Annotated in this window: 217 protein-coding genes, 5 tRNA genes, 2 rRNA genes, 2 pseudogenes, 3 riboswitches and 3 other annotated features (1 of these 232 cut by a window edge); of the genes and pseudogenes, 195 read left to right on the plus strand and 31 right to left on the minus strand. The window is 28.9% G+C overall.

Going from position 1 to position 230,686, the window contains the following annotated elements; all coding sequences use genetic code 11:
- From BN1711_RS00965 to fusA (BN1711_RS00985), 5 genes are all read left to right on the plus strand, one after another.
- A 23S ribosomal RNA gene (locus BN1711_RS00965) occupies nt 1–125 on the plus strand; the annotation flags it as partial.
- 91 nt (nt 126–216) lie between these two features.
- A 5S ribosomal RNA gene (gene rrf, locus BN1711_RS00970) occupies nt 217–333 on the plus strand.
- 7 nt (nt 334–340) lie between these two features.
- Nucleotides 341–415, plus strand: a tRNA-Asn gene (locus tag BN1711_RS00975).
- Nucleotides 416–442: 27 nt separating this feature from the next.
- A tRNA-Asn gene (locus BN1711_RS00980) sits at nt 443–517 on the plus strand.
- Nucleotides 518–712: 195 nt separating this feature from the next.
- Nucleotides 713–2,791 carry an elongation factor G gene (gene fusA / locus BN1711_RS00985; RefSeq protein ID WP_050606345.1) on the plus strand — a complete coding sequence of 693 codons (2,079 nt, stop codon included), beginning with the start codon at nt 713–715 and terminating at the stop codon, nt 2,789–2,791.
- Nucleotides 2,792–2,850: 59 nt separating this feature from the next.
- Here fusA (BN1711_RS00985) and rbr read toward each other — a convergent pair whose 3' ends face one another.
- A complete protein-coding gene (rbr, locus tag BN1711_RS00990) occupies nt 2,851–3,471 on the minus strand; it encodes a rubrerythrin (protein WP_050606346.1) in 621 nt (206 codons plus the stop codon).
- A 232-nt stretch (nt 3,472–3,703) separates the two neighbouring features.
- Here rbr and BN1711_RS00995 point away from each other — a divergent pair, with 232 nt between their 5' ends.
- The 7 genes from BN1711_RS00995 (at nt 3,704) to disA (ending at nt 11,186) form a co-directional block, all read left to right on the plus strand.
- Nucleotides 3,704–3,937, plus strand: coding sequence for a hypothetical protein (locus tag BN1711_RS00995; RefSeq protein ID WP_050606347.1), 234 nt, complete (start codon nt 3,704–3,706; stop codon nt 3,935–3,937).
- 183 nt (nt 3,938–4,120) lie between these two features.
- The gene (locus BN1711_RS01000) at nt 4,121–4,585 is read left to right on the plus strand and encodes a CtsR family transcriptional regulator (protein ID WP_129582105.1); all 465 of its coding nucleotides are present in this window, start codon (nt 4,121–4,123) and stop codon (nt 4,583–4,585) included.
- 21 nt (nt 4,586–4,606) lie between these two features.
- Nucleotides 4,607–5,125, plus strand: coding sequence for a UvrB/UvrC motif-containing protein (locus tag BN1711_RS01005; RefSeq protein WP_050606349.1), 519 nt, complete (start codon nt 4,607–4,609; stop codon nt 5,123–5,125).
- Nucleotides 5,126–5,140: 15 nt separating this feature from the next.
- A complete protein-coding gene (locus BN1711_RS01010; protein WP_050606350.1) occupies nt 5,141–6,145 on the plus strand; it encodes a protein arginine kinase in 1,005 nt (334 codons plus the stop codon).
- A gap of 22 nt (nt 6,146–6,167) precedes the next feature.
- Complete coding sequence (locus BN1711_RS01015) at nt 6,168–8,603, plus strand: ATP-dependent Clp protease ATP-binding subunit (protein WP_050606351.1); 2,436 nt, start codon at nt 6,168–6,170, stop codon at nt 8,601–8,603.
- A 130-nt stretch (nt 8,604–8,733) separates the two neighbouring features.
- The gene (radA, locus tag BN1711_RS01020) at nt 8,734–10,092 is read left to right on the plus strand and encodes a DNA repair protein RadA (protein ID WP_050606352.1); all 1,359 of its coding nucleotides are present in this window, start codon (nt 8,734–8,736) and stop codon (nt 10,090–10,092) included.
- A 20-nt stretch (nt 10,093–10,112) separates the two neighbouring features.
- The gene (disA, locus tag BN1711_RS01025) at nt 10,113–11,186 is read left to right on the plus strand and encodes a DNA integrity scanning diadenylate cyclase DisA (RefSeq protein WP_050606353.1); all 1,074 of its coding nucleotides are present in this window, start codon (nt 10,113–10,115) and stop codon (nt 11,184–11,186) included.
- Nucleotides 11,187–11,208: 22 nt separating this feature from the next.
- On the opposite strand, the gene BN1711_RS01030 is transcribed toward disA, so the two are convergent.
- Nucleotides 11,209–11,610, minus strand: coding sequence for a nucleoside triphosphate pyrophosphohydrolase family protein (locus BN1711_RS01030; RefSeq protein ID WP_050606354.1), 402 nt, complete (start codon nt 11,608–11,610; stop codon nt 11,209–11,211).
- 290 nt (nt 11,611–11,900) lie between these two features.
- Here BN1711_RS01030 and BN1711_RS01035 point away from each other — a divergent pair, with 290 nt between their 5' ends.
- The 69 genes from BN1711_RS01035 to BN1711_RS01375 all read left to right on the plus strand — a co-directional run bounded on the left by BN1711_RS01035 (nt 11,901) and on the right by BN1711_RS01375 (nt 62,184).
- A complete protein-coding gene (locus tag BN1711_RS01035) occupies nt 11,901–12,992 on the plus strand; it encodes a PIN/TRAM domain-containing protein (protein ID WP_050606355.1) in 1,092 nt (363 codons plus the stop codon).
- A gap of 3 nt (nt 12,993–12,995) precedes the next feature.
- The gene (gene ispD, locus BN1711_RS01040; RefSeq protein WP_050606356.1) at nt 12,996–13,688 is read left to right on the plus strand and encodes a 2-C-methyl-D-erythritol 4-phosphate cytidylyltransferase; all 693 of its coding nucleotides are present in this window, start codon (nt 12,996–12,998) and stop codon (nt 13,686–13,688) included.
- A 160-nt stretch (nt 13,689–13,848) separates the two neighbouring features.
- On the plus strand, nt 13,849–15,066 hold the full coding sequence (ilvA, locus tag BN1711_RS01045; RefSeq protein WP_050606357.1) for a threonine ammonia-lyase: 1,218 nt from the start codon (nt 13,849–13,851) through the stop codon (nt 15,064–15,066).
- A 34-nt stretch (nt 15,067–15,100) separates the two neighbouring features.
- Nucleotides 15,101–16,498 (plus strand): cysteine--tRNA ligase, encoded by a 1,398-nt coding sequence (cysS, locus tag BN1711_RS01050; protein ID WP_050606358.1) that lies wholly within the window; start codon nt 15,101–15,103, stop codon nt 16,496–16,498.
- A 50-nt stretch (nt 16,499–16,548) separates the two neighbouring features.
- Complete coding sequence (locus tag BN1711_RS01055) at nt 16,549–16,989, plus strand: Mini-ribonuclease 3 (RefSeq protein WP_050606359.1); 441 nt, start codon at nt 16,549–16,551, stop codon at nt 16,987–16,989.
- Nucleotides 16,979–17,713 carry an FAD-dependent thymidylate synthase gene (thyX, locus tag BN1711_RS01060; RefSeq protein WP_050606360.1) on the plus strand — a complete coding sequence of 245 codons (735 nt, stop codon included), beginning with the start codon at nt 16,979–16,981 and terminating at the stop codon, nt 17,711–17,713. Before BN1711_RS01055 ends, thyX begins: the two co-directional genes overlap by 11 nt.
- Nucleotides 17,714–17,739: 26 nt before the next feature.
- Nucleotides 17,740–18,528, plus strand: a complete 789-nt coding sequence (gene rlmB, locus BN1711_RS01065) for a 23S rRNA (guanosine(2251)-2'-O)-methyltransferase RlmB (RefSeq protein ID WP_050606361.1) — start codon at nt 17,740–17,742, stop codon at nt 18,526–18,528.
- A gap of 2 nt (nt 18,529–18,530) precedes the next feature.
- Nucleotides 18,531–19,040, plus strand: coding sequence for an NYN domain-containing protein (locus BN1711_RS01070; protein ID WP_050606362.1), 510 nt, complete (start codon nt 18,531–18,533; stop codon nt 19,038–19,040).
- Nucleotides 19,041–19,113: 73 nt separating this feature from the next.
- On the plus strand, nt 19,114–19,755 hold the full coding sequence (sigH, locus tag BN1711_RS01075; RefSeq protein ID WP_050606363.1) for an RNA polymerase sporulation sigma factor SigH: 642 nt from the start codon (nt 19,114–19,116) through the stop codon (nt 19,753–19,755).
- 63 nt (nt 19,756–19,818) lie between these two features.
- Nucleotides 19,819–19,893 (plus strand) — tRNA-Gly (locus BN1711_RS01080).
- Nucleotides 19,894–19,909: 16 nt separating this feature from the next.
- A tRNA-Thr gene (locus BN1711_RS01085) sits at nt 19,910–19,985 on the plus strand.
- A 94-nt stretch (nt 19,986–20,079) separates the two neighbouring features.
- Nucleotides 20,080–21,273 carry an elongation factor Tu gene (tuf, locus tag BN1711_RS01090; protein WP_050606364.1) on the plus strand — a complete coding sequence of 398 codons (1,194 nt, stop codon included), beginning with the start codon at nt 20,080–20,082 and terminating at the stop codon, nt 21,271–21,273.
- 216 nt (nt 21,274–21,489) lie between these two features.
- Nucleotides 21,490–21,639 (plus strand): 50S ribosomal protein L33, encoded by a 150-nt coding sequence (rpmG, locus tag BN1711_RS01095; protein ID WP_050606365.1) that lies wholly within the window; start codon nt 21,490–21,492, stop codon nt 21,637–21,639.
- 54 nt (nt 21,640–21,693) lie between these two features.
- The gene (gene secE / locus BN1711_RS01100) at nt 21,694–21,912 is read left to right on the plus strand and encodes a preprotein translocase subunit SecE (protein WP_050606366.1); all 219 of its coding nucleotides are present in this window, start codon (nt 21,694–21,696) and stop codon (nt 21,910–21,912) included.
- A 46-nt stretch (nt 21,913–21,958) separates the two neighbouring features.
- Nucleotides 21,959–22,483 (plus strand): transcription termination/antitermination protein NusG, encoded by a 525-nt coding sequence (gene nusG, locus BN1711_RS01105; protein WP_050606367.1) that lies wholly within the window; start codon nt 21,959–21,961, stop codon nt 22,481–22,483.
- Between the two features lie 70 nt (nt 22,484–22,553).
- Entirely contained in the window at nt 22,554–22,979 is a 426-nt protein-coding gene (gene rplK, locus BN1711_RS01110; RefSeq protein ID WP_050606368.1) for a 50S ribosomal protein L11, read from the plus strand.
- A gap of 57 nt (nt 22,980–23,036) precedes the next feature.
- Entirely contained in the window at nt 23,037–23,726 is a 690-nt protein-coding gene (gene rplA / locus BN1711_RS01115; protein ID WP_050606369.1) for a 50S ribosomal protein L1, read from the plus strand.
- 42 nt (nt 23,727–23,768) lie between these two features.
- Nucleotides 23,769–23,903 (plus strand) — a sequence feature (ribosomal protein L10 leader region).
- Nucleotides 23,904–23,934: 31 nt separating this feature from the next.
- On the plus strand, nt 23,935–24,438 hold the full coding sequence (gene rplJ / locus BN1711_RS01120) for a 50S ribosomal protein L10 (protein WP_082174039.1): 504 nt from the start codon (nt 23,935–23,937) through the stop codon (nt 24,436–24,438).
- 48 nt (nt 24,439–24,486) lie between these two features.
- A complete protein-coding gene (rplL, locus tag BN1711_RS01125) occupies nt 24,487–24,855 on the plus strand; it encodes a 50S ribosomal protein L7/L12 (RefSeq protein ID WP_050606370.1) in 369 nt (122 codons plus the stop codon).
- Between the two features lie 262 nt (nt 24,856–25,117).
- The gene (rpoB, locus tag BN1711_RS01130; RefSeq protein WP_050606371.1) at nt 25,118–28,822 is read left to right on the plus strand and encodes a DNA-directed RNA polymerase subunit beta; all 3,705 of its coding nucleotides are present in this window, start codon (nt 25,118–25,120) and stop codon (nt 28,820–28,822) included.
- 20 nt (nt 28,823–28,842) lie between these two features.
- Complete coding sequence (gene rpoC, locus BN1711_RS01135; protein WP_050606372.1) at nt 28,843–32,379, plus strand: DNA-directed RNA polymerase subunit beta'; 3,537 nt, start codon at nt 28,843–28,845, stop codon at nt 32,377–32,379.
- A gap of 131 nt (nt 32,380–32,510) precedes the next feature.
- Nucleotides 32,511–32,753, plus strand: coding sequence for a ribosomal L7Ae/L30e/S12e/Gadd45 family protein (locus BN1711_RS01140; protein ID WP_050606373.1), 243 nt, complete (start codon nt 32,511–32,513; stop codon nt 32,751–32,753).
- Nucleotides 32,754–32,829: 76 nt separating this feature from the next.
- Complete coding sequence (rpsL, locus tag BN1711_RS01145; RefSeq protein WP_050606374.1) at nt 32,830–33,207, plus strand: 30S ribosomal protein S12; 378 nt, start codon at nt 32,830–32,832, stop codon at nt 33,205–33,207.
- Nucleotides 33,208–33,362: 155 nt separating this feature from the next.
- Nucleotides 33,363–33,833, plus strand: coding sequence for a 30S ribosomal protein S7 (gene rpsG / locus BN1711_RS01150; RefSeq protein WP_050606375.1), 471 nt, complete (start codon nt 33,363–33,365; stop codon nt 33,831–33,833).
- A 71-nt stretch (nt 33,834–33,904) separates the two neighbouring features.
- Nucleotides 33,905–35,971 carry an elongation factor G gene (gene fusA / locus BN1711_RS01155; RefSeq protein ID WP_082174040.1) on the plus strand — a complete coding sequence of 689 codons (2,067 nt, stop codon included), beginning with the start codon at nt 33,905–33,907 and terminating at the stop codon, nt 35,969–35,971.
- A 41-nt stretch (nt 35,972–36,012) separates the two neighbouring features.
- Nucleotides 36,013–37,206 carry an elongation factor Tu gene (gene tuf / locus BN1711_RS01160; protein ID WP_050606364.1) on the plus strand — a complete coding sequence of 398 codons (1,194 nt, stop codon included), beginning with the start codon at nt 36,013–36,015 and terminating at the stop codon, nt 37,204–37,206.
- Nucleotides 37,207–37,547: 341 nt separating this feature from the next.
- A complete protein-coding gene (gene rpsJ / locus BN1711_RS01165; protein WP_050606376.1) occupies nt 37,548–37,856 on the plus strand; it encodes a 30S ribosomal protein S10 in 309 nt (102 codons plus the stop codon).
- Between the two features lie 82 nt (nt 37,857–37,938).
- Nucleotides 37,939–38,568, plus strand: a complete 630-nt coding sequence (gene rplC / locus BN1711_RS01170) for a 50S ribosomal protein L3 (RefSeq protein ID WP_050606377.1) — start codon at nt 37,939–37,941, stop codon at nt 38,566–38,568.
- 24 nt (nt 38,569–38,592) lie between these two features.
- Nucleotides 38,593–39,213 carry a 50S ribosomal protein L4 gene (rplD, locus tag BN1711_RS01175; protein WP_050606378.1) on the plus strand — a complete coding sequence of 207 codons (621 nt, stop codon included), beginning with the start codon at nt 38,593–38,595 and terminating at the stop codon, nt 39,211–39,213.
- Entirely contained in the window at nt 39,213–39,509 is a 297-nt protein-coding gene (gene rplW / locus BN1711_RS01180; protein ID WP_050606379.1) for a 50S ribosomal protein L23, read from the plus strand. Before rplD ends, rplW begins: the two co-directional genes overlap by 1 nt.
- 58 nt (nt 39,510–39,567) lie before the next feature.
- Nucleotides 39,568–40,401, plus strand: coding sequence for a 50S ribosomal protein L2 (rplB, locus tag BN1711_RS01185; RefSeq protein WP_050606380.1), 834 nt, complete (start codon nt 39,568–39,570; stop codon nt 40,399–40,401).
- Between the two features lie 66 nt (nt 40,402–40,467).
- Nucleotides 40,468–40,749, plus strand: coding sequence for a 30S ribosomal protein S19 (gene rpsS, locus BN1711_RS01190; protein WP_050606381.1), 282 nt, complete (start codon nt 40,468–40,470; stop codon nt 40,747–40,749).
- 21 nt (nt 40,750–40,770) lie between these two features.
- Complete coding sequence (gene rplV / locus BN1711_RS01195) at nt 40,771–41,106, plus strand: 50S ribosomal protein L22 (RefSeq protein WP_050606382.1); 336 nt, start codon at nt 40,771–40,773, stop codon at nt 41,104–41,106.
- A 17-nt stretch (nt 41,107–41,123) separates the two neighbouring features.
- A complete protein-coding gene (gene rpsC / locus BN1711_RS01200) occupies nt 41,124–41,795 on the plus strand; it encodes a 30S ribosomal protein S3 (RefSeq protein WP_050606383.1) in 672 nt (223 codons plus the stop codon).
- A gap of 17 nt (nt 41,796–41,812) precedes the next feature.
- Complete coding sequence (rplP, locus tag BN1711_RS01205) at nt 41,813–42,256, plus strand: 50S ribosomal protein L16 (RefSeq protein WP_050606384.1); 444 nt, start codon at nt 41,813–41,815, stop codon at nt 42,254–42,256.
- Nucleotides 42,246–42,458 (plus strand): 50S ribosomal protein L29, encoded by a 213-nt coding sequence (gene rpmC / locus BN1711_RS01210; RefSeq protein WP_050606385.1) that lies wholly within the window; start codon nt 42,246–42,248, stop codon nt 42,456–42,458. The genes rplP and rpmC overlap by 11 nt, the downstream gene beginning before the upstream one ends.
- Nucleotides 42,459–42,480: 22 nt before the next feature.
- Entirely contained in the window at nt 42,481–42,735 is a 255-nt protein-coding gene (rpsQ, locus tag BN1711_RS01215) for a 30S ribosomal protein S17 (RefSeq protein WP_050606386.1), read from the plus strand.
- Between the two features lie 32 nt (nt 42,736–42,767).
- The gene (gene rplN / locus BN1711_RS01220; protein ID WP_050606387.1) at nt 42,768–43,136 is read left to right on the plus strand and encodes a 50S ribosomal protein L14; all 369 of its coding nucleotides are present in this window, start codon (nt 42,768–42,770) and stop codon (nt 43,134–43,136) included.
- Nucleotides 43,137–43,163: 27 nt separating this feature from the next.
- Nucleotides 43,164–43,481: a 50S ribosomal protein L24 gene (gene rplX / locus BN1711_RS01225; RefSeq protein ID WP_050608410.1), complete on the plus strand. Its 318-nt coding sequence runs from the start codon at nt 43,164–43,166 to the stop codon at nt 43,479–43,481.
- A gap of 22 nt (nt 43,482–43,503) precedes the next feature.
- Entirely contained in the window at nt 43,504–44,046 is a 543-nt protein-coding gene (gene rplE / locus BN1711_RS01230; protein WP_129582106.1) for a 50S ribosomal protein L5, read from the plus strand.
- 15 nt (nt 44,047–44,061) lie between these two features.
- The gene (locus BN1711_RS01235; RefSeq protein ID WP_050606388.1) at nt 44,062–44,247 is read left to right on the plus strand and encodes a type Z 30S ribosomal protein S14; all 186 of its coding nucleotides are present in this window, start codon (nt 44,062–44,064) and stop codon (nt 44,245–44,247) included.
- A gap of 29 nt (nt 44,248–44,276) precedes the next feature.
- A complete protein-coding gene (gene rpsH, locus BN1711_RS01240) occupies nt 44,277–44,675 on the plus strand; it encodes a 30S ribosomal protein S8 (RefSeq protein WP_050606389.1) in 399 nt (132 codons plus the stop codon).
- Nucleotides 44,676–44,697: 22 nt separating this feature from the next.
- Nucleotides 44,698–45,240, plus strand: a complete 543-nt coding sequence (gene rplF / locus BN1711_RS01245) for a 50S ribosomal protein L6 (RefSeq protein ID WP_050606390.1) — start codon at nt 44,698–44,700, stop codon at nt 45,238–45,240.
- 18 nt (nt 45,241–45,258) lie between these two features.
- A complete protein-coding gene (gene rplR / locus BN1711_RS01250; protein ID WP_050606391.1) occupies nt 45,259–45,618 on the plus strand; it encodes a 50S ribosomal protein L18 in 360 nt (119 codons plus the stop codon).
- 17 nt (nt 45,619–45,635) lie between these two features.
- Nucleotides 45,636–46,133 carry a 30S ribosomal protein S5 gene (gene rpsE / locus BN1711_RS01255; RefSeq protein ID WP_050606392.1) on the plus strand — a complete coding sequence of 166 codons (498 nt, stop codon included), beginning with the start codon at nt 45,636–45,638 and terminating at the stop codon, nt 46,131–46,133.
- A 12-nt stretch (nt 46,134–46,145) separates the two neighbouring features.
- Nucleotides 46,146–46,325, plus strand: coding sequence for a 50S ribosomal protein L30 (gene rpmD / locus BN1711_RS01260; protein ID WP_050606393.1), 180 nt, complete (start codon nt 46,146–46,148; stop codon nt 46,323–46,325).
- 18 nt (nt 46,326–46,343) lie between these two features.
- Entirely contained in the window at nt 46,344–46,784 is a 441-nt protein-coding gene (gene rplO, locus BN1711_RS01265; protein WP_050606394.1) for a 50S ribosomal protein L15, read from the plus strand.
- Complete coding sequence (gene secY, locus BN1711_RS01270; RefSeq protein ID WP_050606395.1) at nt 46,785–48,062, plus strand: preprotein translocase subunit SecY; 1,278 nt, start codon at nt 46,785–46,787, stop codon at nt 48,060–48,062.
- A gap of 23 nt (nt 48,063–48,085) precedes the next feature.
- Nucleotides 48,086–48,748 carry an adenylate kinase gene (locus BN1711_RS01275; protein WP_050606396.1) on the plus strand — a complete coding sequence of 221 codons (663 nt, stop codon included), beginning with the start codon at nt 48,086–48,088 and terminating at the stop codon, nt 48,746–48,748.
- Complete coding sequence (gene map / locus BN1711_RS01280; protein WP_050606397.1) at nt 48,735–49,487, plus strand: type I methionyl aminopeptidase; 753 nt, start codon at nt 48,735–48,737, stop codon at nt 49,485–49,487. The genes BN1711_RS01275 and map overlap by 14 nt, the downstream gene beginning before the upstream one ends.
- Nucleotides 49,488–49,498: 11 nt before the next feature.
- Nucleotides 49,499–49,780: a KOW domain-containing RNA-binding protein gene (locus tag BN1711_RS01285; protein WP_050606398.1), complete on the plus strand. Its 282-nt coding sequence runs from the start codon at nt 49,499–49,501 to the stop codon at nt 49,778–49,780.
- Between the two features lie 6 nt (nt 49,781–49,786).
- Nucleotides 49,787–50,005, plus strand: a complete 219-nt coding sequence (infA, locus tag BN1711_RS01290; RefSeq protein WP_050606399.1) for a translation initiation factor IF-1 — start codon at nt 49,787–49,789, stop codon at nt 50,003–50,005.
- Nucleotides 50,006–50,021: 16 nt separating this feature from the next.
- Nucleotides 50,022–50,135: a 50S ribosomal protein L36 gene (gene rpmJ, locus BN1711_RS01295; RefSeq protein WP_003156543.1), complete on the plus strand. Its 114-nt coding sequence runs from the start codon at nt 50,022–50,024 to the stop codon at nt 50,133–50,135.
- A gap of 106 nt (nt 50,136–50,241) precedes the next feature.
- On the plus strand, nt 50,242–50,613 hold the full coding sequence (gene rpsM / locus BN1711_RS01300) for a 30S ribosomal protein S13 (protein ID WP_050606400.1): 372 nt from the start codon (nt 50,242–50,244) through the stop codon (nt 50,611–50,613).
- Between the two features lie 22 nt (nt 50,614–50,635).
- A complete protein-coding gene (rpsK, locus tag BN1711_RS01305) occupies nt 50,636–51,034 on the plus strand; it encodes a 30S ribosomal protein S11 (protein ID WP_082174041.1) in 399 nt (132 codons plus the stop codon).
- A gap of 33 nt (nt 51,035–51,067) precedes the next feature.
- Nucleotides 51,068–51,688 (plus strand): 30S ribosomal protein S4, encoded by a 621-nt coding sequence (gene rpsD / locus BN1711_RS01310; protein WP_050606401.1) that lies wholly within the window; start codon nt 51,068–51,070, stop codon nt 51,686–51,688.
- A 64-nt stretch (nt 51,689–51,752) separates the two neighbouring features.
- Nucleotides 51,753–52,700 carry a DNA-directed RNA polymerase subunit alpha gene (locus tag BN1711_RS01315; protein ID WP_050606402.1) on the plus strand — a complete coding sequence of 316 codons (948 nt, stop codon included), beginning with the start codon at nt 51,753–51,755 and terminating at the stop codon, nt 52,698–52,700.
- Nucleotides 52,701–52,736: 36 nt separating this feature from the next.
- Nucleotides 52,737–53,078: a 50S ribosomal protein L17 gene (rplQ, locus tag BN1711_RS01320; RefSeq protein WP_050606403.1), complete on the plus strand. Its 342-nt coding sequence runs from the start codon at nt 52,737–52,739 to the stop codon at nt 53,076–53,078.
- Nucleotides 53,079–53,147: 69 nt separating this feature from the next.
- Complete coding sequence (locus tag BN1711_RS01325; protein ID WP_050606404.1) at nt 53,148–53,993, plus strand: energy-coupling factor transporter ATPase; 846 nt, start codon at nt 53,148–53,150, stop codon at nt 53,991–53,993.
- A complete protein-coding gene (locus BN1711_RS01330) occupies nt 53,978–54,844 on the plus strand; it encodes an energy-coupling factor transporter ATPase (RefSeq protein WP_050606405.1) in 867 nt (288 codons plus the stop codon). The genes BN1711_RS01325 and BN1711_RS01330 overlap by 16 nt, the downstream gene beginning before the upstream one ends.
- The gene (locus BN1711_RS01335; protein ID WP_050606406.1) at nt 54,841–55,644 is read left to right on the plus strand and encodes an energy-coupling factor transporter transmembrane component T family protein; all 804 of its coding nucleotides are present in this window, start codon (nt 54,841–54,843) and stop codon (nt 55,642–55,644) included. Before BN1711_RS01330 ends, BN1711_RS01335 begins: the two co-directional genes overlap by 4 nt.
- Nucleotides 55,644–56,378 carry a tRNA pseudouridine(38-40) synthase TruA gene (gene truA / locus BN1711_RS01340; protein ID WP_050606407.1) on the plus strand — a complete coding sequence of 245 codons (735 nt, stop codon included), beginning with the start codon at nt 55,644–55,646 and terminating at the stop codon, nt 56,376–56,378. The genes BN1711_RS01335 and truA overlap by 1 nt, the downstream gene beginning before the upstream one ends.
- Nucleotides 56,379–56,511: 133 nt before the next feature.
- Entirely contained in the window at nt 56,512–56,946 is a 435-nt protein-coding gene (gene rplM, locus BN1711_RS01345; protein ID WP_050606408.1) for a 50S ribosomal protein L13, read from the plus strand.
- Nucleotides 56,947–56,971: 25 nt separating this feature from the next.
- Nucleotides 56,972–57,364: a 30S ribosomal protein S9 gene (gene rpsI, locus BN1711_RS01350; protein ID WP_050606409.1), complete on the plus strand. Its 393-nt coding sequence runs from the start codon at nt 56,972–56,974 to the stop codon at nt 57,362–57,364.
- Between the two features lie 172 nt (nt 57,365–57,536).
- The gene (locus tag BN1711_RS01355) at nt 57,537–59,153 is read left to right on the plus strand and encodes a Na/Pi cotransporter family protein (protein ID WP_050606410.1); all 1,617 of its coding nucleotides are present in this window, start codon (nt 57,537–57,539) and stop codon (nt 59,151–59,153) included.
- Between the two features lie 93 nt (nt 59,154–59,246).
- Complete coding sequence (gene cwlD / locus BN1711_RS01360) at nt 59,247–59,951, plus strand: N-acetylmuramoyl-L-alanine amidase CwlD (protein ID WP_050606411.1); 705 nt, start codon at nt 59,247–59,249, stop codon at nt 59,949–59,951.
- 144 nt (nt 59,952–60,095) lie between these two features.
- Nucleotides 60,096–60,938 carry a fumarate hydratase gene (locus BN1711_RS01365; RefSeq protein ID WP_050606412.1) on the plus strand — a complete coding sequence of 281 codons (843 nt, stop codon included), beginning with the start codon at nt 60,096–60,098 and terminating at the stop codon, nt 60,936–60,938.
- An 11-nt stretch (nt 60,939–60,949) separates the two neighbouring features.
- Nucleotides 60,950–61,519: a Fe-S-containing hydro-lyase gene (locus tag BN1711_RS01370; RefSeq protein WP_050606413.1), complete on the plus strand. Its 570-nt coding sequence runs from the start codon at nt 60,950–60,952 to the stop codon at nt 61,517–61,519.
- Complete coding sequence (locus BN1711_RS01375) at nt 61,519–62,184, plus strand: tetratricopeptide repeat protein (RefSeq protein WP_050606414.1); 666 nt, start codon at nt 61,519–61,521, stop codon at nt 62,182–62,184. The genes BN1711_RS01370 and BN1711_RS01375 overlap by 1 nt, the downstream gene beginning before the upstream one ends.
- Nucleotides 62,185–62,237: 53 nt before the next feature.
- On the opposite strand, the gene BN1711_RS01380 is transcribed toward BN1711_RS01375, so the two are convergent.
- Nucleotides 62,238–64,250, minus strand: a complete 2,013-nt coding sequence (locus BN1711_RS01380; RefSeq protein WP_050606415.1) for a sigma 54-interacting transcriptional regulator — start codon at nt 64,248–64,250, stop codon at nt 62,238–62,240.
- A 310-nt stretch (nt 64,251–64,560) separates the two neighbouring features.
- Between BN1711_RS01380 and ptsP the strand changes: the two genes are divergently transcribed.
- The 6 genes from ptsP (at nt 64,561) to BN1711_RS01410 (ending at nt 70,907) form a co-directional block, all read left to right on the plus strand.
- Nucleotides 64,561–66,177: a phosphoenolpyruvate--protein phosphotransferase gene (ptsP, locus tag BN1711_RS01385; RefSeq protein WP_050606416.1), complete on the plus strand. Its 1,617-nt coding sequence runs from the start codon at nt 64,561–64,563 to the stop codon at nt 66,175–66,177.
- A gap of 137 nt (nt 66,178–66,314) precedes the next feature.
- Nucleotides 66,315–67,055 (plus strand): DUF4652 domain-containing protein, encoded by a 741-nt coding sequence (locus BN1711_RS01390; RefSeq protein WP_050606417.1) that lies wholly within the window; start codon nt 66,315–66,317, stop codon nt 67,053–67,055.
- A 32-nt stretch (nt 67,056–67,087) separates the two neighbouring features.
- Complete coding sequence (locus BN1711_RS01395; RefSeq protein ID WP_050606418.1) at nt 67,088–68,344, plus strand: tetratricopeptide repeat protein; 1,257 nt, start codon at nt 67,088–67,090, stop codon at nt 68,342–68,344.
- 65 nt (nt 68,345–68,409) lie between these two features.
- Nucleotides 68,410–69,588, plus strand: coding sequence for a beta-aspartyl-peptidase (iadA, locus tag BN1711_RS01400; protein ID WP_050606419.1), 1,179 nt, complete (start codon nt 68,410–68,412; stop codon nt 69,586–69,588).
- Between the two features lie 79 nt (nt 69,589–69,667).
- Nucleotides 69,668–69,985: a thioredoxin gene (trxA, locus tag BN1711_RS01405; protein WP_050606420.1), complete on the plus strand. Its 318-nt coding sequence runs from the start codon at nt 69,668–69,670 to the stop codon at nt 69,983–69,985.
- A gap of 64 nt (nt 69,986–70,049) precedes the next feature.
- Nucleotides 70,050–70,907 (plus strand): NAD(P)/FAD-dependent oxidoreductase, encoded by an 858-nt coding sequence (locus BN1711_RS01410; RefSeq protein ID WP_050606421.1) that lies wholly within the window; start codon nt 70,050–70,052, stop codon nt 70,905–70,907.
- Nucleotides 70,908–70,940: 33 nt separating this feature from the next.
- Here the strand turns inward: BN1711_RS01410 and BN1711_RS12490 are convergent, their stop codons facing one another.
- Nucleotides 70,941–71,477 carry a cell wall hydrolase gene (locus tag BN1711_RS12490; RefSeq protein WP_050606422.1) on the minus strand — a complete coding sequence of 179 codons (537 nt, stop codon included), beginning with the start codon at nt 71,475–71,477 and terminating at the stop codon, nt 70,941–70,943.
- Nucleotides 71,478–71,600, minus strand: a riboswitch (cyclic di-AMP (ydaO/yuaA leader). It abuts the gene before it with no gap.
- Nucleotides 71,601–71,731: 131 nt separating this feature from the next.
- Here BN1711_RS12490 and cdaA point away from each other — a divergent pair.
- From cdaA to BN1711_RS01545, 27 genes are all read left to right on the plus strand, one after another.
- Nucleotides 71,732–72,580 carry a diadenylate cyclase CdaA gene (gene cdaA / locus BN1711_RS01420; protein ID WP_050606423.1) on the plus strand — a complete coding sequence of 283 codons (849 nt, stop codon included), beginning with the start codon at nt 71,732–71,734 and terminating at the stop codon, nt 72,578–72,580.
- Nucleotides 72,550–73,851, plus strand: coding sequence for a CdaR family protein (locus BN1711_RS01425; RefSeq protein WP_050606424.1), 1,302 nt, complete (start codon nt 72,550–72,552; stop codon nt 73,849–73,851). Before cdaA ends, BN1711_RS01425 begins: the two co-directional genes overlap by 31 nt.
- Nucleotides 73,832–75,427, plus strand: coding sequence for an NAD(P)/FAD-dependent oxidoreductase (locus BN1711_RS01430; protein ID WP_050606425.1), 1,596 nt, complete (start codon nt 73,832–73,834; stop codon nt 75,425–75,427). Before BN1711_RS01425 ends, BN1711_RS01430 begins: the two co-directional genes overlap by 20 nt.
- Before the next feature lie 81 nt (nt 75,428–75,508).
- Nucleotides 75,509–76,594 carry a butyrate kinase gene (buk, locus tag BN1711_RS01435; protein ID WP_050606426.1) on the plus strand — a complete coding sequence of 362 codons (1,086 nt, stop codon included), beginning with the start codon at nt 75,509–75,511 and terminating at the stop codon, nt 76,592–76,594.
- Nucleotides 76,595–77,506 (plus strand): phosphate butyryltransferase, encoded by a 912-nt coding sequence (gene ptb, locus BN1711_RS01440; protein ID WP_050606427.1) that lies wholly within the window; start codon nt 76,595–76,597, stop codon nt 77,504–77,506. It begins immediately after the preceding gene.
- Between the two features lie 34 nt (nt 77,507–77,540).
- Nucleotides 77,541–78,611: a butyrate kinase gene (buk, locus tag BN1711_RS01445; RefSeq protein WP_050606428.1), complete on the plus strand. Its 1,071-nt coding sequence runs from the start codon at nt 77,541–77,543 to the stop codon at nt 78,609–78,611.
- Nucleotides 78,612–78,868: 257 nt separating this feature from the next.
- Nucleotides 78,869–79,531: a nucleotide-binding protein gene (locus BN1711_RS01450; protein WP_050606429.1), complete on the plus strand. Its 663-nt coding sequence runs from the start codon at nt 78,869–78,871 to the stop codon at nt 79,529–79,531.
- Nucleotides 79,532–79,608: 77 nt separating this feature from the next.
- Complete coding sequence (locus tag BN1711_RS01455; protein WP_050606430.1) at nt 79,609–79,818, plus strand: 4Fe-4S binding protein; 210 nt, start codon at nt 79,609–79,611, stop codon at nt 79,816–79,818.
- 16 nt (nt 79,819–79,834) lie between these two features.
- Nucleotides 79,835–80,905 (plus strand): 3-methyl-2-oxobutanoate dehydrogenase subunit VorB, encoded by a 1,071-nt coding sequence (locus tag BN1711_RS01460; RefSeq protein ID WP_050606431.1) that lies wholly within the window; start codon nt 79,835–79,837, stop codon nt 80,903–80,905.
- Entirely contained in the window at nt 80,905–81,654 is a 750-nt protein-coding gene (locus BN1711_RS01465) for a thiamine pyrophosphate-dependent enzyme (protein ID WP_050606432.1), read from the plus strand. The genes BN1711_RS01460 and BN1711_RS01465 overlap by 1 nt, the downstream gene beginning before the upstream one ends.
- A complete protein-coding gene (locus BN1711_RS01470) occupies nt 81,655–82,185 on the plus strand; it encodes a 2-oxoacid:acceptor oxidoreductase family protein (RefSeq protein WP_050606433.1) in 531 nt (176 codons plus the stop codon). It abuts the gene before it with no gap.
- Between the two features lie 161 nt (nt 82,186–82,346).
- Nucleotides 82,347–83,699: a phosphoglucosamine mutase gene (gene glmM, locus BN1711_RS01475; RefSeq protein ID WP_050606434.1), complete on the plus strand. Its 1,353-nt coding sequence runs from the start codon at nt 82,347–82,349 to the stop codon at nt 83,697–83,699.
- Nucleotides 83,700–84,045: 346 nt separating this feature from the next.
- Nucleotides 84,046–85,014 (plus strand): sugar-binding transcriptional regulator, encoded by a 969-nt coding sequence (locus BN1711_RS01480; protein ID WP_050606435.1) that lies wholly within the window; start codon nt 84,046–84,048, stop codon nt 85,012–85,014.
- A gap of 36 nt (nt 85,015–85,050) precedes the next feature.
- On the plus strand, nt 85,051–86,100 hold the full coding sequence (locus BN1711_RS01485; protein WP_050606436.1) for a galactitol-1-phosphate 5-dehydrogenase: 1,050 nt from the start codon (nt 85,051–85,053) through the stop codon (nt 86,098–86,100).
- A gap of 14 nt (nt 86,101–86,114) precedes the next feature.
- Nucleotides 86,115–86,519 carry a transcriptional regulator GutM gene (locus tag BN1711_RS01490; RefSeq protein ID WP_050606437.1) on the plus strand — a complete coding sequence of 135 codons (405 nt, stop codon included), beginning with the start codon at nt 86,115–86,117 and terminating at the stop codon, nt 86,517–86,519.
- Nucleotides 86,520–86,584: 65 nt separating this feature from the next.
- Entirely contained in the window at nt 86,585–87,130 is a 546-nt protein-coding gene (gene srlA, locus BN1711_RS01495) for a PTS glucitol/sorbitol transporter subunit IIC (protein WP_050606438.1), read from the plus strand.
- Nucleotides 87,131–87,143: 13 nt separating this feature from the next.
- Complete coding sequence (srlE, locus tag BN1711_RS01500) at nt 87,144–88,163, plus strand: PTS glucitol/sorbitol transporter subunit IIB (RefSeq protein WP_050606439.1); 1,020 nt, start codon at nt 87,144–87,146, stop codon at nt 88,161–88,163.
- A 134-nt stretch (nt 88,164–88,297) separates the two neighbouring features.
- Nucleotides 88,298–88,663, plus strand: coding sequence for a PTS glucitol/sorbitol transporter subunit IIA (locus BN1711_RS01505; RefSeq protein ID WP_050606440.1), 366 nt, complete (start codon nt 88,298–88,300; stop codon nt 88,661–88,663).
- Nucleotides 88,664–88,698: 35 nt separating this feature from the next.
- Nucleotides 88,699–89,484 carry a sorbitol-6-phosphate dehydrogenase gene (gene srlD, locus BN1711_RS01510; RefSeq protein ID WP_050606441.1) on the plus strand — a complete coding sequence of 262 codons (786 nt, stop codon included), beginning with the start codon at nt 88,699–88,701 and terminating at the stop codon, nt 89,482–89,484.
- Between the two features lie 26 nt (nt 89,485–89,510).
- Complete coding sequence (locus BN1711_RS01515) at nt 89,511–90,158, plus strand: HAD family hydrolase (protein WP_050606442.1); 648 nt, start codon at nt 89,511–89,513, stop codon at nt 90,156–90,158.
- Nucleotides 90,159–90,179: 21 nt separating this feature from the next.
- Nucleotides 90,180–90,857 carry a fructose-6-phosphate aldolase gene (locus tag BN1711_RS01520; protein WP_050606443.1) on the plus strand — a complete coding sequence of 226 codons (678 nt, stop codon included), beginning with the start codon at nt 90,180–90,182 and terminating at the stop codon, nt 90,855–90,857.
- 211 nt (nt 90,858–91,068) lie between these two features.
- Nucleotides 91,069–93,150: a BglG family transcription antiterminator gene (locus BN1711_RS01525; RefSeq protein ID WP_050606444.1), complete on the plus strand. Its 2,082-nt coding sequence runs from the start codon at nt 91,069–91,071 to the stop codon at nt 93,148–93,150.
- A 19-nt stretch (nt 93,151–93,169) separates the two neighbouring features.
- Entirely contained in the window at nt 93,170–95,059 is a 1,890-nt protein-coding gene (locus tag BN1711_RS01530; protein WP_050606445.1) for a PTS mannitol transporter subunit IICBA, read from the plus strand.
- Between the two features lie 49 nt (nt 95,060–95,108).
- Nucleotides 95,109–96,263, plus strand: a complete 1,155-nt coding sequence (locus BN1711_RS01535) for a mannitol-1-phosphate 5-dehydrogenase (RefSeq protein ID WP_050606446.1) — start codon at nt 95,109–95,111, stop codon at nt 96,261–96,263.
- A 419-nt stretch (nt 96,264–96,682) separates the two neighbouring features.
- Entirely contained in the window at nt 96,683–98,509 is a 1,827-nt protein-coding gene (glmS, locus tag BN1711_RS01540) for a glutamine--fructose-6-phosphate transaminase (isomerizing) (protein WP_050606447.1), read from the plus strand.
- A gap of 67 nt (nt 98,510–98,576) precedes the next feature.
- Nucleotides 98,577–98,762, plus strand: coding sequence for a hypothetical protein (locus tag BN1711_RS12375; protein ID WP_129582108.1), 186 nt, complete (start codon nt 98,577–98,579; stop codon nt 98,760–98,762).
- A 180-nt stretch (nt 98,763–98,942) separates the two neighbouring features.
- Nucleotides 98,943–99,722 carry an N-acetyltransferase gene (locus BN1711_RS01545; protein WP_050606448.1) on the plus strand — a complete coding sequence of 260 codons (780 nt, stop codon included), beginning with the start codon at nt 98,943–98,945 and terminating at the stop codon, nt 99,720–99,722.
- Nucleotides 99,723–99,740: 18 nt separating this feature from the next.
- Here BN1711_RS01545 and BN1711_RS01550 read toward each other — a convergent pair whose 3' ends face one another.
- Genes BN1711_RS01550 through modA form a run of 3 tightly spaced genes read right to left on the minus strand, consistent with a single transcriptional unit; the run spans nt 99,741 to nt 101,877 of the window.
- Nucleotides 99,741–100,394 (minus strand): ATP-binding cassette domain-containing protein, encoded by a 654-nt coding sequence (locus tag BN1711_RS01550; protein ID WP_050606449.1) that lies wholly within the window; start codon nt 100,392–100,394, stop codon nt 99,741–99,743.
- A 2-nt stretch (nt 100,395–100,396) separates the two neighbouring features.
- Nucleotides 100,397–101,074: a molybdate ABC transporter permease subunit gene (modB, locus tag BN1711_RS01555; protein ID WP_050606450.1), complete on the minus strand. Its 678-nt coding sequence runs from the start codon at nt 101,072–101,074 to the stop codon at nt 100,397–100,399.
- Between the two features lie 5 nt (nt 101,075–101,079).
- Nucleotides 101,080–101,877, minus strand: coding sequence for a molybdate ABC transporter substrate-binding protein (gene modA, locus BN1711_RS01560; protein ID WP_050606451.1), 798 nt, complete (start codon nt 101,875–101,877; stop codon nt 101,080–101,082).
- Between the two features lie 268 nt (nt 101,878–102,145).
- On the opposite strand from modA, the gene BN1711_RS01565 reads away from it, so the two are divergent.
- The 7 genes from BN1711_RS01565 (at nt 102,146) to BN1711_RS01595 (ending at nt 106,221) form a co-directional block, all read left to right on the plus strand.
- Nucleotides 102,146–102,340, plus strand: a complete 195-nt coding sequence (locus tag BN1711_RS01565) for a hypothetical protein (RefSeq protein ID WP_050606452.1) — start codon at nt 102,146–102,148, stop codon at nt 102,338–102,340.
- A gap of 239 nt (nt 102,341–102,579) precedes the next feature.
- Nucleotides 102,580–103,014 (plus strand): dUTP diphosphatase, encoded by a 435-nt coding sequence (gene dut / locus BN1711_RS01570; protein ID WP_050606453.1) that lies wholly within the window; start codon nt 102,580–102,582, stop codon nt 103,012–103,014.
- 179 nt (nt 103,015–103,193) lie between these two features.
- Nucleotides 103,194–103,577, plus strand: a complete 384-nt coding sequence (locus BN1711_RS01575) for a NifB/NifX family molybdenum-iron cluster-binding protein (RefSeq protein ID WP_050606454.1) — start codon at nt 103,194–103,196, stop codon at nt 103,575–103,577.
- 1 nt (nt 103,578) lies between these two features.
- A complete protein-coding gene (locus BN1711_RS01580) occupies nt 103,579–104,409 on the plus strand; it encodes a P-loop NTPase (RefSeq protein ID WP_050606455.1) in 831 nt (276 codons plus the stop codon).
- Nucleotides 104,400–105,248 carry an ATP-binding protein gene (locus BN1711_RS01585; RefSeq protein ID WP_050606456.1) on the plus strand — a complete coding sequence of 283 codons (849 nt, stop codon included), beginning with the start codon at nt 104,400–104,402 and terminating at the stop codon, nt 105,246–105,248. The genes BN1711_RS01580 and BN1711_RS01585 overlap by 10 nt, the downstream gene beginning before the upstream one ends.
- An 11-nt stretch (nt 105,249–105,259) precedes the next feature.
- On the plus strand, nt 105,260–105,616 hold the full coding sequence (locus BN1711_RS01590; RefSeq protein ID WP_050606457.1) for a NifB/NifX family molybdenum-iron cluster-binding protein: 357 nt from the start codon (nt 105,260–105,262) through the stop codon (nt 105,614–105,616).
- Between the two features lie 167 nt (nt 105,617–105,783).
- Nucleotides 105,784–106,221: a DUF134 domain-containing protein gene (locus tag BN1711_RS01595; RefSeq protein ID WP_050606458.1), complete on the plus strand. Its 438-nt coding sequence runs from the start codon at nt 105,784–105,786 to the stop codon at nt 106,219–106,221.
- Between the two features lie 72 nt (nt 106,222–106,293).
- On the opposite strand, the gene BN1711_RS01600 is transcribed toward BN1711_RS01595, so the two are convergent.
- On the minus strand, nt 106,294–107,448 hold the full coding sequence (locus tag BN1711_RS01600) for an aminotransferase class V-fold PLP-dependent enzyme (RefSeq protein WP_050606459.1): 1,155 nt from the start codon (nt 107,446–107,448) through the stop codon (nt 106,294–106,296).
- A gap of 198 nt (nt 107,449–107,646) precedes the next feature.
- Between BN1711_RS01600 and yedE the strand changes: the two genes are divergently transcribed.
- From yedE to BN1711_RS01795, 39 genes are all read left to right on the plus strand, one after another.
- Nucleotides 107,647–108,735 carry a YedE family putative selenium transporter gene (yedE, locus tag BN1711_RS01605; protein ID WP_050606460.1) on the plus strand — a complete coding sequence of 363 codons (1,089 nt, stop codon included), beginning with the start codon at nt 107,647–107,649 and terminating at the stop codon, nt 108,733–108,735.
- A complete protein-coding gene (locus BN1711_RS01610; protein ID WP_341472991.1) occupies nt 108,725–108,928 on the plus strand; it encodes a sulfurtransferase TusA family protein in 204 nt (67 codons plus the stop codon). The genes yedE and BN1711_RS01610 overlap by 11 nt, the downstream gene beginning before the upstream one ends.
- 4 nt (nt 108,929–108,932) lie before the next feature.
- Nucleotides 108,933–109,169 carry a putative Se/S carrier protein gene (locus BN1711_RS01615; protein ID WP_050606462.1) on the plus strand — a complete coding sequence of 79 codons (237 nt, stop codon included), beginning with the start codon at nt 108,933–108,935 and terminating at the stop codon, nt 109,167–109,169.
- Nucleotides 109,170–109,312: 143 nt separating this feature from the next.
- Nucleotides 109,313–110,149: a YihY/virulence factor BrkB family protein gene (locus tag BN1711_RS01620; protein WP_243128188.1), complete on the plus strand. Its 837-nt coding sequence runs from the start codon at nt 109,313–109,315 to the stop codon at nt 110,147–110,149.
- A 75-nt stretch (nt 110,150–110,224) separates the two neighbouring features.
- Nucleotides 110,225–110,335, plus strand: a riboswitch (SAM riboswitch).
- Nucleotides 110,336–110,410: 75 nt separating this feature from the next.
- Nucleotides 110,411–111,739, plus strand: coding sequence for a Na+/H+ antiporter NhaC family protein (locus tag BN1711_RS01625; protein WP_050606464.1), 1,329 nt, complete (start codon nt 110,411–110,413; stop codon nt 111,737–111,739).
- Nucleotides 111,740–111,822: 83 nt separating this feature from the next.
- Complete coding sequence (locus BN1711_RS01630) at nt 111,823–112,425, plus strand: hypothetical protein (RefSeq protein ID WP_050606465.1); 603 nt, start codon at nt 111,823–111,825, stop codon at nt 112,423–112,425.
- Between the two features lie 202 nt (nt 112,426–112,627).
- Complete coding sequence (locus tag BN1711_RS01635) at nt 112,628–112,984, plus strand: DUF6514 family protein (protein ID WP_050606466.1); 357 nt, start codon at nt 112,628–112,630, stop codon at nt 112,982–112,984.
- Between the two features lie 83 nt (nt 112,985–113,067).
- Entirely contained in the window at nt 113,068–113,442 is a 375-nt protein-coding gene (gene acpS / locus BN1711_RS01640) for a holo-ACP synthase (RefSeq protein ID WP_050606467.1), read from the plus strand.
- Nucleotides 113,443–114,942 carry a bifunctional ADP-dependent NAD(P)H-hydrate dehydratase/NAD(P)H-hydrate epimerase gene (locus BN1711_RS01645; RefSeq protein WP_050606468.1) on the plus strand — a complete coding sequence of 500 codons (1,500 nt, stop codon included), beginning with the start codon at nt 113,443–113,445 and terminating at the stop codon, nt 114,940–114,942.
- Between the two features lie 90 nt (nt 114,943–115,032).
- Complete coding sequence (locus tag BN1711_RS01650; RefSeq protein ID WP_050606469.1) at nt 115,033–115,647, plus strand: germination lipoprotein GerS-related protein; 615 nt, start codon at nt 115,033–115,035, stop codon at nt 115,645–115,647.
- Between the two features lie 116 nt (nt 115,648–115,763).
- A complete protein-coding gene (locus tag BN1711_RS01655; protein ID WP_050606470.1) occupies nt 115,764–116,081 on the plus strand; it encodes a CopG family ribbon-helix-helix protein in 318 nt (105 codons plus the stop codon).
- Nucleotides 116,041–116,391: a type II toxin-antitoxin system PemK/MazF family toxin gene (locus BN1711_RS01660; protein WP_050606471.1), complete on the plus strand. Its 351-nt coding sequence runs from the start codon at nt 116,041–116,043 to the stop codon at nt 116,389–116,391. The genes BN1711_RS01655 and BN1711_RS01660 overlap by 41 nt, the downstream gene beginning before the upstream one ends.
- 190 nt (nt 116,392–116,581) lie before the next feature.
- A complete protein-coding gene (locus BN1711_RS01665) occupies nt 116,582–117,406 on the plus strand; it encodes a transketolase (RefSeq protein WP_050606472.1) in 825 nt (274 codons plus the stop codon).
- Entirely contained in the window at nt 117,406–118,347 is a 942-nt protein-coding gene (locus tag BN1711_RS01670) for a transketolase family protein (protein ID WP_050606473.1), read from the plus strand. The genes BN1711_RS01665 and BN1711_RS01670 overlap by 1 nt, the downstream gene beginning before the upstream one ends.
- An 83-nt stretch (nt 118,348–118,430) precedes the next feature.
- A complete protein-coding gene (locus tag BN1711_RS12675) occupies nt 118,431–118,769 on the plus strand; it encodes a hypothetical protein (protein ID WP_205598653.1) in 339 nt (112 codons plus the stop codon).
- Between the two features lie 17 nt (nt 118,770–118,786).
- The gene (locus BN1711_RS01680; RefSeq protein WP_050606474.1) at nt 118,787–119,641 is read left to right on the plus strand and encodes a YitT family protein; all 855 of its coding nucleotides are present in this window, start codon (nt 118,787–118,789) and stop codon (nt 119,639–119,641) included.
- Between the two features lie 208 nt (nt 119,642–119,849).
- Nucleotides 119,850–120,536, plus strand: a complete 687-nt coding sequence (gene ftsE / locus BN1711_RS01685) for a cell division ATP-binding protein FtsE (protein WP_050606475.1) — start codon at nt 119,850–119,852, stop codon at nt 120,534–120,536.
- Nucleotides 120,526–121,416 carry a permease-like cell division protein FtsX gene (gene ftsX / locus BN1711_RS01690; protein WP_050606476.1) on the plus strand — a complete coding sequence of 297 codons (891 nt, stop codon included), beginning with the start codon at nt 120,526–120,528 and terminating at the stop codon, nt 121,414–121,416. The genes ftsE and ftsX overlap by 11 nt, the downstream gene beginning before the upstream one ends.
- Before the next feature lie 178 nt (nt 121,417–121,594).
- The gene (locus tag BN1711_RS01695; protein ID WP_050606477.1) at nt 121,595–122,800 is read left to right on the plus strand and encodes a S41 family peptidase; all 1,206 of its coding nucleotides are present in this window, start codon (nt 121,595–121,597) and stop codon (nt 122,798–122,800) included.
- A 78-nt stretch (nt 122,801–122,878) separates the two neighbouring features.
- Nucleotides 122,879–124,174 carry a PDZ domain-containing protein gene (locus BN1711_RS01700; RefSeq protein WP_050606478.1) on the plus strand — a complete coding sequence of 432 codons (1,296 nt, stop codon included), beginning with the start codon at nt 122,879–122,881 and terminating at the stop codon, nt 124,172–124,174.
- Nucleotide 124,175: 1 nt separating this feature from the next.
- Nucleotides 124,176–126,164, plus strand: coding sequence for an excinuclease ABC subunit UvrB (gene uvrB, locus BN1711_RS01705; protein WP_050606479.1), 1,989 nt, complete (start codon nt 124,176–124,178; stop codon nt 126,162–126,164).
- Nucleotides 126,165–126,175: 11 nt separating this feature from the next.
- Complete coding sequence (gene uvrA / locus BN1711_RS01710; RefSeq protein ID WP_050606480.1) at nt 126,176–128,998, plus strand: excinuclease ABC subunit UvrA; 2,823 nt, start codon at nt 126,176–126,178, stop codon at nt 128,996–128,998.
- A 97-nt stretch (nt 128,999–129,095) separates the two neighbouring features.
- Nucleotides 129,096–129,530 (plus strand): FHA domain-containing protein, encoded by a 435-nt coding sequence (locus BN1711_RS01715; RefSeq protein ID WP_050608414.1) that lies wholly within the window; start codon nt 129,096–129,098, stop codon nt 129,528–129,530.
- A 41-nt stretch (nt 129,531–129,571) separates the two neighbouring features.
- The gene (locus tag BN1711_RS01720; protein ID WP_050606481.1) at nt 129,572–130,777 is read left to right on the plus strand and encodes an FtsW/RodA/SpoVE family cell cycle protein; all 1,206 of its coding nucleotides are present in this window, start codon (nt 129,572–129,574) and stop codon (nt 130,775–130,777) included.
- A 4-nt stretch (nt 130,778–130,781) separates the two neighbouring features.
- Entirely contained in the window at nt 130,782–132,212 is a 1,431-nt protein-coding gene (locus tag BN1711_RS01725) for a peptidoglycan D,D-transpeptidase FtsI family protein (protein WP_050608415.1), read from the plus strand.
- A gap of 35 nt (nt 132,213–132,247) precedes the next feature.
- The gene (locus BN1711_RS01730; RefSeq protein WP_050606482.1) at nt 132,248–133,144 is read left to right on the plus strand and encodes an HD domain-containing protein; all 897 of its coding nucleotides are present in this window, start codon (nt 132,248–132,250) and stop codon (nt 133,142–133,144) included.
- A gap of 126 nt (nt 133,145–133,270) precedes the next feature.
- Nucleotides 133,271–133,879, plus strand: a complete 609-nt coding sequence (locus BN1711_RS01735) for a metal-dependent hydrolase (protein ID WP_050606483.1) — start codon at nt 133,271–133,273, stop codon at nt 133,877–133,879.
- A 13-nt stretch (nt 133,880–133,892) separates the two neighbouring features.
- Nucleotides 133,893–135,761 (plus strand): excinuclease ABC subunit UvrC, encoded by a 1,869-nt coding sequence (gene uvrC / locus BN1711_RS01740; protein ID WP_050606484.1) that lies wholly within the window; start codon nt 133,893–133,895, stop codon nt 135,759–135,761.
- Nucleotides 135,762–135,832: 71 nt separating this feature from the next.
- The gene (locus BN1711_RS01745; protein ID WP_050606485.1) at nt 135,833–136,564 is read left to right on the plus strand and encodes a phosphatase; all 732 of its coding nucleotides are present in this window, start codon (nt 135,833–135,835) and stop codon (nt 136,562–136,564) included.
- Between the two features lie 68 nt (nt 136,565–136,632).
- The gene (gene murB / locus BN1711_RS01750; protein WP_050606486.1) at nt 136,633–137,550 is read left to right on the plus strand and encodes a UDP-N-acetylmuramate dehydrogenase; all 918 of its coding nucleotides are present in this window, start codon (nt 136,633–136,635) and stop codon (nt 137,548–137,550) included.
- A 190-nt stretch (nt 137,551–137,740) separates the two neighbouring features.
- Nucleotides 137,741–138,625 carry an RNase adapter RapZ gene (gene rapZ / locus BN1711_RS01755; protein WP_050606487.1) on the plus strand — a complete coding sequence of 295 codons (885 nt, stop codon included), beginning with the start codon at nt 137,741–137,743 and terminating at the stop codon, nt 138,623–138,625.
- Nucleotides 138,622–139,953: a gluconeogenesis factor YvcK family protein gene (locus BN1711_RS01760; RefSeq protein ID WP_050606488.1), complete on the plus strand. Its 1,332-nt coding sequence runs from the start codon at nt 138,622–138,624 to the stop codon at nt 139,951–139,953. Before rapZ ends, BN1711_RS01760 begins: the two co-directional genes overlap by 4 nt.
- A 12-nt stretch (nt 139,954–139,965) precedes the next feature.
- Nucleotides 139,966–140,913: a DNA-binding protein WhiA gene (gene whiA, locus BN1711_RS01765; protein ID WP_050606489.1), complete on the plus strand. Its 948-nt coding sequence runs from the start codon at nt 139,966–139,968 to the stop codon at nt 140,911–140,913.
- A gap of 20 nt (nt 140,914–140,933) precedes the next feature.
- Complete coding sequence (locus BN1711_RS01770; RefSeq protein ID WP_050606490.1) at nt 140,934–144,497, plus strand: DNA polymerase III subunit alpha; 3,564 nt, start codon at nt 140,934–140,936, stop codon at nt 144,495–144,497.
- A 209-nt stretch (nt 144,498–144,706) separates the two neighbouring features.
- Nucleotides 144,707–145,666, plus strand: a complete 960-nt coding sequence (gene pfkA / locus BN1711_RS01775; RefSeq protein WP_050606491.1) for a 6-phosphofructokinase — start codon at nt 144,707–144,709, stop codon at nt 145,664–145,666.
- Between the two features lie 30 nt (nt 145,667–145,696).
- Entirely contained in the window at nt 145,697–147,454 is a 1,758-nt protein-coding gene (pyk, locus tag BN1711_RS01780; RefSeq protein WP_050606492.1) for a pyruvate kinase, read from the plus strand.
- A 198-nt stretch (nt 147,455–147,652) separates the two neighbouring features.
- On the plus strand, nt 147,653–148,009 hold the full coding sequence (locus BN1711_RS01785) for a DUF1540 domain-containing protein (protein WP_050606493.1): 357 nt from the start codon (nt 147,653–147,655) through the stop codon (nt 148,007–148,009).
- A 185-nt stretch (nt 148,010–148,194) separates the two neighbouring features.
- The gene (gene rlmD, locus BN1711_RS01790) at nt 148,195–149,577 is read left to right on the plus strand and encodes a 23S rRNA (uracil(1939)-C(5))-methyltransferase RlmD (protein WP_050606494.1); all 1,383 of its coding nucleotides are present in this window, start codon (nt 148,195–148,197) and stop codon (nt 149,575–149,577) included.
- 806 nt (nt 149,578–150,383) lie between these two features.
- A complete protein-coding gene (locus BN1711_RS01795) occupies nt 150,384–151,232 on the plus strand; it encodes an XdhC family protein (RefSeq protein ID WP_050606495.1) in 849 nt (282 codons plus the stop codon).
- A gap of 911 nt (nt 151,233–152,143) precedes the next feature.
- On the opposite strand, the gene BN1711_RS01800 is transcribed toward BN1711_RS01795, so the two are convergent.
- The 3 genes and pseudogenes from BN1711_RS01800 to BN1711_RS01810 all read right to left on the minus strand — a co-directional run bounded on the left by BN1711_RS01800 (nt 152,144) and on the right by BN1711_RS01810 (nt 155,780).
- Complete coding sequence (locus BN1711_RS01800; RefSeq protein WP_050606496.1) at nt 152,144–152,614, minus strand: (2Fe-2S)-binding protein; 471 nt, start codon at nt 152,612–152,614, stop codon at nt 152,144–152,146.
- Nucleotides 152,614–153,450, minus strand: coding sequence for an FAD binding domain-containing protein (locus BN1711_RS01805; RefSeq protein WP_050606497.1), 837 nt, complete (start codon nt 153,448–153,450; stop codon nt 152,614–152,616). The genes BN1711_RS01800 and BN1711_RS01805 overlap by 1 nt, the downstream gene beginning before the upstream one ends.
- Nucleotides 153,447–155,780, minus strand: a pseudogene (locus tag BN1711_RS01810) (xanthine dehydrogenase family protein molybdopterin-binding subunit). The gene BN1711_RS01805 and the pseudogene BN1711_RS01810 overlap by 4 nt, the downstream one beginning before the upstream one ends.
- Nucleotides 155,781–156,199: 419 nt before the next feature.
- On the opposite strand from BN1711_RS01810, the gene BN1711_RS12495 reads away from it, so the two are divergent.
- Nucleotides 156,200–156,352, plus strand: coding sequence for a hypothetical protein (locus tag BN1711_RS12495; protein ID WP_164995925.1), 153 nt, complete (start codon nt 156,200–156,202; stop codon nt 156,350–156,352).
- Between the two features lie 83 nt (nt 156,353–156,435).
- Here the strand turns inward: BN1711_RS12495 and BN1711_RS01815 are convergent, their stop codons facing one another.
- Nucleotides 156,436–157,401: a hypothetical protein gene (locus BN1711_RS01815; protein WP_050606498.1), complete on the minus strand. Its 966-nt coding sequence runs from the start codon at nt 157,399–157,401 to the stop codon at nt 156,436–156,438.
- A gap of 318 nt (nt 157,402–157,719) precedes the next feature.
- On the opposite strand from BN1711_RS01815, the gene BN1711_RS01820 reads away from it, so the two are divergent.
- The 4 genes from BN1711_RS01820 to BN1711_RS01835 all read left to right on the plus strand — a co-directional run bounded on the left by BN1711_RS01820 (nt 157,720) and on the right by BN1711_RS01835 (nt 162,965).
- Entirely contained in the window at nt 157,720–159,108 is a 1,389-nt protein-coding gene (locus tag BN1711_RS01820; RefSeq protein ID WP_050608416.1) for a rhodanese-like domain-containing protein, read from the plus strand.
- 5 nt (nt 159,109–159,113) lie between these two features.
- Nucleotides 159,114–159,542 carry a hypothetical protein gene (locus tag BN1711_RS01825; protein WP_050606499.1) on the plus strand — a complete coding sequence of 143 codons (429 nt, stop codon included), beginning with the start codon at nt 159,114–159,116 and terminating at the stop codon, nt 159,540–159,542.
- A gap of 358 nt (nt 159,543–159,900) precedes the next feature.
- Nucleotides 159,901–161,295 (plus strand): Sapep family Mn(2+)-dependent dipeptidase, encoded by a 1,395-nt coding sequence (locus BN1711_RS01830; protein ID WP_243128189.1) that lies wholly within the window; start codon nt 159,901–159,903, stop codon nt 161,293–161,295.
- A 20-nt stretch (nt 161,296–161,315) separates the two neighbouring features.
- Nucleotides 161,316–162,965: a PTS transporter subunit EIIC gene (locus BN1711_RS01835; RefSeq protein ID WP_050606500.1), complete on the plus strand. Its 1,650-nt coding sequence runs from the start codon at nt 161,316–161,318 to the stop codon at nt 162,963–162,965.
- 83 nt (nt 162,966–163,048) lie between these two features.
- Here BN1711_RS01835 and BN1711_RS01840 read toward each other — a convergent pair whose 3' ends face one another.
- Together BN1711_RS01840 and BN1711_RS01845 are read right to left on the minus strand one after the other, a co-directional pair.
- The gene (locus tag BN1711_RS01840) at nt 163,049–163,528 is read right to left on the minus strand and encodes a PTS sugar transporter subunit IIA (protein ID WP_050606501.1); all 480 of its coding nucleotides are present in this window, start codon (nt 163,526–163,528) and stop codon (nt 163,049–163,051) included.
- A 52-nt stretch (nt 163,529–163,580) separates the two neighbouring features.
- Complete coding sequence (locus tag BN1711_RS01845) at nt 163,581–164,804, minus strand: 6-phosphofructokinase (protein WP_050606502.1); 1,224 nt, start codon at nt 164,802–164,804, stop codon at nt 163,581–163,583.
- 292 nt (nt 164,805–165,096) lie between these two features.
- Between BN1711_RS01845 and BN1711_RS01850 the strand changes: the two genes are divergently transcribed.
- Both BN1711_RS01850 and BN1711_RS01855 read left to right on the plus strand, forming a co-directional pair.
- Nucleotides 165,097–165,813 (plus strand): ribulose-phosphate 3-epimerase, encoded by a 717-nt coding sequence (locus tag BN1711_RS01850; protein WP_050606503.1) that lies wholly within the window; start codon nt 165,097–165,099, stop codon nt 165,811–165,813.
- Between the two features lie 67 nt (nt 165,814–165,880).
- A complete protein-coding gene (locus BN1711_RS01855) occupies nt 165,881–166,471 on the plus strand; it encodes a YitT family protein (protein WP_050606504.1) in 591 nt (196 codons plus the stop codon).
- Nucleotides 166,472–166,554: 83 nt separating this feature from the next.
- Here BN1711_RS01855 and BN1711_RS01860 read toward each other — a convergent pair whose 3' ends face one another.
- The 4 genes and pseudogenes from BN1711_RS01860 to BN1711_RS01875 form a co-directional block, all read right to left on the minus strand.
- Nucleotides 166,555–168,108: a BglG family transcription antiterminator gene (locus BN1711_RS01860; RefSeq protein ID WP_050606505.1), complete on the minus strand. Its 1,554-nt coding sequence runs from the start codon at nt 168,106–168,108 to the stop codon at nt 166,555–166,557.
- A 16-nt stretch (nt 168,109–168,124) separates the two neighbouring features.
- The gene (locus BN1711_RS01865; protein WP_050606506.1) at nt 168,125–168,772 is read right to left on the minus strand and encodes a transaldolase family protein; all 648 of its coding nucleotides are present in this window, start codon (nt 168,770–168,772) and stop codon (nt 168,125–168,127) included.
- 15 nt (nt 168,773–168,787) lie between these two features.
- Nucleotides 168,788–169,714 carry a transketolase family protein gene (locus tag BN1711_RS01870; RefSeq protein ID WP_050606507.1) on the minus strand — a complete coding sequence of 309 codons (927 nt, stop codon included), beginning with the start codon at nt 169,712–169,714 and terminating at the stop codon, nt 168,788–168,790.
- Nucleotides 169,714–170,538, minus strand: a pseudogene (locus BN1711_RS01875) (transketolase); the annotation flags it as partial. The pseudogene BN1711_RS01875 and the gene BN1711_RS01870, both read right to left, overlap by 1 nt.
- A 293-nt stretch (nt 170,539–170,831) precedes the next feature.
- Here BN1711_RS01875 and BN1711_RS01880 point away from each other — a divergent pair.
- From BN1711_RS01880 to BN1711_RS01905, 6 genes are all read left to right on the plus strand, one after another.
- Nucleotides 170,832–171,983, plus strand: coding sequence for an iron-containing alcohol dehydrogenase (locus tag BN1711_RS01880; protein ID WP_050606509.1), 1,152 nt, complete (start codon nt 170,832–170,834; stop codon nt 171,981–171,983).
- 272 nt (nt 171,984–172,255) lie between these two features.
- Nucleotides 172,256–173,257: an adenosine deaminase gene (gene add, locus BN1711_RS01885; protein WP_050606510.1), complete on the plus strand. Its 1,002-nt coding sequence runs from the start codon at nt 172,256–172,258 to the stop codon at nt 173,255–173,257.
- 77 nt (nt 173,258–173,334) lie between these two features.
- Nucleotides 173,335–173,555, plus strand: a binding site (T-box leader).
- 60 nt (nt 173,556–173,615) lie between these two features.
- Nucleotides 173,616–175,052: a proline--tRNA ligase gene (gene proS, locus BN1711_RS01890; protein ID WP_050606511.1), complete on the plus strand. Its 1,437-nt coding sequence runs from the start codon at nt 173,616–173,618 to the stop codon at nt 175,050–175,052.
- 139 nt (nt 175,053–175,191) lie between these two features.
- Nucleotides 175,192–176,583 (plus strand): dipeptidase PepV, encoded by a 1,392-nt coding sequence (gene pepV, locus BN1711_RS01895; protein WP_050606512.1) that lies wholly within the window; start codon nt 175,192–175,194, stop codon nt 176,581–176,583.
- 237 nt (nt 176,584–176,820) lie between these two features.
- Nucleotides 176,821–178,677, plus strand: a complete 1,857-nt coding sequence (gene ftsH, locus BN1711_RS01900) for an ATP-dependent zinc metalloprotease FtsH (protein WP_050606513.1) — start codon at nt 176,821–176,823, stop codon at nt 178,675–178,677.
- Nucleotides 178,678–178,689: 12 nt separating this feature from the next.
- A complete protein-coding gene (locus tag BN1711_RS01905; protein WP_050606514.1) occupies nt 178,690–180,810 on the plus strand; it encodes a HelD family protein in 2,121 nt (706 codons plus the stop codon).
- Nucleotides 180,811–180,898: 88 nt separating this feature from the next.
- Here the strand turns inward: BN1711_RS01905 and BN1711_RS01910 are convergent, their stop codons facing one another.
- The gene (locus BN1711_RS01910) at nt 180,899–181,984 is read right to left on the minus strand and encodes a PRK06851 family protein (RefSeq protein ID WP_050606515.1); all 1,086 of its coding nucleotides are present in this window, start codon (nt 181,982–181,984) and stop codon (nt 180,899–180,901) included.
- Between the two features lie 60 nt (nt 181,985–182,044).
- Nucleotides 182,045–183,226, minus strand: a complete 1,182-nt coding sequence (locus BN1711_RS01915) for a cation diffusion facilitator family transporter (RefSeq protein ID WP_050606516.1) — start codon at nt 183,224–183,226, stop codon at nt 182,045–182,047.
- A gap of 152 nt (nt 183,227–183,378) precedes the next feature.
- Between BN1711_RS01915 and BN1711_RS01920 the strand changes: the two genes are divergently transcribed.
- The 3 genes from BN1711_RS01920 (at nt 183,379) to BN1711_RS01930 (ending at nt 195,398) form a co-directional block, all read left to right on the plus strand.
- Complete coding sequence (locus BN1711_RS01920; protein WP_050606517.1) at nt 183,379–184,677, plus strand: M18 family aminopeptidase; 1,299 nt, start codon at nt 183,379–183,381, stop codon at nt 184,675–184,677.
- A gap of 75 nt (nt 184,678–184,752) precedes the next feature.
- Nucleotides 184,753–184,923, plus strand: a riboswitch (Lysine riboswitch).
- Between the two features lie 304 nt (nt 184,924–185,227).
- Nucleotides 185,228–186,526: a diaminopimelate decarboxylase gene (gene lysA / locus BN1711_RS01925; RefSeq protein ID WP_050606518.1), complete on the plus strand. Its 1,299-nt coding sequence runs from the start codon at nt 185,228–185,230 to the stop codon at nt 186,524–186,526.
- Nucleotides 186,527–186,755: 229 nt separating this feature from the next.
- Nucleotides 186,756–195,398: a GH36-type glycosyl hydrolase domain-containing protein gene (locus BN1711_RS01930; RefSeq protein WP_050606519.1), complete on the plus strand. Its 8,643-nt coding sequence runs from the start codon at nt 186,756–186,758 to the stop codon at nt 195,396–195,398.
- 63 nt (nt 195,399–195,461) lie between these two features.
- Here the strand turns inward: BN1711_RS01930 and BN1711_RS01935 are convergent, their stop codons facing one another.
- Complete coding sequence (locus BN1711_RS01935) at nt 195,462–195,686, minus strand: hypothetical protein (protein WP_050606520.1); 225 nt, start codon at nt 195,684–195,686, stop codon at nt 195,462–195,464.
- 263 nt (nt 195,687–195,949) lie between these two features.
- Nucleotides 195,950–196,175: a binding site (T-box leader), on the plus strand.
- Between the two features lie 53 nt (nt 196,176–196,228).
- On the opposite strand from BN1711_RS01935, the gene trpS reads away from it, so the two are divergent.
- Entirely contained in the window at nt 196,229–197,227 is a 999-nt protein-coding gene (trpS, locus tag BN1711_RS01940) for a tryptophan--tRNA ligase (protein WP_050606521.1), read from the plus strand.
- Nucleotides 197,228–197,415: 188 nt separating this feature from the next.
- Here the strand turns inward: trpS and yidA are convergent, their stop codons facing one another.
- Nucleotides 197,416–198,216, minus strand: coding sequence for a sugar-phosphatase (gene yidA / locus BN1711_RS01945; RefSeq protein ID WP_050606522.1), 801 nt, complete (start codon nt 198,214–198,216; stop codon nt 197,416–197,418).
- Between the two features lie 341 nt (nt 198,217–198,557).
- Here yidA and BN1711_RS01950 point away from each other — a divergent pair, with 341 nt between their 5' ends.
- On the plus strand, nt 198,558–200,147 hold the full coding sequence (locus BN1711_RS01950; protein WP_050606523.1) for a peptide chain release factor 3: 1,590 nt from the start codon (nt 198,558–198,560) through the stop codon (nt 200,145–200,147).
- A gap of 65 nt (nt 200,148–200,212) precedes the next feature.
- Here the strand turns inward: BN1711_RS01950 and BN1711_RS01955 are convergent, their stop codons facing one another.
- On the minus strand, nt 200,213–201,175 hold the full coding sequence (locus BN1711_RS01955; protein ID WP_050608418.1) for a phosphatase PAP2 family protein: 963 nt from the start codon (nt 201,173–201,175) through the stop codon (nt 200,213–200,215).
- Between the two features lie 572 nt (nt 201,176–201,747).
- Here BN1711_RS01955 and BN1711_RS01960 point away from each other — a divergent pair.
- The 3 genes from BN1711_RS01960 (at nt 201,748) to BN1711_RS01970 (ending at nt 204,164) form a co-directional block, all read left to right on the plus strand.
- Nucleotides 201,748–202,308 carry an ECF transporter S component gene (locus BN1711_RS01960; protein WP_050606524.1) on the plus strand — a complete coding sequence of 187 codons (561 nt, stop codon included), beginning with the start codon at nt 201,748–201,750 and terminating at the stop codon, nt 202,306–202,308.
- Nucleotides 202,309–202,466: 158 nt separating this feature from the next.
- Complete coding sequence (locus tag BN1711_RS01965; protein WP_050606525.1) at nt 202,467–203,615, plus strand: AlbA family DNA-binding domain-containing protein; 1,149 nt, start codon at nt 202,467–202,469, stop codon at nt 203,613–203,615.
- 141 nt (nt 203,616–203,756) lie between these two features.
- Nucleotides 203,757–204,164: a hypothetical protein gene (locus BN1711_RS01970; RefSeq protein WP_050606526.1), complete on the plus strand. Its 408-nt coding sequence runs from the start codon at nt 203,757–203,759 to the stop codon at nt 204,162–204,164.
- A 56-nt stretch (nt 204,165–204,220) separates the two neighbouring features.
- Here BN1711_RS01970 and rimI read toward each other — a convergent pair whose 3' ends face one another.
- From rimI to BN1711_RS01990, 4 genes are read right to left on the minus strand one after another with little or no spacing between them, the layout of a single operon-like run.
- Complete coding sequence (gene rimI, locus BN1711_RS01975; protein ID WP_050606527.1) at nt 204,221–204,670, minus strand: ribosomal protein S18-alanine N-acetyltransferase; 450 nt, start codon at nt 204,668–204,670, stop codon at nt 204,221–204,223.
- Entirely contained in the window at nt 204,663–205,382 is a 720-nt protein-coding gene (gene tsaB / locus BN1711_RS01980) for a tRNA (adenosine(37)-N6)-threonylcarbamoyltransferase complex dimerization subunit type 1 TsaB (protein ID WP_050606528.1), read from the minus strand. The genes rimI and tsaB overlap by 8 nt, the downstream gene beginning before the upstream one ends.
- The gene (gene tsaE / locus BN1711_RS01985; RefSeq protein WP_050606529.1) at nt 205,379–205,837 is read right to left on the minus strand and encodes a tRNA (adenosine(37)-N6)-threonylcarbamoyltransferase complex ATPase subunit type 1 TsaE; all 459 of its coding nucleotides are present in this window, start codon (nt 205,835–205,837) and stop codon (nt 205,379–205,381) included. Before tsaE ends, tsaB begins: the two co-directional genes overlap by 4 nt.
- Before the next feature lie 38 nt (nt 205,838–205,875).
- Complete coding sequence (locus BN1711_RS01990) at nt 205,876–207,111, minus strand: HD-GYP domain-containing protein (RefSeq protein ID WP_050606530.1); 1,236 nt, start codon at nt 207,109–207,111, stop codon at nt 205,876–205,878.
- 186 nt (nt 207,112–207,297) lie between these two features.
- Here BN1711_RS01990 and BN1711_RS01995 point away from each other — a divergent pair, with 186 nt between their 5' ends.
- From BN1711_RS01995 to BN1711_RS02015, 5 genes are all read left to right on the plus strand, one after another.
- Entirely contained in the window at nt 207,298–208,215 is a 918-nt protein-coding gene (locus BN1711_RS01995; RefSeq protein ID WP_050606531.1) for a metal ABC transporter substrate-binding protein, read from the plus strand.
- A 23-nt stretch (nt 208,216–208,238) separates the two neighbouring features.
- Complete coding sequence (locus BN1711_RS02000) at nt 208,239–209,117, plus strand: bactofilin family protein (protein ID WP_050606532.1); 879 nt, start codon at nt 208,239–208,241, stop codon at nt 209,115–209,117.
- Between the two features lie 37 nt (nt 209,118–209,154).
- Complete coding sequence (locus BN1711_RS02005; RefSeq protein WP_050606533.1) at nt 209,155–209,544, plus strand: zinc ribbon domain-containing protein; 390 nt, start codon at nt 209,155–209,157, stop codon at nt 209,542–209,544.
- Between the two features lie 52 nt (nt 209,545–209,596).
- Nucleotides 209,597–209,672: transfer RNA gene (locus BN1711_RS02010), tRNA-Trp, on the plus strand.
- 165 nt (nt 209,673–209,837) lie between these two features.
- Entirely contained in the window at nt 209,838–211,097 is a 1,260-nt protein-coding gene (locus BN1711_RS02015; protein ID WP_050606534.1) for an NAD(P)/FAD-dependent oxidoreductase, read from the plus strand.
- Between the two features lie 76 nt (nt 211,098–211,173).
- Here BN1711_RS02015 and BN1711_RS02020 read toward each other — a convergent pair whose 3' ends face one another.
- Entirely contained in the window at nt 211,174–211,803 is a 630-nt protein-coding gene (locus BN1711_RS02020; protein WP_050606535.1) for a RusA family crossover junction endodeoxyribonuclease, read from the minus strand.
- Between the two features lie 178 nt (nt 211,804–211,981).
- On the opposite strand from BN1711_RS02020, the gene tsaD reads away from it, so the two are divergent.
- The 3 genes from tsaD (at nt 211,982) to BN1711_RS02035 (ending at nt 219,946) form a co-directional block, all read left to right on the plus strand.
- Nucleotides 211,982–213,004, plus strand: a complete 1,023-nt coding sequence (tsaD, locus tag BN1711_RS02025; RefSeq protein ID WP_050606536.1) for a tRNA (adenosine(37)-N6)-threonylcarbamoyltransferase complex transferase subunit TsaD — start codon at nt 211,982–211,984, stop codon at nt 213,002–213,004.
- Nucleotides 213,005–213,239: 235 nt separating this feature from the next.
- Nucleotides 213,240–216,674 (plus strand): pyruvate carboxylase, encoded by a 3,435-nt coding sequence (locus BN1711_RS02030; RefSeq protein WP_129582111.1) that lies wholly within the window; start codon nt 213,240–213,242, stop codon nt 216,672–216,674.
- Nucleotides 216,675–217,018: 344 nt separating this feature from the next.
- A complete protein-coding gene (locus BN1711_RS02035; RefSeq protein WP_050606538.1) occupies nt 217,019–219,946 on the plus strand; it encodes an insulinase family protein in 2,928 nt (975 codons plus the stop codon).
- A 46-nt stretch (nt 219,947–219,992) separates the two neighbouring features.
- On the opposite strand, the gene BN1711_RS02040 is transcribed toward BN1711_RS02035, so the two are convergent.
- Nucleotides 219,993–221,414 carry a carbon starvation CstA family protein gene (locus tag BN1711_RS02040; RefSeq protein ID WP_050606539.1) on the minus strand — a complete coding sequence of 474 codons (1,422 nt, stop codon included), beginning with the start codon at nt 221,412–221,414 and terminating at the stop codon, nt 219,993–219,995.
- A gap of 259 nt (nt 221,415–221,673) precedes the next feature.
- On the opposite strand from BN1711_RS02040, the gene BN1711_RS02045 reads away from it, so the two are divergent.
- Together BN1711_RS02045 and BN1711_RS02050 are read left to right on the plus strand one after the other, a co-directional pair.
- Nucleotides 221,674–223,314 carry a LytS/YhcK type 5TM receptor domain-containing protein gene (locus BN1711_RS02045; protein ID WP_050606540.1) on the plus strand — a complete coding sequence of 547 codons (1,641 nt, stop codon included), beginning with the start codon at nt 221,674–221,676 and terminating at the stop codon, nt 223,312–223,314.
- Nucleotides 223,301–224,065: a LytR/AlgR family response regulator transcription factor gene (locus BN1711_RS02050; RefSeq protein ID WP_050606541.1), complete on the plus strand. Its 765-nt coding sequence runs from the start codon at nt 223,301–223,303 to the stop codon at nt 224,063–224,065. Before BN1711_RS02045 ends, BN1711_RS02050 begins: the two co-directional genes overlap by 14 nt.
- 39 nt (nt 224,066–224,104) lie before the next feature.
- On the opposite strand, the gene BN1711_RS02055 is transcribed toward BN1711_RS02050, so the two are convergent.
- Nucleotides 224,105–226,024 (minus strand): ABC-F family ATP-binding cassette domain-containing protein, encoded by a 1,920-nt coding sequence (locus tag BN1711_RS02055; RefSeq protein WP_050606542.1) that lies wholly within the window; start codon nt 226,022–226,024, stop codon nt 224,105–224,107.
- A gap of 200 nt (nt 226,025–226,224) precedes the next feature.
- Here BN1711_RS02055 and BN1711_RS02060 point away from each other — a divergent pair, with 200 nt between their 5' ends.
- The 4 genes from BN1711_RS02060 (at nt 226,225) to BN1711_RS02075 (ending at nt 230,467) form a co-directional block, all read left to right on the plus strand.
- Complete coding sequence (locus tag BN1711_RS02060) at nt 226,225–226,854, plus strand: redox-sensing transcriptional repressor Rex (RefSeq protein WP_050606543.1); 630 nt, start codon at nt 226,225–226,227, stop codon at nt 226,852–226,854.
- Nucleotides 226,855–227,061: 207 nt separating this feature from the next.
- Nucleotides 227,062–227,970 carry a DNA-3-methyladenine glycosylase family protein gene (locus tag BN1711_RS02065; protein WP_050606544.1) on the plus strand — a complete coding sequence of 303 codons (909 nt, stop codon included), beginning with the start codon at nt 227,062–227,064 and terminating at the stop codon, nt 227,968–227,970.
- Between the two features lie 111 nt (nt 227,971–228,081).
- Nucleotides 228,082–229,569 carry a 4Fe-4S dicluster domain-containing protein gene (locus BN1711_RS02070; RefSeq protein WP_050606545.1) on the plus strand — a complete coding sequence of 496 codons (1,488 nt, stop codon included), beginning with the start codon at nt 228,082–228,084 and terminating at the stop codon, nt 229,567–229,569.
- A 169-nt stretch (nt 229,570–229,738) separates the two neighbouring features.
- Nucleotides 229,739–230,467: a TVP38/TMEM64 family protein gene (locus tag BN1711_RS02075; RefSeq protein ID WP_129582112.1), complete on the plus strand. Its 729-nt coding sequence runs from the start codon at nt 229,739–229,741 to the stop codon at nt 230,465–230,467.
- A 20-nt stretch (nt 230,468–230,487) separates the two neighbouring features.
- Here BN1711_RS02075 and BN1711_RS02080 read toward each other — a convergent pair whose 3' ends face one another.
- A protein-coding gene (locus BN1711_RS02080; RefSeq protein WP_050606547.1) for a TIGR01906 family membrane protein crosses the window boundary here: on the minus strand, nt 230,488–230,686 show its 3' portion. It continues 455 nt past the right edge of the window; only the last 199 of its 654 coding nucleotides appear in the window; the start codon falls outside the window, past its right edge — the gene reads right to left on this strand; its stop codon occupies nt 230,488–230,490.

The raw sequence follows: 230,686 nt of genomic DNA on the forward strand, positions 1-230,686 counted from the left end.
AAGATTAGATTTCCCATGACATAAGTCAGTAAGACCCCTAGAAGAACACTAGGTAGATAGGTTAGAGGTGTAAGCGTGGTAACATGTTTAGCTGACTAATACTAATAGGTCGAGGGCTTGACCAAAAATATACTGTGCAATTTTGAGAGAATAATCTCAAAAAAGTTTAAAATTATCCTTGACAAATTTTAAAAAACAAGTATAATTTTAATTGTATCTGGTGATTATGGCTTGAAGGTAACACCCGTTCCCATGCCGAACACGAAGGTTAAGCTTCAAAGCGCTGATGGTACTGCAGGGGAGGCTCTGTGGGAGAGTAGGTCGTTGCCAGATAAAATGTTCCGCAGTAGCTCAATGGTGGAGCACTCGGCTGTTAACCGATAGGTTGAAGGTTCGAATCCTTTCTGCGGAGCCATTTTATTAAATAAAAATGTGTTTTTATTCCGCGATAGCTCAACGGTGGAGCACTCGGCTGTTAACCGATAGGTTGAAGGTTCGAATCCTTTTCGCGGAGCCATTTTATTTTTTGATGAAATTTTATAAAAATAAGGTAATAAAGGTTACTAAATGATAATATATTATTTAGTAACCTTTTAATTTTACAACAGATATTATTCTAATTATTTAGAATATTTTAAAAATTTAAAAGGTATTTTACCAAAAATAGAATATATATTCTGAAGTTATGATATAGAATAAGGGGGAATTACTTATGAAGGACTATAGGACCGTTAACTTAAGAAACATAGGAATAATTGGCCATAGTGGATCAGGTAAAACTACTTTAGCGGAGGCAATTCTATATTACACTAATTGTACTGATAGATTTGGAAAAATTGGGGATGGAAATACTGTTTCTGATTATGATTTAGATGAGAGAAAAAGAAAAATATCTATATTTACGTCTATACTACCATGTTATTGGGGAAATACCAAAATCAATTTATTAGATATGCCTGGTTATTTTGATTTTGTTGGAGAATGTATAGAGGGATTAAGAGCTACAGATATTGCTATAATAGTGGCATCTGGAACATCTGGAATTCAAGTGGGGACAGAGAAAGCTTGGAACTATATTAATGAAAAATGTATACCTAGGGCTATTTATATAAATAAATTAGATAGGGAAAATAGTAGTTTTGATAATTTACTTAAAGATATTCAATCTAAATTTGGTATGTCCGTAGTTCCAATACAATATCCAATAGGTAGGGGAGATTCGTTTAGAGGAGTAATAAATGTTATTTCTAGAAGAGCCAGAATATTTAATAATAAAACAAAGAAAATGGAGATTACTGAAATACCGGATGATTTATTAGAAAGCGTAAATAAATATAAGGAAATGATTATGGAGTCTGTAGCTGAGACTGATGATAAACTTTTAGAAAAATATTTTTCTAATGGATATTTGAGTGATGAGGAAATTTGTTTAGGTTTAGTAAATGGGGTTGTAGATGGAGATATATGTCCTGTTATGTGTGGTTCAGCTATAAAAGGAATAGGAATAGAAACTTTATTGGAAGATATAATAGAAATTTTTCCTTCACCAGATAAGATTAGGCTAATAGAAGGTGAAAATTTAAATTCTGAAGAGAGATTTAAAGTAGATGTTAATGACAATGCGCCCTTTTCAGCATTTATATTTAAAACTGTAGTAGATCCTTTTATAGGAAGATTATCTATATTCAAGGTCATGAGTGGAAATTTAAAATCAGATACTGTTGTACTTAATGCTAATAAAAATAAAGAAGAAAGAATAACCTCGATTTATTTTTTGAGGGGTAAGCAACAAATTTTGACTAAGGAAATTATAGCTGGTGATATAGGTGCCGTAGCTAAATTACAGTATTCTAATACTGGGGACACATTATGTGATTTATCAGCCAATATACTCTATAATAAAATTAATTTTCCAAAGCCGGCTATATCTATGGCAGCTTTACCTAAAACCAAAACTGATGAGGAAAAAATATCATTAGCGTTAAATAAGCTAATGGAACAAGATCCTACTTTTACTGTTTCAAGAGATATTGAAAATGCAGAAACTATAATATCAGGAATAGGGCAAACACATTTAGATGTTATAGCCAGTAAAATTAAAAATGATTTTGGGGCTGAAATAGTTTTAGAAAATCCTAAAATACCTTATAGAGAAACTATTAAAAAGGTTTATGATGTTCGTGGAAAATATAAAAAACAATCTGGTGGACATGGGCAGTATGGAGACGTAGTGATAAAGTTTGAACATGGTAATACTATAGATGATTTAGATTTTGTAGATAAGATAGTGGGAGGGGTTGTTCCAAAACAGTATATACCTGCAGTAGAAAAGGGACTTAGAGAATGCATAAAACATGGTGTGTTAGCAGGGTATCCAGTTATAGGGTTAAGAGCTACGCTACATGATGGATCTTATCATCCTGTAGATTCATCAGAAATGGCGTTTAAAGTTGCTGCATCTGTAGCTTATAAAAAGGGAATGGTTAAAGCAAGTCCTGTATTGTTAGAACCTATTATGCGCTTAGAGGTATTAGTACCTAATGAATATATGGGGGATGTTATAACAGATATAAATAAGAAAAGAGGGAGAATTTTAGGAATGGAGCAGAATAATAATATGGAAAAGATTATTGCAGAAGTTCCACAATCAGAATTATGTAAATATGCTACAGATTTAAGATCAATAACCCAAGCCAGAGGTAATTTTAATATGCATTTTAAAAGATATGAGGAAGTACCTGAAGAAGAAGCTAAAATAATAGTAGAGAAAAGAAAAAATAGACAATATTAAAATTTCGAGCAGTTCTTTCTATTAATATAAAAACACCTAGATATCTAGGTGTTTCTATATTAATAATTTTCAGTATATAATTCAAAATAACTTTTAGGATGAAAACAAGCTGGACATTTTTCAGGAGCTTCAAAAGCTTCTAATATATATCCACAATTTCCACACTTCCAAATAACTTTTTCCTCTTTTTTAAATACTGTATTATTTTCTATATTAGATATTAATTTTCTAAATCTCTTTTCATGGGCTTCTTCTGATCTACAAACAGATCTAAATACCTGTGCAATTTCATGGAAACCTTCTTCATCAGCTACATCTGCAAAATGTGGATATAAATCAGAGTTTTCTTCATGTTCACCTGATGCAGCAGATTCTAGATTAGTTTTTGTATCTTGTAGATTTATAGGAAATGCTCCAGTTATTTCTAAGTTTGTTCCGTTTAATTCGGATCCATATTTATCTTTAACTAAAGAATCAGTTCCACATAATAATTTGAAAAATCTTTTTGCATGCTCTTTTTCATTATCAGCAGTTTCTATGAAAATATTTGATATTTGAACAAAGCCCTCCTTTTTAGCTATAGAAGCAAAAAATGTATATCTGTTTCTTGCTTGGGATTCACCAGCAAAAGCCTTCATTAAATTTTCAGCAGTTTTTGTACCTTTTAATATATTCTTCATTGTATAATACCTCCCCAATAAATATAATATAAGCATAGTATAAACATAGTTATATCATATTATGACTATATTATAAGAATATTATATCACAAAAATTAATAATTACAATTAGTTAATAATTAATATTAATAAATAATTTATAAATTTATAAATTATTTATTAAAGATGTCATAAAATCATTTATATGAGTAATAATATTTTATATGAAATTATTTTTAAAAGGGGAGTTTATATGTCAAATTATAGTTTAGACATAAAGGGAAAAATAGAATTAAGTGATTATAGTAATATAAATGATTATATAAATATATTAGATAAAAGAGATGAAATAACTATAAATATGGATTTAAAAAACAATGAAGATTTTGAAATAATATGTGATATATTGAAAAGGAATAGTTTAAATTTGTATGTACAAAAAAAAATGGGTTTAAGTGAATATTATATTAAAGCTAAAAAAGTATAAAATTATAATATGATTTATTATTTTTTATAAAAAGGTAAGATATATAAAGAATATTATATCTATAAGGATTTATAGTTAGTTATTTTAAATTGATTAATAATTACAATCATTGAAAATATACAAGTTTTTAATTATTATGTTATAAAGGTCAAGGAAAGGCAAAGTCAGAATTAGTAAGGAAGGATGTTACAAATGCCAAGATTATCTGATATTATAGAAAATTTTATAAAAGAAATGTTTTTGGAAAATGAAGAAACGGAATTACAAATAAAGAGAAATGAATTAGCAAGCTATTTTAGTTGTGCTCCTTCACAGATAAATTATGTATTAACTACGAGATTTACAAAAGATAAGGGCTACTATATTGAAAGTAAAAGAGGAGGGGGAGGGTGTATTATTATTAGAAGAGTAGAATTTAATGATAGTCATGCATTAAAGAACGTACTGAATACAAAAATAGGAAACAGTATAACTTATGACGGAGTGGTTAATATAATAGATGGATTAATAGAATCGGAATTTATAACTGAAAGAGAAGGTAGTTTAATTAAAGTTTCTGTAAATGACAGAGTTCTTAGTGATATTGTGGAAAATAAAAATGAATTTAGAGCAAATATGTTAAAAAGTATGTTAATGATCATATTATAAGAATGATTTAGAGGTGATATTATGTTATGTGATAGGTGTAAAAATAATCCTGCAACAGTTCATATAATTAAAATTATTAATGGGAAAGAAGAACAAATGAATTTATGTGAAAATTGTGCTAAAGAAAGTGAAAGTTTAAGTTTACCTACTAGTTTAGAGTTTATCCCTCCTTTTTCTGTTCAAAATATATTAAGCGGAATATTAGATTATATGTATAACCAAGAGGAAGAGCAAATTACCAATGATTTTAGGTGTCCAAGTTGCGGAACTAATTATAGAGAGTTTAAAGAAAAAGGGTTACTAGGATGTAGCGAGTGTTATAGAAATTTTCAAAATACATTAGAACCTATAATAAAAAGGATTCAAGGGAATATAGAACATATAGGTAAAATTCCTAAAAAAGCAGGACAAAGTATAATACTTGAAAGGCAAATTTTAAAGCTTAAAAATCAGTTGCAAGAATGTGTTAACACAGAAAGATATGAAGAAGCGGCTAAATTAAGAGATAAAATAAAAGGGCTTGAGAACAAAAATTATTAGGAGGTGAGTTATCTTATGGAAAATTTAAATGATAATATTGTTTTAAGTAGTAGGATAAGATTAGCTAGAAATATAGACAAAGTACCTTTCCCTAATAAAATTACTATTGAGGATGGGAGAAACATAGTAAATAAGGTTGAAGGTGCTTTTTATTGTGAAAAATATAAAGATAAATATAAAAGTATAAATTTATGGAATTTAGATATAGAAGATAGTAATGCATTACTAGAAAAACATGTTATAAGTTTTAATCTTATAAACAATAAAGAAAAATCATCTGTTATATTAGATAGCGTTGAAAATAATAGTATTATGATAAATGAGGAAGATCATATAAGAATTCAATGTATAACCCCAGGTTTGAATCTAGAAGAATCTTTAAAAAGAGCAAATGAAATTGATGATGTTATAGAGAATAGTATAAAATATGCCTTTGATAAAAAGTTAGGATATTTAACAGCATGTCCAACTAACATAGGAACAGGATTGAGAGCTTCTGTTATGATCCATCTTCCAGCTCTTACAATTAATAATGAAATAACAGGATTATTTAATGCTATAAGTCAAGTTGGTATGACAGTAAGAGGAATTTATGGAGAAGGCTCTAAATCTTTAGGTAACATATATCAAATATCAAATCAGGTAACCTTAGGGTTAGATGAAATGGAAATAATAAATAACTTAAAAGCTATAATAAAACAAGTAATAAATGAGGAGATTAATTCCAGAGATAGACTTTTGAAAAATTATGAATATGAAATAAAAGATAAAATATACAGATCGTTAGGAATGTTAAAATCTGCAATATTACTAGGAAATTCTGAATGCTTAAATTATCTTTCCAATGTAAGATTAGGTATAGAGATGTCAATAATAGAAGATATGGATGAAAATTTAATAAATGAATTATTTTTAAAAACTCAACCAGCTAATTTAAAAATTAAATATAAAAAGGATTTATCGGAAAAGGAAATTAAATATTATAGAGCTAAGTTAGTGAAAGAAATTTTAACTAGATAAAGTAGATAGGAGGGTGATTAACATGATGTTTGGAAGGTTTACAGATAGAGCTAGAAAGGTATTAATGAATGCTCAAGAAGAATCTCAAAAATTTAAGCATGGATACGTAGGAACAGAACATATATTACTAGGCATATTAAAAGAAGAAGGTATAGCTAAAAATTTATTAAATAATTTTAATATAACAGATGAAAAAGTAAGAGAATTAATACAAGAATATGAAGGTATGGGAGATATTGATTTTTATAAAACTGAAATTCCCCTTACACCTAGAACAAAAAGATTATTAGAAATAAGTCTTATAGAAGCTAGAAATTTAAACCACAATTATATAACCCCTGAGCATATATTATTAGCTTTAATAAAAGAAGGAGAGGGAGTAGCTTTTACTATACTTAATAATTTAAGTACTGATTTAGAAAGACTTAGAAAGGATTTAATTAAATCCTTATCTGGTGAGACAGTGAATAACAATAACTCTAATTCTAAAGAGAAAAAAAGCAATACACCTACATTAGATCAGTATGGTAAGGATTTAACTGTTATGGCTAAAGAGGGTAAAATGGATCCTGTTATAGGAAGGGAAAAAGAGACTCAAAGAGTTTTAGAAATACTATGCAGAAGAACTAAGAATAATCCTTGTTTAATTGGAGAACCAGGAGTAGGTAAAACAGCTATAGCAGAAGGTTTAGCCCAAAAAATAGTAGATGGAAATATTCCCGAAATATTAAAAGATAAGAGAGTTATAACATTGGATTTATCTTCCATGATAGCAGGAGCTAAGTATAGAGGAGAATTTGAAGAAAGATTAAAAAGAATAATGGGAGAAATAAAAGACGCTAAGGATGTTATATTATTTATAGATGAAATTCATACTATAGTAGGAGCAGGTGCAGCAGAAGGTGCTATAGATGCAGCTAATATATTAAAGCCTGCACTATCAAGAGGAGAAATACAATGTATAGGAGCAACTACTTTGGATGAATATAGAAAGTATATAGAAAAGGATTCTGCATTAGAGAGAAGATTCCAACCAATAACTGTAGGAGAATCTACTAAAGAAGAAACTATAGAAATTCTTAAAGGATTAAGGGATAAATATGAGGCTCATCATAGGGTAAAGATTACAGATGATGCTATAGAAGCAGCAGTTAATTTATCTGATAGGTATATTACAGATAGGTTTCTACCAGATAAAGCTATAGATTTAATAGATGAAGCTGGTGCTAAAGTTAGAATTGAAAGTCTGACAACACCACCAGATTTAAAGAATGTAGAGGATGAATTAGAAAAAATAACAAAAGAAAAAGAAGATTCTATAAGAGTTCAAAACTTTGAAAAAGCTGCTACTTTAAGAGATAGAGAAAGAGAACTAAAAGATAAATTAAATGAATATAAAAATAATTGGATGGCTGAAAAGGAAACATCTAATTTAATAGTTTCAGAACCGCAAATAGCTGCAGTAGTCTCTAAGTGGACTAATATACCTGTAAATAAACTTACAGAGAAAGAATCTGAAAGACTTTTAAAATTAGAAAATATATTGCATAAAAGAGTAATAGGCCAGGAAGAAGCTGTAAAATCCGTAGCAAAATCTATAAGAAGAGCTAGAGTTGGGCTTAAAGATCCTAAAAGACCAATAGGTTCATTTATATTTCTAGGACCTACAGGAGTAGGAAAGACAGAATTAACTAAGGCTTTAGCAGAAGCTATGTTTGATGATGAGAATAATATGGTAAGAATAGATATGTCGGAGTATATGGAAAAACATACGGTATCTAGGTTGATAGGTTCCCCTCCAGGATATGTAGGATATGAAGAAGGCGGACAATTAACTGAAATGGTGAGAAGACATCCCTATTCAGTAGTATTATTTGATGAGATAGAAAAAGCACATCCTGATGTATTTAATATATTACTACAAATTCTTGAAGATGGAAGATTAACAGATGGAAAAGGAAAAACTGTAGATTTTAAAAATACTGTTATAATAATGACATCTAATGTAGGAGCATCTACTATAAAAAAACAAAGATCATTAGGATTTGATATACCTTCGGATAAAGAAAGAGAAAATCAGTATGAAAAAATGAAGGATAATATAATGGATGAATTAAAAAGGTCTTTCAGACCAGAATTTTTAAATAGAATAGATGATATAATTGTATTTCATAAGTTATCTGAAAAAGATATAGAAGAGATAGTAAAACTTATGTTAGAATCTGTGTCAAAAAGGTTGGAAGATCAAGGTATAAGTGTAAGTTTCACAGAGGAGGCAGAAAAGAAATTAGCTGATAAAGGGTACGATTCTGTTTATGGCGCAAGACCATTAAGAAGAGCTATCACAAAAATAGTAGAAGATAAATTATCAGAAGAAATATTGAAGGGTAATGTAGAAAAAGGAGATATTGTAAAGGTTACTGTAAAAGATGATGATTTAATATTTGATAGAATATAATTTTATAAAAAACTCCCCAAAATAATATTCAATATTATTTTGGGGAATTTTTTCATTTTATTAAATTATTTTATAATTTAATGTTATAATAGAAATTAAAGACTTAATATTAAATTTTGGAGCTGGTTTTATGGCAAAAGTTAAAACTGTCTATGTGTGTCAACAATGTGGATATGAATCTATCAAATGGGTAGGTAAGTGTCCTAGTTGTGGTACATGGAATAGTATGATAGAAGAGCAAAAACAAAATATTAAGAATAAGGATAATATAAAACCTAAAAGTATTCCTAAAAGTATACTAAATATAAAATGGAATGAATATGATAGATTGGATACAGGAATAATGGAATTAAATAGGGTTTTAGGAGGAGGAATTGTAAAAGGTTCCGTAACACTTATATCAGGAGCTCCTGGTATAGGAAAATCTACTATACTACTTCAAACAGCCCAGAATGTTGCAGAAAAATATGGTAAGGTATTATATGTATCTGGCGAGGAATCAGAGGAGCAAATAAAAATGCGTGGAGATCGACTAAAAGCAATATCTCCTAATATATATATATTGTCGGAAACAAACATAGATTCAATAAAGCAACATATAGATGAGGTAAAACCAGAATTTGTAATAATAGATTCAATACAGACACTTTTTAAAGATGGTATTTCATCGGCACCCGGAAGTGTTTCTCAAGTAAGAGAATGCTCCAACGATATTATGACTATGAGTAAGGGAGAAAATATTCCTCTATTTATAGTAGCTCATGTTACAAAGCAAGGAGAACTTGCAGGTCCTAGGGTGTTAGAGCATATGGTAGATACAGTTTTATCTTTTGAAGGAGAGCGAACTGAAGAGTTTAGGATACTTAGGACTATGAAAAATCGTTTTGGAACTACTAGTGAAATCGGTGTCTTTGAAATGAATGAAAGAGGTCTTTTAGAAATAAATAATCCTTCAAGATTTTTTTTGGAAGATATAGGACTCCAAAAAGAAGGTTCAACAGTAATAGGTATTATGGAAGGAACTAGACCTATATTAGTTGAAGTTCAAGCTTTAGCTAGTGAGACTAAGGCTTTTATGCCGAGAAGAACTTCAGTAGGTGTAGATAATGCTAGACTAAATCTTATTTTGGCAGTTTTAGAGAAAAAGCTGAAAATGCCATTTTATAATTGTGACGTTTATATTAATGTAGTAGGTGGGTTAAGTATAGACGGAACTTTTGCTGATTTAGGACTATCTTTAGCGTTGATATCTAGTATAAAATCTAAAGAAATTACTTTACCTAATTTATTAGTAATAGGTGAGATAGGGCTTACAGGAGAGGTACGTCCCGTAAGTTTCTGCGATAGAATAGTAAATGAAGGTATAAAAATGGGATTTAAGAATATAATTATACCTGCTCGAAATAAAGAAAAAATATCAATTAAGAATAATGATATTAATATAATAGGAGTAAACTCCTTAAAAGAAACAATCAATAAAGTATTTTAGTAATGTAGGGTGAGAACAAAGTGAGATTTGAAAAAGATAAAGAACTTATGAGTATACTTAAAATAATGGCACCTGGAACAGCACTTAGGGAAGGCCTTGAAAATATATTAAGAGCTAAGACTGGTGGATTGCTAGTTTTAGGTGATGACGAACAAATATTAAAAATTGTAGATGGTGGTTTTAAAATAAATGCAGATTATACCCCTTCTTATGTATATGAGTTAGCTAAGATGGATGGAGCTCTTGTTCTAAGTAATGATTTGAAGAAAATATTATATGCTAATGCTCAATTAATACCTGTATCTTCTATACCAACTTTTGAGACTGGAACTAGGCATAGAACTGCAGATAGGGTAGCGAAACAAACAGGAGCCATAGTTATAGCAATATCTCAAAGAAGAAACATTATTACAGTTTATAAAGAGGGGATAAAATATGTATTAAGAGATAGCAGTATAATACTTGCTAGAGCTAATCAAGCATTACAAACTTTAGAAAAATATGTAGCAGTTTTAGATAGGGTAATAAACAATCTAAATATATTAGAATTTAAAGATATAGCTACATTATTTGATGTAGTTACAGCAATTCAAAGATCAGAAATGGTTATGAGAATAGTATCAGAGATAGAGATGTACATATGTGAATTAGGGAACGAAGGTAGACTTATTGATATGCAATTAAATGAGTTAGTTAAGAGTGTAGAAGAAGATAGTATGTTGCTTATAAGAGACTATTGTAAAAGTGATTTAGATTATACTGAGATACATAAACAAATTACTAATATGTCTTCAGAGGAAATTTTAAATCTAGATGGCATATCAAAAATTATAGGTTACAATGGAGTACCTTTAGTAGATACACTTATATCTCCAAGGGGATATAGAATGTTAAATAGAATTCCTAGAATTCCTAGTAATGTTATAGAAAATTTAGTGGCTAATTTTAAAGAATTAAAGTGTGTTATGGAAGCTTCCTATGAACAGCTTGATAACGTAGAAGGAATAGGTGAAGCTAGAGCAAAGGCCATAAAAAATGGGTTAAGAAGATTAAGAGAACAAATTATGTTAGATAATAATTATAGCACAAAGTAATTAATTACTTTGTGCTATAATTTTATCTCATACTATATTTACCTAATGTGTTCATTTTATCATATTCTTTTAATAAAATATCATATAAATTCAAATCTAATAAATTACATAAAGAAGTAAGATAAAATAAATTATTTCCAATTTCTCTTTCAATTACGTCTCTACAATTATCACAAAGCTTTCCTTCAAGATGAGTTTTTAAACAATTTTCTAAATCATTTATAGTTATGTTACTATTTATGGGAAAATCTTGTTTTTCACCTTGTATTTCTATGCAACCACAATTAGTTACAGATTTAGCTACTGCTCTATTTATTCTTGCATTTGATTCACTAAGTTTTGTAATAATATCTAATACACTTTTATGTCTTAAAAGGGATTCATTAACAGTGTTTTGAAAATCATCAAAGATTATATCCTTCATCAGGTTCAACTCCTTATAAAGATTTAATAATATCATTATAGATTATTATAATTTTCATCGGTTTATTTTGTCAACAAAGGTAAAGTTAAAGTGAATATTATATTTATATGATAAATTAAAAATCAACTTTTTTATAGGGGGATATATCTGTTAAATATTAGTTGTTTTTTAATAAATAATTATTAATTATTTTTGATGATATTGAAAATTAATAATTATTAATATATATTAGATATAAATAGGATTGAAAACATGAATATTTGTTAAGAATTAAAAGAGGAGGTGAAGATATGCTAAATAAAATATTAAAGTATCTTTTTACAATAGTGGGTATAGTGTTAGGATACCTAATAGGAAAAACAGTAATAGCCACTAGCTACTTTAGAAGATTAAATTATTTTAATGGTAGTAGCGTCAAGAGTGTTTTATTTTTAATTTTATGTTCTTTGGTGTTTGGAATAATTTTATTTATTATGTCTCCTTGGATAAATTCCATATTAATAAAAGTTATGGATTATGTGGTAAGAAGTATTCAGAAATTACCTGCCAATGAGGTTCTATTTGGAACGATAGGAGCAATTTTAGGACTCATTATTTCGGCTTTATTTGTAAACTTATTAGCTCGTATTCCTGTTATAGGAATAATTTTAGCAGTAGTAGTGGCTGTACTTATGGCAAGTTTAGGTGCTAAAATCCTTATTAAGAGGAAAGAAGAAATTATGCTTCTATTTTCTAATATTAAGAAGACTTCTAATCCTAAGGAGAAGAAATCAAAGGGTTCTAGAGCAACACCTAAAGTTTTAGATACTTCTGTAATAATAGATGGGAGAATATTTGATATATGTCAAACAGGATTTATAGAAGGAACATTAGTTATTCCTAATTTTGTATTAGCAGAACTTAGACATATTGCAGATTCCTCAGATAATTTAAAGAGGAATAGAGGAAGAAGAGGATTAGATATATTAAATAAAATACAAAAAGAGTTAAAAGTAGATGTAGAAATTTCTGAAAAAGATTTTCCAGAGATAGCGGAAGTAGATAGTAAATTGCTTAAACTGGCTCAAGTTCTAAATGGAAAAGTTATAACTAATGACTATAATTTAAATAAGGTAGCAGAATTTCAAGGAGTTCCCGTATTGAACATAAATGAATTAGCTAATGCAGTAAAACCAGTAGTTTTGCCAGGGGAAGAAATGAATATACAAATAGTTAAGGATGGAAAAGAGGCTAATCAAGGAATAGCTTATTTTGATGATGGAACTATGATTGTAGTAGAAGGTGGTAAAAGGCATATAGGTGAGTTTGCAGATGTAATAGTAACGTCAGTATTACAAACTGCAGCAGGAAGAATGATATTTGCAAAAAGAAAAGAGGGCTAATATATGGGCAAAAATTGTGCTATTATAGTTGCAGCAGGAAAAGGTAAAAGAATGAAAACAAGTATCTGTAAGCAGTTTTTAAATTTACGTGAAAAACCTGTTTTATACTATACCCTACATACTTTTTCAAAGAGCGAATTAATTGATGAAATAATATTAGTAACTTTAGAAGATAAAATAGATTATTGCGTTAATAATATTATTGAAAAGTATGATATAAATAAGGTTACTCATGTTATTGCAGGAGGAAAAGAAAGACAAGATTCCGTTTATAGTGGTCTTAGAAAACTTCCTAAGGATTGTAATATAGTTTTAATACATGATGCCGCAAGGCCTTTTATAAGTGAGGATATTATAAATAATGGCATAAAATATGCTGAAATGTATGGAGCATGTACTTGTGGCGTGTCGCCTAAAGATACTATTAAAGTTAAGAATTCTAAAAATTTTTCATCACAAACTTTAAATAGAGAAGATTTATTTATAGTTCAAACACCACAATGTTTTAGATATGATATTATATTAGACTGCCATGAGAAACTAAGAAGGGATAATATAAAAGTTACGGATGATACTATGGTAGTTGAAAGGTACAATAATTCAGTTTATTTATATCAAGGAAGTTATGATAATATAAAAATTACAACGCCAGAAGATTTAATAATAGGAGAGAAAATATTAGATAATTTGGCTTAAAAAATAAACTCGCTCTAATCATAAGAGCGGGTTTGTTTTTTAGTTAACACATATGGATATATAAGGAATATTAAATATAAATTTATATAGTATACATTGAATAAAAACTTTATATAGTTTATTATAAAATTATAATTTATTGTAGATTGGAGATTTTAGTATGGAATTAAATTTACAAAAAATAAAACAGGCTCAAAAAAATATAGGTTCTGTGGTTAGAAAAACTCCCTTATTTTATTCAAGCACTTTTTCAAGAGAAACAGGATATGAAATATATTTAAAGTGTGAAAACAAGCAAAAAACCGGTGCTTTTAAATTAAGAGGAGCTTATAATAAAATAGTTTCATTATCTCAAGAAGAAAAACAAAATGGAGTAATAGCATCTTCAGCAGGAAACCATGCTCAAGGAGTAGCTTATGCAGCTACAGCTTTTGGAATCAAATCTACAATCGTAATGCCAAAAACTGCTCCTCAAGCAAAAGTTCAAGCAACCAAAGGATATGGTGCGGAGGTTGTTCAGTTTGGTGAAGTATATGATGAATGTTATAGTAAAGCTTTAGAAATACAAAAAGAAAGTGGAGCTACCTTTGTTCATCCATTTAATGATATAGATGTAATGGCTGGTCAAGGTACCATAGCTCTAGAAATATTAGAAGAATTACCTGATGCGGATGCTATTATAGTTCCTATAGGTGGAGGTGGACTTATAGCAGGAATAGCTACAGCGGCTAAGGCTATAAAACCAGATATAAAAATAATAGGGGTTCAGCCTTCAATTATAGCCTCTACTAAAGCATCCTTAAAAGAAGATAAAATTGTTACACTTCCAGGAGCAAAATCATTAGCTGATGGAATTTCAGTTAAAACTCCAGGAGATATTACTTTTGATTATATAAAAAAATATGTAGATGAAGTAGTTACAGTTTCAGAGGATGAAATAGCCTATGGTATATTCAAACTTATGGAAAAGAGTAAACTAATATCAGAGGGCGCGGGAGCTTCAACTGTAGCTGCATTATTAGCAGATAAGATAAAAATACCAGGAAAGAAGATAGTTTCTTTAATAAGTGGTGGAAACATAGATATTGCTATGATTTCTAAAATAATAGATAGAGAACTTATACTTCTTAGGAGAAGACTAAGGTTTACTGTAGAATTAAAAGATAAGGTTGGAGAGTTTGAAGACGTTATATCAAATATTGTTTCTATAGGTGCAAATATAGTTAAAGCAAGGCAAGAGAGTAACTGGAGTGAAAAGGGGTTAGATTTTGCTAATGTTATATTTGAGGTAGAGGTTCAAACAGAAGAACAAGGAGATATGTTATTGAAAGAATTAAAGAAAAAAGGTTATAATATACAAACTAACAATTGTTTATAATTTGCAGTAAGTTATGATATTAGGAGGTAGTTGAATGAAGGTATATAACACTTTAACCAATAGAAAGGAAGAATTTATTACTTTAGTTCCTGGAGAGGTTAAAATGTATGTTTGTGGACCAACAGTTTATAATTTTTTTCATATAGGAAATGCTAGAACTTTTGTTGTATTTGATACAGTAAGAAGATATTTAGAATATAGGGGATATAAAGTTAAATTTATTCAAAATTTTACAGATATTGATGACAAAATGATAAGAAAAGCTAATGAAGAAAATATTACTGTAAAACAATTAGGTGATAAATTTATACAAGAGTACTACAAAGATGCAGATAATTTAAATATAGAAAGAGCAACTAAGAATCCTAGAGCTACTGAATATATGAATCAAATAATAGAATTTGTAGATGAATTAATTAAAAAAGGATATGCATATGAAATAAATGGGGATGTGTATTTTCGTACTAAGAAATTTAAGGAATATGGTAAATTGTCAGGTCAAAATTTAGAAGAGTTACAAGCGGGAGCTAGAATAAATATAGATGAGCGTAAAGAAGATCCTATGGATTTTGCTATATGGAAAAATCAAAAACCAAGTGAACCTGCATGGGAAAGTCCTTGGGGAATGGGAAGACCGGGTTGGCATATAGAATGTTCATGCATGGCTTATAATTTACTTGGAGAAACTATAGATATTCATGCGGGTGGTTCAGATTTAGTTTTTCCACACCATGAAAATGAAGTAGCTCAAAGTGAAGCTAGAACAGGGAAACCTTTTGCCAATTATTGGTTGCATTCAGCTTTTGTAAATATAAATAACCAAAAGATGTCTAAATCATTAAATAATTTTTTCACGGCTAGGGAAATATTAGAAACATATGAACCAGATGTATTAAGGATGTTTATGCTTTCAGGACATTATAGAACTCAAATAAACTTTAGTATAGAACTTTTAGATTCAACTAAATCAGCAATAGATAGATTATATAATTCTATAAACAATTTAGAGAATTTATTAGAAGAAGTATCTTTAGATAACATTAAAGAAGAGGAAGAAGAATATAAAAAGCAATTAGATGCTTATAAAGAAAAGTATATAGAAAAGATGGATGACGATTTTAATACAGCAGACGCTATTTCAGTTATCTTTGATTTGATAAGGGATGTAAATACTAATATAACTGTGAACTCTTCAAAGCAAATAGTAAAATATGCCTTAGATTTAATAAGGGAATTAGGTTATCCACTAGGGATATTACAAAGATCTACTAAATCTAGTTTAGAAGAAGAGGTAGAAAAACTTATAGAAAAAAGACAACAAGCAAGAAAAGAAAAAAACTGGGCTTTAGCAGATAAAATAAGAGATGAATTAAAGGATAAAGGTATTGTATTAGAAGATACTCCACAAGGAGTTAGATGGAAAAAAGCTTAGTAAGTTATAAGATGTAATACAAACCTATATAGATTTGAATGGAGAATATTATGGAATTTGATTTATTTAAGGATAAGTTTACAGAAAGAGATGTTAAACAGTTAAATCCTTTAGTACTTGCGTTTATAGGCGATGCTGCCTATGAGATATTTATAAGAACCTTTATGGTAGATGGTAATAGAGAGATGAGTGTTCATAAATTACATGTAAAAGCTATACAGCATGTAAAAGCACATGGACAAAGTGAATATATAAAAAAAATAATGCCTACTTTAACAGAAGATGAAATGTACATTTTTAAAAGAGGAAGAAATGCAAAATCAGGTACTATTCCTAAAAATGCTGATGTACAGGAGTATAAATTTGCTACAGGATTTGAAGCACTTATAGGTTTTTTATATTTAACAAATCAGGTAGATAGATTAAATTATATATTAAATACAATAGTAAACTATAATAAAGGTGGGAAAAATAAGGAACATGAAAGTTAAATTATTAGAGTATACACCAAGTGCAGAAAAATTAATAGCATCTGCTGCTAAGTTATGCTATAGCTCTGTAGGAATAGATGATATTCAAAATAACTTAGATGAAGAAAAGACAGATAAATTTTTAAATATGCTTATGTCCTATGGTCATGAATCCCCTATAGAGCATGTTAGCTTTACTTTTGCTATAGAAGGGGTATCAAGAAGTTTAACACATCAATTGGTAAGGCATAGAATAGCTTCATATTCGCAGCAAAGCCAGAGATATGTAAAGCTTGATCAATTTGAGTATGTCATCCCAACAGCTATAGCAGAGGATGAAGAAGCTAAAAAAATATTTATAAAATCTATGGAAGAAAGCCAAGATACTTATAATAAAATATCTAGTAGATTAAAAGGTAAATATATTGAGCAAGGGATGAAGGAATCTGTTGCAGAAAAAAAGGCTATAGAAGATGCTAGATATGTTTTTCCTAATGCCTGTGCAAGTAAAATTATAGTTACTATGAATGCTAGAAGTTTAATGAATTTCTTCAGACACAGATGTTGTAATAGAGCACAATGGGAGATAAGAAACCTTGCGGATAAGATGTTAGATGAGGTTAAGGAAGTAGCTCCTATATTATTTAAATATAGCGGTCCACCTTGTTTAAATGGCTCTTGTCCAGAAGGAAAAATGTCCTGTGGTAAAGTAGTAGAAGTTAGGGAAAAGTATAATAATAAATAATTTATGTGTAGGGAGAGAAATTCATAATGAAAATGAGTAAAAACCAACAGGAGAGAAATAATATAAAAAATATTAGGGAAGACATAATAGAGGGAAGAAATGCAGTAATAGAAGCATTAAAGAAAAATAAGACTATAGAACAAATAATGATAACAAAGGGAAACATATCGGGATCAATAAATTTAATAATATCTTTAGCTAAAGAAAAGAAAATTGTTATAAAAGAAGTAGATAAGAAAAAGTTAGATAGTATTTCTGAAACGGGTGCTCATCAAGGAGTAATAGCATTTACTACTCCATACAAGTATTATTCTGTAGAAGATATATTAGAATTAGCAGAAAAAAAGCAAGAAGATCCTTTTATTTTAATACTAGATGAGATAGAGGATCCACATAATTTCGGATCTATATTAAGAACAGCTGAGGTACTAGGAGTGCATGGAGTTATAATACCTAAAAGAAGAAATGTAGGAGTTACTCCCACAGTATACAAAACTTCTGCAGGAGCAGCTGAACATATAAGAATAAGTAAAGTCACAAATATAAATCAGACAATCGAATATCTTAAAGAAAAAGGTATATGGGTATATGGTGCAGATATGGATGGAAAAGATTATTGCTTTAATGTAAATTTTTCAGGCTCATTAGCTTTAGTAATAGGAAGTGAAGGAAAAGGTATTTCCAAATTAACTAAGGATAAATGTGATTTATTAGTTAAAATACCTATGCTCGGAAATGTAACTTCTTTAAATGCTTCTGTTGCAGCAGGAATGCTTATGTATGAGATAGTAAAACAAAAAATAAAGAGTAGATAACTATGAAGCATGTATTTGTAGATGCTTATAATGTTATAAATAGTTGGGATAAATTAAAAAGGATAAAAGAATATAGTTTAGAAGCATCAAGACAGAAGCTTTTAGATATAATAAATAATTATGCATCATATAACCAATACTTAGTCTATGTTGTATTTGATGCTCATCAGATAGATGGAAGAGAGAATATAGACAAAATAAATAAAAATTTAATAGTGGTATTTACAAAAGAAGGAGAAACAGCAGATAGTTTCATAGAAAGACATGTAAATAATATTGGAAGAAAGATAGAAGTACTTGTGGTTACATCTGACTTATTAGAGCAGCAGTTAATATTCCAAAGGGGAGCTACTAGAATGTCTTCTTTGGAATTCTTTAATGAAGTAAAAAACATAGAAAAAAACATAGAAAGAAATATAGAAAAGCAGAATGTAAATAAAGGAAATAAGTTACATGATATGTTAGAAGAGGATCTATTAGAAAAATTGGAAAAAATAAGAAGAAGTCGTTAAACTACCTTGACTGAGCCATTAATTTTAATGTATAATCAAGTTATATGGTTATATTTATGATGGAGGGGATACCTTGGGAGATGAGGTTAGAGTTGAAAAGAAAGTTTCCTCCTTTGAAGAATGTGTAGATGAGGAAATAGTAATGGAAGCTAAATCCGGTAATTGGAGAGCACAGGAATTTCTTATAAGCAAATATGAAAATTTTGTGAAAGCTAAGGCTAAGTCCTATTTTTTAATTGGGGCAGACAAGGAAGATATATACCAAGAAGGCATGATAGGTTTATATAAGGCTATAAGAGACTTTAGACCAGATAAACTATCTTCTTTTAGAGCTTTTGCAGAACTTTGTGTTACTAGACAAATAATTACAGCTATAAAAACAGCCACTAGACAGAAACATATTCCACTTAATACTTATGTTTCTTTAAATAAACCTATATATGATGATGAATCTGATAGAACTTTATTAGATGTTTTATCAGAAGCTAAAGTAGCAGATCCAGAAGAACTAATTATAAGTAGAGAAAAATTAAATCATATACAAAATGAAATAGGAGAGGTATTGTCAGATTTAGAAATGGAAGTATTGATGTCCTATCTTGACGGTAAATCATATCAAGAAATTGCTTGCGATTTAGATCGTCGTGCAAAATCTATAGATAATGCATTGCAAAGAGTTAAAAGAAAGCTTGAAAAATGCTTGAATAATAAATGATTTACATATTGACAATAAAATGTGATTTTACTATAATTAATAATTGGTATATGATTAATACTGGCGAGAATAGTTCAGTGGCAGAACACTAGTTTCCCAAACTAGTTGTCGCGGGTTCAATTCCCGTTTCTCGCTCCAGATGTGTAGTGGAGTTGCCCATGTAGCTCAGTTGGCAGAGCGTCACCTTGGTAAGGTGGAGGTCACCGGTTCAATCCCGGTCATGGGCTCCAAAACTTAAGGAGTTACAACACACCAGGCAGGGTTTACTGCTATGAACGTAAGTACAATTTTAAAAATTATAATTTATAAAAGGAGGAACAAAAAATGTCAAAAGCAAAATATGAAAGAACAAAACCTCATGTAAATATAGGAACAATAGGACACGTAGACCATGGTAAGACAACATTAACAGCAGCTATTACAACAGTATTAGCAAAAGAGGGAAAGGCAGACGCAACAAAATACGACGAAATAGATAAAGCACCAGAAGAAAAAGAAAGAGGAATTACAATCAATACATCACACGTTGAGTATGAAACAGAAAACAGACACTATGCTCACGTTGACTGCCCAGGACACGCAGACTATGTAAAGAACATGATCACAGGAGCAGCACAAATGGATGGAGCTATCTTAGTTGTATCAGCAGCAGATGGTCCAATGCCACAAACAAGAGAACATATACTACTAGCATCAAGAGTTGGTGTACAATACATAGTAGTATTCTTAAATAAAGCAGACCAAGTAGATGATCCAGAACTAATCGAATTAGTTGAAATGGAAGTAAGAGAATTATTAAATGAATATGGATTCCCAGGAGACGATACACCAATCGTAGTAGGATCAGCATTAGAAGTACTAGAAAACTCAGACAATGAAGAAAAAACAAAATGCATACATGAATTAATGGAAGCAGTAGATAGCTATATACCAACTCCAGAAAGAGCAACAGATCAACCATTCTTAATGCCAGTAGAAGATATCTTCACAATAACAGGAAGAGGAACAGTTGCAACAGGAAGAGTTGAAAGAGGAACATTACATACTGGAGATGAGTTAGAAATCATAGGATTAAAACAAGAAGTAGCAAAAACAGTATGTACAGGAATCGAAATGTTCAGAAAGATATTAGAAGAAGCAATGGCAGGAGATAACATCGGAGCATTATTAAGAGGTGTTCAAAGAGATGATATCGAAAGAGGTCAAGTACTTGCAAAACCAGGTTCAATAACACCACATAAGAAATTTGTAGGTCAAGTATACGTACTAAAGAAAGAAGAAGGTGGAAGACATACTCCATTCTTTAATGGATATAGACCACAATTCTACTTTAGAACAACAGACGTTACAGGATCAATCAACTTACCAGAAGGAATAGAAATGGTAATGCCTGGAGACCACATAGATATGACAGTTGAATTAATAACACCAGTAGCAATGCACGAAAACCTAAGATTCGCTATCAGAGAAGGTGGAAGAACAGTAGGTTCAGGAGTTGTTACTAGCATAATTGAATAATTAGTAATATTAAGGGACTGGGTTTCTAGACCTAGTCCTTTTAAGAATAATAAATATGTAATTTCATTACATAAAGTGTAATATATAAAAGGTTAAATACATTGACAGATACTTTAACTTATGATAAAGTATCTAAGTAATGCAAATTTTTAAAAAAGTATAATATAGATAAATAGAAACTTTCACATAAAGGTTATGTACTAGGAGGTGTAGATAGTGAGAGTAAAGGTAACACTAGCTTGTACAGATTGTAAACAAAGAAATTATCACACAATGAAGAATAAGAAAAACGATCCAGATAGATTAGAAATGAATAAATATTGCCCACATTGCCATAAACATACAGCTCATAAAGAAACAAAATAATTTATATATTTAATCAAAGTATAGCCTTTATAAAACTTTAGGGATGTGAAAAAAATGGGTGCTAATAGCAAAATACAAAGCTCTAATAACAAAGGTATAATTGGTTTCTTTAAAGAAATAAGATTAGAGCTAAAAAGAATGACTTGGGCTCCTAAAAAGGATGTAAAAAAGGCTGCAATTACTGTAATGACATTTTGTATAATATTTATGGTACTTGTAGGAGCGTTTGATTATATATTTAGTAGCTTGTTTAAGTTTATTTTTAGTCTATAAACAAGTATAAAGGAGGGAAGCAGGGATATGCTAATCCCTAGCGCTTATGGCAGAAGAGAAAGCTAAGTGGTATGTGGTTCACACATATTCAGGTTATGAAAATAAGGTAAAAGTAAACCTTCAAAAAACTGTAGATAATAGAAACTTGCACGATTGGATTCATGATATTCAAGTTCCCATGGAAGAGCAAGTTGAAATGAAGGACGGTAAAAAGAAGATTACTTTGAAGAAAACATTTCCAGGATATGTATTAGTAAAAATGGTAATGACTGATGATTCATGGTACATAGTGAGAAATACTAGGGGAGTAACTGGTTTTGTTGGACCAGGATCAAAACCTGTCCCTCTTACTGAAGAAGAAGTATCGTCTATGGGAATAAAAGAAAAACAGGTAAAACCTGATTTAGAAGTGGGGGAAAATGTAAAGGTAGTTTTAGGCCCACTTGAAGGATTCCCAGCTCTTATACAAGAGATAAATGTAGAAAAAGGAAAGATAAAAGCTTTAGTTAACATGTTTGGCAGGGAAACTCCTGTTGAACTTGATTTTAATCAGATAGAAAAACTTGATTAGTTATTAGGACTATGTCTTAATAACGTGGGAGGATTTTAATCCGTATAACCACATAGAGGAGGTGTAAAATATGGCTAAAAAAGTAGTAGGAATGATAAAACTTCAACTTGCAGCAGGAAAGGCGAGTCCAGCACCACCAGTAGGTCCAGCATTAGGACAACACGGTGTAAACATCATGGGATTCTGTAAAGAATTCAATGCTAAGACTGCTAATCAAGCTGGATTAATAATTCCAGTTGTTATCACAGTATATCAAGACAGATCATTTAGTTTTGTACTAAAGACTCCTCCAGCAGCAGTTCTATTAAAGAAAGCAGCTGGTATAGAAAGCGGATCTGGTGTTCCTAACAAAGATAAAGTTGCTAAGGTAACAAAAGCTCAGATAAAAGAAATAGCTGAAACAAAGATGCCTGACTTAAATGCAGGATCAGTTGAAACAGCTATGAGCATGATTGAAGGAACAGCTAGAAGCATGGGTATAACTGTAGAAGAATAATTTTCAACGAAAATAGTGGGAGGTATATACCGTTAATACCACGGAGGAGGAAAGAACATGGGAAAGAAATATAATGAAAGTGCAAAATTAGTTGATAAGAATGCATTATACACTTCACAAGAAGCATTAGAACTTGCAACAAAAACATCAAAAGCTAAATTTGATGAAACTATTGAATTAGCTGTTAGACTTGGAGTAGATCCAAGACACGCTGATCAACAAGTTAGAGGAGCAGTTGTACTTCCTCATGGAACTGGTAAAAAGGTAAGAGTTTTAGTTTTTGCCAGAGGAGATAAAGCTACTGAAGCTCAAGAAGCAGGTGCTGATTATGTTGGTGCAGAAGAATTGGTACAAAAGATTCAAAAAGAAAACTGGTTTGATTTCGACGTTGTTGTTGCTACACCAGATATGATGGGGGTAGTAGGAAGAATAGGTAGAATATTAGGACCTAAGGGATTAATGCCAAATCCAAAGTCTGGTACAGTTACATTTGATGTAGCTAAGGCTATAGCAGACATAAAAGCTGGTAAAGTTGAATATAGAGTAGATAAGACATCTATAATTCACGTTCCAATTGGAAAGGCTTCTTTTGGAGAAGAGAAATTATTAACTAACTTCCGTACTTTAATGGAAGCAGTTATAAAAGCTAAACCAGCAGCAGCAAAAGGTCAATATGTTAAATCTGTAGTTGTATCAAGCACTATGGGACCTGGAATAAAAGTAAATCCAACTAAAGTATTAGAATAATTATTGACATATTAAATAATAATTGATATACTTATAATAGTTGTGAAATTGAATATATCTCCGTAGACAGTGGGTGCTACAAAGCGTAATAGTGAAAACTAGCCTACTTAGGAGTCCGATATAAAATGAATTTATTGGGCCTTTCTGTTCTACGGAGAGGCCCTTTTAGATTATAATCACGTTTTAACTGTGAGGAGGTGGACACACAGTGGCAAATAACAGACAATTAAAAGAAGCTAAAGTTCAAGAAATACAAGAAAAAATGGAAAAAGCTACATCAATAATTATTTCTAAGTATCAAGGATTAACAGTAGAAGAAGATACTAAGCTTAGAAAAGATTTAAGAGAAGCAGGTGTTGAATATAAAGTATATAAGAATACTTTAGTAACATTAGCTGCTAAAAACCTAGGTTATGATGAAGGTTACTTAGAATTATTACAAGGACCTGTTTCAATAGCTTTTGGTTATGAAGATGTAACTATTCCAGCTAGAGTACTTAATGACTTTGCGAAGACAAACAAGAAGTTAGAATTAAAAGGTGGATTAATTAACGGAAACTTATGTGATGTAGAAAAGGTTAAAAAAATCGCATCAATCCCACCAAGAGACGTACTTATTGCAAAATTACTTGGAAGCTTCAAAGCTCCAGTATCAAATTTTGCTTACTTAATTAGCGCTATTAAGGATAAGAAAGAATCAGAAGAAGCTTAATAGTAAAATACAAAAGTAATGAATATAAAATTTGGAGGTGCCTAAATAATGAAAAAAGAAGAAATCATTCAAGCTATAAAAGAAATGACTGTTTTAGAATTAAACGAATTAGTTGAAGCATGTGAAGAAGAATTTGGAGTAAGCGCTGCAGCACCAGTAGCTGTAGCAGGAGCAGCTGGAGCAGCTGGCGGAGCAGCTGAAGAAAAGAACGAATTTGACGTAGTATTAGCTGATGCAGGATCACAAAAAATCAAAGTTATCAAAGTTGTTAGAGAAATAACTGGACTTGGATTAAAAGAAGCTAAAGCATTAGTTGATGGAGCTCCAAAAACATTAAAAGAAGCTGTAGCTAAAGATGAAGCTGAAGCTATGAAAGCTAAGATCGAAGAAGTAGGAGCAAAAGTAGAATTAAAATAATAGTTAAGCTATTACATACGGGCACTTTAAAGTGCCCTTTTTAATATTATAAAAGATATTGACAACTGCATAATATTATGGTAACATAATAAATTGCATTGATTAATTTATGACATATATATTAAATGTATTTTTATGAATTAATTACATTAAAATGGTTATACTAATTTGATAATAATGTAATCAAATCCAAAAACACCATATAAAGATTATTTTAGAAAGTGTTTTTGGTTATTTTAGTTTATACAAGGGGTGAAATTTTATGGTACATCCTGTCCAAGTTGGCAAAAGAACACGTATGAGCTTTTCTAGAATTAAAGAATTTGCTCAGATGCCGAACTTAATTGAAGTTCAATTAGATTCTTATGATTGGTTTCTAAAAGAAGGACTTCAAGAAGTATTTGACGATATTAATCCTATACAAGATTATACAGGTAATCTAAATTTAGAATTTGTAGGATACAAATTAGACCTAGATAATATCAAATATTCTGTTGAAGAGTGCAAGGAAAGAGATTCTACCTATGCAGCGCCTTTAAAGGTAAAAGTTAGATTACTAAACAAAGAAACTGGAGAGGTAAAAGAACAAGAAGTGTTTATGGGGGATTTCCCTCTTATGACAGAACAAGGAACTTTTATAATTAACGGAGCGGAAAGAGTTATTGTAAGCCAGCTTGTTAGATCTCCAGGGGTATACTATAACATGTCAGTAGATAAAACTGGAAACAAGTTGTTTTCATCTACGGTTATACCTAATAGAGGAGCTTGGTTAGAGTATGAAACAGACTCTAACAATATTATCTATGTAAGAATAGATAAAACAAGAAAATTACCTATTACAATACTTGCTAGAGCATTAGGCTATGGTACTGATGCAGAAATTATAGAGTTTTTCGGAGAAGATGAAAGACTAAAAGCTACAATAGAAAAAGATAATACAAAGACTAGAGAAGAAGCTTTACTAGAAATATATAAGAGGTTAAGACCAGGTGAACCTCCTACAGTTGATAGTGCAGAGTCTCTTATAGAATCATTATTCTTTGATGCTAAGAGATATGATTTATCACGAGTTGGAAGATATAAGTTTAACAAAAAGCTAGCAATTCAATTAAGAATAGCAAATCAAATAGCAGATCAAGACATAGTTAATCCTCAGACAGGAGAAATCTTAATAGAAAAAGGACAACGAATAGACAGAGATAAAGCACTAGAAATACAAAACTCTGGTATAAACGAGGTTTATATAAGAATAGATGATAAAATAGTAAAAATAATAGGTAATAATTTTGTAGACATACATAATTTTATTGACTTTGATATAAGTGATTTAAACATTAAAGAAAATGTATTTTATCCTGTATTAAAAGAAATACTAGATAATTACTCAGATGAAGAAAGTATAAGGGATCAAATAAAAAATAATATGCATAGATTAATTCCAAAACATATTATAAGAGATGATATTTATGCAACAATTAATTATGAGATAGGATTAGCCTATGCAATTGGGTATATAGATGACATAGATCACTTAGGAAATAGAAGATTAAGATCTGTAGGAGAATTATTACAAAATCAATTTAGAATTGGTTTATCGAGAATGGAAAGAGTAGTCAAGGAAAGAATGACTATACAGGATCAAGAAGTAATAACTCCACAAGCTTTAATAAATATTAGACCAGTAGCAGCAGCTATAAAAGAATTCTTTGGAAGTTCTCAGTTATCACAATTTATGGATCAAACAAATCCTTTATCAGAATTAACTCATAAGAGAAGATTATCTGCTTTAGGACCAGGAGGACTTTCAAGAGAAAGAGCTGGATTTGAAGTTAGAGACGTTCACCATTCACATTATGGAAGAATGTGTCCTATAGAAACTCCAGAAGGACCTAATATAGGACTTATAAACTCTTTAGCAACTTATGCTAAAGTGAATGAATATGGTTTTATAGAAACACCATATAGAAGGATAGACTCTAAAAACAAGAGAGCTACTAACGAAATTGTATATATGACAGCTGATGAAGAAGATCAATATGTAATCGCTAGATCAGATGAACCAATAGATGAAGATGGATATTTTCTTGATGATAAAGTAACAGTAAGAGCTAAAGAAGAAGTTTTAGTTGCACCAGTAAGCGAAGTTGAGTATATGGACGTATCACCAAGACAGTTAGTATCTGTTGCTACAGCTATGATTCCATTCCTTGAAAATGATGATGCCAGCCGTGCACTTATGGGATCAAACATGCAACGTCAAGCAGTTCCATTATTAAAACCACAAGCACCTATAGTTGGTACAGGAATAGAATTCAAAGCAGCTATAGACTCAGGAGTTCTTCCTAAAGCTAAAAATGCGGGAGAAGTAGTTTATGTATCAGCTGATGAGGTTAGAGTAAAAAGAGATAACGATGGTGGAATAGATAAATATAAGTTATTGAAGTTTAAAAGATCTAACCAAGGTACATGTATCAATCAAAGACCTATAGTGCTTAAGGGTGAAAAGGTTGAAAAAGGTTCATTGTTAGCAGACGGACCATCCACTGACTTAGGAGAAATAGCTTTAGGTAAAAATATTCTTATGGGCTTTATAACTTGGGAAGGATATAACTACGAGGACGCTATGTTAATATCTGAACAGTTAGTAAGGGATGATGTATTTACATCAATACATATAGAAGAATATGAAGCTGAAGCTAGGGATACAAAACTAGGACCAGAAGAAATAACTAGAGATATACCAAATGTAGGTGAAGAAGCTCTTAAGGATATAGACGAAAGAGGAATAATAAGAATCGGAGCAGAAGTTAGAGCAGGGGATATATTAGTAGGTAAAGTGACTCCTAAGGGAGAAACAGAGTTAACTGCAGAAGAAAGATTACTTAGAGCTATATTTGGAGAGAAAGCTAGAGAAGTTAGAGATACTTCTTTAAGAGTTCCACATGGAGAAGCAGGAATAATAGTAGACGTTAAGATATTTACAAGAGAAAATGGGGATGAACTTCCACCAGGTGTAAATAAATTAGTAAGGTGCTATATAGCTCAAAAAAGAAAAATATCTGTAGGAGATAAGATGGCCGGAAGACATGGTAATAAGGGTGTTATATCAAGAGTGTTACCAGAAGAAGATATGCCATTTTTACCAGATGGAAGACCACTTCAAATATGCTTAAATCCATTAGGTGTACCTTCTCGTATGAATATCGGTCAGGTTTTAGAAGTTCACTTAGGATTAGCAGCTAGCAAATTAGGCTGGCATGTAGCAACTCCAGTATTTGATGGTGCCACTGAATATGATATAGTGGATTGCTTAAAAGATGCTGGATATTCAGACGATGGAAAGACAGTATTATATGATGGAAGAACTGGTGAACCATTTGATAATAGAGTAACTGTTGGATACATGTATATATTAAAACTTGCTCATCTAGTCGATGACAAAATACATGCTAGATCAACTGGTCCATATTCACTAGTAACTCAACAACCACTTGGAGGTAAGGCTCAATTTGGAGGACAGAGATTTGGTGAAATGGAAGTTTGGGCATTAGAAGCATATGGAGCTGCCCACACTCTTCAAGAAATATTAACAGTTAAATCCGATGATGTGGTAGGAAGGGTAAAAACTTATGAAGCAATAGTTAAAGGTGAGAATATACCTGAACCTGGAGTACCAGAATCATTTAAAGTTTTAATAAAAGAATTACAAGCGTTATGTCTTGATGTAAAAGTATTGAATGATGATAATCAAGAAATAAAACTAAAAGAGTCTGTAGAAGATGATATAGATGAATTAGATGTAAATATAGAAGGCAACGAAGCTGAAAATGAATCATCAGAAAAGCCACAAAAAGATGACTATCAAAAAGAAGATGATGAATTAAAAGAGGACGAAGAAGAACCAGAAGTTGACTTAGATTTATCTTTAGATGATTTAGAATTAGATGATTTTAGTGATGAACACTAATTTGAAGGGAGGACTTACCCTTGTTTGAATTAAATAATTTTGATGCACTACAAATAGGATTGGCTTCACCTGAAAAAATAAGGGAATGGTCAAGGGGTGAAGTAAAAAAGCCTGAAACCATTAATTATAGAACCCTAAAACCAGAAAGAGATGGATTATTTTGTGAAAGAATTTTCGGACCTATTAAGGACTGGGAATGTCATTGCGGAAAATATAAAAGAATAAGATACAAAGGTATAGTTTGTGATAGATGTGGAGTGGAAGTTACTAAGGCAAAGGTAAGACGTGAAAGAATGGGGCACATAGAACTTGCTGCCCCTGTATCCCACATATGGTATTTCAAAGGTATACCATCACGTATGGGATTAATACTTGATATGTCCCCAAGAGCTTTAGAGAAAGTACTTTATTTCGCTTCTTACATAGTTCTTGATCCTAAAGAAACACCTCTTTTAAAGAAACAATTATTAAGCGAAAAAGAATATAGAGAGAGTGTAGATAAGTATGGAGAAGGTAATTTTACAGCTGGAATGGGAGCTGAAGCTGTAAAAAAACTTTTAGAAGAAATAGATTTAAATAGAACTTCTGAAGAACTAAAAGAAGATTTAAAAACAAGTACAGGTCAAAAGAAAATAAGAATAATAAGAAGATTAGAGGTAGTAGAATCTTTTAGAAAATCAGGTAATAGGCCTGAGTGGATGATTATAGATGTCATACCGGTAATACCACCTGATTTGAGACCTATGGTTCAGTTAGATGGAGGAAGATTTGCAACTTCTGACTTAAATGATTTATATAGAAGAGTTATAAATAGAAACAATAGGTTAAAGAAACTATTGGATCTTGGTGCTCCTGATATCATTGTTAGAAATGAAAAGAGAATGCTTCAAGAAGCAGTAGATGCTCTTATAGATAATGGTAGAAGAGGAAGACCTGTAACAGGTCCTGGAAATAGACCTCTTAAATCTTTATCTGATATGCTTAAAGGTAAGCAAGGAAGATTTAGACAAAACCTTCTAGGAAAACGTGTTGACTATTCAGGACGTTCGGTTATAGTTGTTGGACCAGAATTAAAAATGTATCAATGCGGTTTACCAAAAGAAATGGCACTTGAATTATTCAAACCATTTGTTATGAAGAAATTAGTTCAAAATGCTTTAGCTCATAATATAAAGAGTGCTAAGAGAATGGTTGAAAGAGTTCAACCGCAAGTATGGGATGTATTAGAAGAAGTTATATTAGATCATCCTGTATTATTAAACCGTGCACCTACTCTTCATAGATTAGGAATTCAAGCCTTCCAACCAGTATTGGTAGAAGGAAGAGCTATAAAGCTTCATCCTTTAGTATGTACAGCATACAATGCGGACTTCGATGGAGACCAAATGGCTGTCCATGTTCCATTATCTGTAGAAGCTCAGTCAGAAGCAAGATTTTTAATGTTAGCAGCGCATAACATATTAAAACCTTCAGATGGTAAGCCAGTAGTAGTTCCTACACAAGATATGGTATTAGGATCTTACTACTTGACTATAGATAAAGATGGTGTTAAGGGTGAAGGAAAAGTATTCTCATCACCAGAAGAAGTAATTATGGCATATCAATTAAAAGAAGTTGATATACATGCTAAGATAAAGGTTAGATTAACAAGAGTAGTTAATGGAGAATTATGTACAGGAATAATTCAAGCTACTCCAGGAAAGATATTGTTTAATGAATCAATTCCTCAAGACTTAGGATACATTGATAGAAGTATACCAGAAAACAAATTAAAATTAGAAGTAGACTTCCTTGTAACTAAGAAAACTTTAGGTGGAATAATAAATAGATGTTATATGAAACATGGTGCGACAAAAACATCTGTAATGCTAGATAAGATAAAAGCAAAGGGATATCATTATTCAACTATTGGAGCTATAACTATTTCTACTTCAGACATGGTAGTTCCTAGCGCTAAGAGGGAATTGCTAGAAAAAACAGAAAAAGAAGTAGAAAAGATACAAAAGATATATAGAAGAGGATTCATATCAGAAGAAGAAAGATATGAAAAGGTAATAGACATGTGGACTAAGACTACAGAAGATGTAGCCAATGCCCTTATGGATAACCTTGATAAATTTAATCCAATTTATATGATGGCAGATTCAGGAGCCAGAGGTTCTAAGAGTCAAATTAAGCAATTAGCTGGTATGAGAGGACTTATGGCGAATCCGTCAGGTAAGATTATAGAATTACCAATAAAAGCATCATTTAGAGAAGGTCTTGATGTGTTAGAGTACTTCATATCAACTCATGGTGCTAGAAAAGGTAACGCAGATACAGCTTTAAAGACTGCAGATTCAGGTTACTTAACTAGAAGACTTGTAGATGTATCTCAAGATGTTATAGTAAGAGAAGAAGACTGTGGAACCCACGAGGGATTTGAAGTTATAGAAATAAAAGAAGGAAATGAAGTTATAGAATCTTTAGCAGAAAGACTTACAGGAAGATATTCTTTAGAGGATATTATAGATCCAAACACTGGAGAAGTAATAGTTCCTGGAGATACTTATATGGATGAAGACTTAGCTGAAAAAGTTGCAAAAACAGGAATTAAAAAGGTTAAGATAAGATCTGTATTTACTTGTAAATCTAAACATGGTGTTTGTGCTAAATGCTATGGTATGAATATGGCTACAGCTCAAAGAATTAACATCGGTGAAGCTGTAGGAATAATAGCAGCACAAAGTATAGGTGAACCTGGAACACAGCTTACAATGAGAACATTCCATACAGGTGGAGTTGCTGGATCAGATATTACTCAAGGTCTTCCAAGAGTTGAGGAATTATTTGAAGCAAGAAAGCCAAAGGGATTAGCTATTGTAAGTGAAGTATCTGGTACTGTAAGAATGGAAGAAACAAAGAAAAAGAGAACAATATTTGTAGTAACAGACTCAGGGGAAGAAGTATCCTATGATATACCATTTGGTTCTAGAATAAAAGTAAGCAATGGACAAAAGATTTCAGCTGGAGATGAAATAACAGAAGGTTCAGTAAATCCTCATGATATATTAAGAATAAAGGGAGTAGAAGGAGTTAAAAACTATCTACTATCAGAAGTACAAAAAGTTTATAGACTACAAGGTGTTGATATAAATGATAAACATCTAGAAGTAGTTGTAAGACAAATGACTAGGAAAGTTAAAATAGAAGATTCAGGTGATACAGAATTATTACCTGGAACTATGATAGACATATTTGATTTCCAAGAAGCTAATAGAGAAATCGAAGAAAAAGGTGGTAAGCCTGCAGAAGGTAGAATTACTTTACTAGGAATTACAAAAGCAGCCTTGGCTACAGAATCATTCTTATCAGCTGCATCATTCCAAGAAACAACAAGAGTTCTTACAGATGCTGCTATAAAGGGGAAAGTAGATCCATTATTAGGATTAAAGGAAAATGTAATTATTGGTAAATTAATACCTGCTGGAACAGGTATGACTAGATATAGATCTATAAAAATAAATACAGAAATTGAAGATAATGAAGAAGCTTCTATAGAAGCCGAAGAAATATAGAATTTATAAATTATTGACATTATAGATTCAAAATGATAAAATACATCTGTTATATTTTTTAATGGGAGCAAAGTTTTAATATTCTAAACTTTGTCTCCTTGTTAATAGATATTTTAGGGAGGAAGTCAATTATGATTGACAGACTTAAAGGTAATAAGGTTGTGGGAATAAAACAAACTATAAAAGCTATTAAAAATGGTACTGCTAAAGTTGTTTATATAGCAAATGACGCAAGTTATGATTTAATGGCCCCACTAAGGAAATTAGCAGATGAAAATTCCCTAGAAGTTATAGAAATTGACAGCATGAAAGAATTAGGCAAAATGTGTAGTATTGATGTAGGGGCAGCGATAGCAGCCTTACTAAAAGATTAAATATGTTATTAACTAGCCATTTTGGCATTTAATAAATTTTTATTTTATGCATTTAAAGAAGGAGGTGCACTCACATATGCCAACAATTAGCCAATTAGTAAGAAAAGGCAGAAAAACAGTATCATCAGCATCAGATTCACCAGCATTAAAGCAATGTCCTCAAAAGAGAGGAGTATGTACAGTTGTTAAAACTACAACTCCAAAGAAACCTAACTCAGCGTTAAGAAAAGTTGCCAGAGTTAGACTTACAAATGGATATGAAGTTACAGCTTATATTCCAGGTGTAGGACATAACTTACAAGAACATAGCGTTGTTCTTATAAGAGGAGGAAGAGTTAAAGACCTTCCAGGTGTTAGATACCATATAGTTAGAGGAGCTTTAGATGCAGCAGGTGTAGCTAACAGAATGCAATCTAGATCAAAATATGGTGCTAAGAAGCCAAAGCAAAAATAGTAAACTGTATTTGATATAATTTAGTTGGTATAAGCAGTGCTAGTCTTCAGCGTTTATATAGATTATTTGTATGTTTAGCAGAAGGTCCAGCACTTTACGATAAAATTATGTCGAGTACCTATGAACTTAATTCAATTGTTAAGGAGGGAAGAAAAGTGCCAAGAAAAGGACATATATCAAAGAGAGATGTATTACCAGATCCAGTGTACAATAGTAAAGTTGTTACAAAATTAATAAACAATCTAATGTTAGATGGTAAAAAGGGAGTAGCACAAAAAATATGCTATGGCGCATTTGAAATAATGGCTGAGAAGTCAGGAAAAGATGCTATGGAAGTTTTTGAAGAAGCTATGAACAACATAATGCCATTACTTGAGGTTAAAGCTAGAAGAATAGGTGGAGCTACATATCAAGTGCCAATGGAAGTTAGACCAGAAAGAAGGCAAACATTAGGAATTAGATGGGTATTAGCTGCGGCTAGAAAAAGAGGCGAAAGAAGTATGAAAGAAAGACTTTCATCAGAATTATTAGATGCAGCAAATAATACTGGTGCAGCAGTTAAGAAAAGAGAAGAAACACATAAAATGGCAGAAGCTAACAAAGCTTTCGCACATTACAGATACTAGTATAAAACTGTTTTGGCTTTGCCAAAACAGTTTTGTCAAATTAAATTTGAAAACGATAGGAGGAGTAAATCGTGGCTAACAAAGAGTATCCGTTGGCAAAATACCGTAATATAGGAATTATGGCCCATATAGATGCAGGAAAAACTACTGCTACTGAACGTATACTATTTTATACAGGAAAAACACATAAAATAGGAGAAACTCATGAAGGTGCCGCTACAATGGACTGGATGGCACAAGAACAAGAAAGAGGTATCACAATAACATCAGCAGCAACAACTTGTTTTTGGAAAGATCATCAAGTAAACATAATTGATACACCAGGACATGTAGACTTCACAGTTGAAGTTGAAAGATCATTAAGAGTTCTAGATGGAGCTGTAACAATACTAGATGCTAAAAGCGGTGTTGAACCTCAAACAGAAACAGTATGGAGACAGGCAGATAATTACAAAGTACCAAGAATGGTATTTATAAATAAAATGGATAAATTAGGAGCAGACTTCTTAATGTCTGTAAATACACTAAGAGATAGATTACATGCTAATGCAGTAGCTATTCAATTACCTATAGGAGCAGAAGATTCATTCTCAGGAATCATAGATCTTATTAAAAATGAAGCAATAATCTATGAAGATGATTTAGGAACTAAAATGGATGAAACTGAAATTCCAGATGATATGAAAGAACAAGCAGAAGAATATAGAACAATTTTATTAGAAGCTGTTTGTGAAACTGATGAAGAATTAATGATGAAATATTTAGAAGGTGAAGAAATAACAGCTGAAGAAATAAAGAAGGCTATGAGAAAAGCTGTTATAAGCAACGAAATAGTACCTGTACTTTGCGGTTCAGCTTATAAGAATAAGGGAGTTCAATTATTACTAGATTCTATAGTTGAATTCATGCCTTCACCATTAGATATTCCACCAGTTAATGGAACAAAAGTAAGCGACGGTGAAGAAATTACAAGACCAGCTGATGCATCAGCACCATTAGCAGCATTAGCATTTAAGATAGCTACAGACCCATTCATAGGTAAGTTAGCTTTCACAAGAGTTTATTCTGGTACTATGAACAGTGGTACTTATGTATTTAACTCAAACAAGGGTAAGAGAGAAAGAATAGGAAGACTTGTTAAGATGCATGCTAATCACAGAGAAGAAGTAGAACAACTAAAAGCAGGAGATTTAGGTGCTATAGTTGGTTTAAAAGATACTACTACAGGAGATACTCTTTGTGATGAAAATGATCCAGTAATTCTTGAAAATATGGAATTCCCAGAACCAGTTATTTCTGTAGCGATAGAACCTAAGACTAAAGCTGGTCAAGAAAAGATGGGTATAGCTTTAAGTAAATTAGCTGAAGAAGATCCAACATTCAAGACTTATACAGATCAAGAAACAGGTCAAACAATAATTTCTGGTATGGGAGAACTTCATCTTGAAATCATTGTTGATAGACTTAAGAGAGAATTTAAAGTTGAATGTAACGTAGGTCAACCACAAGTTGCTTACAAAGAGACTATAAGAAAGCCAGTTAAAGCTGAAGGTAAGTTCATTAGACAATCAGGTGGACGTGGACAATACGGACATTGTTGGATTGAAATGACTCCAACTGAAGGTGAATATGAATTTGAAAATGCTATCGTTGGTGGTGCTATACCAAGAGAATACATTCCAGCTATAGATAATGGAATTAAAGAAGCATCTGAAAGTGGTATAATCGCTGGATATCCAGTTATTAACTTCAAGGTTAAGTTAGTTGATGGATCATACCATGATGTTGACTCTTCAGAAATGGCATTTAAGATTGCAGGTTCTATGGCATTCAAGAATGCAATGAGCAAGGCGGATGCAGTATTATTAGAGCCTTCAATGAAGGTAGAAGTAGTTGTGCCAGAAGAATATATGGGAGATGTAATTGGAGATATTAACTCAAGAAGAGGTAGAATAGAAGGAATGACTCCAAGAGCAGGTGCAGAAGTAATAAGAGCTTTCGTACCACTTTCTGAAATGTTTGGATATGCTACTACTTTAAGATCTAAGACTCAAGGTAGAGGAAACTACGTAATGCAATTTGACCATTACGAAGAAGTTCCAAAGAGTATACAAGATAAAATTATTGGTAATAAATAAAATTAATTATAATAGAAACTTAATAAAAGGAGGAACAAAAAATGTCAAAAGCAAAATATGAAAGAACAAAACCTCATGTAAATATAGGAACAATAGGACACGTAGACCATGGTAAGACAACATTAACAGCAGCTATTACAACAGTATTAGCAAAAGAGGGAAAGGCAGACGCAACAAAATACGACGAAATAGATAAAGCACCAGAAGAAAAAGAAAGAGGAATTACAATCAATACATCACACGTTGAGTATGAAACAGAAAACAGACACTATGCTCACGTTGACTGCCCAGGACACGCAGACTATGTAAAGAACATGATCACAGGAGCAGCACAAATGGATGGAGCTATCTTAGTTGTATCAGCAGCAGATGGTCCAATGCCACAAACAAGAGAACATATACTACTAGCATCAAGAGTTGGTGTACAATACATAGTAGTATTCTTAAATAAAGCAGACCAAGTAGATGATCCAGAACTAATCGAATTAGTTGAAATGGAAGTAAGAGAATTATTAAATGAATATGGATTCCCAGGAGACGATACACCAATCGTAGTAGGATCAGCATTAGAAGTACTAGAAAACTCAGACAATGAAGAAAAAACAAAATGCATACATGAATTAATGGAAGCAGTAGATAGCTATATACCAACTCCAGAAAGAGCAACAGATCAACCATTCTTAATGCCAGTAGAAGATATCTTCACAATAACAGGAAGAGGAACAGTTGCAACAGGAAGAGTTGAAAGAGGAACATTACATACTGGAGATGAGTTAGAAATCATAGGATTAAAACAAGAAGTAGCAAAAACAGTATGTACAGGAATCGAAATGTTCAGAAAGATATTAGAAGAAGCAATGGCAGGAGATAACATCGGAGCATTATTAAGAGGTGTTCAAAGAGATGATATCGAAAGAGGTCAAGTACTTGCAAAACCAGGTTCAATAACACCACATAAGAAATTTGTAGGTCAAGTATACGTACTAAAGAAAGAAGAAGGTGGAAGACATACTCCATTCTTTAATGGATATAGACCACAATTCTACTTTAGAACAACAGACGTTACAGGATCAATCAACTTACCAGAAGGAATAGAAATGGTAATGCCTGGAGACCACATAGATATGACAGTTGAATTAATAACACCAGTAGCAATGCACGAAAACCTAAGATTCGCTATCAGAGAAGGTGGAAGAACAGTAGGTTCAGGAGTTGTTACTAGCATAATTGAATAATTAAATTAATTTTAATTATAATTATGTATTAGAAAATAAAAGGAAAGAGGGCCCTCTTTCCTTTTATTAATATAAAATAAGCACATTTTATAAAAATACTTGTCAAAATAAAAAAAATAGTGTATACTATAGAAGTTGTAATGTAATAACAGCGATGACTCAAGAGGTTGCCGAACTTACGGGAAATTCTTGAAGGAGTATGTCGAGGTCATGAACCTGGCGACGGTTATTCTATAGGGTACCTTGTGTTAAGTAAAACATGCAACACCCGGAACAGTTTATAGAATATTTCCGCTGTTGTGCGTAAGAAGTGAAACGTACAAGAAAAGGAGGGAACAGAAATGGCAAAACAAAAAATAAGAATAAGATTAAAAGCATTTGATCACAGTATATTAGATCAATCAGCTTTAAAAATTGTTGAAACTGCTAAATCAACAGGAGCTAAAGTAGCAGGTCCAGTACCTCTACCAACAGAAAAAGATATAGTTACAATTTTAAGAGCTCCACATAAGTATAAAGATTCAAGAGAGCAGTTTGAAATAAGAACTCATAAAAGACTAATAGATATAATTAGTCCATCACCTAAAACAGTTGATGCTTTAATGAGATTAGATCTACCAGCAGGAGTAGATATAGAAATAAAACTTTAATTAAAAGTAATAGAGTAGCTATTACGAACTATTATGATTGCAGAAATAATGTGATCCGCTAATATGTTGAGGAGGTGCAAAGATGAAAAAAGCTATATTAGGAAGAAAGCTTGGTATGACTCAAATATTTGACGAAAGTGGAAAAGTTATACCAGTAACTGTAATAGAAGCAGGTCCATGTGTAGTAACTCAAAAGAAAACAGTAGAAAAAGATGGATATGAAGCAATCCAAGTTGGATTTGAAGATATAAGAGAAAAATTAGTTAATAAGCCAAAGAAAGGCCACTTTGCAAAATCAGGTGTTGCAATAAAGAGAGTTCTAAGAGAATTCAGATTAGAAGATTGTAACGAATTAGAAGTTGGTCAAGAAATCAAAGCTGACGTATTTGCAGCAGGAGAAAGAGTAGATATATCAGGAGTTTCTAAAGGTAAGGGATTCCAAGGTACAATAAAGAGATGGAATGCACATAGAGGACCAATGTCTCACGGTTCTAAATTCCATAGAGCAGTTGGTTCAATGGGAGGATCATCAGATCCATCTAGAACATTTAAAAACAAGAGAATGCCTGGACATATGGGTAATGTTAATACAACTGTCCTAAATCTTGAAGTAGTAAAGATAGTTCCAGAGAAGAACCTTATATTAATAAAAGGTGGAGTACCTGGTCCAAATAAAGGTTTAGTACAAATAAGAAATACTGTGAAAGCTTAATTTTTGTAGAAAGGAGGATGCAGAATGCCTAAGGTAGATTTATTTAACCAAAACGGAGAAAAAGTTGGAGATTTACAATTAGCAGATAGCGTATTTGGTGTAGAAGTTAATACATATGCTATGCATCAAGTAGTAAAAGCTTTGCTAGCAAATAAAAGACAAGGAACTCAATCAGCTAAAACAAGAGCTGAGGTTGCAGGAGGCGGAATTAAGCCTTGGAGACAAAAAGGAACAGGTAGAGCAAGACAAGGTTCAATAAGAGCACCTCAATGGATACATGGTGGTGTTGTTTTTGCTCCAAAGCCAAGAGACTTTAGAGTATCAGTTCCAAAATCAATGAGAAGGGTAGCTATGAAATCAGCATTAACTGAAAAAGTTAATGAAGGTTCAATGGTAGTTGTTGATGCTATAAATTTAGAAGCACCAAAAACTAGAGAAATTGTAAAAATGCTTAATGCATTCGAAGCAAAGAAAACATTAATAGTTACTGGAAATGTTGAACAAAATGTTTATAAATCAGCAAGAAATATTGAAGGGGTAGAAGTAATTCCTGCTAATAACATCAATGTATATGATTTATTAAAATATAACAAAGTTGTTATTACTAAGGATGCTGTATCCAAGATTGAGGAGGTGTATGCATAATGAAGCTAACTAATAATTATGACATAATAAGAAGACCTCTTATTACAGAAAAATCTATGGCTTCAATGGGTGAAAAGAAGTACACCTTTATAGTTGATATACACGCTAATAAATCACAAATAAAGAGAGCTGTTGAATCAATATTCGATGTTAAAGTAGAAGATGTTAAGACAGCAAGAATATCTGGTAAGACTAAGAGAGTGGGAGTCCACATAGGAAAGAGACCAGATTACAAAAAGGCTATAATTAAATTAAGCGATGATAGCAAAACAATAGAGTTCTTTGAAGGACTATAAAAGTAATAAAGCAGTTATTGGTTAGAAGGCCAGATAAGCTAACGGAGGAGGGAAACACATGGCTATTAGAGGTTTTAAACCAACCACACCTTCAAGAAGAGAAATGACTATGAGTACATTTGAAGAAATAACAACAAGTGTACCAGAAAAATCACTTCTTGTAAGCTTAAAAAAGAGTGGTGGTAGAAACGCAAATGGTAAAATAACAGTTCGCCATATTGGTGGTGGAGCTAAGAGAAAATATAGATTAATTGACTTCAAGAGAAATAAAGATGGTATTCCAGCAAAAGTTGCTACTATAGAATACGATCCAAACAGAACAGCTTTTATAGCACTTGTTGTATATGCAGATGGTGAAAAGAGATACATAATAGCACCAAATGGATTAAAAGTAGGAAATACAATAGTATCAGGAGCAGATGCTGACATAAAAGTTGGAAACTGTTTACCAATAAAGAATATACCAGTAGGTTCAATTATTCATAATATTGAGTTAGCACCAGGAAAAGGCGCTCAATTAGTTAGATCAGCTGGTAATTCAGCTCAACTTATGGCTAAAGAAGGAAAATACGCTCAAGTAAGATTACCAAGTGGAGAAGTTAGATATATAAGAGTAGAATGTAGAGCTACTTTAGGTGTTATATCTAACCAAACAAACGATATTGTTAATATCGGAAAAGCTGGTAGAAAGAGACACATGGGTGTAAGACCTACAGTAAGAGGTTCTGTCATGAACCCTAACGATCACCCTCACGGTGGTGGTGAAGGTAAGTGTCCAGTAGGACTTCCAGGTCCAGTGACTCCATGGGGTAAACCAGCACTTGGATACAAAACAAGAAAGAACAAGAAATACTCAGACAGATTTATTGTTAAGAGAAGAAATTCTAAATAGTTTGAAGAGAATATCAATATTCTCTTCAAATTATTAATCTATGATTTCCGAAGGGAGGCAAATATTTTGAGTAGATCAGTTAAAAAAGGACCATATATACAAGAAGTACTTTTAAAGAGAATAAATGAAATGAACAAACAAGGCGAGAAGAAAGTTATAAAAACTTGGTCAAGAAGTTCAACAATATTCCCACAAATGATCGGCCATACTATTGCTGTTCATGATGGAAGAAAGCATGTTCCAGTATATATAACTGAAGATATGGTAGGTCACAAATTAGGAGAATTTGTTCTTACTAGAACTTATAAGGGACACATAAAATCAGAAAAATCATCTCGTGTAAGATAAGCTGGAAGGAGGTAACGTTCAATGGAAGCTAAATCTATAGTTAGATATGTTAGAATGTCTCCAAGAAAGATTGGAGTTGTTCTTGACTTAGTAAGAGGTAAGGATGTAAATGAAGCATTTGCAATACTTAAATATACTCCAAAAGATGCAGCAGAAGTAGTTTACAAGGCTTTAAAGTCAGCTGTAGCTAATGCTGAGAATAACTTAAACTTAGATGCTAATAGTTTATATATATCAGAAGTATATGCTTGTCAAGGACCAACATTAAAGAGATATCAACCACATGCTCAAGGTAGAGCTTTTGGAATAAAAAAGAGAAGTAGTCATTTAACTTTAGTTGTAAAAGAAAGAGTCTAAGAAGAGGAGGGAATTCGATGGGTCAAAAAGTACATCCACACGGACTAAGAGTTGGTGTAATTAAGGATTGGGATGCTAAATGGTACGCTGATAAGAAAAATTTTGCAGATAACTTAATAGAAGATCACAAAATAAGAAAATTTGTTAAAAGAAATTCTTATGCAGCAGGTATATCTAAAATAGAGATAGAAAGAGCGGCAAAAAGAATAAAATTAAACATATATACTGCTAAGCCAGGAATGGTAATAGGAAAAGGCGGTCAAGGAATAGAAGCTTTAAAAAATAGCTTAAAAAACATTATTTCTAATAAAAATATATTAATAAACATTGTAGAAGTTAAAAATCCAGAAACAGATGCTCAATTAGTAGCTGAAAATATAGCTCAACAACTTGAAAAGAGAATATCTTTTAGAAGAGCTATGAAACAATCAATACAAAGAGCAATGAGAACTGGAGTTAAAGGTATAAAAACAACTTGTTCAGGAAGACTTGGTGGTGCTGAAATAGCAAGAGCAGAAGAATACCATGAAGGAACAATTCCACTACAAACATTAAGAGCTGATATAGATTATGGATTTGCAGAAGCTGATACTACTTATGGTAAAATAGGAGTAAAAGTTTGGGTATATAGAGGAGAAGTTCTTCCAACAAGAAAAAATAAAGAGGAAAAGAAAGAAGTAAACGCATAAGGAAGGAGGAATAACACATGTTAATGCCTAAAAGAGTTAAGCGTCGTAAAGTACAACGTGGTAGAATGAAAGGAAAAGCTACCAGAGGTAATTTTATTGCTTATGGAGATTTTGGTTTACAAGCAACAGAATGCGGTTGGATAACAAGCAACCAAATAGAAGCTGCCAGAATAGCTATAAATAGATATGTTAAAAGAGGAGGAAAGGTTTGGATAAAGATCTTCCCAGATAAGCCAGTTACTGAAAAGCCAGCAGAAACTCGTATGGGTTCTGGTAAAGGTTCACCAGAATACTGGGTAGCAGTTGTAAAACCAGGAAGAGTTTTATTCGAAATTTCAGGAGTAAGCGAAACAGTAGCAAGAGAAGCTATGAGACTTGCTTCACATAAGTTACCAGTTAAGACTAAGTTCGTAACAAGAAGAGATTTTGAAGAAATGGGTGGTGAAGTAAATGAAGGCTAGAGAATTGCAAGAATTAAGAAAAGGTACACCACAAGAATTAAAATCAAAATTAAATGATTTAAAGGCTGAATTATTTAATTTAAGATTTCAGTTAGCTACAGGACAGTTAGAAAATCCAATGAGAATTAGGGAAGTTAAGAAGTCAATAGCTCAAATTAAAACTATTTTAAGACAAGAAGAAATTAGAGCATTTGAGCAGTAAAAACTGAAAGGAGGCAAATCCTGTGGAAAGAACACATAGAAAAACAAGAATCGGTAGAGTTGTTTCAGATAAAATGGAAAAAACAATAGTAGTTGCTGTTGAAACAAAAGTACGCCATCCGCTATATGGAAAAACAATCAACAGAACTACAAAATTTAAGGCACATGATGAAAATAACGAAGCAAGAATAAATGATAGAGTTTTAATAATGGAAACAAGACCTTTATCTAAAGATAAGAGATGGAGACTTGTAAATATAGTAGAAAAGGCTAAATAATTTATAGTTCATTGAAGGGAGGTTATTCTTAGATGATACAGCAACAATCTATTTTAAAAGTTGCAGATAATTCTGGTGCCAAAGAAATTATGTGTATAAGAGTTTTAGGTGGTTCCCACAGAAAATGGGGAAACATAGGAGATATAATAGTTGCTAGCGTTAAAAGTGCAACACCAGGCGGGGTTGTTAAAAAAGGCGAAGTAGTAAAAGCTGTTATAGTAAGATCAGTTAAAGGATTAAGAAGATCTGATGGTTCTTACATAAAATTTGATGAAAACGCAGCTGTTGTAATTAAAGACGATAAGCAACCTAAAGGAACTCGTATATTTGGACCAGTTGCAAGGGAGCTAAGAGATAAAGAGTTCAATAAAATCCTATCATTAGCACCTGAAGTTTTATAATAATACAAGGAGGTGGCTAAAGTGGCAATAAGTAAAATACATGTAAGAAAGAAAGATACAGTTGTTGTTATATCTGGTAAAGATAAAGGCAAAATCGGAGAAGTTTTAGCTGTATACCCTAAAAAGGGAAAAGTTCTTGTTAAAGATGTTAATGTAGTTACTAAACATCAAAAACCAAATAGAGAAAATATGCAGGGCGGAATATTACATAAGGAAGCCCCAATCTATAGTTCAAAAGTAATGCTATATTGTAATAAATGTAAATCATCAACTAGAATAAGTCATAAAGTTTTAGAAGATGGAACTAAAGTAAGAGTATGCAAAAAGTGCGGAGAAACATTTTAATTCTTGAAAGGAGGTATAAAGCATGATGCCAAGATTACAAGAAAAGTATGAAAAAGAAGTAATGCCAGCTTTAATGGATAAGTTCGGATATAAGAATGTAATGGAAATACCAAAACTTGAAAAAATAGTTATAAATATGGGTGTTGGTGAAGCAAAAGAAAACCAAAAAGTTCTTGAATCAGCAATATCTGATTTAACAAAAATAACAGGACAAAAACCTATAATAACAAAGGCTAAAAAATCAGTAGCAAACTTTAAAATAAGAGAAAATATGCCTTTAGGTTGTAAGGTAACATTAAGAAAGCAAACAATGTATGAATTTGCAGATAAATTCATAAACATTGCTTTACCAAGAGTTAGAGATTTTAGTGGAGTTTCAGCTAAGTCTTTTGATGGAAGAGGAAATTACGCAATAGGAGTTAAGGAACAATTAATATTCCCTGAAATCGAATATGATAAAATTGATAAAGTTAGAGGAATGGATATAATTTTTGTAACAACTGCAAAGACTGACGAGGAAGCAAGAGAACTATTAAGATTCCTTGGAATGCCATTTGCTCATTAATAAGGAGGGAAGATTGTGGCACGTAAAGCGTTAGTAGAAAAATGGAAAAAAACACCTAAGTATTCAACTAGAGCTTATACAAGATGCAGAATTTGTGGAAGACCACATTCAGTATTAAAAAAATATGGTATATGCCGTGTATGCTTTAGAGAACTTGCGTATAAAGGACAAATACCAGGATGCAAAAAAGCTAGTTGGTAAGATTTGAATGGCGAAAGGAGGCAAAATAAATGGTGATGTCTGATCCGATAGCAGATTTATTAACTCGTATAAGAAATGCGAACATAGTTAAACATGAAGTAGTAGAAATACCTTCATCTAATATAAAAAAAGCTATAACAAATATAATGCTTACAGAGGGTTATATAAAAGATTTGGAAGAATATAAAGATGGTTCTGTTGATATGCTAAGAATCACAATGAAATATGGTAAAAATAAAGAAAGAATAATAACAGGTCTTAAGAGAATATCAAAACCTGGATTAAGAGTTTACTGTAGAAAAGATGAAATTCCTAAAGTATTAAATGGCTTAGGAGTAGCTATTGTTTCAACTTCAAACGGAATTGTTACAGATAGAGAAGCAAGAAAATTAGGAGTAGGCGGAGAAGTACTTTGCTACATATGGTAATTAGAGAATAGGAGGTGCAATTATGTCAAGAATAGGAAAACTTCCAATAGCTATACCTAATGGAGTAACTGTTACAGTAACACCAGACAACGTTGTTACTGTAAAGGGACCTAAAGGTGAATTAGTTAAAGCTATGAGCAAAAAAATAAACATAGCAGTTGAAGACAACTCAGTAGTTGTAACTAGAGATAATGATCATAAGGATGTAAGAGCTCTTCATGGTTTAACTAGAGCTTTAATAAATAACATGGTAACTGGTGTTAATGAAGGATACGTTAAAACACTAGAATTAGTTGGTGTTGGTTATAGAGCACAATTACAAGGTAAGAAATTAGTGCTTAGCCTTGGATTCTCACACCCAGTAGAAATAGAATCAGTTGAAGGAGTTCAATTTGAGCTAGATGGAACAACTAAGATAAAAGTAAAAGGTATAGATAAAGAATTAGTTGGTGCAGTAGCAGCTGATATAAGAAGATGGAGAAAACCTGAACCTTATAAAGGAAAAGGAATTAAGTACGAAAACGAAGTAATCAGACGTAAGGAAGGTAAAACTGGTAAGAAATAACGGAAGGGAGTGAAGCTTATGTTTAAAAAATATGATAGAGCTCAATCAAGAGTTAGACGTCATTTAAGAGTTCGTAAGAAAATTTTTGGAACAAGTGAACGTCCAAGATTATCAGTATATAGAAGCGAAAAACATATATATGCTCAATTAATAGATGATGTAGCAGGAATAACTTTAGTTGCTGCTTCTAGCATAGAAAAAGGATTTAATGGAGAAGGTAGCAATAAAGAAAAGAGCAAATTAGTTGGTAAAATGCTAGCTGAAAAAGCTGTTGAAAAAGGTATAAACAAAGTGGTATTTGATAGAGGCGGATATATATATCACGGAAGAGTAAAAGAACTTGCTGAAGGTGCAAGAGAAGCAGGACTTGAATTTTAAAAAAAGGAGGGAAATAAATGAGAGTGGATCCTAGCAATCTAAATTTAAAAGAAAAAGTTGTTTATATAAACAGAGTTGCTAAGGTTGTTAAAGGTGGTAGAAACTTTAGATTTAGCGTATTAGTCGTAGTTGGAGACGAAGAAGGACACGTAGGTGTTGGAATGGGAAAATCTATCGAAATACCTGAAGCAATCAGAAAAGCTATAGAAGATGCTAAGAAAAACCTAGTTACAGTTCCAATGGTTGGAACAACTGTACCACACAATATAACTGGTATATTTGGTAAAGGAGAAGTTCTTATAAAGACTGCTAAAGAAGGTACTGGAGTTATAGCAGGAGGACCTGTTAGAGCTGTACTTGAACTTGCAGGATTAAAGGACGTTAGAGCTAAATCATTAGGTTCTAATAATCCAAGAAATATGGTTAATGCTACAATAAATGGATTATCAAGACTAAGAACAGTTGAAGATATAGCTAAACTTAGAGGCAAGACTGTAGAAGAGATTTTAGGTTAGGAGGTAATCAGTGTGGCTAAAGTTAAAATAACATTAGTTAAGAGTTTGATCGGTAGAAAAAAAGATCACATAGCTACTGTTAATGCTCTTGGACTAAAGAAGATAAGAAGTACAGTAGAACACGAGGATACTCCTCAAATAAGAGGTATGATAAATAAGGTAAATTATTTATTAAAAGTTGAAGAGGCATAGGAAGAGGAGGTGTAATGTATGAAACTTCATGAATTAAAGGCACCACAAGGTGCAAACAAAAGCCCTAAGAGAGTGGGTAGAGGAACAGGTTCAGGATTAGGTAAAACTTCTGCTAGAGGTCAAAAGGGTCAAAACTCTAGAAGCGGTGGTGGAGTAAGACCAGGATTTGAAGGTGGTCAAATGCCATTATTCAGAAGACTTCCAAAAAGAGGTTTCACTAATATATTCGCAAAAGAATATGCAACTATAAACTTAGATAGATTAAACTGTTTTGAAGATGGAACAGTTGTAACACCTGAACTTCTAGTTGAAAAGAAGATAGTTAAGAAGTTAAAAGACGGAGTTAAGATATTAGGAAATGGAAACATGGATAAGAAGCTAACTGTAAAAGCAGCTAAATTTTCTAAAACTGCTATTGAAAAAATAGAAGCTGCAGGAGGAAAAGCTGAGGTGATATAAGTGCTATCAACCCTACGTAATGCTTGGAAAGTTCCTGATTTGAAAAAAAGATTAATATTCACATTATTAATGATAGCAATTTTCAGGATGGGAAATTTTATCCCGGTTCCTGGGATTGATACATCCAAGTTAGCAAATCTAACTCAAAATGGATCATTATTTGGATTTTACGATTTAATATCTGGTGGAGCTTTTAGTAGATTTAGTATATTTGCTATGGGAGTAGTACCCTATATTAACTCTTCAATTATAATGCAGTTGCTTACTATTGCATTACCTTCATTAGAAGGTCTTTCTAAAGAAGGAGAAGAGGGAAGGAAAAAAATCCAAGAATATACAAGATACGGTGCAGTTATATTAGGCATTGTTCAAGCATTTAGTACATATGCTATAATTGCTCGTGCAGGAGCGCTTAGGGATGGTTCGAAATTAAGCTTATTTATAGTTATAGTTACTTTAACTACTGCATCAACATTTTTAATGTGGTTTGGTGATAAAATAACAGAAAAGGGAGTTGGGAATGGAATATCTTTAATAATATTTACTAATATTATTTCTAGATTCCCAACTACAATATATCAAATAGTAGGACTTCAAAAGGCCGAAACAGTTAACTTTATACAAGTTATAGTATTCATAGCTATACTTTTGGCATTGTTTTTGTCAGTAGTAGTTATGAGTTTGGCAGAAAGAAGAATACCTGTACATTATGCTGGTAGAGCGGTAGGAAATAAAGTGTATAAAGGTCAATCAACTCATATACCTATAAATGCTAATTCTTCAGCAGTTATAGGAATAATATTTGCAATAGCAGTAATGCAATTTCCAATGACTATAGGACAATTTTGGCCGGAGTCCGCATTTTATAAATTTGTAACTCTTAATAAATTTAGTCCTTTTAGGGATAATAGCTGGGCATATGCAGGATTATACTTTATATTAACTGTATTTTTTACTTGGTTCTATACTGAAGTAACTATGAAACCAGATGAAATGGCAGAGAATATGCATAAATCTTCTGGATTTATACCAGGTATAAGACCAGGTGAACCTACAGCTGAATATATAGATAGAGTCTTAACTAAGAGTTCTATAATAGGTGGAGTATTTGCTGCAATAATAGCTGTTTTACCTATAATAATATCTTCTTATACTAGCTTTAAAGGTATATCCTTTGGAGGTACAGGGCTATTGATTACTGTTGGAGTTGCATTAGATACAATAAGGCAAATAGAGTCTCAATTAGTTATGCGTCACTATCAGGGTTTCTTGAAATAAAAAAGTTTGGGAGATGATTGTAGATGCGTGTAATTTTGTTAGGTCCTCCTGGAGCAGGAAAAGGAACTCAAGCAAAATTAATAAGTGAAAAGTATTCAATTCCTCATATATCAACTGGAGATATATTTAGAGCCAATATAAAGGGAGAAACACCTTTAGGAATTGAAGCTAAAAAGTATATAGACAAAGGACAATTAGTTCCAGATGAAGTTACTATAGGCATTGTTAAAGATAGATTATTAAAAGAAGATTGTGAAAAGGGATTTCTTCTAGATGGGTTTCCAAGAACTGTTGCACAAGCTGAAGCTTTAGATAAGTTCTTAGGTGAGATAGGAAGAAAACTAGATGTAGTTCTATCAATTGATGTACCTGAAAACTTTATATTGGAAAGAATGACTGGAAGAAGAGTTTGTTCAAATTGTGGAGCAAGTTATCATATTAAATTTAATTCTTCTAAAAAAGAAGGAGTTTGTGATTTATGTGGTAGCCAGTTAATTCAAAGAAAAGATGATACTGAAGCAACAGTTAAAGATAGATTAGAAGTTTATGCTAAACAAACGTATCCGCTTATAGACTATTATAAAGACAATGGTATTCTCTCAGAAGTAGATGGGACTAAAGCAATTGAAAAAGTGTTTAAGTCTATCACAAGTATCTTAGGGAGCGATATAAATGATAATAATTAAAAATGATACTGAAATAGAATACATGAGGCAAGCAGGTAAGGTTGTGGCTGATACTTTAGAATTATTAGAAAAGTCTATAAAGCCAGGAATGAGCACAAAAGATTTAGATAAAATTGCTGAGGATTTTATCTTAAGTAAAAATGCTAAGCCGTCTTTTAAAGGATATTATGGTTTTCCAGCTTCTGTATGTACATCAGTAAATAACGAAGTGGTTCATGGAATACCAAATGAAAATACCATATTAAAAGAGGGCGATATAATAAGCGTAGATTGTGGTGCTATTCTAAATGGATATCAAGGAGATGCAGCTAGGACTTTTGCAGTAGGTAATATATCAGATGAAGCATCAAAGTTAATAGAGGTTACAAGAAATAGCTTTTTCAAAGGAATTGAAAAAGCTAGAGTAGGTAATCGCTTGACAGATATTTCATCAGCTATTCAGGAATATGTAGAAAACTTCGGGTTTTCTGTGGTAAGAGACTATGTAGGACACGGTATTGGTAAGTCTATGCATGAAGACCCAGAAGTCCCTAACTTTGGTAGACCAGGCAGAGGGCCAAAACTGGTAAAAGGTATGTGTTTAGCTATTGAACCTATGGTTAATATAGGACAATACTATGTTAATGTAGAAAGAAATAATTGGACTGTAGTTACTGCAGATGGTAGTTTATCTGCTCATTATGAAAATACTGTAGCCATATTGGATGAAGGACCTGAAATAACTACTTTAAATCAATAGAGGTGAATGTATTGAGCTATAAGTGCCAAGTTGGCAGATTAGTTTATTCAAAAGCTGGTAGGGATAAAGACAAATGCTTTATAATAGTAGATGTATTGGATGATAAATATGTATATATTTCTGATGGCAATATGCGTACTATAGAAAATCCTAAAAAGAAGAAGATAAGGCATTTAGTCTTTACCAGCATTCTTTGTAATGAAATGTCAGAAAGAGAAGAATTGGTAACAAGGATCAATAATTCTTTCATAAGAAAATTCATACAGTCTCATCAATTTAACAAGGAGGTTTAATACCTTATGTCAAAAGATGATGTAATTGAAATGCAAGGTACTGTTTTAGAAGCTCTACCTAATGCAATGTTTGAAATTGAATTAGAAAGCGGACATAAAATACTTGCACATATATCAGGAAAATTAAGAATGAACTTTATAAGGATTTTACCAGGTGATAAAGTAACAGTGGAACTTTCTCCATATGATTTAACTAGAGGAAGGATAACCTGGAGAGCCAAATAGTAAGGAGGGGTTATTGATGAAAGTAAGACCATCAGTTAAACCTATATGTGAAAAATGTAAGGTAATAAGAAGAAAAGGTAAAGTAATGGTTATTTGTGAAAATCCTAAACACAAACAAAAACAAGGCTAAAAAATAGTTTTAGGAGCGGCTGACGATAGTTGATTCTATCGACCTAAAACCTTATATATAAATTTTAATAAGATTAATTAATATATACTCAGGAGGTGTAAACTTAATGGCAAGAATTTCTGGTATAGACCTACCAAAAGAAAAAAGAATTGAAATAGGTCTAACATATATTTATGGAATTGGATTACCAACTTCAAAAGAAATATTAAAGGCTACTGGAATTAATCCAGATATAAGAGTTAAAGACTTGTCAGAAGAAGAAGTTAACTCAATAAGAGATTATGTTAATAAGAACATAAAAGTTGAGGGTGACTTAAGAAGAGAAATAGCTCTAAACATAAAGAGATTAGTAGAGATAGGTTCTTATAGAGGAATAAGACACAGAAGAGGTCTTCCTGTTAGAGGACAAAAGACAAAGACAAATGCAAGAACAAGAAAAGGACCTAAGAGAGCAATAGGTGGAAAGAAAAAGAAATAAAATATAGTAAGGAGGGAAAAAGATGGCAGCTGGAATGAAAAATAAAAGAAGTAGAAGAAGAAAAGAGAGAAAAAATATAGAGCACGGTTGTGCACATATAAAATCAACTTTTAATAACTCAATGGTTACAATTACTGATCCTGTAGGAAATACTATATCATGGGCAAGTGCCGGTGGATTAGGTTTCAGAGGTTCAAGAAAGAGTACACCATTTGCTGCTCAAATGGCAGCTGAAACAGCAGCTAAAGCAGCTATGGAACATGGTTTAAAAAGCATAGAAGTTTATGTTAAAGGACCAGGAGCAGGTAGAGAAGCTGCTATAAGATCTTTACAAGCAGCAGGATTAGAAGTTACTTTAATAAAGGATGTAACTCCAATCCCACACAATGGTTGTAGACCACCAAAGAGAAGAAGAGTATAATAAACATTATTGTAATAGGAGGTGTAAAGTTTAATGGCTAGATATACAGGAGCAACTTGTAGAATTTGTAGAAGAGAAGGATTAAAATTATTCCTTAAAGGAGATAGATGTTTTACAGATAAATGTGCATTTGCTAGAAGAGGATATGCACCAGGACAACATGGTCAAAGTAGAAAGAAAATGTCTAACTATGGCTTACAATTAAGAGAAAAACAAAAAGCTAAAAAGATATACGGAGTATTAGAACGTCAATTTAGAAGATATTATAAAGAGGCAGATAGAAGAAGAGGAATTACTGGTGAAAACTTACTAAGATTATTAGAAATGAGATTAGATAATGTTGTTTACAGATTAGGATATGGTAATTCAAGAACTGAAGCTAGACAATTAGTAACTCATGGACATTTCTTAATAAATGGTAAAAAAGTTGATATAGCTTCATGTCAAGTTTCAGTAAATGATGTTATATCAGTATGTGATAAGAGCAAGGCTACTGAAAAATTCAAGACTTTTGCTGAAAATCCTAAGACTTTACCAGCATGGTTATCAGCGGATCCTGAAAAGTTTGAAGGAAAAATTGTTAGAGAACCAGCTAGAGAAGACATCGACGTACCAGTTAATGAAACTCTAATAGTTGAGTTATATAGTAAATAATCCATAAATTAAAAGGATCAGTTGCCCTCAAAACATATAAATTTTATAATAAGGAGGGTTATAGATGTTAGAAATTGAAAAGCCAAAAATTGAATGTGTAGAAAGTACTGAAGATGGGTCATATGGTAAATTTGTCATTGAGCCATTAGAAAGAGGTTATGGTACTACTCTTGGTAACGCTCTTAGAAGAATTCTTTTATCATCATTACCAGGTGTAGCTGCAGACCATATAAAAATAGATGGTGTACTTCATGAATTCTCTACAGTAAATGGTGTGAGAGAAGATGTTACAGAATTAATCTTAAATATCAAATCTCTAGCTCTTATAATGGAGGGTGAAGGACCAAAGACTATATATATAGATGAAGTAGGTCCAAAAGAAGTTACAGCAGCTGATATAAAATCTAATGGAGATGTTGAGGTAATAAATAAGGATCTACATATAGCAACTCTTGATGAAAATGGAAAGCTATATATGGAAATTAACGTTAATAGGGGTAGAGGATATGTAACACAAAATAAAAACAAATCCGATGATATGCCTATTGGTACTATAGCTGTAGATTCTATTTATACTCCAGTTAAAAGAGTGAATTTCTCTATAGAGAATACAAGAGTTGGTCAAATAACTGATTATGATAAGTTAACTTTAGAAGTACTAACTAATGGTACTATAAAACCAGAAGAGGCTATAAGTTTATCAGCTAAAATACTTATAGAACATTTTAAATTATTTATGACTTTAACAGACCATGCAGATGATATGGAAATAATGGTTGAAAAAGAAGAAGATAAAAAAGAAAAAGTATTAGAAATGACCATAGAGGAACTAGATCTTTCTGTTAGAAGTTATAATTGTCTAAAAAGAGCAGGAATAAATACCGTTCAAGAGTTATGTGAAAGAACAATTGACGATATGATGAAAGTTAGAAATTTAGGCAAAAAATCATTAGAAGAAGTGGAACAAAAACTAGAAGCTTTAGAATTAGGCTTAAAGAAAAGTGAAGACTAGTTAAGTGACTATGGGTATGTAAGGAGGTAAGTAGATATGGCAGGATATCGTAAATTAGGTCGTCCAACTGATCAACGTAGAGCAATGCTTAGAAATCTTGTTACTAGTTTACTAAAGCACGGAAAGATAGAAACAACAGAAACTAGAGCAAAAGAAACTAGAAGTATTGCAGAGAAGATGATAACTCTTGCAAAAAGAGGAGATCTTCACGCTAGAAGACAAGTGCTTTCCTTTGTAACAGAGGAAGAAGTAGTTAAAAAATTATTTGATGATGTAGCTCCTAAGTATGCAGAGAGAAATGGTGGATATACAAGAATATATAAAGTGGGCCCAAGAAGAGGCGATGGAGCTGAAGTAGTTATACTAGAATTAGTATAATTAACTGGGGATTAAGTAAGATTAGCTTAGTCCCCATTTTGTTATAAAGATTTCATATGGGGTGTTTTTATGAATAATATGATTGAGTGCAAAAATGTAAAATATGTATATGAGCCTAGTAATAATACAAATGATATAAAAATAGCACTAGAAAATGTTAATATAAATATAAACAAGGGTGATTTTGTAGTTATATTAGGTAGAAATGGTTCAGGAAAATCAACTATAGCTAAGCATATGAATTCTTTACTAATACCTACAGAAGGAAAAGTATATGTGGATGAATTAGATACATCTAATTTAGACAACACTTGGAGTATTAGGAATAAAGCAGGAATGGTTTTTCAAAATCCAGATAACCAAATTGTAGCTACAATAGTAGAAGAAGATGTAGCCTTTGGTCCTGAAAATTTGGGCATACTTCCAAAAGAAATAAGAGATAGAGTTTGTGAAGCATTAAAAAGAGTAAATATGTATGCTTATAAAAAACATGCACCTCATTTATTATCAGGAGGTCAAAAGCAAAGAGTAGCCATAGCAGGTGTACTCGCCATGAGACCAGAATGTATTATTTTTGATGAACCTACAGCTATGCTAGATCCTTCAGGTAGGGAAGAGGTAGTTAATACTATAAAGGAAGTAAACCGTAAATATGGTATAACTATAGTTTTAATAACTCATTTTATGGAAGAAGCAGTAGAAGCTGATAAGGTTATAGTTATGGATTCAGGAAAAGTTATTAAAGAAGGAACACCTAAAGAAATTTTTAAAGAAGTAAATATGATGAAAAAGATAGGATTAGATGTGCCACAAATGACTGAGTTGGCGCATTATTTGCAACAACAGAATGTAGATATACCATCAGACATATTAACTATAAATGAAATGGTGGATGAATTATGTCAATTAAAATAGAAAATTTAACTTATGTGTATATGAAAGGAACACCTTTTGAGAAAAAGGCTTTAGATAATATAAATATAAATATAGACAAAGGTGAATTTGTCGCCTTAATAGGACATACAGGTTCAGGAAAATCTACATTAATTCAACACATTAATGGACTTTTAAAACCTGAATCAGGAAAAATTGTACTTGATGGGGTGGATATAACTAAAAAGAATGTTAAACTAACCAATATTAGAAAAAAAGTTGGTTTAGTATTTCAATATCCAGAGTATCAACTATTTGAGGAAACTATAGAAAAAGATATTGCCTTTGGACCTAATAATTTAGGACTTGAAAACTCAGAGGTATTAACTAGAGTAAAAAGGGCAATGAGTATAGTAGGTTTAGATTATAGCACTTATAAAGATAAGTCACCATTTGAATTAAGTGGAGGACAAAAAAGAAGAGTAGCTATAGCTGGTGTTGTGGCTATGGAGCCAGAAGTATTAATATTAGATGAGCCTACCGCAGGCTTGGATCCAAAAGCTAGAGATGATATATATAGTAAAATAGAGTCATTGCAAAAAGAATATAATATGACTATAGTATTAGTTTCTCATAGTATGGAAGATGTAGCTAAGTTTGCAGATAAGATATTGGTAATGCATACAGGTAAATGCATATTACAAGGTAAGCCATCTGAAATATTTAAGGAAGTAGATACACTAGAGAATATAGGATTAAGAGTTCCACAAGTTACATATTTAGTTAAGAAACTAAAAGATAAAGGGTTTAATATTTCAGAAGATGTATATACAATGGATCAAGCTAAAAAAGAGTTACTCAATGCACTAAAAAGAGAGGGAATTGTTAAATGATAAAGGATATAACAATTGGACAATATATACCAGGAGATTCCTTTGTTCATAAATTAGATCCTAGAGTAAAAATTATAATTTCACTTATATATATTATAAATTTATTTATAATTAATAATTTTAAGGGATATATATGTGTTGTATTGTTTACAATACTATCTATATTAATATCAAAAGTTAAATTTAAATATATTTATAAAGGATTGAAGCCAATACTCATATTAGTATTGATAACAGCTTTCCTTAATATATTTTTAACTCAAGGAGAAACATTATTATTTAAGTGGAAATTTATAGTAGTGTATAAAGAAGGTTTACATTTAGCAGCATTTATGGTAATTAGATTAGTTTTCTTAATTATAGGTACTTCTTTGTTAACGCTAACAACTTCGCCTATTGAGCTTACAGATGGAATTGAAAAACTTTTAAATCCATTTAGAAAAATAGGACTTCCTGCTCATGAACTTGCTATGATGATGACCATAGCATTAAGATTTATTCCAACTTTAATGGATGAAACGGATAAAATAATGAAAGCACAAATGGCTAGAGGAGCAGATTTCGAATCAGGTAACATAGTTCAAAGGGCTAAAAGTTTAATACCATTATTAGTTCCACTTTTTATTAGCTCATTTAGAAGAGCCGATGAATTAGCTATGGCTATGGAAGCCAGATGCTATAGGGGTGGAGAAGGAAGAACTAGAATGAAGGAGTTACAACTAGATAAGAGAGACTATATAGCATCGGTAATAACTGTTTTTCTAATTGGAATTTCTATATGGAGCAGGATGTGGGCTTAATGAAAAATATACGATTAAAATTAGAATACGATGGTACAAATTATTCAGGATGGCAAAAGCAAAAAAATGCTACGACTATACAACAAACTGTAGAGGAAGCTATATATAAAGCTACTAATGAACAGATTGAATTAATAGGAGTAAGTAGAACAGATGCAAAGGTTCATGCAAAAGAATATATATGTAATTTTACTATAGATAGCAAAATACCAGGAAAAAACTTTAAAAAAGTTATAAATGCTAAATTGCCATCAGATATAGTAGCATTAGATTCAGAAGAAGTATCTTTAGAATTTCATTCTAGATTTAACAATAGGGGAAAGACATATATATATACAGTGCTAAATACAAGTAGCCCTATTGCCATTGGTAGAAATTATTCATATCATTTTGCACATAAATTAAATGTAGATAATATGAGTGAAGCTGCAAGATATTTTATAGGAACTCACGATTTTTCAGCATTTAAAAGTTCAGGTAGTGATAAAAAAAATTGTGTAAGAACTATAACAGGATTAGAGGTAGCAAGAGAAGGAGATTATATAAAATTTATTGTATCAGGAGATGGATTTTTATATAATATGGTTAGAATAATAGTAGGTACATTATTAGAAGTTGGAATAGAAAAAAGAAAACCTCATTCTATAAAAAATGTTATAGAATCTAAAGACAGATTAAAAGCGGGACCTTGTGTTCCAGGCCATGGATTGTGTTTATATAGAGTGTTTTATTAACTGTTTCTATTGACACGCCGGGCAGATTGTATTATAATAGTTTTGTTTGTATAATAGTATAATAGATCCACTAGCCCCGGATCTTTATATAGAACGTACAGTTTAATGTAAAAATAATTAGGGAGGGAAAACGATGAAATCATATATAGCTAAACCACAAGAGGTTGAAAGAAAATGGTATATCGTTGACGCAGCTGAAAAGCCACTAGGAAGAGTAGCTAGCCAAGTTGCTACAATTTTAAGAGGAAAACATAAACCTACATATACTCCACATGTTGATACAGGAGATTTTGTTATAGTTATAAACGCTGACAAGGTTGTTTTAACTGGTAAGAAATTAGATCAAAAGTTATTAAGACACCATTCATTCTATCCAGGTGGATTAAAAGAGATACCATACAGAGAAGCATTAGCTAAAAAACCAGAATTTGTATTCCAAGAAGCTGTAAGAAGAATGCTTCCAACAGGAGTATTGGGAAGACAAATGTTAAAGAAATTAAAAGTTTACCAAGGTTCTGAGCATAATCATGAAGCTCAAAAACCAGAAGTTTTAGAACTAAGATATTAATTGTAAGCTGAAGGGAGGATAAAAAATGGCTAAAGTACAATATATTGGAACTGGAAGAAGAAAAAATTCAGTAGCAAGAGTAAGACTTGTAGCTGGTGATGGAAAAGTAATAATAAATAAAAGAGATATAAATACTCATTTACCAATGGAAACATTAAGAGTAGTGGTTAACCAACCATTAGTTTTAACAGAAACAAAGGATAAATATGATGTATTAGTAAATGTTCACGGTGGTGGACTATCAGGTCAAGCGGGTGCTATAAGACACGGTATAGCTAGAGCACTTGTAAAATCTGATGAAAACTTAAAGCCAGAACTTAAGAAAGCAGGATTCTTAACAAGAGATCCAAGAATGAAGGAAAGAAAGAAATACGGTTTAAAGAAAGCAAGAAGAGCACCACAATTCTCAAAGAGATAATATGGAATTCAAAAGGGGAGATGGAAATATTTTTTCTATCTCCCTTTTTTTATGCTGTTTATAATGTTTTTCTATGTTAAGAATATGTTAAAACTATTTTAAATTTGGTTAATATCTACTATAATATATTAAGTATGGGAAAGGATAATTTTTTTTATTTAGGAGGACAAATATGAATGTATTTGCAATGATAACTGGTCTTGTAGGTGGGTTAGGTTTATTTGTCTATGGAATGAATTTAATGGGAGATGGACTTCAAAATGTAGCAGGTGAGAGATTAAAAACATTCTTTGAAAGAATAACATCTAATCCTTTTAAAGGCGTTCTAACAGGAATAGTTGTAACTGGAGTTATTCAAAGTAGTAGTGCTACTACGGTAATGGTAGTTGGTTTTGTAAATGCTGGGTTAATGAATTTAACTCAGGCTGCTGGAGTTATTATGGGAGCTAACATTGGTACTACAGTTACAGGTCAATTAGTTGCATTCAAACTTACAGCAGTAGCTCCTTTATTTGTTGGGGTAGGTACAGCCATAGTCTTATTCTCTAAAAAGACAAAAACAAAGGAAATAGGACATATAATATTAGGTTTCGGTATATTATTTATGGGAATGACTATAATGGAAGAAGCAATGTCCCCATTAGGTAAAAGTGAGGCTTTTAGAAATTTAAGTTTAGCTTTGTCACATAATGTATTTTTAGGAATACTAGTTGGTATGGGAATGACAGCTATAGTACAAAGTTCTTCAGCTACAATAGGTATATTAATAGCTCTTGCTAATAATGGAGTATTACCTTTAGCATCAGCGTTACCAATATTATTTGGTGATAATATTGGAACTTGCATAACAGCTTTATTAGCTAGTATAGGAGCATCTAAAAATGCTAGAAAAGCTGCAGTGTTTCATTTGACCTTTAATGTAATAGGAACTATAATTTTTGCGTTTATATTGGTTCCATTAACACCTTTTGTAAAATTTGTTGTACATATGACACCCAATGATGTGGGCAGACAAATAGCCAATGCTCATACTGTATTTAATATAGTTAATACATTTATTCAAATATGGTTTATTAATTATATAGTTGCTTTTGTTAATAAAGTAATACCAGGTACTGATACATATGAGAAAATGGCGCCTAAATATATAGATGAAAGACTTTTAGAAAATCCTGCTATTGCAGTAAATCAAACAATAAAAGAAGTTGTAAGAATGGCAGGTAAGGCTAAAGAAAATTTACAGTTATCTGTAGAAGCATTTGAAACAGATAATATGGAATTGGTAAGTAAAGTATATGAAAATGAAAAACTTATAAATATATTAAATAAAAGCATAACTACATATTTGGTTAAACTATCTAATTCAACTTTATCCGATGAACAATTGGATATAGTAGGATCTATGTTTCATGTGATTAATGACATAGAACGTATAGGAGACCATGCGGAGAACTTAGGGGAACTTACTAGAGAGAAAATTGAAAAAAAGATAAACTTTTCAGATGAAGCTATATATGATTTAAAGCATCTTTTTAATTATACGTTGGATGCTTTAAACAGAACTATAGAAGGTTTTGAAAATAATGATATAGATAAATCTCAAAGTGTTATTTATGTAGAAGAAAAAATTGATAAACTACAAAAAGAATTAAGAGAAACTAATATAAGAAGACTTAATAAAGGAACTTGTAACGCTAATGCTAGTGCAATATTTTTAGATATTATAAGTAATTTTGAAAGAGTTGGAGATCATTCAACTAACGTGGCTCAGACTATTATAAATAGATAAAAAATATAAATTAAATTTTATTTATAAAATTAGGCTATTTTCATACAAATAAGCATAAATATTAATATAGTACTTGTATAAGGAGAGAAGTTTTTGAAATTATACAATAAAAAATTAATAAGTGCTTTTTGTATAATAGTTATATCACTAGGTTCTATATTAACTATTAATATATTTAATACTAAACAAACATTTAAAGATAGTAAAAAGAAAATAATTTTAATAGATCCTGGTCATGGTGGCATGGATGGTGGTGCTGTAGCTAAAGATGGTACTTTAGAAAAGGATATAAACTTATCTATAAGTAAGGTATTAAAAAAAGATTTAGCTAAGGAAAAATATAATGTTATTATGACTAGGGAAGAGGATAAAGGTTTATATGATGAAACTAAGAATACTAAAGTGCGAAGTAAAAAAATAGAAGATTTAAATAATAGATGTAAACTAAAAGGTTCTACTAACTGTGATATGTTTATTAGTATACATCTAAATATGTTTCCCCAGACTCAATATTATGGAGCACAAGTTTGGTATTCTAATAATGAAAAAAGCAAAGAATTTGCAAATATACTGCAAAATAATTTAAAAGAAGAGTTGGATTCTAATAACAAAAGAAAAGAGAAACCTGCTAAAAATAGTTATAAGATATTGAGATGTAATGATGATATGCCTTCTGTAATTATAGAATGTGGGTTTTTATCTAATTTACAAGAAAGAGAAAAGCTAAAAGATACAGAATATCAGAAGAAAATATCAAAAGCTATAGTAAAATCTGTTAACATGTATTTTAAGCAATAAATGAAAATAAATCTACAATATTTCCGTGGAAATATGTAGATTTATTTTTATTATGTCGATATATTTTAATAAGCTGGTAATTATTAATTTGTTAAATTATAATAAGGATAAGCAAGATTTTATATAAGATATGAGGAGGAAGAAATGAGGGAAATAAGTAGTAATCATATAACTAATATTGTAAGAGATTTATGTATAGATTCTAATTATTATTTACCAGAGGATATAAAGAATAAAATAATACAATGTGAAAGAGAAGAAAAGTGGAAAATAGGAAAAAATATTTTAAATAAAATAAAAGAAAATATCGAGATATCTAAAAATGATGGAATACCTTTATGTCAAGATACAGGAATGACTTGTGTATTTGTAGAAATAGGTCAAGATGTACATATAACTGGTGGAAATTTAGAGGATGCCATTAACGAGGGGGTAAAGTTAGGTTATAAACAAGGTTATCTTAGAAAATCTGTTGTATCAGATCCACTAAAGAGAATAAATACTAAAGATAATACCCCTGCTGTAATATATTATAATATAATTCCTGGGAATAATATTAAAATAACAGTAGCACCTAAAGGATTTGGTTCTGAAAATATGAGTAAAATTAAAATGTTAAAACCTGCTGATGGTTTAGAGGGAGTAAAAAAGTTTATAATAGACACAGTTATAGAGGCAGGACCTAATCCTTGTCCCCCAATTGTAGTAGGCGTGGGAATAGGAGGAACTTTTGAAAAATCAGCTTATCTTGCTAAAAAAGCATTATTAAGGTCTATAGAAATTAGAAATGAGCATGATTTTTACAAGGATTTAGAGGAAGAATTATTGAGAGAAATAAATAGCACTGGGATAGGTCCTCAAGGTTTTGGAGGTAAAACTACAGCCTTAGCAGTTAATATAGAAACTTTTCCTACACATATAGCGGGTCTCCCTGTAGCTGTTAATATAAGTTGTCATGTTACAAGACATAAGGAAGTTATTATATAGGAGGACCATATATGGAGAAAAGTATACATACTCCTTTTACAGAGGAAAAAATAAAAAATTTAAAAGTTGGAGATACTGTTTTAATTACAGGTACTATATATACTGCTAGAGATGCAGCTCATAAAAGATTAGTAGATACCTTAGATTTAGGAGAAAAATTACCGTTTGCCATGGAAAATTCCACAATATACTACGTAGGGCCTACGCCAGCTAAAGAAGGTGGGGTTATTGGAGCAGCGGGACCTACTACAAGTTATAGAATGGATACTTATGCACCTAAACTTTTAGATTTAGGATTAAAAGCTATGATAGGTAAAGGCAGTAGGTCTAAGGAAGTTATAAATGCTATAGTAAAAAATAAAGCTGTGTATTTTGCAGCTATAGGTGGTGCAGCTGCACTAATATCAAAGTGTATAAAAGAGTCAAAAATTATAGCTTATGATGATTTAGATTCTGAAGCTATTAGAGAATTAAAGGTGGAAAACTTTCCAGTCATAGTGGTAATTGATTCTAATGGCGATAATTTATATGAAAAGGGTAGAGCAGAGTATTTAAATAGTTTTGCCAAGGGGGAACATTAATGAAAAATAAAATACCTATAAAAAGTAAAATAATAATTTTTATATTATTGACTTTAGTGGCAATAGGAAGCATAGCTTATAACAAGACTTTGAATATTAAACATAATAAAAATGTAGAATCTATGAGTAAAGATAATAAAGAAAAAAATAAAGATGTTAAGAAGGAAGATGAAAAAACTAAAAAGTTAGAGCAAAAATGTGAAGAAGGAAAAAAAGCTTTTTTTGATAAGAAATATGATCAGGCTATAAAAATGCAAAATGAGGTTATAAAAGAAGATCCTAATTTTTATAAGGCTTATAATATAAAAGGTATAACTTTATGTTACAAGGGTAACTTTGAAGAAGGCATGAAGAACATAGACAAATCTCTAGAGATAAAACCTAATTTTGGATATGCTAGATTTAATAAGGCACTAGCCTATGAATTATATAATAAATATGATGATGCTTTAAAATGGTATGATAAAGCATTAGAAATAGAACAATATGAGTGGAGTTATTATGGAAAAGCTAGTATTTATGGAAGGCGTAAAGATGTAGAAAATACAGTAAAATATTTAAAAAAGGCTATAGAAATCTGTCCAGATGTAAAAGAAGAGGCTAAACATGAGGCAGATTTTGACAATGTTAGGGATTCTAAAGAATTTAAAGATCTTATTAAATAAGAAAGTATCCACAGATAATTAACAAAGTTATTAACAATCTGTGGATACTTTTGTTATTTATATATTTCTTCAGTTATATTATATTTTTTACATTTTAATGACACAGTTCTATGAGTTATACCTAAAGCTTTTCCGGCCTTATTAAAAGTTTTATACTTCTTCATTGCTAATGTTATTATTTCTTTTTCATATTCTTCTAAAGTTTTTAAGTTTCCCTCACTAATATTAATATTAGTATTTTCATCATTTGCATCTGTATTATTTATATAAAAGGGTAGGTCCTTACAAGTTATTATAGATCCATCACACATATTCATAGCTCGCTCTATTACATTTTCTAATTCTCTTATGTTACCAGGCCAATCATACTGTTGAAGCTTTATCAGAGATTCCTTATTTATGCCGCTTATATTTTTATTTAGTACAGGATTTAATTTTTTGATGAAATCTTCTACAAAAAGATTTATATCCTGTTTTCTATGTCTTAAAGGTGGGAGTGATATATTCATTACGTTTAATCTATAATATAAATCTTCCCTAAAGCTACCTTCTTCCATCATTTTTTCTAAGTTTCTATTGGTAGCAGCTATGATTCTTACATCCACCTTTTGAGTTTTGATTCCTCCAATGCTTTCAAATTCTTTTTCTTGTAAAACCCTTAACAGTTTTACTTGCATAGATAACGGGAGATCACCTATTTCGTCTAAAAATATAGTTCCTGTATGAGCTATATTAAATTTACCGGGTTTCTTTTTTACAGCTCCTGTAAAAGAACCTTTTTCATAGCCAAAAAGTTCACTTTCTAATAAATTCTCAGGTATGGCAGCGCAGTTAACTCTTACAAAAGGATTATTTTTTCTATTACTATTATTATGAATAGCTTTAGCTATAACTTCTTTACCAGTACCACTTTCACCACGTATAAGTACAGTGGACGTAGAGTTAGAGGCCTTTTCAGCTATGATTAAACAATCTTTTAAGGAAGAATTCCAACCAATTATAGATTTAAAGGAACTACATAAAGGCAAATGTCTATCCAACTCATCTTTATAATAATTAATTCTTTCTTCCGATTCTCTAAGTTTTGAAGATAAATCTTTCAATTCATCAACAGTTTTAGACATAGAGATAACACCTTTAAATACGTTATCTATAAATATTGGCTCTACATTAGAAAACATATCTATGCCATCTTTAGAGTGAAATATATTTTGTTGGGATAATTTGGTTTTGAAAACATTAGCTCTAATACCATTAGGTGATAATTCATTAATATTTTTTCCTATAACATTTTCAAGTTTTATAGAAAAATGTTTTTCATAGGATGGATTAATATAATTTATTTTTCCATTTTCGTCTAAAAAACAAATTAAATCATGAGATGCCTCTAATATTTTTTGAAATTTTTCATTTAATTCTTTTATACCTACTAATTCAGAAATATCTTGGAATACTCCTATTGCTCCAAGCATTTTATCATTAAAATAAATAGGACATCTATTTACAATCACTATTTTATTATTTATATGTTGGGTTTTACCAATTTGTTGATTTTTATTTTTTACAACGTCTGGTAGTTGTGAACTAGGTATTATTCCAGTAACATTTTTACCTATAATATTTTTTAATGGTTCACCAATTACTTTTAAAGCATAATCATTGGCCATAGTAATTTTACTATTTGTATCCACAATTAATATACCTATAGGTATATTAGAAAAAATTTGGTCGTAGGCTATTGTATTTTCCTCTATAATATTATCTAATTTAGAAATAGGAGAATCAATGTTAATATCTTTATTTATAAAGTTACATAGTTCTAACACGGCTTTTTCAGCTTTAGATGAATTATCAGGACAAGATATTTCTATAATCTCATCTTCTTTTATTTTTAAAGAAACTAATGCTAGCATGCTTATAGCTAAAGTATCTTTAGCATCTATCTTTTTAACATAAAGATTAACGTTATATTTAGTTTGTATTTCTGTAGTTTTATGAACTATCATAGCAGCAATTCTTGTATGTATTCCATTTTTAACGTGAACAACTATACTATTTTTATACACATATATCACTCCTTGATAAAAAGTATCAAAGTTGTTTATAATTAGATAAAAAATATCAATTATATTATATTATACCTTTAAAAATAATAATATACCATAAATAATAAAGATAAATATTGATATTTTTTATCAATACCTATTTTTATTATTTAATATCTATTATAAAGATAGTGGAAAAAGAGTGTATAATATAAGAAAATGATAAAATAACAATAAATTTATTGGCATGAATTTTGCTAAATAATATTTATACATATTGAATTGTAAATAGAGAATAATAATTTTATAGATAAACAAGGAGGAAAACACTATGAAAAGAGGTATAGCTGCTTCGAAGGGATATGCGATAGGAAAAGTTTTTTTAAAGGAAGATATAGATTTAGATATAGTTGCAAAAAATATAGATAATATAGAGGAAGAGAAAATAAGATTTAATGAAGCTTTAAATAATACAAGAAAACAGCTTGAAAATATAAAAGAAAAAGCAGAAAAAGAAATGGGTAAAGATAAGGCAGCAGTTTTTGATGGTCATATTATGCTTTTAGAAGATCCAGAATTTGTAGGTTCAGTGGAATCAAGTATAGAAAACAATAAGATAAATGCAGAAAAAGCATTAAAAGATGTAATTGATATGTATGCTTCAATCTTTGCTTCTATGGAAGATGAGTATATAAAAGAAAGAGGAGCAGATATACAAGATGTAGGTAAAAGAATAATGTTTAATCTATTAGGCAAGGTAGGAAATGGTATGGAGGATCTAGAAGAAAATACTATAATAGTATCACATGATTTAACTCCATCTGATACTGCTCAATTAGACAGAAGTAAGGTTATAGCTTTTTTAACTAACATAGGAGGTAGAACTTCTCATAGTGCTATAATGTCTAGAACTTTAGAAATACCAGCAATTGTTGGAATGAAGGATATAACAAATTTAGTTGAAACTGGCGATATAATTATAGTAGATGGTGTAGAAGGAGTTGCAATAATAAATCCAGATAAAGCAACTATAGAAAAATATGAAGGATACAAAAAGCAATTTGAAAAAGAAAAAGAAGAATTAAAAAAATTAATAAATGTTAAAACTGTTACCAAAAGCGGTAAGAATGTTGAAGTGTGTGGTAACATTGGTAAGCCTCAAGATGTAACTGCTGTACTAGAAAACGGTGGAGAAGGTATAGGACTTTTTAGAACAGAATTTTTATACATGGATAGGGACAGTATGCCTACCGAAGAGGAACAGTTTGAAGTTTATAAATATGTAGTAGAAAAAATGAGAGAGAAACCTGTTGTTATAAGAACATTAGATATTGGCGGAGATAAAAAATTACCATATTTACAACTTCCAGAAGAAATGAATCCATTTTTAGGATTTAGAGCTATAAGATTATGTCTTGATAAAAAAGAATTATTTAAAATTCAATTAAGAGCATTACTTAGGGCATCAGCTTTTGGTAATTTAAAAATAATGTTTCCTATGATATCATCTTTAAGTGAATTTTTACAAGCTAAAGATGTATTAAAAGAATGCATGGCGGAATTAGAGAAAGAAGGAAAAGCATTTAATGCAAATTTAGAAACGGGTATAATGGTAGAAATACCAGCTGCAGCAGTTTATGCAGACGAACTTGCTAAACATGTTGATTTCTTTAGTATAGGAACTAATGATTTAATTCAATATACACTAGCTGCAGACAGAATGAATGAAAAAGTTTCATATTTATATGATCCTATGCATCCAGCAGTATTAAGATTGATAAAGATGACAATAGATGCAGCTCATAAAGAAGGTAAATGGTGTGGTATGTGCGGAGAAATGGCAGGAGATGAAAAAGCTGTACCAACTCTTGTTGAGTATGGATTAGATGAGTATTCTATGAGTGCATCATCTATATTAAGAGCTAAGCAAATAATAATGAATAACTAGTTATTATTATAGTCATGGATAATTATCCATGGCTATTTTTATATAGAATTTCATAGAAAGAAATGTTTATATGAATATACATAAATAGTATTTTTAGATATAATTAAATATATATACTAAAGTTTGGAGGTTTTAAAATGAAAAAAAGTTATTTAAATAAAGCATATACTTTATTAGTGTTAGGATTAATTTCATTATTTTTATTATCTGGATGTGAAAACAATAATTTAGCATCAAAAAATGCAGGTAGTGAAGATAATAAAAAACAGGAACAAAATGTAGAACAAAAACAAAATAAAGTGGAAAATAAAAATGAATATAATAATAAACAAGAAAATGAAACTAAGGAAGAAAATGGTGGTAAAGCGGTTGCAGGGAGAAAAAAGCAAGTTAAGGATAAAAACTTTAATCCAAGTTTTAATACACCATGGAAACAAACAGAGAACAAAAAATATTCAGTAACTATAGAAGGAAAGGGGGAATCAGCGCAAGAAGAAGGAATTGGAGAAGTTTACATAAAAGATTCAGAAGGAGTTATGTGGAATTTGGATTTAAAGGATATAGAACCTGGTAAAACACCAAAGTATACAATGTGGTTAAACAATGAAAATCTAATGGTTATAATAGGACAAGCTAATGGAACTGTTAACAAAGGTGGAAATTTATATAATATAAATATGAATACTAACAAGGTAACAACAATATATAAATCACATGACCATAAGGAAGAAGTTATATCTGTAAAAAGACAAAATGATTCTTTAGAAAAATTAGATTTAATATTATCTTTGAATGTTTATGAAGATGATAATTTAACAAAATCTCATGTAGATGAAGTTAAATTTTCCCATGATAAAATAAAGGAACTAATAAAATAGTTATTTATAATAATTAGGTGAGGAAAAATAATATGGATACAACGAATAAATCAAAAAAATTATATTTTAAAGCTTTAGAATTAATTAATAAAGGATATATAGATAAGGCTTTAGACTGTTGTGAGAAAAGTATAGCTGTTGATATAAAAAACTCTTCAGCTATAAATTTAAAAGGATTATTATACTATTTAAAGGGTGATTTAATAAGCGCAAAAAAGCTATGGAAGATGAATTATAGTAGCAATAAAGATGAAATTGCACATAAATACTTAAATGGAATGAAATTTGATGAAAAACTTCTGAAAAAATATGCAGATGCAGTATTATTAAAGAAAAAATCAAGCATAAGAGAAGCAATAGATTTATTTAAGCAGTGTGAAGAGAGTGATTTTAATAGTATAAATGTAAGTAATAATATATCTGAATGTTATTTAAAATTAGGAAAGTACACTGATGCTTTAGAATATAATAACAAGGTAATAGCTATAGATAAAAATAATGAATGTGGAAAAAATATTAGAAAAATTTTAACTAAGAGAAAAGTAGTGAAAAGTGATAGAAAAAAAATTTGCAAAATAGTTGTTGGTATTATTCTTATTATAAGCGTATTTACGTCTACATTAATGTTTACATTTAATAGTGAATTTAAAAATAAATATTTAGGAAATATAAAGCTAAAAAAAGAACCTAAAAAGGTAACTTCAAAAAAACAGGTTCCGCAAAATAAATCTAAAAAAGTTGAAAATAAAAGTATTAAAAAGGAATCAAATTTAAAGTTTAATGCAGATGAAGCAAAGGAAGGCTTAAATAAAAAAGATTATAATAAATTATATAATATATATAATTATTGGAAAGACAAAGATTTAAATATAAATGATAAATCTATATTAATAAAGGTAGAGGATGTATTAAAAGAAGAAGGAATACAATATATGTATAATAATGCTTTGAATTTATTAAAAGATAATAAATTCAAAGAGAGTAATGAATGTTTATTAAAAGCATATAGTTTTGGGTATATTAATTATTTATATCCACATATAATTTATTTATTAGGAACAAATTATGAAGCCATGGAAAATATCAGTGAAGCTATAAAATATTATGAACAATATGATAATAAATTTAATAAAGATAATTATGAAGAAGTAGTGTTGTATAAACTATGTATACTATATGAAAAGATAGATAATAATAAATCAAAAAATTACGCAAATAGATTAATTAACCAATATCCAAGTTCTATATATAATAATTCAAATATAAAGAGAGTTCTAAATAATAATTAAGAATAAATTCTATCCTTAATGCAGAAAATTATATTATAGTAGTTTATTAATAGGAGAGAATTAAAGTGATAACAATTATAAAAAATGCAGTCATATATTCTCCTAGATATTTAGGCAAAAAGGATATTGTTATAGCTTCAAATAAAATAGAAGGAATATATGATAACGTAATTATACCAAAGGACTTTTGTAATATTAATATAATAGATGCAGACAATAATATAGTAGTTCCAGGATTTATTGATCCTCATGTTCATATAACAGGAGGAGGAGGAGAAGGAGGTTTTAGTACGAGAACCCCTGAAATAACTCTTTCCAAAATAGTAAGTTCAGGAATAACTACTGTGGTTGGTTGTCTTGGAACTGATAGTGTATGCAGGAGTATGGGAAACTTATTAGCAAAAGCTAATGGCTTAGAGGAAGAAGGTATAACATCATATATATATACAGGTTCCTATAGCATACCAGTTGTTAATAGTATCACAGAAAATGCTAAGTCTGATATTATACTTATTGATAAGATTATAGGTATAGGAGAGGTAGCAATATCAGATCATAGGTCATCACAACCAAGTTTTCATGACTTTATAAAAATCTGTGCTCAAGGTAGAGTAGGTGGATTGATTTCAGGAAAAGCAGGTATAATAAATGTTCATGTTGGAGCAGGAAGAGCTGGCATAGAATATTTATTTGAGACTATAAATAATACTGAGATTCCAATGAGTCAAATAATACCTACACACATGGGAAGAAATAAAGAACTTTTTGAGCAGGGAGTAAAATATGCAAAACAGGGTGGATTTATAGATTTTACTACAAGCTCTGATATTAAGTCTTTAGAAGCAGGAGAAATCAAAGCAAGTACTGCACTAAAAATGGCATTAGAACAAGGTGTAGATATAAAACAATTACAGTTTTCTTCAGATGGTCAGGGAAGTTTACCTATATTTAATGAAAGAAGACAATTTGTAGGATTAGGTATAGGATCAGTAAAATCACTATATGAAGAGTTTAAAGATTGTGTAACTAAAGAAAATATAAAATTTGAGCAAGCACTTCAAGTTGTAACTTCTAATGTTGCAGATCATTTAAAATTAAAGAATAAAGGATATATAGAAAAAAATAAAGATGCAGATATTGTAATATTAAATAAAAATAATTTAGATATAGATATGGTTATGTGTAAGGGTAAAGTGTTTGTTAAAGAAGGAAATGTTATACAAAAAGGAGTATTTGAGAAATAATATATATTGACTTGTATATATAAATATATTAAAATGTAAACAAATAAGTACCCTGGTGGGGTATATAGGAGGAATAATAATGGTAAATGAAATAAATGAAAATGTATTTTCAAAAGAGGTTCTAGATTCCGATATTCCTGTATTAGTAGATTTTTGGGCTACTTGGTGTGGACCTTGTAGAATGCTTGGACCGGTAGTAGAAGAAATTTCTGAAGATTTTAATGGAAAAGTAAAATTTGTTAAAATAAATGTAGATGAAAATCCAGTTATATCAACACAATATAAAATTTCAAGTATACCAACGCTTATGTTATTTAAAGGTGGAAATGCAGAAGAAACTTTAGTTGGATTTAGGCCTAAAGAAGCTATAGCTTCAGTTGTAGAAAAGTACATTTAGCAAAAGATGAATTGAGAATAACAAGTTATGTTATTCTCAATTTTCTATATAAGGAGTGAGGAGAATGGAAAAGAGATATGATATTGCCATAATAGGAAGTGGACCAGCCGGGTTAGAGGCAGCTATAAATGCTAAAATAAGAAATAAAGAAATAATAGTATTTGGTAGTCATGAATTAAGTTCCAAATTAGTTAAAGCACCTAAAATAAATAATTACTTAGGTTTTTATAACGTCAGTGGAAAAGAACTAAAAGTAAAATTTCAAGAACATGTAGAAAATATGGGAATAAATATAGTTTATGAAAAAATAAATAATGTTTATGCTATGGGAGAATATTTTGCTTTAATGGTTAATGAAAAAACTTATGAAGCTAAATCCATAATATTAGCTACAGGAATGGAATATGCTAAACCTTTAAAAGGAGAGGAAGAATTTTTAGGAAGAGGTGTAGGATATTGTGCAACTTGTGATGCTCCACTTTACAAGAATAAAATTGTGGCTATTATAGGATATAATAAAGAATCAGAGGAAGAGGCTAATTTTGTTAGTGAATTAGTTTCAAAGCTTTATTATATACCTATGTATAAAGGAGAATATTCATTAAAAAGTAACATAGATATAGTAAGAGATGCCCCTAAAGAAATTTCAGGACAAGAAAGTGTAGAGAGCTTAATTCTTAATGAAGGAGAATTAAAAGTAGATGGGGTATTTGTTTTAAAAGATAGTATATCCCCATCACAATTAGTTCCAGGTCTGGAGATGGAAGGAGAACATATAAAAGTTAATAGAGATATGAGTACTAATATAAGAGGGTGCTTTGCTGCAGGAGATTGCACTGGAAAGCCTTATCAATATATAAAATCAGCTGGTGAAGGTCAAGTCGCAGCTTTAAGTGCAGTAAATTACTTAAATATAAAATAAAAATAATCCCTAAATTTAGGGATTATTTTTATTTTATATTTTAAAAAACACGTGGTTTCCTATTGCCTTTTTATTATGTTTTGATACGTTCTTCATCCATTTACAAGTAGCTATTTTAGGATTATAAAAAAATAGAGAATAATTTGTTGGATCATTACCTTTTAGAGCTTCCATCACTGCTGCATAACTGTTTTTATCTGGAATCTTGTTTATGTTTCCGTATTTATCAATACATGAAAACGCACCTTTTTCTTTTATAACTTGTTCAATAGTATTAGGAAATTTAGAATCTACAGTTCTATTTAATATTACAGATGCTACTGCAACTTTACCTTCAAAGGGTTCACCGCAACTTTCGGCTTGAACTACTTGAGACATTAAGTAAATATCATCTTTTGTAATACGTATGTTTTTATTGGTGTATTTTACTACTTGAACAGAATCAGATTTTAGTTTAAAAGAATTTATATCACCAGTATTTACTGGTAATGAAGCAGCAAATACAAAATTAGTTTTACCTAAAAAAACTAATAAAAAAACTGTTAATAATAATGTAAAAAATTTTTTCAATTTTATTCCTCCTTTTGCCGACGGGGTTAGCTGACGGGTTCGGAAAAGGCATAACCTACATAAAAATATGATTCACCCCAAAATTTGGTTTCCCCGTGTAAAAAACTTAGGCTATTGCTATTATTCCCAATTTTTATTATTTAATACTAAAAAATTAATTAAAAAATTAATAAATTTATATTTTAAGTGATATAAAAATAATTAAATAGTGTATAATTTAGAATGTATAATTAATTTTAAGGGGTGAGCTGTGGGTGGAATTTTTACAGATGGTTATAAATTCAATTAAAAACATTAGTATGTACTCTATACTAGATATACTAGTAGTTTCATATATCTTTTATAAAAGTTATATTTTAATTAAGGAAACTAGAGCAGAACAATTATTAAAAGGCATAATACTTATTATAATTTTAATACCTATTAGTAGCTTATTACATTTAACTATGTTAAGTTGGATTTTAACAAAAACCATTACGATAGGAGTATTATCCTTTGTAATAATATTCCAGCCAGAAATACGAAGGGCATTAGAGCATATAGGAAGAAGTGCATTTAATGATAAACATTTATTAGAGGATGAAAAAGTTATGGAGGAAGTTATAGATAATATAGTGTTAGCTATAGAAAATCTTTCTAAAGATAAAACAGGGGCTTTAATAGTGATTGAACAGTTCACAGGATTAGGAGAGATAATAAAGACAGGAAATAGATTAGATGCTGTAGTATCATCTGCTTTATTAGAAAATATATTTGTAGTTAATACACCGTTACATGATGGGGCCACTATTATAAGAAATGATAGAATTGTAGCAGCAGGATGTTTTTTACCGTTGACTCAAAATACAGATATAAATAAAAAATTAGGAACAAGACATAGGGCAGCCATAGGTGTATCGGAGATATCAGATGCAATAATTATAGTTGTTTCTGAAGAAACAGGAATTATATCCTTAGCTGTTAATGGTCAATTAACAAGAGGATATACTAAGGACAATTTAAAAGATATAATGATAAGAATAATGAAAAAAAGAAAAGTTGAGGATATTAGTTTTAAGGGGCAGGTGGTAAAATGGGCGAAAAAAGTAAAAAAGAAAATCTAATAGTGAAAATTTGCTGTATTATAGCCTCTTTTGCTTTATGGTTATATGTATATAATGTGGAAAACCCTATTAAAGAGAGTAATATCATAGTACCTGTTAAAATTATAAATCAGACTAATGCTAAAGGGTTAGATTTAGCTATGGTTCAAGAAGAAGAAAGTACAGTGTCAATTACTATAAGAGGAAATGCATCAGATATATATTCTGTAAAACCAGAGCAGTTTAATTTAGAAGCGGATTTAAGTTCTTATAGTTTGAAAAAAGGTTTAAATAAGATACCAGTACAGGTAAAGAAAAGCCCTAAAAATATTAAAATAGTAAATGAAGATAATTTATGGACTAAAGTAATTTTGGATAAATTAAAATCTAAAAATGTTAAAGTAAATATAAAACTTATGGGAAAAACAAAAGAAGGGTATTTTCCAGTAACGCCTAAGGCTAATTTAAAAACAGCATTAGTTAGTGGTACAGAAAGTTCAGTAAATATTGTAAAAGATGTGGTAGCAGTTTGTAATATAAGTGAAAGTTCAAATTATATAAATAAGAAAGTTTTATTAAAGGCAAGAGATTCTAATGGTAACATAGTAAAAAATGTAGATATAGAACCTAGTTTTGCCCAGGTAGAAGTACCAATTGAACGAGTAAAAAGTGTAAAAGTAAAGCTTAATTTAAATGGAGATTTAAATAATAACAAGTATATAGAATCTATTATACCCACAGTTTCAGAAGTGAAAATTACAGGTAAAGATTCTATAATAAATAATATTGAATTTTTAAGCACAGAAATTATAGATATAAATAATATAAAAACAGAAAAAGAATATATAAAGGCTAAGTTAATGCTTCCTAAAGGAGTAATACTAGTAGATAAAAACGATAGTGTAAATTTAAAAATCACTTTTAGAAAAAACAAAAATGCTGAAAAAAATAATCAGAATAATAAGCCAAATGGAAGTGTAGAGGGGAATATTATAACAAGAAATTTTGTTAAAGATATTGATATATTAAATTCACCAAATGATAAAGATGTTTTACTAAGTAAAACTAGTGTTGAAATTGTGGTTAAAGGAAATGGTAGTGATATAAACAATTTAAATTCCAATGATATAAAATGTTTTGTGGATTTAAAAAATATAAACGAAGGTGAAAGTAATTTACCAGTAGTAGTTCAATTACCGGATAACATATATAAAGTTTCATCAGATCCATTAGATGTACATGTTACAATTAAACCAAAACAGGAGGAGAACAATGCCGTTAAGAATCAGTAATATAAGTTTATCTATAGATGAGGATATAAGTTTATTAAAGAAGAAAGCTGCAAGTAAATTAAAAATACCTGTGGATAGTATTTTAGAATTTAATATTTTAAGAGAATCTATAGATGCCAGAAGAAATAATATAAAATTTAATTATTCAGTAGAAGTTAGTTGCGAAAAAGAAAAAAAGGTGCTAAAGAAAATAAATTCTAGAGATGTAAAGTTAGAAGAACAACCATTAGAAGAAAATATTAAATTTGGTATAGAAAAAATGAAACATAGACCTGTTATAGTTGGTATGGGTCCCGCAGGTATGTTTGCAGCTTTAATTATGGCTCAAAATGGATATAAGCCCATTGTAATAGAAAGAGGTGAATGTATAGAAAAAAGAACAGAAAGTGTGGGGAAGTTTTGGCAAGATGGAAAACTTAATACGGAATCTAATGTACAGTTTGGAGAAGGCGGTGCAGGAACTTTTTCCGATGGAAAATTAACTACACGAATTAAAGATACTAGATGTTCATTTATTTTAAATGAATTTGTTAAAAATGGTGCACCCAAGGAAATTATTTATTCTGGTAAACCACATATAGGTACGGATATATTAAAACAAGTAGTTAAAAACATAAGAAATAATATAATTTCTTTAGGTGGAGAAGTTAGATTTAGTAGTAAATTAGAAGATTTAATTATTAAAGAAGGTAAACTTAGGGCCATCATAGTTAATAGTGAAGAGATACCTTGTGATAATCTAATATTAGCTATAGGGCATAGTTCAAGAGATACTTATGAAATGCTTTATAAAAATTCTATTTATATGGAAAGCAAACCATTTGCGATAGGGGTTAGAGTTGAACATTTAAAAGAAATGATAGATATAAATCAATATGGAAAATATGCAGGTCATCCAAGGCTTAAAGCAGCGGATTATAGATTAACCTATACTACTAAAAATACTAATAGAGCGGTTTATAGCTTTTGTATGTGTCCAGGTGGAATAGTTGTAGCAGCAGCTTCGGAAAAAGATAGACTTGTAACTAATGGTATGAGTTATTATGCTAGAGATGAAAGAAATTCTAACTCTGCTATAGTAGTTTCAGTATCACCTGAAGATTTTTCAGGAACTACTCCATTAAAAGGAATAGAGTTTCAAAGACAGTATGAAAATCTAGCTTATAAAGTTGGAGGAAGCAATTATAATGCTCCAGTTCAGCTAGTAAAAGACTTTTTAGAAGGAAAAAAATCCTCTAAATTAGGAAAAATAGAACCTTCATATAGACCAGGTTATGAACTTACAGATGTATCGTTATGTTTACCAAATTATGTATCTGAATCTTTAAGAGAGGGATTTGATAATTTTGATAGGAAAATAAAGGGCTTTACAGATGAAAATGCTATAATAACAGGTATAGAAACTAGAACATCAGCGCCAGTTAGATTAAAGAGGACAGAAGATTTAGAAAGTATTTCATTATCAGGATTATACCCTGCGGGAGAAGGTGCTGGGTACGCAGGAGGCATAGTATCTGCAGCCGTAGATGGAGTAAAAGTAGCGGAAAATATTATGACAAAATTTGCTCCATTATAAAAATTTCTTAAAAAAATTTATTTTATCAAAAATTTCTGATAGAATAGAAGAGTGATAACGTTTTACATTGGGGGATTTAGTATGAATAAAAGAGGGTTATTATTGGTAGTTAATCCTGGCTCTACTTCTACTAAAATAGCAGTTTTTCAGGACTTAAAATGTATTTCATCAGAAAATTTATCACACCCTGTAGAAGAAATAAAAAAATACAATACTATTTATTCACAAAAAGATATGAGAGAAGCTGTAATTATTAAGTGGCTGAAAAAACAAGGATTTAACGTTCAAGATTTATGTGCAGTAGTAGGCAGAGGTGGACTATTACGTTCTATGCCAGGTGGTACATATAAGATAACGGATAAAATGCTTCAAGATTTAAAGGCAGGATATCAAGGACAACATGCCTCTAATCTTGGAGGAGTTATAGCTTATGATATTGGATTAAGAGCTAACATACCGTCATTTATAGTAGATCCTGTTGCTGTTGATGAATTAAAGGAAGAGGCTAGAATATCGGGAATGCCGGAAATTAAGAGAAGATCTTTAGTACATGCCCTAAATATAAAAGCTGTAACTAGAAAAGTTTGTAAAAAATTAGACAAAGATTTTTATAATAGTTCTTTTATAGTTGCACACATGGGTGGTGGAATTTCTGTATCCCCTATATATAATAGTAAAATACTTGATGTAAATAATGCAAATGAGGAAGGTCCATTTTCCCCAGATAGAACGGGTGGACTACCTGTTAGAGATTTAGTAAAAATGGCTTATAGCCAAAAATATAATTATAAAGAATTAAAAGAAAAATTAGTAGGCTCAGGAGGACTAATAGCTTATTTGGGAACTAATGATGGAAAAACAGTAGATAAGATGATTGAAGATAATGATAACAGAGCAGAATTAGTTTTTCAGGCTATGGCCTATCAAATATCAAAAGAGATAGGGGCCATGGCTACTGTATTAAAGGGAAAAGTAGATGCTATAATTTTGACAGGAGGCTTTGCATTTAATAAAAGATTTGTAAAATGGATAGAAGAAAAAGTTGGATTTATAGCAAATGTGGAGTTAGTTCCTGGAGAAGATGAAATGTTGGCTTTAGCAGAGGGAGCACTACGAGTTTTAAATTCTGAAGAAAAGGCAAAAATTTACGAGGAAGAGGTGTTTTAAATGATTAAGAGTTTCCAAGAAATTATGGAGATGGCTAAAAATCAAGAAAGGAGAACAATATCTGTAGCAGTGGCCCAAGATAAACCAGTGTTAGAGGCTATAAAAGATGCTAAAGAACAAGGGCTTGTTAATGCAATACTTGTAGGAGATAAAGATCAAATAGAAGAAATAGCAAAAGAAATAGGAATGAATTTAAATGATTATGAAATAGTTGATGAAAAGGATAAGAGAAAGGCTGCTCTTAAAGCAGTTGAAATCGTTTCAAGTGGAAAAGCAGATATGGTTATGAAAGGATTAATTGATACAGCTAATTTTTTAAGATCTGTTTTAAATAAGCAAGTAGGATTAAGAACTGGTAAATTAATGTCGCATATAGCAGTTTTTGAAGTTCCTAAACTTAACAAGTTGTTATTAATAACAGACTCTGCTTTTAATATGTATCCAGAATTTGTAGACAAAATAGATATTGTTAAAAATGCTGTTACTGTAGCTCATGCTATAGGAATAGAAACTCCAAAAGTAGCACCTATTTGTGCTGTAGAAGTGGTCAACCCTAAAATGCAAGCTACATTAGACGCAGCTAATCTTGCTAAAATGAGTGATAGAGGACAAATAAAAGGTTGTATTATAGATGGACCATTAGCTTTAGATAATGCTATATCAGAAGAAGCTGCTGCACATAAGGGAATAAAAAGTCCTGTTGCAGGAAATGCAAACATTTTCTTAATGCCAAATATAGAAGCAGGAAATATAATGTATAAAACATTAAGCTATGCAGCAGATTGTAAAAATGCTGGTCTTTTAGTTGGTACTGCAGCACCAGTTGTTTTAACATCAAGAAGTGACAGCCATGAAGCAAAATTAAATGCAATAGCATTGGCAGCTTTAGTTGCTAGCCAATTAAAAAAATAAATTACTACAGTATATTATGAGGGAGGAAGTTTATATGGGTTACAAATTGCTAATAATAAATCCAGGTTCAACATCTACTAAAATAGGAGTATATGAAGATGAAAATCAAATCTTAGAAGAAACTTTAAGACACTCTTCAGAAGAAATTGAAAAATATGAAACTATATATGACCAATTTGAATTTAGAAAAGAAGTTATATTAAATGTTTTAAAAGAAAAGAATTTTGATATAAATGAGTTAAATGCAGTAGTGGGCAGAGGTGGTCTTTTAAAACCAATAGAAGGTGGAACATATGAAGTAAACGATTTAATGATTGAGGATTTAAAAAAGGGTGTTCAAGGACAACATGCAGCTAACTTAGGCGGAATAATAGCTAATGAAATAGGAAAATCACTTAATATACCTTCATTTATAGTAGATCCTGTAGTTGTAGATGAAATGAAGGATCTAGCTAGAATATCTGGTATGCCAGAGATAGATAGAAAAAGTAAATTCCATGCATTAAATCAAAAGGCAGTAGCTAAAAGATATGCAAAAGAAAACAATAAAAATTATGAAGAATTAAATTTAATAGTAGCACATATGGGTGGAGGAGTATCTGTAGGTGCTCATGAAAAAGGAAAAGTTATAGATGTAAATAATGCTTTAGATGGAGAAGGACCATTTTCACCAGAAAGAACAGGTGGATTACCAGTAGGAGATTTAATATCACTATGCTACAGTGGAAAGTATACTTATGAAGAAATGAAGAAAAAGATAAGTGGAAAAGGTGGCGTAGTTGCATACTTAAATACAAATGACTTTAGAGAAGTAGAACAAAAAGCTGAAAATGGTGAAAAAGATGCAAAATTAATAGTAGATTCCTTTATATATCAAGTATCAAAAGAAATAGGAAAGTCTGCAGCATGTCTATGCGGTAAAGTAAATGCTATACTTTTAACAGGGGGTATTGCTTATAGCAAGGTTATATCAAATGGAATAAAAGAAATGGTATCTTTTATAGCACCAGTTGTTAGATACCCTGGAGAAGATGAATTGCTAGCTTTAGCCCAAGGGGGATTAAGAGTTCTAAAGGGTGAAGAAAAGGCAAAGGAATATAAATAGTGAGAAAAATGAAATTTTAATAAAAACAACATTCAAAATATGATAAAATTATAACAATTAAAATTTTTAAAATAATCTTACCAAAACAATAAAATTTGTGATATAATGATTTTAGAAATTTGTTGAAAAATTTCTATGGTAACAGAAAAATGAAAGAGTTACTTCATTTTATATCTTTATACATAGGTCTCAATATATTTTTTTATAGCTTATGAAAATGATTACAAAATGAGGTAACTCATAATTGGAGTGGTAAGATGAGCAGAATAAGTGTTTTCACAGGACATTTTGGTAGTGGTAAAACAGAAATATCAGTAAATTACGCAAAAAAACTAGCAAGACAAGGTAAAAAAGTAGCCATAGTTGATATTGACATTGTAAATCCATACTTTTGCTCTAGAAATTTAAAAAAAGAATTTGATGAGCTTGGTATAAAGGTTATAGCATCAGATCCAAATCTTATGAATGCAGAGCTAATGGTAGTTCCAAGCGAAGTTATGGCTGTATTTAATGACAAAAGTTATGAGGTAGTTATGGACATTGGTGGGGATGATCAAGGTGCTACGGTACTTGGTCAATATAACAGATACTTTAGGGAAGAGGACTATGATATGTATTTTGTAATAAATAATAATAGACCTCTTACATCTACAACTGAAGATACAATCGAATATATTAAATCTATCGAGCATGCATCAAGATTAAAAGTAAATTATCTTATATCAAATTCAAATTTATCCTATGATACTACTGTGGATCATATTCTAAATGGAGACAAGCTTGTAAAAGAACTTTCAGAAAAGATAAATGTTCCATATAAGTATGTAGTTTGTGATAAGAAATTTGTAAACGATATACAAGGTAAGGTTCATGCTGAAATATTGCCTGTAGATATATATATGAAACCACCTTGGAGATAATTATTTTATAATAAAATTTAGTGATAGCATAAATTTTAATAAATATACTACTTATTAAATCTTAAGGAGGGGTTGAAATGCCAAAAGTAATATTTAGGGAAGAAAGATGTAAAGGCTGTGGTCATTGCATCAATGCGTGTCCTAAAAAAATAATAAGTTTCTCAGATAAATTAAATATAAAAGGGTATCATCCCGCAACAATAGTTGATGAAAAGAAAGATGATTGTATAGCTTGTGCATCATGTGCAAGAATATGCCCAGATTGTGTAATAACAGTAGAAAAGTAAAAGGAGGGGTTATATAATGGGTCAAAAAGTTTTAATGAAAGGTAATGAAGCTATAGGAGAAGCTGCCATCCAATCTGGATGTGAATGTTTCTTTGGATATCCAATTACTCCACAAACAGAAGTTGCAGCTTACATGTCAAAGAAGATGCCTAAAATAAATAAGACATTTTTACAAGCTGAAAGTGAAATCGCTGCTATAAACATGGTTTATGGTGCAGCAGGAAGTGGTGTAAGATGTATGACATCTTCAAGTTCACCAGGAATAAGCTTAAAATCAGAAGGAATTTCTTATATAGCTGCAGCTGAGCTTCCATGTGTTCTAATCAATATTGTTAGAGGAGGTCCAGGACTTGGAAGTATCCAACCTGCGCAATCAGATTACTTCCAAGCAACAAAAGCAAGTGGACATGGTGATTTTAATATGCCAGTACTAGCTCCATCTTCAATACAAGAAATGGTTGACTTAATACAAGATGCATTTGATATTGCTGATATATACAGAACACCTTGTATGGTTATGGGTGATGGAATGCTTGGACAAATGATGGAACCAGTTGAATTTAAGGAAAGACCTCATAAAGATCTTCCTAAAAAAGATTGGGCAGCTAATGGATTACATGGAAGAAAGAAACACAACATAATAAATTCATTATATTTACAACCAGAAATATTAGAAAAGCATAATGAACATTTACAAGAAAAATATAATACAATAAAAGAAAATGAAGTTAGATATGAATTATTTAATTGCGATAAAGAGTGTGATTTAATATTAGTTGCATATGGAACAACTTCAAGAATATGCAAAAACGTTGTTAAGTTAGCAGCAGAAGAGGGAATTACATTAGGATTAATAAGACCTATAACAATTTGGCCATTCCCATTTGAAGCATTTGAAAAGACTATAGATAAAACAAAACATGGTTACTTATCAGTAGAAATGAGTTGTGGTCAAATGGTTTATGACGTTAAATTAGCAGCAAATGGAAGAAAACCAGTTGATTTCTATGGAAGAACAGGCGGTATGGTTCCAGATCAATCAGATATACTAGATAAAGTAAAAGCTATAGTAGGAGGTGTTAAATAATGTCTATTGTATATCAACCACCTAAAGCATTAATGGATGTTCCTACACATTATTGTCCAGGATGTACACATGGTGTTATTCATAAACTAGTTGCTGAGGCTATAGATGAACTTGGAATATTAGATAAAACTATAGGAGTTGCTCCAGTTGGATGTTCAGTTTTAGCATATAATTATTTTGCGTGTGATATGTTTGAAGCAGCACACGGTAGAGCTCCAGCAGTTGCAACAGGTATAAAGAGATCTCATCCAGATTCAGTAGTATTTACTTATCAAGGAGATGGAGATTTAGCTGCAATCGGAACAGCTGAAATCGTTCATATTGCAAACAGAGGTGAAAACGTTACAACAATATTTGTAAATAACTGTATATATGGTATGACAGGTGGACAAATGGCACCTACAACATTACCAGGACAAGTAACAGAAACTACTCCATATGGTAGAGATGTAAAATATGCAGGATACCCAGTTAGAGTAGCTGAAATGATAGCTACTTTATCAGGAGCTTGTTATGTAGAAAGAGTATCAGTAGATACTGTTCCAAATATATTAAAAGCTAAAAAAGCTATAAAGAAAGCTTTCCAAAATCAATTAGAAGGAAAAGGATTCTCATTAGTAGAGGTATTATCAATTTGCCCAACTAACTGGGGACTATCTCCTCAAGAGTCATTAAATTGGTTAAGAGAAAATATGATTCCATACTATCCTCTTGGCGTTAAGAAGGATATAACTGGGGAGGTGAAATAAATGGCATCACAACAAATAATATTTGCAGGTTTTGGTGGTCAAGGTATATTATCAATGGGTAAATTCTTAGCATATGCAGGAATGGATTCAAACATGGAAGTTTCATGGTTACCTTCTTATGGTCCAGAAATGAGAGGAGGTACAGCTAACTGTTCAGTTGTTCTATCAGATACACCAGTAGGTTCTCCTATAGTAACAGCACCAGATACATTAGTTGTAATGAATAGACCTTCTTTAGATAAATTTGAAGATATGGTAGCTCCAGGTGGACTAATTGTATTAGATTCTAACCTAGTTGATAGAATGCCAGAAAGAAAAGACATAAAGGTTATAGCTATCCCAGCTCAAGATGAAGCTGAAAAATTAGGTAGCACAAAAATAGCAAATATGATTCTTTTAGGAGCTCTTGTAAAAGAAACAGGAATAGTTACTATGGATGAAATCACTTCATCATTAAAAGACCATGGTAAAGAAAAATTCTTTGAATCAAATAAGGCTGCTCTTAAGGTAGGAGAAGGATACGCAAAATAGAAAATAAGTTAATATATTCTTCTATAAGACCAGTGAAGATTTGATATATCTTCACTGGTTTTTATATTCATATTAATATATGCTATACTTTAACTATTGTTAGCAGTATTAAACTATAATATAATATCTATGTGTATTTAAAAAATAGGAGTGATTTTAATATGAGTAGAATGTTTGGTACCGATGGAGTTAGGGGAGTAGCAAATAAGGAATTAACATCAGAGTTAGCATATAAATTAGGAAAAGCAGGAGCATATGTTTTAACTGAAGGTGCTCATAGACCTAAGATATTGGTGGGAATGGATACCAGAATATCAGGACATATGTTAGAAGCTGCTTTAGTTTCAGGAATATTATCCGTTGGAGCGGAAGCTATATGCGTGGGTGTAATACCAACACCAGCAGTAGCATATTTAACAAGAAAGTATAATGCAGATGCAGGGGTAGTTATCTCAGCTTCTCATAATCCAGTAGAGTATAATGGAATAAAGTTTTTTAATAAAAAAGGATATAAATTATCTGATGAATTAGAAGATAAAATACAAGCATTGATAGAGAGTGAGTTTCAAGGAGTACCTGTTCTAACTGGTGAAAACATAGGAAGAAAAGTAGAAGATGAAAATGAAGCTATTAGAGATTATATAGATTTTGCTAAATCTACTATAAAGGGAGATTTAAAAGGACTTAAAGTAGCATTAGATTGTGCCAATGGAGCATCTTATATAACTTCTGTAGAAGCCTTTAAGGAGTTAGGAGCAGAAGTTCATGTAATAAACAATAATCCAGATGGCATTAATATAAATGAAAATTGTGGTTCAACTCATCCGAAGCAATTAATGAACTATGTAGTAGAAAATAAATGTGATATAGGTTTAGCTTTTGATGGGGATGCAGATAGATGCCTGGCTATAGATGAAAAGGGAACTCTAATAAGTGGAGATTTTATATTGGCCATATGTGGGGAACAATTAAAGCAAAAAGGTGAATTAAAGGACAATACTATAGTTATAACAGTTATGAGTAATTTAGGATTAGATATAGCGATGAAAAAGCAAGGTATAAAAACTATAAAGACTAAAGTTGGAGATAGATATGTACTTGAAGAAATGCTTAAGCATGGTTATAACATAGGTGGGGAACAATCAGGTCATATAATATTTACTGATTTTAATACAACAGGTGATGGATTAATAACAGCACTACATTTATCTTCTGTAGTTAAAGAAAGTGGAAAGACTTTATCTGAATTATGTTCAATAATGAAGGAGTTACCACAAGTATTGGTAAATGCTAAAGTTCCTAATGACAAAAAGGATATATACTTAAAAGACGAAAAAATAAAAGATGAAATAGATAAAATTACAAGAAAAATGGACGGTTGTGGAAGGGTACTTATAAGACCTTCAGGTACAGAACCTTTAGTAAGAGTAATGTTGGAAGGCGAAGATCAAAAGGAAATTGATAGTATAGCACATTCTTTAGCTAAATTAATAGAGAGTAAAGCTAATCAATAATTTTTAAAAGGTAGTTTCAAGTTATTTGTAAACTACCTTATTTTTTTAGTTTGGGAGTTAAATAAAAATTAAAATATTAAGAAAATTAAAAATGTAAATGATTAAAAATATTAAAAATTAGCGTAAAACCATAAAATATTATAAAAATAAAAGCTAATCACTAGTATTTCTACAAAAAAAGACAAATTCTAAGTTTGATAAACTAATACCCTTATTATATTATTATATTAAATCAAATGAACAAAATTTCACTTAATGCACAAATGTGCAAAAGCTGTTTATAATATAACAAGTGATTTGAATCTATAATTAGGGTGAATAATTATGGAAGGATCGATAATAAACTATGAAATATGATAAAAAAATTTTATATAAGGTTGCACAAATGTACTATATTGATAATATGACACAATCTGAAATTGCTAAAAAGTTAGGACAATACAGAACAACTATAAGCAGAATGTTAAAGAAGGCTAGAGAAGAAGAAATCGTAACCATAAGCATTAAAAATAGTTCAGATGGATGTTTTGAACTTGAAAATGCTTTAGAGAAAACCTTTAAATTAAAAGAAGCTATAGTAGTCCCAACAGATAAAAATGAAGCTGAAAGTATAAGACTTAAAAAGATAGGTCAAGCTGGAAGTGAATTTTTAAAAAGGATAATACAAGATGGTGACACAGTAGGGTTTGCTTGGGGACGTTCTGTGGGAGTTATGTCTAATGAATTAAGAGATTGCAAGAAGGTGTCAGCTAATATAATACCTCTTGTAGGTGGTCCCCCAAGTGATATGGAAAGTAGATATCATGTTAATACAATACTATCTAAAGTAAGCAGTGAATTTAATGCTAAAGGATATTATTTATATGCTCCCGCAATAACTGCTAAAAAGGAAACTAAAGAAGCTATTATGCATGATAGTAATTTAAAAGGGATACTAGAGTTGTGGAATAGGGTTAATAAAGTAGTAGTAGGAATAGGAGCACCACTTAAAGGTAACAACTTAATTTGGAGTGGTTACTTTGGAGATGATGATATAAAGCTTCTTAAGGATGTTAATGCTATTGGAGATATATGTTCAAGATTTTTCGATATAAATGGAAATACTGTAGATGACAAAATTAAAGATAGAATAATAAGTATAGAAATAGAAAAATTAAAGAATATGGAATATTCAATAGGTATAGCAGAGTCAGAAGAAAAAATTTGGTCAATATTAGGGGCTTTAAGAGGAAATTTTGTAAATGTTTTAATAACAAATAACGAAACAGCACAAAAAGTTTTAGATTTAAATGAGCAATTAAAAAATAATAAATAAATATAAATTTTTAAGGGTTGAAGGGAGTCTTATAAAATGGAAGGAAAAATGAAAGCAGTAGCATTACACGCAATTAAGGATTTAAGATATGAAGATGTGGATATACCTAAAATAGGAGAAGATGATGTATTAGTTAAAGTAAAATATGTAGGTATTTGTGGATCAGATATGCCAAGAGCTATGGTAAGTGGAGCATATCACTATCCAACAATAACAGGACATGAATTTTCAGGAGAAGTTGCTGAACTAGGACAAAATGTTGAAAATTTAAAGGTAGGACAAAAAGTTACAGTAGCACCACTAATACCATGTGGTACATGCGAATTCTGTAAGAAAGGTGAATTTGCTTTATGTGAAACTTATCAATTCTTAGGTTCAAGAAATGATGGTGGATTTGCAGAATATGTAAGAGTGCCAAAAGCAAACATATTACCAATCCCAGAAGGACTAGATTTAGAAACAGCTGCAGGAATAGAACCAGCATCAATATCCTATCAAGCAGTTAGTAAGACAAATATAAAAGTTGGAGATACAGTAGCAGTAGTTGGATGTGGACCAATAGGACAATTTGCTATACAATGGGCAAAAATATTTGGGGCATCTAAAGTAATTGCTGTAGATGTTTTAGAGGACAAACTTCAATTAGCAAAGGAGTTAGGAGCAGACGTTATAGTAAACAGTAAAGAATGTGATGCAGTTGAAAAAGTATTAGAAATTACAAATGGTGGAGTACAAGCTGTTGTAGAAACTGCAGGAATTAAATTTACAGAAGAACAATCAGTTCTTATGTGTAGAAAACATGGAAGAGTAATTTATCTTGGAATTTCTCACGATGAATTAAAATTTAGTGCTAAAACACTTGATAGAATAATGCGCGGAGAAATAACACTACAAGGTTCATGGAATTCATATTCAGCTCCATTCCCAGGAATTGCTTGGAGTGCTACACTAGATTTCATGAAAAAAGGACAAATAGTGTTTAAACCAATGATATCTCACAAAATTAAGTTAGAAGAATTACCAGAGTATTTCTTTAAGATGTTCAATAAAGAAATTAACTACAATAAGGTTTTAGTTGAAATTTAATAGAGGGTGAATTTATGTTTATAAAAATAGTAATTGTTATTGGACTTGCTTGGCTTTTACAAATAGGATTAGGTTTTTTACAATTTAAAGATTTTAATAAAAATTTTAAAGAAATGCGTAAAAAAGGAAGAGTAGTAATAGGAAAAAATAAAGGCCGTTTCAAAAGAGGATATATGATACTTATTTCTATAGATGAAGATTGTTGTATATTAGAAAGTAGAGTCATGAAGGGCATTACTATTTTGGCTAGATTTAAAACTATGGAGATTCTAAACGGTGAGAATCTCCATAGTATAAACCCAGATATATTAGAAACTATAGATAAACAAATAATTTTATCCATTAAGAATGGAATTGAAAATTATAATAATTACTACAAAGAACAGGAGGAGATAAATAAGGGTGTAGCTCTTCAATAATATAACTTTAACTATAAAATTTTTAATGAATTTAATAAAAAATTTAACTAAAGGGAGAGGAAGTTATGGATTTTTTAACTAATCTAGCTAAAGGTTTTATTGGTTTATTTCAAGAGGGTGGAAATACTTTTGTAGGAATGGCAAAAGGAATAATACCTACGTTGATTATGCTTTTAGTTGCTATGAATGCTTTAATAAGAATAGTTGGACAAGAAAGAATAGAGAAATTAGCAAGAAAAAGTTCAGCTAATCCACTTACAAGATATTTATTATTACCAGTAATAGGAACATTTTTCTTTTGTAACCCTATGACGTTATCTTTAGGAAAATTTTTACCAGAGAAATATAAACCAAGTTATTATGCAGCATCATCATATTCTTGTCATACAATGAATGGTTTATTTCCTCATATAAATCCAGCGGAATTATTTGTTTTTTTAGGTATTGCAAATGGAATAACTCAATTAGGATTATCTACAACAGATTTAGCAGTTAGATATTTTCTAGTAGGTATAGTTACAAATTTCTTCAGAGGATGGATAACAGATTTTACAACTTCTTATGTAGAAAAGCAACAAAAGGTTAAGTTATCTACTGAACTTAAATTCTAGGAGGTGTAATTAAATGGCAAATTATAGAGCAGTAAAAGTTAATGCAGGAAATGGCGGATTTGGAGGACCACTTACAATAGTTCCAACAGAACAAAAAAATAAAATAGTTACTATAACTGGTGGAGTTATATCAGAAGTAGCTAAAAAGATGGAAGAACTTACAGGTTGTGAATTAATAGACGGATTTAAAACAAAAGTACCAGATGAAGAAATTGCCTGTGTAATAATAGATTGTGGTGGTACTTTAAGATGTGGATTATATCCTAAAAAAGGAATACCAACAATAAATTTAATGCCAGCAGGTCCAAGTGGTCCATTATCTCAATATATTAAACCACACATATATGTATCTTCAGTAAAAGCTAAAAATGTAGAATTAGCAGATTCAAATGAAGTTTCTGAAAACGTTTGTGCAGCAAAAGAAGAAAAAGAGGTAAAGGAAACAAAAGAAGTTAAAAAACCAAAATATGACACAACAAAGAAAATAACTCAACAATCAGATAGAGGAATAATGACTAAAATAGGAATGGCTCTTGGTAATTTCGTAGGAATGTTATATCAAGCTGGTCGTGAAACTATAGATACTGTTATAAAAACTATATTACCATTTATGGCATTTGTATGTATGTTAATTGGTATTATATTAAAATCAGGTATAGGTGACGCTTTTGCATCAGTATTATCACCACTAGCAGGTAGCTTACCAGGATTACTATTACTGTCAGCTATATGTTCATTCCCATTCTTATCACCATTTTTAGGACCGGGTGCAGTTATAGCTCAAGTTATAGGTGTTTTAATAGGTGTTGAAATAGGTAAAGGTAACATACCACCACATTTGGCATTACCTGCACTATTTGCTATAAACTCTCAAGCAGCTTGTGACTTTATACCAGTAGGATTAGGCCTTGCCGAAGCTGAACCAGAAACAGTAGAGGTTGGTGTACCAGCCGTTTTATATTCAAGATTCTTAACAGGTCCAACAACAGTATTTATAGCATGGATTGCAAGCTTTGGACTATATTCTAAATAATAAGATTGAAAAGAGAATAAAGGATTGAATTCTTTTATTCTCTTTTATAACATTTTAATTTAATATAAATTTGAAAATAAATTAATTTTAATTTGATATAGAGAAAATATAATTTAAAATTTGGAGGAGATTTTATGAAAACTATATATAATACAGTAGTAAATAAATTAGGAATAATGGTTGAAGAATTTTATGGGGAAAATATGATAATTTTATTTAAAGACAATGCTCCAGAGGAATTAGCGGATTATTGTGTTCTTCATGGTGGGAATGAATTGTCAGAAGAGATAAAATCAGGAGACATATTTAAAATTGATGATGCAGAATATAAGGTTACAGCTGTAGGTGATGAAGTTTATAAGAACTTAAAAGATTTAGGACATATCTGTATAAGATTTGATGGAAGTGAAAGTGCTGAATTACCTGGAAGTTTATATGTAGAAAAGAAAGATATAACACCAATAAATGAAGGTTCTAAGTTACAAGTTATTAGATTATAATATTTATTAAAATTTAATGATAACGGGGGAAAATCATGAAATTTAAAGGTGAAGTTGTACTAATAACCGGTGGAGCTCAAAGTTTAGGAGAGTATATAGCAAATAGATTTGCAAAGCAAGGTGCAGATGTGATAATTGCAGATATAAATTATAATAAAGCACAAGAAGTTGCTAAAAGTATAAGTAAGGAACATAAGGTTAAAGCTATAGCCATAGGGGTAGATATAACAAAGGAACCTGAAGTTCATAATATGGTTAAAGAATCTATCAAAGCTTTTGGTAAAATAGATATTTTAGTTTGTAATGCAGGGGTAGTTTATAGTACAAAAATAACAGAGTTTTCTAAAGAAAAATGGGATCATATATTAAATGTAAATTTAACAGGATATTTTTTATGTGCAAAAGAAGTATCAAAAGAAATGATTAATAGGAAACAAGGTGTTATAATAGAGATAAACTCTAAATCTGGCAAGAAAGGCAGCTTACATAATTGTGCTTATTCTGCTTCAAAGTTTGGATCTATAGGATTAACTCAAAGTTTAGCCTTAGATTTAGCTGAAGATGGTATAAGAGTAAATGCAGTTTGTCCTGGAAATTTATTAGATTCACCTATGTGGGTAAATGGTTTATACGAGCAATATGCTAAAAAATTAAATATACCTAAAGAAGAAGTTAGGCAGGTTTATGTAGACAAGGTACCTTTAAAAAGAGGATGTTCCTATGAGGATGTAGCTAATATGGTATTATTTTTATCTTCTAATGAAGCAGCATATATGACTGGTCAATCTATAAATATTACAGGCGGACAAGAAATGAGATAAAATAATGAATATTTAGGAGAGAAGTTATGCTAAAATCAATAATATTTGATATGGACGGTGTAATTATAGATACGGAACCGTTATCTTATAAAGCAAGTAAAACTTTAGTAGGAAATTACAATAAAGAATATACCTATGGGTTTCATAAAACGTGTATGGGACGTAGTATGTTTGAAGTTATGAAAATGACAAAAGATCACTATAATTTACCCGGAGAAGTATATGAATTATTAGAAGAAAGAAATAAAGTATATTCTAAAATTGCTATGGAAGAGTCAAAGCCAATAGATGGCATATTTCAATTATTAGATTATATAAAAGTTCATAATATTGATTGTGCAGTGGTAACAGGTAGCGATAAAAAAATAGCTGAAGCTATGCTAAACAAATTAGGAATAATAGAATATTTTAAATTTATTCTTTCAGGTGATGAAATGGAAAAATCTAAGCCGGATCCATGGCCATATAATGAGGCTATGAAAAGGTTAAGATCTAATAGTAGTGAAAGTATTATTTTAGAAGATTCTGTAAACGGTATAAAATCAGCTTTAGCAGCTGGTTGTAGGGTTATTGCAGTAAATAGTATATGGGAAGATAAAAGTGAAAAAGGAATAATATCTTTTGAAAAAGATTTAAGGGCAGTACATAAAATTATAGAAGATTTAATAATATAGTTTTAAAGAGGGGGAATTAATATGTTAATACTTTTGGATACAGCTGATTTGGAATCTATAAAATACGCTAATGATATATATCCATTAGATGGAGTAACAACAAATCCTACTATAATTTCTAAAGAAAAAAAAGATTTTTTAACTATATTAAAAGATATAAGGTCTGCTATAGGGGAGAAAAAAATGCTTCATGTACAAGCTGTAGGTACTAAAGCAGAAGATATTGTAGAAGAAGCTAAATATTTAAACGAGAAAATTGGTGGGAATCTATACATAAAGATACCTGTTAATGAGCAAGGAATAAAAGCTATGAAAATGTTAAGCAAGGATGGTTATAAAATTACAGCTACAGCTATATTTACGGCACAACAAGCATTAATGGCAGCAAAAGCAGGTGCTGAGTTTGTAGCACCTTACGTAAATAGAATAGATAATATAATGGGAAATGGAATAGGTGTTGTTTCTGAAATAGTAACTATATTTGATAATTTCCATATTGATTGTAAAGTTTTAGCTGCAAGTTTTAAAAATACAGAACAAGTTCATAATGCTTGCTTAGTAGGGGCACATAGTGTAACTGTAAATGAAAATATTATAAAACAGTTAATATATCATCCATTAACAGATACAAGCGTAAATAATTTTATAAATGATTGGGAAAAACAATACGGAAAGAATGTAAAGACTTGTGATATTTAATAGGATGCATACAAAAAAATAAAATTTTAAATATAAAAAAGAATTAAGAAAAAATCTTAATTCTTTTTTATATTTAAAAATGTCATTAATGCATAATGACAGTATAGCATTAAGTAATCGTTGAAATTAAGCCATTTTTCTTATATCATTTAATTAGATATGAAACAAAAGTGCACTTTTTACTACAAAATATTACCTAGGAGAGATATAAATGAACGAGTTAGATGGTAAAACAGTAGACATATTAACTCTCTTAATTGAACAAGAAAATCCAATAGCAACTAGGTATATTGCTGATAAATTAAATATTAGTTCTAGAACTGTCTTAAGAAAAATACCTTCAGTTGAAAAACATTTAAAAAAATATAACTTAAATTTGATAAAAAAACCGGGATTTGGTATGCAGATTAAAGGTTCTGCAGAGCAAAAGGATAAATTAATAAAATCATTAAAAAGTAATAGCTTTAAAAGAAAATATTCCCAAGATGAAAGACAGCTATATATATTAATAGAGCTATTAAAAAGCAAAGAGCCTATAAAGATTTATAAATTTAAATCCGAATTGAATGTAACTGAAGGAACAATAAGTGTAGATCTTAATAATATTGAAAAGCTTCTTAGAGAATACAATATAAATTTAATAAGAAAACAAGGCTTAGGAGTTTATATTGAAGGTAGGGAATCGTCTTTAAGAAAAGTAATGATGAGAATTATATACCAAAGTGGTTTTGCTAAAGAAGTATTAGATAATTTAGGGAGTCTTATAAAAAGAAAAGTTACAGATGAGGAAACAATAACTACAAATATAAAAAATCAGCTGTTAAATGAAGTTGATAAAGAAACTGTAGAAAAAATAGAGAGAATAGTTTACGATACAAAAATTGACTATAATTATCAATTGAATGAAAATCAGTACATAGCTTTAATTGTACATATAGTTCTTGTAATTCAAAGAATTAAAGCAGGAGAAGCAATTACTATCAATAAAGATTTTTTGGAAAAGCTGAAGAAAAAAGAAGAGTTTAAATTAGCACAAGAGATAGTGTATAAGATAAAGCAAGCATTCAATATTGAATTTCCAGAAGATGAAGTAGGGTATATTACTATGCATCTTATAGGATCAAGAAAGTATTTTTCAGAAGAAAACGAAACAGAAGACGATTTTTTTATAGAAAAATATAGCATAGTAAAGTTATCTAGGAAGATTATAAAGTTTGTTCAAGCTGCTATGAATGTAAACCTTATGAAAGATGATAAATTACTAATAGATTTATCAATGCATTTAGAAACAGCTATAAGAAGACTAAGTATGAACATGGATATAAGAAATCCATTGTTAGAGCAGATAAAGACTAATTACTCCCATGTATTTAATGTTACTAAAGATGCATGTAAAATAATTGAAGAAGAATGTGGATTTAGGGTATTAGATACAGAAATTGGGTATATTGCGCTTCACATAGGAGCAGCTTTAGAGAGGTTAAAAACTTATAATTATAAAGTAATAGTTGCATGTTCAAGTGGTATAGGAACATCTAGGTTACTATCATCAAAATTAGAAAAAGAATTTTCAAATTTGAAAGTAGAGGATACTGTTTCAGTAATAGATATAGAAAGAGGAAACGTAGATTTTAGTATATGTGATTTTATTGTATCTACTATAGAGTACTCTTTTAATGATAAACCAAGTATTACAGTAAATCCCCTATTGCTAGAAGAAGATAAAATAAAAATACTTAAAACTATGGATAAAGTAAAAAATATAAACTTCAATAGTAAAAAGTATGTTAAAACAAGTGATTTTAAAGTGGATTTAAAGAAGAAAATAAACTTTGGAAATGCAATTATAAATATTTTAAATAATATAAAGTATTATGATGATATTTGTGTTAAAAATCTTGATGAATTAATAGATAAAATAACTCAATTGCACATGAACAACCATGATAATTATAAGGAACTAAATAATGATATAAGAAAAAGGGAAGAATTAGGACATTTTATATTAGAGGAAACTAATACAATATTTATACATTGTAGAAGTAATGCAGTGAGGGATGTTAATATAGGATTTATAAAATTAAAAGAACCATTTTTTATGGAAGAAAGTCTTATAGAGCTTGTAATAATGGAATTTGCACCTAAGGAAATTGACAGTGAATATATTGAATGTATTAGTAAAATAAACCAAGAAATTTTTAAAGATACTTTACTAAAAAATATGTGTAAGAAGGAAATATGTGATTATATAAATAATATTTTAAAGGATTTTTATAATAGCATAGAAGTTTAAAATAAAGTGAGGGAAAAAGATGAGTGAAAATGCTATAAAAGAGAAAAAAGACGTTAGAATAAGAATTCAGGAATTTGGAAGATTTTTAAGTGGTATGGTTATGCCAAACATAGGAGCATTTATAGCTTGGGGATTGATAACAGCTTTCTTCATACCTACAGGTTGGATGCCTAATGAAAACTTAGGTAAAATGGTAGGACCTATGATAACTTATTTACTACCTTTATTAATAGGTTATACTGGTGGTAAAATGGTAGGAGGAATCCGTGGTGGTGTAGTAGGTGCTATATCAACTATGGGAGTTATAGTAGGTGCTGATATACCAATGTTTTTAGGAGCTATGGTTGTTGGACCTTTAGGTGGATTAGTAATTAAGAAGTTTGATGATAGTATAGATGGTAAAGTAAAGCCAGGATTTGAAATGTTAGTTAACAACTTTTCAGCAGGAATCATAGGAATGATTTTAGCAATCATTGCTTACCTGGGAATTGGACCAGTAGTTTTAAGTTTAAATCATGTATTAAAAACTGCTGTTGAATCTATAGTTAAAGCAAGATTATTACCTTTAATATCAGTATTTGTAGAACCAGCAAAGATATTATTCTTAAATAATGCAATAAATCATGGAGTTTTAGCACCAATAGGTGTACAAGAAGCTAAAGAAGTTGGAAAATCAATATTCTTTTTAGTAGAATCAAATCCAGGACCAGGATTAGGTATATTATTAGCTTACTTAGTATTTGGTAAAGGTTCAGTAAAACAATCTGCACCAGGAGCTATAATAATACACTTCCTTGGAGGAATTCACGAAATTTATTTCCCATATGTTTTAATGAATCCAGTATTACTTCTTGCAGTAATGGCTGGAGGAGCAAGTGGAATGTTTACATTCATGATTTTCAATGTAGGTCTTGTTGCGACACCATCACCAGGAAGTATATTTGCATTACTTGCAATGACACCAAAGGGATGTTTCCTTGGAGTATTAGCAGGGGTAGCTGTGGCTACAATAGTATCTTTCCTAGTAGCATCTATCTTCGTAAAAGCATCAGCAAAAAGACAAGATAACGATGATTTTGAAAAAGCAGCTTCAAAAGTAAAAGAATTAAAAAATAAAAAAGAAGAAAAAGAAGATGTAACAGTTAGCGGTATTATTAAAAAGATTGTTGTAGCATGTGATGCAGGTATGGGATCAAGTGCTATGGGAGCAAGTAAACTTAGAAAAAAGGTACAAGATGTAGGATTAAATATAAAAGTTATAAACTATGCTATAAATGATATTCCAGATGATGCAGATATAATTATTACTCATAAGAACTTAACTGATAGAGCAAAAGCAAAGGCTCCAAACAAAAAGCATATATCTATAGATAATTTTATAGCAACCCCTGTATATGATGAGTTAGTAGAAGAGCTAAAAAAGTCTCAAAATACAAATAATAATATATCAGAATCAGCTAATAAAAAAGATAATTCAGAAGTGAAAAATATATTAGAAAAGAAAAACATTAAATTAGGATTAGAAAGTGTAAGTAAAGCAGAAGCTATAGAAGCGGCAGGGAAATTACTGGTAAAAAGCGGATATGTAAAAGAAAATTATGTAGAGGCAATGCATGAAAGAGAAACTGTTTTAAATACTTATATAGGAAATGGTGTAGCTATTCCTCATGGAGTATCAAAAGCAAAAGAAGAAGTTTTAAAATCAGGTATAGTAGTATTACAATATCCAGACGGAATAGACTATGGAGATGGAAATATAGCTTATATGGTAATAGGTATTGCAGGAAAAGGAAATGATCATTTAACTATATTAGCTAATATAGCATCTGCTTTAGAAGATGAAGCTTTAGTAAAAGAACTAGCAAGTAGTAAAGATGTAGAAAAAATATATAATATATTGTTACCTTAGGATAAAATTTAATAAAAAACAAAAGGTGGCTACTAATAGGAGTGATATTATGAAAAGAGCTATTCAATTTGGAGCAGGAAATATTGGAAGAGGTTTTATAGGAAGTTTATTATCTTTTTCAGGATATCATGTTACATTCGCAGATGTAAATGAAGATATTATAAATAAGATAAATGAAAAACAAGAATACTTTTTAAATATTGTAGGAGAAGAAGTTGAAAATATTTGTGTTAAAAATGTTTCAGCAATATCATCTCTAGATAATAATTTAATAAATGAAATACAAAATGTAAGTATTATTACTACGGCAGTAGGTCCCAATATATTAGATAGAATAGCACCTACTATAGCATTAGCTATAAAAGAAAAGATTAATACTTGTAATAAGGAATATCTTAATATAATAGCTTGTGAAAATATGGTAGGAGCCTCAGAACATTTGAAAGAAAAAGTTTTAGAAAAGTTAAATGAGGATGAAATAAACTTTGTAGAAAAATATATAGGTTTTGTAAATTGCGCAGTGGACAGAATAGTTCCACCTACCAGCAAGGAAAAAGGTGAAATTACAGATGTAACTGTAGAAGAATTTAAAGAGTGGATTGTAGACAAAACTCAATTTAAAGGAGAAATACCTAAAATTGAAGGAATGGAACTTACAGATAATTTAATGGCTTATGTAGAAAGGAAGATATTTACCCTAAACACAGGTCATGCTATAACTGCATATATAGGTTATTCAAAAGGATATGAAACTATAAGAGAGAGTATATTAGATAAATCTATAGAAGATGTAGTAAAATCAGCAATGAAAGAAAGTGGAGAAGTTCTAATTAAGAAATACGGATTTGATATAGAAAAACACTATAAATATATAGAAAAGATACTTGGAAGATTTAAAAATCCTTATTTAAAAGATGAGGTTGTTAGAGTAGGAAGACAACCACTTAGAAAATTAGGAAAAAATGATAGATTAATAAAACCACTTATGGGAACTATAGAGTTTAAAACTTCAAATGAAAATTTAATTAAGGGTATTGCAGCTGCACTATGCTATGATTTTAATGGTGATGAGCAAGCTATAGAAATTCAAAATACTATAAAAGAAAATGGAATAGAATCAGCAATAGAAAAAATTACAGGCCTTGATAGAAATTCTAATGAGGTAAAATTGATTATTAAAGAGTTTAATAAAATAAAAAAGTAATTAAAAAGTAGATAAAAAAGTTATAAAAGGCATATTCTCTAAGGAAAATGTAAAATTTATAGAGAATATGCTTTCCCTATTTTAACAAAGTTTATGATTCCGTTTACATTTTCAATTTTATTATAAAAAGCAAAAAAATCAATAGAATAGCTATAAAAAGAAGGTCAATTAAGTTAACAAATAGATATAAACATGATATAATGTACTAGAAAGAAAGTTAAAACATATAAAAGCGCCAGAACTGAGCATATAGCTTAGTTGACGAGGAAATAGGATTATCGAAAATTCGGCGGATGTCCTATGGGATCTCACAGCCCAAGAAGCTATAATAAATATTAGAAGTGATTCTAAGAACAAAAAAGCTTTAGTGAGAACTTTCTTCTTAAATATAATAACTTAAATTTAAGGAGGATTTTTTTATGTGCGGAATAGTAGGATATGTAGGATTTAGAAAGGCTAGCGATGTAATCGTGGATGGATTAACAAAGTTAGAGTATAGAGGATATGACTCTGCTGGAATCGCTGTTAATGATGGAGAAAAACTTGAATATCAAAAATATCAAGGAAGATTAAATGTTTTAAGTGACAATTTAGAAAAAAAACCTATAGAAGGAAAAATAGGAATAGGTCATACAAGATGGGCAACTCATGGAGCTCCATCTAATGTAAACTCTCATCCACATTTAAATATGTCAGAAACTATAGCATTAGTTCATAATGGAATAATTGAAAACTATATGGAAATAAAGGAATTCTTAATTTCTAAAGGAGTAGAATTCAGATCAGAAACAGATACTGAAGTAATAGTACATTTAGTAGATCATTATTATGAAGGAGATTTATTACAAGCAGTATTTAAAACAGTAAAGAAATTAAGAGGAGCGTATGCATTGGGTGTTGTTGCTAAAGACAATCCAGATGAATTAATAGCTGTAAGAAAAGACAGTCCATTAATAGTTGGAATAGGTGAAGATGAAAACTTTATAGCATCTGATGTACCAGCTATATTAAAATATACAAGGGATGTATATTTCTTAAATAATGGTGAAATAGTTAGCTTAAAGAAAGATAAAATTACAATTTATAATGAAAAAGAAGAAGAAATTAAAAAGGAACCTTTCCATGTAATGTGGGATGTAGAAGCAGCATCTAAAGCTGGATATGATCATTTCATGTTAAAAGAAATATTTGAACAACCAAACGGAATGAAAGAAACTTTAATTAGAAGATTAGATGAAAATGGAAAGATTAAATTAGATGATATAAAATTAAATAAAGAAGATTTAGATAATATAAATAAAATATATATAATAGCTTGCGGAACTGCATATAATGCAGGAATTATAGGAAAATATGCAATAGAAAAATTTGCAAAGATTCCAGTAGAAACAGATGTAGCATCTGAGTTTAGATATAGAGAACCATTTATAGATGATAAGACATTAATTATTGTAGTAAGTCAATCAGGAGAAACAGCAGATACATTAGCAGCATTAAGAGAAGGAAAGGAAAAGGGTGCTAGGGTGCTTGCAGTTACGAATGTCGTAGGTTCTTCTATTGCTAGAGAATCAGACGATGTATTCTATACTTGGGCAGGACCTGAAGTAGCAGTTGCATCAACTAAAGCATATACAACTCAACTTGTAGCTTTCTACATGATTGCTTTAGATATGGCTCTTAAAAAGGGAACAATTACAGAAGAATTCTATAATCATACTATAGAAGAATTAAAGACTATGCCAGAAAAGGTACAACAAATATTAGATCACCATGATGATATAAAACAAATAGCTAAAGATTTAAAAGATAGCGAACATGCTTTTTATATAGGAAGAGGATTAGATTATAATCTTTCACTAGAAGGAGCTTTAAAAATAAAAGAAGTTTCTTACATGCATGCAGAGGCTTTTGCAGCTGGAGAATTAAAGCATGGAACTATAGCTCTTATTGAAGAAAATACTCCAATAATAGCTACAATGACTCAAAATAATTTATTTGAAAAGAGTGTTTCAAATATAAGAGAAGTTAAAGCAAGAGGAGCACATATTATTGCAATAACTCAAGAAGGCAACAAAGAAGTAGAAAAGGTATCAGATAAGGTTATATATGTACCTAAAACAGATGATTTATTACAAGCTGTAGTTGCAATAATCCCTCATCAATTACTTGCATATTATGCTGCAGTAGAAAGAGGTTGCGATGTAGATAAGCCAAGAAACTTAGCTAAATCAGTAACAGTTGAATAATATAAATTATTATATACAAAGCATAGAGATCAGGGAAAATTAGGGCATCCTAATTTTCCTTTTTGTTTTGGAAAGGTTGGTAGAAATGAAAAAAGATTTAAGAGAATTAAAATTTATAGTGCTAAATTATTTAGCATGTCTTTTAATATTTTTTATAGGTTTTAAATTTTTTAAGTTAAGAACTAATATGAAAAATTATATAATATTAGGATTAGTATATGCATGTATAGCACAATTTTTTTATAAAAAATAAATTATATTTAATATTAGTAACTTTTAGGCTAAGGGAAAAACTTAGTCTTTTTATTTTAGTTATTTTTATAAATGGGTAAATTAATTAAATATATTTGTGAATTTATAGATTTTATTATTACAGATACTGTATAATCATAGTAATATATATATAATTAAACTAGAAAGGAAAGTAAATAAATTGGATATTATTACTGTAGACAATGAAAATATAAATAAGGAACATATATGCTGTGCTATTGCAGATAAAAAAGGAGAATGTCAGGTATCATCAAAGAAATCTTGGATGAGAGAAAGATTTAAAGATGGATTGGTTTTTAAAAAGGCAAATATAAGAGGAAAAGTTTTTATTGAGTATATTCCAATTGAAAAAGCTTGGTGCCCTATTAGTGGTAAGGATTACATGTTTATTAATTGTTTATGGGTTTCTGGTAAATATAAGGGACAAGGAATTTCTAATATTTTATTAAATGAGTGTATTTTAGATTCTAAAAATAAAGGAAAAAAAGGATTGGTTATTTTAACTTCAAATAAAAAAAGACCTTATTTATCAGATAAAAAATATTTAGAACATAAAGGTTTTTTGTTGGCAGATAAAGCGGAACCTTATTATGAATTAATGTATTTACCTTTTTATAAAGATATACCAAAACCTTATTTTAAGGATTGTACAAAGACAGGAATAATAGATGAGAAAGGATTTGTTTTATATTACACAAATCAATGTCCTTTTACGGCTAAATATGTTCCAATAATTTATGAAATAGCTAAGAATAACAATATTCCTATGAAAGTTATAAAATATGAAATAACAAAAGAAGCCCAAAATGCTCCTAATCCATTTACAACCTATAGTTTATTTTATAATGGGAATTTTATAACTAATGATATCTTAAATGAAAAAAAGTTTGATAAAATTATTCAAGAAAAATATATTATGAATAATGAACTTTTAAAATAATATCTACTAAAGGAGGTTTTAATCCTCCTTTATATTTTTGTTAGATAACTCTCCATCTTTTATAGAAATTATTTTATCAGCTAGAAGTTTTGCTTCATATTTATTATGGGTTACAAGTAAGGTTGTAATTTTAAAATTCTTTTTATAATCTAAAAACTCTTTATATACTATTTCCTTTGTATCTTCATCTAGAGCAGAAAAAGGCTCATCTAAAAGTAATATTTCAGGTTTTATTGAAAGTGCCCTTGCAAGGGCTACTCGTTGTTTTTCTCCACCAGATATTTCATTTGGCTTTCTCTTTTTTAAATGCTCTATTTTAAAAATATCCATAAGATAATTTACATACTGAAGATTATATATTTTCTTATTTTTAACTCCAAATAAAATATTATTTTCTATGGTCATATGGGGAAATAAAGCATAGTTTTGAAAAACATATCCTATATTTCTATCTCTAATTGGTAGGCTTAATTTATCTTTTGATGAAAAAACCACTTTATCTTGTATCTTAATAAATCCACTATCAGGGTTTATTATTCCGGATATACAATTTAAAATTGTAGTTTTACCTGAACCAGAATGTCCTTTTAAGGCTACAACTTCATTTTTAAGTTTTAATGTACAATCTAAATTAAAATAATCTAATCTTTTGTGTATATCTAAATATAACATAATTATCTCCTAGGATTTTTAATATAATCTCTTTTTTTGAGCCACGAGTTTAAGAAAAATACTAATGAAAAACTAAAGAGTGTAACTACTAATAAAAGTGTATTTGCAACTTTTTTATAACCATTATCTACTGCAAAATAAATTGCAGTTGGGATAGTTTGAGTTTTCCCTGGAATATTTCCTGCAACCATTAAAGTAGCTCCAAATTCACCAAGGGCTCTTGCAAAAGATAAAACTATTCCACTTACTATACCGGGCCAAGCTAAAGGTAAGCTTATTTTGAAAAATATTATAATTTCATTAGCTCCAAGAGTTCTAGCTGCATTTTCATAATCCACATCTATATTTAAAAAACCGGCCTTACAGCTTTGAAACATTAAGGGTAATGATACTACAAAAGAAGCTATACAAGCTGCTATAGGTGTAAATATAATATTAATATTAAAAATATTATGTAAAAGCTTACCTAAGAAACCTCTTTTATTCATTAATATAAGTAATCCGTAGCCTGTTATAGTAGGGGGCATAACCATTGGTAATATTATAATGCTTTCTAATATATCTTTTAGTTTAAAATTATATTTTGTAAATAATCTTGCTAAAAAAGTCCCAATTAAAAAGGTAAAAACAGTAGATATAATTGAAATTTTTAATGATAATATTATAGGTTTTAAAATCATAGTTTTTATTTATCAGCCTTTTTTATTGGAACAAATTTATGAGATTTAAAAGTTTTTTGCCCATTTTCACTTTTCAAGTATTTTATTAATTTTTTGGCAGCTTCTTTATTTTTACTATTATTAATTATTGCTACAGGATACACAATAGGTTTATGAGCTTTATCTTCTATAATTTCAGCAACATAACTTTCTTTTAAAACTGTTGAATCACTTTCAAATACAATTCCTGCTACGGCTTCACCGTTCTCTACAAACTGAGCTACTTGTTTCACATTTTTTCCAAAGACTAAATTATCCTTTAATTTATCATATAAATTATAATATTCTAAAGTTTGTTTGCCATATTTACCAGCTGGTACTGATTCGGGTTCTCCCATAGCAACTTTATCTTTACTACTGATATTTTTTAAGTCATTAATATTTTTGATTTTATCTTTGAATTCTTTTGAAACTATTAGTACTAAATTATTTTTAAGTAAGTCTTCTCTACTATCTTTATCTATTAAACCTTTTTGTTGAAGCTTATCCATCTTATCTTTTGATGCAGATATAAAAACATCTACCGGAGCACCTTGTTCAATTTGTTTTTGTAGTTGTCCTGAGGATGCGAAATTTAAATTAACAGTAGAGCTATATTGTTTTTCATAGCCTTCTTTTAAATCATTTAATGATTCAGTTAAACTTGCAGCTGCTGAAACTGTTAATTTTGATTCTTTAGACTTCGTAGATTGTTTTGCAGTACCACAACCTACTAATCCAATAACCATAAAACTAGTTATTATAGCAGTGATAATCTTTTTCATAAAAATTCTCCTTTAAAACTATTTATAAATATAAATTTACTATAGCATATACATATGTATTTTTAAATATATAAATAGATTAGATTTAATAATTGGTATTTATAAAAAATATCATATCAAAAATGTTTACTAGGAAAATGGTTAATGATATATAAAGGAGAATTAATAATGTATAGTAGAAGCAGTACAAAGTGAAGATAAAAAAGTGCTAGAAAATTTAAATAGTGCTATTGATAAATTCATTAAATAATATTTGAGAGGTATTTATATGAAAAATAAAGAATATAAAGCTATTTCATTTGCTATATTAGCAGCATTATTGTATGCTATAAGTTCACCTATATCCAAACTATTTTTAAAAGAAATTCCACCTACACTAATGACAGCTTTCTTATATTTAGGCGCAGGGGTTGGAATGGGTATATTTGGATTTATGGGAATTTATTTTGCATCCACAGAGTAGCATAATCATAAGCATATACACCATTATGTGACTCATGAACATAGTCATAGTCATGATGATCGTCATCATACTCATGAGGAATGTATTCATTTTCATAAACATACTCAAGATATTCATCATAGTCATGCTCATACTGTATAACGGAGAATTAATTATTTTACTAAGTAGTAAAATATATTTATAATAAATTATAGGAATTAATAAAATGAATTTATAGTAATAATGGAGGTAATTAAATTATGTTAGATTTAAGAATAAAGAAAATGTCAGAAGATGCAATAATACCTAAGTATGCTCATAAAAGTGATGCAGGAATGGATTTATATTCCATAGAAGATAAAATTATATTGCCAGGAGAAAGCGAATTAATACATACGGGAATAGCAATACAACTTCCTAAAGATACAGAGGCACAAATTAGACCAAGAAGTGGACTTGCATTAAAACATTCTATAACAGTTTTAAATACACCAGGTACTATAGATGAAGGTTATAGAGGAGAAATTTGTATTATACTTATAAATCATTCTAAGAAAGAGTTTAAGGTAGAAAAAGCAATGAGAATAGCTCAGATGGTAATAAAGCCAGTATTAAAGGTTAACGTAATAGAATCTATGGATTTAACTAATTCAGATCGTGGTGAAGGTGGATTTGGTTCTACGGGAACTAAATAATTAAAATTTTTAGATATAAAAAGTACATCTTAAATGTTAGTTATAAAAGCTAATGTTTAAGATGTATTTTTTATTATTGGCATTTGACATAAACAAAATATGGTGATACAATAATGGCAAATGCTAATAACTCATTAATAATTTTAATTAATAATAAATAATTTTAGGAGGAATAAAATATGAAAATTGCAATTTCTTCAAAGGGTAAATCTATGGAAGATTTATTAGATTTAAGATTCGGCAGATGTGAATATTTTCAAATACATGATATGGATAATGATGAATTAAAAGTTGTTAAAAATGAAGGTGCTATGTCTGGTGGCGGAGCAGGAATAGTTGCAGCTCAGCAATTAATAGATGAAAAAGTAGATGTAATAATTACAGGAAAGCTAGGGCCTAATGCTTTTAAATTAGTAGATGCAGCCAATATTAAAGCTTATAGTTGTGAAGGTATCTCTATCAAATCTGTTTTAGAAAAATATAAAAATAAAGAATTAAGTAAATTAGATACAGCAGGACCTGAACATAATGGAATGGGAAACGGATTTAAGGGAGGAAGGTAGTTTGAATATAGCAGTTTTAAGTGGAAAAGGTGGAACAGGAAAAACTACCATTTCAACTAATCTTGCTTTAGCTTTAAAAGCAAACTACATAGATTGTGATGTAGAAGAACCTAATGGATTTTTATTTCTAAAACCTGAAATTAAAAATAAAGAAAAAGTTATGGTTGAATATCCTTTTATAGAAGATGATAAATGTATTTCTTGTGGGGAGTGTGCAAAGGCTTGTCAGTTTAATGCATTAGCAAAGGTTAATAATGACATTATGTTATTTCAAAAGTTATGCCATAGTTGTGGTGCTTGTGAAGTTGCCTGTAGAAATGGTGCTTTAACTTATAAAAAAAGAGAAATAGGAATTATTGATAAAGGCGAGATTAAAGGTTTAATTTGTAGTAGAGGTATATTAAATATAAGTGAGCCTATGGCAGTGCCTATTATTAGGCAGTTACTTAAAAATTTACCTAAAGGTATAAATTTAATAGATTGCCCCCCAGGAACTTCTTGTAATGTGGTAAATTCATTAAAGTATGTGGACGCAGCTATATTAGTTACAGAGCCTACGGAGTTTGGATTACATGATTTAAAACTAGCAGTAAAACTTGTACGAATGTTTAAAATACCTTTCGGAATAATTATAAATAAAGATACAGGAGAAGAAAACATAACAAGAAAGTATTGTCATAATGAGAAAATAAATATAATAGGAACTATTCCCTATAGTAGGGATGTAGCAAGAATTTATTCTAATGGAGAGATGCTTTATAAAGAAGATAAATATAAAAATATTTTTGATTCTATAGTGTTAAGGTCTAAGGAGGTGCTAGGATGGAGCTAGTAGTTTTAAGTGGAAAAGGTGGAACTGGTAAGACTACTATATCAACAGCATTATCTGAACTTTTTAAAGATGTAGTAAGGATAGATTGTGATGTGGAGGCCCCTAATTTTTCTCTTATATATAAAGGAGAAGATATAAAGAAGCAAGACTTTATAGGTGGAAAAAAGGCTTTTATAAATAAAGAAAAGTGCATAAAGTGCGGTAAGTGTGAAAGTATATGCAGATTTAATGCTATAGAGAATTTGAAAATAGACGATTTTGCTTGCGAAGGATGTGGAACGTGTACATTAATATGTCCAACAAATGCCATAACCTTAGAAGATGAAAAGGCAGCAGATATATTCATTACAAAAATAGATAAGGGAATTATCTCAAGAGCAGAAATGGGTATTGGAAGTGATGGATCAGGTAAACTTATTACTTCCATTAGAAAACTTGGTAAAGATTTTAATGAGGATAATAGATTAACTATAATAGATGGTTCACCTGGTATTGGATGTTCCGTTATAGCATCTATTACAGGTAGTGATGCTGCACTAATAGTAACAGAGCCTACTAAGTCTGGGTTAGAAGATTTAACGAGAGTAGTTTCATTATGTAAACACTTTGGAATATTTACTATGGTGTGCATAAATAAATATGATATAAATGAGCAAATCAGTATAGAAATTAAGAAGTTTATAGATAAGGAAGAATTAAAATTAGTAGGAGAAATTCCATATGATGATATGGTTATGAAGTCTATAAATGAATTAAGACCTATAACTAAGTACAAAGAAAGTATAGCTAATAATGCAATAAATAATATGTATTGTAATATAAAAAAATTAATATTTTAGGAGGAGTTAAAATGAAAATTGCAATTGCAAGCGAAGGAAAATATGTAAGTGGGCATTTTGGTCATTGTGAGGGATTTACAGTTTATAATTTAGAAGGAAATAATATTTTGAAAAGTGATTTTGTACAAAATCCAGGACATAAACCAGGATTTCTACCTAAGTTCTTACATGAATTAGAAATAAATGTTATAATTGCAGGAGGCATGGGTGCAACAGCACAAGATTTATTCACACAAAATAATATAGAAGTTGTTGTTGGAGCAGAAGGTTTATGTGAAGATATTATTGAAAAGTATATAAGGGGAGAATTAAAATCTACAGGTAGTATATGTACAGAACATCAACATGAAGGACATTGTAACGAATAGACTAATTTAAAGTCCTATGTAAAGTATTTCTATAAATAGAGATACCTTATATAGGATTTATTTTTATATTTTATAAATTTTTATATTAGCATTTTAAATAAATTCGATATAATAGTATAATGTTATATAACAAATAATATTTCTTATTTATATAAGGAGGAAAAAATATGCCAAGGCCAATAAAAGTAAGAAAGGTAGAACGTTTTCCACAAAGCACTTATTTTATTCCTTTAGGTAAACAAAAATGTGAAATAGAAGAGGTAGTCTTAAAAGTAGAAGAGTTAGAAGCTATGAGACTCAAAGATATAGAAGGATTAAGTCAAGAGGAATGTGCTGAAAAAATGGGTATATCCAGACAAACCTTTCAGAATATAATAGATGCCGCCCGAAAAAAATCAGCTATAGCATTAACAGAAGGTAAGGCTATAAATATAAATGGAGGTAACTATACAACAAAACATTGTTTATTTAAATGTTTAAGTTGTAATAATTTATACGAAATAAAATATGAACAAGATAGAAAAATTTGTCCAGAATGCGGTTCGAGTAATGTGGTATGTAATAAAAGAACAGGATTTTGTCATAAATGGTGCAAGAAAATATAAAATCTCCACATCTTAATGGTTGTTTTATTAAGATGTGGATAAATTTCTTTTATTGTTAAAAATAAAAGAAATTTATATACCATTTAATATTTTATTAATAGATTTTAGAGTATAATCTATTTGTTCCTCTGTATTAAAATGACCAAAACTAAAACGTACAGTACCTTGAGGGAAAGTATTTAAAGTTTTATGAGCAGAAGGTGCGCAATGTAGACCACATCTTGTCATTATATTATAATCATTAGAAAGCATTAATGCTATTTGTGCATTATCCTCTTTCATAAAGTCTAAAGATACCACAGCAGTTCTATTTTCAACACCATTCAACCCTATAATTCTAACATTTTTAAGATTTTTAGCTTTTTCTATAAACTTTTTAGTTAAATATAGTTCTTTTTCTCTTATGGATTTTATACCTATTGTACCTAAATATTTTAAAGAAGCGTTCAAACCATAAATTCCTGGTATATTCATAGTTCCACTTTCATATTTATCAGGCATATACTCAGGTTGAAGTTCATGCTCTGAAAGACTCCCAGTACCACCTTCTATTAAAGAATCTACAAGAGGTAATAAATTATCATTTATTATAAAACCTCCAATACCTTGAGGCCCTAGAAGTCCTTTATGTCCTGTAAAAGCTATAGCATCAGCATTTATTTTTTTAAAATCTATATCAAAAAAGCCAGCTGTTTGAGCTGTATCTATTATAAAAAATAAATGTTTTTGTTTACAAATATTACCAATGGATTCAATAGGTAGAGTTGTACCACAGACATTAGAGGCATGAGTCATAATTATAGTTTTAGTATTGGATTTTATAAGCGGAATTACATCATTAGGATTTAATTCACCTTTATCATTACATTGAATTCGAGAGATTTCAATACCATTTTTAGATAAGGAAGTTAATGGTCTCATTACTGCATTGTGTTCCATAGAGGAGACTATTACATGATCACCTTTTTTTAATAGTCCTTTTATCAATAAATTTAAACTTTCAGTAATATTTTTCGTAAAAACAACGTTTTCAGGTTTATGAAAATTAAATAAGTCACAGATTAATTCTCTAGTTTCAAAGACGATATTTTCTGCAATTAAAGAATTGCTATAGACACCTCTATTTACATTACAACCTATATTTTTTATATAAGTACAGACAGCATCAGCAACTCCTGGAGCCTTTGGAAAAGATGTAGCACCGTTATCCAAATAAATACCTTTCATAATTATCCTCCTAACAGTATATTTAATTATTAAAGTGTTTATAAAAATATTTAAAAATGTGTATGATTTTTTTTTATAATTGATTGATCTATTATAAATAAAATTAATTTAACAGATTATGGGTTGTCTGATAAAATGAAATTGGCATAGTACAATAATTCAATATCATAGTAACAAATAAAAAGGAGGATGTAAACAATGGAAAATAAAAAAGGTATTATATTTTCTGGGGCTATAGTTGGTATCATATCAGTTTTATTAGTTTATTTTGGTAACCCAGTAAATATGGGCTTTTGTATTGCTTGTTTTATAAGAGATACAGCAGGTGCATTAGGATTACATAGAGCAAAAATTGTTCAATATATAAGACCAGAGATTATTGGTATGGTATTAGGTGCCTTTGTAATGGCTGTATCTAAAAAAGAATTTGACACAAGGGGAGGATCTTCTCCATTCATAAGATTTATATTAGGTTTTGTAGTAATGGTAGGGGCGTTAATGTTTTTAGGATGTCCTTTAAGAATGGTATTAAGACTAGCAGGTGGAGATTTAAATGCTATATCTGGACTTATAGGATTTATAGTGGGGATTGCTATAGGAATTGTATTCTTAAATAAAGGATTTAGTTTAAAGAGAAATTATAAATTAACTAAAATGGAAGGCTATGCTTTTCCAGTATTAAACATAGCACTTTTTATATTATTAATAACAGCACCTGCTGTAATACTTTTTAGTAAAAAAGGACCAGGAGCTGCCCATGCACCAATTGCTATTGCTCTAATTGCAGGATTAGTTGTTGGTATATTAGCTCAAAGAACTAGATTATGTATGGTTGGTGGAATAAGAGATATTATAATGTTTAAAGATAGTTATTTAATTTCAGGCTTTTTATCAATATTTGTTTTTGCATTAATGGGAAACTTAATTATAGGTAAATTTAAATTAGGAATAGCTGGACAAACTGTTGCACATACAGATGCTTTATGGAATTTTATAGGTATGGTACTTACGGGATGGGGTTCTATACTATTAGGTGGTTGCCCAATGAGACAGCTTATACTTTCAGCAGAGGGAAATATAGATTCTGTAATGGCTGTATTGGGAATGTTTGTGGGAGCAGCTTTTTGTCACAATTTTAGTTTGGCAGCTAGCCCTAAAGGACCTACTGCAAACGGTAAAATTGCTGTAATTTTAGGATTTATACTTGTACTTGCTGTATCTTACATTAATATAGATAAGGATATTAAACTAAAAGTAGAGGGGGATGTTAACATTGATGCAAATTGATGCTAGAGGAGTATCTTGTCCTCAACCAGTTTTAATGACTAAAAAGGGATTAGGAGCACATCCAGAAGGAATAGATGTTATAGTAGATAATGCTACAGCTAAAGGGAATGTGGAAAGATTCATGAAAAAAAGTGGATATAATGTTAAGATAGAAGAAAAATCAGAAGATTATATTTTGTCTGCAAGGAAGTAATTGTATGGAATGTATAGCAATATTTTTTACTCATTCAGGAGCCATAAAATATAGTAGATATTTAAATAAGATTGGTATAAAGAATCAAACTATGCCAGTACCAAGAAAACTAAGTTCTAATTGTGGGATAGGTGTTAAGTTATTTTATAAGGGGAATATTAAAAATATAATAACAGATGACATAGAAAAAATATTCATAGTAAGGGATAAAACATATGAATGTGTTTACTATTGTGAATAATTTTGATAAGATAGCAGTAATATTTTTTATTACTGCTATTTTATGTTATATAGTTTTAATTATCACATATAATACAAATTAGTTGGATTATTATTTATTAATGTATTATTATATTAATAACAATAATAAAAGGAGTTATAATAGTGAAGAAGAAAAAATGGACTATAGGTAAAACTATAAAAATTCTGATATATAGATTTTTTGATGATGAAGTATTGGCTTTATCTTCACAATTAGCTTATGGACTTATTATTTCAGTCTTTCCATTTTTAATGTTTTTAATAACTTTGGTAGGATTTTTGCCTATTCAAAGTGAAGATGTGCTTATAGGTATGAAGCAAATGTTACCACAAAATGCATATGTACTATTACATAACACAGTAGTAGAAATTGTAGATACCCAAAATGGAAATTTGCTTTCTTTAAGTTTAATTATAACTATATGGGCATCCTCAGCAGGATTTAGAGCTGTTATAAGGGGGCTTAATAAAGCCTATGATGTGGAGGAACATAGATCTTTTATTAAAGTTTTATTTATTACAATCATAAGTACATTTGGTTTAGCTTTAATACTTATTATGAGTATTATTTTTCTTGTATTTGGCAGAGCTATAGGTCAAAAAATTTTATTTAAGCTAGGATTTTCTTATGAATTTAAAAGAATATGGAATATATTTAGATATGTAGTAATGTTATCAACCACTACATTTATTTTTGCAGCATTGTATTATTATACACCAAGTAGAAGATTAAAATGGAGAGAGGTTTTTCCTGGAGCTATATTTGCAACTATAGCATGGATTATAGCATCTATAGGATTTTCTTTTTATGTAGATCACTTTAATAATTATTCTAGACTATATGGCAGTATAGGAACTGTAATAGTATTCTTAGTTTGGCTTTATTTAACTTCTATAATAATTATTATGGGAGGAGAAATAAATGCAGTAAATGCATTAAAAAAGAAAGAGACATATTAAGTTTAAAATTTTATTAAAAATAAGTTGCTTTATTTGAAGTTATACTGTATAATAATCCTCAAAAGTGAATATTGTTTCTTATCCAGAGAGGCGGAGGGACTGGCCCTACGAAGCCCGGCAACCACTAAAATTATTATAGATTTTAGACGGTGCCAATTCCAGCAGGTTTAACCTGGTAGATAAGATGTTAAGAAATCAACTTCTTGCCTTTTATCTGCAGGAAGTTTTTTTATTAGCTATTTATAGAATGGAGGAGTAATTGTGAAGAAAAATAATTTATTAAGGGGAAATCCTCTTGCATTAATACCACTATTAGTATTTTTAGTTTTGTATGTTATTATAGGAATAATTTCAAAAGATTTTTATGCTGTACCTATGAGTGTTCCTTTTTTAATATCAGCTATGTTTGCATTGTTAATGAATAGAAAGGAATCCATTAATAAAAAATTAGATGTATTTTGCAAAGGAGCAGGAAACCAAAATATAATTTTGATGTGTCTTATATTTATTTTGGCAGGGGCTTTTGCACAAGTAGCAAAAGATATGGGAGCTGTAGACTCCACTGTTAATTTAGGACTTAGTATACTTCCAAGTAATATATTAATTGCAGGAGTTTTTGTGATAGCTTGCTTTATTTCTTTATCTATAGGAAGTTCTATGGGAACTATTGTTGCATTAGCACCTATGGCAGTAGGAATTTCGCAAAAAACTGGTATAGTATTAGCACTAGCTCTTGGAGCTGTTGTAAGTGGGGCAATGTTTGGAGATAACTTATCTATGATATCTGATACAACTATAGCAGCGACAAGAACTCAAGGGTGTGATTTAAAAGATAAGTTTAAAATGAATATATTTATTGTATTACCGGCAGCAGTAATAACAGCTATAATATTTGCTATAATAACTTATAATAAAAGTACAGTGCTGCAAGGAAATTATAATTATTCCTTAATGAAGGTATTACCATATATATCAGTTTTAATATCTGCATTATTAGGTGGAAATGTAATAGCAATACTACTAGGAGGAATAGTATTTTCAGGTGTCATAGGTTTAGTTTATGGATCATTTAATATAATAGGATTATTTCAATCTATGGGAAAAGGAATTGCAGGAATGACAGAATTAGTTATCATATCATTAATCATAGGAGGTATGGTTGAACTGATTAAATATAATGGAGGAATAGACTATATATTAAATTTAATAAAGAGCAAAATAAAAACAAAAAAGGGAGCGGAACTTGGTATAGCTTTATTGGTAAGTTTAGTAGATATATGTACTGCAAACAATACTATTGCAATAGTTATGGCAGGACCTATAGCTAAAGATATAGCAGATAAATTTGATGTGGATCCAAGAAAAAGTGCCAGTTTATTAGATACATTTTCTTGCTTTTGTCAAGGACTAATACCTTACGGTGCTCAACTTTTAGCAGCAGCGGGAGTTGCTAAAATATCACCTTTTGATATAATACATTATCTATATTATCCATACTTAATGGGAATTTCAGCTCTTATAGCTATAGCTTTTGGATTGCCTAGATTAACTAAGAAAAATTCTACAGATATTATTAGCAATATTGATTAATAAGTAATAAAAATAAAAAGAATTCTAATACTACAAGTATTAGAATTTTTTTATTTAAATTTTTGTTAGTAGAGGATGATTTAATGAGTAAGGGAAATGGTATTAAAAAATTTTCAAATAATTTTTCGGATTTTTTATCAGATGTAATCGTGGAGAAAATGAGAATATTCATTTTAGATGGCAGCTTTAAAAAAAAATTTAATGAAGATATGAAAAAAATGATTAAAGAAATGAAAGGTAGTGAAAAGGAAAAAATCGATTTAATTATAATGTTTAATACAGATGGAAATATAGCAATAATAGATGAATTTATAATAGCAAAAATTATATATAATGATTACGAAAATTTAATGAGATTATATTATAGAATATCTTCTTTAAATAAACTAATTAAAAATCTATTAATGGGAGATAAAATTATTAAGGAAAGTTTTATAAAAGTTTCTTATAAAGTTTTCTATAATTCATTAATAAAAATATACAGTGAATTAAAATGTAGAAAAGATATAATAGTTAAATATAGATTAAAATATAATCTTGTAAATTATAATAAAGAAGATATATCAATAATAGTACTGATTATTTTAATATTAGAAGAAATATGTTTTCAATTTAATTTGGATTATATTACCATAGAAAAAATCATAAATAGCATGATAAATGTTAAGACAAATAACGACTATTAATGACAAAAAAATATAACTAACTTCTTATATTAATAGTAATATAAAAATATGAAAACAAAAAAATAACTATAAATGAAAGTAGATAATCAATAATGTCAAGATAATGAATATAAAAAAAACTTATATTATCATTAAATGACAGATTTCTAAAATCAAATGTGTTAGCATATTCTTATAAACTTTTCAGTTAGGGGGATATGTTATGAAAGGAGAAATTGAAGTACTAGTTAAAAAACAACATTTTGACAATAAGGAATATGTGTATTATTATAAACTGCTAAAAAATGATATTTACCTTTCGTATGAATATGACAATATAAAATTACAATCCTATGGAATTGAAATTGAAAGGCAAGACTTTAAGGGAAAAAATATGATAAATATAGAAAAAGATAAAATAAAAAACATAAGTCCATATAGGTATAAAGTACATAATTTATTAAAAATGCTTTACGAAAATTCAGTATCACCTATTCATTTAATAGACATAGTTTCAAATTATGTTGATGAATATGTTTTTGATTATGATTATGTTTCTAAAAATGTATCACATATATAAATTTGGAGAGGATTAAAAATCCTCTTTTTTCTTTTAAATTATAAATCAATGTTTTAATATATAAAATAAGGGAGGTGCTTTATTTGGTATTAGGTGTAGGTATAGATATTATTGAAATAAGGCGTATAGATTCTGCTATAAAAAGAAATAAAAATTTTTTAGATAAATTATTTACTGATAAAGAAATAGAGTATTTTAAGTCAAGAAAATTGAGAACGGAATTTATAGCAGGGAGATTTGCAGCTAAGGAAGCTATATCAAAAGCTTTAGGTACAGGTTTTAGAGGATTTAGTCTAAAAGATATAGAGATACAAAATGATGATTTAGGAAAACCAATAGTTTATCTTAAAAATAATGCACAAAAGAAAGCAAATAGTTTTGGAAAATACAAAATTCATCTAAGTATTTCGCATAGTGAGGATAATGCGGTAGCTTATGCATTAATGGAGGTGTTTTAAATGAGAATAGCTTCATGTGAAACAATGAAAGATATAGATAATTATTGTATAAATAATTTAGGAATAAAAGGTGTAATTTTAATGGAAAATGCAGCACTTAAAGTAATAAAAAATGTATCTTTAGATAAGAACAGTTTTACAATAGTATGTGCAAAAGGTAATAATGGTGGAGACGGTTTTGCTGTAGCTAGACATTTATATATCTTAGGTAAAAAAATAGAGGTGTTTTTTATAGGTTCTGATGAAAATATGAGTGATGATTGTAAAATTAATTATAAGATATTAAAGAATTTAAATATTAAAGTAAACAGAGTTAAAAATATAGAAGATTTGTCTATTATGAAAGATAGTATAGAAAATTCAGAAGTAACTATTGATGCTATATTTGGTACAGGGCTTAAAAGAGATGTTAGGGGCATATATGATTCCACTATATCTATTATAAATGAAAATAGTAGATACACTTTGTCTATAGACGTACCATCAGGTATGGATAGTGATACTGGAAAGGTAAGAGGAAATTGTATAAAGGCTAAAAAAACAGTAACTTTTCAATTATATAAAAAGGGTTTTTTAAATTATGATATAGATGACTACATAGGGGATATAATTATAGAAGATATAGGTATTCCTAACGAAGTAGTTGATAAATTTTGTAACAATGAATCAATTATAGATGAATATATAATTAAGAATAAAATTAAAAAAAGAGATAAATATGCACATAAAGGAGACTATGGTAGAGCTTTAATTTTTGCTGGAAGCAGTGGATTTGCTGGAGCTGCGTACATATCAACCCAATCAACAGTTAAGTCAGGAGCAGGCCTAGTCACACTATGTTGTAGTGAGGATGTTAAGAACATATTAAGTACTAAGCTAACGGAGGCAATGACTATAAATATAAATGAAAAAGAGAGATTGAACAATCTAGTAAGTAAAAGTAACTGTATAGCTATAGGACCAGGAATGGGTAATAATAAAAAAACAGAAGAAATATTCTTAGAAGTTATAAAAAAATGTGATTGTCCTATGGTTATAGATGCAGATGCTATTAATGTATTAAAAGATAATTTAAGTATTACCAATTATGCTAAAGATAAATTGATATTAACTCCTCATTTTGGGGAATTTTCTAGGCTTTCAGGATATACTATAAAAGAAATAAGGGAAAATAGATTGTCTATATCTAAAGATTTTGCCCAAAAATATGGAGTTATCTTGGTGTTAAAAGGATACAATACAATAATTACAGACGGTGAAACTTTATTTGTTAATCCAACAGGGAATAGTTCTATGGCATCTGGGGGTATGGGAGATTGTCTAACTGGTATAATAACATCCTTTATAGCTCAAGGATATGAACCATTAGAAGCAGCTTATTTAGCAAGTTACATACATGGATATTGTGGAGATAAGTTATCTAAAGATATGTTTTGTGTAGATGCTACTAGTATTTTAAATTATATTCCTTATGTTTTAAAAGAATTTGAAAATGTGTAATTTATATATGTAAGGCTTTTGTAATATATAAAGATTATTAAGAATAATATTATTAATGAATTAAAAGAGAATTTATTTGGAGGGCCTTGCATGAAAAAGTTAATTTTAATATGTTCAATTATAGCAGTAACACTATCTGTTTTTCTATTTATACATTTTAATAAAGAGGGAAGTTATGGTGAAAGTATAGATTTTTTAAAAAATTTAGATAGTTATAGATGTAATGTAGAAATACAAATAAAAAATGATAAACAAAATATCAAATTCAAAGGAAAACAATTTTACAATAAAGATTTAGGTTATAGATTTGAAATAAATAAGGATAGAATTTTGTTATATAAGAAAAATAAAATATTTGTTAAAGATTTGGTAAATGGAGTAAAATATAATACAGATAGAGAATTTGATAAACTTTATAAATTAACTTTTATAGGAGAATATATAAATCTTTTATATACTAATGAGGAAATAAAGGTAGATATACGTACAGTAAATGATATTAATTACGAAGTTATATCACTTATTATACCAGGCAACAATAGAAATTATGAGAAAGCAGATCTGTTTGTAAATAAAAAAGATAATATACCTACAAAACTTGTAATATATGATAAAAAAAATCGTATAAGGGTTACTGTTAATTATAAAAATTTTGTACCTAACAGTGATGATGGTAGTAGTATATTTGAACCTAGTAAATTTTAGATATTATACATAAATTATAAGAAGTTTCAATGAATTACATTTATGCTTTTTAAAATTTCGCATGTATAATTATATATATATATTCTAAGGTGAAATTAGGAGGTATTAATTAATATATGGCAGCAAAAAAAGTAGTTATAAATATATCTCAAACACTATATAACGAATTTGATGAGGCTTTAAAACAAGATTCTAAAAAAAGTAGTGAATTTTTTAGGGAAGCTATAATATTATATATAAAGGAAAGAAAAAAATTAAACCAACTAGAACAAATGAAAAAAGGATATATAGATATGGGGGAAATAAATAGGAGTTATTCAGAAGCAGGATTTATGGAAGATGTAGAAGATTTAATAGAATATGAGCAGAAGCTTTCGGAGAGTGATTTTCCAGATGACAAATATAGTAAAAAGAGGAGATATATTTTATGCTGATTTAAGTCCTGTAGTAGGATCAGAACAGGGGGGAGTAAGACCAGTTATTATTATTCAAAATGATATTGGTAATAAGTACAGTCCCACAGTAATAGTAGCAGCTATTACTTCACAGATAAATAAGGCTAAGTTGCCTACGCACGTTGAAATATCTTCAGAGGAATATGGATTAAATAAAGATTCAGTAGTATTACTTGAACAAATAAGAACATTAGATAAAAGAAGATTAAAGGAAAAAATAGGACATATGTCTGATGAAGATATGGAAAAGGTTAATAGTGCACTTTTAGTAAGTATAGCTTTGGGATAAGGGGTTTTCCTCTTATCCTAAGTTTTTATGATGTAAATATTATAGAATTATTGATATTTATGATAAAAAAATGCGATTAACTTTAATAAAATGTATACTATATGCTTTTAATGTATATATAAAAACATATTTTTATGTTAAAATAATATAGTAAGGATGGGTAATTTAAAAAGTACTTGGAGGTAAAAGTATGGAAAAAAACGTAGTACAGCTAAAAGAAATAGCTAAACAAATTAGAAAAGATATAGTCTATATGTTAACTGAATCAGGTTCAGGTCATCCAGGTGGTTCTTTATCTGCAGTAGAGATATTAACTACCTTATATTTTAATGAGATGAACGTAGATCCTAAAAATCCTAGAGATTTAGGAAGAGATAGGTTTGTTTTATCAAAAGGTCATGCAGCACCAGTATTATATAGTGCTTTAGCTAGAAGAGGATTTTTTAGTGTAGATGAGTTAAAGACATTAAGAAAGTTAGGCTCAATGCTTCAAGGACACCCAAACATGAATGATGTTCCAGGAGTAGATATGTCTACAGGATCTTTAGGTCAAGGTATTTCTGCAGCAGTAGGTATGGCTTTAGCAGGAAAGTTAGATAAAAGTAATTATAGAGTATATGCTCTTTTAGGAGACGGAGAGCTTGAAGAAGGTCAAGTATGGGAAGCAGCAATGGCAGCAGCTCATTATAAATTAGATAATTTAACAGCATTTGTTGATTATAATGGATTACAAATAGATGGTCCATGCACTGAAGTTATGTCAGCGGTTCCAATAGCTGATAAATACTTAGCTTTTGGATGGAATGTTATAGAAATAGATGGTCATAACTTTGAAGAAATTTTAGAAGCTATAGATAAGGCTAAATCTGTAAAAGAAAAACCAACTATTATTATATGTAAAACAGTAAAAGGTAAAGGTGTATCTTTTATGGAGAATCAAGTAGGCTGGCATGGAAAAGCTCCTAGCACAGAAGAATTTGAAAAGGCCGTTGTTGAAATAGGAGGTGAAAACTAATGAGCAATAAAATAGCAACAAGAGAAGCGTACGGAAAAACATTAGCAAAATTAGCAAGTGAAAACCCTAAAATAGTAGTTTTAGACGCGGATCTTTCTAAATCTACTAAGACAGCAGAATTTAAGAAGGTTTGCCCAGAAAGATTTATAAATATGGGTATAGCTGAAGCTAATATGATGGGAGTTGCAGCAGGATTATCAACTTGTAATAAAATTCCTTTTGCTAGTACTTTTGCTATGTTTGCTACAGGAAGAGCTTTTGAACAAATAAGAAATTCTATTTGTTATCCTAAATTAAATGTTAAAGTTTGTGCAACTCATGCAGGAATCACAGTAGGAGAAGATGGTGCATCACACCAATCCGTTGAAGATATTTCTTTAATGAGAAGCATACCTAATATGACAGTGGTTTGTCCAAGTGATGCTGTAGAAACAGAAGCAGCAATAAGAGCTATAGCAGAATATAATGGACCTTGTTACGTGAGATTAGGAAGATCTGGGGTACCAGTTATAAATGATAATAAGGAATATAAATTTGAACTTGGTAAAGGTGTTCAATTAAAAGAAGGAAAGGATGCCACTATAGTAGCCACAGGAATAATGGTGAATGAAGCTTTACAAGCATCAGAACTTTTAGCTAAAGAGGGAATAAATGTAGCAGTTATAAATATACATACTATTAAGCCTTTTGATAGAGAAATAATTACAAAAGCTGCTAAAGATACAGGATTAATAATTACAGCAGAAGAACACAATATTATAGGTGGACTAGGTTCAGCTGTATGTGAGACAGTAAGTGAAACTTCTCCAGTGCCTGTATTAAGAGTAGGAATAAAAGATACATTTGGAGAAAGCGGAAAACCTGATGAATTATTAAAAGCTTATGGATTAACAGCAGAAAATATTATAGAAGCTGTAAAGAGAGGACTAAAGCTTAAGTAATAATTTAAGTTTAATCTTTAAAAGGGTTGGTGCTATCTCACCTTCCCTTTTATAACTTTTAGGGATTAAAGGAAGATGGTATTATGGGGGACTATGTAAAAGATATTTTAAAATCATTAAAACTATCAATTTTATTATTTATAATAGGGTTTGTTTTAGGAATATTAATAGGGGTTATACTACACCCAAAAACTTTTACTTCTATACTATTATGGGGTTGTCGGATTGTACAGTATATATCAATTTTTGGTATGGCTATAGCAGGTATATCTTTTACTAAGCAAGATTTGCTAAAACCACTTAACTATGAAAATCAATGGAAAAATTATTTTAATAAATTAAATTTATCTTTTGTAATATTGTTTATGAGTGTGTTCTCTTTAATATTATCTTATTTAGTTGAAACTATAATTTTATATTAATTTGGAGGTGCATTCTATTGAAGAAATTTAAGGAGTATTTTTTTATAACATTAGGAGTGATTTTGGTAGCTATAGCTATACAATTTTTCTTTGCACCTAATGATATAGCAGCAGGTGGAACTACAGGTATAGCTATAATTATTAATGCTCTTTTCCCAGCAATACCTAAAGGATTTATTATGATCATAATGGAGATATTCTTATATATAATAGCATTTATTTTTATAGGAAATAAATTTGGAGCAAAAACTATATATTCAGGTTTTACCCTTGCAGGTATCATATGGGTTTTGGAGAAAATCAATCCTAATCCAATACCAATAACTAATGATTTATTACTAACATCTATATTTGGAACTTTAATATCCGCAGTAGGAATGGGAATTGTATTTAATCAAAATGCTTCTACAGGTGGAACTGATATAATAGCTAAAATAATTAATAAATTTTTCCACATAGATATTGGAAAAGCATTATTAACAGTAGATCTTTTAGTTACTATTTCAGCAGCAGCTTATTTTGGAATAGAAAGAGGTATGTATTCTCTTTTATGTGTAATAATCAATGGATTTGTAATAGATTCAGTTATAGAAGGATTAAATATGTCCAAGCAAATTATTATAATAAGTAAGAAACATGAAGAAATAAGCAAATTTATAATAAGTGAACTAAACAGAGGATGTACAGTTTTCCATGGAGTAGGGGTTTATACAAAGGATCCTAGTTATATATTATATACGGTAATAAATAGAAAAGAATTTATAAAACTAAAAACATATATAAAGGAAATAGATAATAAAGCTTTCATTTCAGTAAATGATGCTCATGAAGTATTAGGAGAAGGATTTAAGGATATTATAGAAGAAGCTTAAATCTTAAATTAAACAATAAAGGAAACTCTCTATATATGAAACTGACAAAATAAGGTAAATTATTTTGTAATGGTTTTATAATAGGGAGTTTTTTTTACATTTTACAATAATTTAATTTTTAAATTTTACTTTTATTATGATATAATGTTGATAGTTAATTTTATATAACTATAGGTAAATAAAAAGCTCGAAATAAGGAGAGATATAGATGATTGAATTTAAGAATGTAAATAAAGTATATAACGGAAATAAATATGCACTATCAGATATAAATATAAATATAGACAAGGGAGAATTCGTATTTTTAGTTGGACCTAGTGGAGCAGGTAAATCTACTTTTATAAAACTTTTATTAAAGGAAGTAGACCCAACTTCTGGGAAAATTATAGTAGATGACACAGAAATTACTTCCTTAAAGAGAAAAGAAGTGCCTTACTATAGAAGAAAGATAGGAGTAGTTTTCCAAGATTATAGGCTTATACCTTCATTAAATGTATATGAAAATGTAGCTTTTGCAATGAGAACTATAGAAGCTAGCCCTAGAGAAATAAAAAAGAAGGTTCCAATTGTTTTATCTCTAGTTGGTTTATCAAATAAATATAAAGCTTTTCCACATGAGTTATCAGGAGGAGAACAACAAAGAATATCTTTAGCAAGAGCTATAGTAAACAACCCTTCCATATTAATTGCGGACGAGCCTACAGGAAATCTTGATCCAGAGACATCTCTTGGAATAATGGATATTTTAAATGATATAAACCATGCAGGTACAACAATAGTTATGGCTACTCATGCAAAGGATATTGTAAATAAAATGAGAAAAAGGGTTATTGCCATAGAAAAAGGTGTCATAGTAAGTGACAAAGAAAGAGGTGTTTATATATATGAAGATTAGTACTGTTAAATATTTTGTTGTTGATTCTTTAAAAGGACTTAAAAGACATAAAACACTAAGCACCGCATCAGCAGCTACAGTAGCAGCAACTTTATTTATTTTTGGTATATTTATTTTATCTATGATGAATGTAAAAGAGCTTATTAAAGATGTAGAATCTAAAGTTGAAGTTAGAATTGTGTTGAAAAATGATATAACTCGTGATCAAGATAAAGAATTAAAAGAAAAAATAAGTTCTATAAGTGGTGTAGAAAAAATTACATATGAAACTAAAAACGATGCACTACAAAAGTTTAAAGGTCAATTGGGAGAAGAAAATAAATCTTTAGTTCAAGGATTAGATAAGGAAAATCCATTACCAAATTCTTATATTGTTAAAGTAGGAAGGCCAGAGATAGTTTCCACTGTAGTAAAGAATATTAAGGGTATGAAGGGTATAGATGAAATAAAAGACGGTAGAGAAATTGTAGATAAGATAACTAGAATAACTACAACAATGAAATGGATAGGAGTAGCGCTATTCTTAGTTTTAATAGGAGTTTCTTTATTCCTTATAGGCAATACTATAAAGATAACTGTTTATTCAAGAAGAAGAGAAATAGGAATAATGAAATATATAGGAGCAACAGATTGGTTTATTAGATGGCCATTTATATTTGAGGGTGTGATTATAGGTATATTAGGCTCAATAATTTCTATAGCAGTACTTTATTACTTATATAAATTAGCTTATAATAAAGCAACAGCAGGACTATTCTTTATGAAATTATTAGCTCCAAATTTTGTTTTGACAAATATATTATGGATATTTATATTAGGCGGAATAGTAATAGGAGCAATAGGAAGTATATTATCTATAAGAAAGTTTTTGCAAGTATAATTATTGTACATTAGTAAAAATTAAGAATAAAAGCATGCACAGTTTAAGAAAAACTTGTATAATATTTTCTTATAAACTGTGCATGTTAATTTTATAAGGAAATTTTGTTTTATATTACTTCTTAATGTATTATATTTATAATAGTATTTACATTAACATATTTAAAGAGGTGGATAATTTGAAAGAAAAGAAAAAGTGGATATGGTGGACTGTAGTTGTTCTAATAGTAACTAACATTTGTACATTTTTATTAAGTAATTTTATACCGTTATACTTACCTAAAGGTAAGGTTATAATTGGTGCAAAACAGTATGAAGATATAGTAAAGTATCAAAGGGTATTCTTAATTAGGAATCAGATATATAAATACTACGATGGAAAAATAAATGAAAATGATATGGTAGAGGGTGCAGTAAAAGGGATGACGGCAGCACTTAAAGATCCATATACTGTATTTATGAGTGCAAAGGAATACAAAGAGTTTAATGATCAAACTGAAGGGAATTATAGTGGTGTAGGAATTCAGCTACAAGCTAAGGAAGATAAAATAATGGTAGTTTCAGTATTTGACGGATCTCCTGCAAAAGAAGCAGGAATTTTACCTAAGGATGAAATACAAAAGGTTAATGGTACTAGTGTATCTGGTAAAGAGATAGATAAAGCTATAACATTAATGAAGGGTAAAGAAGCAACAGATGTAAATCTTCAATTGTTTAGAAAAGATAAAGGTCAATATACTGTAAAATTAAAAAGAAAGAAAATAAATATACCTACTGTTAAAGAGGAAATGATAGGCAATAATATAGGTTATATTCAGGTTTCTATGTTTGATGAAAAAACTTCAGATAATTTTAAAGCTGCGTTGGATACTTTAAAATCTAAAGGTATGAAATCATTAATTATAGATTTAAGAGGAAATCCAGGGGGAGTACTAAATGAATGTATAAAAATGGCTTCAAATTTTATACCTAAGGGCAAAGTTGTAGTTTCCACAGTAGATAAATACGGGAATAAAAAAGAGTATAAATCAAAAGGTGGAAATTATGGAGAAATACCATTAACTGTACTTGTAGATGGCGGAAGCGCTAGTGCTTCAGAAGTATTTTTAGGAGCTATAAAAGATTATAACTTAGCAACAGCTGTAGGTGAGAAAACTTTTGGAAAAGGAGTAGTTCAAACTTTACTAGAAACAGGAGATGGAACAGCGCTTAAAGTAACAATTTCTAAATATTATACACCAAAAGGAGTAAACATACATCATATAGGTATTAAACCAGATGTAGACATAAAGTATCCAGATGAATTAAGAAAAAAACCGTATGATAGAAAGTTAGATCCTCAATTTAAAAAAGCTTTAGAAATGGCCGAAGATAAAATCAAATAGTATTTTTGTTTTATATTTTAGGGTTTAGTCAGATTTTTTCTGACTAAACCATGATTATGGAGAGGGGAAATCATTTTAATGAACATATTACTGCATACTTTAAGAACAGTAGCTTATGCTTTAGTTGAACCATATTTTGCAATAATATTGTTTTTAGTAGCGTTATTTTTATATAGAAAAAATAGAAGAACTTGTATTATGCAAAAAATGATAATTGGTCAAAAAGTTAATACCCCTTTAGAATTAACCATATCTCAAATAGTTATGGGGATTTTTGGGGGAGTTTTAGCTAGCTTAATAATGTCATATCTGGGCATATTTTTTAGTGAAGATTCTTCTATAGATTTAATTTTTATAGTATCTTTAATTTTTATGTTTTTTAATCCTAGATTTATATGTTTTTCTTATTCAGGGGCAGCATTAGGAATTACTAGTTTAATTATGTCTCTTTTGTCAAAAACATTGAATCTACCTGTATTAGATGTTTTAAAGATAGATATACCATCATTAATGGCTATGATATCTATACTTCATTTTGTGGAGGGAATACTAGTTATGATTGATGGTAATAGAGGATATATTCCTGTATTTACTAAAAGGGAAAATAAGATAATAGGTGGGTTTGCATTTCAAAGGTATTGGATATTACCTATAGCTTTATTTATTATGATGAACCCTGAAACAGCATCTAATTTCTTAGTATTAAAACAAACTATGCCTCGTTGGTGGCCTATACTTGGGACTTCTTTTTCTAAATCAATTTTAGCTACTGCAATTATAACTCTTCTGCCTTTTTACGGAGTTGTAGGATATAATGGTGTTACATTTACTAAAGCTAGAAGGCAAAAGGTTATTAATTCTGGTCTTCTTATAGTATTTTATAGTTTACTTTTATTTATATTTTCTCAATTGGCCTTTAGAAATATTTTCTTTAAGGTATTTGTTTTAATATTTGCTCCAATAGGACATGAAGGGGTTATAATTATACAAAAATACTTGGAGGCTAAAGGAAAACCCAAGTACGTAAGTACGGAGGAAGGGATTATGGTTTTAGATGTAGCTAAGGATTCAGTAGCAAATAGAATGGGAATAAAAAGTGGAGATTTATTATTAGAAGTAAATGATAAATCTATAAATAATGAAGAGGACATAGTCAAGTCTATAGAAGAAATGTATGGTCATATAACTTTTAAGATAAAAAGTGGAATGGGAATATTAAAGACAGTAACTCATGGAAGGATAAACTCTTATGACAAACTAGGTATTGTATTTGTACCTAGGGCAGTTCCAGAACAATCTACAGTTATAGGAGTAAACGATAAAAAATTTAAGGAGATATTAGATAAAATTAAAAATAAAGATAAGGATGAATAATATGGGTGAATTTAAAGTGGTTTCTAAATTCAAGCCTACAGGAGATCAACCTAAGGCCATAGAAAGTATATCAGAGGGTATAAATAATAAGAATAAATTTCAGACTTTAATAGGTGTTACAGGTTCTGGAAAGACATTTACTATGGCAAATATTATAGAAAAAGTACAAAAACCTACTCTAGTATTGGCACATAATAAAACTTTGGCGGCTCAATTATGTTCTGAGTTTAGGGAGTTTTTCCCCAATAGTGCAGTAGAATATTTTGTGTCTTACTATGATTATTATCAACCAGAAGCATATGTTGCACAAACAGATACTTACATAGAGAAGGACGCTTCTATAAATGATGAAATAGATAAACTAAGACACTCAGCTACTGCGGCTTTATTTGAGAGAAAAGATGTTATAATAGTTTCCTCAGTTTCATGTATATATGGATTAGGAAATCCAGAAGAATATAAGAAATTAACTATATCCCTTAGAGAGGGAATGGAAAAGGACAGAGATGAAATAATTAAAAAACTTGTAGAAATACAATATGAAAGAAATGATGTAAACTTTGTTAGGGGAACTTTTAGAGTGAAGGGTGATGTGTTAGACATATTCCCAGCAGGGTCTAGTAATAAGGCTATAAGAATAGAATTTTTCGGTGACGAAATAGAAAAAATAAAAGAATTTGATGTTTTAACAGGTGATATTATAGGAAAGTTAAAACATGTAGCTATATTTCCCGCATCACACTTTGCTACATCAAAGGAAAGAATAGAAATAGCTATAAAAAAGATAGAAGAGGAACTAGAAGAAAGGGTAAAAGAGCTAGCGGACAATGACAGAATTTTAGAAGCACAAAGATTAAAACAAAGAACAAATTTTGATATAGAGATGATGAGGGAAGTAGGGTATTGTACAGGTATAGAAAACTACTCTCGTATATTGGATGGAAGAGCCAAAGGTACACCACCACAAACTTTAATTGATTACTTTCCTGATGATTTTTTATTGTTTATAGATGAAAGTCATGTAACATTGCCACAGGTTAGAGCAATGCAGGCAGGTGATAAATCAAGAAAAGATTCATTGGTAAACTATGGATTTAGGCTTCCTTGTGCTTATGATAATAGACCTCTTACCTTTGGAGAATTTGAAGAAAAGCTAAATCAAGTAGTATTTGTAAGTGCTACTCCAGCTAAATATGAATTAGAACATTCAAATAATATAGCTGAACAAGTAATAAGGCCTACGGGGCTTTTAGATCCTGAAATAATTGTAAAACCTATAAAGAGTCAAATAGATGATTTATATAGTAATATACAGAAAACTATAAGTAATGGATTTAGGATATTGGTAACTACATTAACTAAAAAAATGGCAGAAGACTTAACAGACTATTTAAAAGATATAGGAGTAAAAACTCGTTATTTACATTCTGATATTGATACTATTGAAAGAATGAAAATAATTCACGATCTTAGAGCAAGAGAGTTTGATGTTTTAGTTGGAATAAACCTTTTAAGAGAAGGATTGGATATACCTGAAGTAGCATTAGTAGCTATATTAGATGCAGACAAAGAAGGGTTTTTAAGGTCAGAAACATCATTAATTCAAACTGTAGGAAGAGCTGCAAGAAATTCCGAAAGTAAAGTTATTATGTATGCAGATACTATAACTAAATCCATGAAAAAAACTATAGATGAGACAAATAGAAGAAGAAATATTCAAATGGAATATAATAAAGCTCATGGAATAATCCCTAAAACTATTATAAAAGAAATAAGAGATGTAATAAAAATAAGTGATATAGCAGAAGAGAAAACACAATATGATAGCTTAGAAGAAGCTTTAGAGGTTAATAATAATAATATAGATAAATTAATAGAACAATATGAAAAACAAATGAAGGAAGCATCAAAAGAATTACAGTTTGAGAAGGCAGCACAACTTAGAGACATGATATATAAATTAAAAAAAGATAAAGTAAGGGAAACTTAAGGGGTGCAATTATGAAAGATAAAATTATAATAAAAGGCGCAAAAGTTCATAACTTAAAAGACGTAAGTTTAGAATTACCAAGAGATAAGTATATAGTTTTCACAGGACTTTCGGGTTCCGGTAAATCTTCTTTGGCTTTTGATACTTTATATGCAGAAGGTCAAAGAAGATATGTTGAATCCTTATCTGCTTATGCAAGACAATTTTTAGGACAAATGAATAAACCAGAAGTAGAATATATAGAAGGATTATCTCCAGCTATATCCATAGATCAAAAAACTACTAGTAGAAATCCACGTTCTACAGTAGGAACAGTTACGGAAATTTATGACTATTTAAGATTATTATATTCTAAAGTAGGAATACCTCACTGTCCTAAATGTGGTAATAAAATAACTCAACAAACTGTAGATCAAATGGTAGATAGGATAATGTCTTTAGAAGAAAGAACAAAAATTCAAATATTAGCTCCTGTAATAAGAGGAAGAAAAGGAGAGCATATAAAAGTATTAGATAACATATTGAAAAATGGTTTTGTAAGAGCAAGAATAGATGGAGAAATCATAGATTTAGAGGAAGAAGATATAAAATTAGAAAAAAATAAAAACCATACTATAGAGGCAGTAGTAGACAGAATTATAGTAAAAGAAGGTATAGAAGCCAGGTTAACAGATTCTATAGAAACTGCACTGAAATTATCAGAAGGAATAGTTATAATAAATATTATAGGGAAAGAAGATATACTATTTAGTGAAAAGTTTTCTTGTCCACATTGTGGCATAAGTATAGGAGAAATAGCACCAAGAATGTTCTCATTTAACTCTCCTTATGGAAAATGTGCTGCTTGTGACGGGTTGGGAACTTTATTAGAAATTGATGAGGATTTAATAATACCAGATAAAAGCAAAAGCATAGTAGGAGGAGCTATAGTACCTTTAGGTAGTGGTAGTTTGAGGGAAGACTCTTGGACTTTTAGTATATTAAAAGCTCTATCAAAAAAATATAAATTTGAGTTGGATATACCTATAGAAAAATTAGATAAAGATATTGTAGATATTCTTTTATATGGAACAAAAGGTGAAAAGATAAAAGTTAAATATAAAAAAGAAGATAAAGACATGGAGTTTAATCATGCTTTTGAGGGAATAATAAATAATCTAAAAAGAAGGTATTTGGAAACTAATTCAGATTATATTAAGAAAGATATAGAAAATTATATGAGTGATAATCCATGTCCAAAATGTAAAGGAGCTCGTCTTCATAAAGAAGCTTTATCTATTACAATAGGTGAAAAAAATATATTTGAATTTTGTAATATGCCTATAAAAAAAGAAATTAATTTTTTAGAATCATTATCTTTGTCAGAAAAAGATAAAATAATAAGCGATCAGATATTAAAAGAGATTAGAAGTAGATTGAAGTTCTTAATGGATGTAGGATTAGATTACCTTACTTTATCTAGAAATGCATCTACATTATCGGGAGGGGAATCTCAAAGAATAAGATTGGCAACTCAAATAGGTTCAAGTTTGGTAGGAGTATTGTACATACTAGATGAGCCTAGCATAGGACTTCACCAAAGAGATAATGATAAACTTATAAAAACTCTAAAAGATTTAAGAGATATAGGGAATACTTTAGTTGTAGTAGAACATGATGAAGATACTATAAGAGAAGCAGATTATGTAGTAGATATAGGACCTGCAGCTGGAGAACATGGAGGAGAGATAGTAGCTCAGGGTACAGTAGAAGATATAATAAATAATGAAAAATCTATAACAGGACAATATCTAAGTGGAAAGAAAAAAATTGCTATTCCTTCAACAAGAAGAAAAAGTAATGGAAATTATATAACAATTAAAGGTGCTAAAGAAAATAATTTAAAAAATATAAATGTTAAGTTTCCAATAGGATTATTTACTTGTGTTACAGGAGTTTCTGGATCAGGTAAAAGTACTCTTGTAAATGAAATACTATATAAAGGAATTCATAAAAAGCTTAATAATGTTAAAGAAAATCCAGGAAAACACAAAAATATTGAAGGAATAGAGAATGTAGATAAAATAATAAATATAGATCAAAGTCCAATTGGTAGGACACCACGTTCTAATCCAGCCACATATACAGGAGTCTTTGACTATATAAGAGAAGTTTTTGCAAACACTAAAGAGGCAAAAATGAAGGGATATAAGCCAGGAAGATTTAGTTTTAATGTTAAAGGTGGAAGATGCGAGGCTTGTAACGGTGATGGTATTATAAAAATTGAAATGCAGTTTTTATCAGATGTGTATGTGCCTTGTGAAGTTTGTGGAGGAAAAAGATATAATAGGGAAACTTTAGAGGTTAAATATAAGGGAAAAAATATTTCAGAAATTTTAAATATGACTGTAGAAGAAGCTGTTAAATTTTTTGAAAATATACCTCGTATAAAAAATAAGTTACAAACACTTATGGATGTAGGGTTAAGTTATGTAAGATTAGGGCAACCTTCTACTCAGTTATCAGGAGGAGAAGCGCAAAGAATAAAATTAGCTTATGAGTTATCAAAAAGAAGTACAGGGAAAACTTTATATATATTGGATGAACCAACTACTGGTCTTCATGTAGATGATGTAAATAGATTAGTAAAAATACTACAAAGATTAACTGATTTAGGGAATACTGTAGTAGTTATAGAGCATAACTTAGATGTTATAAAATGTGCAGATTTCTTAATTGATTTAGGACCAGAAGGAGGAGAAAAAGGAGGAAATATAATAGATACAGGTACACCGGAACACATTGCTAGCATTGACAATTCTTATACGGGACAATATTTAAAAAAGGTGTTATAATTTATTTAGGACTAGCATATAGAATATTGGTGCTAGTCTTTTAAATACAGAGTCTAGATTAAGTATATTGGATATGGAAGGTAAAGAAGGTGAAGATATGGATTTGAGTAAGTTAAGTTTAATTTTTAAAATAGTAATAATAGGAATAGTATATATTATAATTTTCTTAGCTTTAAGGATAATGTATAAAGACATGAAAGGTGGAACTAAAAGAAGAACTTCCTCAAGAAAGACTTTTGGTTTAGAGGTAATAAATACTATTGAAAATTCTGACTTCAAAAAAGGTGGAGTCATACCTATAAGAGGAGAAATAACTATAGGAAGAAAACATAGCAATATGTTAGTATTAGATGATCCATATGTATCAGGAAGTCATGCCAGAATTTATGCCAAAAATAAAAAGTATATAATAGAGGATCTGCAAAGTACAAATGGAACTATTGTAAATGATACGAAAATTAAAGGTAAATACTACCTATCATCAGGAGATAAAATCAAAATAGGTGGTACAGCATTTAAGGTAATTGGATAATAATTTTGGACTTATTCCTCTGTATAGGATGGTGAAATATAATGAATACTGTAAAGGGAGAAAGAAAACTTTTAAGACATACTTATTTTTTATGTATAATATGTTTTCTAAATTTAGCTATATTAAAACAACCTTTTGATACAGGTGCTATGATAATTGCAGCAGTAACCTGTTTATTAATTGGATATTCTTATTTTATAATAAGAAAGTTTTTCTCTGATGGAGATAAATATATATTTATTTTTTCTAGCATATTATCTGTAATTGGGATAGTAATGTTATATAGAATAGATACAAGTACGTCTATTAAGCAAATAATTTGGTTTGCTGTAGGGGTTACTACATTTATTTTAATGGTAGTGTTACTACCAGATTTAAAGAGATTTTGTAAACATAGATATATATATCTAATTATTACTATTATATTTATGGCCATGGGTACACTATTAGGTAAAGAAATATATGGTGCTAAAAACTGGGTAAAGATAGCAGGGGTTACTTTTCAGCCTTCGGAGTTTGGTAAATTATTTTTAGTAGCTTATCTAGCTGCAGCACTAAAAGACTATGATAATAATTTCCTTAAATTAATAGAACCTGCAGCAGTAGTTATGTTGTGCTTAGGTTTTATGGTACTTCAAAAGGACTTAGGTTCTGCACTAATATTTTTTGGTATTTCAGTAACAATGCTATACATAGCTACTTCTAAGCTTAAATACGTTATAACTTGTTTAGTATTATTTGTAGCAGGTGGGGGAATATCTTATAAACTTTTTGATCATGTTAGAACAAGAATTTTGATATGGAAAAATCCTTGGCCTTATGCAAGTGGAAAAAGTTATCAGATAGTTCAATCTATGTTCTCTATAGCATCAGGAGGTCTTACAGGTTCTGGATTAGGACTTGGTCATCCAGAGTATGTACCAGTAAAAACTACAGATTTTATTTTTGCGGTTATTTGTGAAGAACTAGGCATATTAATGGGATTTGCTATTATAATATTTTATTTTCTTTTGTTTTATAGGGGAATGAGAGCAGCTGTGTATGCTGAAGATAAATTTTCTCAGTTATTAGCTGTAGGATATAGTGCTATGATAGCTTCTCAAGTTTTAGTTATAGTAGGAGGAGTTATAAATATGATTCCGCTTACAGGTATAACCTTGCCTTTAATAAGTTATGGGGGAAGCTCTATGTTAAGTATATTCTTTTCTTTAGGGATACTTCAAAAGATATCAGAAGAGGGTAGGTAAAATGATGAAGAGAGATATTTCAAGTAATATAAAAAAGGTATTAACGGTATTTTTAGTTTGCTTTATGGGTCTTATATCTTACATAACTTATTTTGAAATGGCTATAGGTCCAAAGATAGTGGATAGTCCCAATAACAGAAGGTTATGGGTGAAAAGAAATGAAGTACTAAGAGGTACCATTTATGATAGAAATATGAAACCCTTAACTAAAAGTGAAAGAGTAAGCAGCGAATTTCAAAAAATAGAATATACAGGTGGACCTATGTTCTCCCATGTGTTAGGATATATGAGTGTAAAATATGGATTAACTGGACTTGAAAGAAAATATGATTCAGAATTAATGTCTACAGATATACAAGACAATTTAATAAATTTTATAAAATCTAAAGGAAAGACTGAAGAAAAAGTAGGTCATGGGTTGAAAACTACACTAGATTATAATGTACAAAAAGTTGCATATGATGCTTTGGGGGATAATAAAGGCGCAGCAGTAGCTTTAAATCCTAAAACTGGTGAAGTAATAGCTATAGTATCTAAGCCATCATATGATCCTAATAAATTAGAAGAAATATGGAAAGATATTAATAAGGATAAAAATATACCATTACTTAACAGAGCTACATCTGGATTATATCCACCAGGTTCAACTTTTAAAGTTGTTACAGCCATAAGTGCATTAGAAAATATTCAAGGTATTAATTATAGATCTTTTCAAGATAATGGTAGTATCCAAATTGGTAAAGATTATTCATTAAGTAACTATAATGGAGAATCCTTTGGAACTATAAGTTTTAGAAATGCATTTGTACATTCTAGTAATGTAGTTTTCGGAAGTTTAGGATTAGAATTAGGAAATAAAAAGTTGAAAGACACAGCAGAAAAGCTATATTTTAATAAAGAAACACCAACAGATGGTATATCTTTAGAAAAAAGTCAGTTTCCATCTTTAAGAGTTTATGATAAGGGAAGTATTGCACAAAGTGCTATAGGTCAAAGTTCAGTGTTATCTACTCCTATGGAAATGGCATTAGTTGCATCTACTGTAGCTAATAATGGTGTTATGATGAGACCCCATTTGGTTAAAGAAGTATTAAATAGTAAAGGAAATTTAATAAAGACAATTCCTGAAGAATCCAATGGAGAAGTTATTAGTAAGAGTACTGCAAATATAGTAAAGGATCTTATGAGAGATGTTGTATCTGAAGGTACGGGCAGAAATGCAGCAGTTGATGGTGCACAGGTTTGCGGTAAAACAGGTACAGCAGATCATAATGGAACTAACAAAGGAGAAGCAGCTCATTCTTGGTTCATAGGATTTGCTCCTTATGATAATCCACAAGTTGCTGTGGCTGTCATTGTAGAAAATGGAGGACAAGGAGGAATAGCTGCAGCTAATATAGCTTCAAATATAATAAGTCAATCATTAAAAAAATAGTTTTAGAGAGGAATAGAGGTGAAATTCATATTTTTATGAAAATTGCTGAGATAACTAGTGATAATAACGGACAAATGGTAGAGTTTAGTGCATTAGTTAACGATAAGAAAACTAATTATAAAAAGGATGGGAATCCATACATATTATTAATATTACAAGATAATACAGGAAGTATAGCTTTCCCAGTATGGGATCATTATGACCATCTAAATAATTTTTTAAAAGTAAATTCTCCTATAATTGTTAATGGTATTGTAGCTACTTTTAATGGAAATATTCAGATAAGAAATCCTGTTTTTAAAGCTTATTCAGATAAGGTGAATTATTCAGACTTTGTACCAGAATATAGTATACCTCAACATTTAATTGATTATTTTAATGAAACAGTAAATAATTTAGAGGAAAAGTATAGAAAGTTAGCTATAGCTGCTACAGGAGCTATGGGATATAATGAAGAAAGGTGGCAAGCTTTTATTACTGGTGTAGCTGCAGAAAAGTTTCATGGTAATAAAAGAGGAGGGTTATTTCTTCATACTATAGGAGTTATGAAAACTATGGAAGGAATAATAGAAAATTATATAACTAGCCCTTTTTACATGAGTGCTGAAAATTGTATAGTAAAAGATAGGTTAATGCTTAAAGCTATTGTTCATGACATTATGAAAATAAAGGAATATGAATATAATGGCATAATTAAAAGGAAACATATAAAATTAGATCATTTAGTTATGGGAGCTTCCTATATAGTAGAAATTAATAAAGAATTAGGAGATATTATATCAGAAGAAGAATTAGATGATATTTGTTATTCAATATTATGCCATCATGGAGAATTTGGTAATTTTCAGCCTAAAACTATAGAGGATATATTATTAAATTCAGCTGACATAATAGATAGTCAAATAGTAAATGCTATAGAGAATAAGATATAATAAATCTTGTGTTTATCACAAGATTTATTTTTTTATGCATTTAGCCGAAATTTGCAATTAATCCTCAAAAAATAGTGTTTTAATGATATAATATATACAATAATTAAAGCTTTAAAGGAGATAATTATGAAAGGTAAAACACATGCGGCAGTTGGGGTTACGACATTCTTCCTTATATATGACAAAATACCTGGAAAATTTAGTTACATGGGTGTATTAATAGTATTCGTGGCTTCTTTACTGCCAGATATAGATCATCCCAAAAGTATATTTAATAAATATATATTACTATTTAAAAATAAGACTTCTAAATTAGCTTTCTATAGTTGTGCTGGAATATTAGTATTATGGTATGATTATCTTTATACAAGGGAGCCTGGTATAAAGGCACTAGGTATAATGCTTTTATTAGTAGCAATATCTTCTCATAGAAATGGATTAACCCATAGTTTAATGGGGATGATTCTATTTTCTTTTTTGGCAGGATACATAGGAAATATGTATAATATACATTATATAGTATATTACTGTATGATAGGGTATGGAAGTCATTTACTTTGTGATATGGCAACCAATAGAGGTATACCTTTATTGTATCCTTTTAATAATAAAAAATTTAAATTACCATTGACCTATAAAACTAATTCTAAATTAGGTACATTAATAGAAACTATATTGACTACATGTGTTTTATTTTTTACAATATATAAATTACCTATAATTTTTCCAAAGTAGTAGGGGTGATTATGTGTTCGATTTTCAATATCAGCTAAAGAATATTCCAGATAAACCTGGTGTTTACCTTATGAAAAATACTTTAGGAGAAATTATTTACATCGGAAAAGCTAAAGTTTTAAAAAATAGGGTAAGACAGTATTTTCAAAAATCAAAAAATCATTCAGAAAAGGTTAAAGCTATGGTAAGTCATATTTGTGAATTTGAATACATAGTTACAGATTCAGAGATGGAGGCTTTAATTCTTGAATGTAATCTAATAAAAAAATATAGACCTAAATATAATATTTTGTTAAAGGATGATAAACATTATCCTTTTATAAAAATTACTATAACAGAGGATTTTCCAAGAGTAATATCTACTAGAAAATTAATAAAAGATGGCAATAAATATTTTGGACCTTATGTGGATGGATATTCTGTTAGAGAAATAATAGAGACTATTAAGAAGATATTTCCTATAAGAAATTGTAGAAAAGTTATAAAGGAAGGAGAAAAAATAACTAGACCTTGTCTAAATTATCATATAGGTTTATGTAAAGCTCCTTGTGTAGGATATATAAGTAAGAAAGAATATAGAGAAATTATAGATAATGTTATAAAGTTGCTTTCAGGTAAACATTTAGATGTAGTAGATAAATTAAAAAAAGATATGAAAAAAGCAGCTGAAAACTTAGAGTTTGAAAAAGCCGCATCTATAAGAGATAAATTATATTTGATAGATAAGATATCTGAAAAGCAAAAAATTATATTAAATAATTTTCAAAATGAGGATTATATAGCATTATATAGTGACCATAAGGACACGTGCATACAAGTATTTTTCTTAAGAAATGGCAAGATTATTGGAAGAGAACACTTTATTATAGAAAATACTTTTGACTTAGAAAAAGGAGAGATAATATCTAACTTTATAAAAGAATTTTATGGTGGCACAGCTTTTATTCCTAAATCTATATATACATCTTATATTAATGAATGTGAATTGCTAGAACAATGGCTTACTATGAAAAAAGATAGTAAGGTTAATATTAAAATAGCCCAAAAAGGGGAAAAGAAAAAAATTATTGATTTAGTAGAGAAAAATGCAAAAACAACTTTAGAGAATTTTAAAATAAAATATTTACAAGATAAACAAATGTACAATAATCTTTTAAAGGATTTACAAAATATTTTGAATTTAAAAAATGAACCTAATAGAATAGAAGCTTTTGATATATCTAACATGCAAGGAATGGATTCTGTTGGTAGCATGGTAGTATTTGAAGATGGAAGAAGTAAACCTAGTGATTATAGAAGATTTAAAATAAATACAGTAGAGGGACCTAATGATTATGAAAGCATGAGGGAAATGCTTATAAGAAGATTCCAACATGGCTTAGATGAAGTTAAAGCTATACAAGATAGAAATCTTTCTTTAAGTGGTGGGAGATTTTGTGTATTTCCAGACCTAATATTAATGGATGGCGGAAAAGGGCAAATTAATATAGCTTTAGAGGTTTTAGATGAGTTTAATATACATATACCAGTATGTGGTATGGTAAAAGATGATAATCATAGAACAAGGGGAATTATATACAATAATGAAGAAATTATATTAGACAAATATTCTAGTATAATGAAGTTTATAACTAGAATTCAAGATGAAGTACATAGGTTTGCTATAACCTATCATAGAACTTTAAGAAATAAAACTGCTATACATTCAATTTTAGATGACATACCTAATATAGGTATAACTAGAAAAAAGCAACTTCTGAAGAACTTAGGAAGTATAGAAAATATAAAAAGCGCTACTTATGAAGAACTTCTAAAAGTTCCTTCTATAGATAAAAGAGCGGCTAGTAGCATAATAAATTTTTTTAATAAGAATACGAAATAAAAAATTATATTAATGAAATTTATGATATAGATTGGATATATTAATAGATAGTTATTAATGGAGGTTTTAAAATGAAATACGTAGTAGATACCCACACACATACTATAGTAAGTGGTCATGCATATACAACTCTTTTAGAAAATGTTCAGGAAGCTTCTAATATTGGATTAAAGGTATTAGGAACCACAGAACATGGTCCAAGTATGCAAGGGGCACCAGATTTAATGTATTTTAGAAATTTTAAAGTTATACCCAGAAAATTAAAAGGTGTTATTTTGCTGAATGGATGTGAGGCAAATATTATAGATTTTAATGGAATGATTGATATACCAGATTATATACAGAAAAGATTAGATATTATTATTGCTAGTCTTCATGATATTTGTATAAAGCCTAGTAGTCGAGAAGAAAACACAAAAGCTCTCCTAAAAGCTATGGAAAATCCATATATAGATATATTAGGTCATATTGGTAATCCATCTTTTCCAATATACGAAGAAGAGGTAGTTAAAACAGCAAAGGAAAAGAACGTATTGATAGAAATAAATAATGGATCTTTTATTTCAAGAAAAGGCAGTGAAAAAACTTGCAGAAAAGTAGCCACTTTATGTAAAAAATATAATGTTAATGTTATATTAGGTACAGATTCCCACTTTTGTTCTCAAATAGGAAGATTCCCTAAAGCTGAAGAAATGTTGAAAGAGATAAGCTTTTCGGAAGAACTTATAATGAATACGAACGAAGAAAAAATATTAAAGTATCTAAAGAAAAAAGGAAAGTTAAAAAATATAAACCTTGATTAACATTTAAGCATACATTATACTAAGAAGGGTGTTTAAATTAGTAATCTAATATTCAAGGAGAATGTGTTATGAACCAATATAAAAGTTTTAGTAAAGATTTTGAGAATATAGTTGGAATTAATAATATTTTTATAGATGAACCTATGAAGAAGCATACTTCATTTAAAGTAGGTGGTCCAGCAGACTTTTTAATACTTCCTACAAATTTTCAGCAAGTTAAGGATTGTATAGTATTGTGTAAGAAAAATAACATACCTTATTATATTATTGGTAATGGTTCTAATTTATTAGTTAAGGATGCTGGAATAAGAGGAGCAGTAATAAAATTTTGTCGTTTAAAAAATATAAGATTAGAAGAAAACAAACTAATTGTTGATAGTGGAACAGCTCTAACTAGTGTTTGTAACTTTGCTTTAAGACATAATTTAGGAGGACTTGAATTCGCCTGTGGTATTCCTGGAAGTGTTGGTGGAGCCGTTACTATGAATGCAGGGGCTTACAACGGAGAGATATCTCAAGTTATTGAAAGCGCTAAAGTTATAGATAAAAATGGTGAAATAATAACTTTGACTAAAGAAGAATTAGAATTAGATTATAGAATGAGTGCTATTCAAAAATATGAATACATTGTATTAGAAGTAACTTTTAGATTACATAATGGTGAATATGATAAGATAAGAAATAGGATAGTAGATTTAAATAAAAGAAGAAGAGAAAAACAACCATTGGAATATCCTTCAGCGGGAAGTACATTTAAAAGACCAGAGGGATATTTTGCAGCAAAACTTATAGATGATACAGGCCTTAAAGGGGTTACTATAGGTGGAGCACAAGTATCTGAGAAACACTCAGGTTTTATAGTAAATAAAGGAAATGCTACTGCAAAAGATATACTAAATCTTATAGAGTTTGTACAAGAAAAAGTAAAAGAAAGGTTTGGTATTGATCTTCATACAGAAGTTAGAATAATAGGTGAGGAAGAATAAATTATTTTTCTTCACTTAATTTATAGGGGATAAAGTAGTCCTAATTTAATTAAATTTATTATTTTGAATAAAAAGGGAGGTCATATTTAACATGGCTTCCCTAGTTTATTGTTGATGATCTATATGATATAATTGTATAAAAATAATGTTTATTAATTAGTAAAAAACCTAATTTAAATGGAGGGACAAAATGAGGTTCGTTATAGTTACAGGACTATCTGGTGCAGGCAAAACTCAGGCTATAAGAAGTCTAGAAGATTTAGGATTTTTTTGTGTGGATAATCTTCCACCTACATTAATACCTAAGTTTGCAGAAGCATGTTATCAAACAGAGGGGAAGATTAAAAAAATTGCTTTAGTTATTGATATTAGGGGAGGTAAGTTTTTTGATGACTTATTTCAAACATTAAATTACCTGAAGCTACAAGGTTATAAATATGAGATATTATTTTTAGATGCGTCGGATGAGGTTCTTATAAAAAGATTTAAGGAATCTAGGAGAAAGCATCCATTATCTCCAGACGGAAGAATATTAAATGGAATATCTATGGAAAGAAATAAATTAAGAGAAGTTAAGGATAGAGCAGATAATATTATAGATACATCTAATTTAGCTACTAGGGAACTTAGAGAAGTTATGAGCAAAATATATGCTGAAGAAGGACAAATTGAAACGCAACTTATAATAACTGTAGTTTCTTTTGGATTCAAGTATGGAATTCCATTAGATTCAGATTTACTTTTTGATGTTAGGTTTTTGCCTAATCCTTATTATATTTCAGAATTAAAAAAATACTCAGGGAAAGAACCACCAGTAAAAGACTATGTAATGAGTTTTGATGTTACTAAAAATTTTGTAAATAAATTGGAGGATATGTTAGAGTTCTTAATACCTAACTATATAAAGGAAGGTAAAAGACAACTTATTATTTCTATAGGATGTACTGGTGGAAGACATCGTTCTGTGGCCATTGCTAATGCTATATATGAAAGATTAAAAAATAAAGAACATAAAGTTAATATTGACCATAGAGATATTAATGAAGATATAAATAAGGGTGGTAAAAAGCTATGAAGCTAATGGACTGGTTAAGGCCAGGAATAAAAGTTAAAAGGTGGATACTATTAGCAGTAATGGGAATACTGCTAATAGTTTTTGGAATGTTAGAATTTGTTAGAAATAAGTTTTATAATGTTTATTATATAGCTTTTTATGTGTTTTTAATATTATCTGGAATATTTGTACTATATGTATCTGTGACGCAAGGAATGAAGTCCATTATTGCACTTATAAATAAGGGATATTTAAATATGTCTTTAGACTCTAAAAAGTTAGAAAACTTAATATATGAAAAAAGATTATTGGTCAAAGGTCCTAAAATAGTTGCAATTGGTGGAGGTACTGGATTGTCTACTATGTTAAGAGGACTTAAATACTATACATCAAATATAACAGCTATAGTTACAGTAGCAGATGATGGTGGAGGTTCTGGTGATTTGAGAGAGGATCTTGGAATGTTACCCCCAGGAGATATACGAAATTGTATATTATCATTATCTGATACAGAACCTTTAATGGAGGATTTACTTCAGTATAGATTTACAGATGGTAGACTTAAAAATCAAAGCTTTGGTAATTTATTTCTTGCTGCTATGGATGGAATATCTAATAATTTTGAAGAAGCTATTCAGAAAGTGAGTTCTGTATTAGCTGTTACGGGCAAGGTTGTACCAGTAACTTTAGAGAATATAGTATTAAAGGCTAAATTAAAAAATGGAAAAATTGTTGAAGGAGAATCTAATATTCCAGAAGAAAGTCTAAAAAGTAATAGTAAAATAGAAAAAGTATTTATAGAACCTAGTAATGCAAAAGCTTTAGAAGAAGCTGTAGAGGCTATAAAAGAAGCAGATGCTATAATTTTAGGACCGGGTAGTTTGTACACTAGTGTTATTCCTAATTTACTAATAAAGGATATAAATGAAACATTACAGAAAAGTAAAGCGCTAAAAATATATATATCTAATATAATGACACAACCAGGGGAAACGGATAATTATAAAGTATCAGATCATATAAAAGCTATTTTCAGTCATTGTGGAGGTAAAGTTATTGATCATGTAATAGTAAATGTAAGTAAAATAGATGATAATTTAAAAGAAAGATATACTGAAAAAAAATCTCATTTAGTTGCAATAGATGAAGAAAATATAAAGCAATTAGGAGTTAATATTATAGGTGGAGATTTTATGAAAGTAAAAGATGGGCTTATAAGGCATAATTCAGAAAAACTTGCATCTATACTTATAGAAACTATTATGGATAAGAAATTATTATACGATAGAAAAAAAATAATAGAGTATTTCTACTTGTCTGAAAGGTTAAAGGAAAATAAGGATAAATAGAGGTAATGAAATATGTCTTTTTCACTAAAAGTTAAAAATGAAGCATGTAAATATATAAATATGAGCAAAACAGAGGCTGTAGCTGAATTAGCAGCTATTATGAAAGTAAGTGGTACACTGCTTTTTAGTAATAGGCAATTTAATTTTAAAATAACTACTGAAAATCCGGCAATAGCTAGATTAGTTTTTAAATTATTAAAAAAGTATTTTAGTATTCACACTGAAATAATGATTAAAAAAAATAATTCTTTAAAGAAAAATAATTTATACATTATTCTAATATCGGAAGAAGCAGGGGTTAAAGAACTGTTAAAAGAAGTAGGAATAATAAATGAAAGTATAAATGTATTTGCATTAGATTATAAAATATCTAATAAAATTATAGACTCTGATAACTGCAAAAGGGCCTACATAAGAGGTGCATTTTTAGGAGGAGGAAGTATTAGTAATCCTGAAAAGACTTATCATTTAGAATTTGTAACTCATAATGAGGACTATGCTAAGGATTTGAGCTCTCTTATAAACCTATATAATTTAAATTCAAAAGTAATAAAGAGAAAGAATAGTTATATAGTTTATTTAAAAGAGGGGGAACAAATAGTTGATTTACTAAATATAATTGGGGCTCACTCTTCTTTATTAGAATTTGAAAATATAAGAATAATGAAAGAAATGAGAAATAATGTTAATAGATTAGTTAATTGTGAAACTGCTAATCTAAGCAAAACGGTTAATGCGGCAGTAAGGCAAGCGGAAAGTATTAAGCTTATCGAGAAAGAGATAGGTTTAGGAAGACTACCTAAAAATTTAAGAGATATAGCTGAACTTAGAATAAAATATCCAGATGAATCTTTAAGAGAATTAGGTAAAATGTTAAATCCACCAGTGGGAAAATCAGGAGTCAACCATAGACTTAGAAGAATTGAAAAAATAGCAGAAGAATTGAGAAAAGGAATTTAAAACATTTGAGGATGGTTTATATGGAGAATAACAATTTAAATGAAAATAAACCTAAATGGGTAAGTTTGCATCAACATACGGAATACTCACTTTTAGATTGCTCAGCTAAAATTCCTAACATTATATCTAGGGCTAAAGAACTAGGAATGGATAGTATAGCTATAACTGATCATGGTGTTATGTATGGATGTGTGGACTTTTATAAAGAGGCTATAAAGCAAGGGGTAAAACCTATTATTGGTTGCGAAGTTTATGTAGCTCAAAAGTCTTTATATATAAAAAAACAAGATAGAGACAATGATACTTATCATTTAGTCTTATTAGTAAAAAATGAAGTTGGATATAATAATTTAATGAAGATAGTATCTAGAGCGTCAATAGAAGGTTTTTATTATAAACCAAGAACAGATCATGAATTTTTAAAACAACATAGCGAGGGTTTAGTAGCTCTTAGTGCTTGTTTAGGAGGAGAAATTCAATCTTATATATTAAAAGGTAATAAAGAAAAAGCTAAAAAAATTGCTTTAATGTATAAAGATATTTTTAAAGAGGATTTTTATTTAGAATTACAATATCATGGAATTCCTGAACAGTTAAAAGTTAATGATGAATTAGTTAAAATGTCTAAAGAGTTAGATATACCATTAGTGGCTACTAATGATGTTCATTACATAAAAAAAGAGGATTATAAATCACATGATATATTACTTTGTATTCAAACAGGTAAAACTGTAGATGAAGAAAATAGGATGAAATATCCCTCAGACCAATTTTATTTAAAATCTCCAGAAGAAATGTATGAAATGTTTTCATATGTTCCTGAAGCTTTAGATAATACAGTTAAGATTTCTCAAAAATGTAATTTTAATTATAATTTTCATGAATCCAAATTGCCTAAGTTTCCCTTAGATGAAAATATAGATCAGTTTGCTTATTTAGAACAAATTTGTTTTGAAGGTTTATTTTCTAGATATGATATCTTTAGACAATTTTTAAATAAACCATATGATTTGAATAAAATCATTAGCTTCGGAGAAAAAAATAAAGATGCTAAATTATTAATAGATAGACTTAACTATGAACTTTCTATAATAAAACAAATGGGTTATGTAGATTATTTTCTTATAGTATGGGATTTTATAAGATTTGCTAAGGAAAAAAATATAATGACAGGTCCAGGAAGAGGATCTGCAGCTGGGTCTTTAGTTGCTTATACTTTAGGTATTACTAAAATAGATCCTATAAGATATAATCTAATATTTGAAAGATTTTTAAATCCTGAACGTATATCTATGCCAGATATAGATAGTGATTTTTGTTATGAAAGACGTGGAGAAGTTATAGATTATGTAGTAGAAAAGTACGGAGAAAATAATGTATCCCAGATAGTAACCTTTGGAACGATGGCAGCTAGAGCTTGTATAAGGGATGTAGGAAGAGCAATGAATTATGCTTATGCTGAGGTAGATAGAATAGCTAAAATGATACCTACTATATTAAATACAAGTGTAACTATAGATAAGGCTTTAGAATTAAATCCAGAATTTAAAGCTGCCTATGATAATGAAGAAAGAGTAAAAGAATTAATAGATATAGCAAGAGCGTTAGAGGGACTTCCAAGACATACATCTACTCATGCGGCAGGGGTGGTTATAGCTTCTAAACCTTTAGTAAATTATGTGCCACTTCAAAAAAATGAGGATAATATAGTAACTCAATTTACCATGGGAACATTAGAGGAATTAGGACTTTTGAAAATGGATTTTTTAGGTCTTAGAACCCTTACAGTAATGAGAGATGCGGTAAATTTAGTTAAAGAAAACAAGGGAATAGATATTGATTTAGATAAAATAGACTTTGATGACAAAGAAGTATATAAAATGATAGGAGAAGGAAAAACCGTGGGGGTTTTCCAATTAGAGTCTGCCGGAATGACTTCCTTTATGAAGGAGCTAAAACCTGATTGCTTAGAAGATGTAATAGCGGGTATAAGTTTATACAGACCAGGTCCAATGTCAGAAATTCCAACTTATATAGAAAATAAAAAGAATCCTGAGAATATTAAATATGAAACAGAAAAGCTTAAATCAATATTATCTGTAACCTATGGTTGTATAATATATCAAGAGCAGGTAATGCAAATAGTTAGGGAATTAGCTGGGTATTCTATGGGACGTAGTGATTTAGTAAGACGTGCCATGTCTAAGAAAAAGCATGATGTTATGGAAAAGGAAAGAAAAAATTTTATATATGGTAACGAAAAAGAAAGTGTTAAAGGTTGTATAAAAAATGGAATAACTGAAGATGTGGCCAATAACCTTTTTGACTCCATGATGGATTTTGCATCCTATGCTTTTAACAAATCACATGCTGCAGCTTACGCAGTAGTAGCTTTTGAAACAGGATATTTAATGAAATATTATCCTACAGAATTTATTGCTGCAATGTTAAATAGTGTTAAGGGAGATAGTGATAAAGTAGCCTTTTACACAAGATTTGGTGAAGGTTTAGGCATTGAGATAGTGCCACCTAGCATAAATGAAAGTTTTTCTAAATTTACTGTTAAGGATAATAGGATAATATTTGGATTGTCTGCAGTAAAAAATGTAGGAAGTAAAGCAATAGAAAATATAACTAAAACTAGGGAGGAAAAGGGTAAATTTAAGGATTTACTTGATTTCTTCAATAAAGTTGATATTTCAGTTATAAATAAAAGATTAGTTGAAAGCTTAATAAAAGCAGGAGTTTTTGATTGCTTTAATATATATAGGTCTAAAATGCTGGCAGTGTATGAAAAAATAATGGAAGGTATTCAAAGTCAAAAAAGAAAGAATATAGCTGGGCAAATTAATTTTTTTTCAGATGTTATGAAAGACAGCATTACTAATATAGATATAAAATATCCAGATATAAAAGAGTTTGATAAAAAACATATGCTTTTTATGGAAAAGGAAATGACAGGAATTTATTTTACAGGACATCCTTTAGAGGAGTATGAACAAACCCTCAAAATGCAAACTTCTGTTAAAATATCAGATATCACAACTAGTGAATCTCTAGAAGGGGAAGTAGTACAAAATTTATCTAAGATAAAAGATGGAGATAGAGTTATAATAGGAGGAATAATTACTTCTGTAAATAAAAAGGTAACAAGAAATAATGATATGATGGCATTTATTACCATAGAGGATTTATATTCAAGTATAGAAGTAATTGTATTTCCTAAGACATTTATAAATTATAAGAGTTTAATAACAGAAGACGAGGTTGTTATACTTAAGGGTAGAGTAAGTATAAGAGAGGAAGAACAACCTAAAATATTATGTGAAGTTATAGAACCACTTATTAAAATAGATGCAAAAAAATTATATATTCTTGTAGAGGATGAGAAAGTTATGAAAAGTGGTATTTCGAATATAAAGGCTTTTCTTATTAACAATAGAGGAAACATTCCTGTATATTTTTGTACTAAACAGGGAAGAAAAAAATATAGACTAGATAGAGAACTTTGGATTAATGAAGATAGTGATATTTTGTCTTATTTAAAACAAAATTTTGGAGAAGAAAATGTCAAAATAATTTAATTCTTTTATATAAGTAAAACTTTTAAATCTGTATATATAAATAAGTATTAGGAAAAAATAGATATTATCCTAATACTTTATTTATGTATAAACATGTATAAAAAATATATAACTTATGATATAATTAAAAATATAAAAGAGGTAAAAATATTATGTTTATAGTATAACTGGGACTAAAATAGTCCCACCGGTCATAGGAGGTATTTAGCGTGAAAACAATAGCCGTATTAACAAGTGGAGGAGATGCTCCTGGAATGAATGCAGCCATAAGAGCTGTAGTAAGAACTGGCTTAGACAAGGGTTTAAGAGTAATGGGAATACAAAGAGGATATAATGGCCTTATAAACGGAGAAATTATCCAAATGGATAGAAACAGTGTTTCAGATATTATACAAAGAGGCGGAACTATATTAAGAACTGCTCGTTGCGAAGAATTTAAGACAGAACAAGGAAGAAAAAAAGCAGTTAGTATTTTAAAGGCTTTTGGTATTGATGGGTTAGTAGTTATTGGAGGAGATGGATCTTTCCATGGAGCTCAACTTTTATCTAAATTAGGTATAAATACTATTGGTTTACCTGGAACTATAGATAATGATTTAGCATACACAGATTTTACAATAGGATTTGATACTGCTATAAATACAGTATTAGATGCAATAAATAAATTAAGAGATACATCTACATCTCACGAGAGAGTAAGTGTAGTAGAGGTAATGGGAAGAAACTGTGGAGATATAGCTTTATATACAGGTGTTGCAGGTGGAGCAGAGAGCATAATAATACCTGAAAAAGACTATAATCCAGATGAATTATGCAAAACAATATTAGAAGGTAAATTAAGAGGAAAGATGCATAATCTAATATTATTAGCTGAAGGTGTTGGTGGAGCTAATGAGCTTGCTAAATATGTAGAAGAAGTTACAGGAATAGAAACAAGAGCTACAATATTAGGACATATACAAAGAGGTGGAAGTCCAACATGTATGGACAGAGTATTAGCTTCAAGAATGGCATATAATGCTGTGGAATTGTTAATGGAAGGAAAATCATCAAGAGTAGTTGGAATAAAAAATGGCCAAATTACAGATATGGATATAAATGAGGCATTATCCATTAAGGGAAAATTTGATAAAAAACTCTATGAAATAGCGTCTGTACTGTCCTATTAATAAAGTATTGTATTGAGGAGGAATTTTTATATGCAAAAAACTAAAATGATATTCACTATAGGACCTGCTAGTTCTAGTGAAGATATTGTATCAAAACTAATAGAAGCTGGTATGAATGTATCTAGACATAATTTTTCTCACGGTAGCCATGAAGAACATAGAGAAAGAATGATGATGATTAAAAAACTAAGAGAAAAATATAATAAGCCAATAGCTATTATGTTAGATACTAAAGGACCAGAAATTAGGACAGGAAATTTCTCAAAGGACAAGGTTGAGTTAAAAGAAGGATCAAAATTCACTGTATATTGCGGAGAAGATATATTAGGTGATGAAACTAAATGTTCTATAACTTATACTGACTTATATAAAGATGTTAAGGCTGGAGACAAAATACTTATAGATGATGGACTAGTTGAATTAGAGGTTAAAAATGTAGAAGGAACTAATATAGAAACTGTAGTTAATAACTCAGGTTTTGTATCAAACCATAAAGGTGTAAATGTTCCTGGAGTTTCAATATCACTACCAGCAGTTACAGAAAAAGATATAGATGATTTAAAATTCGGATGTGAAATTGGAGTAGATTTAATTAGTGCATCTTTTATAAGAAAAGCATCTGATGTATTAGCAATAAGAAAAATATTAGAAGAAAATAACGGAAAAGATATACAAATAATATCTAAGATAGAAAACCATGAAGGTGTAGAAAATATAGATGAAATCATTAAATTCTCAGATGGAATAATGGTTGCGAGAGGGGATATGGGAGTTGAAATTCCTATAGAAGAAGTTCCTATTATCCAAAAGAGAATAATTGAAAAATGTAATAAAGAAGGTAAACCTGTAATTACAGCTACTCAAATGCTTGATTCTATGATAAGAAATCCAAGACCTACAAGAGCAGAAGCATCAGACATAGCTAATGCTATATTTGATGGTACAGATGCAATAATGTTAAGCGGAGAATCTGCTAATGGTAAGTATCCAGTAGAAGCTGCAAGAACTATGTCTAGAATTGCTCAATCAGTTGAAAGTAGATTAAATTATGAAGCAATATTAGCTAAAAAAAGACAAGGACATATATTAAATGTACCTAATGCTATAAGTCTTGCCACTTGTTCTACAGCAGCAGAATTAAATGCTACAGCTATAATTACAGCAACTCAAAGTGGTCATACTGCAAAAATGGTTTCAAAATATAGACCTCAATGTTCAATTATAGCAGTAACTCCAAACGAAAAGATAGCAAGAAATCTTGCTTTAAATTGGGGTGTTGTACCTGTATTAACAGAGAAATTTAATTCTACAGATGAACTTATAGAAAAATCAGTCAACATAGCTTTAGAATCTTCTTACATAAAGAAGGGAGATTTAGTTGTAATAGCAGCAGGAATACCAGTTTCATATTCAGGAACAACTAACATGCTTAAGGTTCATATAGTAGGAGATATATTATCTCAAGGAAGAGGTTCAGGAAACGGACCAACTTATGGTACAGTAAAAGTAGTAAATAACCCTAGAGAGGCAGAAGAAGTTGTAGAAAATGATGATATATTAGTAATAAAAAATTTAGATAAAGATTATTTATCTGTATTAGATAGAGTAGCTGGTATAGTAGCAGAAGAAGGTGGAGTAACTTCTCATTTGGCTGTAGAATGTATGGCTAGAGATATACCATTTATAGTTGGTGCTGGCGGAGCTACAGAAGTTTTAAAAACTGGAACATATGTAACATTGGATACAACAAGAGGTACTATTTATAGTGGAAGAGCTAATGTAGTATAATTTAATAAAAAAAATATTGCAATTAGTATAGTAAATGATGTATAATAAAAAAATATGTGTCTAGAATAGAAATAGAAAATAATAGGCAACTGATCTTTTTTGCACCCTTTAAAGGGTGTTTTTTTATTTATGAATATATTTTTTCTCTTGATAAAAACTAATATATAAATTTATTATATTAACTCAGGAGGAGAATATATGGGTAATTTAGTTTGTGATGCAAATAATTGTAGACATAATTTAGATGGATGTTGTACAGCAGAAGCTATAGAAGTTGAAAGTAGAAATGCAGATAAGGATACTGAGTGTAAAACTTTTGCACAAAAAGATTTGATGGAATCCACAAGCAGATTTTTTAATGTAAATTTAAAAGAGGGATATAAAGATATGTTTAGTGGTCAATCTCCTGATATGAGTCCAGATATAAGATGTGAAGCTTATCAATGCAAATATAATTCTAATAGACTTTGTACGGCTGATAATGTTGAAATAATAGGAGATATGGCAGGGACTAGCTCCGATACAAAATGTGAAACTTTTCAATTACAAAGGTAATATATAGTTTTATATTAGTATAAATTAAATGTTATAAGGGAGGTTAAGATTTTAAATGTTTATATATCTCATTTAAATAAAACCACCCTTTTTGTTGGTTCTTTTATAAATCAATTGTTGTTAATGTTTCTTTGTATTATAATGGGTAATATGTTTATAATAAATTCTTATAATGAGGAGATGCCATGAAAAAAAATATACCAGTTGAAAAAAATAAAGAATATACTTTAGAAATTACATCAGTAGGTTTTGGTGGAGAAGGTATAGGAAAAATAGATGATTTTACTATATTTGTGCCTTATGCTCTAAAGGGAGAAAGGGTTACTATAAAGATTGTAAAAGTAAATAAAAGATTTGCTTTTGGAAAAGTTATAAAAAGAATTGTTTCTTCTGAAGAAAGAGTAGAAGAAGTATGCCCTATATATAAAAAATGTGGTGGATGTCAAATACAACATTATTCCTATAATGCTCAACTTAAGTTAAAAAAACAAAGGGTTATAGATGTGTTAGAGAGAATAGGTAAAATAGATACATCTAAAATAGAGATAAATGATACTATAGGTATGATAAATCCCTATAGATATAGAAATAAAATACAAATGCCAGTAAGAGAAGAAAAAGGGAAGTTAAAAATAGGTTTTTATAAGGAAAGAAGCCATGAAGTAGTGGATGTAGATAAGTGCTTTATACAAGATAAGGTGGCAGATGAGGTAATTAACATAACAAAGAATTGGATGGAAAAGTATAATATTTCTGCATATAATGAAGAAAAAAATAAGGGACTAGTAAGACATATAATGGTTAGAAAGGCCTTTAAGACTAATGAGATAATGGTAGTGTTAGTTACTAGTTGTCATGATTTGCCCCACAAAGATGAGTATATAAGGGACGTTTTAGATAAATTAACCAATGTAAAGTCTATAATTCAAAATATTAATTCAAGCAATACTAATGTGATATTAGGTAAGAAATGTATAACTTTATGGGGCAAAGATACCATAACAGATTATATAGATAAATTTAAATTTAATATTTCTCCACTATCATTTTTTCAAGTAAATCCAATTCAAACAGAAATTTTATATAAAAAAGCCTTAGAATTTGCAGAGTTAACTGGAGAGGAAACAGTTTTTGATGCTTATTGTGGTACAGGTACTATATCATTATTTCTGTCTCAAAAAGCTAAAAAAGTGTGTGGGGTTGAGATAATAGAGGAAGCTATAGAAGATGCTAAGAAAAATGCAATACAGAATAATATAAATAACACAGAGTTTTTTGTGGGAAAATCTGAAGAGATAATACCAGACTTAATAAAAGAAGGAATAATACCAGATATAGTAGTAGTAGATCCTCCAAGAAAGGGTTGTGAAAAAAATTTATTAGAAGCTATAGCAGCTGTAAATCCTAAAAGGATCGTATATGTATCTTGTGATCCAGCAACTTTAGCTAGAGATTTAGCTATATTAGAAGGCATGAATTATAGAGTAAGTGAAGTACAACCAGTTGATATGTTTCCACAAACGGCTCATGTGGAGACGGTAGTAAAGATGTCAAGAATAGATAAATAAAAGTGCTTAAAGCACTGATAAATAAAGGGTTTCTGAGATTAGAAGTGAAACTATCAATCTTGTGGTGGTTGGCTTTTGATTCGGAAATCCTTATTTTTATTATAATAGCATTAATAATATTGATTATTTATTCAATAATTAACAGTAACATAAAATCAAAAAAATTTTCAAACCTTATTTGAATAAATGAAAAAAATATCTAAAGTAAGTATGACAAACAGAAATGATGGTAAATCTGTTTCAACTAGTTATAAAATTAAAATCACTATGCTAAATAATGAAAATTATACTAAATCATTAGATTAAGGAATTAGAGACGGTAGTAGTTTTGGATATACTTTTTATATAAGAAATAGGACTATTTTAGAAATAGTTGATAGTGGGGATAGAATAAGAATAAAGCTAATTATTTACTTCAAATAAATTACTTAATCTAAAGTTATATTCAGTTGTGGAAAATCAATTTTTAAAATTAACCAAGTTAAGCAAGTAATATTAAAAACAATAACTCTATAAGGAATGAAATTTGAAAAAAAATACTAAAAATCAAAGGCTAATTATAGAAAAGAGGCTTGCATTAATTTACTTGGATATTATTTGAAAAATTTAATGTAGAGAATAAACTTAGGTTGTTGTATAATTTAATTAAGGAAATAAATGTATTATTTAACATTTAATTCATAAAAGTTATTTAACAATCTAATATTAATTGATTAAGTTATAAATAAATTAATTTTTGTTGCTTAATCATTATTTAATTTTGGGAAAATGATAAAATATATTAATTATAATAGGGGGGATTTAATGTGATAGACGTATATGAAGAAATTTATAAAGTGAAAGAAAAAGGACAAGAAGTAGTAGTTGTAACAGTAATACAAAGAAAGGGCCATGGGCCTGCAAATGTAGGGAAAAAACTTTTGGTTTATCCAAATGGGGAAAAAAAAGGAACTGTTGGTGGAGGAGAATTAGAGCATCTAGCTATAGAAAAAGCTAAAGCAGTTATGAAAACAAAAAAGCATTGCATGCAAAGTTATGATTTTACAGGAAAAGTAAATGCTAAAGATGTTATAAACACAGATATGATTTGTGGAGGACTTGTTACATTGTATTTTGAATATATACCTGTAAGTGAGAGAGTATATATATTAGGAGCAGGTCATGTTGGAAAGTGTTTAGCAGATGTTTTAGCTAGGTTAGATTATAAAACTACAGTTATAGATGATAGAGAGGAGATAGCAGAAGAGGTTAATAAAAACCATGAAGTTTTAGTTGGAGATTATGAAGAAGAAATAAAAAAGTTAGATATTAAAGAAGGAAGCTATATTGTAATTACTGGCTATACCCATGAAGTAGATTATAAAATTTTAAAGTCAGTATATGAGAAAGAGTGTAAGCCTAAATACATTGGAATGTTAGCCTCAAAGGTTAAGGGGAATTTCATGATTGATAAATTAAAGAATGAATTAAATAAAGAATTAAATAAAGAATTAAATAAAGAATTAGATTTAAGTATTCTTCATGCACCTATAGGATTAGATATTGGTGGTGATAAACCAGAAGAAATAGCAATATCTATACTAGCTGAAATACAAGCAATAAGATACGATAAAAAAGGAAATAAACATATGACACAAAAATGGACTGAAAAGTAATTTAAGTGATCATCAAAATTATAAAATTTATCCAAACGATAAAATCAGTTATTTATATAATAATCAAGTCATTTAATATATTTAGACGAAAAAATATTATCAATGTAATAACAAAGGGAATATTTATCAGGAGGAGATGACTTAGATAACAGGAATAATTAAGTATATGACGTTGGCAGGAATAATGTTTAAATTATAATAAAAGACTAAATAACTTAATTTTTGCAAAATAAAAAGTTGATTTGGCAAGATTGTGAAAAAATAAATATGGCATATTTATTCTCTTTGTATTATAAAAAAAATTATCCTTAAAGAAGTCGATAAATCACTAGTGTTTAATATAATTACTACAATCATATAGTAAAGGAGTTCCAGAGATTATAATTGTATCTAATACTAAACTTCATGATAGAACTAAGATGAAAGAACTTATTACAGAAAACAACTGTATATATGTCTTTGATAAAGGCTATGTTGACTATAAAAAGTTTGATGAGTCTAGTAATAAAGGAACAATTTATTATACGATTAAAAGATAATGCTGCATATCTGAAGTAAGCAGCCTTGAAATAACTTATTCTGACGTTACTTTATTAGATAATTCTATAAATATTATTGAAGATATTGTTTGTTATCTTGGTACAGAAGATATTAATATGACAAAAAAGATGTATAATTATAACTAAAAACTATAAAAATCCGCAAGCTATCACTATTCAGATAAGTCTGTCCTTTATCCCTGGAATATCATTTTACAATATATTAATTTAGGAAATTTATTATAAAAACTAAGTATCATATAATTGTTAATAGAAATACTTTCTAAAAATTAAACACTAGTGTAATATTTTATAGAATTAAATATATTTTATAATTTATCAAGCTTCATTTTAATAATAAAAAAGATTATGTTATTCTTCTCCTCTTAATACATATTTTATGGCTTTACTTATTTCCTCATAACTTGTACATCTACATACATTACTCGAAAGCCATTCCTTTATAATTTCATCACTAGCATTAGGATGAGCATTTATTAGTCCCTGACAATTCATAATGAATCCACATGTACAAAATCCACATTGAAAACCTGTTTTTTCTACAAATGCTTTTTGAATCGGAGTATCTTTTAACCCTTCTACAGTTGTTATTTTTTTACCTACTGCTTCTACAGCTAACATTATACACGATTTAATAGGAAGACCATTTACAAGTACTGTACATGCTCCACAATCTCCATTTTCACAGGCTGCTTTTGCTCCAGTTAATCCAAGTTTATTTCTAATAACATCTAATAAAGTATCTGCTGGTCTAACAATAACTCTTCTTTTTTCACCATTAATATCTAATTTTAAATTAACAAATTCCCCATACTTAACCATTAGATCACTCCTTCTAATTCATTCAGTATGTCCATAAGAGTATTAGTTACAACAAATTTTTTATATTCTGATGATCCTTCAATATCACTAGTTATTTTATGCGGAATAGCTTTTACGGCATTTTTTATTCGTTTATCTTTAGAGAGTTCTTTATTACTCAAATTTTTATTAACTTCACTTGAGTAAAATGGGAAATTAGTTAAACCACTAAAAGCTACTCTAATTTCATCTCCTTTTTTTAGTGCAGCTATTGTTACTAATGGATAATTTACATTACCTATTTTTGTGATTTTTTTAGATGTATTAGGCAGATTTATATAAGTTTTATCTATTTCAAAATTAACAATAAACTCTTCCTTGTCTATGTTAATTTTATTTGTAAAATTTTTGTTAATGCTTTCTAATCGTATACCTCCTTTACTGGCTATAGTTATATTTGCATTACTTAGCATAAGAGGAAGGATAGCTTCTTTATAAACTATTTTTCCACATATATTTCCACCCAAAGTTACTTTATTTCTTACCGTTAAATCTGCAACACCCCTTGAAGTTTTACTAAGTAAAGGAAATATAGTATTATTTGCAATATTGGTTAAAGTCAATGAAGCACCTATAATTATTTTGTCTTTTTCATTACTTATAATATTACATTGTGGAATGCCCTTTATATCTATAACCCCTTTAGTTTTAAGGCTATTCTTTCTTGCAAAGGTAATAATTTCAGTTCCACCATTATAATATATTGGTTCTTTTTTATCTTTATACAATTTTTGAAAAATCTCTATAGCTTCACTTATAGAATGTGCTTTATAATACTCAAAATTAAATGGGATCATTTTCTTACCTCCATTTTTTCTTTCCAAAGATTTTCAGGTGTTAATGGTAATTTATTTATTTTAACTTGAAGTATATTAGAAAAACAATTACCAAGAGCTGCAGGCATGCCCAGTATTCCATGTTCGCTAATTGATCTAGTTCCATAGGGCATCTCATCATTAGGTATTTCAATAAATTCTGCAATATACTCTGGCTGCTCTCCATACCTAATTGTTTTATATAATCTTAAATCATGATTTAAAACAATACCTTTATCATCAAATATATAATTTTCTCTAGTTGCCCAACTTATACCCATACACATTCCTCCTGTAATTTGCCCTCTATCAATTTTAGGATTAATTACCCTTCCAGCATCAATTACCGTAATAGCTTTTAGTACTCTATATTGGAAAGTTCTTGTATCAAGTTCTATCTTCACAGCTTGAGCTCCTACTGTCCAAGACATTCCTGGTGATCCTTTACCTGTGTTAGGATTTAAATAAGTAAGTCCTCTTGATATATAACTACCTCTACCTATAACTTGACCGCAAATTGCGTTTCCATTAGGATATGTGTATCCTAATGCAATATCTTTTATATTAACATAAACTTTTTTATTACCCTTTAAAAATACTTTGCCATTTTCCAAGTCTAAATCTTCTTCTAAACACCTTAAAACTATAGAAGCAGTTTTTTTAAGCTGTGTTATTGCATCATCTACTGCATTTAAAACAGCTCTTCCAACTAATAGCATACTTCTACTAGCAGCTGTTTTCCAAGTGTTTGGACTACTTTGTGTATTAACTTCCATAATAATGTTTATTTTATTAATCTCCATTTTAAATTTTTGTGCTACTATTTGTGCTATATTTGATTTTGTTCCTTGACCAATTTCTACAACTGGACAATTAATATTAATACTACCATCACTATTAAAAGTTAAAATGGCACCTCCTCCCGCATTAGTAGGAGTTGTTGAGCTTTTCCAAAAACAGCTTATACCTGTTTCTATTACTTTATTATTTTTTGTAATTACTTTATCATTTTCACTATTAGCTAATATAGTCTATAGTTTTTCAATGCATTTAGAAAGAGAACCTAGATTACTTCTTGTAAGTTTTTGCTGAGTTGGACTTGTATCTCCAGGTTGTATGGCATTTTTAAATCTCAATTCTAATGGATCCATATTAAGTTTATTAGCTAATATATCCATAGTCCTTTCTATGGCAAAAGTATATTCTCCATGACTAAACCCTCTAAAAGAAGTGGCATATGGATGATTTGTATACATACAGAAGGAGTCACAATAAACATTTTCAATATTGTATGGTCCAGTACAATCGCATGCAGCGGCCATGCTCATTCTTACAGCTCTATCCGAATAGGCTCCACCATCAAAAAAATACGAAATTTCTGCTGCTTTTAAATGTCCATTCTCTGTACATCCTAGCTTAACCTTTGCCTCTAATCCTATATGATCTGGTGAAGTTACCATATCCTCTTCTCTTGTATTAGTAATCTTAACTTTTCTTCCACCTACTGCTTTAGATGCTAAATATCCTATAAATTCAAGCATAGTAGGTGTTTTACCTCCAAAGGCTCCCCCTACAAAAGGTGCTTTAACAGTTATTTTGCCTGAATCAATATTAAAAACATAAGCAAGATCTTTAGCAACAGTAAAGGGACCTTGAGTAGATGATTCAATAATAACTTTATTATCTCGAGTTATTTCAACAATACAGGAATGTGTTTCCATGGCCACATGATCTGACTGAGGGATATAATAATTCTCTTCTACAATGACTTCACTTTCTTTCCATCCCTTATCCATAATTCCTTTTCTTATTTTAGTCAAATTTGCAATATTAGTATTATTTTCAGGATAGACTTGTGATATAATTTTATATTCACTAATATGTTCATGCACCAATGCATATTTAGGATTTTTAGCCTCTTTTATAGAATTAACAACCTTTAAAGGTTCATATTCAACTTCAACTAAACTTTTTGCCCTTAAAGCTTCTTCATAAGTATTAGCAACAATAACAGCAACTACTTCTCCAAAATATCTTACCTTATCTATAGCTATAACTGGTCTATCTTCAATACTTCCACCAGTTAGATAAGGATAATCCTTTCCTATAAGAATAGCTCTAACTCCTTCACTATTTAAAGCTCTCTTTGTATTAATTGACTTTATATTTGCATGGGCATACTTACTAGTAACTAATGCAACATATAATAAATCAGGTGATATACTATCATTAGTATATTTAGCATTTCCAGTTGTTTTTAAAATTGCATCTTTTCTAACAAAATCTTTGCCTAATAGATTGAATTTTTTCATATATCCTCCGATAGATTACTTTAATCATTAATATATATATTAAACTGCAATATATATATGAACAAATAACAAAAGTCCTTATTTTGATGTTTTTTTAATTTTTAATGTTTTTAGTTAACTAAACTTTATACACTATATAAAAAAGATTAAATGCTCAATATAATATTTTACTTAAAGTTTTGAATTTGGATAACATAAAATAAAAATAGTTATGTGGTATTTATATGCACTTGTTAATATTTATCCATTTTCGATACGCACTATAATATGAATTCAGAGAAGATAGATAATAGTAAAACATATTTACGGATTGGAAAATTAAAAAATAAAAAAAGTACGGCAAGATAATTCATTTTTGTGTATAATTTATTTATGATAATATTGAAAGAATAAATAAATTATAAAGGTAGGAATGAATCATGAATAAAAGTATGGAAATGATGAGAAAACTTATTGAAGAAAAGAAGAAAAAAGGATCAAATACCAAAAATAATAATAGACCTAAAAAAAGTATGGGCTGCGCTCAAAAGGGAAGAAGAAGTAGTAATGGTGGGGGACTCTTTGATAAGTAATAAAATACTGGTAGCAATATCTAATTGCTACCAATACTTATTTAAAAGTTTTAATAAATTTTATTTATAGGGATTTAAATTTTTTATTTATATAAAGTTATATCGAATATTTTATCTATAGGAGCATCAATTCCTTTATCACCAGCAGATGGAGCTACTTTTACTATATTAATACCACCTTGATTCATTTGATTTTCTAATTTAATAGTACCCTCCTTAAATTGTTTAGGAGCCACTTTATAGTTATCAACTAATTGGTATCTTAAAATTACCTTATCCTTGTCAGAAGGACTATATGAAATTTTTGTAGTGCTTTCAAATGAAGATTTAACTTGCTTATTATCCTTGAAATTCTTTGATATATTGAAATTTAAGTCAGCATTTAATTTAGAAGCTATTTTAGCTGAAGCAAATTTGTAATCTATACCAGCTCCTGCACTTACCTCACTTATAAGCTTTAATCCTAAAGCTTGTCCCATACCAAGTTCTTCATCTTGAGTAATACCTACAGTGTAAGTTTTATTTAATACATGACTAGAACCAGCAGGAAGATCTATAGTATCTATAAGCTTCCAATAAGTAGTCCTTTCAACGGAATTATTATTATAAAGGAAAGCTACCTTAAATAATGTATCTCCTCTATAGAAATCCTTATCTAATATTTCTTTTTTAGCCATATCAGTTATTTTTTTATCATGAAAATTGGTTTTATTTATAACAAATCCATTATTTAATATAATTGAAAAATCTCCGTCCTTTAAGGATAAGGAACTATCGTTCATAAATGCGTAGGCTCTTTTTAATGCTAACTCTGCATAGTTGATTTTACCTTGCTTAGATTTAAGAGCATCAAGTTTTATATCTACATATAACCAAGGATCTACTAAAGATACGTCTTTATCAATAGTTATTTGAGATTTAATCTTACCATCAACTACCGCAACTTTTTCTGTTGGAAGTGTAATATCTTTGTCATAGGCTTTAATTGCTGATATAGGGGCAGCTAGTAATACTCCACTTAATAATAATACTAATGCTGTTTTTTTCATAATTTCATCATCCTTTACTATATTGTTTTAATTCGGTTTATAAATTATTAATAGAATGTTAATAATTTGTTTATGTTAAAAGTATAACAAAAATTTTAACGTTTGTATATAATTAATTATTTCCAATATTCTTATAATTCCATAAATAAATAATATATTTTTTATTCTGCAGAGTTATTATAAAAAACTATAGATAATATAATATATATAATAAATTCTAATAATCAAACATGAAAAAATTTTTTATGATATTATATTAATTAGTTTTGTAGAAAAATGTAAATTTTTAAAACGGAGGAGAGAAAATAAGTGAAAAAAATGAAAAAAGTTTCTTGTTTATTATTAGTATTAATAATAGGTATATTTACTTTAAGCGCGTGTGCTAAAAAGGAAAGAAAACAATCAGAAGATAAGAATGAGTTAATAAAATCTATATCTACAAATGAATTAAATAAGAAATTAAAAGATAAACAATGGGTTATAGTAGATACTAGAATTAATGATGCTTTTAATGGATGGAAATTAGACGGAGTAACTAGAGGGGGACATATAGATGGGGCAGTTGACTTCTCAGCTAATTGGTTAAAGGTGGATGATAAGGATAAAGATAAAAAATTAGATGAAGTTCTTAAAACTAAAAAAATCGATAAGAATAAAAATGTAATATTATATGATTCTAATGGTAAAGATGCAAATCAAGTTGCAGAATATCTAAGCAAAAAAGGATATAAAAAATTATATACTTATGATGTAAAAGAGTGGGCTAAAAATAAAAGCCTTCCAATGAAAAAATATAAGAATTTTGAAATGATAGTACCAGCAAAAGTAGTTAAGGATGTTATAGATGGAAAAACACCAGAAACTTTTGAAAAAGGAAAAAAGGTTAAAATAGTTGAGGTAAGTTGGGGAGAAGAAAAAACTTCCTATGCAAAGGGTCATGTACCAACAAGTTTTCATGTGAATACAGATATTATAGAACCACCAACTAAAAATCCGCCAGCATGGATGTTAGCAAGTGATGATAAACTTACTCAATTTGCTAAGAATTATGGATTTACAAAGGATGATGCTGTAATTTTAACAGGAGAAGAACCTATGGCAGCATATAGACTTGCAGTAATACTTCGTTATATGGGAGTAAAAGATGTAAGAGTATTAAATGGTGGATTAACTGCTTGGACTTCAGCAGGATATAAAGTTGAAACGGAAAGCCATAAAGCTACACCAGTTGATGATTTTGGTGGAAAAATACCAATGAATCCTAATTTAATTGATACTGTAGAAGAAGCAAAAGAAGGATTAAAAAAACCTAATGAATTTACATTGGTAGATAATCGCACTTGGGAAGAACATATAGGAAAAATTACTGGATATAGTTATCATAAGAAGAAAGGTCGTATACCTGGATCTGTATATGGATATGCAGGAATTGGGGATTCTTATGCTTTAGATTATTATCGTAACGTGGATAAAACTATGAGAAATGCTGATGAAATATTAAACTTGTGGAAAAATGCAGGTATAGATATCAACAAACATTTATCATTTATGTGTGGAAGCGGTTGGCGTGCATCAGAAGTATTAACTTATGCTAATGTTATGGGATTTGATAATACATCTTTATATAGTGATGGATGGATTGGTTGGAGTAATAATCCTAAAAATCCTAAAAATCCTATAGAAACAGGAGGCCCTAAAGGAAAGTAGAAGTTATGAAATTTAAAAAAATAAAAGCTATATTATATACCATGGCATTAATAATACAATTATTTCTTATTTTTACTGTTTTTAAACTTAATAGTTTAGCGGAGATAAAGGGTGGATTAGCGCACCATATTTATTACAAAAGATATGAATATGAACAGGGGATATATTCTACTACGAATTTAAATCTTCATAGTAATATACTTTTAATAATAGCCATATTATTTATAGTATTTGTAATTCTAGCTATAAAAAGTAAAAAGAGTATTTTTTATAACATACAATTTAGTTTGGTTACAGTGTTTGCAATAGTTACTTATTATGTTATACATAGTAATACTTTTATAGATATGTTGGCATATTATTATTTTGTAATGGTGTTTGAGATTAATTTAATTATTCAAATTTTGATTACAGTATCAATAAAATTATTATAAAAAATTGTGAATGACATAAATAAAGTCATTCACAATTTTTTATGTTTTATTTAAATATAAATTGTTTTTAATTTTACAAAGTTATACATTATAAAACAATGTTTATGATTTTATTAGGACTAAAACTCAATAATATATAGAATAAACAGATTTTATTCAATAAAAATTTAATAAACTATATAAATGTATAAAAATTTAGAATATTTTTATTTAGTGAAACATTTTGCCATATTATTATGGTAATTTTTTTAAATAATGGGAACATTGAAAAGGTTTTATTTTACAAATATAATTAAAGGGTGAACTGAACAAAAATTTAATGGCCTCTTTAATCTTTAAGAGGAAGGAGAAGATAATTTTGCAAAATCATAATATTAAACGTCTAATAAAAGAAAAAGAAGAAGATATAAAAAATGATATAAGTGAATTAGTCAAGATACCTTCTATTAGAGATTTAAATACAAAATCTTATAATGCACCTTTTGGCTTAGACATAAGAAATGCATTTGATAAATTTATTGAATTTGGTAATAGAGATAATTTCAAAGTGGAAGATTTTGATGGGTATGCAATTCATCTTGAATGTGGAGAAGGAAGTGAAATTATAGGAATACTTGGACATTTAGATGTAGTTCCTATATTTGATAAAGAAGAATGGGATACAGATCCTTTCCAATTGGTAGAAAGAAGTGGATATATTTATGGAAGGGGTGTAAACGATGACAAGGGCCCTTTAGTGGCAGCGTTATATGCTTTGAAAATTATTAAGGAGTTAGATATAAAATTTAAAAGAAGAGTTAGATTAATAATTGGTGGAGCAGAAGAGACTACATGGGAATGTATGGAGCATTACTTTTCAAAAAATCCCCAACCTAAATATGGATTCTCTCCCGATGGAGACTTTCCAATAGTAAATGGAGAAAAAGGCATATTTTATTATAGTTTTAAATCTTTTAAGAATACGGACTTATATGGAATACATAATCTTATAGATATAAAAACAAACAATAAACAAGGATTTGTTTGTGATTACTGTAAAGTAAGCTTTTTAACTAACAATGCTTTAGAACTTAGAGAATATCTTAAAGAAGCGGATTATATTAGAGTAAAAGAAAGAGAAGTAACTGCTATATACAGTGGAAAAAATTCATTATCTAGGAATCCACATAAAGGTATAAATGCTTTATTTAAGTTTGGAAGAGATTTAAATAGAATAAAGAATTTAAATAATAAGGGTAAAAGTTTAGCAAAGTTGTTAGATGAATATTTTATTGATTCTATATATGGGGAAAAGGTAGGATTACAAAAAGAAGATTCAGAAATGGGAAGTACTACAATGTGTTTAATGGATATATATTACAGTGACACTGATTTTGAAATTAAATTTGATTTTAGATATCCAAAGAATATAAAAAAAGAATTTATAAAAAGAAGATTTGAAGAAATAGCAACAATAAATAATTTAAAATTAAGTACTGATAAAGAGTTAGATTTTATTTATGTTGATGAAAACAGTGAATTGATTAAAAGTTTAAAAAAAGCTTATGAAAACGTTATAGGGGAAGAGCCAAGTTTATTTTCAAAGGGAGCAGCTTCCTATGCAAGGGTTTTAAATGAGGGTGTAGCTTTTGGACCAACAATGCCAGGGGATACTCCTAATTCTCATAAATCTAATGAAAATATTAAATTAGAAACACTATATAAAGCTATAGAAATATATTGTCAATCTATATACTTATTAGCATGTAAATAACTTAAGAGGAGGATTATATTATGAAAGATAAGTTGCAAGTTATTGCAGGGGCAATGATGATACCAGTTATATTATTGGTTGTAGCAGGGGTGTTTATAGGACTAGGGGCAGCATTTGTAAATCCAGAAAATGTACAAGCACTTGGATTAGCCTCAGTTATATATAAGGGAGGCATCTTATATGCTTTCTTTAAAATAATAAATGATTTGGGATTTATGGTAATGAGATTTTTGCCAATATTCTTCACAGTAGGAATAGCCTTTGGATTATCAAAGAAGGAAAAAGGTTGGGGAGCTTTAGGAGGACTAGTTTTATTTATTGGTATGCATACAGTAATTAGTACTTTACTTGGTATTAGTGGATTAAATCCAGATACTACAACAGTAGATGCCTTTATAAAGGCAGGATTATCACAAGAAAAAGCAATGAATCAAAGTTCTTTATATACAACTTTCTTAGGAATATTTACGTTTGATTGTAGTATTTTTGGTGCGATAATATCAGGATTTGTGGCAAGTATGGTTCACAATAAATATTGTGAAAAACAATTATGTAATGCATTATCATTCTTTGCAGGACCTAGATTTTCACAAATAATGATGTTTGTTGTAGCTATACCATTAGGAATAGCTATGTATTTAGTATGGCCATTTCTTGGAGCAGGATTATCTGCCGTAGGTATGTTTATAGGTAAGAGTGGATTGTTTGGAACATTTATTTTTGGAGCTTTAGATAAAACATTATTACCTTTTGGAATACACCATTTAATTGCATTTCCAATTGAATATACTAGTGTAGGTGGAGTTATGAAGATTGGTGGACATGTTTATGAAGGTGTTAATAACATAAAGATGGCTCAAATGGGAGATCCAAATAGCTTGGGGTATATAACTCGTAACTTTACAACAGGACGTTTATTAATTCATTTTGCTATATTGCCTGCAGCAGCTTTAGCTATGTATAGAACAGCTAAACCTGAAAATAAAAAGAAAGCAGCAAGTATTTTGGTACCGGCAATAATAACAGCTATGTTAGTTGGAATTACTGAACCTATAGAATATACTTTCTTATTTGTAGCCCCTATGGTATATTTTTTAATATATGTACCATTATCAGGATTAACATATGTTTTAACAGAGGCATTTAATGTTTCAATTATGGGGGAGGCTTTTAGAAATATGTTCCCTAATCTTTTACAACCGCAAAAAGTACATGCTTGGCCATTAGTATTTTTAATACCAATATTCTTTGTAGTAGTTTATTTTATATTCAAGTTTGTAATTGAAAAATTTGATTTAAAAACACCAGGTCGTGGAGATATAAAAGAAGTTAAGTTATATTCAAAAAAGGAGTATAGAGATAAAGAAAACAAAAATCATTCAAATGATAAAAAAGCAGGTAATAAAGATAAAAATGACAGTGAATTAGGATTAATTTTAGGAATTGTAGATGCCTTGGGCGGAGTTGATAATATAGAAAATTTAACAAATTGTGCAACTAGATTAAGAGTAGAATTAAAAGATGTGGAAAAATCCGCTGTAGATGATATATGGGTTAATGAATTAGATGCCAGCGGAGTTGTTAGAAGGAAGAAATCTTTACAAATTATATATGGTCCTAGAGTTATAACTTTAGTATCTAAGATAAAATCACACTTTAATATGGACTAAATAATACTTTACTATAAGTTATTGAGAGAATAAACTAAAAAATCATCAGCTTAGCTGATGATTTTTTTATTTAAGTAATAAAATTATTTTATTTTATAACTTATTACAGAAGTTTCTCCTGCTACTGTTTTTGTATTTAATACAGGAGTTATTGATTTTAATTTTTCTACATTAGTGATTAATATAGGGGTAGATAAACAATATCCTTTAGATGTTATAAAGTCTCTGTCTATTTCAATAATTGGTGTTCCAGCTTTTACTTTTTTACCAGGTTCTATAAGTCTTTTAAAGCCCTTACCTTCTAATTCTACTGTATCAACACCTATATGTACTAATATTTCAATACCATTGTCTAAAGTCAATGCATAAGCATGATTAGTATTAAATATAAATGTAAGTTCTCCGTCTGCAGGAGCTACAAAAGTATTACCGGTAGTGTCTATAGCAACACCATCTCCTGACATTTTTTGAGCAAATACCGGATCAGGCATTTGAGATAAATCAAATGTTACACCATCGGTAGGAGATAATAATTCTAAATTTTTCTTTAAAAAATTAAACATAATTTTATTTAAGCCTCTACAAAAGAAACTTAAAATTCACATCCTTTCCATATTAAAATTTATTATAAATATTAGAATAGTAAGGTATCCCATTTATATATTTTAAATCTATATTTCCTTTAGTCAAAGGTAAAATATAGTTAAAGGCATCTTCCGTTACATTGTTTCCCTCTGAATTAATCCATTTTTCAGGAAAATACTTAGTTTTATTTGCTATGTTAGACAAATCCTCATATCCAATGGAGCTTTTATAGTTGTCATTATTAATTCTAGAAATTGAGGACATAACTCCTGTACAGTTATTTTTAGATAGTTCAATACCATAGGCACCTACATTATAAGCTTCCTGCAGATCTGTTTTAGATACGCAATGCATTGAGCATCTTTGAATAATTCCTAATTCTAAAATTTTAACTCTTGATGTAATTTTCGACTGTATGATTAAATCTTTTAATACCTTTGATGCTCCACCTAATTGTTTATGAGAAAATTTATCATGAGATAAACCTATTGTTTCTGATATAAAGTTTCCATAACTATCTTTGATACCTTCAGAAACAACAATAAAAACATGTTTCTTTTTTTTATATAAATTTTCTACATCTTTTAAAAAGTTTTCTTTGCTAAATGCTATTTCAGGTAAATAAATAAAATCTACTACTGATTTATCATTTAATTTAGCTAGAGTAGCAGAGGCAGCTAGCCATCCTGTATCTCTACCCATAGTTTCTAATATAAAAATACCATTATCTATATAAACAGAAGTATCTAAAAATGTTTCTAATGTTATAGTAGAAATGAGTTTTGCTGCAGAACCAAAACCTGGACAATGATCTGTACCTAAAAGATCATTATCAATGGTTTTAGGAATACCTATAAACTTAATATTATCATGTGTTTTCTTTATATATTGAGAAAATTTTAGTATGGTATCCATAGAATCATTTCCACCTATGTAAAAAAAGGTATCAATATTATATTTTTTCAATATTGATAATACTTTTTTATAATCACTATCATCTTGGTTAAAATCACATAATTTATATCTACAAGAGCCTAACCCAGAGGAGGGAGTAAGCTTTAAATTTAAAATTTTAGATTTAGAAATGCAGTCTGTATCTAATATATTTTCGTTTAAAATTCCTTCAATTCCATTAATGCTAAAGTAAACTTTATCAAAATATTTATCTTTCATATTTTTTTCATATATTCCAACTACAGATGAATTAATTACTGCTGTAGGACCTCCTGATTGAGCAATGATACAATTTCTCATTTAATCACTCCTTTATTTGTTGATAGTTGCTTTTAATTAAAATTATAAGTACAAAGCAACGGCAATTCAATAAATTAGAGAAGTACAATAACTACCATAAGAAAGTGGTAATTTATGAACTAACAATACTGTTATAAAATGTTCATTAATTACCATAATATAAAGGTAAGTTTAAGATAGGGTTAAGCCATTGACTAGGGGGTTTTAGAGAGTGTAATATGAATTTATCGAGGTTAAATTCAGTTCATGAAATAATTATGGTAGTGTAAAAAGTTTTAAGGAGGAATAAAGTATGAAACATATAAAAATAGCAGCAGGATTAGCACATGTTAATTATGGTAATATAGCAGCAGTAGTAAAGGAAGCAGTTGATGCCGGTGCAGATTATGTACATTCAGATGCTGCAGATATGTATGATTTAAGAAATATGCAACTTATGGGAGGGCATCAAATAATAGAAGGAATTAGACCTATAACAGATAAGCCTATAGAATGTCATATATATACGAGAGAATGTGATAGATTATTTATTGAAAAACTAGCTAAGGTTGGTTGTAATATGCTTATAATACCAGCAGAACAATTCTTAGGTGCCCCACTTGCTTATATTATAAATTATTGTAGGGAGTTTGGAATAAAAGTAGGTTTAACAATAGGATGTTACACACCTTTATGTTTTGTGGAAGAAGCAATATATGATATTGATAGATTGCATCTTGTTGTTCATGGAGTAGATGAAACAGACGGACAAGAAAATTGGGGTTGGAGAAGAAGTGCTATCGATATGATAAAAAGAGCAAGGAAAATGATAGATGAAAAAAATCCAAAGTGTGAATTAGCAATTGATGGAGGAATACGTGCTAATAATTTAGAAAAATTAATAGAATGTAATCCAGATGTAGTTGTTCTTTCATCAGCTATATTTAGAAACGAAAAGGGTATTGCTGGCGGAGTTAATGAATGCAGAGAAGCAATAGATAAAGCAGCTGAGAAGTTTAATTTAAAATAATTGTTTTAAAAATCTCTCATTAATTAATGAGAGATTTTTATATTAAGGTTAGTTAAGGAGTATAAATATGAAAAATAATGAACTGATTAAGGACTATATTTTAATTACTATATCAAGTATATTAATGGCTATTGCTGTAAATATGTTTTTTAAGGAGCATATGCTTGCACCTGGAGGAATAACTGGATTAGCTATAATATCAAGTAAATTTTTTGGCTTTCCTGTAGAGTATATGACGTTAGGAATATCAGGACCATTATTAATAATGGGGATATTATTTTTAGGAAAAAGTTTTGGTATAAAAACTTTATATATAACCATAATGGGGCCTATTTTTTTAAAGTTAATACCTCAAGTTCATATCACAAATAATTTATTTATGGCAGCTCTTTTAGGAGGGGTATTAGTAGGACTAGCTATTGGTATAGCTATAGTAAGGGATTGCACAACAGGTGGAACAGATCTTGCGGCTATGCTTATAAATAAGATTATAAAATTTATAAAGATGCCTATAATATTATTTATATTAGATGGTAGTATAGTTATAGGATCAGGAATTATCAGCAAAAATTATATGATATCAATTTATTCATTAATTTCATTATTTATAATAATAAATACTATAAATCTTATAGTAAATAGATATAGAAAAAAATAGAAAATAAGTTGTTATTTACGAAAAAAGTATTATGTATTATTAGTTTACTAATAATACATAATACTTCGTATAATATTTTAATTTTACAGTCCACATTTTAATGATAAACTATTTTTTTCTACATATAAATTTTTTATTATTAAGTTTAATCTAAGAATATCTTGTTTTCGGAGAAGGGGGGGGACTATAATAACCTTTTTATCTAAATCTAATGGAACTGTAGATATAATTAAATCAATATCTTTTAAATCCTCATCAGTGATAAAAGTAGAAGACTTCATATTTTTTAGTTCGATTAAATTAAACTCCTGTTTTAATTTAGTCGTAAGTAGATTGGAAGCACCAATACCACAATGACATATAACAAGCGTTCTAAGAGGCTGTTTTATTCTATCTATTGCGTTGGCTAAGTGAAGAGTAAGATAGCCTATTTCATTTTCGTCAATGTCACAAGATAAAAACTTTGAGAATATATATGAAGAATTTTTAACAATATTATAGGTTTTGGGATATAAGCTTTTTATATCATTCAACAATGGATTATTTAAATTTAATCCATATTTAATACGTGTTATAGTAGGCTGTAAATGTGAAATTAGAGAATTTTGCAGTTTATAATCATTTTTCAGACAAATGTTTAAAGAGTTGCCCCAAAAATCTATTAATTCATTACATATGGGTAAAACTTCTACATTATTTGATTCTATTGAATTGTTAGTTTCCACATTATTTTTTTTGGTAGAACCCTTTCTACAAGCAAAAATATGTACTAATAAATATCCTATTTCTTGGTCAGAGAATTTAATATTATAATAATCCTCTAATTTTCTACAAAGTTCTTCTGATATAATAAATTCTTTTAATGATTTTAGTTGTGATAAGAATGAATCTGATAATATTACATATTTATTAGAAGAAATTCTTTTTATAGTTATTGAAATATGAATGAGTAAGGATAGTAAGGATTCATCGGATAGATTATATTGAATAAAGGAGTTTAGGGATAAAACTATCTTTTGTAACATTTTAAAATCTATGTCAATGAGTCTTTTTAAAGTTTTTAATGATTTTGTATCAATTTCAGAATCCTCACAGTCCATTAAATTTTTTAGCTGAGAGTAAGTTTTATTTAAATGAATTAAAGAATAAATAGCTTTTCTATAATTTCTTTCCTTGCCTTGTATTTCAAGTCCGCGATTGGTTTTTCTTATGAGTTTAATTTTATATTTATTAAGCCAATCTGATACAAATATTAGGTCTTTATGTATAGTTGCACGACTAACATAGAGAGCTTGTGAAAGCTCTCTAATTCTAATATTATATTCACAGGTGAATAATTGTTCTAAGATATAAATCCTTCTATCTTCAGGTGAGAAACACTCAACTACGTTTACTCTTTCTATTATATCATTTAAAACACTAAGCTTTAGTTTTTCATCACCTTGTATAGCAATCCCAACACCTGTTTTCTTATCGAGGGTTAGGTCAAATTCATTCATCCATTTTTCAATTATTGTAAGATCATTTCTTATAGTTTTATTACAAAAACTTAAGCTTTTAGAAATTGATTCTACAGTTATGTATTTATTTTCCCTTAAAAGAATTTCACATATTGACACTAACCTTTTATTTATCATAATTTCCTCCTAATTTTTATTTAATATTACATAAGTTTTGCCAGTCTTCTATAAACTTTTTCTCACCTTGTGCCGTCAACTCATGAAAAATAGCTTGTTTTAATGTGGAATGGTTTACAGCAGAATAGTGTGCACCAGCTAAAGCAGCTTCTTGCAAATGATATACATTTTTAATAGATGCAGCTACAACTTCAGTACTATAATTGTTTTCTTTAATTATAGTACATATATTGTTAAGAGTTTCTAATCCACTAACACCAATTGCATCATTTCTACCTATGAATGGGAATATATAATCAGCTCCGGCATTTATAGCTAGAGTTGCTTGGGTTATATTAAATATTAAAGTAACAGCTGTTTTAATTCCTTTTTTACTTAATATATTAACTAACTTAAGGCCTAAAGAAGAAAAATTAATTTTTATTATAATATTAGGATTAATAGATAATATACCATCTACATTATTTAGCATTTCTTCTAAAGATGATCCCATAGCTTCAGCAGATAAAAAATTAGGATTTAGTGAATTTACTTCTCTTAAAAAATCATAAAATTTAATTTGTTCTTTTAAATACATAGAAGGATTAGCTGTAACACCATAAATTCCTAAAGATAAGGCTTCCTTTATTTCATTTAAGTTAGCAGTATCTATTATATATTTCATAATATTCGCCCCCAATTATAAATTATATTTAACTGTATTAACTATATGTTCAACAGATAAGCCGTATTTTTTTATAAGAGCATCTGGTTTACCACTTTCTCCAAATGTATCATTAATTCCTACCATAGCTAACTTAACAGGTTCATATTGACTAAGAACTTCACTTACAGCAGAACCTAATCCACCTATAACGTTATGTTCTTCACAAGTAACTATTAGTTTACTTTTTTTAGCTAAATTTATTATCAGTTCCTTATCTATAGGTTTAATGGTATGAATGTTTACTACATATGCATTTATTTCTTGTTTTCTAAGAACATGACTGGCTTTTAGAGCTTGTTGAACCATAAAGCCAGTAGCAATAATAGCAACATCATCTCCTTCTTCTAGTATGACACCTTTACCTAGTTCAAAGGAATAATTTTTTGAATTTATAGTTTCAACTGCAAGTCTTCCAAGTCTTACATAACAAGGACCGTCATATTTTGCAACGGCTTTAATGACAGCTTCAGTTTCTACACTATCACAAGGGGAGATAACAGTCATATTTGGAAGACTTCTCATAATAGCTAAATCTTCTATGGCTTGATGTGATGCACCATCTTCTCCTACAGTTATTCCAGCATGGGTGGCACATATTTTAACATTTAATCTTGGATAGCATATGGAGTTTCTTATTTGCTCAAAAGCTCTTCCGGCTGCAAATATTGCAAAAGTACTAGCAAATACCGTATTTCCACAGGTAGATAGCCCTGCAGCTATAGACATCATATTTCCTTCTGCTATACCAATATTAATATGCTTGGCAGGATTAGCTTTCTTTGCTTCACAAGTTTTAGTTGATTTAGAAAGATCGGCATCTAAAACTATTATATGATCATCTTCTTTTACCAATTGAGCTAGAGTATTTCCATAGGCTTCTCTTGTTGCTATTTTACTCATTACTTAATACCTCCTAATTCTTTGAGAGCTAATTCACATTGTTCTTTGGATGGAGCATTACCATGCCATTCAGGTCGATTTTCCATAAAAGATATACCTTTTCCTTTTATAGTTTTAGCAATTATAACAGTTGGCATTTCTTTGGTATTTTTAGCAATTTTATATGCATTTATAAGTTCTTCAAAGTTATGTCCATCTACTGTTATAACATTCCAACCAAAAGCTTCAAATTTTTTATCAATAGGAGTAGGATTCATAACATTAGTTATTTCCCCATCTATTTGTAAACCGTTAAAATCAATAATGGCAAGAAGATTATCTAATTTATAATGAGTAGCTGTCATAGCCGCTTCCCACACTTGTCCTTCTTCAAGTTCTCCGTCTCCTAAAAGAGTATATACTCTATATTTATCGTTATGTATTTTATAAGATAAAGCCATTCCAACTGCAGTGGAAATTCCTTGACCTAAGGAGCCAGTAGACATATCAATGCTTGGTATATAATTCATATTAGGGTGTCCTTGAAGTTTAGAATTGATTTTTCTAAATGATCCCAATTCATTTTTATCTATAAACCCTTTTTCAGATAGTACTGAGTATAGAAGCGGGGATGCATGTCCCTTTGACAGTACAAACTTATCTCTAGATTTATCATATATGTTTTCCTTATTAATATTCATTTCATTAAAGTATAGAGAAGTTAATATTTCTACAGCAGAAAGTGAACCACCTGGGTGACCTGAGGATGCCTCAGTAATAATTTTTATTATATTTTTTCTTATTTCTGTAGCTTTTTTATTTAAAAAATCTATATCCAATAGAGAAACCTCCTTGTATTTTAAGTTTAAAAAAGTTTAAGCATAGTTATTTAAAATTTATTATACACTAGAAATTAATTAAATTTACTAACTTAAAACTTTAATTAAATTACCATATTGTTATGGTATAAAATGACTAATTATTTAAAAGTATTGTTTAATTTTTTCCATAAGCTTTAGTTAATTTTTGTTACTAATAATAGTATTGAACATAAAAATCTAAAAACCTATAATTTTAATTAATAAAATAAAGTTTAGGTATAGAATTATAAATATTATTTAAATAGGAGGAATAATATATGTTTAATTATTATCAACCATCAAGAATTCATTTTGGAATAGGGAAATTAAAAGAATTAGGTGAGGTTGCTGCAAAGTATGGTAAAAAATGTTTACTTGTAACAACTCCTAACGAGACACCTTTAGACAAGCTATATACAAGAGTAAAAGAAATTTTAAGTAATGAAAATATAGAAGTTATACATTTTGATAAGGTACTTTCTAATCCAACCATTGAAATTGTTAATGAAGGATTTAAAATAGCAAAAAGAGAAGATTTTGATTTTGTTTTAGCAGTTGGTGGAGGATCAAGTATAGATACAGGTAAAATTATTGCTTTAACTAATGGTTTAGAGAGTATAGATTGGGAAAGATTATTTTCAGATTATACAAGTCCTTTTATAAAGTATGATAGTTTAAGTGAAAAAGGTTTACCTTTGATAGCAGTTTCAACTACATCAGGAACAGGAAGTCAAGTAACTCAAGCTTCAGTAATATCTATAGGAAAGAATAAAAATACAATTTTTCATCCAGATAATTTTTCTAAAGAGTGCATTGTAGATCCAGAACTTATGAAAACACTTCCACCTAGAATAACTGCGTCTACTGGATTTGACGCTTTTACCCATGCCTTTGAAAGTTATATAAATAAAAATTCTTCAGTTATTACAGAAATTCAATCATTAAAAGCTATGGAGTTAGTAATAAATAATTTACAAGGTGCTTTTGATCAAGGAGAAAATATAAAATATAGGGAAAATTTAGCTATTGCTGATACTTTGGCAGGTAGTAGTTTAGCTAATGTAGGGGCAGCGGCACCACATCCACTATCTGAGATAATAGGAGGAATTATTAATATACCTCACGGGGAAGCTTTAGCTGTGATATTTCCCGCATTTGTAAAAAAATATTATATAAGTTATATTAATAAATTTGCAACGGTAGCTAGGTTATTTAATAATGATTTAAATAATGAAGAAGATGAGAAGGCAGCAGGGGAACTATATAATGAGTTAAATAAATTCTTAAGTAAATTAGGATTAAAAAAGAGATTAAGAGATTTTAATGTTTCAAAGGAACAATTACAAGAAGTTTTAGAATCACCAATATTAGGATTCTTACCTTTTGGAACTAAAGAAGAACTTCAAGAGATAATTAAACAATCATATTAAATAATAAGGATTTATATAGAATATAAATAAAATTTTATTTTTAATATATGGATTTAAAAGATGAAATAATTATAAGGATTATAACTTTTATAGAAAGTTTTATGCTCTTATGATAAAATAATTATAAAATATAATTTTCGTATAAACCTAATAATGGGGCTTTGAGGTTCTTACAAGAACTTACAATTTCTGAATGCGGAGAAAATTATAAAGATGTTAGTTTTCTTTATAATTAGGATTTTTTATTTCAGTGCATTTATATGGAGGTAAACATGGATTTTAGAAAGTTACCTAAAGTAGAATTACATTGCCATTTAGATGGTAGTATTAGGCCTGAAACAGTTATAGATATAGCAAAAAAAGAAAATATACTTATATCTAGTTATAATATTGAAGGAGTAAAAGAATTATTAATAGCGCCTATGGAGTGCAAATCCCTTAGAGAATATCTTAAGAGATTTGATATACCAGTACAGGTTATGCAATCTAAATATAGTTTAAAAAGAATTACATACGAACTATTAGAGGATGCATATAACGAGAATGTAAAATATATGGAGATAAGATTTGCGCCATTATTACATATTGAAAAGGGATTAACAGTAGAAGAAGTAATAGAAAGTGTTTTAGAGGGAATAAAGAAAGCGGAAGATGAATTTGATATAAAGGCAAATTTAATTCTTTCATTTTTAAGACATATGCCAAAGAACACTATGATTGATGTGATAAAGAAAAGTAAAAACTTTATAGGCAGAGGGGTAGTAGCAGTAGATTTATGTGGTAATGAGGAAGCTGGCTTTTGCAAAAATTTTATAGAGCCCATTAAGATTGCAAAAGATTTAGGATATAGAGTGACTATTCATGCAGGAGAGGCAGGAGTAGGAGAAAATGTAGTTGATGCAATTGAAATGCTTGGAGCTGAAAGAATTGGTCATGGTATATTTATAAAGAATTGTGACAGTGCTTATAATATGGTAAAGGAGAAAGGTATTACCCTTGAAGTTTGCCCCACAAGTAATATTCAAACAAAAGCGGTAGATAAGATTTATAATCATCCTATTTATGATTTTTATAAAGATGGAATAAGAACTACTATAAATACAGACAATAGAACAGTTTCCAATACTAATTTAACTAAGGAGTATGAAGTTATTAAATCAAATTTTAATATAACTTATGAAGATTATAAAAAGTTATATTTTGATGGCATTGATGCGTCCTTTGCAGATTTAAATACTAAAAATAAATTGAAAGAAATATGGAATTTAAAATAGTTATTTATTTTGTTAACCTATTGACAATGTTGGTAATATAATTTATCATAATAATTAAAATTGGATAAATAAATATTATTAATACAAAGAAGAGGAATAGTAAAAACCTAAACTTTTAACAGAAAGGGATAGTTGATGAGAAATCCTAAAAGATAAGTTTTGAACCAGCCTTGGAGTACTGTACTGAAATATTAGTAGGATACAGCGGAGATATTTCCGTTAAAAAATTCAAGTTGAATATGTCTTTTAAGACATATTAACAAGGGTGGTACCGCCGATAACAACTTCGGTCCCTATTTAGGGATTCGAGGTTTTTTATTTTTAGAAATAATAAATATTTTAAAAGGAGGACTTTTGTATGGCAAAAGACAAGAAATTTGTTGAAGACATAACTCCAATGGATGAGGACTTTGCACAATGGTATACAGACATAGTAAAAAAAGCAGAGCTTGCAGATTATTCAAGTGTAAGAGGTTGTATGATTATACGTCCTTATGCTTATGCTATGTGGGAAATGATTCAAAAGGACTTAGATAAAAGATTTAAAGATACAGGACATCAAAATGTTTATATGCCAGTATTTATACCAGAGAGTTTATTAAATAAAGAAAAAGAACATATAGAGGGATTTGCACCAGAAGTTGCGTGGGTAACTCATGGTGGGGAAGAAAAACTTACAGAAAGATTATGTGTAAGACCTACATCAGAAACTTTATTTTGTGAACACTATGCTAAAATAGTTCAATCCTATAAAGATTTACCTAAACTTTATAATCAATGGTGTTCAGTAGTAAGATGGGAAAAGACTACAAGACCATTTTTAAGAACTACAGAATTTTTATGGCAAGAAGGTCATACTATTCATGCTACAGAACAAGATGCTAGACATGAAACAGAACAAATGTTAAATATATATGCAAAACATGTTGAAGAAGTGCTAGCTATACCTGTAATTAAGGGGCAAAAAACAGAAAAGGAAAAATTTGCAGGAGCAAAAGCAACCTATACAATAGAAAGTTTAATGCATGATGGAAAGGCACTTCAAACAGGAACATCTCATTATTTAGGAGATCATTTTGCTAAAGCCTTTGGTATACAATATTCAGATAAAGAAGGAAAACTTCAAAATGTTCATCAAACTTCTTGGGGTGTAACAACAAGAATGTTGGGAGCAATAATAATGGTACACGGAGATGATAGTGGTTTAGTAGTTCCTCCAAGAATAGCACCAATTCAAGTAGTTATAGTACCAGTGGCTCAACATAAAGAAGGAGTTTTAGATAAAGCTAATGAGTTAAAAGAGAGAATATCTAAAATTGCAAGAGTTAAACTTGATGATACTGATAAGATGCCAGGTTGGAAATTTAATGAATACGAAATGAAGGGTGTTCCTATTCGTTTAGAAGTAGGACCAAAGGATATAGAGAAGAATCAAGTGGTATTAGTTAGAAGAGATAGTAGAGAAAAAATAATAGTACCTATGGATGAGTTAGAAGTACAAATTCCTAAATTACTAGATGAAATTCATAATTCAATGTATGAAAAAGCTAAGAAAAGAATGGAACAAAAGACTAATATAGCTAAAGATCTTGACGAATTTAAAGAAATAGTTGAAAGTAAAGGCGGATTTATAAAGGCTATGTGGTGCGGTGATAAGGAATGTGAAGAAAAGATTAAAGAAGTAACAGGAGCTACTTCAAGATGTATACCATTTGAACAAGAAGAAATTTCAGATACATGTGTATGTTGTGGAAAGAAAGCTAAGAAAATGGTATTCTGGGGAAAAGCATATTAAAAAAACAGGTTATTAAACCTGTTTTTTTTATTAATTTTCAGAAAAAACATTAATAAGGTTGTAAAAGTATTAACCATAGGATTATAATGGTGATAGTGTGATATTTTAATCAATATATTATTCTTAAGGGGGTATTTTTTTGGAATTAAATAGTATAGTAGATGGATTCAAAGAGGAAATTATTAAATCTACTCAAGACTTAGTAAAAATAAGAAGTGTACAGGATGAGCCTAGGGAAGGAAAACCTTTTGGCGAAGGAGTAGCTAGTGCTTTAGATAAGGCTTTAGAGATATCTAAAGAATTAGGATTTAAAACAGTAAATTTGGATGGCTATGTAGGATATGCTGAATACGGAAGTGGGGAAGAATACGTAGGAGTGCTTGGTCATCTAGATGTAGTTCCAGAAGGAGATGGATGGAAGTATCCACCTTATGAAGCTGAAATACATGATAATAAAATGTATGGTAGAGGAACTATGGATGATAAGGGTCCTATAGTATCAGCTTTATATGGATTAAAGGCTATAAAGGAAGCAAAAATCCCATTGTCTAAAAAAGTTAGAATAATTTTTGGTACTAACGAAGAAACTGGTTCTACAGAAATACCACACTATATGGAAAGAGAAAAGGCACCAATAGCAGGATTTACACCAGATGGTGAATATCCAATAATATATGCTGAAAAAGGTATAACTATATTTAATGTAGTAAAAGATCTAAAGACAAAAAGTACAAAGGATATGAAGATAAAGTATATAAAGGGTGGACATAGAGCTAACATGGTTCCAGAACATTGTGAAGCTGGCATAGAATGTGTGGATACTGATATGATTATAAGATCAGCAGAATTCTTTGCAAATAGAACAGGAATAAATTTAAAAGCAGAAGAAAAACAAGGTTTAGTTGTAGTTACATCAGAAGGTGTAGCAGCTCATGGAAGCGTACCACATATGGGTAAAAATGCAATAATGCAAATGTTTAAATTCTTAGCGGAGCTTCCATTAGGTTATTGTGATGCATTACAGTTTATAAGATTTTTTAATAATAATGTAGGCAGTGAAACTGATGGAGTATCTTTTGGAGTTAATTTAGAAGATCAACAATCTGGTAAATTAAGTTTTAACGTAGGAACAGTTTCTATGGATGAAGATAGGATTTCTATGACATTAAACTTAAGATATCCTGTTACTTATACAAGTGAACAACTTATGGAAAAATTCAATAATAAATTAGAGGGTACAGATATAAGAATAGAGAATTTTGTTGACCAAAAACCTTTATATTTTGATAAAAATCACCCATTAATAAAATCCTTACAAAAGGTTTATAAAGAACAAACAGGTCAAGAGCCAGAATTATTAGCTATAGGTGGGGGAACTTATGCTAAAGAAATGCCTAATATAGTAGCATTTGGACCTATGTTTCCTGGTGGACCAGATTTAATTCATCAAGCTAATGAACATATAGAAATAGAAGAGTTAATATTAAATGCAAAAATTTATGCTAATGCTATATATGAATTAGCAAAATAAAATATTTAAAAATGCCTCTTTATATAATTTATGTTGTTATATGAAGGGGCATTTTTAAATATATTTATTAAAATAATATTAATAAAAAGTTTAATAAAAATTACATAAATTTATATTAAAATATAAGGGTGTTTTAATTAATTTATAGATAAGTTTACATACTTATTTTAAAAAAATTATGATAAAATATACTATGAGTTTATAAATATTTATTTAATATAGTATGGAGGAAAAAATATGGCGAAAAATAGTAAGTTCGATAAAAATAAAATAAAATATTTTGTTTATTATGCTATAGCTGTTGCTATAATAGTTTTTATGTTGAATGATTATATAAAAAATATGAAAGCAGATCGTATAAAATATAGTGATTTCATGAAATACTTAAATCAAAATAAAATAGAAGAAGTAGAAATAACTAGAGATAGACTACTTATATATCCAAAAGTAGAACCAGGACAAAAAAGAAAGTTAATGTATACAGAAACAGTATATGATCCAGATTTAGTGAAAAAGTTAAATGATTCTCATGTTAAATTTGGTAGAGTACCGCAAGAAAACTCAGTTATTAAAAGTTTTATAGTAAACTGGGTAATTCCTATACTAATATTTATGTTTTTGGGTAGAATTTTATTTGGAAAGCTAGATAAGAAAATGGGCAGTGGAGTTATGTCATTTGGTAAAAATACGGCTAAGATATATGCAGAAAGTGAAACCGGTGTTACTTTTGAAGATGTAGCAGGGCAAGATGAAGCAAAAGAATCTCTTGTAGAAATTGTAGATTTTCTACATAACCCTGAAAAATATACGAAAATAGGAGCAAAATTGCCTAAGGGTGCATTATTAGTAGGCCCTCCAGGAACAGGTAAAACCCTTTTAGCAAAGGCAGTGGCTGGAGAAGCAAAGGTACCATTTTTCTCTTTATCAGGTTCAAGTTTTGTTGAGATGTTTGTAGGTATGGGAGCTGCTAGAGTAAGAGATTTATTTGAGCAAGCACAGGAGAAAGCACCTTGTATAATTTTTATAGATGAAATAGATGCTATAGGAAAGAGCAGAGATGGTAATTTAAGTAGCAATGATGAAAGGGAACAAACATTAAATCAATTATTAGCAGAAATGGATGGCTTTGATTCTTCTAAAGGAGTTGTTATATTAGCAGCTACTAATAGACCAGAAATATTGGATAAGGCTCTTTTAAGACCAGGTAGATTTGACAGAAGGGTAATAGTAGATAGACCTGATTTAAAAGGAAGAGAAGAAATACTAAAAGTTCATTCTAAAGGAGTTAAAATATCAGAGGATGTAAATTTTTCTTCTATAGCAAAGGGAACTCCAGGAGCTGTAGGATCAGATTTAGCTAACATAATAAATGAAGCGGCATTAAGAGCTGTTAAAAATGGAAGAGAAGAAGTTATTCAAGAGGATTTAGAAGATGCTGTAGAAGTTATTATTGCAGGTAAAGAAAAGAAAGATAGAATTTTATCACCACAGGAAAAAAGACAAGTAGCTTTTCATGAGGTTGGTCACGCATTAGTTGCAGCACTTTTAAAAAATACAGATCCAGTTCATAAAATTACTATAGTACCTAGAACTATGGGAGCTTTAGGATATACAATGCAGTTACCAACTGAAGAGAAATATTTAGTAAATAAAGAAGAAATGTTAGATAAAATAACAGTTATGTTGGGTGGACGTTCTGCAGAAGAGGTTAAATTTAATTCTATATCTACAGGAGCGGCTAATGATATAGAAAGAGCTACTCAAACGGCTAGAAATATGGTTACAATTTATGGTATGACTGATCGATTTGATATGATGGCATTAGAATCTGTACAAAATAGATATTTAGATGGAAGACCAGTTCAGAATTGTAGTGAAGAAACATCATCTATAATAGATGATGAAACCCTAAAAATAATAAAGGAATGTCATGATAAGGCTAAGGGAATATTAAAAGATAATGAAGAACTTTTAAATAAAATAACAGAAAAACTTATAGAAAAAGAAACCCTTATGGGAGATGAATTTATGCAAATAGTTAAAAGTGAAAATAAAGAAGGTTATGAGGAAGAGAAATATGAAAAAGAATGCTAAAGGTGTGAGTATATGGAACAAAATGAAAATTCTTTAGAGAAGCAAATTAAGATTGCTATGGAAAAAGAGTATTTAGAATTTGTAATAAATAAAATAAAAAAAGAGACTAGATATTATGTAGAAAAAAGAAAAAACATAGTAGAAGATATAGTTAAATATAGAAAAGAGAATATAGATGAATGTAAAGATGATGAAGATAAAATCGCAGAATACTTTGATCATGAAAGATATTTAAAGGAACAACTATATAAATTTATAGATAAAAAATTAAGAGAATTTACTATATTAGAGAATACACCTTACTTTGGTAAGGTGGTATTTTCTTATGAAGATGATGAAGATCAAATATATATAGGACGATTTGGATTTTCAGAAGAAGGAAATTATAAACCTATTATAATAGATTGGAGAGCTCCAATATGTCAAGCTTTCTATGCTGGAAAATTAGGCAATATTACATACACATCGCCAGATGGAGAGATAGATATAGATGTAAAATCTAAAACACAATATCTAATAAAAAAAGGTAAGCTTAAAGGTATGTTTGATTCTGAGTTGGATATAAAAGATGAAATACTTCAATCAGTGTTAAGTGAGAATTCAGAAAATAAATTAAAAGATATAGTAATGACTATTCAGAAAGAACAGGATGATATAATAAGACAGCCTAAAAATAAGGTTATAGTGGTGAATGGTGTAGCGGGTAGTGGTAAAACCACAGTAGCTCTTCATAGAGTAGCATATTTACTATATAATTATAGAAAGTTAATTCAAGATAAATTATTAGTATTAGGTCCTAATAGTGTATTTATAGATTATATATCAGAGATATTACCTAGTTTAGGAGAAAATGGGGTAATTCAAACTACTTTTTTAGAATTTATTTCTAAAATTGTAGATACCAATAGTGTGATGAGTTACGAAAAATACTATGAAAAAATATTAGTTGGAGATAAAGAATTTATAAAAGAACTTAGGTATAAACAATCACAAGAGTTTGTGGATAAGTTAAATGAATTTATAAATTATTTAGATCATAACTATTTTAAAGTTAAAAATGTGGAATTTATGGGAGAAATAGTAGTAACAAAAGAGGAAATAGAGGATATGTTTTATGATTATTTTAAATATATGCCTTTATTTAAAAGAAGTAAAAAGATAAAAAGAATAATATTCTCTAAATTAAAAGATGCAAGAGATAAAAATGTATATAAGGTTCAAAAAGAATTTGAATATAAGATAAAAAATTTATCAGAAGATGAAATTAGATTAGAGAGAAATAATTTAGAATTTATTAGAAAGAATGCAATAAGAGAAATAATTAAAAAATCTATGGAAACTAAAAAGCAATTAAAATATTTGGATGGAGAAAGTATTTTTGAGATTTATAAAAAAGGATTTTTTATAAAAGAAAATATAATAGTGGATGATTTATTTGCTATTTTATACTTAAAGATAAAATTAGAGGGTATAAGGATTAAAAAAGAAATAAAACATATAGTAATAGATGAAGCTCAAGATTATTCTATGTTACAATTCATAATACTAAAAGAACTAACAGGGTGTAAGTCTTTTACCGTCGTAGGTGATGAAAATCAAAGAATTATTCCATACAGTGGTAGACTACCTATGCTTTCCTTAGATGAAATCTTAGATAGAGATGAAATAGAATATTTTAACTTACAAAAGAGTTATAGATCTACAAAACAGATTATGGATTATGCTAATAAGTATCTAAATGAAAGTAAAATAGTACCTTTGGTAAGAAATGGACACAATGTAATAGAAGATTCTACAGAAAGTGGAAAAAGTATTTATAGTAAAGTTAATTATTATTTAGAGTACTTAAAAGAAAAAGGATATGAAAATATAGCTATTATTACTACTACATTAGATGAGGCTAAAAACATTGGAAATGATTTAAAAAGTATCAGATATATAAGTCTTATAGATAGAGAAAACATAATATATTCTGGCGGAGAAGTTATAATGCCATCTTATTTAGCAAAGGGATTAGAATTTGATGCTACCATATTACTTATAAAGGATGAAGTGAAAAGTAACAATTTAAATTATATTATGGCCACAAGAGCGTTACATGAATTAATAGTTATTAACAATGAAGTAGTATAATTATAAACAATGTGGATAATTATTGTAAATATTTTAAATTAAAGTAAATTTTAAAAAAGCTCCTTATAAATAGGAGCTTTTTTAAAAGCTATTTTTTATAACTTAAAAATTCATCTATTAAAGTATTTGTTACAGAATTTATACATTCAAAATTCATGCTATTTATATAATACTGTTCTAATTTATCATGTAGATTCTTGAATTCTTTTATAGATTTTAATGCTTTTTCTAATATTTCTTTAAATAGTTTTTTATTTTCATCTATTTCAGTTCTATATTTATTAAGTACTGATAAATCAAGTATATTATCCATATAGAATTGTTGTCCTTCAAATGTCTTATTATTTACTTCATTAGAAGTAAGTATAGCAGAATTAAGCTCCGGAATCATTAAATGTTCTATTCTAGATGGAATTAAAGTATCATGATAAAACTCTATATTATAACCTTGTTTATAAGCTTCCGTACCTATATTTTGTAATACATGAGATTTGAATGTGCCAGGTCCTCCATTTAATACGTATATATTTTTACAACGTTTAGATAATGAATCTGCATAGGTAACAATACCTTGAGGACTAAAAGCTGTAGCAAAACGGTGTTTTAAGGATCCTGGATTTGTATAATTTTTATTAGGAATTATGTTGTTTTTTAATTCCTGTTCTAATTTATTTAATTTAGTAGAATTTATGGATTTAGAATTATAATAAGACCAATTATCATGTATATACTTAGCAGATTTAAGATACCTATAAGCTTTTTTAAAGCTATCACTAATTTCATCATTAACACTTAGAATTTCATTTTTATAAGGTAATATACTATTCGCATCCCAGTAGTTACCTAAATTTAAAATTTCGTCTATAATTCCTGGATTTTTAGGATCCCTTATATGAGGTGCAGTTCCATCTACTAAACATACACCAATATCTTTTATTACTATAGAATCTAAGGAATCAGTGTCTGAAGAACAATGGAAGTATTCTATTAAAAATCCTTCATTTTCAAAAAATTTACTTATTTTTTTCATCAAAGAGGATTTACCTGTACCAGGTCCACCCTTTAAACAAATTATTTTTTTAGCTTTATCGGTATCTATAATGTAGTCAAAAAAAGAGTAAAATCCCTCTGAAGTATTGGCTCCTGCAAAAGCATGGATAGACGAATTTATCAAAAAATCATCTCCTTAACTTAAATCATTATATATAATATGCTAATAAGAATATTTTGGATACTAACTACTGAAATCCCTATCTATAGTTATAACTGTATTATAGTTAGGATGTAATTTTTTTATGGAATTGTCGATATCTTTTTTCAAACCTTCTAGTGATTCTTTATCGGACTTAAAAGATGGATCTATTACTATATCAAATATTAGATTTTTATGTTCATTTTTCCCTACAACTCTAAAATCATGCATGGAGTTTATAACTGAAAAGTTTTTTAGTACATTTAAAAGTTCTTCTTTTACATAAGTTACCTCTTTATCATCCACATTTATAGGATCCATATGAATAACTAAAATTATATTTAATTTTTCAGATAGTTCTTTTTCCGCTTTATCTATTATTTCATGAATTTTTATTATAGATTCATTAGATGGAACTTCAGCATGAATAGATGCCATACATCTTCCAGGACCATAATTATGGACTATTAAATCATGAACTCCAAATATTAAATCATATTTCATAATACCATCAATTATACTGTCAACTAACTCTTTATCTGGAGCTTCTCCGAGTAATGGATCTAAAGTTTCTTTTATTAAAGATATACCTGAATATATAATGAAAATAGAGACTAAAATACCGAAATACCCATCAAGGGGAAATGAAATACACTTACTTAATAATAATGATATAGCTACAGAAGATGAGGTTATTACATCGCTTAGTGCATCTAAAGATGACGCTTTAAGTGCTCCAGAATCTATGGTATTTCCTATAAATTTATTAAATTTGCTTAGCCATATTTTTATTAGTATAGATAATATTATTAAAATAAATGGTATTATTTCAAAATTAATCTTTGATGGATTAAGTATTCTATTAAAAGATGATTTAATAAATTCTATACCTACTAAAAGCACCATAAAAGATACTAAAAGACCGGAAATATATTCTATTCTACCATGCCCAAAAGGATGTTCTTTATCTGCAGGTTTAGAAGCTAATTTAAAACCAAGAAAAGTTATTATAGAAGAAGCTGCATCAGATAAATTATTAAATGCGTCTGCAGTTACAGCAATACTATTAGAAATTAATCCAACAATAAACTTTATTGCAAATAAAAATAGATTAGTTAACATACCTATTATGCTAGCTAGATAACCGTAGGAATCTCTAACTTCTTTATCAGTTACATTTTTATAATTTTTTATGAAATTTCTTACTAGAAATTTAGATAACATGACAACACCTACCATTTAAAATATTTAAATATAATTTGTATTATATCACATTTATTACTATTATCTTCTAAGATAAATAATTATAATAATTATTTATAATAATTTTGATATAATTGATTATAGTAGAAAATTTATGAAGGTAGGTGTTTTATATGGATAAACTTATAGAAGCTCAAAAACTTATAGATTTTATATATAATAGCCCATCACCTTTTCACGTAGTGAGAAATGTAGAAGAAATATTAAAACAAAATGGTTATTTTAAACTAGAAGAAAATGAAAAGTGGTATTTGAAAAAAGGTGGAAAATATTATACTTGTAAAAATGGTTCAGCAATATTAGCTTTTTATATTGGTAAGAAGGATGTAGAAAAGGATGGTTTCAGAATTATAGCATCTCATACAGATTCTCCAACTTTTAAAATTAAACCTTCACCTGAAATTTTTGCAGAGGGTAATTATCTAAAATTAAATACAGAAGTTTATGGTGGTCCTATATTGAATACTTGGATGGATAGACCATTATCCTTAGCTGGAAGAGTAGTTTTAAAAAATCAAAATCCTATGAAACCCATAATAAGATTAGTTAATGTGAAAAAGCCTATATTAATTATTCCTAATTTAGCTATTCATATGAATAGAAATATAAATAAAGGAATTGAATTAAATAGGCAAAAAGATATGTTACCAATAATTGCTATGATATCTGATAGATTAGAAAAAGATAATTATTTATTAAAAATTATAGCTAAAGAATTAGATGTTGAAATAGACGAAATATTAGATTTTGAACTGTTCCTATATGAATTTGAAAAGGGATGCATAATGGGATGTAATAATGAATTTATATCTTCTCCCAAATTAGATGATTTATCAATGGTTTATGCATCTTTAAGAGCATTGATAAATTCTAGCAATGAAGAAACTAATAAAATTATGGTATGTTTTGATAATGAAGAAGTTGGAAGTTCTACAAAACAAGGAGCAGACTCACCATTATTATCTTCTATATTAGAAAGAATAACATTAGCTTTAAATAAAAATAGGGAAGACTATTATAGATCACTTGCAAATTCTTTTCTAATATCTTGTGATTCAGCCCATGCAGTACATCCTAATGTACCAGAAAAATTTGACCCCACAAATAAAGCTTATATAAATAAAGGTCCTGTTATCAAAATAAGTGCTAGTCAAAGTTATACATCAGATGCATATACATCAGCTATTTATAAGCAAATATGTAATATGGCTAAAGTGCCTGTACAGGAATTTGTAAATAGATCTGATGAAAGAGGTGGAAGTACTATAGGACCTATATCTTCTACGCATATAAATATTTCTTCTGTAGACATAGGTACTGCATTACTTGCTATGCATTCTATAAGAGAGCTTGGTGGAAGTTATGACCAAATATATGCCATAAAATCTTTTAAGCAATTTTTTGATATATAATCATTCAATTAAGATTGATTTATAATTAAATATATGGTACACTATTTAAAATTTATAAAAGAATATTAGAGCTATTACTTATGGAGAGGTGCTGTAATTAAGAGTATTTATTAGTAGTCGGCGGATGATGATAAATAAAGAAAGGAATTACGGCCGAAGGAAAATTTTTGGTGAGAAGTTTTCCTGGCTTTATATAAAATATATATAAGGCTGTCACTTTAAAAAAAGTGGAGCGCTGCATAGGTACACAAACGTTGCATAACTATATATTTTTCTTTTACATAAGTGCAGCAAAGGTGTTCCTTTGCTGCACTTAATTTTTATAAAGTTAAATTTAGCTCATGTATTCTAAAGTAGTTAATTTAAATTAAAAAGGGGGCTATAGTTAGATAAAGGGTAACTTGCTGGAACCATTATAAATTCTATGAATAAAATAAATAATGAAATAAAAGAACTATCAGTTTTTTAATACTAGTAGTTACTATATTGTACCTAAAAAAATTAACTTATAGAAGAATAATCAGATTGATCTGTGATAGGGGGATTTTTTATGCAGCTATTTGGTAATATGAAAATTATAGATAATACATTGCACATAGGAAAGGTGAGTACTATAGAATTAGCAAAAAAATTTGGTACACCACTTTATATTATGGATGAAATGCTTATAAGAAAAAATTGTAGAGATTATATAAATAATTTTAAAGTTAAGGAATTAAAAAATAAAATTACTTATGCAGGAAAGGCCTTTTTAACTAAAGCTATGTGTCAAATAATACAAGAAGAAGGATTAAACTTAGATGTAGTATCAGGGGGAGAACTATATACTGCATATAAAAGTAAGTTTCCAATGAAACAAATTTATTTTCATGGTAATAATAAAACTAGAAATGAAATAGAGATGGGTATAAAGTTAGGGGTAGGACGATTTGTAGTAGACAATTTTTATGAATTAAACACTATAAACCAAATAGCTAAAAAATTTAATGTAAAGCAAAAAATTTTATTAAGGCTAACCCCAGGTATAGAAGCTCATACTCATGATTATATAAAGACCGGACAAATAGATTCTAAATTTGGATTTACTATAGTCAATGATATTTATATGATGGCTATAAAACAAGCTATAGAATTATCTAACGTTGAATTTGTTGGAATTCACTGCCACATAGGTTCTCAAATATTTCAAACTCAACCTTATGAAGAAGAGGTTAGTATAATGCTTAATATAATAAAAAAAATAAGGGATGAGCTAAATATAAAGGTTAAGGAATTAGATCTAGGCGGTGGATTTGGAATATACTATAAGGATGGAGATAATCCTAAAACAATAAAAGAGTTTTGTGAAAGTATACTAAAAAAATCACAAGAGATGTCAGAAAAACTACAGATAGATACACCTATATTAACAATAGAACCAGGTAGGTCTATAGTAGGTAATGCAGGAATAACGTTATATTCTGTAGGGGAGATTAAGGAAATACCATCGGTAAGAAAATATATTGCAGTGGATGGTGGTATGACAGATAATATAAGACCAGCTTTATATAATTCTCAATATGAGTGTATTATATGTAATAAAGTAAATGATAGCCAAAAAGAGAAAGTTAGAATAGTAGGTAAATGTTGCGAATCAGGGGATATACTCATTGATGATATAGAAATACCTAAAGTAAGTACAGATGACATATTAGCTGTTTTAAATACTGGGGCATATGGATATTCCATGGCAAGTAATTATAATAAAATGCCAAGACCAGCAGTGGTTTTAGTTCAAAATAATAATTATAAATTAATATGTAGAAGAGAAACTTATGAAGAGTTAATTTCTAATGAAACTATGATTTAGTAAAGAACACTATTAAAATCATTTTAATTTAATGAATTTTAATAGTGTTTTTTAATTTAAGTTATAAAAGTTGACTGGTATATTAAGTGTTTATAAGAATAAAAAATATATTATTAGTTTAAAATAAGTATTAATTTCTTAAGTAACTATAAATTTTAAAATAGTATTTTAAAGATTAAATTGAGACAGTTATATTGTTTAGGGTGTTTCATAAAGAGAGGATGGTACTATGATATATCTTATAGCATTATATATTATATCTACATTAGTCATGCTTTATTTAATGCATAAAATTTTAAATAAAGAAGAAGGTAATGAGGGATTAATGGAGGATATAAATAATAAAACTATAAATTTAGAAAAAGAAAAAATTGAAGAATATGCATCTACCATGGCGGAAAGTTACAGTGTAGTTAAAAATAAAAGATGTAAAAAATTAATACTAGAAGGTTTAGAAAGAAGTTACAGTAATATAATTAAAAATTATAAATATGTATCTTCTTTAAGTGATGAGGTAACTATGAATGTACCGGCAGGAGAGTGGCTTTTAGATAATATATTTTTAATCGAAAAAGAATATAAAAATATAAAAGGAAGTATGCCACCTTCTTATTATATGAAATTACCTGTTATAAGCCATGGTATAAAAAAGTGCTATCCAAGGATCTATAATATAGCACTAGAGATGGTATTAAATTCTGATGGTATAGTAGATGAAGATACAATAATAAGATTTATTAATTCGTATGAAAAGAATAGTGTATTAACCACTGGGGAAATATGGGCATTGCCAATAATGCTTAGAATAGCATTAATACAAAGAATCGCATTGATAACTGGGGAAATTGTATATATACAAAATGAAAAACAAAAAGCAGAAAAAATAATTGATGAAATAATATCTGCAGTAAATAAAAATAATATTGAAGATAAACTGAAGGATATAAATAAAAGAGACATAAAAATTACACCTTATTTTTTAGAAAAAATTACAAGTTTATTAAAAGATAATGCTATAGAGGAAGAAAAGGTTTATAACTGGGTTAATGAAAATGTAGAAAAAAATGAAATAAATTTAGATAGTTTGATTAATTTATCTCACAGAAAGCAAGCGAAACAGCAATTAGTTATAGGAAATTGTATAGTAGGTATAAGACAAATAGAGGCAATGAATTGGAAAAAAATATTTGAAGATGTAAGTTTAGTTGAGAGCATTTTAAAAGAGGATCCAGCTAAAGTTTATAAAAATATGGATTTTAATTCTAAAGACTTTTATAGACACACTATAGAGAATCTCTCAAGAAAGTTTAAACTATCAGAAACTTATATTGCCAAAAAAGCTATACAATGTGCAAAGGAAAACAAAGATAGAGAAGATTATAAAAAACATGTAGGTTATTACATATTAGAACATACTGGAATAGAGTGTTTAAAGAAAAGTATAGGTTATAGATTTAATATATTAGATAGTATAAAAAATAATTTATATACATTTAAACAGGGCTATTATATAGCTACATTAGTATTTTTAAGCCTAATTTTTGATGGATGTATATTGTTATCTATACACTATGGTACTAACAATTATAATATTTTATTAATGATATTAGAATATCTAATATTATTAGTTCCTTGTAGTCATATAGTAATTTCAATTATAAACTGGAGTTTAAATAATTTATTACATCCAAGTTTAATTCCTAAAGTTCATTTTGGGGAGAGTATACCAGAAGAATATTCTACAGTAGTTGTAATACCTACTTTAATTAATAATAAAAAAAGAGCTAAGGAACTTATAGCTGATTTAGAAGTTTATTATTTAGCTAATAGAGAGAAAAACTTATATTTTGCTGTATTAGGAGACTTTAAAGATAGCGCCAATGAAATAGAAAGGGAAGATAAGTTAATTTTAGAAACAGCATTAAAAGAAGTAAAAAGGCTAAATGATAAGTATGCTAAAGATGGAGAAGAAATATTTTATTTTTTAAATAGATATAGACAATATAATGAAAAAGAAAATTTATGGATGGGATGGGAAAGAAAAAGAGGTAAATTAGTAGAATTTAATAAATTTATAAGAGGAGATTTAAATACTAGCTATAATACTACAAGTAAAAATATAGAAAACTTACGAAAGGTTAAATATGTAATAACATTAGATGCAGATACAAAGTTACCTAGAGATAGTGCGAAAAAATTGATAGGTTCTATGGCGCATGTATTAAACAAACCTTTAGTAAGTCATAAAAATAAAAAGGTATTACATGGTTATGGACTTATGCAACCCAAAATAAATATTGATGTAGAAAGTGCTGATAAAACTTTATTTTCTAGCATATTTTCAGGGGAAGTAGGATTTGATAATTATACTACTGCAGTTTCTGATGTGTATCAAGATTTATTTGGAGAAGGAATTTTTACTGGTAAAGGCATATATGATGTGGATGTATTCAATATGATGTTAGAAGGAGAAGTTCCTGAAAACGCTGTGTTGAGTCACGATTTATTGGAAGGTTCTTATGTTAGAGCTGCATTGGTTACAGATGTTCAGTTAGTAGATGGTTATCCTGCTTATTATAATTCTAGCTGTAAAAGAATTCATAGATGGGTTAGAGGAGATTGGCAACTATTACCTTGGATAAATAAAAAAAACTCCCTCAATAAAATATCTAGGTGGAAGATGGTAGATAACCTAAGACGTAGTTTAGTTTCTGTTTCTATAATTTTACTTGTATTTTTATCCCTTTTGGTTAACAATGGAACAAATACTATGCTCACAGTGGCTTTTATTTCTATTTTGTGTCCAATTTTATTTAATGTGTCTGAAACTGTAATAATTTCTACTAGTGGTATAAGTTTATCAGGAAAAATAACTAATATTAAAAATTTATTTAAGCAAGTATTTTTATTGTTTGTTTTTCTTCCACATAAAGCTTATTTAATGATGGATGCCATAATAAGAACTTTATATAGACTATGTATAAGCAAAAAGAAATTATTAGAATGGCAAACAGCAGAGGACGCAGAAAGACTATCTGGTAAGAATTTTATAAGCTATGTTAAAGCTATGTGGATGGCTAGTCTTATCTCATTTATAATATTTTTCTTAGCTTTTAAGAAATCTATAGATTTATTTTTACTATTAATGCCAAGCTGTATATTGTGGTTTATTAGTCCATATATAGGTTATTTAGTAAGTAAAGATAAAAGTAAAAAAGTTATTCTAAAAGATGAACAAAAAGAAGTTTTATTTAATATAAGTAGAAGAACTTGGTCATACTTTGAAGATCTTATTTGTGATGAAACTAATTGGCTAGCTCCAGATAATTTTCAAGAAGAACCTTATAAAGGCATAGCTTATAGAACTTCTCCTACAAATATGGGAATGGGATTAGTTTCTAATATTTCAGCTTGTGATTTAGGTTTTATAGGATTAAAGGAAACAGTTTATAGAATAGATAAAATAATATCTAGCATGAATGAGTTAGATAAATATCAAGGACATTTTTATAATTGGTATGACATAAAAACTAAGAAGCCTTTAAGCCCTAAGTATATATCTTCAGTAGATAGTGGAAACTTAGTGGGATATTTATGGGTAACAAAACAAGGAATGGAGGACATATTAAAAGATCCTATAATAAATAAAAAATATATAGATGGCTTAGTATGTTTATTAGAATTAGCTAATAAAGAATTGAAAGAAAAGTTAAATGTTAATGATTTTTATTCAAAAATAATTTTTCTACTTCAGGATATTAAATTTGATATGATTTCCTGGAACAATATATTATTAAAAATATCAAGTAAATATGAGGAATTAAAGGATAGTGAATTAAATAATAGTGACCTTTATTGGAACAAAAAGCTATATGATAATGTAAATACTTATTTAGATGAAATAAAATATATTATGCCTTGGAAGGACCAAATAGTAAGTAATATAGGAATATGTAGAGAGTTAAGTAAAGATATAAGAAACATTCCATCTACAAAAGCATTAATTAATATACCAAAAGAGTTAGATAAAATATTAAAAGAATTAAATTCTATAAATATTAAAGAAAAATATGAGAAGGAATGGATAAATGAATTAAGAGAAAATTTAAATAATAGTAAGAAAAATATTAATTCATTATTAGATAAAATTAATGATTTAATTATTCAATTAGAAAATTTAGCAAATAAAACAGATTTTAACTTAGTATATAATAGGGAAAGAAATTTATTTTCCATTGGGTTTAATGTTGAAATAGGAAAAATGGATAATAGTTATTATGATTTATTGGCCTCAGAAGCAAGGCAAACAAGTTTTGTGGCTATAGCAAAAGGAGATATTCCACAAGAAAATTGGAGTGTTTTAGGAAGAGGACTTACTTATATGGGTAATGGTTTAAAAGGATTAGCATCTTGGAGCGGTACTATGTTTGAATATTTTATGCCATTACTAATAATGAAAAATTATCCTAATACATTATTAGATCAAACTTATAATTCAGTAATAAAAGCACAAAAAAACTATACTAAAAATATTCCTTGGGGTATATCAGAGTCAGGATATTATAATTTTGATGCAGACTCAAATTATCAATATAAAGCTTTTGGTGTACCAGGAATAGGAATAAAAAGAGGGTTATCAAGGGATTTAGTTATTTCACCATACTCTACTATATTAGCTTTACAAAGGGATGTAAAGTCTGCTATGAATAATATAAATAAACTTATTTCTATTAAAACTTTGGGAAGATATGGATTTTATGAAGCTATAGATTATACTAAAAATCGATTATCTAAAGAACAAGATAAGGCTGTAGTAAAATCTTTTATGGTTCATCATGAAGGTATGAGCTTAATGGCGTTAGATAATGTTTTGAATAATAATATCCTTCAAAAAAGATTTCATAGTATTCCTGCAGTTAAGGCTACAGAATTATTGTTACAAGAAAAGAAATCTAATAGATTAATATTTACTAGAAATATTGATAAATACAATACAAAAATAAAAAAAGAAGAAATAGATATTTACAATAGAATATATGATACGGCTAAAACTGAAATACCTAGAGTATCTGTATTATCTAATGGAAGTTATTCTTTAATGATATCTAATAGAGGAGCGGGTTACTCAAAAAAAGGAGATGTAACTTTATATAGATGGAGAGAAGATGTAACCTCTGATGATAGGGGAATGTTTTTCTATATAAAAGATATTAACTCTGGAGAGTTTTGGAGTTCAACTTATGAACCATGTAAATGTGAAGGAGAGGAATATAAAGCTATATTTTATCCCAATGAAGCTAGGTTTATAAGAAAAGATGGAGATATTATTACTAAAACTCAAATCGTTGTTTCTCAAGAAAATGATGCAGAAATAAGACAATTATATATAACAAATAATAGTGAAAGTTCAAAATTCATAGAGATAACAAGTTATTGTGAAACTACTTTATCCCCTTACAATGTGGACTTGGTTCATCCTACCTTTAGTAATTTGTTTGTAAAAACTCAAGTAGAGGAAGAACCATTTTGTATATTAGGAAACAGAAGACCAAGAAGTAAGAAAGATAAGTCTCCCTGGATTATGCAGACAGTGACAGTAAAAGGAGAGCAAGTAGGTGATTATCAATATGAAACAAGTAGAATGAATTTTATAGGTAGAAATAGAAACTTATATAATCCTAAGGCTATGGATAATGATTATGCTCTTAAAAATTTTGTAGGTGCTGTATTAGATCCTATAATAAGTATAAGAGTTAGGATAAAGTTAAATAAGGGAGAAACCTGTGAAGTAGCATATACTACAGCTTTTGCAAATACAAAAAAAGAAGCTATAGATATAGCTAAAAAATATAAAGACCATTATAATATAAAAAAATCTTTTGATTTATCATGGACTCAAAATAAATTAGAAATGAAGTATCTAGGAATAAAATCTACTCAGGCTAATATATATCAGTACATTCTTTCCAATGTATTATTTATAAATAATACTATGAAAGAAAGAGAAAAGTATATAGAAAATATAAGAGGTTGTCAATCAAATTTATGGGCATATGGTATTTCTGGAGATTATCCAATAATATTAGTTACAATAAATGATGAAAAAGACATAGACATAATAAGACAGTTAATTACTTGTTATAGATATTGGAGAATGAGAGATATAAAAATAGATTTAGTTATAGTAAATACAAAAGAAAGTTCTTACATCCAGCCAGTAGAAAATACAATACTAGATTTAATAAATTCATTAAATTTAATAGATAATTATAATAAAAGTCCAGGAATATTTTTATACAATAATGCCACTATGGCTAAGGAAGATTTAGAACTTTTAAAATCTATTTCAAGGTTATATATAGATAGTAAAAAGGGATCATTATTAAAACAAATAGATATAGGATCTAAAACTCATAAACAGTTAGAAGTTTTAAATCCTAAAGAAAAAAAATTAAGTTTTCCATCACATAAAATTTATGTACCAGAACTTAAATATTATAATAATATAGGTGGATTTGATAGAAGTAGTAATGAATATATAATTAATATTAATAATGATAAAACTACACCAATGCCATGGATAAATGTAATAAGCAACCAAAATTTTGGATTTCATGTATCAGAAAGCGGATCTTCTTACTCTTGGTATAAAAATAGCAGAGAAAATAAGATAACTAATTGGTGTAATGATCCAGTGATAGATGGAGAAAGTGAACAGATATATATAAGAGATGAAGAAACTAAAGATATATGGAGTATATCACCTAAGCCTATAAGACATAATGAAGAATATATAATACGACACGGATTTGGATATTCTATTTTTGAGAATTATCATAAGGGTATAATGGGAAGTATAACTATGTTTTGTCCAAAGCAGGATAACTGTAAAGTATGTGTCATAAATTTAAAAAATTATAGTGATACAGAAAGAAAACTTTCAATTACTTATTATGCAGAATTGGTGTTAGGCGTTTCTAAGCAATTAACTTCACAATATATAGCTACCTATCATAATAAAGAGAAAGAGTTTATATACGCTAACAATGGATATAGCAGTAACTTTAAAGATACTAAAGCTTATATGAAATTAATTGGAGGAGATAATATAAGTTTTACTGGGGATAGAAAGTCTTTTTTAGGTATAGGAGGTACTATAGAAAATCCAATAGGTTTAGATTTTGTTACTTTAGATGATAGAACCGGAGCTGGAATGGATCCATGTATGGCAGAAAATATTAAAATTTCCATGCAGCCTAAAGAAGAAAAAGTAGTTGTAGCTATATTAGGAGCTGAGGATAGCTTAGAAGATATATATAAGATGATAGATAAATATAATAAGTTTGAACTTTGCTTTGAAGAATTAAATAAGGTAAAAGCTTACTGGAAGGATTTATTAGGAACTATAAGAGTTAAAACACCAGATGATACTATGGATATAATGCTTAATGGTTGGTTATTGTACCAGGTTATATCTTGTAGATTATGGTCTAGAACAGCTTTTTATCAATCAGGAGGAGCTTATGGATTTAGGGATCAACTTCAAGATGTTATGGCTTTAAGCTATATAGACCCTAAAATAACTAGAAAGCAAATAATATATAGTGCTTCAAGACAATTTAAAGAAGGAGATGTACAACATTGGTGGCATCCTGTAGTGGAAAGTGGTATAAGAACTAGATTCTCTGATGATTTATTATGGCTTCCTTATGTAATATTAGACTATATAAAAAATACTGGAGATTATTCTATATTGAAGGAAGAAGTTAATTACTTGGAAGATGAGCCTTTAAAAGAGGGAGAAGACGAGAGATATACAGTATCTAAAGTTTCTAATGATAAGGGAACCATTTATGAACATTGTATTAAAGCTATAAATAGGAGCTTAAAATTTGGTAAACACAATATACCTTTAATGGGTTCAGGCGATTGGAATGATGGAATGAGTACTGTTGGTAATAAGGGAGAAGGAGAGAGTGTATGGCTCGGATGGTTTCTATATAAAATTTTAAGTAATTTCATACATTTGTGTGATTATGAAAAAGATGAAGAAAACTCAAATAAATATATGAAATATATAGAATATATAAAAGAAAATATCGAAAAAAATGCTTGGGATGGTAATTGGTACAGAAGAGCTTATTTCGACGATGGAACAGCTTTAGGTAGCATAGAAAATGAGGAATGTAGTATAGATTCTTTATCTCAATCTTGGGCAGTTTTATCTGGAGCCTCAAAAATTTCTAGAGCAGAAGAGGCTATGGAAGCTGTGGAGAAAAATTTAGTAAGAAAAGAAAAAGGAATTATAGCCTTGCTTACACCACCTTTTGATAGATCTAAGTTAGAGCCAGGATATATAAAAGGATACTTACCAGGCGTTAGAGAAAATGGAGGACAATATACCCATGCAGCTATATGGGTAGCATTAGCATTTTCAAAGTTAAAAAAAGAAGATAAGGCATGGTATTTGTTTAATATGATAAATCCTATAAATCATTCTAGATCCTTTTTAGATTGCGAAAATTATAAGGTTGAACCTTATGTTATGTGTGCAGATATATACGATGTTGAACCTAATGTAGGTAGAGGTGGATGGAGTTGGTATACGGGAGCAGCTTCTTGGATGTATAGAACAGGTATTGAGGGAATATTAGGATTAAAAATAAAAGAAAATCAAGGTTTTTATATAGATCCTTGTATTCCAAAAGAATGGCGAAGTTATGAAATGTTCTATAAAAAAGATGAAGCTGAATATCATATAACTGTATTAAGAAATGAAGAAAAAGGTACTTGGCTAAATGGAGAAAAATTAAAGGATAGTATAGTTCCTTTCTATAATAAAGGAAAATACGAAGTGAAGATATCTATATAAATAAAATGAGGCATTCTAAATAAAATTTATTTAGAATGCCTCATTTAAAATTATGATTTAATATTATTTATAATTTTTAGTTTCTTCAGTATTGGTCTCCTTATCATTAGGTTCCTTTAAAATATTAGAAGTGTAATCAAATTCCTGCCATGCAATGTTATTACATACAATAGGATCAGTTACAGGATCAGGAAGTATTACAGAGTCTTTTTTAGAATAAGATTTAACGGTTTTAGGTTGTTGTTCTAGATATCCTCTTTCATTTGGAAGATATACTTTTTTACTCATAAATACACTCCTTTCTGTTAAAAATAATAATAATATTATTATTCCACTATTATAGAAAATAATGATGCAAATAAACTGTAAGTACATAAAAGACATTCATAAAATTATAAGTTATTACTAAAGAGAAAATTTATGGAAAATATTTAATATCTGTTAGAAACTTAAAAGAGGAATTTAATTAAGAATAAAAAATATATTGTAATTTACAGGAATTATAGCAAAAATAATTTAAATGGTATATAATATATTAATAAATATAAAAATAAAATTCTATGAAAGAAAGTAAGTAAGTTTAAAAACAAACTTAAAGAGAGTTGTAGGTGCTGAAATTACAACAGTTATGATTAAACTGAATGGGTTCTTGAGAACTTAAGGTGAAATTTAAATTAGCCTTAAGCGTAAATCTTACGTTATAAAGATTTAAAATGTTTAAGGAGAAATTTATTATTTCTTAAAACATAGGTGGTACCGCGATAATACGCCCTATAACTTTAGTTATAGGGCGTTAATTTTATAAAATTTAATGTGATGGAGGAAGAAATATGGAAGAAAAGAAAAAAATAATATTTAGTGGAATTCAACCTTCAGGAAATTTAACTATAGGAAATTATTTAGGAGCTATAAAAAACTGGGTAAAACTTCAGGATCAATATGATTGCTATTATTGTGTAGTAGACTTACATGCTATAACAGTAAAACAAGAACCTAAGGATTTAAGAAGAAGAACGTTAGAAGTACTTGCTATATATATAGCATCAGGTATTGATCCAGAAAAGAATACAATTTTTATACAATCACATGTACCTACACATTCAGAAGCAGGATGGATTTTAAACTGTAATACCTATGTAGGTGAATTATTTAGAATGACTCAATATAAAGATAAATCTCAGCGTTACGGAGAATCTGTAACAGCAGGATTGTTAACTTATCCGGTATTGATGGCTGCAGATATATTGTTATATAATGCAGATTTAGTTCCAGTAGGGAAGGATCAAAAACAACATTTAGAGATAACAAGGGATATAGCTCAAAGATTTAATAACACTTATAGTGAAACATTTACAATACCTGAACCATATATTCCAGAAGAGGGAGCAAAGATAATGGATCTTCAAGATCCTACAAAGAAAATGTCTAAATCCTCTGATAATCCGAATTCATATATTTTAATAATGGATTCACCAGAAACTATAAGAAGAAAAATAAATAGAGCGGTAACAGATAGTATAGGTATCGTAAAATATACAGATGAACAACCAGGAATTAAAAATTTAATGACAATATTAAATACTATAACTGGAATGACTATGAAAGAAATAGAGAAAAAGTATGAAGGATTGGGATATTCAGAATTTAAGAAAGATGTAGGGGAAGCTATAATACATGAGCTAAAACCAATTCAAAATAAAGTAAATGAACTATTAAAGGACAAAAAATATTTAGAGGAAATATACAAAAAAGGAGCGGAAAAGGCTTACAGAACATCATATAAAACTTTACGAAAGATGCAAAAGAAAATAGGGTTTATACCAAGATAAAGAAATTTATAAAAGTTTTGTAATTTAAAAGTTTGTTTAAGTAAAAGAAGTATTTTGGTAAATTAAAAATGGAATATTATTAATCAGAAGTCATTTTAAAGATAATTAAAGTTTCAAATTATGTATGACTGTGATCCTAATTTCCATTTTTAATTTATATTTATTTACTTCAATTTTATCAAAAGTTGTTATAACACAAATTTTTCTATAACGTGGGCTACTCCATGTTCTTCATTAGTTTTAGTTATATAATTGGCTACTTTTTTTAGTTGTGGGAATGCATTACCCATAGCCACACCTAATCCAGCGTATTCTACCATGTGAATGTCATTTTCTGCATCTCCAATGCACATTACTTCGTCTTGTTTTATGCCTAATTTTTCAGCTAATTTTTTAACACCATAGCCTTTACTTACATCTTTGTTTAAAAATTCTAAGTATACAGCGTCGGTTCTAACTATATTATATTTGTTATATAGGAATTCCGGAAGTTTTGTTATGATTTCATCTAATTTTTTTTCTGCACCTATAAACATTATTTTTATTATTTTAATGTTTTCATCTAATTTATTAAAGTCAACTACATTTAATGGTATGCCATTAAGGTCACTTTCCATTTTACTATAAGAATTTAATTTAGGAGTATAACATTTATCTATAGTTAAGAAATGTATATCTATATCTAAATCCTTACTTAAATCATATAGTAAATTTAAATCTTCTTTTGTCATATAATTTTCAGTTAGTATTTCATCTTCTGAAGTTTTTTCAACTAAACCTCCATTAAAGGCCACGGCGTAGTCATGGTTGCTTATTAAATCCAATTGTTTTAAATATTTTTTTATACCTTCAAGAGGTCTTCCAGTAGATAATACTACTTTAACTCCCTTATCTTTGGCCTTTTTTATTGCTATTTTGTTTTCTTCAGAAATAGTTTTATCATCTTTAAGAAGTGTTCCGTCCATGTCTATAGCTATTAATTTATACATTTTTGACCTCCTCATTAGTGGATTTGTATAGAATTATTATAACATGTTAAAATTAAAATTAAAGCAGAGTTATTTAATAGGTAAAATACTACAATTAGGGTGCTAGAATTATATACCAATGTCACATAATTATTTATATACGGTGTGTTTTTATTGAAAATGGATTTAGTAAATGATATAATTTATGTGGTTTTTACATTGAAAATCTACATATTTATTTTAAATAAAAATTTATGCAATGTATATACATAGAATTTGTGTCTAAGGGGATGTACGCTCGATTACACATCCTCTATTTTATTTAAATTTTAACTCTGATTTTATAAGGAGAGTGAGGAATAATGGCTGATTTAATAAAAGAAATAGAGAGAAGAAGAACTTTTGCTATAATATCTCACCCAGATGCTGGAAAAACTACTTTAACAGAAAAACTATTGTTATACGGAGGCGCTATAAGATTAGCAGGTTCTGTAAAAGCTAGAAAAACATCAAAACATGCTACTTCAGACTGGATGGAAATAGAAAAGCAAAGAGGAATTTCTGTAACTTCATCTGTAATGCAATTTAATTATGAAGGATATTGTATAAACATATTAGATACCCCAGGACATCAGGATTTTAGTGAGGATACTTATAGAACGCTGATGGCAGCAGATAGTGCAGTAATGGTTATAGATGCAGCTAAGGGTGTAGAGGAACAAACAAAAAAACTATTCCATGTATGTAGTTTAAGGGGAATTCCAATTTTTACCTTTGTAAATAAAATGGATAGAGAAAGTAGAGATCCTTTTGAATTATTAGATGATATAGAAAATGTTTTAGGAATTAAATCTTATCCCATGAACTGGCCTATAGGTTCAGGTAAGGAATTTAAGGGTGTATATGATAGAACAAAGGAACTTATACAAGTATTTAATGCGGGAAATCATGGACAGACAGCTGTAAAATCTGTATCTGGTGGTGTTGATGATAAGGTACTTAATGATTTATTAGGCAGTGATTTGCATGAAAAATTAAAAGAGGATATAGAACTTTTAGATATTGCAGGAGACGATTTTGACTTAGAACAAGTAAGAAAAGGAGAACTTACACCTGTATTCTTCGGAAGTGCTTTAACTAATTTTGGTGTAGAGCCGTTTCTAGAAAAGTTTTTAAGTTTAACACCTCCACCTCTTTCAAGAGAGTCAGATAAAGGTGAGATAAAAGCTTTTAATGAGGATTTTTCAGCTTTTGTATTTAAAATACAAGCAAATATGAATCCAGCTCATAGAGATAGAATAGCATTTATGAGAATATGTTCAGGTGAATTTAAAAAAGGCATGGAAGTATATCATGCTCAAGGTAAATCAAAAGTAAAGCTTGCACAACCTCAACAATTTTTAGCGCAAGATAGAGAAATAGTTGAAAAAGCTTATGCGGGGGACATAATAGGAGTATTTGATCCAGGTATTTTCAGAATAGGAGATACTTTATGTTCACCTCAAAATAAGTTTAAGTTTGAGGGAATCCCTACATTTGCACCAGAGTATTTTGCAAGAGCTAGAACTGTGGATACCATGAAAAGAAAGCAGTTTATTAAAGGAATGACTGAAATTTCTCAAGAAGGTGCTATTCAGGTATTTAAAGAATTGCACATAGGAATAGAAGAAATTATAGTAGGTGTTGTAGGTGTTCTTCAATTTGAAGTATTAGAATATAGAATGAAAAATGAATATAATGTAGATATAAAATTAGAAAGAATACCTTATAAATATGTAAGATGGATTGAAGAAAGTAATAAAGATGCAGAAGATTTAACAGTTACCAGTGATACTAAATTTATTAGAGATTTAAAAGATAGAAAGTTATTGTTATTCCAAAATGATTGGTCTATAAGTTGGGCTTTAGAGCATAATGATGGTTTAGTATTATCTGATATAGGTAAAAATTAAAAGTATAAAAACACTATTCAGTTTATTGAATAGTGTTTTTTATTATAAATTATTAATATTTATTTTTAATTATCTAAGTTATAAGTACCAGTAAAAGTATTTTCTATATAGATACTTTTTGGAGTTTTATAATAAAATCTATCTAAAATATATTTTAATGGCTTTTTTCCTTTATCTAATATAAAGTCTACAATTTTTACTGATACTAAAGCTAAAATCATGCCACAGATAACGTCTATAATCCAATGGATTTCTAAATACATTGTGGAATAAACTACAGATAAGCAGAAGAAACTCCAAATCCATTTAAATAACGTATCCTTCTCATTAGTAATTACTACTAGAAACATAGCAAAAGCTATAGATGTATGCATTGAAGGAAAACAATTAAGCGTTACACCTGCAGCAGCATTAGGACTTAAATTTCTAGCTAATCCATCAGGGTGACCATTTACATACCAAACTTCTTGTAAATGGAAGGTTAAATAAAAAGGAGTAATTAGAAATACTTGTAGGAGATGTCCAGAAAGACCATATCTAAGCATTTTTTTAAAATCTTTTGACATAGCTGCTCTATATATAGGAATTAAAACAGTAGGTACAAAACCATTGTTATAAACTAATCTAAAAAACCATGTAAGAGTATCTGTCTTAAATATTCTTGCGAAACCTGCATCATTAAAAGGAATATTTTTAAAAATAGGATTTAAATCTACAACAATATCTCTACTAATTTGCCAACTAAGCATTTTTCCCCAAAAACTATATCCATGTTTATTTGCATAAAATATAAACATTAAAAATGGAATAGCTAGTACTAAAAAAGAAACCGTTCGCACATCGTGTCGTATTTCTTTATATATAGTAAGTGAAGCTATAGCTAGCAGTAGTAAATAAAATTTATAATCATAGGATAAACTATTGATAAGAGAAAGCCTAATAAATGAATAGGTAAAAATAGCTCCTACAATTATAAAGTAATACCTTTCCAAAAATGAAATTAAATTATGAAAAAAGTCTTTATTCATTTTTAAATTAAATTTTTTTAGTTTGTACAATGAAATGTTCCTCCTTAAGTTTAATATATTTATAATAACATTAAATTTTTGTTAATATTCAATATTTCATTAATAAATTATATAACATACTAAAACAAAAGTATACAATGCTTCATAAGATAATATTGTAAAATTTTGATGAAATAAAAGAAACACTTAAGATTTAAATAATTACATAAGTGTTTCTTTTTATTTAGATTTGAATTTAATTTCAACTTCGATATTCTTTTTTACTAAATAAAATATCTATGATAAAGGTAAAAGTGGCTATTAATAAAAGAAAATTTATAAAATTACCTCCAACTTTAAATATTAGTGCTATTAAGCAAAATAAAATAATTATGCCTTCTAGCCATTTAAAAAATATCATATTGAATCCTCCTCTTTGGTGCAATAAAAAATGTATTGTAAGCATAAATAGTTTATCCAGTAACTATAAAATTTATTTTAATGTGTATCCATACATTTTAAAATAAATTGATTATTTATTATAATTAAAAGAGTAATAAATATTTAGGATAATTAGATTGGGGGTTTTTTTTATGGAACAAAAAAATGCAATTTATAGTACGAATATTTTAGATATAGTTCAAGTTGCAGTTATGGCAGCTATAGTGTGTGTGACAACTTTTACTATAAAGGTACCAACTTATACTGGATATACCCATATAGGCGACAGTATGGTTCTTTTATCAGTAATGCTTTTGGGAACAAAAAAGGCTGTAATAGCATCTTCCATAGGTATGGGATTAACTGACATAATATCAGGATATGTGGCTTGGGCACCATTTACTATTGTAATAAAGGGTGTTATGGCACTTATAGCAGGCAAAATTATATATAGTAATAAAAATGAAGATAAACTATCAGTTAATTTAATAGCATTTATTATAGCTGGTTTATGGATGGTAACTTCATACTATTTTTCAGGGGCTATAATGACTAGATTTATATTATTTAAGAGTGCTACATTACAACAATCATTAATATTGGCCTTAAAGGAAATACCATCTAATTTAGTTCAAGCAATATTGGGAATAATAATTGCATTACCATTAGGAAAAGCTTTGAAAAAATCCAATGTCATAAAAGGCTTAAAATAGTGTAGGATAAGTCCTCTAAAATAGAGGGCTTTTTTATTTTAGTTTTTAATATTTTAGTTAAACAGTATAATATTTGAAGTTTTAATTATATAAATCACAATTTCTATATATAATAAATATTAAGAAATTAATAATATTTATAGTAGGGGTTATTTAAAATGGATATTAAAAAGTTAACTAGTTTAATAAAGAAAAATGAGGGGCTTAAATTAGATTTTAAACAACAAATTTATTTAGATATGGAAAGTGGTAAAAAGGAATTAGCTAAAGATGTATCGGCTATTGCTAACTCAAGGGGAGGGAGAGGTTATATTATAATTGGAATAGAGGATAAAACTAAAAAAGTTTTAGGAATTGATGATATAAATTTTACGGAAGAGCAGATTCAACAAATAGTAAGTTCTAGAATTGATCCACCTATTCCTGTGGCATTAGATATTATAAGTTATAAGGGGAAAAAAATAGCAGTAATAAATATATATGATAGTGATCAGAAGCCTTATCAAGTAAGAGAAACTGGAGCTTTTTATATAAGAAGAGGTTCTACTACAGATACAATGAGAAGGGAAGAGATAATAACATCCTTTCAAGAAAGTTTAAATTTGAATGTTGAGTTATGTCCTATAGTAAATAGTAGTGAAAAGAATTTAGATATGAATTTAGTAGATAAATATTTCCGAACTATAAGTGTGCCTATTAATGACGAAAATAGAATAACATTAATGGAGAATGCATCTATAATACGTTATGATAAGGAAAGAAATAAGTATAATTCAACTTTAGGAGGATTATTAGTTTTTTCTAGATATAATAATGTTTTTATTCCACATAATATGGTTAGGATAGTGAATAAGGTTAATAAGAATGTTAATAAGGTTACCATAATTAAAGGAGATTTATTATCTATAATAGATACTGGTAAAGAAGTATTAAAAAGTATTTTACCTAAAAAGTATCCTATAGAAGCAGTATGTGAAGCATTAAATAATGCAGTTTTGTATAGGGATTATTCCATATTTTATAAGGAAATAGAAATATTAATAAATTTTAAAAGTATTACTATTAAAAGTCCAGGATGTTTACTCAGAGATAGCAATTTAAATATTAACAATACCCTCAAAAGAAATATGTGGATTTATGAGAAGTTAATAGCTTTAGATGATAAACACAGATTTGCTAAATCTGGGAATGGATTTAGAAAAATGAAAAGATTTTTTAAAAATAAGGGTAAAATAATTTTTATAAATTCTTTTAAAGAAAATAATTTTAAAATCATATTTCCGGGATTAGATAAATTTTTTAAATAATAATAAAAAAATATCTTAAAATGTAGTATATAATAATATTTATTATTATTATAATATTCCAAATATTGTTGAAAAAGTATTTGTTTTACTATATAATTTATATAAGGACTTCACCTAAATATTATTAAAGGGGTGGTAAAAATGATTCAGGTGTTTTGTAAACAGCGTGGCTTTGGTAAAACAAAAGAATTGATAAATAAAGCTAATGATGAGTCTAGCGTAAACAAAGGACATATAGTGTACATTGATGATGATAATAGACCTATGTTTGCTTTGGATACTGATATAAGATTTATAAACACTAGTGAATTTAAAGTTAATAATTGCAAAAGTTTTTATGGATTTTTGTGCGGCATTATATCAGAGGATTATGATATTGAAAGTATCTATATTGATGGATTATTTAATATTATAACTGAGGGTATTTGTGATGCCGCACATTTATTTTATGCTTTAGAAACTATTAGTGAAAACCACAATATAGATTTTTATATAAATATAAATCATGAGGAAGACTTACCTAAATTTTTAGAAAAGTATGTAGCATAATAAATAACAAAATAAGTTTATTTATAAAATAGATTAGGCTGGTAAAATACCAGCCTTTAATCGTATCTCCACATTATTATAGCATCTTCATTGTTGTCTGCATAATATCCTTTCCGAATACCACTGTTTTTAAAATTAAATTTATAATAAAGATTTTGGGCTGTAGTATTAGAGGCTCTAACTTCTAAAGTTATATTAGGAAAATTCTTTTCACCACATATTTTTATAATTTCTTCCATCATTAAATTACCAACACCTAATCCTCTAAATTTGGGATGTACAGCTATATTTATTATGTGACATTCATCAATTATAAACCACAATCCAAAAAAACCTATGACCTTATTATCTTTTAAGGCTACCATATATTTTGCAGATTTATTTTTTAACTCTTGTTCATAAGATTCTTTTCTCCAAGGAGTAGAAAAACTTAGCTTATCTATTTCCATAACATCATTTATATGATCTTTAGAAAAGGGTTTTATAAAAATTGGCTCTTTACTCATTTTTTAATTTCTCCATTTTTTTTTCATATTCTCTTTCAGCTTGAGATTTTCTTATGTATAATGGAGCAAAAGTATATATATCATCTTCAATTCCTTGTTTTAAAAGATTTAGACCTAGTTCTCCTAAAGAAGATGAACGAGTTATGTTTAAACTATTAGGTGCGAATCTAATAGTTGTATCCTTTAAAGCATTAATTAAAAAATCTTTAAACTTATGTATTCCATCTCCTATAAAGGTAACTGGGAGTTGCTTAGATTTTAATATATTAGTTAAATCTTCTATGGAAATTACATCATGATCCATAATTTTTTCCAAGTTTTCATTTTCAAAAGTGTATAAAGCTGTATAAACATTTCCTCTTAATGCATCTAATATTGGACATATTATACCAGGGGTATAAGCTAAATTATAAGCTAATGAATCTAAGGAAGAAACAGAAACAAAAGGTTTTTTTGTACCTTGAGCTAAGCCTTTTATAGTAGCAGCTCCTATTCTTAATCCTGTAAAAGAACCAGGACCTTTAGATATAACAAATCCATCTATAGAGGAAATCTCACAATTTATATTTTTAAGTAAAGTATCTATCATAGTCATTAATATTACTGAATGTTGTTTTTTATAATTAAAGGATATTTCACCATATAATTTATTTTCATCGAGTACAGAACAAGTGGCACATTCTGTAGCAGAATCTAGACTTAGTATTTTCATATTTTTATCTCCTTTATATAATTGAATCTATCACTTATAAAGTTTATAGTAATTTTTCTAAAGTTTTCACCTTTATTAGGCATTTTAGTTATATTAATATCCAAATTATCTTTAGGTATTAATTCTTCTATATAGTATGACCATTCAATAATACTTACAGCATCTGAAAAAATATATTCATCAAATCCTATAAATTCAATTTCATCTATATCACTAATTCTATAAACATCAAAGTGATAAAGTGTTAATCTACCTTTATACTCATTAACTATATTAAAAGTTGGACTAGTTATGTTATCATTTATGTTTAATCCTTTAGCAATGCCTTTTGTAAAATGAGTTTTTCCGGCTCCTAAATCACCATTTAAGCATATTATATCACCAGGATTACAATGATTTCCGATTATTTCTCCTAATTTTAGTGTCTTATCTAAAGAATCAACTATAAAATCCATTTTATCACCTCCTGAGCATTTGTTTATATCAAAATATTTTATATTTTTAAAGTTTCTTTTAATATTTCTACTGATTTTTCACAAAGAGATCCATCTAAAACCATATTATCTAATATAGAAAAGGCTTCTTTGGAAGTCATAGGAGTTCTATAAGGTCTATCTTCTATAAGAGCTTGATAGACATCACATACGGCAATTATTCTACACTCTTGAGATAAATCTTTTGATTTTAATCCTAGGGGATATCCTTTCCCATTTAATTTTTCGTGGTGATTAGATGCCCAATCTGCCATATCACCTATATCTGCAAATCTTTTTAAAATTACATTAGTATAATAAGGATGAGATTTTATTATAGAAAACTCATCTTTTGTTAAAGGACCATTTTTATCTAAGATATTTTTTGGAATAGCAAGTTTACCTATATCATGTAAAAGTCCAGCTATTTTAATTTCTAAGCATTTTTCTTCATCATAATTTAAATGCTTAGCTACTTTATAACATAGATTTGCTATACTTTTAGAGTGTCTAGCAGTAAATTCACTTTTATTATCTATAATATCTGCAAATATATAGGCTATATTTATAAAATTATCTAAATTAAGTTTGTTAGAATATATGGGAGTTATAGTATTTAGTGTATAATTTAAATAATAAGGATTTTCCATATCAAACCAAAACATATCTTTTGACGATACATTTAAAAATGCTTCTACTATGGAGGGAGAAAAAATTTTGTTTTCTTTTTTCTGAATCCAAGTTTGGATATTATTCTTTTGTATGTAAGATGGTAGTTCCTCACTATATAATAGTTCTATTAAATCAGAAATTCTTATTATTTGACTTTCTAGAGGTATGTTATCACCTTTCAATGCCAAAGAGCCAGAGCCATCCCAATTTTCGTGATGGTATAAAATAAAAGTAGACATTTTATAGAAAATGGGAAAATTTTCAGTTAATTGTGCCCCGATTTTACAGTGCCCTAGTATAAATTTATTACTAGAGTGACTTTGAGATAGAAAATTTGTGGCACCTATATCGTGAAGAAGAGAAGATACATATAATTCTTCTAATTGTCTACCTTCTATATTTAATTCTTTTGCTATATATAAGGCTATATAGCTCGTTCTTTGTGCATGATTAATAAATTTATGCTTTGAATAATTAATATTTGTTACATTTTCTATTACATTTTTATTATCAAAAGAACTCATTTCTGCTAAATCTAATGCTGTAGATATAGCTCTTAGAATTTTATCCATACCTACCTCCATATAAAACACTCCTTAACTTTTATATTATTTTATCACAGTAAGGGTAAATAATAAATATTATTCATATAATGAAGTAATGCGTATAAATATTTGCATTGTAAAAATCTATTGATTACAATATAAATAATAATAAAGTTTAAATTATATAGTTATATACTAATGTTTATATATTTTAGAGGTGAATTTATGAAAAAGATACTTACTATTATCTCAATTTGTATTATTTCATTGATTTTTTACACATATGCTACCAGTTCTTATGAAGATTTTGAGGATAATAATGTTAAAATAAATAAAGAAGTTTATTTAGATATAATGACTACAGATAAAAATTTATACTATATTGTAAAAAATATAGTTAAGAATAAACACTATGTAGATTATATGTTTAAAGAAAATACAGATCAATATATATATAAATTTACTAAGGATAGTTTAGATAATATAAGTAATAAGGATTTATTTTTTTATGTAGGAGCAGATTTCGAACCTTGGATAGAAGAATTTTTAGGTAAATTAGATAAAGGAAAGGTGAGAGTGGTTAATGCATCTAGAGGTATTAAAATAATTCCGTATACTAAAAAAGTTAAATATGAAGATAGGGTGTTAGGAAATAATCCATACTATTTTTTAAACCTTAATAATTATAAAACTGCTCTTGCTAATGTGAAAAATGCAATAGAAGATAAAGATCCAAGTAACAGGGATTTTTATGAAAAAAACTTTTATAATCTTCTAAAGAAAATAAATGAGTATGGAGATCAGTATAAAGAATTATCAGAAAAGCTAGTAGATTATATATTTGTTTCAGAAGAAGATGAATTAGATTATTTAATTAAATATATGAATTTAAAAAATATAAAATTAAAAAGGGATGAAAGTGGAACTATATTAAATGAAGAAGAATTAAGGACTTATATAGATAGTAGAAAAGATGCAAAAATTGTATTTTTATATAGTAATAATGATATATTAAAAGAGAATAAAGATATCCTAGATAAATATAAAATTAAACCTTTAAATATAAAAATTTATGATAGTAATATGAAATTTCAAGATATAGTAAAATATAATTTTTCTATGTTTAAAGAATTAACCAAGTAATTTATTGTAAGAGGTGATGTTATTTGAAAAGGTATTATAAGTTTATATTGTCATTAATCATATTTTTAATTATTCCTATTTGTAATGTTAAAGCTTCAAGTCCTAATTATGTAGTTACTGAAGGGATAATTAAATTTGGTGAAAACATATATATACAACCAGGTCAAATAGAAAGTACAGATGTAATAGGATTTGGCGGTGACATTTATATAAATGGAATAGTTCATGGAAATGTTAAATCTATTGGAGGAAATGTATATATTAATGGTAATGTAGATGGAGATGTAGTTTCTTTTGGAGGAAAGATTACTACTGGGCCTAAGGGAAAAGTTAACGGTAAGATAAAAGAAAAATTTAAAAATATGAATTTACCTTTTTTAAGAAAAAATAGCATTTATAACATAACAGATTATAAATTTCATTATAGTAGAATAGCATCAGTTATTTTACTTGGCATACTTTGTATTGTAGTATACAATTTAATTCCTTATAATGAGCTCAAGATGGCTTCATCTTTAGATAAAAGCCTAGGAAAAAGTTTATTATATGGATATATATTTATGATATTAACACCTGTTATAATCATGACCCTAATTTTCAGCATAGTGGGTATAATTTTAATTCCAGTAGTATTATTAATAATAATGGGAATTTTCATTATCGGATTTACAGCATTATGTTTATTTTTAGGAAAAAGGCTTTTAAAATCTCGGGTTTCACCTATAGTTTCTATTTTAATTGGAATAATTTTTTATGAACTTATAAGAAGCATTGTTTTTATAGGATTAGGAAAATTAATAGTATCACTTTTTATAGTTCCATTAAGCATAGGGTTAGCTATAAAAACTAAGTTTGGAAGTCTTAGACCTTGGAGAAGAATAGATAATGACAATTGGAATTAAGTTTAAACATTAGGGCTAGACATAGGAGGAAAATAGTATGTTTTTTTTAGGGGTATTTGGTATAGAACCTAGAGAAAAGAAAATAGGAGAAGTAGATTCTGTAGAGTGTATAAAATGTGGTATGTTTACGAGATATACCATTATAAAAACATATAATGTATTTCATTTTTTCTTTTTACCATTAATCAAGTGGGGAGAAAAATATTATTTAAAATCTAGATGTTGTAATACCATATACGAAATAAATAAAGAAGATATTAATAAAATTAATGAATCTAAAAGTCTGCAAGATATAACTATTAAAGAAATATACTCTGATATAAATTATTCTAGGATATGCGCAGATATAATATGCCCTAATTGTAAAAGAAAGATGGAAAAAAATTTTACTTATTGCCCTTACTGTGGTAAAAAAATAAATTTTTAATTAATAAAGTCTTGCATTAATATAATAAATAATGTATAATAGTTCTTGTCTTAGGGGTATAGCTCAATTGGTAGAGTAGCGGTCTCCAAAACCGTTGGTTCCGGGTTCAAGTCCTCGTGCCCCTGCCATTTATAAAGCCAGTAATCATTATGATTACTGGCTTTTGTATTATAAACTATTACTAATAATTTTTAAAATATATAGTTAAAATAAAAAAGTTAAATTATTTATGGTAAAATATATATGTATTATTTTATATTTTAAATGGTTTAATTTTGGAGGGTTTAATATAGATGAAAGAGTTTGACTTAGTTGTAGTAGGAGGGGGCCCAGCGGGTTTAGCTTCAGCTATATCTGCTAGGGAAAAAGGGATAGAAAATATATTAATATTAGAAAGAGAAGAAACACTAGGAGGTATACTTAATCAGTGTATACATACAGGATTTGGTATACGTGTGTTTAAAGAAAATTTAACAGGACCTGAGTGTGCACAAAGATTAATAGATAAAATTCATGAATTAAATATAGATTATAGGGTTAATACATCTGTGCTAGATATAACTAACAATAAAGAGATTATTGCCGTAAATCCACAAGAAGGTATGATAAATTTAAATTGTAAATCAATTATATTAGCTACAGGATGTAGAGAAAGACCTAAAGGTGCTATTAATATGTTTAGTACTAAATATGCAGGTATATACACAGCAGGTATAGTTCAAAAATTTATAAATACTCAAGGATGTATGCCTGGTAAAGATGTAGTTATATTAGGATCTGGAGATATAGCTTTAGTTATGGCAAGAAGAATGACATTAGAAGGTGCTAATGTTAAAGCTGTTGTAGAAGTAATGCCTTATTGCTTGGGCTCAGAAAAAAATGTAGTTGAATGTTTAGATCAATTTAATATACCACTTAAATTAAGTCATATAATTACTAATATTAAAGGAAAAGATAGATTAGAAGGAGTTACGGTAGCTAGGGTAGATGAAAATGAAAATCCTATAAAAGATACAGAAATATATATATCTTGTGATACTCTAATTTTATCTGTTCAGCTTAAGTCTGAAAGTGATATTATTAGGCAAACAGGAATTGATATAGAAGAAAGTACATTAGCTCCTAAAATAGGGGAGAATCTCCAAACTTCAATAGAAGGAATATTTGCTTGTGGAAATGTGGTTCATATACATAATACTGCAGATGAGGTTATTGAAGAGGGATATAGTATAGGAGAAAAAGTATTAGAATATATGAAAGGTGAGTGCTTTTTAAAAGGTAGTATATTAAAAATTGTGGGAAAAAAGGAAATAAAATATTTAACACCTAACTTTGTTAACTTAGATAAAATTCAAGAGAATTTACAGATTACCTTAAAATTTGATGCATTATATAACAATTGTAATATATATTTGGTTGGAGGAAATAATAAAGAATTAATAGAAAGAAGAGACGTTATTAAACCAGGAGAAATGGTTCATATATTTATTTCAAAAGATTTTTTATATAAATATAAAAATTGTGAATCAATATGTATAAAGATAGAATACTAAATACGTTATATATTAATATAATAAAAAGAGATATCATTTAATCTACATTAGGATATCTCTTTTTAGTTGTATTATATTAAAATAAATTTTTTAAACAATTTTTACATATAGTCATAGTCTTATTATTAGCTGTAACAATTTCATTTTTATTAAAGGCTTTACCGCATATTTCACAGATTATGACATTTTCCTTATTAATTTTATTTTTATTCTTAATATTAGTAGAGGTTAATTTTGACTTTTTATTTGGTGGTAAATCATATTCTATAGGCTTATCTTTAACTTCTTTTTTTGTTATAGAGTAATTTACTTTAAAGGAACTCTCCCCAAATAGTTCCAATTCAAATCTGGGATTTTCTTTATCGTAGAATTCTTCTATAATTAATCTTCTGACTTGTGCATCATTTACAATGATTCCACTTTTCTCTATGCCATCAAATATACTTTTAGTTATATTATTTGTATCGGGATGTCTTTTCTCGCTCTTATAAAAAACTTTTAATATTGCAATTAAGGATTCTGATAGAGTTATATTAGGATTTTGACATCTAGCTTCATAAGCTATTTGTTCTTCATATATAGCATATCTATCGTGATATTTTCCAGAATTAACAGGCATTATAGCTCTACCTTTAAGATTAAATAATTTAAAATTTGATTTAGATATAGGGGATCCCTTTATTATAATTTTAGCGTAGTTCTCCATAGTTAGTCTCCTTAATATGTTGTATTATTTATTATTATAACATATGAAAAAACAATAAAATCACACTATAATTTGAATATTAATTATTAATAAAGTATAATTTATTTTGTAAAAATTAACTTATGAACAATATAAAATAATCCTATAGAAGAATGTAATTTAAAAGGAGCAGATTATTATGAATGAAAATATAAAAATTCTTGCTATAGAAAGTAGTTGTGATGAAACTTCAGCATCCGTAGTTGTGAATGGAAGAGAGGTTTTATCCAATATAATAGCATCTCAAATAAGTACTCATGAAAAATTTGGAGGGGTAGTTCCAGAAGTTGCTTCAAGAAAACATATAGAAGTAATAAGTACTGTAGTAGAGGAAGCATTAAATGAAGCAAAGATAACTTTAGATGAAATAGATGCAATTGGTGTAACTTATGGTCCAGGTCTTGTGGGAGCATTATTAGTAGGACTTCAATATGCTAAAGGTTTATCTTATGCTACGGGAAAGCCTCTCATAGGAGTTAACCATATAGAAGGACATATTAGTGCTAATTTTATAGAATATAAAGAACTTAAACCGCCTTTTATGTGTTTAGTAGTATCAGGTGGACACACTTTTATAGTTTATATGAAAGATTATGGTAATTTTGAAGTAATAGGAGAAACAAGAGATGATGCAGCAGGAGAAGCTTTTGATAAGGTTGCGAGAGCTATAGGACTTGGTTATCCAGGAGGCCCTAAAATTGATAGAGTATCAAAAGAGGGAAATGAAAATGCTATAAAATTTCCAAGAGCTAATTTTCATGATGATTCTTTAGATTTTTCTTTTAGTGGAGTAAAATCTGCAGTATTAAATTATTTAAATAATAAAAAAATGAAAGATGAATCAATAAATGAAAAGGATGTTGCAGCATCTTTCCAGAAAGCTGTAGTAGATGTTTTGGTAGACAATGCAATTAAGGCATGTAAAATGAAGAAAGTTGATAAAGTAGCAGTGGCAGGGGGAGTAGCATCTAATTCTTGTCTAAGAAAAACATTAATAGAAAAATGTAAAAAAGAAAATATAGACGTAATGATACCACCTTTAATATTATGTACAGATAATGCAGCCATGATAGGTAGTGCTGCTTATTTTGAATATAAAAGAGGTAAAATTTCGTCACTAGATATAAATGCAGTACCTAATCTAAAACTTGGAGAAAGATAGTATAATAATTATTTATATGGTTTTACTTTAAAATAGAATATATTTTAAAAAAATGATATAATATATTTAACAATATTATATCATTTTTAATATATTTTTAATAAATTAAAAAATACAACCCATAAATAATTTTTATTTAAATAAAAAAACACATAAATAATAAGAAATTGATTATGAAGCGTACTGGATTTTGAATAGTTAGAGAACACAATTTATAAATAAAAGGGGGATAATAATGAAAAAGTTTAAAAGAGTTCTTGTTGCTAATAGAGGAGAGATAGCTATAAGAGTTTTTAGAGCTTGTCATGAATTAGGCATAAGAACTGTAGCTATATATTCTGAAGAAGATAAATTTGCACTATTTAGAACTAAAGCCGATGAATCTTATTTAATAGGTAAAAATAGGGGACCTATAGAGGCATATTTAAATATTGATGAGATAATAAGTCTTGCTCTAAAAAAAGGTGTAGATGCAATACATCCAGGTTATGGATTTCTATCTGAAAACCCAGAGTTTGCAAGAAAGTGTACTGAGGCAGGTATAGAGTTTATAGGACCTACTGCAAATATGATGGAGAAACTAGGGGATAAAATTAAATCCAAAATTGTTGCTGAGAGTGTAAAAGTGCCTACTATACCAGGAGTTCAAAAACCAATTACATCTGAAGCAGAAGCTATGGATTTTGCAAGATATTGTGGATATCCAGTAATGCTTAAAGCTGCAGCTGGTGGTGGCGGAAGAGGTATGAGAATTGTAAAAGATGAAAAAGAACTAATATCATCTTTTAGAAGTGCTAAAAATGAAGCTAGAAAAGCCTTTGGTATAGACGATATGTTTATAGAAAAATATTTAGAAAATCCTAAACATATAGAGGTTCAAGTTTTAGGAGATAAAAAAGGTAATATTGTTCATTTATATGAAAGAGATTGTTCTATTCAAAGAAGACATCAAAAGGTAGTAGAGTACACGCCTGCTTTTGCTTTGAGTGAAGAAAAAAGACAGGAAATTTGTAATGATGCTTTAAAAATAGCTAAAGCGGTAGATTATAGAAGTGCGGGTACATTAGAATTTTTAGTAGATAATTTTGGAAATCACTATTTTATAGAAATGAATCCAAGAATTCAAGTAGAGCATACAGTAACAGAAATGGTTACAGGAATAGATATAGTACAAAGCCAAATATTAATAGCAGAAGGATATGATTTAACTTCCGATGAAGTGGGAATAAAATCGCAAGAGGATATAAAAACAAGAGGGTTTGCTATACAATGTAGAATAACTACAGAAGACCCATCAAACAATTTTGCACCAGATACAGGCAAAATTGAAGATTATAGAACAGGTTCTGGATTTGGTATAAGACTAGATGGAGGAAATGGATTTACAGGTGCTATTATAAGTCCTTACTATGATAGTTTATTAGTTAAAACTACAGCTTGGTCAAGAACTTTTAATGATGCTATACGAAAGTCTATAAGATCTATTAAAGAACTTAAAATTTCAGGAGTTAAAACTAATATAGATTTTTTAATAAATGTATTGAATCATGAAAAATTTGTAGAAGGAAAATGTGGAACAAAATTTATTGAGGAAAATCCTAAATTATTTGATATACGTCCTAATGCAGATGAAGAGTTAAGAATAATAAAATTTATAGGGGAAAAGGTAGTAAATGAAACTCATGGTATAAAAAAAGATTTCGATGTACCTCAAGTACCTTTAATAAATGATGGTATAAATTTATCAGGAACAAAACAAATATTAGACAATGAAGGCCCAGAAGCACTAGTTAGCTGGATAAAATCTCAAAAGAAATTACTTTTAACAGATACTACTATGAGAGATGCTCATCAATCTCTTATGGCAACAAGAATGAGAACTATAGATATGCTTAAGATAGCTAAAGCTGAATCTTACTTAGCTAAAGATCTATTTTCTATGGAAATGTGGGGAGGAGCTACTTTTGATGTAGCTTATAGATTTTTAAAGGAATCTCCTTGGGAAAGGTTAGAAAAACTTAGGGAATTAGTGCCTAATGTTTTATTTCAAATGCTTATAAGAGGAGCTAATGCAGTAGGATATAAGAATTATCCTGATAATGTTATAAGGAAATTTATAAAGGAGTCTTCAAAGTCTGGAATAGATGTATTTAGAATATTTGATTCATTGAACTGGTTAAATGGAATGGAAGTAGCTGTAGATGAGGTATTAAACCAAGGTAAGGTTGCTGAAGCATGTATGTGCTACACAGGTGATATATTAGATCAATACAGAGATAAATATACACTTCAATATTATGTAGATTTAGCTAAAAATATAGAGAAAAGCGGTGCTCATATATTAGGAATTAAAGATATGTCTGCATTATTAAAACCTTATGCAGCAGAAAAACTTATAAAAGCATTAAAAAATGAAATATCTATACCAATACATCTACACACACATGATACTACGGGAAATGGAGTTGCTACAGTTCTTATGGCAGCCACTGCAGGGGTAGACATAGTAGATACTGCATTTAATAGTATGTCAGGTCTTACAAGTCAACCAGCTCTAAATTCGGTAGTTGCGGCTCTTGAGAATACAGAAAGAGATACGGGTATGGATTTAACACAATTACAAAGATTGTCAGATTATTGGAGTGCGGTAAGACCTGTATATAGCAATTTTGAGTCTGAGTTAAAATCCGGTTCAGCTGAAATATATAAATATGAGATACCAGGAGGACAATACTCAAATCTTAAACCTCAAGTTGCAAGTTTTGGATTAGAGCATAAATTTGAAGAAGTAAAGGAAATGTACAAAAAGGTAAATGAAATGTTTGGAGATATTATTAAAGTTACACCTTCTTCAAAAGTTGTAGGTGATATGGCTATATTTATGGTACAAAATGGCTTAACACCAGAGAATATATATGAAAAGGGTAAGAATATGGCTTATCCAGATTCCGTAGTAGCTTATTTTAAAGGAATGATGGGTCAACCAATGGGAGGATTCCCTGAAAAATTACAGAAGCTAGTTTTAAAAGATGAGAAGCCTATAACATGCAGGCCAGGGGAAATGTTAGAGGAAGAAAATTTTCATAAAATAAAAAAACATTTAAAAGAAAAGTTTAATTTAGATGCTAGTGAAAAAGAAATTATGAGTTACGCATTATATCCAGAAGTATTTGAGCAATACTTGAATTTCTTAAATGAATACGGAGATTTAAGTTCCATGGGTAGCGATGTGTTTTTCCATGGATTATATGAAGGTGAAATAGCCGAAATAGAAATAGAAGAAGGAAAGATATTAATAGTTCAGTTATCAGAAATAGGTAAGGTAGATTCACAAGGGTATAGAACATTAGTATTTGAGATAAATGGAAACAGAAGGGAAACAAAGATAAAGGACAAGTCCAGCTTAGCATCAAATTTAAAATTAGAAAATGAAATTAGAATGGCAAATCCAGAAGATAAAAGCAATATAGGTTCTAGTATACCAGGAAATGTGGTTAAGGTTTTAGTTGATATAGGTGATGAAGTTAAAAAAGGTGATGATTTAATAGTTATAGAAGCTATGAAAATGGAAACAAATGTAGTAGCTCATGAAGATGGGATTATAAAAAATATATTAGTTAAAGAAGGACAACAAGTAAAAACAGGACAATTACTTATAGAGATAAAGTAAAAAAAACGCTGCTTATTAGCAGCGTTTTTATTATGGGAAGTTTATAATGGGTTTTAAATGGTTTATCTATCTATTCTATGTATTTATTATATAATAAAAAAATTATTCTGTCAAAACATTAACAAAAATAAAGTTAAAAACTAAGTGAAATTTAAATATTTTCTATTTAAATATAAAATTGTCTTATGTTTTTATATGTATATTATAAATATTTTGTTAAATATATAATTATATATTTGTTATATAAAATTAAATAGTAGTTTGTCTATGGTATAATTACTATTAATATAGGAAAATAATACATATGAAATTAATTATTAGTAAAAGAGAGGAGAATAAAAAATATGCGTTTGAAAGTTGGAGAAGTATACCATGGATTTAAGTTATTAAAAGAAGAAACTATAAAAGAGATAAATTCTATAGCTCAAGAGTTTTTACATGAAAAAAGTGGAGCTAAACTTTTATATTTAAATAATGATGATGATAATAAGGTGTTTTCTATAAGTTTTAGAACTCCTCCTAAAGATAGTACTGGTGTAGCTCATATATTGGAACATTCAGTTTTATGTGGTTCAAGAAAATTTCCAGTTAAAGAACCATTTGTAGAACTCATAAAAGGTTCTTTAAATACATTTCTAAATGCCATGACTTTCCCAGATAAAACTATGTATCCTGTAGCTAGCACTAATGATAAGGATTTTATAAATTTAATGGATGTATATTTAGATGCAGTGCTTTACCCCAATATATATAAATATCCAGAAATATTAATGCAAGAGGGTTGGCATTATGAACTAGAAAATAAAGAAGATGATCTTCAATATAAAGGTGTAGTTTATAATGAAATGAAAGGAGCACTTTCTTCACCTGATTCTATATTATTTAGAAAAATACAGGAGTCTTTGTTTAAAGACACAATTTATGGAGTAGAATCTGGAGGAGATCCTAAAGATATACCTAATCTTACTTATGAAGAGTTTTTAGATTTTCACAAAAAATATTATCATCCATCTAACAGCTTTATATTTTTGTATGGAAAAATGGACATAGTAGATAAATTAAAGTTTATCAATGATAACTATTTAAAAGATTTTAAAAAGATAGAAGTAGATTCAGAAATAAAACCTCAAAAATCTTTTAAAGAGCCACAATATATGGAAATTAAATATCCAATTTTAAATAATGAAAGTGAAAAGGACAAAACATATTTAAGTTTAAACTTTGCGGTAGGAAAATCAACAGATAAGGAATTATATTTAGCTTTCGATATTTTAGAATATATATTATTAGAAACACCATCATCTCCACTAAAAAAGGCATTATTAGAAGCTAAAATAGGTAAAGATATATTTGGTGTATATGATAATAGTATACTTCAGCCTACTTTTAGTATTGTATTGAAAAATTCTAATGAGGATAAATTAGAAGAATTTAAGTCTATTGTGTATGATACTTTAAATAGATTAGTAGATGAAGGAATAGATAAAAAACTTATAGAATCCTCAATAAATATAAAAGAGTTTGCTTTAAGAGAGGCAGATTATCAAGGATATCCGAAGGGCCTTATATATAATTTTAAATGTATGGATAGTTGGCTTTATGGTGAAAATCCAATTATTCATTTAGAATATAATGAAGTATTAAAGAATATAAAAAAGGCATTAAACACTAATTATTTTGAGGATTTAATAGAAAGATATCTATTAAATAATAACCATGCATCATTATTGGTTATAAAACCGGAAAAGGGATTAGAAGAAAAAAGAATTGAAGATGTAAAAAATAAACTTAAAAAATATAAAGAAAGTTTAAAAGAAGATGAAATAGATAATTTAATTAGGGAAACTAAAAAACTACAAGAAAGACAAAAAAGTCGTGATTCTGTTGAGAATTTAAAGAAGATACCATTACTTTCAATAGATGATATAGATGAAAATGGAGAAAAGTTACCATTAGAAGAAAAAGAAATTTTAGGTATAAAAACTTTATATCATAATATATTTACAAATAAAATTTCTTATATAAATTTATATTTTAATACTAAAGCTATTGAAAAAGAGGATATACCATACATATCTTTATTATCCTCAGTCTTAGGAAAAGTTAGTACTGAAAATTATAATTATGCTGATTTATCTAATGAAATAAATATAAACACTGGTGGTATTAAATATGGAGCAGAATGTTTTAGCGACAGTAAGGACTTTAATAAATATTATCCTATGTTTGTTATAAATGCTAAATGTTTATCAAGCAAAGTTAAAAATTTAATGGAAATTTTAAAAGAAATAATTTCTAATACTAGATTTGATGAAAAGGAAAGATTAAGAGAAGTAGTAGAAGAATTAAAATCAAGAATGCAGATGGTTATGTTCGATAGAGGAGATATTGTAGCTGTAAAAAGATTATTTTCATATTTTTCTCCTTCAGGCAAATATGATGAAGTTTTATATGGAATAGAGTTTTATAAATTCATAGAAGATTTAGAGAAAAATTTTGATGAAAAATTTGAAAAGGTGAGTTATTCACTTGAGAAAGTATTTAATAAAATTTTTAATATAAATAATTTATTAATAAGTGTAGCATCAGAAGAAGAAGATTTTGATAATTTTAAAAAAGAATTTAAAATATTAAAAGATGTCTTAAAAGATGAAGAATTAATTTATTATGATTATAACTTTAAACTAAATGAGAAAAATGAAGGTTTTATTACTACAAGCAAAGTTCAATATGTAGCTAAAGGATATAATTTTCAAAAGTTAGGATATGAATATAAAGGAAGATTACAGCTTATCAAAACTATAATAAGTTATGATTACTTATGGAATAAAGTTAGGGTACAGGGAGGTGCCTATGGATGCTTTACCTCTTTTATGAAAAATGGTAATACATTCTTTGCATCTTATAGAGATCCAAACTTAAAAGAAACTTTAAATGCATATGATAATGCTTCAAAGTATTTAGCTGATTTTGATACAGAAGAAAGGGAAATGACTAAATATATTATAGGTACTATTTCTGATATAGATATGCCATTAACACCTTCTATGAAGGCCAGAAGAGCGGTAGATTATTATCTAAGAAATATATCATATGAAGATATGCAAAGGGATAGAAAAGATATACTAGAAGCAAATCCTGTTTCTATAAGGGAAGTTAGCGCTTTGATTAAAGAATCAATGAATGAAAATTATATATGTGTTGTAGGTAATGAAGAAAAGATAAAAGAAAATAAAGAAGAATTCAATAATATATTAAATATTTTTGAATAGTAAAAAAGCTGTCTCATTTTATTGAGACAGCTTTAATAGCTTTTTATTAAGCAGCATTATTCATATCTTTAGAGCTGTTTTTTACTGATTTATTAAGGAATAATACTAAAGCAACTAAAGCTGCTACCACACCGATAGGATATCCTATGCTTGCACTAAACTTAAATCCTTCTGGTGCTACAAGAATGTAAGTTACAGAAACTGCTGTCATAAATGTAGCAGGTATGCTTGCCATCCAATGAAGTTTTTTATTCTTAGCAAGATAAGCTGCTGCAGTCCATAATACTATCATAGCTAAAGTTTGGTTTGACCATGCAAAGTATCTCCAAATTATATCAAAGTTGATTTTTGTTAATATAAATCCTACTACGAATAATGGTATACTTATAGCTAGTCTATTTTTTATAGGACCTTGTTCATAGTGTAATAAATCGGCAACTATGAGTCTTGAACTTCTAAAAGCTGTATCTCCAGAAGTTATAGGGCAGGCAACAACACCAAGTATGGCTAAAGCTCCACCAAATTTTCCAAGTAAAGAGTTTGAAATAGTATTTACTACCCAAGCAGGTCCACCATTGGCTGCCATTTGTTTTCCTAGTTCACCAGTTCCACCGAAGAATGTCATAGCAGCAGCAGCCCAAATTAAGGCTAATATACCTTCTGCAATCATTGCTCCATAGAATATTTGTCTTCCTTGCTTCTCGTTTGTTATACATCTAGCCATTAATGGAGACTGAGTTGAGTGGAAACCAGAAATAGCACCACAAGCTATAGTTACAAACATTAAAGGCCATATTGGAAGATGTTTTGGATGTAAATTAGTTAAAGTTACTTCAGGAATATGATATCCATTTATAACTAAACTTCCACCTATACCTATAGCCATTATTAATAAACAGACACCGAATAGTGGATAAATTTTTCCGATTACTTTGTCAACAGGAAGCATAGTTGCAAGAACATAATATATGAATATTACATATATCCATACAACTTTATTAGTACCTGTTAATGTTTTTAAAAGACCTGCAGGTCCCATGATAAACACAACACCCGTTAATACTAGTAATATTACAGAAAAACCTCTCATGAATTGTTTAAATCCATTTCCAAGATACTTTCCAACAACTTCTGGGATACTTGCACCATCGTGTCTTACTGAAAGCATTCCAGAAAAATAATCGTGTACTCCACCTGCAAATATAGAACCTAAAACAATCCATAAAAATGCAACTGGTCCCCAAAGTGCACCAGAAATGGCTCCAAATATTGGTCCTAATCCTGCTATATTTAGAAATTGAATCATAAAAATTTTCCATGCTGAAAGGGGAACAAAATCTACTCCATCTTCTAGTCTTACTGCTGGAGTTTTTATTGATTCATCTGCTCCAAACATTTTTTCTACAAACTTACCGTATGTAAAATATCCAATTATTAAAGCGAATAATGATATAAAAAATGATACCATAATAAAATTAAACCTCCTGTTTCTTTTTGTTAAATCGATTACACTTGTTTCTTAAATTATAATCCGTCTCTTTCATATAATAAGGTATTTTTAAATTTTTATTAATAATAAATGAATGAAAGGCAAAAAAACAAGGTTAACTTGTACAAAAGTTAGCCTATTTAACAAAGTTCATATACAAAAAATTCTTATTTATTGTATAATTTATAAGGAATATATAAATATTTTGAGTTATTTAAAAAAATAGGGAGTAGGATTTATGATTTATATACAATTATTAGAGAGCATGTCATTGATAGGAATAGCTGCTTATTTATATAGTCAAACTAGAACATTTGAAGGTTTAATAAAGGAAGAATTAAATTTAAAAAATAAGATTATAATGATATTATTTTTTAGTACTTTATCTATATTAGGAACCTATACTGGAGTAAATGTAGAACATTACGCTTTGGCTAATACAAGGCCCATAGGAGCTATAGTTGCAGGATATATAGGCGGCCCTATAGTTGGTATTATTGTAGGAATTATAGCAGGGCTACATAGATACTCGTTAGGAGGATATACAGCATTGGCATGTGCTATATCTACTATAGTAGAAGGATTAGTAGGTGGAATAGGAAGTAAATTTTTAAAAAATGATGAGTTAAGTATATCTATAGGTTTTATTTCGGCTATAGTTGCAGAAATACTACAAATGGTTATAATAATACTGATTTCTAAACCTTATGAATATGCTTTAAATTTAGAAAAAATTATAGCTTTTCCAATGATAATAATAAATTCTGTTGGAGTAGCCATATTCATAAATATAATAAATAATACACAACAACGTTACAATGAAATAGGTGCTATTCAGCTGCAAAAGGCGTTGAATATAGCTAAACGAACATCTATTTATCTGCGAAATGGATTTAATAAAGATATAGCATATAAGGTTTGTAATATTATATATGAAATGATAGATACAAAAGGGGTATTTATATCTGATGGAAAAGATGTAGTATCTTATTTAGGTAAGAATATAGATGAAGGGGAATTGAAAGGTAGTATAAAAGATTATTGTAAGTACAAAAACTATGCAGTAATAAATTTAGTGCAAAGCAGGAAAAAATTTTACTGTATACCCATATATATAAAGGAAAAAGATTTTAAATTTGTAATTGGGTTAGGTATAAAGCTTAGTAAAATAGATAAATATTTCATAGAATTTTGCAAAGAATTAAGTTCTCTTTTAGCAACACAAATTGAATTATATGAATTAGACCAATTAGCACAGGAAGGAGCAAAAGCTGAATTTAAAGCATTAAGCGCTCAAATTCATCCTCATTTTCTATTTAATACTTTAAATACAATAGCATCTTTTTGTAGAATTGATCCTAATAAAGCAAGAAAATTAATATTAGATCTTTCTAATTATTTTAGGCAAACTTTAAAAAAGGAAACAGATTTTGTTACATTAAAAGAAGAACTAGATTTTATAAATTCTTATTTGTCTATTGAAAAAGCTAGGTTTGGAGAAAGGTTAATTATAAGTAAAAATATTTCAGAAGAATTAATGAATATAAAAATGCCGTTATTTATATTACAGCCCATAATAGAAAACTCCATAAAGCATGGTATTTTGATAAAACCAGAAGGAGGAGAGGTTAAAATTATGGCTGTACAACAAAGGGATGAAATAAAATTTACTGTAGAGGATACTGGTATGGGAATGACAGAGAAGAGACTTAAAGAAGTATTAGAAAATTGGCCAGGAATAGGGTTATTTAATGTAAGTAAAAGATTGAAATTGTTGTATGGGGAAGATAATAATTTATATATAGAGAGTCATTTAAATAAAGGAACTAAAGTAAGTTTTTATATTCCCAAGGAGGTTATTAAAGTTGAGAAAAATTAAAGCACTTATAGTAGAAGATGAGGACCCAGCTATAGAAGAACTTAAATATATCTTATCTAAATATGATTTTATTGATAATTTAAGTATAGCCAAAGATAGTATAACAGCTCATGATTTAGCTAAAAAAATAAACCCAGATGTAATTTTTATGGATGTAAATATTCCTATAGAAAATGGTATAAGTGTAGGAAAAAAAATTAAGAAATTTAATAAAGAAATAAATATCATATATATAACAGCTTACGAACAACATGCAGTTAGTGCTTTTGAGATAGATGCTTTAGATTATATATTAAAGCCTTTTGATGAATCTAGAATAGATATTACTATAGATAGACTCATACATAGAATAGAGAAAAAATCCACAGAAAAAGTGCCAATAGTTTTGGATGAAATATTAAATAAACTTGAAGAGGGAAAAAATGTCTTAAAGAAAATACCCTGTGAACGTAACGGAAAAATAATTTTAGTTAAGACCAAGGATATATATTATTGTTATACTTCAGAGGACAAAACTTATGTAAAGTTAAAAGATAAGCAATATATCACTAACAATACTTTAAAAGAGATAGAAAGTAAAACTAATTTTTTTAGAGTTCACAGAAGTTATATAGTTAATATTGATAATATAAAGGAATTATATTCTTGGTTTAACGGAACTTATAAAGTAGTTATGGATGATGAAGAAAATTCTGAAGTTCCTGTTAGTAGAAGTAATGTTAGAAAGATAAAAGAAGTATTAGGAATATAAAAAATTAAAGAGTTTTCGTATAAAACGAAAACTCTTTAATTAAGACAAATCCTCCCATTGACTGTAGAGACTCTCCAGTAAGGATTGTTTTTCACTAATTTCTTTATTTACTTGTTGACTTTTTTCAGGATTAGAATATACTTCTTCAAGACAAAGTTGTGCTTGAAGATTTTCTATAGAATCTTCTAAATTCATTATAGAATCTTCTAAGTTTTTAATCTTATTTTTCAATTCTTTTTCTTTTTTTTGGGTTTCACGTTTCTTTTTCCTTTCTTGTTGAATTTGAGTTTTTGTTTTGGTGTTGGCGGTAGCTATTTCATCATATTGAAATCTTGTAGGATTATTTTTCTTATGAATATAATAGCTATAGTTTCCTAGGTATTCGCTTATACCATTTTCATTTAATTCATAAATTTTATTTATAACTTTATTTAAAAAATATCTATCGTGAGATATTACAAGTACCGTTCCATCATAGTTTAAAATTGCATCCTCTAATGCTTCTCGAGACATTATATCTAAATGATTAGTAGGCTCATCTAGAAGTAAAAAGTTAGATTTAGATAACATAAGTTTTAGTAAATTTATTTTGCATTTTTCACCACCACTTAATTTAGATATTTCTTTAAAAACATCATCACCAGTAAATAAAAATGAAGCTAAAACATTTCTTACTTCAGTAGTAGTCATGTCAGGAAATGAATCCCATACTTCATCTAATATAGTTTTGTTTTCATTTAAGTCAGATTGTTCTTGATCATAATATCCTATTAACACGTTCTTACCTATTACTTTTGTACCAGAATCTAAAGGAAGTTTATCCATTATTATTTTAAATAATGTAGTTTTACCACGACCGTTTTCACCAATTAAAGCTATATTTTCGCCTCTTTTTATATCCATATTTACACAATTGAATAGCTTTTTTTTACCAAAACTTTTATTTAAATTTTCTATGAATAAAACATCATTCCCACTCTTAATTTTTGTCTTAAAAGTAATATTAGTTGATTTAGGTAACTTATCAGGTGCATTTATCCTTTCGATTTTATCTAAAGCTTTTTGTCTGCTTTCTGCAGCTTTTATACTCTTTTCTCTATTAAAAGATCTATATTTTTCAATAATTTTTTCTTGTCTTTTAATTTCTTCTTGTTGAAGCTCATAGGCTTTTAATTTCGTTTCATATTCTTTTTTTCTAAGATCTATGTATTTAGAGTAATTCCCATTATAAGAATTTATATGTCCATTAATAAGTTCGAAGGTTTTAGTGGTTATTTCATCTAAAAAATATCTATCATGGGATATAATAAGTACAGTATTTTTGTAGGATTTTAGATATTCTTCAAGCCAAGAAATAGCTTCTAAATCTAGGTGATTAGTAGGCTCATCTAACAGTAGTATATCAGGGTTTTTAAGTAGAAGTTTACATAAAGCTACTCTAGTTTTCTGTCCACCGCTTAATATATTAATTTCTTTATTGAAGTCTTCCTCTGAAAATCCTAAACCTTTAAGTACTCTGTGAATTTCTCCTTTATAAGTATATCCACCTCTATTTATGTATAAATCCGTATAAGTACTATAATCTTTTATTATTTTATTATGATACTCTTTTTTATCTTCATCATAAGGCTCTTTCATAAGTTTTTCTAAGTTTTCTAATTTTTTTTCTAAATTTATTAGATCTTGAAATACGTGTAAGATCTCTTGATAAATTGTGTTAGAGGATTTTAAAGATAGATGCTGTGCTAAATAACCTAAAGATTTATTTTTATCTATGAATATATCTCCACTATCCTGTTCTAAATTCCCAATAAGAATTTTAAATAAAGTAGATTTTCCAGCACCATTAGGTCCTATTAATCCAACTTTTTCTCCTTCATTTATACTAAAATTTATATTATCTAAAATTAAAGTTACACCATAAGTTTTTATTATATTTTTGCAACTTAATACAGTCATATAATTCACCATCCTTAATAAGTACTATTTTACTATGTTATGAAAAAAATTTATAGTATTTATGATTCATATTTGATTTTTTTCTATTAAATAATGTAAAATATTTATATCCAGTTTATTAAAATGATGTATAATACATAATTATATGATACAATATAATTATGAAGAGACTGTAAAACATGATATTTACGAGGTGAATTATGGAAAGAAAAAAAAATATTTCAATGGCAGTTATAAGAAGGTTACCTAAATATCATAGATATTTGAGCGAGTTATTAAATAATGATGTGGATAGAATATCTTCAAAGGAACTAAGTGAAAAAATAGGATTTACCGCATCTCAAATAAGGCAAGATTTAAATTGCTTCGGAGATTTTGGTCAACAAGGATATGGATATAATGTTAATGAACTTTATCATCAAATAAATAACATTTTAGGATTAAATTCACCATATAATGTGATAATAATAGGTGCAGGTAACATAGGTCAAGCGTTAGCTAACTATACTAGGTTTCCAAAATTGGGGATTGAAATTAAAGCTCTATTTGACTTAAATCCTAAATTGATTGGTTTAAAAATAAGAGAAAAAGAAATAATGGACATTGATTACTTAGCTCAATACTTGCAAAAAGAAAACATCGATATAGCAATTGTATCAGTACCGAATACGAATGCTCAAAAGGTGTGTGATATTTTAGTAGATAACAAAATAAAGGGTATCTGGAATTTTGCTCCGGTAGATTTAGTAGTACCAGAGGATATAGTAGTGGAAAATGTACACTTAAGTGATAGCCTTTTAACATTAACTTGCCTACTTAATAAGAAATAACAAATTTTATTATGTGACATAACAAAATTAAAGACCTTCGGGAATTTTTTTTGTTACGCTATTAACAAAAATAGTGCTAAAAAGATTTATTTTAGACTCTCTTTTGATAAAAAGAGAGTCATATTTATATGTAATTATGTAAAATCATAATTTAAGTAATATTAAAAAGGTTAAGTACTTATCAAATAAGAAAGAAGAAGGGATTATATGGATTTTGATAAAGTTTATGAGTTAGATAATGGAATAAAAATAAAAAACGTAAAAAACTTTGAACCCAAGCATATTTTTGAATGTGGTCAGTGCTTTAGATGGGAAACGCAACCTTCAGGTTCATATATAGGTGTAGCTTATGGAAAAGTAATAGAAGTTTTGAAGGATGGATTTGATATTATAATATATAATACTACTAAGAAAGAATTTGAAGAGTTGTGGTGTGAATATTTTGATTTATCCAGAGATTACTCACAAATTAAAAACAAATTAAGTGAGGATGAAATATTAAAAAAATCTATAGAGTATGGATATGGAATACGATTATTAAAACAAGAACCTTTTGAAATAATAATATCCTTTATAATTTCAGCTAATAATAGAATTCCTATGATAAAAAGAGCCATAAAAAATATATCTAAAAAATGGGGAGAGGCCATAGACTATAAAGGAAATATATATTATTCATTTCCTACAATAAATCGATTAAGTGAAGCTACTGAAGAAGAATTAGAACAATGTGGAACTGGATTTAGAGCAAAATATATAAAAGATACTGTAGATAAAATATATGGAAGTTATAATGAAAAAAATGAAAAATATTTAAAAGATTTTGATATAAACTACATAAAAAATCAGATAGATGACTTATGTCATAATGAATTAAAAAAATTTAAAGGTATTGGACCTAAGGTAGCTGATTGTATTATGCTTTTTTCTATGGAAAAATATTCAGCTTTTCCTGTGGATGTATGGGTTAAGAGGGCAATGCAGCACTTTTATTTAGCACCAGATGTTTCTCTTAATAAAATAAGAGAATTTGGAAGAGACAAATTTGGTGATCTCTCAGGATTTGCTCAGCAATATTTATTTTATTATGCTAGAGAGAATAAAATAGAGGTTTAGATATTAAGAAATTTTTAAAAAATTACAACAAGTTGTAGATTAATTCTTGGGTTATTTGATATAATTTGAGAGTTAGAATATTTTGTTTATTATTTTTGGGGGAGGGGTAATATGATTTTTGAAACGGAATTAAAAAAAATAAAGTATTCAGTATTGAAAGAAGTATGTAAACTTGCTCTAGATGACAATTTGAACAAATTAGAAATGATGAAAATACCATATAAAATATTAGATACCGAAAAGGCAGAGTATAGATGTTGTATATATAGGGAAAGGATAATAGTTTATGAAAAATCCCAATTAGCAGCTTGTTTTAAGCCAGATGATAATTTGACCAATGATTTACATAGTGTGGAAGATGAAGAGCAAATAGTATATGTACTATCTTCAGCTTGTGATAAATGTCCTATAAATAGATTTACAGTAACAGAGGCGTGTAGGGGTTGTGTTCAACATAAATGTATGGAAGTATGCTCATTTAAAGCCATTGCAAGGATAAATGGAAAGTCTTATATAGATCAAAATAAATGTAAGGAATGTGGTCTATGTAAAAAAGTATGTCCTTATAATGCTATAGTAGAAGTAATGAGGCCTTGTAAGAAAGTGTGCCCAACAGGCGCTTTAGAGATAAATCCAGAAAATAGAAGAGCCATGATAGAAGATGTTAAGTGTATAAACTGTGGTTCTTGTGTAGCAGCATGCCCTTTTGGTGCTATATCAGATAAAAGTTATATAGTAAAGGTTATAAATTTGTTAAAACAAAAAAGAAAAGTATATGCAGTAGTGGCACCAGCAATTACAGGTCAATTTGGAATTAAATCAAGTGTTGGACAAATGAAAACTGCTTTTAGAAAAGCAGGATTTATAGATATGGTGGAGGCGGCTTGTGGTGCAGATGCTGTAGCTGTCAATGAAACTTCAGAGTTTATAGAAAGAATGAAAAATGGTGAAAAATATATGACTACGTCTTGTTGTCCAAGCTTTGTAAAATATATAGAAAATGAATATAAAGATGTAGCTAGTAATGTATCTAACACAGTATCTCCAATGATAGCCACAGGAAGAATGATTAAAAATATGGATAAGGATGCTTGTGTAGTTTTCGTAGGACCTTGTATAGCTAAAAAAAGCGAAATTAAAAGACCAGAATTAAAGGATGCTGTAGATTACGTAATAACTTTTGAAGAAATAGCAGCATTATTTGGTGCGCTAAATATAGAGGTAGGAACCTGTGATGAAGTTGATGTGGATGACGCTTCAAGTTTTGGTAGGGGATTTGCAGAAAGTGGTGGAGTTACAGCCTCGGTAGAAAACTATGTGAAATCTAAAAATGTAGATATAGAATTTAATCCATTAAAGGTTAGTGGTAGAGAACAGATTAAAAAGACAATTATGCTAGCTAAAATGGGTAAATTACCTCATAACTTTATAGAAGGTATGATGTGTGATGGAGGATGTATAGGAGGACCAGCTGCTAATACATCTATTATTAAAGCAAAAGGCCCATTAGCTAAATTTAGTAAAGAATCTAAAGAAAAATCTGTAATAGATAATAAAAAATTGTCTAGTTTTAAAAATATAAATATGAATAATAAATAGTAAAATGAAAAACACTAAGTTTTACTTAAAGTAAAGCTTAGTGTTTTTTATGCTATTTATTTTACAAAAAAATATTAAGAGAATTAAATTATTGAAAAAATTTAAAAAAATTTAAATTATATTAAATTAAAATTTGTGATATTATATTATATAAATTAAACTAATTATTTTGTTGAAGGGGATTCAAATGCAAAAAAAAATTAGAGAAAATGTAGAAGTCTTAAAAGAATTTATAAAACAAAATAAAGGTAGTATAATACTTTCTCTAGTATTTATATTTATTGCTTTTGCAGGATACGAATATTATAAAAATATTTCAATATTAAGAGATCCTAATAAAATAAAAAAAATAATATTATCTTATGGGAACTACAGTATTTTAGTATTTTTAATTTTTCAAGTAATTCAAGTTATAGCTTTTTTTATTCCAGGAGAAGTTATTCAAATAGCTGGAGGATACATTTATGGAACTTTTCTTGGAACAGTATTTTCAATAATAGGAATTACTATAGGAAGCATGTTGGTTTATACTTTATCAAGATTATACGGTAGACCATTAGTTCAAAAAATAATTTCTACAAATAATTTAAAATTTTTTGATAGGGTTTTAAATATAGGTAGAATAAATCTAGTAGTATTTTTATTATATTTAATACCAGGTATTCCTAAGGATGCATTAGGTTATATATGTGGTGTATCTGATATAAAAACTAAAGATTTTTTTGTTTTATCTACTATAGGAAGAATTCCAGGTGTGATAGTTTCATCTTATTTTGGAGCAAATATTAATCAAGGTAAAAAGCCTATATTAATAGTAATAGCGGTAATTTCTACTTTGCTATTTATATTAGGAATATTAAAAGGAGAAAAAATAATAAAAAAATTAGAAAAAAAGTAAGCTTAAGTCTAAAATATGATTTAAAGCTTACTTTTTAATTTTATATATAAATAAATGTTAATCATTCCGCTTAAGGTTATTAAAGATGTAATTAGAAAAGCACAGTGAAAGAAAAACTGCTCTGGTAATAAAGTGATTATTGGATCTTTAATTGGATCAAACAACCAGTAATCATTAGCAAAAAACATTCTATGAAAAATATCAAAGCTTTTGTGAAAA

It is taken from the genome of Clostridium niameyense, from assembly GCF_001243045.1.
In the GTDB taxonomy this organism is placed as follows: Bacteria; Bacillota; Clostridia; order Clostridiales; family Clostridiaceae; genus Clostridium_F; species Clostridium_F niameyense.

Bases quoted from the DNA above. Each gene is read 5' to 3' on its own strand.
- fusA (WP_050606345.1), top strand. From the start codon at position 713: ATGAAGGACTATAGGACCGTTAACTTAAGAAACATAGGAATAATTGGC.
- rbr (WP_050606346.1), bottom strand. From the start codon at position 3,471: ATGAAGAATATATTAAAAGGTACAAAAACTGCTGAAAATTTAATGAAG.
- BN1711_RS00995 (WP_050606347.1), top strand. From the start codon at position 3,704: ATGTCAAATTATAGTTTAGACATAAAGGGAAAAATAGAATTAAGTGAT.
- BN1711_RS01000 (WP_129582105.1), top strand. From the start codon at position 4,121: ATGTTACAAATGCCAAGATTATCTGATATTATAGAAAATTTTATAAAA.
- BN1711_RS01005 (WP_050606349.1), top strand. From the start codon at position 4,607: ATGTTATGTGATAGGTGTAAAAATAATCCTGCAACAGTTCATATAATT.
- BN1711_RS01010 (WP_050606350.1), top strand. From the start codon at position 5,141: ATGGAAAATTTAAATGATAATATTGTTTTAAGTAGTAGGATAAGATTA.
- BN1711_RS01015 (WP_050606351.1), top strand. From the start codon at position 6,168: ATGATGTTTGGAAGGTTTACAGATAGAGCTAGAAAGGTATTAATGAAT.
- radA (WP_050606352.1), top strand. From the start codon at position 8,734: ATGGCAAAAGTTAAAACTGTCTATGTGTGTCAACAATGTGGATATGAA.
- BN1711_RS01030 (WP_050606354.1), bottom strand. From the start codon at position 11,610: ATGAAGGATATAATCTTTGATGATTTTCAAAACACTGTTAATGAATCC.
- BN1711_RS01035 (WP_050606355.1), top strand. From the start codon at position 11,901: ATGCTAAATAAAATATTAAAGTATCTTTTTACAATAGTGGGTATAGTG.
- ispD (WP_050606356.1), top strand. From the start codon at position 12,996: ATGGGCAAAAATTGTGCTATTATAGTTGCAGCAGGAAAAGGTAAAAGA.
- ilvA (WP_050606357.1), top strand. From the start codon at position 13,849: ATGGAATTAAATTTACAAAAAATAAAACAGGCTCAAAAAAATATAGGT.
- cysS (WP_050606358.1), top strand. From the start codon at position 15,101: ATGAAGGTATATAACACTTTAACCAATAGAAAGGAAGAATTTATTACT.
- BN1711_RS01055 (WP_050606359.1), top strand. From the start codon at position 16,549: ATGGAATTTGATTTATTTAAGGATAAGTTTACAGAAAGAGATGTTAAA.
- thyX (WP_050606360.1), top strand. From the start codon at position 16,979: ATGAAAGTTAAATTATTAGAGTATACACCAAGTGCAGAAAAATTAATA.
- rlmB (WP_050606361.1), top strand. From the start codon at position 17,740: ATGAAAATGAGTAAAAACCAACAGGAGAGAAATAATATAAAAAATATT.
- BN1711_RS01070 (WP_050606362.1), top strand. From the start codon at position 18,531: ATGAAGCATGTATTTGTAGATGCTTATAATGTTATAAATAGTTGGGAT.
- tuf (WP_050606364.1), top strand. From the start codon at position 20,080: ATGTCAAAAGCAAAATATGAAAGAACAAAACCTCATGTAAATATAGGA.
- secE (WP_050606366.1), top strand. From the start codon at position 21,694: ATGGGTGCTAATAGCAAAATACAAAGCTCTAATAACAAAGGTATAATT.
- nusG (WP_050606367.1), top strand. From the start codon at position 21,959: ATGGCAGAAGAGAAAGCTAAGTGGTATGTGGTTCACACATATTCAGGT.
- rplK (WP_050606368.1), top strand. From the start codon at position 22,554: ATGGCTAAAAAAGTAGTAGGAATGATAAAACTTCAACTTGCAGCAGGA.
- rplA (WP_050606369.1), top strand. From the start codon at position 23,037: ATGGGAAAGAAATATAATGAAAGTGCAAAATTAGTTGATAAGAATGCA.
- rplL (WP_050606370.1), top strand. From the start codon at position 24,487: ATGAAAAAAGAAGAAATCATTCAAGCTATAAAAGAAATGACTGTTTTA.
- rpoB (WP_050606371.1), top strand. From the start codon at position 25,118: ATGGTACATCCTGTCCAAGTTGGCAAAAGAACACGTATGAGCTTTTCT.
- BN1711_RS01140 (WP_050606373.1), top strand. From the start codon at position 32,511: ATGATTGACAGACTTAAAGGTAATAAGGTTGTGGGAATAAAACAAACT.
- rpsL (WP_050606374.1), top strand. From the start codon at position 32,830: ATGCCAACAATTAGCCAATTAGTAAGAAAAGGCAGAAAAACAGTATCA.
- tuf (WP_050606364.1), top strand. From the start codon at position 36,013: ATGTCAAAAGCAAAATATGAAAGAACAAAACCTCATGTAAATATAGGA.
- rpsJ (WP_050606376.1), top strand. From the start codon at position 37,548: ATGGCAAAACAAAAAATAAGAATAAGATTAAAAGCATTTGATCACAGT.
- rplC (WP_050606377.1), top strand. From the start codon at position 37,939: ATGAAAAAAGCTATATTAGGAAGAAAGCTTGGTATGACTCAAATATTT.
- rplD (WP_050606378.1), top strand. From the start codon at position 38,593: ATGCCTAAGGTAGATTTATTTAACCAAAACGGAGAAAAAGTTGGAGAT.
- rplW (WP_050606379.1), top strand. From the start codon at position 39,213: ATGAAGCTAACTAATAATTATGACATAATAAGAAGACCTCTTATTACA.
- rplB (WP_050606380.1), top strand. From the start codon at position 39,568: ATGGCTATTAGAGGTTTTAAACCAACCACACCTTCAAGAAGAGAAATG.
- rplV (WP_050606382.1), top strand. From the start codon at position 40,771: ATGGAAGCTAAATCTATAGTTAGATATGTTAGAATGTCTCCAAGAAAG.
- rpsC (WP_050606383.1), top strand. From the start codon at position 41,124: ATGGGTCAAAAAGTACATCCACACGGACTAAGAGTTGGTGTAATTAAG.
- rplP (WP_050606384.1), top strand. From the start codon at position 41,813: ATGTTAATGCCTAAAAGAGTTAAGCGTCGTAAAGTACAACGTGGTAGA.
- rpmC (WP_050606385.1), top strand. From the start codon at position 42,246: ATGAAGGCTAGAGAATTGCAAGAATTAAGAAAAGGTACACCACAAGAA.
- rplN (WP_050606387.1), top strand. From the start codon at position 42,768: ATGATACAGCAACAATCTATTTTAAAAGTTGCAGATAATTCTGGTGCC.
- rplE (WP_129582106.1), top strand. From the start codon at position 43,504: ATGATGCCAAGATTACAAGAAAAGTATGAAAAAGAAGTAATGCCAGCT.
- rpsH (WP_050606389.1), top strand. From the start codon at position 44,277: ATGGTGATGTCTGATCCGATAGCAGATTTATTAACTCGTATAAGAAAT.
- rplF (WP_050606390.1), top strand. From the start codon at position 44,698: ATGTCAAGAATAGGAAAACTTCCAATAGCTATACCTAATGGAGTAACT.
- rplR (WP_050606391.1), top strand. From the start codon at position 45,259: ATGTTTAAAAAATATGATAGAGCTCAATCAAGAGTTAGACGTCATTTA.
- rpsE (WP_050606392.1), top strand. From the start codon at position 45,636: ATGAGAGTGGATCCTAGCAATCTAAATTTAAAAGAAAAAGTTGTTTAT.
- rplO (WP_050606394.1), top strand. From the start codon at position 46,344: ATGAAACTTCATGAATTAAAGGCACCACAAGGTGCAAACAAAAGCCCT.
- BN1711_RS01275 (WP_050606396.1), top strand. From the start codon at position 48,086: ATGCGTGTAATTTTGTTAGGTCCTCCTGGAGCAGGAAAAGGAACTCAA.
- map (WP_050606397.1), top strand. From the start codon at position 48,735: ATGATAATAATTAAAAATGATACTGAAATAGAATACATGAGGCAAGCA.
- infA (WP_050606399.1), top strand. From the start codon at position 49,787: ATGTCAAAAGATGATGTAATTGAAATGCAAGGTACTGTTTTAGAAGCT.
- rpmJ (WP_003156543.1), top strand. From the start codon at position 50,022: ATGAAAGTAAGACCATCAGTTAAACCTATATGTGAAAAATGTAAGGTA.
- rpsM (WP_050606400.1), top strand. From the start codon at position 50,242: ATGGCAAGAATTTCTGGTATAGACCTACCAAAAGAAAAAAGAATTGAA.
- rpsK (WP_082174041.1), top strand. From the start codon at position 50,636: ATGGCAGCTGGAATGAAAAATAAAAGAAGTAGAAGAAGAAAAGAGAGA.
- rpsD (WP_050606401.1), top strand. From the start codon at position 51,068: ATGGCTAGATATACAGGAGCAACTTGTAGAATTTGTAGAAGAGAAGGA.
- BN1711_RS01315 (WP_050606402.1), top strand. From the start codon at position 51,753: ATGTTAGAAATTGAAAAGCCAAAAATTGAATGTGTAGAAAGTACTGAA.
- rplQ (WP_050606403.1), top strand. From the start codon at position 52,737: ATGGCAGGATATCGTAAATTAGGTCGTCCAACTGATCAACGTAGAGCA.
- BN1711_RS01325 (WP_050606404.1), top strand. From the start codon at position 53,148: ATGAATAATATGATTGAGTGCAAAAATGTAAAATATGTATATGAGCCT.
- BN1711_RS01330 (WP_050606405.1), top strand. From the start codon at position 53,978: ATGTCAATTAAAATAGAAAATTTAACTTATGTGTATATGAAAGGAACA.
- BN1711_RS01335 (WP_050606406.1), top strand. From the start codon at position 54,841: ATGATAAAGGATATAACAATTGGACAATATATACCAGGAGATTCCTTT.
- truA (WP_050606407.1), top strand. From the start codon at position 55,644: ATGAAAAATATACGATTAAAATTAGAATACGATGGTACAAATTATTCA.
- rplM (WP_050606408.1), top strand. From the start codon at position 56,512: ATGAAATCATATATAGCTAAACCACAAGAGGTTGAAAGAAAATGGTAT.
- rpsI (WP_050606409.1), top strand. From the start codon at position 56,972: ATGGCTAAAGTACAATATATTGGAACTGGAAGAAGAAAAAATTCAGTA.
- BN1711_RS01355 (WP_050606410.1), top strand. From the start codon at position 57,537: ATGAATGTATTTGCAATGATAACTGGTCTTGTAGGTGGGTTAGGTTTA.
- BN1711_RS01365 (WP_050606412.1), top strand. From the start codon at position 60,096: ATGAGGGAAATAAGTAGTAATCATATAACTAATATTGTAAGAGATTTA.
- BN1711_RS01370 (WP_050606413.1), top strand. From the start codon at position 60,950: ATGGAGAAAAGTATACATACTCCTTTTACAGAGGAAAAAATAAAAAAT.
- BN1711_RS01375 (WP_050606414.1), top strand. From the start codon at position 61,519: ATGAAAAATAAAATACCTATAAAAAGTAAAATAATAATTTTTATATTA.
- ptsP (WP_050606416.1), top strand. From the start codon at position 64,561: ATGAAAAGAGGTATAGCTGCTTCGAAGGGATATGCGATAGGAAAAGTT.
- BN1711_RS01390 (WP_050606417.1), top strand. From the start codon at position 66,315: ATGAAAAAAAGTTATTTAAATAAAGCATATACTTTATTAGTGTTAGGA.
- BN1711_RS01395 (WP_050606418.1), top strand. From the start codon at position 67,088: ATGGATACAACGAATAAATCAAAAAAATTATATTTTAAAGCTTTAGAA.
- trxA (WP_050606420.1), top strand. From the start codon at position 69,668: ATGGTAAATGAAATAAATGAAAATGTATTTTCAAAAGAGGTTCTAGAT.
- BN1711_RS01410 (WP_050606421.1), top strand. From the start codon at position 70,050: ATGGAAAAGAGATATGATATTGCCATAATAGGAAGTGGACCAGCCGGG.
- BN1711_RS01425 (WP_050606424.1), top strand. From the start codon at position 72,550: ATGGGCGAAAAAAGTAAAAAAGAAAATCTAATAGTGAAAATTTGCTGT.
- BN1711_RS01430 (WP_050606425.1), top strand. From the start codon at position 73,832: ATGCCGTTAAGAATCAGTAATATAAGTTTATCTATAGATGAGGATATA.
- buk (WP_050606426.1), top strand. From the start codon at position 75,509: ATGAATAAAAGAGGGTTATTATTGGTAGTTAATCCTGGCTCTACTTCT.
- ptb (WP_050606427.1), top strand. From the start codon at position 76,595: ATGATTAAGAGTTTCCAAGAAATTATGGAGATGGCTAAAAATCAAGAA.
- buk (WP_050606428.1), top strand. From the start codon at position 77,541: ATGGGTTACAAATTGCTAATAATAAATCCAGGTTCAACATCTACTAAA.
- BN1711_RS01450 (WP_050606429.1), top strand. From the start codon at position 78,869: ATGAGCAGAATAAGTGTTTTCACAGGACATTTTGGTAGTGGTAAAACA.
- BN1711_RS01455 (WP_050606430.1), top strand. From the start codon at position 79,609: ATGCCAAAAGTAATATTTAGGGAAGAAAGATGTAAAGGCTGTGGTCAT.
- BN1711_RS01460 (WP_050606431.1), top strand. From the start codon at position 79,835: ATGGGTCAAAAAGTTTTAATGAAAGGTAATGAAGCTATAGGAGAAGCT.
- BN1711_RS01465 (WP_050606432.1), top strand. From the start codon at position 80,905: ATGTCTATTGTATATCAACCACCTAAAGCATTAATGGATGTTCCTACA.
- BN1711_RS01470 (WP_050606433.1), top strand. From the start codon at position 81,655: ATGGCATCACAACAAATAATATTTGCAGGTTTTGGTGGTCAAGGTATA.
- glmM (WP_050606434.1), top strand. From the start codon at position 82,347: ATGAGTAGAATGTTTGGTACCGATGGAGTTAGGGGAGTAGCAAATAAG.
- BN1711_RS01480 (WP_050606435.1), top strand. From the start codon at position 84,046: ATGAAATATGATAAAAAAATTTTATATAAGGTTGCACAAATGTACTAT.
- BN1711_RS01485 (WP_050606436.1), top strand. From the start codon at position 85,051: ATGGAAGGAAAAATGAAAGCAGTAGCATTACACGCAATTAAGGATTTA.
- BN1711_RS01490 (WP_050606437.1), top strand. From the start codon at position 86,115: ATGTTTATAAAAATAGTAATTGTTATTGGACTTGCTTGGCTTTTACAA.
- srlA (WP_050606438.1), top strand. From the start codon at position 86,585: ATGGATTTTTTAACTAATCTAGCTAAAGGTTTTATTGGTTTATTTCAA.
- srlE (WP_050606439.1), top strand. From the start codon at position 87,144: ATGGCAAATTATAGAGCAGTAAAAGTTAATGCAGGAAATGGCGGATTT.
- BN1711_RS01505 (WP_050606440.1), top strand. From the start codon at position 88,298: ATGAAAACTATATATAATACAGTAGTAAATAAATTAGGAATAATGGTT.
- srlD (WP_050606441.1), top strand. From the start codon at position 88,699: ATGAAATTTAAAGGTGAAGTTGTACTAATAACCGGTGGAGCTCAAAGT.
- BN1711_RS01515 (WP_050606442.1), top strand. From the start codon at position 89,511: ATGCTAAAATCAATAATATTTGATATGGACGGTGTAATTATAGATACG.
- BN1711_RS01520 (WP_050606443.1), top strand. From the start codon at position 90,180: ATGTTAATACTTTTGGATACAGCTGATTTGGAATCTATAAAATACGCT.
- BN1711_RS01525 (WP_050606444.1), top strand. From the start codon at position 91,069: ATGAACGAGTTAGATGGTAAAACAGTAGACATATTAACTCTCTTAATT.
- BN1711_RS01530 (WP_050606445.1), top strand. From the start codon at position 93,170: ATGAGTGAAAATGCTATAAAAGAGAAAAAAGACGTTAGAATAAGAATT.
- BN1711_RS01535 (WP_050606446.1), top strand. From the start codon at position 95,109: ATGAAAAGAGCTATTCAATTTGGAGCAGGAAATATTGGAAGAGGTTTT.
- glmS (WP_050606447.1), top strand. From the start codon at position 96,683: ATGTGCGGAATAGTAGGATATGTAGGATTTAGAAAGGCTAGCGATGTA.
- BN1711_RS01550 (WP_050606449.1), bottom strand. From the start codon at position 100,394: ATGTTATATTTAGATATACACAAAAGATTAGATTATTTTAATTTAGAT.
- modB (WP_050606450.1), bottom strand. From the start codon at position 101,074: ATGATTTTAAAACCTATAATATTATCATTAAAAATTTCAATTATATCT.
- modA (WP_050606451.1), bottom strand. From the start codon at position 101,877: ATGAAAAAGATTATCACTGCTATAATAACTAGTTTTATGGTTATTGGA.
- BN1711_RS01565 (WP_050606452.1), top strand. From the start codon at position 102,146: ATGAAAAATAAAGAATATAAAGCTATTTCATTTGCTATATTAGCAGCA.
- dut (WP_050606453.1), top strand. From the start codon at position 102,580: ATGTTAGATTTAAGAATAAAGAAAATGTCAGAAGATGCAATAATACCT.
- BN1711_RS01575 (WP_050606454.1), top strand. From the start codon at position 103,194: ATGAAAATTGCAATTTCTTCAAAGGGTAAATCTATGGAAGATTTATTA.
- BN1711_RS01585 (WP_050606456.1), top strand. From the start codon at position 104,400: ATGGAGCTAGTAGTTTTAAGTGGAAAAGGTGGAACTGGTAAGACTACT.
- BN1711_RS01590 (WP_050606457.1), top strand. From the start codon at position 105,260: ATGAAAATTGCAATTGCAAGCGAAGGAAAATATGTAAGTGGGCATTTT.
- BN1711_RS01595 (WP_050606458.1), top strand. From the start codon at position 105,784: ATGCCAAGGCCAATAAAAGTAAGAAAGGTAGAACGTTTTCCACAAAGC.
- BN1711_RS01600 (WP_050606459.1), bottom strand. From the start codon at position 107,448: ATGAAAGGTATTTATTTGGATAACGGTGCTACATCTTTTCCAAAGGCT.
- yedE (WP_050606460.1), top strand. From the start codon at position 107,647: ATGGAAAATAAAAAAGGTATTATATTTTCTGGGGCTATAGTTGGTATC.
- BN1711_RS01610 (WP_341472991.1), top strand. From the start codon at position 108,725: ATGCAAATTGATGCTAGAGGAGTATCTTGTCCTCAACCAGTTTTAATG.
- BN1711_RS01615 (WP_050606462.1), top strand. From the start codon at position 108,933: ATGGAATGTATAGCAATATTTTTTACTCATTCAGGAGCCATAAAATAT.
- BN1711_RS01630 (WP_050606465.1), top strand. From the start codon at position 111,823: ATGAGTAAGGGAAATGGTATTAAAAAATTTTCAAATAATTTTTCGGAT.
- BN1711_RS01635 (WP_050606466.1), top strand. From the start codon at position 112,628: ATGAAAGGAGAAATTGAAGTACTAGTTAAAAAACAACATTTTGACAAT.
- BN1711_RS01645 (WP_050606468.1), top strand. From the start codon at position 113,443: ATGAGAATAGCTTCATGTGAAACAATGAAAGATATAGATAATTATTGT.
- BN1711_RS01650 (WP_050606469.1), top strand. From the start codon at position 115,033: ATGAAAAAGTTAATTTTAATATGTTCAATTATAGCAGTAACACTATCT.
- BN1711_RS01655 (WP_050606470.1), top strand. From the start codon at position 115,764: ATGGCAGCAAAAAAAGTAGTTATAAATATATCTCAAACACTATATAAC.
- BN1711_RS01660 (WP_050606471.1), top strand. From the start codon at position 116,041: ATGACAAATATAGTAAAAAGAGGAGATATATTTTATGCTGATTTAAGT.
- BN1711_RS01665 (WP_050606472.1), top strand. From the start codon at position 116,582: ATGGAAAAAAACGTAGTACAGCTAAAAGAAATAGCTAAACAAATTAGA.
- BN1711_RS01670 (WP_050606473.1), top strand. From the start codon at position 117,406: ATGAGCAATAAAATAGCAACAAGAGAAGCGTACGGAAAAACATTAGCA.
- BN1711_RS12675 (WP_205598653.1), top strand. From the start codon at position 118,431: ATGGGGGACTATGTAAAAGATATTTTAAAATCATTAAAACTATCAATT.
- ftsE (WP_050606475.1), top strand. From the start codon at position 119,850: ATGATTGAATTTAAGAATGTAAATAAAGTATATAACGGAAATAAATAT.
- ftsX (WP_050606476.1), top strand. From the start codon at position 120,526: ATGAAGATTAGTACTGTTAAATATTTTGTTGTTGATTCTTTAAAAGGA.
- BN1711_RS01700 (WP_050606478.1), top strand. From the start codon at position 122,879: ATGAACATATTACTGCATACTTTAAGAACAGTAGCTTATGCTTTAGTT.
- uvrB (WP_050606479.1), top strand. From the start codon at position 124,176: ATGGGTGAATTTAAAGTGGTTTCTAAATTCAAGCCTACAGGAGATCAA.
- uvrA (WP_050606480.1), top strand. From the start codon at position 126,176: ATGAAAGATAAAATTATAATAAAAGGCGCAAAAGTTCATAACTTAAAA.
- BN1711_RS01715 (WP_050608414.1), top strand. From the start codon at position 129,096: ATGGATTTGAGTAAGTTAAGTTTAATTTTTAAAATAGTAATAATAGGA.
- BN1711_RS01720 (WP_050606481.1), top strand. From the start codon at position 129,572: ATGAATACTGTAAAGGGAGAAAGAAAACTTTTAAGACATACTTATTTT.
- BN1711_RS01725 (WP_050608415.1), top strand. From the start codon at position 130,782: ATGAAGAGAGATATTTCAAGTAATATAAAAAAGGTATTAACGGTATTT.
- BN1711_RS01730 (WP_050606482.1), top strand. From the start codon at position 132,248: ATGAAAATTGCTGAGATAACTAGTGATAATAACGGACAAATGGTAGAG.
- BN1711_RS01735 (WP_050606483.1), top strand. From the start codon at position 133,271: ATGAAAGGTAAAACACATGCGGCAGTTGGGGTTACGACATTCTTCCTT.
- BN1711_RS01745 (WP_050606485.1), top strand. From the start codon at position 135,833: ATGAAATACGTAGTAGATACCCACACACATACTATAGTAAGTGGTCAT.
- murB (WP_050606486.1), top strand. From the start codon at position 136,633: ATGAACCAATATAAAAGTTTTAGTAAAGATTTTGAGAATATAGTTGGA.
- rapZ (WP_050606487.1), top strand. From the start codon at position 137,741: ATGAGGTTCGTTATAGTTACAGGACTATCTGGTGCAGGCAAAACTCAG.
- BN1711_RS01760 (WP_050606488.1), top strand. From the start codon at position 138,622: ATGAAGCTAATGGACTGGTTAAGGCCAGGAATAAAAGTTAAAAGGTGG.
- whiA (WP_050606489.1), top strand. From the start codon at position 139,966: ATGTCTTTTTCACTAAAAGTTAAAAATGAAGCATGTAAATATATAAAT.
- BN1711_RS01770 (WP_050606490.1), top strand. From the start codon at position 140,934: ATGGAGAATAACAATTTAAATGAAAATAAACCTAAATGGGTAAGTTTG.
- pyk (WP_050606492.1), top strand. From the start codon at position 145,697: ATGCAAAAAACTAAAATGATATTCACTATAGGACCTGCTAGTTCTAGT.
- BN1711_RS01785 (WP_050606493.1), top strand. From the start codon at position 147,653: ATGGGTAATTTAGTTTGTGATGCAAATAATTGTAGACATAATTTAGAT.
- rlmD (WP_050606494.1), top strand. From the start codon at position 148,195: ATGAAAAAAAATATACCAGTTGAAAAAAATAAAGAATATACTTTAGAA.
- BN1711_RS01800 (WP_050606496.1), bottom strand. From the start codon at position 152,614: ATGGTTAAGTATGGGGAATTTGTTAATTTAAAATTAGATATTAATGGT.
- BN1711_RS01805 (WP_050606497.1), bottom strand. From the start codon at position 153,450: ATGATCCCATTTAATTTTGAGTATTATAAAGCACATTCTATAAGTGAA.
- BN1711_RS12495 (WP_164995925.1), top strand. From the start codon at position 156,200: ATGAATAAAAGTATGGAAATGATGAGAAAACTTATTGAAGAAAAGAAG.
- BN1711_RS01815 (WP_050606498.1), bottom strand. From the start codon at position 157,401: ATGAAAAAAACAGCATTAGTATTATTATTAAGTGGAGTATTACTAGCT.
- BN1711_RS01820 (WP_050608416.1), top strand. From the start codon at position 157,720: ATGAAAAAAGTTTCTTGTTTATTATTAGTATTAATAATAGGTATATTT.
- BN1711_RS01825 (WP_050606499.1), top strand. From the start codon at position 159,114: ATGAAATTTAAAAAAATAAAAGCTATATTATATACCATGGCATTAATA.
- BN1711_RS01835 (WP_050606500.1), top strand. From the start codon at position 161,316: ATGAAAGATAAGTTGCAAGTTATTGCAGGGGCAATGATGATACCAGTT.
- BN1711_RS01840 (WP_050606501.1), bottom strand. From the start codon at position 163,528: ATGTTTAATTTTTTAAAGAAAAATTTAGAATTATTATCTCCTACCGAT.
- BN1711_RS01845 (WP_050606502.1), bottom strand. From the start codon at position 164,804: ATGAGAAATTGTATCATTGCTCAATCAGGAGGTCCTACAGCAGTAATT.
- BN1711_RS01850 (WP_050606503.1), top strand. From the start codon at position 165,097: ATGAAACATATAAAAATAGCAGCAGGATTAGCACATGTTAATTATGGT.
- BN1711_RS01855 (WP_050606504.1), top strand. From the start codon at position 165,881: ATGAAAAATAATGAACTGATTAAGGACTATATTTTAATTACTATATCA.
- BN1711_RS01860 (WP_050606505.1), bottom strand. From the start codon at position 168,108: ATGATAAATAAAAGGTTAGTGTCAATATGTGAAATTCTTTTAAGGGAA.
- BN1711_RS01865 (WP_050606506.1), bottom strand. From the start codon at position 168,772: ATGAAATATATAATAGATACTGCTAACTTAAATGAAATAAAGGAAGCC.
- BN1711_RS01870 (WP_050606507.1), bottom strand. From the start codon at position 169,714: ATGAGTAAAATAGCAACAAGAGAAGCCTATGGAAATACTCTAGCTCAA.
- BN1711_RS01880 (WP_050606509.1), top strand. From the start codon at position 170,832: ATGTTTAATTATTATCAACCATCAAGAATTCATTTTGGAATAGGGAAA.
- add (WP_050606510.1), top strand. From the start codon at position 172,256: ATGGATTTTAGAAAGTTACCTAAAGTAGAATTACATTGCCATTTAGAT.
- proS (WP_050606511.1), top strand. From the start codon at position 173,616: ATGGCAAAAGACAAGAAATTTGTTGAAGACATAACTCCAATGGATGAG.
- ftsH (WP_050606513.1), top strand. From the start codon at position 176,821: ATGGCGAAAAATAGTAAGTTCGATAAAAATAAAATAAAATATTTTGTT.
- BN1711_RS01905 (WP_050606514.1), top strand. From the start codon at position 178,690: ATGGAACAAAATGAAAATTCTTTAGAGAAGCAAATTAAGATTGCTATG.
- BN1711_RS01915 (WP_050606516.1), bottom strand. From the start codon at position 183,226: ATGTTATCTAAATTTCTAGTAAGAAATTTCATAAAAAATTATAAAAAT.
- BN1711_RS01920 (WP_050606517.1), top strand. From the start codon at position 183,379: ATGGATAAACTTATAGAAGCTCAAAAACTTATAGATTTTATATATAAT.
- lysA (WP_050606518.1), top strand. From the start codon at position 185,228: ATGCAGCTATTTGGTAATATGAAAATTATAGATAATACATTGCACATA.
- BN1711_RS01930 (WP_050606519.1), top strand. From the start codon at position 186,756: ATGATATATCTTATAGCATTATATATTATATCTACATTAGTCATGCTT.
- BN1711_RS01935 (WP_050606520.1), bottom strand. From the start codon at position 195,686: ATGAGTAAAAAAGTATATCTTCCAAATGAAAGAGGATATCTAGAACAA.
- trpS (WP_050606521.1), top strand. From the start codon at position 196,229: ATGGAAGAAAAGAAAAAAATAATATTTAGTGGAATTCAACCTTCAGGA.
- yidA (WP_050606522.1), bottom strand. From the start codon at position 198,216: ATGTATAAATTAATAGCTATAGACATGGACGGAACACTTCTTAAAGAT.
- BN1711_RS01950 (WP_050606523.1), top strand. From the start codon at position 198,558: ATGGCTGATTTAATAAAAGAAATAGAGAGAAGAAGAACTTTTGCTATA.
- BN1711_RS01955 (WP_050608418.1), bottom strand. From the start codon at position 201,175: ATGAATAAAGACTTTTTTCATAATTTAATTTCATTTTTGGAAAGGTAT.
- BN1711_RS01960 (WP_050606524.1), top strand. From the start codon at position 201,748: ATGGAACAAAAAAATGCAATTTATAGTACGAATATTTTAGATATAGTT.
- BN1711_RS01965 (WP_050606525.1), top strand. From the start codon at position 202,467: ATGGATATTAAAAAGTTAACTAGTTTAATAAAGAAAAATGAGGGGCTT.
- BN1711_RS01970 (WP_050606526.1), top strand. From the start codon at position 203,757: ATGATTCAGGTGTTTTGTAAACAGCGTGGCTTTGGTAAAACAAAAGAA.
- rimI (WP_050606527.1), bottom strand. From the start codon at position 204,670: ATGAGTAAAGAGCCAATTTTTATAAAACCCTTTTCTAAAGATCATATA.
- tsaB (WP_050606528.1), bottom strand. From the start codon at position 205,382: ATGAAAATACTAAGTCTAGATTCTGCTACAGAATGTGCCACTTGTTCT.
- tsaE (WP_050606529.1), bottom strand. From the start codon at position 205,837: ATGGATTTTATAGTTGATTCTTTAGATAAGACACTAAAATTAGGAGAA.
- BN1711_RS01990 (WP_050606530.1), bottom strand. From the start codon at position 207,111: ATGGAGGTAGGTATGGATAAAATTCTAAGAGCTATATCTACAGCATTA.
- BN1711_RS01995 (WP_050606531.1), top strand. From the start codon at position 207,298: ATGAAAAAGATACTTACTATTATCTCAATTTGTATTATTTCATTGATT.
- BN1711_RS02005 (WP_050606533.1), top strand. From the start codon at position 209,155: ATGTTTTTTTTAGGGGTATTTGGTATAGAACCTAGAGAAAAGAAAATA.
- BN1711_RS02015 (WP_050606534.1), top strand. From the start codon at position 209,838: ATGAAAGAGTTTGACTTAGTTGTAGTAGGAGGGGGCCCAGCGGGTTTA.
- BN1711_RS02020 (WP_050606535.1), bottom strand. From the start codon at position 211,803: ATGGAGAACTACGCTAAAATTATAATAAAGGGATCCCCTATATCTAAA.
- tsaD (WP_050606536.1), top strand. From the start codon at position 211,982: ATGAATGAAAATATAAAAATTCTTGCTATAGAAAGTAGTTGTGATGAA.
- BN1711_RS02030 (WP_129582111.1), top strand. From the start codon at position 213,240: ATGAAAAAGTTTAAAAGAGTTCTTGTTGCTAATAGAGGAGAGATAGCT.
- BN1711_RS02035 (WP_050606538.1), top strand. From the start codon at position 217,019: ATGCGTTTGAAAGTTGGAGAAGTATACCATGGATTTAAGTTATTAAAA.
- BN1711_RS02040 (WP_050606539.1), bottom strand. From the start codon at position 221,414: ATGGTATCATTTTTTATATCATTATTCGCTTTAATAATTGGATATTTT.
- BN1711_RS02045 (WP_050606540.1), top strand. From the start codon at position 221,674: ATGATTTATATACAATTATTAGAGAGCATGTCATTGATAGGAATAGCT.
- BN1711_RS02055 (WP_050606542.1), bottom strand. From the start codon at position 226,024: ATGACTGTATTAAGTTGCAAAAATATAATAAAAACTTATGGTGTAACT.
- BN1711_RS02060 (WP_050606543.1), top strand. From the start codon at position 226,225: ATGGAAAGAAAAAAAAATATTTCAATGGCAGTTATAAGAAGGTTACCT.
- BN1711_RS02065 (WP_050606544.1), top strand. From the start codon at position 227,062: ATGGATTTTGATAAAGTTTATGAGTTAGATAATGGAATAAAAATAAAA.
- BN1711_RS02070 (WP_050606545.1), top strand. From the start codon at position 228,082: ATGATTTTTGAAACGGAATTAAAAAAAATAAAGTATTCAGTATTGAAA.